Genomic DNA, 188,153 nt, shown 5'->3' with positions numbered 1-188,153 from the left:
AAGGAACAACTAAAGAAACAAAAGCTTCCAACTCCTGCGAAATACAAAGCAGAATTTGAGTGGTTAAAAGAAGTTGATTCATTAGCTTTGGCAAATGCTCAACTAAACTTGCAAACTGCCTATAAGAATTTCTTTAGTGGTCAAAATGACTTTCCAACATACAAAAGTAAAAAAGACAGAAAGTCTTATACAACGAATGTAGTAAACGGAAATATTATGTTGCTAAATGGTCATATCAAATTACCAAAACTGAAAATGGTACGTATCAAACAGCATAGAGAAATACCACAAGACTATATGATCAAGTCATGTACGATCTCCATGACACCTACCGGTAAATACTATGTGTCCATCTTGACTGAATACGAAAAAGAGATTGTACAAAAAGAAGTAGAAACAGTTGTTGGATTAGACTTTGCGATGGATGGATTATATGTTAGTTCTAAGGGTGAGAAAGCCAATTATCCTAAGTTCTATCGTAACATGTTAGACCGATTAGCAAAGGCACAACGAGTATTAGCAAGACGCAATAAAGGTTCTGAGCGTTGGAATAAACAACGTATTCGTGTAGCTAAGTTACATGAGAAAGTAGCTAACCAACGTAAGAATTTCCTTCATCATGAGTCTAAACAGTTGGCTACTAATTTTGATGTTGTAGCTATTGAAGACCTAAACATGAAAGGAATGTCGCAAGCACTTCATTTTGGAAAAAGTTTCGCTGATAATGGGTGGGGAATCTTCACTTCTTTTTTAGCTTATAAACTATACGAACAAGGAAAACAACTTATGAAAATAGACAAATGGTTTCCTTCCACAAAAACATGTAGCAGTTGTGGAAATGTAAAAAATATGTCATTGTCTGAACGAGTATATTCTTGTATATGCGGTGTAAATCTCGATAGAGATTATAACGCAGCTATCAATATCAAAAATGAAGCAATACGTCTATTAGCGTTAGCATAAATAGCAATAAAATAACCTTTGGAACAAGGGAGTTAGCTCGGCTGTCTTAAGACGAATTCGTTAGCTATCAAAAGTAACGACTAACCGAGAAGCCCCCACTTCAAACGGTCCGTTAGGACGTTAAGTGGCGGGTAGTTCACGGTCTATCTTACTTACGGAAATTTATGAAGGTTGTCTCGAGGATAATTGTAGCTTTGAAATAAAGTTTGATTAAAAATACCTCACAAACCCATATTTTACGATAAAGAAAAAGAATCCATTTTGAAAAAAGGTGATATGCTCCACTTTTGAGATTGACTATTTATCTTTCATAAAAAAATATGATCATTTTTGTGATCTTTCCTCCATTAAAGCGCCCGATTGCGGAGATCAAAAAAATGATTATGATTGCTGCTTATAGCTTGTTGAACTAACGCACCCGTTACTTTAAGTAAATTGATTCACAATCTTACTGGGAATTTACCTAAAAAAGCTGAATTAAATTAATAAAAAAAAGGACTCCCTTTTTGGGAATCCAATTCATTCAGTGTCACTTTGGTTAAAGTCTAATCTTCTCGGTTCGCAACACTGTCATTAGCCTCATCGGCACCTTCGCCGACTTTGTTACCCATCGCTCCTCCTGCAACAGCTCCTGCAACGGTACCAAGTGGACCAAGAACAGAACCCAAAGCAGCTCCAGCGACAGCGCCGACACCAGTTCCTACCGCTTCGCCAGCATCATTATCGACACGGTTACGTTCGTTTTTATCAGCCATTCATCTCACTCCTTATTTAGATTAGGCAAGTGCTTTCCAGCACAATACCTTACATATTTTTCCCTATAAGGACAGATTTATGTGAAGTTTAAATCTGTCCTTATAACTTTGTAATTTTCACTATCCTTCACGTTGTACAATAAGAAAAGCTGCCATAATGACAGCTAGATCTTAAACTATTGCAACCTTTAGTTCAAGTAGTACGAGTGCAACTTTTATTTATTCATCTACTCCTGCATCTATTTTCCAGCTATTTTGCAACTTCCGGATATAAATGATCTGGCCAATATGATATGCGTTATGAGTCGACACATTTCCAAGTATTTCCTACCATTTCACGTGTCCAGGATAACCATTAACCTCTCTCTCAACTTTTTCTTCAGATAATAACTCTTGCCAACGTAAAAGCACCTCTAATAGTTGTTTTTTTAAGGCAGCAAAAGTATGATTTTCAGAAATAATAAAGCTGTTATTATTTCCTATTGAAAGCACAGCATCAACGTGAGATTTTTGGTACCTTGTTTGCCATGTTTGATTCCAATATAGTAGATGCTGCACAATTTCAGCAATACTATTACTTTCTTCGTTTGGCGTCCAAAATGCATGTTCCTCAGACAATCTTTCTACTGAATCTGAAAATGGTAGGTACCAACTTGGGTGATTAGCATTTGCCAACAACTGATCCGATAAAACATCTTTTGCATGAGCCATAACCAACACTCCTAATTGTAGCTTTATAATAAAGTTTGATCAAAACGGATTCATTTTTTTTATAAAAACCCCTTCATAAGAGAACGTATATTCGTGTATAATAAGAACAAATGTTCTCATTATTAAGGAGGCGTAAAGGTGTATGACTACTCAATTTTGCCGAATCGAATTGTTTTATGTGTAGATCTTCGAAGCTTTTATGCTTCAGTTAGTTGCATCAAGATGGGATTAGACCCACTACATACCAAATTAGCTGTAGTAGGAGATGTGAACAGAAATGGCTCTATTGTTTTGGCTGCAACACCACCATTAAAGGCATTAGGTGTTAAAAAAATGGCAAGGTTGTACGAAATACCATGGCGTAAAGACATTCTTGTGGTAAACCCAATCATGGGAACTTATATAAAATGCTCAAATTACATAACGAAATTAGCTCTACAATACGTTCCTATTGAAGATTTTCACCAATACAGCATCGATGAATTCTTTATGGATATTACAAATAGTATCCATCTGTTTGCGAATGAGCCTTATGAATTTGCGCTGAAATTCAAACGTGAAGTATATGAGAAAACAAGAATTGAATGCACGATTGGGATTGGACCTAATCCTTTAATGAGCAAGATCGCTTTAGATGTGGAAGCGAAGAAGACAAAAGACTGCGTCGCATATTGGAAGTACGAAGATGTCCCCATAAAATTATGGCCGATACGACCACTTAGTAAGTTTTGGGGAATTTCGAGTAAAACAGAAGTTAAGTTAAATCGAAAAGGAATACATTCAATTGGAGACTTAGCGCAATACCCGCTCAAATACTTAAAACAAAGTTTTGGAATTTTGGGCGAAGAATTACACTTACATAGCAACGGCATTGATTTTAGCCGCATTGCAGAAAAATACATACCAGCAACAACTTCAATTGGTAAAAGTCAAATACTCATGCGTGATTACACAATAGAAGAATTTCCGATTATCCTTCTGGAACATATCGAGGAAGTTTGTTATCGGCTAAGAAGACATAATAAACTTGCTCAAACCATACAATTTTCTATTGGTTATAGTAAAAATTACGCTGGCGGTTTCAGGAAAACTCACACTTTAAACCGACCTACCAATTTAACAATGGATATTTATCGAATATGTACATACTTTTTACATGAGTTATATACGGGTGAACCCATTAGATCAATTAATGTTTCTTTAACCAACTTAATCAATGAAGGCGAAGAAAAAATCTCTCTTTTCGATAACATCATGCAACGGGAAAAAGAAATAAAATTAACTAAGGTAATGGATGAAATACGCACTAAATTACGGGGAGTTTCTTATACAAATAGTGCTACAGCAAGATATAGAAACACATTGTTAGGAGGACATAAATCATGAACAACACTAATATGCCAAAAGGAAGAGGAATGGTAAAATGGACTCCATTTGCTGCGATGCCGGAACAATTTGCTGGTATCCGTGAGATCATTAAAGAAAAAAATAAAATAACGCGTCCAATATTAACACCAGAAGAAAAAGAACTTATTGAAAACTTATTATTATGCTCATTGCTTTCCGAAGAAGAAATATTGATTACATATTACGAAGATGGCTATCTGCTTACTAACTACATAACCGTGACTGATATTGATCCATTGAATTGTTCTATTGTATGTACAGATGCTTTTTATAACAGGATTACTCTTAAATTTATGGATGTTGTTGATGCAAAATAAAAATAGAGGGTCTACCATACTTGGGAAGATCCTCTTCTTATTTCACATATGCAGAGTCCTAATCTTTATCAAATGTCTCTTGTTATTATATATTCTTTAATAAGAATTCTGTAATCTCTTCATTTAGTTCATGATGAAAATATTCTCGATTAAAGCCAGGTGGATCTTGTGATGGAAGAAAAGATGCATTCATCATTTCTTTTGGAAATGGGCTAAGAAAAGAAAAATGGCCTGCATTCTCAACTATTCTATGTTGGATTTTAGTATTGTCAGTTATCCCGTTAAATATAATTTCTGCATGAAAATACGGTGTAAATTGATCTTTCTCCCCAACAAGCATTAAAATGGGGATGTTTATGCCTGCCAAAGCCCTTTTTGTTTTAAACCAAACTGAAGCTGGCGCTAAAAGAACTAAAGATTTTATTCTGTAATCAGGTGTAATATTGATAAGATGAGATTTCTCATCAGAAGACTCATAAGGGAAAGAGGATGGTATTCCTCCTGATGCCGCCAATGCTGTGTACCCTCCCATAGAATGTCCGATGACTGAAACAGAATCAGGTTTTAAAAACTTTGTAAAATCTTCACTATTAAAGAACCAATCAATCGCCATAGAAATATGTTTTGGCCTAATAGTTAGATTATCGATTGTACCTTCCAATGTATTGTCGTTTCGATTATTGTATGGATGCTCAAGCATTCCCACAACAAATCCGTTACGAGCCAAGTGACGAGCAATTGTTCGATAAACTAATGGTGAACCACCAGTGCCATGAGATATTAAGACCAATCGAAACACACCTTCTTGGGGTACAGCATTACTCGAAACATTCAAATGATAGGGTCCAATTTTTTCTAACTTTTCAGGAGTAATTGTTGGATACATAACAAACATAGGAAATGTTATATCTAATCGTTCATCAAAAAGCTCCACTCTTCTATAGCCTGCGAACATTACATCATTCTTTCCTATTTCTTTATTCATTAAATTCCTCTCCTATTAACCTTATTTAATAATATAGTAGCAATTAGTTAACTTACAATTCCAAGTTGAACTATCTACTTTTAACTCCAGAATATGGCCCGTTTGCCTAGCAAAAGAAAACAGCAATCATTAAACAATCCAATATATTGTTATACCACTAGTCTTAGGGTTCCTTTTATAGAGAGAACCAGTATGGTAGAATTAATGTAGATGATTTTTTTATTTGCTTCTCTAAAACGTTCTGTCTCCCAATGGTACGTTTTTTATTTCTCAACAAAATTAACTGAATATTCAACCTACTTTACTATCATTCTCAATGAAGCTCTGATAAAATATGAATTACATAACGAAATATCCCTTATTTGACACCTGTGCCTCCCCGTACAGGTTTTTTTATTCTATTTTGAGTTAGATGCTCTTCTTCATATGCTGGTAATAATAACATCCAACAAACAGCTTTTCCCACTGTTTCACAAGTCTAGAACTTCCTACAAAATAAATTTCAATGTCGTCACTTAAGAGTCGTTGCATTATTGTATTCCATTTAAAAAATCTATCTGCCTGGGAAAGATAGCGTCCCGAAATTTCAATAAGAAAATCATTAAAAACAGCCTTGATTATATATTAAGTTTGTCTTTACAGTTCTCGCAAATAAATTTCCCCTCCAAATTTAAATAGGCTTTAATTTCTGTAAATCCTTTTCTCTTAGGATAGGGTACGATTACTAATGCTTGTTCGTCCTTTTTAATATCTTCCTTACAGTAGACGCATTTCGGAACTATCAATGCCACATTAATCCCCTCTTTCATCAACATAACGATTATATTTAAAAATCTCTTGTAGTCGATCTTGACATTTAGTGAATTCCTTAATGGGGTACCGCCACATCGCCATCAACCTAACGAAATTGGTTACCCCCAAGATGAAATTCTTGTACAAAAAACTTAACCCATGATTATAGAGAGTAATATATTTAAATTGATGATTATAACTTCACATCAATGAAATTATGATGATCGAAACGGAATACATGCATTCAAATCATTATCCAACTTTACAATTACACCAATATATAATCTTTTTTCCTCTTTGTTGAAAACTGAGTGTCTATATTTTAATTGGTATATATCCCAGGCCAGCCTCTTTTTCTTTTAATGAAAACGGGCTGATACCATATAAATACCTGAAGTACATGCTTAAACAAATGCCTAATGATGACCTAAGCACAATTGCAAAACTACTTCCACAGGCTCCTGATTTACCAACTACTTATTTCGGCCCAAAATCAAAAACACAATAGAAAGGGCCCTAGGATAGATGACTTCACAAGTCTACCCTAGCGCCCTTTCTATTGTGTTGTATGAAATACTACTTAATGCTCACATTCGACTTAGTATTTTCATAAAAAAATCCACTTCAACCATATTTTTTTCTTGGAAGATTTTATTTTAAAATTATCTACGCAGTTTTTTCAAACATCTTTAGATGAGTGAAAATCCTTGTCTATAAAGAACCCACAATTTTTTCATTATCTATTTCATATTTTACTAAGCAATCATTTTCCATGACTAGTTCTTTTTCAACTAAGTTACCTGTGACACGATCAATTTTTTTTTTATAAACTTTATTTTGTCTGTATACTTGACCATCTACTTTTTTTGCAAAACGATGATTTTCTTCAACGATAGAATACTTATATGGAGGATACTGGGATGCCCTGATTTCTCCGTAGATGTATTCTTCGTCAAGATGTAGATTGACTTGATAGGAAATATTTGAATTGTTTCTCAATTTGAGATCAATAATACCATTCATCAAAGTAGCGCCTGTTCCAAATGGAATCACACGTCCATAGTCAGGAAATGGATCGAAACTATGACGATATCTTTCCACTGTTTCCAACTCTGAATGAAGAAACATCCAGTAGAGAAGATTTCCTAACTGGCAGAGACCACCGCCTATTCCCTTTATCGCTTCGCCATTCATTAGAATAATTCCTTCTTTATATCCAGCCTTTTCACTGGAATTACCAACAAGATGCCAAAATGAAAATGTTTCTCCCGGTTTAATTACAACCTGGTTTATTTTGCAGATGGCTAGCTTTAGATTGGTGATTTTGTTATATTGCAGCTGTATATCCGTATCACCTAACTTTCTAATAAGCAAGGATTTATGTTTATAAATCCTGTAAGGTAATGGATTTGACTCGAATGTTTTTGAAAATTCATAACCTTTAAGACGGTCACTAATTTTTTTAAAAAGCCTACGTTGTCTGATTCTAATAGGAATTAAAAAAGGAAATCTTTGTGTTAATAATTTTCTTGCCATTGAGAATTGAGCTCCTTTATATACTATTCATCTATATATTATATTCAGATTTACACCATATTCATCATCACTAAGTAAATGATTCTGGTGTAAAAACTTCAGGATAATTGCAATGAATTTATAAATCTTAGACATATTGATACTATTATTCTAGAAAGGGTTTGTGATTGGTATGAAAAAGGACAATTTAGCAATATCAAATGATTTTCACACCAGAATCGGAAAAGGTGTTCTTAAGATATAATCCTTCAAAACATCATGTTATTATTTCAGTATTGAAAGCATTATTTTTTCCAGTTCCGCTTTATTCACATTACTATCGAACACTGCTTTCCCCGGATTGTCTAAACTATGATTTATGATGACTATCTGATATGCACTGTTCTTTCCTTTTGCAGGAACAATCATCTTCATACCTTGTAAATTACTATCCGAGTTATGAGTAGCGTAGAATATTTGATTTCCTTCTAATTCGTACTGTTCAATATTTTCTTCTACAACAAACAAAGCATGGAACGGATCTTTACTTTCTCCAAATATTTGTGATTGATAAGTTGTATAGTTTCCTTTTCCGTTCGTATATTCTAATTCAATAATTAATTCAGGCCTTCTCTTAATAAAATAATTTACCTTTTCATCCTTAAGATTGTACCCTTCAATTGTATAAGTTGGCTTCTTAATTTGAAAATCAACATGTTGCTGCGCTTCCTTTACCGTGTAATTTAAAGATTCGGATACTTTGTCATCAAACGGTTTTGATTGCTCATAAAGTACATATAATTTTTCACGATCGGCTTTTGTTAAACGCTCTTCTTTAAAATATAATGTATCGGATTCATAGTTTCCCGTAGCACCTTTTTTCTGTATATTAAGAATTTCTTTATACAATTTTATGTACTGTTCGAACTCATCTTTTGTTAAAGCCTTTTCAGCTAAATATAAATAATCTGTCCTATTTTCATATACCCTGTTTGAATAGCTGAATTCTTTTCTCGCATTTTCTTCTGTACCAAACAGCATATCTACAGCATTTTGAAAAGCATCTTTAGATTTCTGCTTTTTTTCTATCGCTTGTCCCTTCTGCCTTTCATCTCCTTCTACTGCACGTGCATTGAATAAGGAAAAAGATGCAACAGCAACTATAGCAATAATTCCAAGAGCGGACCAGCGATAGGATTTCTTCTGGAATTTCTTAATCATAAGAATTCTCCTTTTTAGCGTTCGTTTATTTCTACTTAAATTAGCTAGATTCGGTGCTTGATAATAACTTGAATAATGTTCTAAAAGAGTAATAATTGTATGTCCATATGCAATTTGTTCCTCTGATTCTATAAAAGTGAGCGCAAATGCATCACAGGCTAGTTCTTGATCTTCTCGCATACATGAATAGGCATACCAAAGAATCGGATTAAACCAATTTAAAATGATTAAACTATACATAACCCAATTTACAGCTATATCTCTTCGTTTCATATGAGATAGCTCATGGTAAAAAATATATTGTAGTTGTTGCTCATTTAATACTTTCATATGCCTGCTTGATAATAATACTCTTGGGCGAAAGAATCCAAAAACAGTCGGACTTGAGATTTTTCCAGCCAACCGTAATGGAATTTTCTTCTTAATTGCCATAGATTTTTTACAGTTCTCAAAAATCCCAACAATTTTTTCATCCGTAATATTTGGTTGCTTTTTTATGTAAGAAAATAACCGTCTATTCATAATACAAGTTATCATTGCTAGAATGACAACTCCAAAAAGCCAAATATATAAAGTGACTTTATAAACGGAAAATGTAGTATCTTCTTTCTTTTTATTACTGTCTGTTTGGTCACTCTCTTTCATTACATTTACGGAGTTAGATTTGTAACTATCCTCTTTTGTAGTTACTGTATAATTTGTTTTATCTTCTGACACGCTTTCTTTTGGTATAGCAGGAGTAGTATTCTTTTGAAAAACCTCAGACACACCAGGACTATATGAAAGAAGGGAATAAATACTGTAGGAACTATCTGGTGACCATGGTAATAGAAGTCTTACAATTAAAATCATCCATAACATGTACTGCCATCGCGGGGTTAACTTGTTTCTAAGCAAGATTTTGACACATAAGATTAAACCAACTAATATACTTGCCATAATGGATGTTTCTATCACCCAATCAAAAAATCGAGGTAGATAGACGTTTACAAACATATCTATCATCATTATCTATCCTTCCTCTGATTTTCCTCAGTCTTCTCATCCAGAATACGTTTAAGTTCATTAATGTCTTCTGAAGATAATTTTTCTTCTTTTAAGAAATTCACAAGTAAAGGTTTAAATGCCGCACCATAGAAACGTTTTAGGAGGGATTTTGTTTCTACTTGTAGATAACTATCTTGCGACACTAAAGGATAATATGCATACATACGACCTTTATCTTGCTGGTAAGAAACAGCTTCTTTTTGGACTAATCGATTAATAAGCGTTCGAATCGTTTTTGGTTTCCAGTCCATTGTTGCCTCTAGCGCTTTAATCACTTCATTCGCTGTTTGAGGAGATTTTGACCAAAGAACCTTCATGATTTCCAATTCAGCTTCCGATATTTTAGGTAATTCTTTCATTATATAAAATTTCACTCCTTGTATTACATTTGTAATCTATAAGTTAATATTACAAATGTAATCCTTAATTGTCAACCATATTTTGGGTTTACAAATACATTTCCATGAAACTTAAGAAATTAATCCCAAAAAAAATGAAAATACGCTATTCTTTTTGTAGAAATATATAGAAAGGATGGCGTTTTTTATGAGTCTTTCAATTCAAGAAGAGTTTCATTTGTTCGCTCAAGAGCTACAGCGATATCTATCTCCACATATTCTTCAACAACTCGCACAGGAGACAGGTTTTGTAAAACGTAAAAGTAAGTATGGCGCACGAGATTTGGCTGCTTTATGTATCTGGATTAGTCAACATGTAGCAAGCGATTCTCTTACTCGATTATGTAGCCAGCTTTATGCAAATACAGCTACACTTATGAGTCCAGAAGGACTTAATCAACGTTTTAACCGATGTGCTGTTTTATTTCTACAGCGTATATTTTCTCTTTTAGTCAAAAGCCAACTAAACGATTCGTCTCAAATCCAAAACCAATATACTTCTTATTTTCAACGTATACGTATTTTAGATGCTACTATTTTTCAAGTCCCTAATCATTTGGCTCCTATTTATCCTGGTTCAGGAGGATGTGCACAAACAGCCGGTATTAAAATTCAGCTAGAGTATGATTTACATAGTGGAAAATTCCTCAATTTTCAAATGGAACCAGGTAAAAATAATGATAAAACCTTTGGTACAGATTGTTTAGATACCTTACGCCCAGGAGATTTATGTATTCGAGATTTAGGATACTTTTCTCTAAAAGATTTAGACCAGATGGATCAACGAGGTGTATTCTATGTTCCACGGTTGAAATTAAATAATAGAGTATATGTAAAAAATGATTCTCCAGAATTCTTTCGGGATGGGACAGTAAAAAAGCAATCCCTATATGTTTTACTTAACCTTGAAGATATTATGCATCAGATAAAACCAGGAGATACTTATGAAATTCGGAATGCCTATATTGGGCAACAAAAATTACCCTCACGAGTTGTGATATACAGACTGACATCGACTCAAACTCATAAACGTAGGAAACAGCAAACCTATGTTGAAAAGAAAAAAGGAGTTACATACTCTGAAAAAAGTAAACGATTAACAGAAATCAACGTTTATATTACCAACATACCATGGGAAATTGTTCCTATGGAACAGGTTCATGATATCTACTCACTACGTTGGCAAATAGAGATTGTATTTAAAACATGGAAATCTCTTTTTGGTATCAATCATTGTCACAATATTAAGCGAGAGCGTCTAGAATGTCATCTTTATGGACAGTTAATCGCTATTTTTCTTTGTTCTTCCACTATGTTCAAAATGCGACAGCTGTTACTACAGAAAAAACAAAAAGAATTAAGTGAATATAAAGCAATTTATATGATTCAAGATCATCTGTACTTAGTATATGAAGCTATACAAAAAGACACCCAAGAAGTATCAAAAATTTTCCTTCGTCTGTTTGCCCTCTTACAGAAAAACGGACGGAAATCCCATCGATATGAGAAAAAGACAGTCTTTGATATTTTAGGCGTCATTTATCAGTACACTGTATCTAATCTAAAGCAGAAAACTGCATAATCTTTAAAAATACACCTTATCAAGGTGTATTTGGAATGCGTATTTTTAAAAACAAATAAACAAAATATCAAGCATGTAGGCAACAAGAACGGAAGTTCATCGAATACCCAACCTTAGCTTGATGGGCATGGGGTACCGCCAGCATTTTGGAAAAAAACCACGCTAAGCAAAAAATACAATAAGCTGCCCATATGGACAGCTCATTTACATAATTATCGTTATCGGCATATAAAAAGGATCTTCAACCGAAGATCTTTTTTACTGGATATTTGATTTTCTCGATTTTATATATCCATTTATAATAATTTAAGATAATCATTAATAAAAAGGGGTCTACAAGAAAGATAACCCATTAGACTTTGTTACACGTACAGGAAATGTAAACATTATGCTGTATTAATGACTTTTGCTTTAAGAGCGCGAGGTCCAAAAGTACTAGTGTTATCATCTATATTGGTACGTACAGGAAATATGAAAAGTGTATACTGGTAAGTGCCTGGTAATGGAGAATCTACCCATGTAACGGAAGGATTAAACTCAAGACGATCGTTAACAACTAGTGTTTTTGTTATTCCAAAAACAGTTTCTGTTGATTCTGTAACTAAATCTAGATTTCTCGATAATCTGATATTAAGGCTCCCGGCAAAAAGATTTTCATTTTCTTTCGGTAAAAGAGTTATAGTTGCGAAAGCATCTAAGTCAACAATTTGACCAGGCAATACTGTGATAGGTGGAAGTGTTAAAGTTAGAGAAGACTGGGGATGTACGCTTTCAATACTTACTCTTTCATTACTGCCTGTAAAAAAAACATCAACTATTCCTTGAGGACCTGTTGGTCCCATTGGTCCAGGAATAGGAACAGGAAAGGCACAAGGATTGAAGTATTTTCTATTTTTTGATGACATGAACAATCAAACTCCTTTATACATCATATTTATTATATGTAATGTAAAACGAGCGTGTTTTTCTTGTATGTTTACCTATTTTTATTCAATATCAAGTCATGATGAATATTCTATTCATAGAGAGTTAACATAACGCATCTTATCAGCAGTAACCAAATCCTAGAAAGCCATTCATACCAATAGTTTGTCAGCCTTCCGTTCCTTCCGCTGTATGCAAGATTTCATACAGTCCTGTCACAACAGCATTTGGCAGTTCAAACCGTTCTCGTAGCCTGCATGAAATCCTGTATATCCTTAGCGTATAAAATCCACGTTTTGTTGGCGAGACCTCAAAAAGAAGCGCGAAACGCACTTCTTTTCTTTGTAATCACTACACATCACATTATTAATATGATTACGGACAAGCCTTCTTGTTACTAAATAATGTTTCTTCAATTCTTGTTATCTAACCCACTCATTTTTCATTACTTTAAAATACAGCTTTTCAAATCCCCTAAAATACTTACTGTAAACGCCTAACGTTTCAATATATGTATTAATAACCTCGCTTAAATCAAAATGAACACCATCTTTAGCTAAGTCATAGCTATCATCCAGACTATATAAATCAAAATATTTAGCTTCCCAATACAATCCCCTGTTAACTAAAAGTCTAGTGGTACATTTAATTGATTCTTCAATCGTCAGTTCTTGTTTTTTTAGTTTTTTATGAATGACGGAAAGAGTTAATTTAACAGTATATTCTTCATCAACTGTGCTACTAAACTCAAATAACTTCCCTTCAATATCATCTATCTTTGCTTTAGACATTAAGGATATCTCAATTATTTCATATGGCGGACTGTCACTTGCTTCAATCAATTTATCACACCATTGAATTACTTCAGCTTTACTCCACAACCCACAGCAAATCCCTAAGCCATAAATACGAGTTAATTTTCGAATTAAATCCAAAGTTTCTCACCTACAATTTTTCATATACATTTTTGGGAATTGCGTGAACAATTAAAAGTTGCGTACGCGGATGTATACAAACAGATATAAAGAAATATAAAAATGTAATTTTATCATGCACATTTAAAATTTATAGAAAAAAATAAAGAAAGACCGTCAACATACTAGAGCAACTACTCAAAATATTAACGGTCTTTCTTTAATATTATTCTCCTGTTGTTGATTTAAAATAAAGTTTGATAAAAAGATCTATTTTGCAGAGTATTGTAGTTTTAAAATAAAGTTTGATTAAAACTATCTACTCCCACCCTTACTCTACGGAATATAAAAAGAATCTAATTTAAAAAAAGATTAATCAAAATAGATTCTTTTCCAGTAGATTTAAGATTGGTTTTTATAAAAAAGTTTGATTAAAACTACACATATTAACCTTACTATATGATTCTCTGATTAATAAAACGTATAAATAATTTGGGAATAGTAACACCTATACGTTATTATTCTCCTTTTTTTTATAGAAATGGTTCGAATTACAGGCAATAACCCATCCTATAATTATTAATGTTATAGAAAATAACTTAAGACACGCCCTATATATATAATCTAAATCTTTAAGATAAACCCAAGATATTACCCCTATAACAGCACCAACTATTCCTAGAATCAAACCCTTATATTTTTGTAAAAACATCAAGTTACCCCTTTCGTACAAACAAAATATTCCATATATAAACAATACTAAGTTATGGAATATTTTTCAAAAATCAAAACGTTTTTATATTCAATTCATATATTTTATTTCTTTTCTTAATAAAAATATCCCCATAGATAAGTAAATCCAAAGGGATAAAACGGTACATCTTTTTTATAAACAGTACATCTTTCTTCAAAACGGTTAAACTTTGTTATAAACGATTAAACTTTATTTCAAATCCACAAGTATCTCTTTCTTCAACAATCGGGCCAGATTGTGGAGGAAACAGAAAGAGTAAGAATACTGATTAAAGATCATTTGTGAAATATTTCACTTAAACTAAACGTGGCAGGTTATTTTAAAAATATGCTATATTATCAGCTGCATGTCCTATACGAAAAATCTCCGTAAGCATATATTAATTTAGGTAAAAGCTAGTTTTTTACTTAAAATATGTTTTTAAAAGGGTGATAAAATGCATAATCAAAAAAATCAAGACAGGTGCTTCCAGTGCGACTTTCTCTACATTGGCGATAGCTTCGACGACACTGTGAAGACTTTCGACCCGAAAACAGGGAAGTTCCTTGGCACTTTTGTCGCACCAAATAGTGGAAACTTGCATGGTCCCCGGGGACTTATCTTTAACCATGTGGGCAATCTCCTTGTCACTAACCAGAACGTCGGGCAACCAGAGAATGGCGACGTATTGAAGTTAAATGGGCAAACCGGGGCGTTTCTGGGCGAACTCGTCCGTTCAGCCGAACCAGGCGCTCCATTGGCACCGCGCGGTATCTTACTCTCCAAACATAATGTCCTGTTTGTGGCGGATTTGGGTGACTTCGACTTCAACACGGGCATAGAAGTGCCTGGAGAAGTGCGGATGTACAATGGTTCCACTGGGATGTTTCTAGGCAACGTCGACCACCCCTGCTTCAACCCTTTCCACCCCCGCGGATTGGTCTTCGGTCCTGACGGCTTGCTGTATGTCTCCGTCATTGACTTTTTAGATTCGAATAAAGGCTGGGTGCTGCGCTTCAACCTGAAATCAGGGGGATTCGATGTGTTTATTGTGAGTGATAACAAGAACAACCTCCATCGTCCCGAAGGTTTAGTCTTCGGTCCTGACGGCAACCTCTACGTCACTAGTTTTAAAAAACTTGATGACCCTAATGACACCGACAAAATTCTGATCTTCGATGGTGATACGGGCGAGTTTATCGACAAGATTGACCTCTATGCCCCGGGAAAACCACGTGCTTTCGCACAGGCACTCCTTTTTGGACCGGATGGAAAATTGTTTGTCCCTATTACGGGCCCGTTTGACAATGCTACGGGGGCCCCTACAGGCGAATTTACCGGTTCAGTACGGCGTTATAATGTCCATAGCAAGAAGTTCAAGGAGGTGGTCCCTCCTTATAAAAAGGGCGGACCATTGGGAGTGCCGTGGTACCTGACGTTTGGCAATACGAATCCCGCAACACTAGCTTACCGGTGTGACCGGTAAGAGAGCAGCGACCATCATCATCATCCACCTCATGAGGAAAGTAGTAACGAGAGCAGTAGTTAACATTTGAATATATAAGGAAAGACCGCTTCTAGAGTTTAGAACGGTCTTTTTAAACCTTCTAAAAGGTTAGATTCACAATATCCTATGATTTGTTAAACGATATTCCACATTCAGCGAACGGGTGCTTATCTTGAATAAGATTTAAGCAATGATCTTCAACAATCGGGCCATTTAATGGAAGAACTCTTTATAATACAATTGGATATTTATGTTAAAATCATTGAGGAGATTGTGAAGAAGTCTACTTAAGCTAACGGAGCAGAATCCTTCAATAATAAAAATGTAAAGTTACCCTAGTAATATTGCCGTTACAATATGCAATCTTGACTCATCTAATATTAGTATATTTGAGAAAGGAGGTGACTTTTTTGAATCATAATGTTTCGTTTTTAACATGGAACATCTATTTTGGAACTATCTTATCGCCTTTAGTAGGAACCACTCCAGAGCAACTCCCACAACGTGTTACTGAGGTCTTTAGACTGTTTCAAGCAACAAATTTTCCGGTACGAGCAGGGGCTATTGCTGATCAAATTGCAAGAAAAAAACCAGATATAATAGGTCTTCAAGAAGCAGCAATATGGCAACTTTTGTTACCTCAAAATTCTGAAGTAGCAGTAGAGTATGATTTTGTTTCGATCCTTCTCAAGGAGTTAGAAAAAAGAGGATTGCATTATAAGGTTTTAGCAATAGTAGACACTACGGATGTTACGTTACCTAGTAGCACCGGCTTCAACGTTCGATTTGTAGATCGAGATGCGATTTTGGTGCGAAAAAATTCAGGACTTAAGTTCTCAAATATACAAACAAAGGTTTTTGAAGCTTTTCTTCCCGTTCCAGTTGGCGGTAATGTTGAACAACTCCTGTTTGGTTTTATATCTGTTGATGTCAAAATATCCGGAGAGAAATTTAGACTCGTAAATACTCATTTACAACCCGTTACACCTGAAATCCCCCAAACACTTCCAATACAACTCGCTCAAGCTCGCGAACTTTTAACTGGCCCGGGAGCTACTAAACTGCCCTTAGTATTCATAGGGGATTTCAACTCAAACTCTGACATACGCTTTTTTCCCATCCTCTGCTAACTGATCCGCCATTATTATCCGTAATGGTTGCAATAGGAATCACTTCAATTCGTTTGACACCAATTTGTAAATTTGGCATATTGGCAACTATCGGATTGAAATTAGTATCAGAATCATTATTATAATTCTCAACCTCATACATATCAGTAAAAGGATCACCATCCGTATTTGCATTCATAGGATTCGATATAAATTTTGGTTTCCCTTTATCCTTCTCGGGATCCCATGCTTTCGCTTCATTTTTCCCAGTTTGTGAATTGAATTCAATTTTATATCCATTAATCTCTAAGTCGTTAGAAATACCATCTTTGTCCCAATCGTTGTTTGTCATTTCAATGTTTTGTGTAATGAGCGAACCTATTTCCCCATCAGATCCGAGCATGAAATTCTTATCTTCTTTTTTTGCATTTGCATTCTCTTTGAATATTTCAACTGTACTTCCTGGATTCGGCTGTTTTACATCTGCTAAAGCAGGAGATGCTAAAGTCAGTGCCATCGATACACTACCTAATACACTAAGTGCTGGCTTCAATTTTTTCATTGTTATTTTTCCTCCTTGGTTTCTAGGTGAGTTAGAACACCTACTAGTAAGATTAATTTCATCATATATAACAAATCTTTCATTTCTCTCTCATAATTGTTAAAAAAGTCTCTCGTAAATATTACAAAACACTTACAGAGATTTGTAAGGCTATATAATCTGTATATGAAACATCAAAAAAGCAGTAAAATGAACAATCGATTACAATATATACAAAAAAGCAGCTAGCAAAAGCTAACTGCTCACTAAATATTAGATATGTCCTTAACTCGATAATCTTCTAAAGTGTTTACCGTAGCAGAAATCTTTTGTTGCTCATTACTCATGTTTATTCACAATTCCATTCTATGGTTTCTTATAAAATTTCAGTAAAAGAATGTATTAATTTTGAAATGTACAAATAGGGAGAATGACTTCAACTATTGTTCCCTTATTCACTTCACTCTCAATAAATACCTTTCCCTGATGTGTTTCGATAATTTTATAACAGATCATTAATCCTAAGCCAATCCCCTCTTCCTTAATACTATAAAAAGGTTCTCCGAGATATGGTATACGTTCTTTTGGAATCCCGCACCCTTGATCGATAAAACGAATGCTTATTTGATCATTTTCAAGTTTATCAATTTGAATCAGAATTTCCCCTCCCGTTGGCATGGATTCAATTGCATTTTTTAAAATATTTACAAACACTTGTTTTAATTGATTTCCTTCACATGGAATCAAAGGAATACCAGTTGTAAAATCGATGCGAATTTGTATATTATTCATCATTGCTTGAGGTTGCAGTAGCATCAAAACTTGATCCATTAGCACACTAATATCATTGGGTTGTATCTTTACCACCTGTGGTTTAGCTACCGCCATAAATTCATTTGTAATACTTTCTATACGCTCAATCTCTGATGATACTATATTTATATAGCACTGATTATTCTCATTTTCCGTTGATTTTAGTAATTGCATAAACCCTTTCATTGCGGTTAATGGATTATTAATTTCATGTGCCATTGCAGTCGCTAATTGTCCTACGACAGCAAGTTTTTCAGATTTTCGTAGTAATTCTTCTGTTTTTAGCCGTTCAGTGATATCACGAGAAATACTTAGGAAAACTTCTTTACCATTTAAGTTAAAAATACGGACACCAAACTCAGTTGTTATTATTTTTCCTGTTGGAAAAGCATATTCATCTTGCAAAGTGAAGGAAGTTTGTCCCTCTCTAATTTTTTCTAACAACCTTACAATCATTGGTGAATCTTGTGGTACAGCATATGGAAACGGTAACGAGAGCAGTTCTTCTCTACTATATCCAAATCTTTTACAACCAACAGGGTTTACCTCAATAAATCGACTTGGAACACGATCCTCATTCAGCTCTACTACATATACTGCGTCAGTTGCTTGTTCGATTAGTGCACGGTACTTCATTTCACTATCTCTTAATTGTTGGTGTAATCGATGCCGTTCTCTTTCTGCTTGTTTTCTTTCAGAGATGTCTCTACATATTGCTGATAAAGCTATCACATTTCCTCTTACATCCAGTATAGGAGAAACCGTCAGACTGACATCAAGAAGACTTCCATCGCTACGTTGTCTAACAGTTTCTAATCTAGTAACTATGGATTCTCTCGTTAGAATTTTCTGAATATTTCTGAGTGATTCATCCATTAAGAAATCTGGTACACAAGGTAATCTCTTACCTATGATTTCGTGTGATGACCACCCAAATATATTTTCATAAGCTTTATTGGCTTGTAAAATATGCCCTTCTCGATCAGATATGGTAATAGCATCTACATTATGCTTGATAAATGATTCCAGTAATTCTTTGGTAGCTCTTAATTCTGATTCTACCTTTTTCCTTTCGGTTATATCGACTGTAGAACCAACAACTTCAATAACTTGTCCATTTCGTTTAATCGGCCTAAGCGCAATAAGAATAATAGTTTTATCATTCGGCCAGGGTAATTCAAATATAATTTCTTTCCCTTCCCACGCCTGAAGATAATACTTCATTAATTGTGGAACTAAATGGGGAGGAATAATAGAAGCATCAATAGTACGTAAACTTTTTCCTACCACCCGTTCAGAATAAATTCCGTTTTGATAATAAAACTGTCCATCACACAAAGTGTGTATAAAATGTTTATCCACTTTTTTAAATTTAAAGATACCCCCTTGAAGCTCATGTAAGGTATCTTTGAGTTCTTGCTTCGTTTTTTTTAATTCCCGATTCATTTTAGATAAGTCCTGTGTTAAATAATACAATCTCTGGTAGGCTTCCATAAGAAATAGTCCAATCAAAAGTCCTAAAGCTATATATAATAAGCCTCCAGTGTAAAGTAATGCATTATTAAAGAATACACCAACTAACCATTTTATCCCGACAAAAACAGAAAAATATAAAGATGCACTTTTAAAAGGATGAAGGTTTTTAAAATATGTTTTAAAAGTAGCAAATAAGATACCCATACCTAAATAAGCAATCACAGGAGGTTCCCAATACCCTCCAATGTAAAAGATGCGCATTATAATAATGCTAATTAACGTAATCCAACCAGCAATGCGACCAAAGTAAATAAAAGATAGAATAAGAGGAACAACTCGAAGATCGTAGGAAAATCCCATGTACGGAAAAGAAAAGAACATCAAAGTAACTGCGATGATCCCCCCATAGAATTTTTCAAAATATCGCCTGGAATGAATCGTAAACACTTGAATAAATATTGCTGCGCTAACAAGTAAAGAAAAAATAGAAAGATTGATGAAATAGTCTTTAATAATCATGTAATGTCCCTCCTTGCATTAAGTATATTCGACAAAAAAGCAGAAAATCCTACAAATAGTATAAACGGTTCAGGTGTAAAAACTTCAAAATGCATGTAAGTAATCTCTAAATCTTGGACATACTGATACTGTTACTCTAAAAAGTTGTACAATCGGTATAAATATTGAAGAATTTGTACTTCTTACAAAGATATTCTCCTTGAAGGATGTCGACATAAGATTAACATTTCGCGAAAAAGTATCAAAATGCAAACCTAAACTGAGATTAACATATCAACAGACATTAACATGTTAACCTTCAAAAAAGTAAAAATGTTAACTTCATGTCACCCTCTTGATACTAAGGATAACAAGAAACTAATACTACATGGATAAACCATAGGTTTATTAGAACAGAATTGAAATATAAAAATTTACAGAGGTTAAAAACATCAATAAATACAATGATTCCCTATTAAAATATAAAGAATGTTTCTCCATATTTTAATAAAGTATTTCGAACAAAAGGTTAATAGAACATATAGACTGTAAAGGAAAATTACATCCATTGTATCAGACCATATTTAATAAAGTAATATAATTAACATATATAGTTTTTTGTAACATGTAACTTAGAGATCTCCAATCCACTATTAGATATACAATTAAAGATTTAATACTTCTTACAAATATATTCTTCTCACAGAGTATTGATATGAGATTGACATTTCACGAAGCAGGGTCGAAATACATAACAGGAATGAGATTGACATATCGATAGGTATTAACATGTTAGCCGACAAAAGAATAAGAATGTTAATCTCATGTTGACTCTACTTAGCAGTAATGAAAATAAGACATTAACAAAACATCAATAAAACTATGGCTTTATTAGGACGAAAATTGAATTGAGAAAATCCACACTAGTTAAGAATTGCGCTTTATAAATTACTAGAAGTTTCAAGTAGAAAAATCACTAAGAAATACAGACTATCAAACAAAGCAGCGCTCATTATAGTTAATTCAATCACTAAAATAGTATTAATATGAGCAAAATTACTTTGTAATATACGGCTTAGAGGTTTCAAATCTACTCTTGGGCGAATAATTAAAGGATCATTATTTTAAATGTAGAAATCCTTCCTGTAAGTATTAACACGAGATTGACATTGTGCATAATTGGATTAGAATACTCATCATTAATGAGATTAACATATCAATAAACATTAACATGTTAATCCTCAGAACGATAAGATTGTTAATCTCATATCAACCATTCTTGATTATTGTGATAACAAGACATTGACAAAACATCGATAAGTATATGTCCTTATTAATAAAAGCGTTAATAAACCAAGATTCAAATCAGTCTTTATTGCTTATAATTAGAGACTGAATAGATCCTTCTATAAAAACTTTTTTCTTTATCGCAAACACTTAGAAATTAAGCATTACAGCTATTCAACAACAAAGCGAATGGGACCTTGTAGTGTTTCAAACTACTAATAGCCAATAACTCGACTAACTATTAGAATTTAACGCTCATATGAACCTATAATAGTTGTTATCTAAAATTACTTTACTAGTCTTGGAATCAGTTAAAAAGAGATACTATACTCTATTAGTCAAACAGGTATCTGTTATATATTCTCAAGTGTTATCTATGGAAAAGGCTCATACTACAATTATTAATAATATGGACCCTTTTAATCATATTTATACCTATTTTTTTGAAAGTTTAATGCTATATCCTCATAATTTATTTACAAATCGGTTATATTTACTTATCATTAATGTTATGTGAATAAAACTGTCAATCTCATAGCAACCATTTATAAGGATATGGGTGACAAAGGTACCTCATTAATCCTATATAACATTGATGCATTTCAAGTCCCAGTTAACAAAACATCAATATTTGGTGAGGATAGATAACGATCTGTTAATGTTCTGTTAACACTTTGAGTATAACATGTTAATCTTATCTTTCATGTTAATTTCAGATAAGAAAGGGATTCCTATTAGTACCGTCGAAAAACACTTAACATATCAATCTCACATTTCATGTTAATGTCATTTATCAGCGAAATTACATACTGCTAAGGAGGTAATACTATGATTAAGCAGGAAAATCACTCAGAACAAACCATGGTAGATGATGAGAACTCATTACACGAAGACGCTTTTGAAAAAGCCTGGCGAATAACAGAGTTTTCTAAGTTAGTAGGTAGACACCATAATACTGTTTATAATTGGTTTAATACGTTAGAAGAGAAGGGATTGCACGGGACTCTTAGAACCAATAATACAAATGAAAAGCTATATAATTCATTAGATTTAAATATAGCTCTTTTCATAAAGCAGAAAAGGGATGAAAAGTGGTCTTTAGATGCTATAATCGAACTTTTACCGCATCAATTCGAACTAAGGCCAGTATCTCCTGAAAACCACTCTAACGAAATATTATCTCAAATTGATTTTCAAGACGCAGCTGAGACAATTGAAAAATTGGTGGAACAAAAAGTTCAAGCACATTTACAAAACATCGAAATACAATTCCAAAAGAAATTTGAAAATGTATTAAAAGCATTGCCTCAACCTGAAGATCCAATTGCTATGAAAGAACGTCAAAGACAAGAGAGACTTGATAACATAATAATTGAACATAGAGCTCGTAAAGAGTTACGAAGACAAGCTGAAAAACTCTGGAATGAAAAACCTGAGGAAGAGCGTGTAAAAAAAGTTGGTTGGTTTAAAAAAGAGGAAGATTTAGCAAAAAAACACCTTTTTATAGAGAATTATTTAAACGAAAATATGATAGAGTATATGAAATCTATTATGGCATCAGAATAAAAAAGAGGCCCGGGATATTCCCAGGCCTCTTTTTTATTATTTTGATGTACCAAACATTTTGTCTGGATCCATAAATGCAGCTAATTCTTCATCATTCTCAGCATCTGCTAATGGTTCCTCATTACTAGTTCCCATATCGATGTAATCACCGAAATTAATACTGAAATCATCGTCTTGATCTTGCATTTCAATTGTATTAATTTGAGATTTTTTAAACTGAATTTGATTTTGCTTCTCTTTAAATTCATTGAATTCTTCAACTAAACCTTTAGACAAACGAGACGGTAATGCATCAGTTTTATAGAACGTATACACACTGCCCATAAAATCATTTTTACTAATTAAATACCCATTAAATACCGTACCGTTAATTGGTAATGTATTTGTAACTTCTACTTTTGCATCATCCATAAATGAATCATCAATATTCTTTTGTTCGTCTAGAATTGCAAGCATTCCAAAATGATGCACCTTTGAGGCCTCCAACTCACCATCATCGTTCTTTTTCACTAATTCTATAGGATGGTGGAAAGAGCTTCCTTTCAACGATTCTGTGAACATATCTACTATTTCTTTACTATTTTCAATTTGATTCATATTGCGGGAAATTTTATTAATAACTAGACAACCAGTTTTCTCTAATAAAATACGTTTAAAGTCCTGAGAATCTAAAATAACAGATGTTCCTGCGCCATTAGAAGCTGTATTTAATTCATGGATGATTTCACCAATGCGCTGATTGGCATAGTCTCGTGAATTAGCAATACCTTTTTTCTCATTTTCGTTTAATCCCTTAAATTCATCATAGAAATGTTGGTTATCCGCGAAAATAACGAATGCAACACCTTTTGCTGGGTCATTTGCTAACTTCCAAATCTCTTGAGAGAATTTATTTACTTGTCTTAGTACATCAGGCCCATCGGCTCTTACAGGGAGTGTCACAACAATACCCATTTTAATAAAATCTTTACGCTCAATTGCATTATTGAATGCAATTCTTGCATACTTTTGTTGATTTGCTATTAATTCCTCTCTAGGAATTTTCATTGCCATACTTTTAAGTTCTTCAGCGATTATAGGTTTATTATGAAAAGCCGAGAATTCTTCAATTGCTTTAATGATTGTAGAAGTACCTGTTCCACCGCCTAAGCCAGCAAAAAATAGAACCAATTCATCTGTTGGTCTTACACGCTCTGTGATGAATTCCTTTAACTTTTCTTTCGCTTCATCATTTGATTCTAGTACTTTTACAGCACGTTCTGGATTCTTCCCTAGTCCGCCTAATTTTAGTGATACTTGGTTACTTGTAGGCACATTTTTTAATTCGGCTAAATCACCATCGTTACTATTTAAAGCAAGACAGTTGTACACAGATGTTCCATCCGTATGCTTATATTCGGCAAATTTATCTACCATTCTAGTTCCAGCTTGACCAAAACCAACCATTGTCATTTTTACCGCTACTTCGTTTTTCAGAAAGTTCTTCGCCATTATTTTATCTCTCCTTTTTCTTATCTATTGGTTTGTTTACGTCTTCCTAGTTCAATTAACACCTGCTGTCCTCTAATTGTTGAGATTAAAAATTTATAAGGATGCATAATCTTTTCAGTTATTAATGACATTGAAGATAATGTACTAACACTTACCTCAGCTGATCTTCTTGATATATTGGTTCGTTCAACCTCTAATGAGTACGATTTTCCCTTTAATTTCTTAACTCTCCTATCAATTACAACATTACCTACTATTTCATTTATTGAGATGCCTCTCATATATTTTGTCTCTTGGTATTGTTTATTTACCGCAGATCCTATGTAATGAAATACATTATAAAGTATTTCGTCTTCTTCAAGAATGTCTGCAAACATGTTCACAACTTCATCAGGAAATTTAATTACTTTATACTTTTCGCTCAATACCTCGTTCAAGTTGCCTCCCCCTTAAAACGTTGGTTAATTATTCCTACGAATATATTACATTATTATAAAGCGTATATCAAGTCATTATATATAGCACTTACATATAAAGCGTGTAAGTATTAAAGTAGGCTGAAATGTTGATATATAAACACAAATTTATACGACGTATATGTACGATGTATGTTGTATATGTCAATTATAGGTTTCATGTAATTAACAATACCGTCTATAAAACTATAAATTCATTATTTAATTTGACATTCTTTTGAATAATCCTTTATAAAAAATATCAAATTACAAACATTTCATGTTAAAACACTTCACAAAGCATCCATACGCTCTATTCATAAACTTTATATATAAGCCGTATATATAAGCTGTATATATAAACCCTTTAAAATAAAGGTTTTGTGGCTGCTATATCAATTTCATATCAACATATTTAACATATTTCATTTCTATACACCTTATATATAAAACCTATATATAAAGTGTATATGTACAGTGTGTATAAAACATACAAAAATCATTGCTCTTTTCATATCATATGGTTTGATATGAACATTTTAGTTTAATAAAGAGATCTTCGTATTCAGCTAGATTTATTAACGATTTTTCTACTATTTAAAACCATTGATAAAGGAGATCTGTCAATGTCATGTTATAACTTCTCCTCTCAGTTATTAACTCACATAATTGCAAGTTCAATATCTCAAGTGTTAGGCTCTACACATTCACTTGTTAATCTCATATGTACACCATCTTTATAATTAACATATAGAGTCAATGTTAATAAATTTAACTAAATTTATTATATTTTTGTGTAAGTATAGATTTACTAATTGAATTATACATATTACTGTAAGCTACCAACTTAACAAAGCAATAGATACATTAAATGACGATTAGTTCTGTTCAAGAAATTGGACCTGTTGTATATTCTGGCAAGAAAGGGGAAGGGGGGATTGCTGACAAAGTGGAAAGTGATTCAGGATACATCAGAAAGTGAAGAAATGTTAAATGGACTAATTTTGTACATTGGAACCTGTGAATCTAGCAATGGTTATTAAGTTTTAGTTTGAAGAGTTAAAAGTAAATCGTATCCAATTTTCAGTTAGCGTAGAGAATGTACGTTCTCAAAAAGCTGTTGAACGAATAGGAGCAACAAAAGAGGGAACTTTTCGTAAACATAGAGTAAAGGCGGACGGAACCATTCAAGACAATATATTTTAGAGTATTATTAATGATGAATGGGAGTCAGTAAAAGAAAGATTTATTTATTAGAGAAAGCATACTGTTAGTCTCACTTCTTCTTTTTTAACGAATTCTGTCATTGTACAAGGGAAAGATGATAAAGAAAGGGATGTATACTTTAATACTCGTTGCACCATTTGGTTAAAAAGGTATCTAGATGAAAGAGATGATGAGGGGCTGTATTCGTCGTGCTTTCACGCCTGAATATTCCGAGTTTCTCCGCAATAACATTGTCAGGTGCTATAGCTTTACGCGGAAATTTTCTTTTGATACAAAGATTCTCCTGGAACGAGTCGCTAAAGAAATCACTGGGGCAAACACGATACAGATTGTAGATAGGAAAGGCGAAACACTTCGTGAAAAATGAAGCAATGCTAAGAGAAATAGAGAACAAAGCGGATACATTTTTCGGTAAGAAAAACTTTCAAACAAGCCTTATGCAATCTATTACCATACTTACTACACAATAGAAAAAAATGCCTGTCACTCCCTGAGAAATGTCGAAGCTGCAAAATTCATTCGACATTTCCAGGATAATGACAATGGATTATTTTTTATAATTCTATTTTCTGGTCACCACGTTTTTCTAGATTTTTAGCAGTTTTACTTTGGGCAACATCCTTTTGGTCTTTAAAGGTGCCCATGAGAAAATCATAGGCTGGGTTCGTGACACCATACCAGTAATTTTCATTTTTGAAGTGATGCCATAAATGAACCTTTTTCATCCATCGCCCCCATGGTGATATTGGTTGAAGGGGGCGATGCGCGATATAATGCTTCCACTCATAAAATAATAAAAAGAGCATAATACCTGCAATAAATGCGTTTGTCATGACAAAGCTGGATGAAAGAAAATAAAAAATTGCTCCTGAAATTGCAATGTTTGGCACACTATACCATAAGGGTAAAAATAATAAATGTAATTCATTCGGATTTGTATGGTGGTCATAATGTAGGCGCTTAAGCATTTTTAATAAAAATGCATTCTTTGGTGGCTTTAGATGAAAAATAAACCTGTGAGTAGCGTACTCAGCTAAAGAATACATAATCATTCCCAAAATAAAAGCACCCAAAATTCCGATAGAGGTTAAATGTAAAATCATAAATCCAATGCTAGTGAGGAAAAGACAGCTCATGATCAAAATATCAGGATAGGAAAAATATTCTTTAAAATATTTTAGTTTCATTTATCACGCCTCCAGCTTTTTTTATTTTTTTCTATCTTTCCAGAGAGCCAAGCTTTTCTCCAATGTTGTCTTACACAATCTTTCCGCTTCAATTGCATCTCCCTTTAATGCAGCTTTTAATAAGTCGTGATAATAGTTGAAGGACAACCCACGATGATTTTTTACAGAAAAATATCTTTTCGCCATATCTACATAAACGGAATCGAAGCTATTTAAAATGAGTAGAAAGATCGGATTGGCAGCAAGCCCAGCACACCTTTTTTGCAAATACCAATCAAATGCTGCATAGCTTTCTGCACTATCTTCAAGTTGCTCAAGATTGGCAAGGAGAGCAACCACTTTAGGTTGATTAAACGTAACAGCATCACGAATATAAGTCGGAGTCAACGAACTTCTAAATTCTAATAAATACATAATAAATTCATCTGTAATGGTATGATGATTCTCAACAATATTAATAAGTGTCGTTAGATTCCCATTGCTCCAATAATCATTAATAATCGCTGGCATTCCTTTTCTTCCTGTTATCCATCCACTCCTTCCTAAACGTTGAAGCGCCTCCCGAATAGTTGGGCGACCAACACCAAATTCTTTCGCAAGCTCTCTTTCCGGCGGTAAAGTACTTCCTACAGAATAAACACCAGCCAATATGGATCTAATTAATTCATTCTCAATTTTATCTGAGGAGCGTTCCTTTTCTTTCAAGCCATCGTCCCCTTTATTTTATGGTAATACATGTTAAAGATATTGGTAATACCAAAAATTATATAACGTGTTTGAATTTTCCGTCAATAGGATTCATTAAAAAAGAGGAAACCATTTTCAAAGTGGTTTCCTCCTTTTTTGCTTACATAGACTCGATTATCATTTGTCTTTCATACCATTTTGTTAACTTATCATTAACACTGTTTGAAATCCGTTTCATTTTCTTATTACAGAATCTCGATAGTGTAGCAGGGGATAAGCCTAACTCATCTGCTATTTCGCGCATTGTTCTATTTTGATGCATATGTTGGTGCATAATTTTCTCTCTAATTAGCTCCTCAGTACTTACTGTACTATGAGCTATCGTATTAATAATCACATTATTTTCTTGCTTATCCGGAGTATCAATTACCTTTTTCTTTGCCAAACTCCCGATATTATCCATTAACTCTTTTGGTGGTAAAATGATGATTCCTAATTTTGAGTAATAATTCTTAAACCAGTTCCGTTCTCCAATTCTTGATTCATCAATTTCCTCAGCGTACTCCCAATGTGAAATAACTTTTTCTTTTTCTAAATCTATTAATACATTTTCTAATTGCTCACGAATACGGTGGGGGCGTCCCTTAGCTATATTAATCCCCATAACAGACAATAGTCCTTTTTCTCCATCAATTGAATATGGTCTTTTTAAATTACTGTACTGTTGTCGAATTCTCCATTGCCAAGATAAATAGCGAATTAGTCGCTTATGGAATTTGTGTCGATAACTATTATACTCCAATGCTTTTTTAGATAATAACGCTGTTGTGCTACTAGATCCGTATAAATACATCGACAAAAAGCTACCTGGCTTTATTCTACAAGATTCAATACCTACGTAATCATTGGTATTTTTATCTCTCCAAAGAACTACAGAATCTAAAACGAAAAGTCTTTTAATTATTTCACGTTTCATTTCAAATTGCTCACCAGTTTCTGCACGATCATTTAAAACCACGACTTCATTATCGTCATTTAAATAAATAAAGATACTCGCCAAAGCAGCTATACGTTGTGCAATTTTAATTTTATCTTCTGCACGATAATACTCTATACCATTTGCTGATGCTTTTGGTATATTACACATATCTAGTACATTTTCATAGCTGAAATCAATAAAATCATCTTGAGATTTCGCTTGATTCAACCACTGTATTGTAATTGTATCTAAACAGTCTGCGGTAAGATCATCCATATTACTAATAACACCATCGACTAGTATTGACCATCTTTCTGCTTCATTAGTATTTACTAGCCTTAAATCTTCATCCTTATGTGACGATAGCTGAGCAACTCCGCTTGTATTTTTAGTTTCTAATGGTAAAACAGATACTGCTCCTACTTCATCTTCTTCAAAGTGATTCTTGGCTATACCATCTCGTAGTTGATAATATACCGCATCATTACTTACAGGATAGTAATCCTCTTGTAGGTCAATTGAATGCTCTTTTAACTTTTCATCTGTTGTATTAGATATTATAGCCGTTTCAACTTCTTCAGACGTACCTCCAAATTCTTGCTCTATTATTTTATCGAGTACATTTCGAATCTCAATTTTATATTTATCTAGATTTGCGTATATATGCAATAATGAAATCCCTTGTTCTTGTTTCTGGCCTAACCAAGAGACAAGAGCTGAAAATGAAGGGGATATATTAGCTGAAGTTACTACTTTGTCATGATTTCCCTGTACTTCCTCATAATATCTATTCCACTTTTCCCATAGCTGCGTGTTCTTTTCATACATTGGTGCAGCAAGTAAAAGGGCATCGCTAAACAACACTAATACTTTCTCCATATTCAAAAACCTCCTTACTAAGTTCCCACCAATTAGAAATATAAATTATAGAACTTGAGACGTTATAGCTATATGGTGGCAACATAGCATATAAGTTGAAACGTTATCAGAATAATCTATATCGAGAAATGATTTATCGAACAGTATTTGTCCTATCAAGTAAACATTCTTGTACTTGTATTATATAAGACTGTACTTATTTGTAAAATTACTACTTTACACTACAATCTCCATGCGGGAAACCCATTTGGTATTAAATAGTGTAAATCATACTTTTAAAGTGAAACGTAATTGTCCCTTTTCTTACAAATGAAATAAAACATTATAGCGATATGATAACAATTACTTTCTGATCAAGAAACATCGATGAAATGTCGGTTTCATCTAAAAAATTCTGAAAGTCACTCTATACAATGATGCAAATACCTCTACTTTTATGAAACACCATAGCTGCATTGTGGCAAGTTCTATTAAAAACTTGAAACGGTTTAGCTTTATGGTGGCAAGTATATTCTCAACAAAAAATGCAAATGGATTGTCGGGTTTTATCTAACAAGCATTAACGGTATTTCATACTTCGATACGAATACCTCTACTTTTTTGAAATCCCATAGCTACATTGTGGCAAGTTCTATTAAAAACTTGAAACGGTTTAGCTTTATGGTGGCAAGTATATTCTCAACAAAAAATACCGATGAATTGTTGGGTTTTATCTAACAATTCATCGGTATTTCATACTTCGATACGAATACCTCTACTTTTATGAAACCCTATAGCTACATTGTGGCAAGTACTATTGAAAACTTGAAACGGTTTAGCTTTATGGTGGCAAGTATGTTCTGAACAAGAAATACCAATGAATTTTTGGATTTCATTTAACATGAATTAACGTTATTCCATATATCGGCACGAATACCTCTACTTTTATGAAACATCATAGCTACATTGTGGCAGGTACTATTGAAAACTTGAAACGTTATAGCTATATAGTGGCAACAACTCTTTAAATATGAAACATTAACGCACTAAAATCTGTTCATATAAAAAAAATATTTTTTATTTAAATTAGTGCTAAACATTGATATAAAGCCATTCTTTAAAAAAACTAAAAAATCCCAATGAAATGCTATAGCTATATGATGGCAACAACTTTTTTTTAAAAAAACCTATGAATTCATATGTAGCAAGGGGTTAGGTACATTTCAAGCGCAATGAAACATTCATTTCAAACATGAAACGCCATAGCTTTATGATGGCAACAATCTAAAAAAAACATGAAACGTATATAGCTATATGATGGCAATAGTCCCTTGACGTAAAGTTACATAAAAACGCTATATCACAACATTTATGAATGAATTCTACACATTATTTAGTCATTTCAAAACTTGAAACGTTATAGCTATATGGTGGCAACAACTTTTAACCAAAGGCACTAAAAAACCTATTATATCAAGGTTTAGGTGCTGTTTCATTCATTTCAGATACGTTTCATATTCAAAATACCTTATAGCTTTATGGTGGCCAAAAGATTTTTTTTGTGAAACGTTGAATCCCTTGTGCCTCTAGGGCTGAGGCTGCGTTTCACATTTTTGATTTTCCTCTTAAAGAGACACATTTCACTAAGATTCGATTTGATATAATCAAAATTGAATTTTTATATCCTATTTAGGTAAAAACTGAAACTCATAATAAGAGGAGGTGAAAAAGATGGCTAAACCTTTCGTTATAAAGAACAAACGTAGTTTAAATGGTGAAACAACAACTCCAGTATTAGTAACAATTAAAGCATGGCAAAAATTAGTGGAAGCTTTAGAAGGCAAATACTATAGCTTTAAAGATACATATCTAGAAGATATCGTAAATTCAATGTCTTACGAGGAACGAATTGCAGATGAAGAAGGGTTTGTTGAAAAAGCCAAACCATCTTTTTCACTTCAAATGAAAAATCTCTTCACTAAAGCAAATGGTAGAAAGCATAAGCTATATGGTATTACTAATGCAGATCTAGAAGTATTTCTATTTCTACATAAAAAATGTAATACCTATGGTGAACTTTCTCATGTTTCCATTCACATGCTTTGGGAGGACTACAAAAACTATAAAGAAGCATTTTCACATATTCATCATTCACAATTCTATGTTGCGTTGAAAAAGCTTAGCTTACACAACATCATTGAAATTGAGAATGAGTACAGTGGTAAATATAAAATTACATTAACTGATTTTATGAACAAGGAAACGAATAAAGCGAATCCTTACACGTTTATCAGCCCAATTGTATTTACAAAAGAGTTCTTCGATTTATCCATTGCTGCTAAAAAGCTATTTATTGATATCGCAATGCAGCAAAAACGAGAAACTACTTTGAAACGTTCACTATACAAATTTGATGAACAGGGACAACAGACTCATTTGGGCGGTATGTATCGCTTCTTACATAAGAAATACCCACATCAGATACGTTCTGTAATGGCTGAATTAACAACTAAATCAACTGCTACTGGATCTTCTTTGTTTAAAATTTGTAAATTAGAAAAAGGGAAAAAGAATAAAAAGCAGTATACAACACTGTATTTATCTGTACACCCTGATTTCTTGTGTAATAAGGAAGTAGGAGAAGAGTATCGCGATCCATTTACACCAAGACTTACATATAAGCGTAAAGCTAAGTTCATTGAAGAATCGTTAGTTGAAATGAATATTGCAGAATTTACAAAAGATATAAACCAATTTGTAAATGTCTTAAAACATTCCTGTCATCGTCAAATCCGCCAAGTGATTCGTGGATTACGTGAAATGATTGATAGACAAGAGGGTTTCCCTAAAAATCTTGTTTATACACTAAGCAAATTATTAAAGCAGTCTTCTCAATATCGCGTATTAGATACGGCTGCTAAAACAGGTATTTATTCTCTGATTACACATAATGTGCCGAGAGAGAAACAAGAAGATGCGGTATTTAAATTTGGTACTCACTTCGCTATATATTCATTACAAAATGTTAAGAAGTTATTCTGTAAAGCGCATGACCTTCTTCATGCTACATATGCGGTTCCTGTGACTGAAGAAGCATACCATCGTAATTATATGCAGTATCAAGAAGAAACACTATTTAGGAAGTATGCTTTTGAGCAAGGAGTAAATGTTAACGCATATATTGCATTAGAAATTAAAATTCGTGAATTATTAAAATCTCATGGCCATAAAGAACATCATATTCCAAGTGATATTCGCGAACTGTTCATTGAAAAAATAGATAGATTGCCTAAGGAAAAAATCCGCGTAATTGAAGTTCCTAAAGACTTTAATTTAATCGATTTTCTTCATTCCTTAGAAGCTTATTACCGTAAAAATAGTGAAACACCATGCACGGTAGATCAGCTGCTTCCTGCAATGTAAAATTACATGCTCTCCTTTTTTGAAAAATCAAAGAAGGAGGGCTATTCGTGCTGAAATTAGAAATTATATTCGTACTATCCAAACATAAAAGAGAGAGATTCTTAAATTTGAGTTAGAATACCTCTCTTTTTTTATACACTTCTATACAAAATCCCTAAAATATAATCAGTAATTCACAATTTTACTTTACTTTTTTCTGAACATTCGTTCTCTTACTGGCATTTAATCTACTAAAAATCGTAAATATATATATTAATTCAGTGGATATCTTAATAATATTTTCCAAATGTGTACAATAAAATAGCTCAAAGCTTTATATATAAACGTTTTATATATAAAGCTACTTAAAATCAGAATATTTTTTGTTAATAATGTTGATTTACTGAATTATGTCTATAACTTACTTCTAAATGTTAATAAAATGTGGGTTATTTTATAGCGTATGTGGAAATCATGTTATTAATTTAAGCTAGACTGCCATTAATCTTATATACACTTTTACGCATCAAAATGATGCTGATTATATGTAGGTTAAGTAATTCAACTTTATGATATTTTGTATATTTAGAGCGGCGTAAAACGCAATAAATACATTTCCAATAAGTGTTTTTTTCGATTTTTTATGGTTCTATAACTTTGCAGACACTGTTATTACTGAGTTTGTAAGCCATTTTTCATAAGTATAATAGCTTTATCTTTATATTCTTTTTATATAAAAGATATATATTATATTAGGTTTTAACGTACTATCCGAAAAATGCGCATCTCTTGATTATCTAAAAAGTAATAGTCTTTCACTAAGTAAAAATAAATTTAAATACTTGAAGTTACTGATAGTATTATTTTATAAAAGATGTGTAATCAGTATGAAAAGGAAAATTAGTTCAAATAGAAGCATTATCAGTATGAACTAAAGGGAAGAGATGTATTAATTGCTCAGACAACAATTATACGCTGAGTTTATCCATATAGGCCTTAATTAGAAGAGACAATACAATATCATCTTAAATGAACAAACAACTCATGAGGAGTCGATAAAACCTATATTAGAGTAAAAAGAAAACTTATTTTGTCGAACAAGTCTGTCTAAGATTAAAAACACTTTATGAATAAAGTGTTTTGTTTAGCTTCATAAGCTAGAAATGTAGAAAAAATTTCTACTCTATGTTTTTATAATTTAATTTTGTATCAGAACCATCCAAAATTAAATTATAAAAATTATGGAAACCATTTGAAGTTTACAAGAGTCCCTTTGTATATTGAAAATATGCCAAGCTTCCTAAAGAAATGACAAAAAATATAGAATACTATATTTAATAAATCTTGTTTTAGAAATTAAAATAAATAAAAACATTAGAATTAATTTTTGATCTTTCATACTTACTGCAGCAAGCTATTGAAGATTTAAGCTTAGTAAATTTCAAAGTTAATCCATTGGTAAATAAATGAATATTCAGTATCTATTAAATGTAATTTCTATAGTAGAGTTACCTGGAAACTGATAACAGTTCACAGAAAACGAGCACGGCTATTGAAGATTTTTGTGTTGAAAAATACTAAGATTCTAGAAAACTATAAAAGGACATGACAAATAACCTTGCTGTATATGATTATTTTGAGCAAGGCTATTTGTCATTGGATTTTTTAAAAAATTTAGCTGTTCTCTTCTAAAAAATTAAAGAAAACAAACTCACGATTATTATTTGCACCCAAAAGCGAGCTTGTCCTTTGGGTATTACGTTTTCTACGTTCTTGATTCTGTTTAGATTTTTGATTAAACATCTTTATGAAATGCGCAGGATTGCTGTTTTCAGCTCTATTAAACTGAAACCATTGCACACATTCTTCAAAATCCCATCTTGTGTAGCGATCGATATCAGGTGGCAGTCTTAAAGCAATAATATACGCATCTTTTTCGGAAAGATATGTTAGTTCTTGACTCAAAATGTAATAATATGCCTTTTTCTGATCATCACTTAAGTAATCGTTTAAGTCATGTAATCTGTTATTAGCTTCTTTTGATTCAATATCCGAATTCTCTTTAGTTTGCTTTTCTATGCTGAAAAGGTCTATAGAAGATGTAGCTTTTATATTTTTCTTGATATCTTTATGACTTTATGGGGTATCGTCACATTGCCATCAACTTAAGAAATTAAATGTTCCCCAAAACGAAAAAAATGAACTAAATTCTCATGGACACCTATGAAAAGATGAAATTTTCGTTTTGGGGGCACTTCAAAATGTTAGCTTGATGGGCATGTGGCGGTACCCCAAATACCAAATATACTCATGAAATAATTGATCTACTTATAAAAAGTTATGTAGAAAATGAACTATCTTCGGATCAAAAAAGAAAATTCGAATTGCTGACGGAATTATAAAACAACAGAAGTACCACTACATTAGGGGTACTTTTTATTTTGTATCTTTATTGTGAATTTGAAACAAAGTTGTATACACCCTTTATCTTAAAATCAAGTTATGTTTAAATATAAATGTTAAAAATACACCAAATGAGGTAAATTCTATGAAAAAGCTTTGCACTATTTTATTCTCTATCTTTTTACTACTTATTCTCTCTAGTTGCGGACGAGATATTTTAACTAAGGATACTATTGAAGACGGGTTCACACATCGATTAGACTTTGAAAATAAGTTAAAAGAAAACGATCGTATCTATAAAGCAGACTGGAAAGGGTTTGGAATTTATTCCAAAATGGGTAAAAGTGATTGGCTGTCAAACTCCTATTCGATTACAACTGAAAAACTGGTATTTGAGGATAAGACAGCTAATGAGCAGTATCGAAAACTAATGGAAATCATCATTCGTATTGCAGACCCAAAACTCAATATTGAAGAAGTAAATAAGCTAATAGATAGTGGGGCAGACTTAAACGAGGTAAAAGATGGGAGGGGTTTCTACTACCAACTAAAGGTAGGTCAAGACCCAGTAAACAACATTGACTTTACGATTGTACCTAAAGGTGGATGATAATTGAAGAATGAATAGAAAGAGATAAGATTCTTAGTTGCGGTCTTAGTTTTTTGTTCTTTTAACTGATATCATTTTTGAAAAAAACATGTTAAGCAAAATACAATGAGCTGCCCATATCGGCAGCTCATTTACATACTTATCGTTAGCGGAAGTCATTTTAAAATTCTATGTGTCGATTTTTTCTTTGCCCTTGCGGATAAACCACCATATCAAAGCTACAAGTAGTAGGAGGAGCGGTATTCCCTGAATAAAGAGAAATCCTCCCCAAAAATCAAGTTCAGTACTATATGGAGAGTCTGTTGCCATCACACCTATAAATAAAGCCACTGGAATTGTGCATAGATTTACCCCTAAACTGACCATTATGAATGTTATATTTTTATCCTTAGTTTTTGGTGAATCAGAATTGAAGAATGAGAATACTGCAAGGCAGATTATAAAATACAGTATTACATAAAGCTGATTAAGATATCCCATAATATTCCTCCGTTATCCTAATTGTACCATTAGCAAGGCCTATTTTGTGTACATTTGGATGAATAGGATATTCATATAAAGTTAACATAACGTAACATTATCGGTAGCAAAGAAAAAGGCGAATCCTTTACTTCCATAAGGGATTCGCTTTTTTTTTTCTTTTTATCAATCTATGCAATTTTTTATACATTCCTATCATAGTGTGGGTTTTCGGGTTCTCGTTTGTTATTGGAGTAGCCAAAAAGCTGTATAAAATCTTGCATGCTCTTAGCGTGGTTTTTTTCCGAAATGCTGGCGGTACCCCTTTTAGTTCTTCATTTTCAATCCCTCAAGGATTGTTTTAATCAGCGGCAGTGATAATGACTCTAGACTTTGGTCAGAGTCGTGTATACCCCAGTGATAGATGATTCCCATTAGGCTTTGTGTGACCATTGTAGAAATGACTTCTACACATTGGTCAGTGTCAATGGATCCTTGGTCCTTAGCTTCTTCAAGTAGTGTAAGAATGATTTGAAAGAGTGAACGGTTTGAATTTAAAAAGTAAGTGTGTTCTTTTGAATTTAGAGCGGAACTATAAATGACTTTCATAAGATCTTTACCCATTTCTTCTTCTAGAAAGCGCAATAATTTCTGAGTGAAAATAAATAGTTTTTCAAATGGGTCCATACCTTTCGGGAAAGAATGGAAAACTTCTAAATAATAATTGTCGACTTCTGTGAATCTCTCTAAAAATATGTCCGATTTAGCCGAAAAGTGTTGGTAAAATGAACCTTTTGAAGTGCCGGTTTTTTTCACGATTTCGTCGACCGTTACTTTGTCATAACCCTTTTGGCTAAAAAGTTTTAAAGCTGTTTTTAAAATTTTATCGCGTGTTACTTCTCCTCTGCGCTGCTTTTTTTTTGATTCTAGCATGAAAAATCCTCCGGAAATAAATTGACAGAATATTTATATTTTTATAAAATCAGACTACAGTCTAATTATAAACAGACTGCAGTCTAGTTAACAAGTTGATATTTTATTCAAGTCTACCTCATAGATTTCGACTATTACAACGATTTCTTATTTTATTTTATTCTAACCGAAAAAGAAAGCGCTTTATAAAGAAATGGAGGGGAAATAATGAATAAAGTCATTGAGTCTAGTGAAATAAGAAAGTATTTCAAGAGTGGCGATGTAATTTTAACAGGAGGCTTTGGCTTATCAGGTACACCTTTAACGATCATTGATGAACTATTAGAAACAGATATTCGTGATTTAACGATTGTTAGTAATAATTTAGGGGATCTTGGACAAGGATTACATAAAGTATTCATGCAGGGAAAAATCAAAAAAGCAATTGGCTCCTTTTTTTCCATTAATAAAGAAGCGGTAATAGCCTGGTCTAAAGGCGAGCTTGAAATCGATTTGCTGCCTCAAGGTACATTAGCTGAAGCAATTCGCTGCGGCGGTGCCGGAATAGGTGGTTTTTACACAAGAACCGCCGTTGGTACTGAATTAAGCAAGGGCAAAGAGGAAAGAGAAATTGATGGAGAGAGATACATTTTTGAAAAGGCTATTAAAGGTGATGTCGCTATTATAAAGGCGGATAAAGCAGATCGAATTGGAAATTTAGTGTACCATACGACAGCTAGAAACTTTAACCCTATGATGGCTACAGCTGGAAAAATAGTCATTGCCGAAGTTAATGAAATTGTTGAAGTTGGTGAGCTGGACCCAGAATTTGTTGTGACGCCTCATGCGTATGTGGATTATGTCATCCAAAGCAAATATTCAAAGATAGGGAGTGATTATGTTGAGTCAAGGTAAAAGACAAATTATTGCTAAGAGAATTGCCGAAGAATTAGAAGATGGACAGATTGTTAACCTAGGAGTTGGAATTCCTACTTTGGTTGCTTCCTATTTAGGTGATAAAGAGGTTTATTTACAATCTGAGAATGGATTGTTAGGTATGGGACCTTCTCCGGCAGAGGAGAATTTAGATATTGATTTAATTAATGCAGGAAAAGAACCGGTTACCTATTTGAAAGGTGCATCATTTTTTAATAGTGCTGATTCTTTTGCTTTGATTAGAGGTGGTCATATTGACGTAGCAGTTTTAGGCATACTTCAGGTGGATGTTCATGGTGAAATTGCAAACTGGGCCGTTCCGAATCAGCCGATTTTAGGCGTTGGTGGAGCGATGGATTTGGTGACAGGAGCAAAAAAGGTTATTGTCGCAGCTACCTTGTTTGCAAAGGATGGAACGTCTAAATTAGTCAAGGAATTATCATATAAAACTAGCGGGATTCGAAAAGTAGATTTATTTGTTTCCGATTACGCTATTTTTAAATTTACGGATAAAGGCGTAAAAGTTGTAGAAATGATGGAAGAGATTTCAATACAAGAATTAAGTGAAAAGGTTGGTTTTGATTTAGAGTATTTGAATGATTTAACACTCGTAAGTAATAAGTGAAGTATGGAGGGCAACACATGGACAAGCAAAGAACAGTTATTGTGACAGGTGCGGCAGGCGGTTTGGGTAGAGCAATCGCAAAGGAATTTATTAAACAAAATGACTTTGTTTATGTAGCGGATCTTAATAAAGGGGCTGCAGAGGAGACCGCATTTTCGCTGGGGGAAAATGCAAAAGGAATTTATTTAGATGTTACAGATGAAGCTGTTATTCAATCAACCATTGCGGACATTTTGAAGGAGAGGGGATCGATTGAGGTTTTAGTAAATAATGCCGGAATTCAATATCGTGCGCCATTAGAGTCATTCCCTTTAGAAAAATGGAACTTGCTTATGGATGTCATGCTGACAGGTGTATTCCTAATGACAAAGCATGTTTTTCCGCATATGAAGAAAGAAGAGTACGGCAGGATTGTGAATATTTCATCTGTTCATGGGAAGATGGCCACACCGGAAAAAGTCGCCTATGTTGCTGCCAAGCATGGCGTGATAGGCGTAACAGGTGTAACTGCCCTAGAGGGAGCGCCATATAAAATAACGGCTAACTCGATTTTACCTGGTCCAGTGAAAACAGAATTGCTAGTTAAGCAGCTTGATAGCTTAACAGAAAAAGGAATGACGGATAAAGAAGCGCTTGAGGCTATTATGTACCCAAGGCAAGCGATGAATCGTTTTATCGAACCAGAAGAGGTTGCTTCTGGCGTCGCTTATTTAGCATCAGATGCAGCAGGCGGTATTACAGGAGAACATATTAAAGTCGCAGGCGGTATGTAATAAAAAAAGAGGAGGAAAAATAATGGAAACTTATATTGTTGACGGAGCAAGAACAGCCTTTGGTACTTTTGGCGGGGCATTAAAAGATGTGACCGATATCGATTTGGGTGTAGCAGCAACGGAAGAGGCATTGAAAAGAAGCGGAATTCAAGCTTCTAATGTAGATGAAATCATATTTGGAAATATTATTCATACAAGCAGCAGCTCTGCTTATTTAGCCAGACATATCGGTTTAAAAAGCGGCATGGCAGAGTCATCATCTGCGCTTACACTTAATAGATTATGCGGTTCGGGCATGCAGTCTATCGTATCTGCCGCACAGTCCATTGCTTCTGGGGATGCAAAAGTAGTTGTCGCTGGAGGAACCGAAAATATGAGCTTATCACCGCATGTATTAAGAGGCACGCGCTTCGGCTCACCAAATAAAGCACCAAAAGTTGATGATATGTTATGGGAAACATTAACAGATAACTACGTTGGCTGTGGAATGGGGATGACAGCTGAAAACTTAGCTGAAAAATATTCAATTTCCCGAGAAGAGCAGGATCAGTTTTCTGTGGAATCACAAGAAAAGGCCATTGCAGCAAGAGATAGCGGCCGTTTTGCAGAGGAAATTGTTCCGATTAAGTTAAAAGACAGAAAAGGCAAGGAAGTCATTTTTGATACGGATGAGCATATTCGTGAAGGTGCATCTGTAGAAGGTTTAGAAAAATTGAAGCCCTCTTTTAAAAAGGATGGGACTGTTACACCAGGGAACGCGAGCGGCATTAATGATGGTGCAGCGGCTGTGTTAGTCGCATCTGAGGAGTATGTGAGTGAACATAACTTAAAGCCGCTTGCGAAAATTGTATCATGGGGTGTTGCAGGAGTTGACCCGAGCATTATGGGTATTGGCCCCGTACCAGCAAGCAGAAAAGCATTAGAAAAGGCTGGTTTAAGCTTAGAGGATATTGGTTTGTTCGAATTTAATGAGGCATTTGCTTCACAATCTATTGCTGTAATTAAAGAGTTAGGTGTCGATAAGGAAAAGGTGAATGTGAACGGAGGTGCTGTTGCATTAGGCCATCCTGTAGGCGCAAGCGGTGCTAGAATCACCTATTCTTTAGCACTTGAAATGAGGAAAAGAAACGTTAAATATGGATTAGCTTCGCTTTGTATTGGCGGCGGACAAGGCATTGCCATTATTTTAGAAAATGTACAAAGCTGATGAAACAGATAGGGGGGAATTTGATGAATCAGAATATTAAGGCCATAGAAAAAAGTACAATCCGTAAAACGATGAAACGCATTCTTCCAACTATATTAATTCTATATGTTGTTGCTTACTTAGACCGGGTAAACTTAGGCTATGCTGCTTTACAAATGAATGCAGAATTAGCTTTATCTGCTGAAGTTTTTGGTCTTCTTTCCGGTATTTTCTTTATTGGCTATTTCTTTTTTGAAGTCCCAAGTAACATGATTATGCATAAAGTCGGGGCGCGCATTTGGATTGCCCGGATTATGCTTTCATGGGGAATCATAGTAATCTTAACTGGTTTCGCGCAAACGACGACACATTTATACACCCTGCGTTTTCTATTAGGTGTTGCTGAAGCCGGATTTTTCCCTGGAATTGTTTTGTATTTAACTTATTGGTTTAGAGCCCGTGAAAGAGGACGAGCAACAGCTGCATTACTGCTGGCTTTACCGATAGGCGGCCTAATCGGCGCACCAGTATCAACGTGGATTATTGATAACATATCTTGGCTCAATATGTCAGGATGGAGATGGATGTTTATCCTTGAGGGCATCCCGGCCATTATCTTAGGTGTTCTTACTATTTTCTTCTTAACAAATAGACCTGAAAAGGCAAAATGGTTATCAAAGGAAGAAAGAGATTGGCTGGAGGGCGAATTGAGTGCTGAACGGCAAGCAAGTTCAAAAGTAAATAAAGTCTCAAAACTAGACATGCTGAAGGATTCAAAGGTTTGGAAGTTATCTATGCTATATTTTGCTGTTTATACAGGTATCTATGGCTTGTCATTCTGGATGCCAACCATCATTAAGTCCTTATCAGAAAATGCCACGACCAACTTAGAAATAGGCTGGTTAGCCATGATTCCTTCATTAGTAGGTATTCCGGCTATTATATTTGTCGGATGGTATTCGGATCGAACGAATGCGTACAAACAACATTTAATTGTTTGCTTTATTATCTCAGTATTGGGCTTTATCGGATGTGGCTTTTCAGAAAGCGCCTTTATGATGGTACTTATGTTAACAATTACATCTGCCGGATTATATGGATTTACTGGATGTTTCTTTGCCTACATGACATTTTTCTTCACCGAGTCTACTGCACCTGTTGGTATCGCTTTAGTCAATTCATTTGCGGCATTAGGCGGATTTGTAGGACCGATGATTCTTGGATCTGTAGCATTTACCCTTGGAATGTTTATTTTATCAGGATTACTAATAATCGGCCTTTTCACATTAATTACATTAAAATTGACAAGTAATAATAGTGTGGACACTGTCAAAGAAACACAGCCAATTGTTAATCAATCATAACGGATAATATTTAAAAGGACGCTAATTGTTGGTTTGGAATAAAGTTTGATCAAAAATGTTTTGCAAATCCTTATATTAGTGAGAAGCAAAAAGAAACCATTTTGAAAAAAGGTTACTCAAAATGGTTTCTTTTCTTTTTGAATGGATTCTCCGTTTTATAAAAAAGTTTGATCAAAACTCATTTTAAGGGTACCGTCACATACCTATCAGGCTAAGATTTTAAGACATCCCCATAGCGAGAATTTCACCTTTTTACAGTTATTTATGAGAATTCGGCTCATTTTTTCCATTTTGGGGAACAATCAATTTCTTAAGTTGATGGCGATGGGGTCCCGCCAACTAATTGACATAAAACCCTCTTATCAGTAGTTAGTCTGCCTAAGTTCAAATGAGAATAAGTTCTTTTATTTTCTTTAAGCATAAGATGTAAAAGAATATGAAAAATTTATAAAAAGTAGGTGCAAACATGACATTAGATTCTCACCGTATTATAGGTTTCCCTAGAATAGATATACCAGTTATCCATAACCTTAATTTCTAATACTTTATATTTGAATATATATGATAATAGATAAGGTTAACCCTTGCATTACCTGTTAAAGTCATCTTATCTATTGCCATCTATTAACTTGTACCAACTTTCTTACATAACATTATTTATTCATAGCAAACCAATAGTGACTAGAGCTATATCTTTTATTGATGTACATTTTAGTTAATTTAAAATAATTATTAACTTAGGAGGATTTCAATTTTAGTAAGGGGGATCATATTTTAAAGTGATTTTTTTATTTAAATCCCCCTAATTGCCTTCCTCCGACTTGAACCATCTTAATTTTAATAATATGTATTGGACTCCCATCCAAATATTATTTTCCCATGTTAAGTTATATTGTACATTTATTGTTTCATCTGATTGTTTGTTTTCCATAACAAAGTAATTGTGACCTACTTCAATTACTTATTTCATTTGCGATGGTGTAATATGGTCTAGCCATAGAATACCATCATATTGTTCAATTGGATTCATTATTTCTTCAGATTCTTTCAGACCCCAGTATCTTCCCGCAGTAGGAGAGAAGCAACCATACCTACTTTCCACTTTTTAAACACATATTTCCCCTCCATTAATATATTTTTAGAAAAATAGAATGTTCATCCAAATATTTACTATTTTTCTCTCGTGTTTATAATACTTAATAATATCAAAATTAACAAGTTGAATATTCATAATATTTTATATTAAAAGAATTATGTTTTCTCATTTTGAAATGAAAAAAGAGAGCCGCAGCCCTCGATGCTTCCTTGAAAACGAAAGTAAGAAACTTCAGCAACAAGAGCAAGCGAAATACGATGCGGATAAAGCGAACGAGAAGAAATTCTTATTCCATCAACAAAGCATGATTGCCGATAGCAACATTAAGAAAGCTAATTTTGATAATTACAAACCTACTAGCGAGGAAGGAGCGAAGAACCTTGAACTTGCAAAGGTCATCGCAACGGATTATCTCAATGAGAAGGTGTTTAACACGATTATGGCCGGGAATTGTGGAGCAGGGAAGTCAGTTGTCTTCGTTACAGTTGGTGAATTGCTACGAAAGATTAAAAGTACGTTTAACAAAGATTCCTCCTTAACCGAGGATTCAATCATTCGAAGTTTAGTAAGAGCGGAAGTATTAATAGTCGATGATTTAGGAGCAGAGTTAGGTGCGTTAGATGCCAATACAAAAGCGACAAACTTCATTAATAGAGTTCTATTCGATGTTTTCGATGGTAGATAAGGTAAATCTACTATATTCACTACAAACCTTACAGGTGAGCGTTTAGAGGGCGCGTATGACGAACGAATTGTATCGCGTATCTTCAACAACTTTAAAACGCTTGTTTTCAAAGATACAAAGGATTATAGAAGGAAGGCATTGCCATTTTAAAAGGGGGAAATTGAAATGTGTGCATGTAACGGAACTGGAGTAATCAGAAACGATATGGGGACGGGAATGTATCAATTCGGGCCATGTATTTGCGAAGCAGCGAATCAAACGCCTGAAGAAGTGGATAGAAGACGTCATGCCGTTATGGCGAGACTAAGAGAAATTCATCAATTACAACTGGAGGGAAAATGGGATGCCAAGACTTGGAACGGATTTGGAAAAGGAGAATTACACAATCGCAGCACAGCAAAGGAAGTACATGAAGAAATCGCGTCGTAACATGTATGTAGCGTTAGAAGATTTGGACTTGTTATTCAATGAGAGTGAAGTGATTCGATTCCAAGAAATGTGGGAAGAAGATAAAAGCTTCATTGAAATTGCAGTAGAGATGGGAAGACATCAATTAGAAATCGCAGCATTAATCATGGACCAGGCGGATAAGAGCAAGATAAAATCTCGCCCAATGGGGTTAGGGGCATGAAACAACTAACACTTGAGGATGTTGTGGGAAGTTTTGACTATGCAGCAAAAAGTACGTCGGAGAGGTTTTTGCAGCGTAATAGCGTTATGACGTACTCAATAGAGTTTTACGACAAGGAAGACAAATGGAAGCTTCGTTGGTTTGAAGCGAAGTCAGAGAGCGAAGCAGAAGGAATGGCTAAAGATAAATATGGACGGATCCAAATTATCGATACTTATATATCGGATAGATCGTTAGCGGAAATCATGGCATTGGATTAAGAAAGGGGAATAACAACAGAATCTGGCGATTATTACTGTGACTCATGTTATGACAAGTTGGCATATAGAAACAAAGATAAATAAATTTGAACAAAATCCTTATTTTAAATAAAAGAAACCCCGATTGTCTGCGGGGCTCCTAAGGGTAATCGTCAAGTAATGACGTACTCGACTAATTAACGATATCATGAATTTTTTGGTAAAAATACTGGTAAATGCGTCCAAATGAATGAGGGCATCATTTGGAACAAAAACGCTATTTTAATTTCAAACAAAAGAACAGTCAGCAAAAGCTAACTGCCCCATTTTGGAGGAAAATCAATTGTTACAGATTGGCGTATTCAAAGTATGGACAGAAATTGGGGATTTATTCAGACAAAACTAAAAAGAGCGCCTTCAAGTAGTGCTCTCAGTAAGTTGGGCCCTCAGAGAGTAGTGTGGCACACATGATAATATATGTGAGTTATTCATTGAGGTACAAATACCTAATAAAAACTACATTTGGCACAACAAAGCAGCTAGCAAAAGCTAACTGCTTAGCCCCAAGTAAGAGAGAGGAACGCTTTATTAGGTCTAAGGCTGAAATAAGGGTTTTAGATGTTAAGACCTAAATATAGTATAAATCTCACTTCAGAAATTATGCATATAAATTATATTCCTACAAAAAGGGTTAAAAAACTAAGCAGCTAGCTCAATTCGCTAACTGCTCATCTCCAAGGGGGGAACAAGGAGAAAATCTAATGTCATATACATTATTGACGGAATATTGAGTTTTATTCAGTCGAACAAAAAAGGGACTGTATATAAGTACACTTCGGACCAAGTTTTTTATGGTAACAGTTATTGGTATTATGTGTAAGAACTAACGTGTGCCCTGAAAATAATGATTATTTATTCACATGTAAATTCACAATTAGAGCACAATCGCATCAATACGCTCACAGTTAACTACAGTGATATCTCCGTTTTCATCTATAAATGTAGCAAGGGATGATTTATTATGGAAACCTACAAATATAGAAGCTGTTAATATTGTGCCGTTAACTAAAAGTTGTTTTATTTTCTTTCCTAAGTAAAATGTTTCTAAAAGGTAGCAAATATCTTTGGAACTCTCTTTTGGAGGGGGTATAAAAGAAGATTGGTTATTTGGAAGAGATGTTAGATTTGGATTAAATACTTTGGGAGTAATAGCATAGTTTATGAAAACTGACATTTTTCCGGCTCCTCTTTTTTATAGTTTATATTGAAATATGCTTATGGAATTGTGAGGTGGGGCTTTTTTCAAAGCCCCATCTTTACTCTACGCAGCTTCAATTCTAAGCGCTTGAATATCACGACAGTCCAAAACAATAACAGAGCCAGGTTCTGTTGTGTTATCCACAAATGTTACACAAAAATTATCTGGATTAAAGTTAGTAAAAATAAGATCCTCTAGTGTTGTTCCTGTAAGGAAAACATCTACTTCTGTACCTAACTGTAATCTTTCTAATTGTTCGCAAACACATTTTGTATGCTCACCCATAAAAAAAACCTCCTTTCCTCGGTTTACTATTAATATATGTATAAATTAAATAGAACGATTGGAGTAATAGCTTAGTAATACTAATTATTTTGCTAGTTAATATTTTTATAAAATAATCCATTTACGAAAAAAAGGTCCTGTTGTCTCCAACAGAACCTTTCCTAAAATGGCAAAGAGTAACTCTTACCTTACTCTTCCACTATATAATACACAAATCACATATAGATGTGTAGAACAAGAAATTCCAATATTATTATTCGAATATATTATTGAAATTATTTCTTCAGGGTTTAATATAAGGAATTAAATTACAAATGTTGATTTATCAATGGATATTAATGATGCACTAGAAAATGATAGTTAATAAAAAAATATTACAATAATAAAAATATGAAATATTGCATATTCAATTGAAATAGAAATTTACAAGTAGGAAGCGAGGAATAACAATGGGACTAGGAAACCGTGGAATGGCATTTGAAATACTTATCAATCTAGCGAATGAGATGTATCAAAGAGGGGGAGTAGCGCTTATAAATAAGCGTCCGACTCCTGTAAAGGTATTAAAGAGTAAAGGTGGACGAGTACTAAATGGATTCTATGAAGCTAAAAGTACAGTAGACTATGACGGTGTGTATAAGGGACGAGCAATCGCCTTTGAAGCGAAATCTACAGAGAATGCTACACGATTTGATTTAAAGAACATTGCGCAGCACCAATTGGATTACCTGGAGAAAGCAGAGAAGATGGGAGCGATTTGCTTCTTCCTTATTGGATTTAGCAAGGACAAGTCAGTATTCGCAGTACCACTATCAGTCATTCAATCTTATGTAAGGATGTCCCAACAACCAAAAGGCAAGAAGTCGATACCAAGAGCAGACTTTGATATTTATGGATACTTGGTAGATTGGACTGAACGAGCGCCAGTCGATTACTTACAGTACATCGATGAGACAGGATTAATTCCAGGGGTGTTAGATGGCATGATTCAGATAGATCAGGACCATAAAAGGGTAGCAAATAATATAGAAGCAGCGAAAGAGAAAATGAACAACAAGAAACGAAAGTTATTAAAGGCTTAATGGATAACGGAATAATGACTAACAGTGTGGTGGGAGCTGTTAGTCATCGTTCCCTTATTCAACAATGAGATAGTAAAATTTCACGTACCTAATGTGAATGTAAAAACATAAATTTGAAATAGGGGGATTTACCATGACAAACATTTATCAGAACTTAGGAGAAGAAATTGAATTAATGGAGATTGAATTAAAGGACCTGAAGTTAGAGCATAAATACCTGATGAAAAACATGCATATGAATGCGCCTAAGTTTAACGGAGTAACTGATTACAGCAAGGACCGTGTAACAGGCGGACAAATCCCATTAGCATTAGATGAAATTGCAGGTCGTCATGATCGTATCATGGAGAAGTCAGAACGATTAAAACAATGTATTGCTGATAAGAAAGTATTAATGGGGGAAGCTCAGTTTATTATGAGCAAAAAAAAGGGTTAGAACAACAAATTATTTATTTGCGTGATGTGATGGGATTCAATTTAAAACAGGTTGCTAGTGAGCTAGGTTATAGCTATGACCATATTAGAAGAGTAAGTAGCAGAATGAAAAGAAGCCACAATCATGCCACAACGATGACACACTGTTCTTGATATATAGGTCATACACTATTATTACTGAGAGGTAGCGGAAACTACTTTAAAGATCTTGATTTCGAGATGGATTGTTTTACAAATGTGGTGATGGTTCGTTCGATTGGATGAACTGTAGCGTTTTAAAAATATAAGTCTAAACGAGCAGGGAGCTTCCGCTCTTTGTTTGAGCCAATACAGCGGAAACATTCCTCTTCCGTCCCTCTGAAAATGTGTTGGTTCAAATAAGGCGCCGGAAAAAACATATGCGTCTTATAGATTAAAAGATATTCCTAATCGTTGTGTAAACGAAATTGGTGAAAATGACATTAAGTAGCCGACTCCACGGAGTATAAACGAGAAAATTCCTTGTCTTCTCCCAGTCACCGACACGAGGCGTGTAGCCATACTATTGATGCGGTGATTTGGAGAAGGTTGAGAGTACCTCACCTCAATCTTGAATGAAGAGAAACTTTGCCATTTGTTTTCGCTCTTTTCTTCCATCCCCTTGAAAGCTGTCACTTCGGTGATGGTTTTTTGTTTTTTTCTCAATTAACATAAAATGCTACAATATATAGAAAGAGAGAAAAATGAATTAAAAAGGGGATATGAACATGAAAAGAGATATGGAATTAGTTAGAAAATTACTGGTACTTATTGAAGAACAAGATGATAATAGCAAGGAATTGAATATTCCATCTGATATTGATAGAAAGGTAGCAGTTTATCACTTGAATTTATTAGAACAAGCAGGTTTTACAGAAAATAAAATATTCTATGCTGATAACTCTCCTATGTGGATTCATAGCACATTAACATGGGATGGACATGAGTTCTTAGATGCAATAAAAAATGATACAGTATGGAATAAATTGAAACAAACTATTGCAGAAAAAGGTGGGAATATCCCATTTGAAGTAATGAAGGCACTCGCTATAAAAACTGCAACAACTGTCTTTTTAGGCTAACCAAGCATCCATAACGGGTACTTTTTTCTTTGTTATATAGAAATTACACATTAAACGTATTTAAAGAGTGTTCTAGGTATAAAGATAATCGATAATCATACAATGATATGGAAGGGTCTTTTCTAGTGTGTTAGTTACCTCAACGTATATGTATCTCTTGGCGCCTGGACGAGGGTGCTTTTTTTATTGCACATTATGATAAGGACAAGCATATATTGAAGTGTAGGACAACCTCTCTCAGGTCCTATTCAATACTCATTGAAAACTCCTACACATTTGGGCATCTACTGATGTGGATGCTCTCTTTCTATGCACTATTTGAATAGGACAAGCATATACTGCTTGTACCTCATTAATTTTAGTAACATTAACTTTCGTTAATGGGGAATCTCACAATCCCTTAAAAGGAGCGCTCGCGGAAACGGGTGCTTTTTTTATTTTGAACAAAATGGACATTTGGATTAAAGGATATCTATATAAATTGGTAGAATCTAGTTATTTGGTTTGCATTTTAATCCAAGGGGTACAAATTCGATGCGACGTGAAAAGGATTTGTTGAAACAATGGAAGGCGGATTTGCAAGCTGTTCAAGAGGAGAAAAGGCTGAAGAAGAAGGCTAAGAAAAAGAATAAGAAATATAGCATTCCTGGTAATACAGCTGACTTCATGAATGGCAAGAATACTTATCATAAAGAGAATGGGGTATGGAAGCAAAGAAATAAATAATATGAGAATAAATGAGTTTGATGAAGTGTATAGCAATTATCGTAGGCGCTGCCGTGATCTGGGTGGCGTCTTGTTTGTTGTTAAGGAAAGGTAAGGTAAGGAGTGAAGGTTTTGTAAATTTCAAAAAATAAATACTATTAGCACTTTAAGTGGTATAATCTTCTTGTTATTGGAATTAAAATGAAAATATAGATAAATAAAGGGGATAAGGTGATTTGGATGGGGGATTCTGATCATAGAGAAACAAAAGCAATATTAAAGATATGGTTCATCTATATACCACTTGCATTAGGGGAACTCATTTTTTCAAATATCATAGGCTACTTTAAAAAAATAAAAATAAAGATTTTGCATTGGAAAAACAATTAATCTATTTAATTGTTTTTTTATTTTCCCCCTAACAAAACAAACGAACACAACGAACAAAAATAGAGATAGTTAAATGTCCTGTTTAGGTCTACCCTATACGGACGTAAAAGAGTGAACGGATTTATCATACTTCTCAACGTCCTGTTTACATATACGGAAAATAAATGGTGTTATGTACTTAGAATTAATTTCCGAACACGTTAACGGACGAAGGGGAAGATATTATGATAATTGGTTATGCTCGTGTTTCTACACAAGAACAAAATTTAGCTAGGCAGTTGAAACAGCTAAATGATTATGGATGTGATCATGTGTATGAAGAGAAAACAAGCGGAGCAACAACAAACAGAGAAGAACTACAATTGATGCTCGATAGTTTAAAAGAAGGTGACACGATTGTTGTTACTGATTTAACTCGTATTAGTCGTAGCACAAAGGATTTATTTGAACTAATTGAGGTTATTAAGAGTAAAGGAGCTTCAATTAAATCTATAAAAGATACATGGCTTGATACTACGAGTGATAATCCATACAGTACTTTTCTACTCACTGTAATGGCTGGTGTTAACCAGTTAGAAAGGGATTTACTTAAGATGCGTCAAAGAGAAGGTATAGACCTTGCTAAAGAACGTGGTGTTTATAAGGGAAGACCTAAAAAGTACGGTGATAAAAACCCTAAAATGGAGCATGCTTTAGAGCTGCTTGCTAATCGTGAAGAGAATGGATACACAGTAAAGAAGATATGTGAAGTCACTGGTGTAAGCCGTACGGTTCTTTATGAGAGAGCAAAGGAAAAGGGGATTATGTAGATCTTAAAGTAGTGAATCCGCTGTTTTTTAATTTTATAAATGAAATGATTATTCGCCTAACAGTTCAAGTAGGCTAATATTATCTATTCATCTCCCTCCAGTTAAGACAAGATGGTTCTGTTGCAAAGTTCCTCAAGAGATAAACAGAAATATGAATATATAAAAGGATGTTATACGATTACAAAGATTTAGTCTTGTTATTAGAGGGCACGAAGATACATGACAATTAATTAAAATAAAGTATTAGACTAGATCATGAACTATGAAATGAATTTTTAAATGTTTTGCGAGACTTTTTATGTGAGCGAAAAGTACTTTCATGTACAGAAAACACCTTTTCAGTCTATAACTATTTTTCAACAGTCTAATACTTTTTTCTATAGTCTAAAACATTTTTTAATAAGACACTTTTGTATTTTCATCTATAGTCACCATTTACATGCCAACTTCCTTATAAATGATTTAACTACACTATATAATTTTGAGAAGAATATATTGAGTTTAGCAAAAGGGCAAGCTACGGGTTTGTCATGATAAACCCCAAAAACTACGTTTTTGACTTGGTAGGAGATTCCTACGACCTTTACAAATATATATAAGCTATTTTTTGCAAAATTGCTTATATATTTGTTGTCGCTTCGCTCGATTTTTTTAAAAAAAGGAGTGTGTATTATGGCCAAAAGAAGAACAACATATTTGCAAATGTCTTTAGAGCATGAGGAAAAAGATTATATAAAAAATAAAGCAATTGAATTAGGATATAAAAATGTTTCAGCTTTTCTTATTGATAGTGCAAGAACACATTTTAAACTTGAAGTTGATATGAAAGCTTATAGGGATTTAACTAAAGAAATAAACTATATTGGTAAGAATATAAACAGCTTAATTAGAAGGATCAATACAGACGGAATTTACACTGATAGCGATATTGATTTTCTTAGAGTTAATCAGAAAAAAATCATCAATTTAATAAATACCGAGTATGACAGGTTAATTGATTTAAAAACCAAGTTTAATAGTGATAGCTTGAGTAAAAAACAAAAGGAAAAATTAATACAATCGTTAACTGAAAATCAAATACAGATACCAAAAAAATTAGTATTAGAAGAAGTGTACGAAAAGATAAAAGAAGATTTTATTTATATCATAGAATGTATAGAAAACTCGCCTGAACAAGATAAAGAAGTAACAGAATATGTTTGGCAATATTTATATGGAGATACGCTATATAAGTTAGATGAGAATCAATTAATAAAATTGGCCGATAGCATTTTTATTTTTGCGCAGAAATTGAAATTTAAGTTATCTAAACTTGATAATGTTTTTGAAGATGATGATTGGTTTGAACTGAAAGATATATTAGATGAATATGAAATTTATTAGGTAGGGATTGATTACAATGTCTATTGTAAAAATACAAAAAGTCAAAGACTTGAAAGCTGTCATTAATTACAGCTTTCAAGCCCATAAAACAAACGAAGAATTAGTTACATCTTACGAGTGTTCTATAGAAACGATAGATAGGGATTTTAAAAGTGTTTTAGTTGACTACAATGAAAAGAATAAAAGTGATAAAAACATGAGTGCAAGGATGATAATACAATCGTTTGACAGTGATGATAATTTAACACCAGAAAAAGTTCATCAATATGGAGTAGAATTTGCTGATAATTATCTGAAGGGCAATCATCAATATACAGTCATTACACATACAGAAACAGATAATTTACACAATCATATTATTTTCAATGATATTGATTTTAATAAATTAAAAATGTTTGATTCAAAGCGTGTAAATACTTTAGAAAGATTACGAGAAGAAAATGATAAAATCTCCGAAAAGTATGGTTTGTCAATAATTGAAGAAGGAAGAAAGGGGAGAAAAAAATATTTAGCTTTTAACGAGTATGTAGCTAGATCAAAGAAGAAATCCTTCAAAGGAAATTTAGAGGAAACAATTGATAAAAGCATATCAAGATCAAATTCGTTTGATGAGTTTTTAGGATTAATGCAAAGAGAAGGATATGAGCATAAACAAGGAAAATATCTATCGTTTAAGAATCCGAAGTCAGGGAAGTTTATGCGCACTAAAACAATGGGATTTAATTACCTTGAATCTTCGATCAAATACAGAATGGAAAATAAAGGTTATTCACCAATCAAAACAAGTATAATTAACAGACAATGGATAGATAAATCACAAGAAAAATTTAAAAATAATAAGGGACTTCAAAGGTGGGCTACTAAACAAAATATTAATTACTTAAATGAATTAAGCTCTAAGCTATATAAACTCAATGTTTCGATTTCGGAACTTGAAGAAATTGAAGCAAATAAGGAAGCGTTAATTGACAGCTTTGAAAAGCAACTTTTAGGAATTGATAATGAGATTTTTAGATTGAATAAAATGAAGGGCTGTTTTCGAACTTATAAAAAGAGTCATCCTTTAATTGTGGCGTATAAAAAGGCTGAAAATAAAATGGCATTTAAACAAGAACATTATCATGAATTTAAAAAGTATGATGTTGCCAAAAGTGATATGAACTATCTAAAAAAGAATTATGATATAACTGATGAAGCTGAATTGCATTATAAGTTGTCATTAATGACAAAAGAACGAAATTTACTTTATGGAAGTTTAGGAAAAGAAAAAGAAGTGGAAATAAAAAGACAAGAGCACCAAAGACAGCAGCAACAACGTAAAAAAGAAACTGAAAGATAAAAAACTATATGACATCAAAAAAAGGATATTGTATAGTACCTTGTGAATGGAATAGAATGAAACTTTAATCAGTGAGAGACTTGTTGCAATGGAACGCTTTACTGTACTTATGATGGTTGATGGTAAGCAAAAACTTATTTACAAGCAAGCTATATCGAACGTTGTTGTTTAATGATCATCCTCTCGAAGGGGGGATAAGGAACATGAATAGCCCAGTAGCGTCTTCTTTAATATCAATAATTACCTAGAAGGTTGAGGAAGCTATAAAACGTCTAACCAAGAGATCTAAAGCAATTAACTTCAATAGTGTGGCAGAAGAAGCCGGAGTGAGTAAAGCCACACTGTATAACCATACAGAGCTCAAAGAACGCATCAATTTCTTGCGAAATCAACAAGAAAAAGCATTTGTGGACTCTAGGATTAAACGGGACGAGAACAATCAAAATGCCGTCATCGCTTCTCTTAAAAGAAGAATTGAAAAGTTAGAGAAAAAGAATAAAGAGCTTGAAGAAGAAAATAAGCAATTGCGTGAAAAAGAAAATGAAAAGCTTACTGATTACTTCATGAAGGGGTCCCGCCAACCAAATGACATAAAACCCACGCTAAGACATTTTATGGAAGATAAAAAGCCGATTTTCCTACGTTAAGGGGAAAATCATTCCTTCTTGAAGAGAGAGCTGTGTAGCAATGGAACTAAGGATTCGGCCAAGATACGTGTAAAAACGTATTATAAGCTGGATTAGAGGTTCAGTCGAGATACATGTAAAAACGGGTCATAATATATATTTTATTTCCATTGTTGGTTTTTAGGGGTCCCACCACATCGCTATCAAGCTAAGCTTATGCAAAGTCAATTTTAGGCGAGATTGTTTCTTTTTTCTAAAGGGCAAGTGTAGATGATTGAAAGATTTGCATACGAAATAAACCCTAACGGGTTTCACTTTTTTGAATTAAGCGGCTTGATTATCAGACATGGTACAATTGTAAACGACACCTAATATATCAAAGACCGTTTTTTTCTCATATCGATGAGATTTCCGCCCGTTTTGCTGTAGGAGATTGAACAGGCGAAGTAACACCTTTGATAGCTCTTGGGTGTTTTTTTGTATAGTTTGGAATAGAAGAAGAAAATAGTCTTTAATCATATATATGGCTTTATACTCACTAAGCTCTCGTTTTTTCTTCATGAGGAGCAATTGGCGCATTTGAAACATGATAGAAGAACAGAGTAGAATGGCAATCAATTGACCATATAAATGGCACTCCAATCGTTCTGGTTTTATCTTTTTACAATGATGAATTTGAAAGAATGACTTCCACGTTTTAAATAAAATTTCGATTTGCCAACGCAAAGAATACCAGTCATGTACCTGTCCCATCGGGACAATATCTGTAGGGGTGTTTGTCATATATACATTGATACCACTGAGTCGTTTACTACGAGGAGAATACTTCATTCCTTTCTTTTTTTCTCTTACAGCTTGATCTTGTAATCGTTTTTGTTGCTGTTGTTTTGTTAATCGATGAACAATTACACGAGCTGGCACTTTATCAATCATCCCTACATAAGCATCAGCTATTTCACATGTTTGTCCTGGTTGAAGAGAGTTCATTACCGTCTCCATATCTATCTGTATATACTCTGTACCTTTCTTAATTCTTCCATCTTGAAAATAATCAGGGTTAGGATTATTTTGATAAATACGTGTATTCGACTTGATACGAGAGATATAGTAGGCCTCTTTATCTTGTATATATTGAAGGTCTTTTAAATGAAAATAACCTAAATCTCGGATACATAAATCATTCGCCGTCACAGTTGGGGCACACAGAGAGCCGTAAGTGCGATCATGTTGTTTACCTGGACCTGTATGAATCTGTAGGAACTGTCCACTTAACAAATCATACTCAAGTTGAATTTTTATCCCAGCTGTATGGCTGCATCCTCCTGCACCTGGATAAACCGATGAAAATACATCTGGGAGTTGAAATGCAGTTGAATCTAAAATACGAATACGCTTAAAAACAGAAGTGTATGGAGAAGAAATCGGCATAGATGCGGCCAATTTTTTGTTTAGTAGTTCGGCTAGTAGGTGTTGTAAAAGTTGGACGGCCGCCTTATTAAATCGTTGATTCAGTCCCTCAGGACTGATGAGTACTGCTGTTGATGCTTCTAAACAGCTAGATAACTGAGTTAAAGAAGTCATAGCTACATTTTGGCTCATCCATACACATAAAGCTATTAAATCTTTTGCTTGGTACTTACTGGTTCGTTGTACAAAACCAACATCTCTAGCAAGATCGCGTAAGGTATTTGGAGATAAAAAACTTTGAATCTCTTGAGCAAATAGTTGTAATTCGTCAGACACAGAAATAGACATACAAAAAACGCCATCCTTTCCTAGGATTCTACAGAAAGAATAACGTATTTTTTTCATTTTGAAGATATTTCTTTTTATTAGTTTGATAACGATGGGGTTCGTCCCCGCAAAGCAAGCCAGCATTCTAGCCCAAAAGCAAAATTTAGATCAAAAAATAAGAATAAAACCAATGAATAAATATTTAATTTATGTTTTTTTAATCTAATTTTCATAATCTTCAAGTTCATAATCTGTCATTACATATGAGGAGGGATCCTCTTTTATAAACCGTACCGCATTTAGCCCGATCATCTGAGCAGCGGCGGACGGCTGACCATCCGGTAAAATAGGCGAAATAGACAGATCGGCAACCTTAAGATTTTTGGTACCAAACACATTGAGGAATCCATCGACAACCCCTTCTTGAATCGTCTGTCCCATCCGACACTGCCCGCCTATAGAGAAGTTCGTGTAAGAGGCTTTGACATAATTCTCAAGCTGCCTTTGTTTGTTAGGATCGTTATCAGGTAGCTGGAATATACTCTCTGGAGGATATACAACTTTCCCGATGCCGTTATTTGGGTATTTCAGTGGATCTCTAGCCTCTACAATAATATTATAAATTCTCTTATATTGATCGACCATATACGTTAGGTCATTAGGATCTTCCAACGGGTTGAAGTTAAGGGATGGATAAGCCTCTGGATCGCTATGTTCCACTAGCACTGCACCCCTGCTTTTTGTATTCACGTCTACAATACCGAAACTCATGATACTTGGAGTGGTTTGGAAAGTTAAATCTAAACTCCAACCATTGCTAATCACATCTGAAGCAGGGAGAAAAAATGGGAGAGGAGCCCCTATCAGTTGGAGACGACGACTTTCTAGTAGATTCATTGGATTCTCTGCTTGGAAAGCACCTAGAATTAGTGGAAAGTTTGGATCAGCAAAAAATATCGGAAGAATTTGGGAGGTATCTATCTCAACCCCCAATCCAACATAACCCTGAGTTTGAAGATTGTGACCCACATTTGGACTCTCTATCAATGTTGGTATACCTGCTTTAGCCAAATCATCCGATTTACCGATTCCTGAACGTTGTAGAATGAGTGAGGAAAAAAATCCTGCAGAGACGATAATGCCTTTTCTTGCAAATCTTCTATGTGAAATACCATCTTTCACAAATTCAACACCAACCGCAATGTTCAATCCATCTTTTTTCTTAAATAAGATTTTGTTAACGGTTGTTTTAGTTAAAATAACCAACTTTCTTCCATCAACTCCAAATTCATCTGGATGGAACTGGTTTCCTTGACTGACAATATGGTCATTTAAATAACCTGTTGCCGTTGAGGATCGGACAAATTGACCGGGGCTAACCTCTTTTTGAATAATTTGCGTTTTATAAAATGTACAATCCCTTATGCCGGTATTATAGTCCACAGCAATCGGTGTTCCCAATACAGTGTTTGTTGCTTGAACTAACGTATTAATCAATCCATTAGGGGGAATACTCTGTTGCCTAATAAAGATCGGCCCTTGTGTTCCTCGTTCATTAGGGTCTTGTGTCGATCCTGTATAGGTTTCATTTTTTACAAATAAGGAGCTAATCTTGTCGTAACTCCATTGATTACCAACAAGACTTGCCCACTGGTTATACAACTCTTTACTCCCACGTACGGCGTACATGTCACTAATTTCTGAGCTTCCCCCTATGGCGCGACCATGTGTTGCAATAAGTGTACGTGCAATAGTTGACTCTAGTTCAGAAGTAACATTAAAGCTAAACCTGTTACCGCGGGTTGTATTAATGGCGGCAAGAACGCTAGGGTTACTTAGCTCATTCGTCATATTTGTTCCTGCTTCAAGCACTAGTACAGAAGTACTTTTGTCATCCGTTAATTCTTTGGCAATTACTCCTCCAGCAGTTCCAGCGCCAATCACGATATAATCAAATTTGGTAGGGTCTATTGGTTTTATAGGCTCTGGAACTGCACAAGGAAATGCACAAGGAAATAATGAATAAGGAAATTCATGAGGATTGAAACACTTTCTATTTTTTGATGACATGAATAATCAAGCTCCTTTTTTGCATTTAGTATATTAAATGTAAAAAAAGAATCTGTTTCTTGTACCAGTGTCTTTACTTTTTTAAAAATGTATGTTCTATACATGTAAGGTTAACATAACGTCTCATTATCAGTAGTCAATAATGAATAGCAATTTCATTATAGGGAGATTTTGATTCTTTAGTTTGATGGGCATAGGGTATCGCCACATCTCCATCAAGCTAAAAGAACGAGTTATCCCCAAACAATAAATACGAGCAAAATGCACAAAATTTTCGTTCTGGGGGTGGTATGAGATTTTAACTTGATGGGCATGGGGTCCCACCACATCGCCATCAACTTTAGGGTGCTAAGAGGGTATATGTGTGGATTATTCCTTTAAATTTCTACGACTGTACTAAAGATAGGCATAACAAATAAACCTATTAACTAGGCATTTAAAAAAATTTTATGCAACCTTGAAACTTTTTGACAACATATAATCATACACAACACCTAAGATATCAAAGACGGTTTTCTCTTCGTACCGGTGAGATTTTCTCCCGTTTTTCTCTAAAAGGTAAAACAAACGCAGTAAAACTTTTAATAATTCATGGATGCCCTTCTGTAGTCCCTCATAAAACATTAGATAATAATTCTTTATCATATAGATGGATTTGTATTCACTTAACTCTTTCTTTTTCTTATCCAAGAGTAACTGACGCATTTTGAACATCGTCGATGAACAGAGTAAAATACTAATGAGTTGCCCATATAAATGGCATTCTAAGCGTTCTTTCTTAATTTCTTTGCACCTGTCAATTTGAAAAAAAGATTTCCATGTTTTGAACAAAATTTCAATTTGCCAGCGTAATGAATACAAGTCATGGATATGTTCCGTTGGAACATTTTCTGTAGAAAGATTCGTAATATACACGTTGATCCCACTCAATCGTTTACTTCGTTCTTTGTAAGTAATACCTTTCTTCTTCTCTTTTTTGGCTTGTTCCTTCAACCTTTTCTCTGTTTGTTCTTTTGTTAATCGATGAATAATAACACGAGCTGGTAATTTTTGATACTGTCCAATGTATGCCTCTGAAATCTCCATTGTTTGGCCAGGGGACAATTGATTCATGAGTTCTTTCATATCTAACTGAATATAGAGTGTCCCTTTCTTGACGGTCCCATTTCGAAAATACTCTGGCTTATCATTCTTACGATAGATTCGAGAATTTAATTTCAAACGTGAGACATAATAAGCTCCTTTATCATCGATCTTCTGTAAGTCATGTAGGTCGAAATAGCCTAAATCTCTTATATACAAGTCTTTGGGTCGAATGGTTTGTAGGCTTGTTGAACCAAAGGTTTTATCATTTTCTCTTCCTTCTCCTACATAAACGTGCAGGAACTTCCCACTCAATAGGTCATACTCTAATTGAATTTTGACTCCTGCCGTATGGCTACTTCCACCTGAACCTTGATACTGTGAAGAAAACTTATCTGGAAGCTGAAATGTTGTAGAATCTAGAATCCGAATGTGTTTAAAGCTCGTGGTATATTGATGAATTATTTCTTTTGTTGAATGAATTCTTTGAGTTAGAAGATTAGCTAGAACTTGTTCTAGCAACTGTACTGCGGAAGCATTAAATCGTTTGTTAAGTCCTTCAGGGCTGATAAGAACACCCGAAGATACTTCAAGATGGCTACATAATTGTGTGAGTGATGTACTTGCAACCTGTTGGCTAAGCCATACACATAAAGCAACTAACTCCTTTGCTTGATATTTACTCTTTCGCTGAACGAATCCTTTTTCTTTAGCTAGGTGTTCTAGAACACGAGGAGACATATGTCGTTGTAATTCTTCGGCAATCGGTTGAAGTTCGTCAAGAATCAAAAGACCCATAAAAAAACGCCATCCTTTCTGTATATTTCTACAAAAAGAATAACGTTTTCTGTGAATTATGGATATAAATTTATCTTAGGTTGATAGTGATGTATGGTGACCCCATATACATAAATACATTTTGTCGAAATTATTAAACAGGGGAATTTTTCTATTTGAAGAACTAATAATTGATTGCCAATATGTATTAGAAATCTCAATCTAAACTAAAGGAGAACAAAATGGGACAAAACAATAAAGGCTTTTCTGAAACAGGATTGCGCAAAATGCGCAATGTACTGGCGCAGCATGTCGATTCTGGAAAGATTCCTGGGCTCGTCGCCTTAGTCAGCCGAAACGGCGAGACGCACGTCGAAGCGCTTGGAACAATGAGGCATGATGGTGGCGCACCAATGCGTCGGGACACGATCTTTCGATTGGCGTCCACTAGCAAGCCGATTGCAGTCTCACCGGTAATGGTTCTGCTCGACGAGTGCAAACTGCATTTGGACGACCCAGTAGACAAATGGCTGCCCGAACTCGCCGACCGGCAGGTGTTGAAACGGCCCGATGGTCCGCTGGAAGAGACCGTCCCAGCACGGCGTCCTATCACTGTACGAGACCTGTTGACCTCCACATTCGGGCTCGGAGTGGATCTCACGTTGATGGGTTCTCCGATCATGAACGCGTTCTTCGAGAGTGGGATATTCGACACGCCAGGGCAGGATATGCCCGATCCAGATGAGTTTATGTGTCGCCTAGGTGCACTTCCGCTAAGCTACCAGCCCGGAGAGCGGTGGCAGTATCATATCAGTATTGAAGTGCTCGGCGTGCTTGTTGCCAGGGTAACGGGTCAGACATTCGAGTCGTTCCTGCGCGAACGCATCTTCGATCCACTGGGAATGAAGGACACTGGCTTCTACGTGCCTGAGCTCAAGATTGACCGGCTTCCACCTGCCTTCAACCCCGATCCGCAGACAGGTGAGTTCATCGTGTGGGATGAGGGTGCAGGCGGACGTTACAGCAAACCTCCAGCATTCCAAGCAGGTGGTGGTGGGCTGCTCGCAACCGTCGACGATTATCACGCGTATTTGCAGATGCTGTTGAACAAAGGGATGCACGGAACCAAACGGATCCTGTCCCGACCTGCAGTCCAGCTGATGACCACCAACCGTCTTACTTCTGAACAACAAGTATACCGAGACGATTTGGCCAAAAACAACGTCCATTTGTCGTTTGGACAAGGGATACAAGGCGGCTGGGGCTTTGGGATGGCGGTGCGTACCTATCTTGGAGACTACGCGTCTATCGGTCAATTCGGCTGGGATGGCGGAACCGGCACTGCAGCTTACGCTGATCCAGACAAACAGTTTACTGGAATCCTGTTCACCCAGGTTGGGATGTCCACTCCGGACCCATCGCATCTTATCCAAGACTTCTGGACCACGGTCTACCAAGCAATCGAAGACTGAAACCGAACTTAGGTATTGTTTATTGGAATAGGAATATGCATCTTTCAAGGTATTAGTAGCATCTTGTGGACTAAATTCTTTCAATATGGGTCATTAGAGTGGCTATGGCGTAAATGTGTTTATAAAAAATAAGATGGATACGGGCAGGATATGTTAATTAATTCGCGAATACTTCAAATAATCATTAGCAAAGATTCTGCATGAACCATAAAAAATGGTATCTTTAAAAAAGTGAAGGGGCAGCATAGCCTTATGAAACTAGGACATATAATGATTTTCGTCAATGACATGACAAAGGCGAGATGGTTTTATTCTGAATTGTTGGGTTTGCAAACATTGTTAGAGCAAGAAAATAAGCTTGTATTTGCCCTTGACGGCTGTCAGCTTATAGCTTTTAAGTGTGAAAAGACCAAAGAAATTGGAGATTATTCAAACGAGGCTAGAACAGTTTTGGTGTTAGAGGTCGTATCTGTTGAGCAAACTTATAAGGAAATGAAGGAAAAGGGTATTCAATTTTTGCATGATAAACCTACTCAAGGGCGATATGCTGCTTTCGTTGATCCGTTTGGTAACGTGCATGAAATCGCTGAATCGTTCGAATGAGAGTCGTTAACTTTGTTACAAACAACGTGGTGAAACATATTACAAAGGTATTGCACTAACGGGACACGATAGCGCAAAGATTGATTGCAATCAAAGTTAGACCGAAGATTAAGATCGTGGTTTGATACTGAATTAGCCCGGGGGTTTCGCGCCCCCGTCTTTTTTTATTTGTCAGCGTCACAAAGCGCCATATCGTCGCCACATAAATTGCGTATATTCAGTTGTTCGCTATACAAACGGCACAAGCGAAATCATAGAAACATTGATTACTGCGTCCTAATTGGGTGTGGATTTGAAATAAAGTTTAACCGTTTTGAAAAAAGATTAATTGTTTATAGGGGAGGACGCACATTTTAACATTTTTATACGCTAAGGGATTCTCAAAACTCCATAACACGAGTTGAATTGAGAATCAAATTACATCTAATTTGATTCATAACAGATTGGCGTCATAGACTACCGAATAAAAACACAGGGTTTTATCTCTGTGTTTCTTCAAATTTTCGTTTTTGAATATATGCTTGAGCATGAATAATTTCTTCCTGAAGTTCTTTTAATTCTTTCATAGATTCTGATTCAATAGTCATGTAAGTAGTAACTAAACTAATCATCATATCCATCTTCTCTACTATATTTTGAATGACCTGTTCAGATTGCTCTTTTTTAGGGTGTTGTATTGCTGTTAATACATCTTCCATATAATTGTTCTTTCTTTGCTGGATATCATAAATAAACTGTTTTGTGTTTGAGTTCAGTTGTTTTTCCTCCGTTTTAGATATATTTCTATTCTATCATATTTAAATAGAAAATATTGGATTCCCCTAAATTTACACCAGTCTCATACATTTTCTCAATTATACAAACTAATTCCTTAACGTACAGGGAACTAATCGAAACGTTTCAATTTTGTGTCTAAACGTACATTATCAAGACCTAAATTTATAAATGCTTAAAATAAAAAAATTGGCTGTTGTCCCAAACGAAAAAGTATTTAATGGAATTTCAATAATTTGGTATGATATTTCTGGTATAATGTATATCTAATTATAAAATTTATTGGATTTTGGGAGAAAATTTATGAAACAGAAAAAGATTAGTTTACTAGTATTTACAATTATCATTTCCTTAATTTTTTCAGCTTGTAGTAATAAAACTAATAAAACTGAAACTGGAAGTCAAAAACAGGTATTAAACTTAACGATACCGGAAGAAATTCCGTCACTAGATACGGCAAAAGCGATGGATGGTACGTCATCACATATTATGCAAAATATATTTGAAGGATTATATGTACTGGATAATAAAGATAATCCTATTCCTGGTGTAGCAAAGTCATTTGAGAGAAGTAAGGATGGGAAAAAATATACATTTCATTTGAGAAAAGATGCTAAATGGTCAAATGGTGAAATGGTAACTGCACATGATTTTGCTTTTGCTTGGAAACGGACATTAAGTCCTGAAACAGCATCTCAATATGCATACATGTTATTTTATATAAAAAATGCCAAAGAAATAAACAAAGGTATAGTTGGTGCAGATCAGTTAGGAGTAAAAGCAATAGATGATTATACGCTAGAAGTGGAATTGGAACAGCCTGTTCCATATTTATTGCAATTATTAGCACTACCTATTTATTTACCTCAGCATGAATCGTTTGTGAAAGAAAAAGGAAGTAGTTATGCTTTAGAACCGGAGAATCTTATATATAATGGGCCATTTGTGTTAGAAAAGTGGAAGCATGGACAAGAATTTCAATTGAAGAAAAATAATAGATATTGGGATAAGAAACAAGTAAAGCTAGAGGCAATAGATTTTAATATTGTAAAAGATACAATGACGGCAATAAATTTATATGAATCGGGTAGTATTGATCGTGCTCCAATTACTGCAAAACATTTTGAGCAATATAAGGACAACAAAGAATTACATATGAAAAAAGAAGCTGGAATAGCTATGTTACGTTTTAATGAAAAGAACACTACATTAGCAAATAAAAAAATCAGACAATCTATTTCTTTAGCACTAAATAAAGAGGAGATAGTAAATCATTTTGGCAGTACTGGAGCAACACCTGCAGAAGGTCTTATACCAGCAGGATATACGAATGAAGCAACTCAAAAAGATTTTCGAAAGGAAAATGGTTCTCTTGTTTTGTATGATTTACAAAAGGCTAAACAAACTTGGGAAGATGCCAAAAAAGAACTTGGTATAGAAAGTGTCACACTTGAGCTTCTAACATTTGAGCAAGATAATGAAAGAATTATAGCAGAGTATATAAAAGGCGAACTTGAAAAACATTTACAGGGTTTAACAATACAGATCAAGCAACAGCCATTTAAACAAAAATTGCAGCTTGAACAAACAGGGCAGTATGAAATCTCTATGGTAGGTTGGGCACCTGATTATAAAGATCCAATTAGTTTTTTAGAATTATTTACGACAGATAATCCAAATAATAAAATGAAGTATTCAAATTCGAGTTATGATGATCTTATAAGTAAAGCTAAAAATGAAGTTGTATTAGATCAACAGAAGAGATGGGATTATTTACTAGAAGCAGAGAGAGTGTTGTTAGAAGATGATGCTGTTGCTCCCCTTTATCATACTGGTAAAGCATATGTGCAAAAGGATTATGTAAAAGGAATTGAAAAGCATCAATTTGGTGGTGCTTATACTTACAAAAATGCATTTTTGATTCAAAAATAAAGAGCTTAAAATTGAAAAGAGTTGAGTACTTGATACAAAAAGTATTCAACTTTTTTTTACTTTTCACAAAAAATCCCCCAACCAATAGAAGAAACGATTCCTCTATAAGCTCAATAGATCATAGTTGAAAAAAGAAAGCCTATGACCTGTTTTTACACGTATCTCGGCTGTACCCCATGCCCATCAACTTAATAGGGGGACGGAAACGATTCTGGGTATGAGGGGACAATCTGGGGTTTAATTACAAATCAAAAAAGAAATTTATTCAAGTTCTTTTAATCTATGATACAGGGCGGCCTGACTCACACTTGTAATTCGGCATATTTCTTTCACTGTTTTAGTGGTGTGCTCCCGTAATTCAATCGCATGATTCATACCTGGGTGTTTATCCGTGTATTTCTTCAATCTTCCTCTATACACTCCTTTTGGTTCTGGTGCAAAAAATCTATAAAACTTGGGTTACAAAAAAATCACCAGGTAGTTTCCAAATTAGTCAGCATACTTCCGACCGAAAAAATGATGAAATTGGATATATTTTAGACAGTGATGAAGATGTGAAGAATTCTAAGTTGTTAATTCTACAATTTACACGTTCATAATGTGTAAACAATAGTTTTTACAATTAATAATTTAGTCCCATCTATAAAGAAGATGCTATTTCTCTCAAAAGAGGTGGCATCTATTTTGTTTTGTTGAAACAATAAAAAGAATAATAGATATGCCAGTATCACGTGGATACAATTATTAGTTTCACAAAAGCCATCACGCAATGATGATTGCATGATGGCTTTTGTTATTTTCTTATTTCTTTGTCTTATTAACCCATGTAACAATGTCCTGGATGACATACGCGGGAACATTGGCAGGGACTTCGTATTCACTAGGACGACTTAATTCTCCTTCACCCTCCGTGAAGAAATGATTCAATTTCGGATATTCTTTGAACTGAACATTACTGTGACTTGAAAGCCCTTCTTTCCATTTTATATATTCATCTTTTACTGTTACTTGATAATCCCGTGCGCCTTGCAGAATCAGTAATGGCTCTTTTCGTGATTTCGCCTCCTCAACTGGTCGCCAACGAGTCACATCATACATGAAATGTGGAGAAAGATAATTGTAACCAGCTGGTGGGTAATCAGGATCAAAGGTAGGATCCTCAATATAGGCAAATTGTTTTTTTAGTTCATCTATATATTCTTTAGGTGCCCCAAGGTACTGATACTGATCAAGGAGCATGTCAGTAAAAGGACGTGCAGGTGGCGCCATTAAAATACTTCCTCGAACTAATGAAGATGGTGCTTTGCTTAGTATACGCGGCATTGTGCCAGCTCCTTGGCTATGTCCGAGAATAAAAATGTTATCTGGGTCAATGACTTCCTGCTGCGCTGCTGATTTTGCTGCATATATGGCATCATCTGTAGTATCACGGTCTAATGTAGTAGGTTCTGCGCTCATTTTAAAACCGTGTTCTAAGGAGCGTTTCTCATAACGTAACACTGCGATCCCATTGGATGAAAGGCCGGCCGCAAGGTCTCGTAAGATTTTGGTCCCCATAAATGTACTATCACGATCATGCGGACCAGATCCGTGAACAAGAACAACAACTGGCACCTTTTCGCCAGGTTTATGTTTTGGAACCGTTAATGTGGCTGGTAATGGGTATGTAGAATTTCCAATGACAATTTCACGTTCGTGATAGGAATCAGGTTGATCGTAGCTAGGGTGCGGGATAGTATAAGATTTCTCGGGTGTCGTTCTTACTCCAACTTCATCTACTTTGCCGCCAGGCGTGAATTTAAGGAGTAATGGAATAGTAGCTCCTTCGATAGTTCCTGGAATTTCAACCGTTTGGTGGACCAAATTCCGCTCTTTTATTACAGGCGTTCCCATATTTTTAATCCCGCTCCCGCCACTTTGTGTCCACCAGTTTTGAAAAGTACTTGCTGTAAACTTGGATTGAAAAGCAGCAGACGTCAACTGGAGTGCCTCTGCATACTTACCTTGCTGGAGATAGTCAAAAAATAATGAGGTACGCTCAGTTAAAGAGACTAGTTTCTTTTCTGCAGTTTGTTCCCCTTGAGTATCAGCGTGAATAGCTGTTGTAAGTGGAAATGATGAAACGCTTAAAGAAAAGAGTAGAGTAAAGGAAAGTGCTGCTTTTTGTAACTTCTTTTTTTTATTCATGTTTTAACCTCCGATATGCGATGGTAAAAAATAGGTATGGTAATTAGTGGAATGTCTCTCTCTTGGAGTTTCGGTATATGTAAGAGGGAATCCTGCATACGTATCATAAAAATCACGTATGTAATCGTAGGAGATTCTAGCTAAGTAATGAAGAGCAAATCCGATCCATACCATAGAAATCGATAGTTTTTCAAACAATGATTCCAATCTCGTTATGATGTAGAGGAAGAAAAACAAGAAGAGAGGGAGGAATAAGATGAAGAAATTTTTCTGGTGCATTTCTATCATGTGTGTTGCTATAGGATTGGTAACAGGGTGTAGGTTCAATGATAACACTGGAAATCCCGTTACAAGAAATGTAGCGGAGATAGATCAGCAGAAAGGAAGCGAAACAAAGCAAAATAAGAAGGAACAGGATGGTTATGAAACAGCGTCTGTACCTGTAAAAAAAGAAGAGTATACGGGTAAACTACAGCATCCAGAATTAGTCGAGCACGCGTTAAAGCCAGTAACTGGGGAAGTAAGAAACAAAACGCTAATAGAATCATAAAATCTACGATACTGGAACATATCGACGGTGATACGTTTCAAGTGACGTTAGCAAACGATAAGGTAGAAGTTGTGAGATTTCTATGTATTGATACACCTGAAGTACATCATCCAAGATTAGGACTCCAACCATTTGGATTAGAAGGAGCAGCATTTACCGCAAAGTATGCGCCAGTGGGAAATGAAGTAGAGTTAGAAATGGATGTAGGGGAACGTGATAAATTTAAAAGATTAGTGGCTTACGTGTGGATAGATGGACAACTGTTAAATCGAATGCTTGTGGAAAGGGGATTGGCGCGCGTTGCCTATATTTATCTGCCCAATACGAAGTATGTAGATTATTTGGAGAAGACGCAAAAGAAAGCGCAGAAAGAAAAACGTGGCATCTTATTGAATCTCATTTGGAAGTACTTTTTTCATTTCTACCATAAGTAGAACAGGTACAATTATTGGTAGTAAGATGGGCGAAGTTATTTGAATGATTGCAAGTAAAAATAGTTTTTTGTTTTGTTTATCCATAATTCCTCCAAAAGTGGTTTTTCTAAGATGAAAATATCCTGATGAATAGTAACACAACTATATGAATAAATCCAACTGGAATTTATAACATTACCATTTGGGGTGTGAAATTACTTAAAAGTACATTTTTGAAATAATTCAAATTAGCGAGTAAAAAAGATACTCGCATTTAAGATAATTGTTTGGGATATTTTGTATTGCGAAATAGATTAAGAGGGTTTCCCTTGATATAATTATCTTAACTATAGAATTAATAGAGGTGTAGGGATGGCGAAATTATCAAAAGCTTTATTAGAACGATTAGGAGTAGCACTTAACAACTTCGCACGAAATACCAATTTTACGAACAATAACAGAGTTATATAAAAATCTAATACAGCATCTAGGGATTTAAAGCCTATATCCATGATTTTAGTGTATTGTTTTAAAGCCATATAATTCATATTTTATATAAAAATAATCAAATGCTGATTTGTTTACAAAGAACCTTTATAATAAATATCATTTTAATTTGCGCGAGTTTTTCTTATGTTGACCTAAACTCCTGATAAACCATAATTAAACTAAACAATTCACATTTTATAACGACTTGAAAACACTTTTTTGTACATTCCGTATGATTTAATACATTAAATTAGTTTTATTTTATATACAGTTATATGTAGTTTTTGTACCTGTTTTTATAGCGTAATACAGATTTAAAGCCTGATTGTCTATAGTTAATATTAGAGTACCTACATTATCCCATTCAAAATTTACATGCATTTTTGTATAACATAATTTTATTATGTAAATAAGTCTGTGTAAAAATTGAATTTAACGCGAACTTGTGTTCGTATCTTTTTTCTGTTATAGTATATATGAGGTGATTTTTATGGATTACAGCAAGCAACGTCAAAAATCCGTACATCGTAAGAAATTATACGAGAATTTAAATGAAATGCCCTTTTACATAGAAGAATTTGTGGAGTACAAAGAATTGCATGATGCCTCTCCCTCCACTCTACTGAATTATGTATATGATTTTAGAGTCTTCTTTAATTGGCTACTATCTGAACAAATTATTGAATTTAAGCCGATTAAAGACATATCCTTCTCTGATTTGGAAAATTTAAAGAAAAAAGATGTTGAGAACTTTATGAGGTTTTTAAAACTACAACAAAACATGCAGAATTCCTCTGTTAACAGAAAAATTTCAGCGTTAAAGTCTTTATTTAAGTACCTTACCTCTCTATCAGAGAATGATGATGGAGAATGTTATTTTTATAGAAATGTAATGGCTAAGATTGAAATACATAAAGATAAAGAAACATTAAATGCCCGTGCAAAACGTATGAGATCTAAAATATTTCATAATGATGATGATCAAGAGTTTTTGGATTACGTAAAGTACGAACATGAAAAATCTTTAACAAAACATCAGTTGTTCTATTTCTTAAGAGATAAAGAGCGTGATGTAGCTATCCTCTCTCTCTTTCTAGGTAGTGGTATTCGTGTAAGTGAATTGGCCGATCTTCGTATGGAAGATATAAACTTAAAAGAAAGACTAATTGATGTAATCCGAAAAGGAAACAAAGAAGATTCCGTTTGGATTACCCCAATTGCATTAAATGATCTTGAAAAATATATGGACATTAGAGATAACAAATATGCTCCAGAGAAAGAATTACAAAATGTATTCTTATCGAAGTATAAACATACTGCACAGCCGCTTTCTGTTAGGGCTATCCAAGATATAGTAGAAAAATATACTAAAGCCTTTGGTAAAAGAATGTCTCCTCATAAATTAAGACATACATTGGCAAATAAATTATATATGGAAGAAAAAGATTCATTACAAGTGATGCAGCAACTTGGGCATACCAGTCAAGATACAGCTTTGTTATACACTCAACTTGGGGAAACAACTATTAAAGATAGTTTAGGAAGAATAGGAAAGAATAAAGAATAAAAGTTCAGCAGTTTTGCATTGCTGAACTTTTATTCTTTTACCCAACGGTTTTAAACACTATATATTATTCGTTTAATATTTGATTTTATTATGTAAAAAATACATAATTCGAATTCTACTTTAATTGGTATATAAAAACTCTTTCTTGATAGATATATAAATAAAAAATTTAGATTCTTACAATTGTTATTTACGTTAAATTAAAATTTAATATAAAGTTCTAATTAATAGTTCTTCTCCCTTATTCCGGTTTTATACAAGTGTACATATGTTGTATTTCTGTGTAAGCCCACTTTAAATATAAAAAGCTATTCTTTTTGTAAAATTATTATAGATAGCAAGGTGTTTTTGTATGAATCTATCGATTTCTGTTGAACCACAATTATTTTCTAAAGAATTACAGCGATATATGTGGTTCTGGTGCAAAAATAAAGTAAAAGAGAATAAAGCATATATATTCCTAACGGAATCGTATCTTATGCTACAAGTCCAAACAATTGATGGACGAATTCTTTCTGATTTTGGATAGACTGGTTCCGTAAATTAATCTGTTCTTTTTTAATCATATGCATGGCTTCTACTCCAGAAAGAATGGATATAGCTGTGTCAAAAGATTTGAGCCCTAGCATAGAACGGATACGCTTCTTTATAAAGCGATGATCTTGTTCTACTATATTATTCAAGTACTTTTGTTGTCTAAGTTGCATACCATCAGGTATGCTTTTTTCTTTTTTCAACAGTTCAATTGCTATAGGATAAGCCGGATTCTTATCGACTGTTATCACACGTGGCTTTGATACATGAAAAGACCGCAAAGCTTTCTTGAAAAAGCGCTTTGCAGCCTTTCGGTCTCTTGTTTTACTTAGACAAAAATCGATTGTGTTTCCTTTCGAATCAACAGCACGGTACAGGTACATCCATTGCCCTTTAACTTTTATATATGTTTCATCAACTCTCCAAGAGTCATTGGTTTGCTTGAGGTGACGACGAATTCGTTTGTCCAATTCCGGGCCATACTGATGAACCCAACGCATAATCGTGGTATGAGAAATAGATAAGCCCCGTTCCTTCATCATTTCCACCAAATCAAGAAAACTGAGATTATACCGTAGGTACCATCTTACCGTTAACAATATTAGTTCAGGCTGATAATGCTTCCATTTGAACAAATTTTCCTTTTTCATACTGATCACACACCTTTTCTAGAGTAGTAATATCAGTATGTCCAAGTTTTATAGATTTTTTGCACCAGAACCGGCGGTACCCCATCACTATCAAGCTAAGGTTTTGCACTATCTATAAAGCAAAAAAACGCCATCCTTTCCTATGATTCTACAGAAAGAATAACGTATTTTTTTCATTTTGAGGGTATTTCTTTTTATTAGCTTGATAGCGATGTGGTGCTACCCCATGCCCATCAAGCTAATATTTTGAGTGTCCCCAAAACGAGAATTCCAACCTTTTACGGTTTTTCACAAGAATTCAGCTCATCTTTTTCGTTTGGGACAACAGCCAATTTTTTAATTTTAAGCATTTATAAATTTAGGTCTTGATAATGTACGTTTAGACACAAAATTGAAACGTTTCGATTAGTTCCCTGTACGTTAAGGAATTAGTTTGTATAATTGAGAAAATGTATGAGACTGGTGTAAATTTAGGGGAATCCAATATTTTCTATTTAAATATGATAGAATAGAAATATATCTAAAACGGAGGAAAAACAACTGAACTCAAACACAAAACAGTTTATTTATGATATCCAGCAAAGAAAGAACAATTATATGGAAGATGTATTAACAGCAATACAACACCCTAAAAAAGAGCAATCTGAACAGGTCATTCAAAATATAGTAGAGAAGATGGATATGATGATTAGTTTAGTTACTACTTACATGACTATTGAATCAGAATCTATGAAAGAATTAAAAGAACTTCAGGAAGAAATTATTCATGCTCAAGCATATATTCAAAAACGAAAATTTGAAGAAACACAGAGATAAAACCCTGTGTTTTTATTCGGTAGTCTATGACGCCAATCTGTTATGAATCAAATTAGATGTAATTTGATTCTCAATTCAACTCGTGTTATGGAGTTTTGAGGGTTCTGGTACAAAAATAAAATAAAAGAGAATAAAGCGCATATATTCCTAACGGAATCGTATCTTATGCTACCAGTCCAAACAATTGATGGATGAATTTTTTCTGGTTTTCATTTTATCTTTGCACAAGAACCTGAAAAACAGCTTATATACAAATCTCATAGAAAATAGCTTTTTCGATATAAGTTTCGTTACATGTCCTAAAATAGTGTTAGGGGAAGTATTAATAAACATAGTAAGCAACTTAAAGTAGTTTTGTAATAAGATGAGTTAAACATAGAAGAAGTAACACTAGATCCAAAACAAAAAAGGTAGATATGTTTGCTTCCCTTTACAGATTTCGCGATAAGGGAAAGCCCATGCAGAACTTTATTCCGCCTTTAGGCATGGGATGAAAGTATCGTTTTTTCATAGAAAAGCACTTGTTTTTTTGGGGTATAACTCAACAATAGACCAGAACAAGACCCTAAAACATTTGAACACTCAACTAGCTGTACGATATAGTCATAGTATCTTAGCTCACGAGCCTATATGGTCTGTCGTGAGAGTGATGGCAATCTTGCACGTATCAGAAATGAACGTCGCCTTTGGTAGCAAGAATCCTACTGGCGTTAGCCAGCTTGCCCCTTTAGAGGTAGGAGTGTCAATTCTTCTGTATATATTTGAAAAGATTGGCCTTTTTTCGCCATAAAAAATCTCCAGATAAACAGCAAAAAAAGAGTCCATCATATCAGATGGACTCTTTTTTTGTTGTTTACCTAACTGTGATACTATCAGGCCCCTCTAAGGGCGATTTCTCTTTCTATACTGTCTTTCTCAATGATTTTACATAACGTACTGTAATTAAAATCATACCTATGGTAAATGCAACTATTGATACCAATAATATAGCAATAGATAATATATCTTGATCAACTAATTCTATAGACTTGAATGGTAAAGACCATAAATATCCAAATCCCCACTTTGCTTCTGAAAAAAGAAATAAGCCGATTAAAGATAGGATTATATTAACAAATGTAAAAGTGATAGATGTTTTTATAAATAAGAATAATAGGAGTTGCACTATTATAAGAGGAAATGTCGCAACAACAGAAATTAAAAATACTTTAATCATAAATTCTAAAGGAAATGGATCTGTAAAATCAAAATACATTCCTGATACATACAAGCTCATTAAAACTATTAAGTGTATTGCAGAAAATAATAACACACTAGATACAAATTTAGATAAAACAATTTTAAAATTAGTATTTGGAGATAGATGCATTATTTTCCAATTTGTTTTGTTTTCAAACTGACACAAGAAGGCTGTTACCATCCCTGAAATGACCGGGAGAAAAAAACCAACATAGAAAAAAGATATAAACATCCATACGCCCATCCAGGAATTATCCAAACCATGATTATACTCTCCTACCACGAATTTAGTATACATAATCATTGAATATATAATCGGACAAAGTGCTAAGATGAAAAATGTAATTTGTTGTGGGTGTTTTCTTATTTTTATCCAATCGGAATAAATTAAATTTATCATTTGAGATCTCCTTTGTTAGTTTTTATTATCCATTTTAATAAATAAGATGTATCCAATTCCTAAAATAAGAATAGTAATAGGAATTCCTGCTAGCATGTACCATTTATCGTATGACCATAATGTATTAAAAACATCTAGATTATTCACATAATTGATTGGAAAATATAAGATTTGATATGAAATAGGAAACCACCAAAGCTTAGTTGAGCTTAATATATCGCCGAAAAGATACGAAGCTAGAGCTAGTGCAACGATTACTGATTGATTCGATAAGTTAATGGATATAATGAACGCCAAAGCGCAAAATGGAATGCTAATAAGAAATGGATATAATGTAAAAACAAACACATGCTGCATTGAAATCATATCTAAAGAAATACCTAAACATGGAAGTAACAATACTGTACAAATCATATGTATTACGGTTGTAATAATAAGAGCAACCATAACAACAAGGAATTTATTTACATACACACTAAATTTCTGTACTGGATACGTAAATGTTCTTTTCCACGTAGAATTTTTATATTCGACATTGTTTACACTAGCTATAATAAACACAATAAAAAAGTTTAAGATGTATTTTAAAAGTTGCAAATTTATACCGAATATAGTTTCTAATTTAATAGTATGAGAATTACTATAGTAATTTAATCCAACAAATTCACCTAATGCAAGTATAATAGGTCCTAAGATAACCAAAAACCAAAAATGACTTTTTCTATATTTTATATACTCAGTGGCTAATACATTTCTCATACACTTACAGCACCTTGTTCAACAATATCTAAATATGCTTCCTCTAAATTCTGCTTTTTAGTTTGGAAAGATTGAATAAAAATCTGATTCGTTACTAATAGTTGTTGAATATCATTCAATGTTTTTTCATCATAATATTCAATACTGAAGATATTATTATTTACATTGAATGTATAATTGGATTGTTTAAGTAATTTATCAGTAAGAGCTATATTATTAACACTAACTTCAACAATATTTAATGATTGTTTATTTTGTAGGGAAGATAATAAACCTTGGTACTTTATTTCTCCATGATGAATGATCCCGATATGATCAGCCATTTGTTCCACTTCACTTAAAATATGACTTGAAAGGATTATAGTAGAATTAAACATTTTTGGAGCTTTTTTTATTAATTCTTTCACTTCATAAACTCCCTGTGGATCTAAGCCATTAGTAGGCTCATCTAATATTAATAATTCAGGGTTATTTATGAAAGCAGCAGCTAATCCTAAACGCTGTTTCATACCAAGGGAATATTTTTTAAAGGCACGGTTTCGGTCTTCATATAGTTTAAATAAATTCAAAAGTTCCTTTATATGTTCTTTATCATTAACATTCTTCAATTTAGAAGCAATTAATAAATTTTCGTACCCCGATAACTGATCATAAAAGGTCGGAGCTTCAATTAATGAACCTGTTTTAGATAAGATTTCAATTCTATTTTTTTTGATATCCTTTCCTAATACTTCTACAGTTCCCTCGTCTGCTTCTATTAATCCTAATATGATTTTAAAAAAAGTAGATTTACCCGCTCCATTCGTACCTAATAATCCAAATATTTCGCCCTTTTTAATAGTTAAATCAATTCCTTTTAAAACATGTTTATCTTTATATTTTTTATGCAGACCTTTAATGTTTAAAACTTGATTATTCATAATATCAACCACCTAACGTTAGAATTTTGAATCAATTACACGATTGAATTTTATCCTTATTTTCACTTAATATCGATTATTTGTTTCCCTTTGATAAAACAACCAAATAGAACATAAAGAAAAAGTTAATACCAAGTTCCTATGATCTACATATCATTTTTAATATTTAATTGCCGTCCCATTACACGCTCTAATCGAAGCTTACTTTTATTAATATAGTAGTAATTCACTCACTATTATCATATTGTAAAATAATAGTGAGTGAAACTTACAAAATATCATTGAAATGGGTTTACTAAGAACAAAATTATTTAACACAGCTTGTACTCTTATAACTATTAACTAATCCATATCCATACTGATCATCTTTACCAGTTGCAGCTAAATCAGTAGCACCATCTTTTAAATAATTGATAGTTAAATCTGCTGATGGTTTTGTAGAATGAAGCTCATAATATCTTGAAATAATAGCTCCTAATGTCCCAGATACTGCAGGTACAGATAGGCTAGTCCCTAGGTTAAGTGTGTAGCCTTTAGGTGTATTTAATTGAGCATCCAACATAGTAGGTTCTAAATACGTTGGATATGTAGTGCCAATTAAATAGGATGGATCAAATTTGAATTGATTATTGATAATCGTTCCATAAGAACCACTTGGCGCACTAAAATCTACTTCCTGACCAAAGTTAGAGTTATTTACAATTTCATCATTTTTGTCTGTTCCTGATACCGTTAATACATTACTTAATCCACCAGGTACATGAATTTTATATAATACACCGTTCTTTTCATCTGTTTTTTCAAATGGTTTATCCAAATTAACTCCTTCATTTCCTGCTGAAGCAACTACAATAGAATTTTTTTCTTTTGCATATTGAATGGCTCTTTCATATGCTTTTATAATTGCGTTCTCGTCTTCTAAATTTGTAGCTTTATATGTTCCTAAACTTAAATTTATTACATCTGCTCCGTTATTTGCTGCATCAATAATAGCCTGTATAGTCCAGACTGACTCACCATCTTTTTTTCCAATAACTTTATATGGGGTAATAGTTATATTAGGAACAATTCCTTTTAATTTATCATGAGCTGCAATAATCCCTGCAACTTGAGTACCATGGCCATTTTGATCTAACAGCTCAGGCGCGCTAGGAACATAAGATTTCCCCTCTGAATACTTAATGCTATCTTTAAGTTCAGGGTGGTTGTAATCTACACCACTATCAACTAGAGCGATGTTTACATTTTTTTGTCCTAAAGTTATCTTATGAGATTGATAATTATCAGTTACCTTGGCAATTTGCCAAGGTGGCGAAGCATTCGTAACAGGTTCATTAATAGTAATAGAATTCAACGTTCGTTTCGATGACAAACTATAGTTCAACTTATTATTGGCAAACCGCTCATTTGGATTTGAAATCTTTGGATCTTGTAAAGTTAATTTAGCACTATTAGCAACATCTTCTATAGATGTTTTAAATTTAGTACGTATTTTACTATCTAAATTGGATTGAATATTACTATTAGTTTCTTTGTATGAGATCATTTGGATTTCTGGAGTATACTTAATTTCAATTGCATTGTTCTCTTTCAAAAAGTGTATAATATTTTCTTTGTTATTAGGTTGAATTTCGTTATCCAAAAGGATAAATTTATAATTATCCTTTTGCTCTATTTCTTCTGCCTTTACCGGTTGTGTAACTAAACTTAACGAGAATACGGAAAGTATAGTCGTAAGGATTTTTAACTTTTTCATGTAGCCGTCTCCTTTTATAATTTAGCCTCTTCTAACCTTAAAATAGAAGGAATTGAATTATAGTCAGATTGTTGTAAAAGACCTACTCCAATCCCACTAAGGCCTGTCATTAAACCAAACGATTCAGTTCCCGTACTGACCCCTTTTTTCCAATTATGCGTTTTAGAATACTCTAAAAGTTGTATACCAATAGAATTTGCTCGTTCGTAAGATGTTTTATCTTGTAACACTTTTGCTGCATACAAAAGAATATCTAAATTTCCAAAATCCCCATGACATAGTGAACGATTATGACCAAACGATTTATCAATAGTTGTATCTAGAGCCGCATATATATTTTGATCGAGTATACTATTTTCATAATTACTTTCTTTTAACATTAGCCTACTTAATAAGATTCCTGGTGCACCATGACACCAAGCAACAGAATGATTATCCTTAGAAGGAAGTTTCCAATTTTTATGCTTTGGATCATAGAAACTATTTTCATAGGATAAAACTTTATCTGCTAGTTCTAAAATATTGGGATTGTTTATATATTGATTGGCTGCCACCAAAGCAGTAATAATACCTGCCGTTCCATGAGAATATCCAATCCATGAAATATCGTCTCTTTGTTTCCAAGAGACATGACCCTCTTTTCCAGGATGATGATATGCAGCATTTATTAAGTATTCACTCGCTTGTTTGAGAAGCTTTAAATATTCCTTATTACCACTATCTTTATAAAGAGCTATTAGTACCCCAATTACCCCCGCAGTTCCATCAATAATATCAAATACTTTATCTTGCGATAATTTACTAACAACCATTTTCATAGAATCGAGTATGAGTTGTTCATATTGTTTAGTATGTGATAATTGATTAATATGATTTAAAGCATAAATTGAACCACTAACGCCACTAAAAGTACCAATATTAAACATTCTTTGCTCAGGTAATCTTTGGAGTGAATTAATTACAGGATAAATAGACTTCTCAGCCGTTAGTTTATAATCATTTCTTCCCGTCAAATGATATAAATAACTAAAGAATAGGGAAATACCGCTTAAGCCATTATATAAATCTAAATCTACAGGATAAATATCCCATTTATATTCATTAGAGGCAGATATTACGGTACTAATCCAACAAAGATCAGATTGATTATTCCCTTCTATAGCATTAGCAATTAAATAATCCCCTATATGACGTGCCTCAATTAAAAATTCCTTAGATTTATTAGCATGAATTTGGACCTTGCGATATGGATCAATAGCTTGTTCATTTGCACCAAATGTAGCTGAATTTGCTAAAAAGCTCATTCGCATAATTCGAATTTGCTGTGAGCAATCTACAATATTAAGGTCATCGATCTTCTGTATTACAGCTTCTAAAGGAGATGACTCAAAATAGTTTTGAATACAAATTTTCTCTCTATGATATAAATGATTACTACTCACCGTTGTATAAAAATATGGAATATCATCATTGAGTAAATCAGTTTTTTCGAATTTAATAATTTCTTTTGGTTTGTTCTCTGGTTCCAATGCCAGAGTGTGGAAATAAATATCTCGGTCATATCCTTTTTGTAAAAAATCAGGATTTGTAAGTATTGGTGTCGCTGGTGTTGTTTCTGGATTTACATCCCCAGCACCCGCTATTTTTTTAAATTCATTTTCATCTACTGATTCAATTAATTCTTTTGTATCAAACTCTTGATTTCGTAATTTGTTTAATTTTTCATTTTTTGACATAGCAACAACCTTTTTGAATATTCAGAAAAAGAATATTAGAATACTTCAAATTTCATTAACAAAGATTGGTGACAGGTTTAGATGTTATAGAAGGTAATTTATGTTGCTTTCTATCTCCAGCATCACCAACCTTTTTTATTCCTTTAATATAATGCTGTCTGTTTAATCCATTGTAAGACTATTAAAGGTATCATTATTTTCTTGAAATCAAATGATAGCTGAATTTGCTCTTCTAACTCTCCATGTATGTGCAATTGCTTTTGTAAGGCTAACATACACTCTGTAGTTTGGTCCTGTAACTTTGGATACATAAATTCTTTTGAATGATGAATGCTTTTACTTTGGTTTATCATATATCCAATAGCTATAGGCCCTTTTTTTTCACCTATTCCTGCTTTAAATTCTTGAATATTGATGGCTCTTAAATGAATAAAATGATCATTATGAAAATCTATTGCATAAGCACCTGGGGTAGATAGACCAGTTACAATATTCGGTTGGAACACAAATAGAATAGGTTCCAAAGCTGTAAATGTTTGATTGTGAAATGCTTCATATAGAATTTGTGCTAAGGTATCAATATGAATAAATGGTTGAGCTAGACTAATCGATTCTTTTTGGGATGCTTGTTTATTCAATAGTTGTTTGTAAACATGATATGGCAATACGTCTTGTTCATTCGAAAAGTCTTGTAAACGTTGATTATTTTCCCTACCAAGATCCAAATGATAATTTATATTGTTTATCATATCTATAGAATTTTTTGTCTCTAGCATCAGATTAACTACCTCCTTGCTGTCTAACTTTCTGTACCTAAAATATACGTGTTAATTTATGTTAATAACAATTAGTAAAATTCAGTTAAAAATATTTAAAATTATTGTTGTTTTTTTCTATATTATTTTACATGTTTTGTAATTCCGGGAAGTTTCTATAGAAATTAACCTTGTACAAATAAAAATATTGCTATCGTTGAAAATAAAATTAACTACTTAGTTCCGTTTAAAGCAAAGTTAATATAATAAAAAAACAGGTGGAACTTACTTTCCGCCTGTTTTTTATCTATGGATCATTTAATAAGGGTATGTATTTGAAGGAAATCTTGAATATGGGGGGATTAATTAATCAGCACCTGGAGTAATATCAGCGTAGAAAGTTGGGATTTCTTCTATACTAGTTTGTGCAGCTACATTTTGTGTAGTATCTGTACTAGTTATATTTTCAGATAAGGAAATGCCGGATAACATAATAGCTGTAGTAAGAATGACATAATTTTTTTTGATTTTCATAATTCCAACCTCCAGTAGTAGTTGCTTTGTTAATTTAAATACTAATGGATGTCCTTTGTTAAACGGAATTAGTAAAAATTTTTGATTTATAATTCATTTTTTTATAAAAACAAGTTACCTATTTAACCAATTGTATTTGTGATTTGCCTTATGTTAAATCATATTAATCCAATACCTACTATTACTGTAGAATCACATAGAGGGGATGTTGCGGATAGCATTACCAAGATCCTTGATTAATCTCCCTCTATATATGTATTTTTAGTTTGTTTTAATTCGTCGAATTTTCAATTGATATTTTCAGATATTTTGCCGACATTTTATAAGCACGATTATCAAAAAAATAGTCCCCGAGTTCATGAGCCAGTTCACTTACTAAAGGATATTGTTTCTTTTCTAAACCCATTTCAATTGCTTTTTGCATATGTTTTTCATATCCATAATCATCTCCTCTTAATTTAGATATCTTCCCCTTCAATCCATATAATTGAACCTGGGCGTAAGGTACATCAAAAATTGATAAAAAATCAAATGCTTCATCCATAAATTTATTAACAGTTTTCCAATCCTTAAATTCTATATGAATCTCTATTAAGCTTCGTAATGTGTATACCTTTTGATGTTTTTGTTGGAGAAACTCACTTAATTGCAAACATTCTTCATAGTACTTAATAGCATTAGTATAGTCTTTTAAACCTTGATAAATTTTCCCGTAATTATACGAGATTATAGGTGAATACATGGAATTATTATTATCTTCCAATCCGCTTTCTGCTTGCTGTAAGCATTCAAGGGCTTTGTCATATAATGCATCTAAATCATACAGTATCGTAAGCATTAACAAAGTATCTATTACTCTATTCTTTATATTGAATTTCAAAAATATTTTGTAAGCTTTCCGTGCATACAAACGACTAATACTTTTATCTTTATACAGCTCTTTATTTACATGACACAGATTATAATATATATTAGCGTGTTGTATGGTTTCTTCTAGACCAAGTAAACTCTCTACCTTTACATAAATTTCATGTGCAGCCATATAGTCTTGTTTCCTATAAAAATAATGGCCCCGAGCCATTAAATAATATATTAAATCTTCGTTATATTGAGAATCTATTTGATTTGGAATGACTTGCGTAGCCTGATTTACAATTGGTTCTACATGTGAAAAATTATTATTTCGGGAATGATAGTATATTAAAACACCATAAGCCTTTAATAATAAAAGAATAGAGTCTATATCACGAACATACAGTTCTAAAGAAGATAAGTCTTTTTCACTTATAATTTTATCATTTTTATACTTATTACATATTCCAAGGAGCATAGGTTCTATATCCTCATAATCTGCATCTACAAGAAATTTGTAATCAACATCTAACTTTTCAGCAACCTTTTCTAAAAAGGAAGCTGAAGGTTTGATTTGTCCATTTTCAATTCTGCTTAAATACGTTATAGAGCATATTCCTGATACTAATTCCCCTTGCGTAAATTCTTTATGTATACGAATTTGTCGAATACGTTCACCAATATTCATATTTCCAATCCCTTCTTCTAATAACTTAATTGAATTATTTTTGAGTAATATTATATGTATGAATTACCACAATAGATACATTATTTGATTTTAAACAGGGAAATAATATTGTATATTCCCCTATACATATCAATCCAAATATGAAAAACAAGTTTAATACAATACAACTGTAACTAATTACTTTATTTATCAATGCTTGTTTCAATGCAACTGAAATATTTAACAATTATTTTATACTATTGGCTTTCCCTTTCCCCCTCTTACATTTCTATATTATACCAATTTAATAATAATCACGCTTAAAAAAATGCATCTTTTATACCTTCAAACTTTTGAGATAAAAGCCCTCTGTCTAAAAACGATGATTACTTACAAGACTTTATATGTTGTAAAAATTTTCTCAAATACCCAAACATGTAAAACACTAAAGAAAAAACTATTAAAAATCCGCAATTTTTTTAATCAAATTTTACTAATTGTTATTAACATAAATTAAAACGTACATTATAGATATAGAAATTCGATTAGTTAAAAGAGAGTTACCCTGATGTTAGAAAAAATGGTTCTGGTGCAAAAAATCTATAAAACTTGGACATACTGATACTATTACTCTAAAAAGGTGTGTGATTGGTATGGAAAAGAATAATTTGTTCAAATAGAAACACTATCAGCCTGATATTATCTTATTAACGGTAAGATGGTACCTACGGTACAATCTTAGTTTTCGTGATTTAGTGGAAATGATGGAGGAACGGAGTTTATCCATTTCTCATACAACGATTATGCGTTGTGTTCATCAGTATGGTCCTGAATTGGATAAACGGATCCGACGTTACCTCAAACAAACAAATGACTCTTGGAGAGTCGATGAAACATATATCAAAGTAAAAGGTCAATGGATGTATCTGTATCGTGCTGTTGATTCGAAAGGAAGCACAATCGATTTTTTCCTAAGCAAAACAAGAGATCAGAAGGCTGCAAAGCGCTTTTTCAAGAAAGCTTTGCGGTCTTTTCATGTTTCAAAGCCTCGTGTTATAACGGTCGACAAGAATCCAGCTTATCCTATAGCAATTGAACAGTTGAAAAAAGAAAAAAGCATACCTAACGGTATGTGGCTTAGACAACAAAAGTACTTGAATAACATAGTAGAACAAGATCATCGCTTTATAAAGAAACGAATCCGTTCTATGCTAGGGTTCAAATGCTTTGACACAGCTACATCCATTCTTTCTGGAGTAGAGGCTATGCATATGATTAAAAAAGAACAGATTGATTTACGGGACCAGTCTGTCCAAAACCAGAAAGAATTCATCCATCAATTGTTTGAACTTGTAGCATAAAATACAATTCTGTTAGGAATATATGCGTTTTACTGGTTTTCATTTTATCTTTGCACCAGAACCGTCTCTTTTATACGCTAGTTATTCAACAATCGTAGAATACAAAAAATTACTTAACCATGAGAACACTTGAAATACAAGAAAAAGACGCTTTCTCTATAAAAGAATAGCGCCCGATAATTGAACAAGATAAATTCCAAGGTTTCTCCCATTTATGTATAACAACTTTACTTCTATTATAAATTTAAAGCGTTATGAAGAATGAATACGAATCAACGCTTCCGCATGATTAATGCTTTCTTTTAAATAAATTGGCGAATTGGGGTGATTTAATATTTCATCAGTAGTTAACCATAATACCTCTTCAACCTCATCGGGACTTTTAGAAAATGCCTCCCCCGATTCATATTCGCAAAGAAAAACAATATCCACAACATTTTCACCTGTATCGGTTACGAATGACGTACTATGTACATAATTTAGCCTGTCTTTTACGCTCACACCGACTTCTTCTAATATTTCTCGCTTTACTGTTCTCTCTAATATGTCTGATGAATTCCCTTCTATATCTACCTTACCTCCCACAAGAGAAAGCCAACCACCAGCATGTTCCTCTTTTTTGCTTCTTTCAATAATAAGCCATTTATCATTTTTCCTTATAGCACCTTCAACATTTACGATAAACATTTTAAAGTACCTCCTATAAATTATCCTTATTAATTTCGGGTATTTCCTATGCTTTGTAGCTTGTTCAAAAGCATAACCAAGTGTTTTTTGCCCTTTTTTATTTTCCTATATGTACTCCCTTTCGAAAGCAAACGTATTTCTATATATATTGCTTTTATTATACCGTCTATCGTAGTTTTTAGGATATCGCTCTTTTACGTTTACAATTAAACAGCTTTATTATCACTGCACAGCTTGAATATAAACTAATGTGTGAAACGGCAACACCGATATTACCACAAAAGGCAGAAAAAAATAGCCCTACTTTGGCAGTGGACTTGTTGTTTAGCTATAAGCGCGCTATATGCTATTAGCTATATGCCAGGGGTATTGTATATATTGCATGTACTCAAATCATAATTTTAGATTGCAGCTGTTCCATTACAAAAAGTATTAAACTAACTAGCAAATATGCGATTTTTATATGGGAAATAAGGACAATTCTGAGACTGCATACTTAATAAAACAAGTATATTTTTTTCTATAAATCTTTCAAAAGAAAAAAAGGCGTAATCCTTGATACATAAGGGATAAGCCTCTTTGCTTACCTCTTGCAATAGTATGTAATGGCAAATACCTATATATGATATCACAAATTAATGTTATATTTCCCCAATCAGGATGAATACCACTATCCAACCATCTGTACTTTCCATATAATTGAAATATTCTATGTGTCGAGGTGAAATCATGGATTCTTCTTCGTTTTACTCTATTGTGATCATAATTGCTGCGTTAGTCATATGGCGTAGAACTTTGGCAATGTATCGCCCTATTAAAGGAAACGGAACCCGCATTCTCTTACCCATACTATTTTTGTTACTCCCCTGCATTCACATCATCTTAAATCCAAAAGCACATGCCGCTGGCTGGGAATGGATTTGTGCAGCTATCTTTGGATTTCTTTTGTCAATTCCACTTATTTGGACCACTCACTATGAACTCCGATTCGATCAGAATATTTATGCTGTAAGAAACAAGAGCTTTATTATTACCTTTCTCATCGTACTTATTATCCGTTTTTTACTTCGTGATTATTTAAAATGGCTAGGTCCAGAAACAGAAGCAGCACTATTTATGACTGTAGCACTGGGATATATCTTACCTTGGAGAATTATCTCTTTCATCAAATTTCGTCAACTATACAAAAGTCGAATCCAAACTAACAATAACATTGACTTACGATAACACTAATTATGTGAATGGAAAGTACTTTCAGAACTTCTGAGGGGACTTTCCAGGTTTTGCAATACATTGGTTTTATGCTAACAAAAGATGCTTATTTTTTTGAAGAACTATGTTAATTTTGAGGAACAAAGGGACAGATTTACTGCCCCCTATTGTTTACTTATTTTGATTTTTTTTGGGCTCTTAATGCGATTTTTTCAAGTCCATTTTCTCCCGCAAATTCTACATCTGCTTTTGGTACAGCATTTTTATTGTTCTTCAATTGATTATTCTTATTTTTAGCCATTTTTTCACCACCCTTGTAGCTTGATTTAGTTATTCCTTCAAGGATGCCAACTATAATAAATACACTATATACAGATAGCGGAGTTGTGTTTTTTCGTCATCAGCACCCACGATTTTAGTTTGCTTTCTTTTTTGTAGCCTATGCGATTTGATTTACTTCTTTAAATAAACTGACCCATTCGCTCAATAAGAAATTGAATACAAAGCGATTGCACCCAATGGTTTTAACAATTAATATTTTTTGTTCCTTCGTTGGATAGATACGAAATTTATATGCTTTGTTGTAGCTTTTGAATAAAGTTTGATGATTTTTGTGATCCTTGCTCAATTAAAGCGCCCGATTATTGAAGTTCGGTTTTAGGCTAATCCACTTCACATATTTACTTTATGAAGCTTCAAGATGAAGACTGCTGCCACGATAAGAAGGGACACCGTCAGAAAAGTAACTGCGAACGCGCTTTGCCCACTTGCGTACAAAGCTGCGGAAGCAACAATGAACACAACCAGCTTAAGCGTAGTTCGTATGGGGAAGGAGAAGATGGGGAGCGACGCCTTCGGGGAGAGAAACATCCCCCATAGAGTGGCTATGACTAGTGGCGTGGCAACCGCGAGTATAATTTTGACCGCTGCCCCTGTCTTGATATGATAACCCCAGTAACTGAACGCAGCCATTGCACCAAGCTCCAGTAGAAAGAATCCGGTAAGGACGCTAACACCTATCCATTTTATTTCCATCCGACTCTTCCTCCCAATAAAAAGAATTAAGAAACTAATGTTAATTTTTTTATATACAATATGTTTCGGTCATATTCTAAAATCCTGCCATTTAACTTAATAATAATTATTTCAAAATTCTGTGATTTGAGCAATCGCTTTATTCCAGAAAATGGCCCAATTGTTGAAGATCAATTAATTCATTAAAAAAAAAGACAATTTTAACTCTAAAAGTTAGACACGTTATTTCATTGGGCAGCTTCTTGGGCACGGGTCCGGTATTGTACCGGACTCCTGCCTTTTAGCTTTTTCTTTGCTGTTGTGTATTTTATATTGTGATGATCCATTGACAGTTACTTTTGTATCTATAGTAAATCCTAATCCTGCATCAACAGAACCAGCAACAACACACTTACCTACAAAGGGACTCCACAGTAATTTCTCCTATTATATATATAAATCATGCTTAGTTAAATTGGTTTGATTTTATAAGGAGCCAAAAACCTCTAAATATTTATTTTACAATCACATAATCAATCCTAATATACCTAAAGTTTGATATAATGATACGGTTATTAATAGCAATTAGGGAGATATACAGTATGAACTATACAAATATGCCAAAAGAAAGAGGAATGGTTAAACAGACTCCATTTGCTACTATACCAGAGCAATTCGCTGGTATTCGTAAGATTGTTAAAAAGCAGACAAAAGTGGAGCGCCCTACATTAACCCAAGACGAACAAGAACGTATTGAAAACATGTTATTATGTTCATTTCTTTCTGAAGAGAAGAAATTGATTACTTATTATAGAGATGATCATTTGCTTACTAGATATATGACTGTAACTGACATAAATCCGATAGAAAATTTAATAACTTGTACTGATGCATCTTATAACAGAATTTTTCTTAAATTTATGGATATAATTGATTTAAGATAAAAAACATACTGTTTATAAAGTTTGATTAAAAACCTCTTACAAATCCACATTCTGTGTTACACAAAAAGACTCCATTTTGAAAAAAGATTGATCAAAATAGAGTCTTTCTTTGTGACTGGATGTTGAATTTTTATAAAAAAGTTTGATCAAAACACATTTAGAATTCTTTAATTGAAAAGATATAGCATCGCATCTTTCTTATAAACATCGTGATTTTATTTCATATCCATATCTTAAGTTGATGGGCATGTATGGTGCTTCCTATATTTAGTTTTAAATACAAAATTAACAATTTGCGCTCAAATTGAACTTACAAAAAAAGCTGCTTCATCAGCAGCTTTCTCCCAATCTATTATATTTTCTCTAATTCACTACCAAGAAACTTCGCAATCTCTAGCATACCGTATTTTCCAACAACTGCTTCAGCGTCAGCATTGTAGTTTGTGTTTGTATTAATGTCATAAGTAAAAATTTCACCATCGGCATTTCGAATAAACTCAATGCCCGCGATGGCGATATCATTTGCAGCCAAAACAGCCTCATATTTTTGAATAATTGGGTCATCAAAGCCCTCAATAATTTGAAACTTCGGTTTTTCCGGGGCTTTCTCTCCAACAGGGCAGAACAAATCTCCAATTTGACAAGCATCAGCTGGGCACAATTCAAAGCCTTTGGACGTATCGACTTGAACTGCATATACAAATTTTCCGCCTACAAACTCACAACGTGTAATGTAAGGCTCAGGAGATTGAATATATTCTTGAATTAATGTAATACCATCTACTGGCTCTTCAAATGCTGCACTTTCTACGTATTCTTGTAAAGAAGCAACGGACTGAAACAGTTGAACACCTAGTCCTTTTCCAGCACGGTTATGCTTCGTAATGAACAGGCGTCCTTCAAATTGCGTTGCCGCTTCTATTATATGATCCTTACCAACAGCTGCAATTGTCTTAGGTGTCCGGATTCCTTCTGCATTCAGTGCCATATATTGCGCAACTTTACTTACTTCAAGCTGCAATGCTCTGCTTCCGTTGAACAATTTTTGATTATGCCTCTCTAACCAAGCAAGTACAGCACCCGTAAACTCTGGTGCAAAGCGATGATTTCTTGTGTGAGAAGAAGCGCTCATACGGTTATAAAATACGCCCTGCGGCGGAACAGACGAAAGATCAACATTTCCTTTGTCCAAATGCCATTCTTCATAAGGAAGATCGAGTTCTTCTAATCTTTTCGTTAGATGTCTTGTCCATTCTGTGTTTTCATGAATAACGTGAATCTTCTTCAAGGGAATACCTTCTTTCAAAAATGTAATTATATTCATTATACTATTTTTAGTAATCTGTAAAATACTAATTTTAAAATAATTCAATCTTAATTTAACATATTTGTGGTTAGCTATATGAGCTAGCCCAACATGAAGAAGCGTTTTTAAACCTACAGCTCCTACTAATAATGATGAGAAATTTGATATATATATATATCAAATTTCTCATCATTATCCAGATTATCCACTACACTTGCAAATCCATTTTTAAAATAGATAAACGTCTCTCTCACATTTGTAGTATAAAATTCGTCAGTTACTGTATATATTCTAACAAATCTATTTGGCAACTTAGAGCATCACTACCACCTAAAGAGGGGGACAATGGAACTGGGTAGTCACCTATTGAATCAATTTAGAAGAAAGGGTTCAATCCATAACCTTGTTTAGACCGGATATCCGCCTGTTGGCGGTGGCCAAGCACTAAATAATCTGCGAATCAGTACAATTTCTCCTAAATGGTAGGAGTTGTGTGATGCAATATTGCGTAGCACACCACCTGGGGTTTCACCAGGCCAGCTCTCCAATGGTATGTCCAATTGAATATTTTGGGCAAGCGTGCATGCCTGATCAATCCCCTGAATAAAATACTGAATAGTCTGTTTCCACTTTTCCTCACTGCCAGGACATTCTTCTTCTGGCCAGCTCTCACTCACATGGGCAGGCAATGCAGGCTTCTTGCCCTGAGCGGATAATAAGAGAAAATCTTGCCAGTAGGTCATGTGTTTCACTAATTGATAAATAGAATAAGGCAGTTCCTCTCTGCGCTTTCCCGCAAGCGCCAAGTCTATATCCGACAAAGCATTCTTGATGAGAAGATGTCCTCGTTCTCCTCTTAACGATTTTACTAATGCCTCACTAAACGCTTTATTTGCTTGAAATTTATCCATGATTTTAAATCTCCTTCACTATCTAAATCGCATTTTTCCATATATCCCCTTTATAAAAGAGTATCAATTCTTACACATTCATAATACTTTTCCACAGCATATGAAAAACAATTTCTACATTATCTTTATCTAAAACTTCTGAATGGGTATCACCATGTCGTACAATAGTATTTACAGAAGTATAAATTAGCTTACTCATTAATCTATGATCCACATTTTAACGAAAATTTACGCTTAGGAATTATCGGCTTTGGTTATGTCTGGATTTTAAAAGACTAGTTTCTTGTACGCGTCACATACGAATAAATCGGATCTTTTAATTCGAAGTCATACGTTTCTCCATTCACAATTCCTACCACCTTCTCACTGTCATATAAATCCAGTAAGAAACCGGCCATTTGTTCAGCTGTATGGAACTTAGGAACAATACCATTATATTCAAAATTATCAACATCGTAGGAGCGTTTCGCAAATTCGGTCTCTGTTGCAGCAGGAGCCAAGACTTTTGCTTGCATGGCTGCTCCTTTTCCTTTCAATTCTTGTGCTAGCCCTTCTGTAAAGGCACTTACATAGAACTTTGTCGCACAGTAGGTCACAGCATCGGCAACAATCAGGTATCCTCCTCCTGAAGAAATATTGATGATTTGTGTTCCATCAACATTTCCATAGTCACGTACATAAAGAGAAGATAGAACAGTTAAGGCTTCAATATTCAAGTGAAGCATTTTCTCAATTTTATTTAAATTTTGTTCCCCAACAGTAGCAAAGTTTCCAAAACCAGCATTGTTGATCCAAGTCTCAATCTGATAATCCTGAAGACTTTCGTAGAATTCATAAACATTTGCAGTAACAGATAAGTCAACAGTTCGAATGACAACATCCAGGCCTGCATTAATGTCAGCCACTTTTGATTTTAGCTTTTCCAATTCCTCCGCTCTACGAGCTGCTATGATTAAGTTTTTTCCGCGAGCCGCAAAAGCAAGAGCCGTTTCATACCCAATTCCTGAACTGGCCCCCGTAATAACTGTATATTTCATATAAATCCCTCCTGAATTTTATCCAATTGATTTTTTGTGAACGAAGTATGAGTTGATTATAATGGTTAGAGTATACTCTAAGTCAAGAGAACAATCAGTATGGAAAAGGTGAATTTATTTAAGTGGAAACATTACCAACCGGACATCATCTTGTTAACTGTATGTTGGTACCTACGGTACAACTTAAGCTTTCGTGACTTGGTGGAAATGATGGAGGAACGAGGGTTATTCCTGGCTCATACAACGATTATACGATGGGTACATTAATATGGGCCGGAGTTTGATAAACGAATAACTCATGGAGAGTGGACGAAACATATATAAAAGTAAAAGGACATTGGCTGTACTTATATCGTGCCGTTGATTCTGAAGGAAATACGATTGACTTTTATTTGAGTAAATCTAGAAATCATAAGGCTGCAAAGCGATTCTTCAAGAAAGCCTTGCGGTCTTTTCATGTCTCAAAACCTCGTATCATCACGGTTGATAAGAACCCTGCTTATCCAATTGCTATCGAATAGTTGAAGAAAGAAAAAAGGATACCAATAGGCACCAAAATCCGAAGGATAAAATATTTAAATAACATAGTAGAACAAGATCATCGTTTTATTAAAAAACGTATACGCTCTATGTTGGGATTTAAATCATACAAAACATCAGCCTCTATATTGAGTGGTGTTGAAGCCATGCATATGGTCAAAAAGAACAAATTGATTTGCAGAACCAGTCTGTCAAAAATCAGAATATTTTTATCAACCAGCTGTTTGGATTAACTGCTTAACAGGTGATTCCGTTAGGAATCCTTGATTCTTTTTTATTTATCATCTTTTTGCACCAGAACCAAATCACTTGGACTGTATCCCGTATTAGAAGCACCAACTTTAGGAACGAATTTTATATCTCTTCCTAAAGCAATTAAAGAACTGTTAATTTTGTTCCTCTCACTTATAAGAGGGTGGGCTTTAACAAAAACTTGAGAACCATTTTTTACTGTTACAGATTCACCTTCTTTATTAATGGTTTTATTTATTTTTCTAAATGCTTTGACCAGATCAATGTATCTTTCTACTTTTTCACCTTCGACTAAATCTGTAATATCAATACTATTCATGAGCTGTTCTTTTAACCTCACAATACTAACAGCCATCTACCCACTCCCCCCTTACGTGCGTAATTTCGAAAAAAACCTGACAGTTAAACCCCTCCTCCGGTGCCCCTTAGAGCATTTTTTGATGAAATATTTTAAGGGGGGGGATTATTATCATCGATTCATTTTCACCGCTTTTCATCGTGTTCCCATTTATTATGTTTCTTTTTGAATGTTCTACCGTGTTCTTTATTGTGGCAATCCACACATACTGTTTCGAGATTGTCTATTTCTAATGCAAGTTCTGGATGATATTCGAGTTCTTTTATATGATGAACAACTAACTGAATCTTCTTACGCTTGGCACTCTCGCTGTACTCATTGGTATCAGTTTGAACATGACCGTTACGCTTACACTCTTGGCATTCATAGTTATCACGCTTCTTTACTTGTTCGCGAAGTCTTTTCCATTCACCGCTATCATAGAACTTACGCTTCTGTTGTTTAGTTTTGTATTGTTTCATTGCTCTCGACCAATTTGCTTTCTTCTAAGAATGAATCGATTAGTTTATTGATTAAACTTATATCAGCTTCTTTCTTTACATTTGGTGTTGTGTTTCCAGCTAATACATCAATCTCTTTAACAAGTAACTGTAACTTTTCTAAAGCAACATACTCTTTAAGTTCTTCTTCAGTAACAGCGGAAAGGATTGTACCAATAGCAATTGCTTTCTCAAGCTTAGTTAATTGCATCTATCTCACTCCTTACTTTTCAAGAATACATCAATTGTTTTACCTAACACACTAATGTTTCTCTTTTACTGATTTTGCAATCTTCGTCTCTGCCCCAAACTCCCTCTTATAAAGTACTTCAGTGACTATCTCCTTATCAGACACTACATCATACAACTTTAGAAAATTATCATCCATTTAGATAAATACACTATACATGTCTTTGAAAACCTATCATACAATATGTTATCTGGAGTGAAAGGAGTTTCTTATGAATTATAAAAACAGATACCCTGACTGTAGTCCAAAACGGCCTCTCTCTATACTTTTACCCACACATAAATCCGTCGAAAATATCATGTATCATGCAATTGCCAAACAAGATCAGTTTATTTATACCAATTCTGATGGCTTGAGTGAATATAATAGCTCCTCTATCCTTTCTCCTGTTGAAGTATCTTATTTCAATTTATTTATTAACGGAGTCATTCAACCATTAAATACGTATCAAGTGGAAAGTGGGAAATTAACTTTATTGTCAGAAACCCCCCCCCTTGCACATACTCCCATTACCTTACAATTCATCAAACTTTTTTGAGATGAACACAGCTAATCCTTCTGCATATACTATGGTGTGGACAAATTATTCCAAGAACAGGAGGTTAATTTATGGCATTACAACTGATGAAAATCGCTATCGCAGGTTCAACGACGACAACGACTAATCCTGATGATTCCCGTTTCTTTTATGTCACCACAGCTCCCACTACTGCTGGAAATAGCTTAACAATTGACGCTGCAAGCTTCTTTCAAGACGACGGATCTGCTGTCACTACCCTACCTACTTTGGCAGCAAATAATAGTTATTTCAATGTGTATGTAAACGGCGTATTACAAATGGAAGGTATTTCAGCATATACACCAGGTGCGACAGGTGTGGGATCATTAATTGTTACCGTTCCGGCCGGAGCAGGGACAATCTTAACAGGCACACCAGTCATTTTAGAAATTGTACAATTCGCACCGACATCTTCTACGACTGTAGCAACATAATAAGAGGGCCTACACATCCGTATGGGCCCTCTTATTCTTTAGTTATTCTTCCTCTAAAACAGGAGTGAACAAATTACAACTCTTACTATACAGTATGTTTTATTCTTAGAAGTGGTGTCCAAAAAAACATATCATACTCCATACATAAAAAAGAGACCATCTTAAACAGATGCCCTCCTCTCTCAACCGGTATATTCAATCATGCACCATCGAAAATGGGTTTCGAATCTGTGTTACCATATGATCGGACCATTTAGAAAATCACGCAACAACATTGTGAGGTTTATTTTCTACCACTTCTCATAATACAAATATAACACGTTAATTCCAAAACCACCGGTACATTTACTGCCAAAAAGCGGTCACGACTCTGCCAACTTTTTTTCTTTCCTCATTTCAAACTTTACCACTTGATTTGTCAGTTCTACTTGAATGTCTAATAACGTTTGGTTTTCCATCGTTTCCTTCTTCTAAATCAGCCACTTCGGATAAGCTAACTGCTGCAAGATTATCTGATAATAATCTGGATTTAATCTTAATATGTCTGGGTTTCTACCTTCACGATTTTGATAATGAATTAATGCTTCTAATAACTCTTCACACACCATTCTTATCCACTATATACAACTGTTATGATACATTGAAGAATTTTATGCAACTCAATTATCCATATCTTATATTTTGTGTAACTGACCCTTTTGCTAGAGCTCTTGATATTCATAGCTTCATAACACTTTCCCTTTTGGGTTACACAACACATAAAAAATGGGTAATTATAAAAAGTAAAAAATAAAAAGGACGTTGCTATATTTTAAATCGAGTCATAGCCTTATCCATTGCATCTTGGTTCACACCTATGTATCTTAATGTAACTCTTTCGGATGAATGATTGAATATCTCCATTAACAAGGCTATATTCTTTGTTTGCATGTACATATGATATCCAAATGTCTTACGTAATGTATGTGTACCTATCTCATCTAATCCAAACTCTGCTGCTGTACTTCTAAGTATCTTATATGCCATGCTGCGTCCAATCGGTTTATTCTTTCCTTCTCGACTCTTAATTAAATACTCATTATCTTCTCTTTCTTCAATGTACCAACGTAATTCTCTTTTTAATGCTGGTGTCAATTGAATACGTTTCTGTTTACCCGTTTTCTTTTCTCTCATTGAAATATGGCTACCCTTTAAATCACCTATTTTAAGCTTTAAGATATCACTTATACGCAACCCTGTATTAATTCCCATCACAAACAAAATATAATTACGCTCATTGTTTTCCCTCAGATATTCTTTAATCTGTTGTATTTTCTCTGGGTCACGTATTGGCTGAACAAAATTCATCAGTCATTACCTCCGTTATGCTCTTCTGTCTCATATACTTCTAATCTAAGAGCAAAAGCTAGTTTATAAAAAGCATTAGATTTATTACGTCTGTATGTACGTTCACTCATACCAATCTCGTTATAAACCATGTAATCAAAGACTTCTTCATCTTCTAAATATCGCTTTACAATGATGTCTCTTTGATTCTTGCTAAAGCGACTTAATGCCTTATCAATTTGAAGGGACAAGCGCTGTAATTTCACTTCTCTGTCACTCATTACAACATTTGCTAGAGCAACATCTTCAGCTGGCTTGCCTACCATGTTTGTTGGGCCATGATATCTTACCTCGCAAGAAGCAGTGACCTTCATCTCATTTCTAATCATCCCAAATTGTCTATAAATACGAACATTTTCAAGAATCTCTTCTAAACGAACTTGCGTTGCTTTACGATCAATTTTAGGTAAGAAAGTTAATTGCGTCATATATAAAAACACTCCTTATCTATTTTATTAATAAAAAAACAAAAAGCGGACACCAAACCATAGAGCACTATCACTTATGCTCTTTATGGTTTGATGTCCGCTGGTTCTTCCAGTAGGACTAAATATTTAATTTTTATTTATTATACCATTTTTACACAATCTATCTATTTTTCTATTCAAACGATCATTTTGTCTAAATGTTCGCCCTGCATTTCATAGACCTTTTTTAAAGTTGAAAGTACGTTATCTCTTATATGAATGAGAAGGAGTAATATGCTTTTTATGAATGTAAATCAGAAGCGAAAATTTTTTTATTGCCAAAGAATCATATCGATATATGACAACAGCTCATTTTTTTTAATCCCTTGTCAAAAACAAGCATATATAGTGTAGAAAACATATTCTACACTATATGTTATCAAAAAGTGAGGAACCGTATATGAATTCACATCATAAGAAAGATTTCATTAATATAAGCGCACCTTATTTCCCACATATCGATTCATCGGTATTTCCGAAAGTTCAAAAACCAATAAAATCATCGCGATCCCCAAAAACTCAAAAAACAAAACAATCATTAAAGTCTCCTAAATCCCAAACATTGTGCTGTAGACAAATTGTAGAGCATAAAATCCAGTTAGTGCCTCCCGCAAAAAAAGGAACCGTAAAAGTTGATAAACAGATATTCACTACGATTGAAAAGGTGTGTTCAGAAGTAGTCGTCATTATTGGATATATCCGAAAAACTGTTACTTATACAGCAGTAACTCATAACAGAGAGATTCCAAATCATAGTATTCAAGATGATGTTCCCTTCCAGTGTCTTATAGAATCAACGGACATTAAAGAAAATCATCAATTTAGCATCGTCGAGAAAAAAATACTCGGTGAAGTTTTTGCACGTGAAGCTAACTTTGGAAGTTCAAATGGTTTTCTATCATATAGACAAACCCTTGCTTTCAATTTTATAGAGAAGGATGTTATAAAAGTTTCCATAAAAACGATTACTAAGTAAATCAATATCCTTTCATCATAAATATAAAATCAGGTCATTTTAGAGACTAAATTTGCAGTTCCGGATCTCTCTAAGATGAAATAACTTATTTATTTGCTGAAAAATAGGAATCTTGTCCAATATATTCACCTATGCACGCTCTGTATCTACTTCATACTCTATAGTAGAAGCAATAGCATTCTATTTGACTTCGAAATGTAATGAGAGAATATTATTTATTGAACTAAGGAGGAATAATGAATGGTTTGCCCACTTATTAATCCAACAACTTGTTGCCAAGTTGTTGTTGAGCGTACAACGCAGCTTGTCCCTCCAGCACTTGCAGGTACCGTTACCTTTACACAAACTGTTGAAGCGGATATTGAAAATGTAATCCCAGAAAAAGTTGTAATTTGCGGAGTAGTTCGTAAAACGTTAACTTACACTGCTGTTTTAGAAAATGGCACTCTAGTGCCGGGTTTTCAAATTTTTGATGATATCCCTTTTCAATGTGTCATTGACCGTGAAGATGCAAATGAAGGGGACCTTTTCGAGGTCACAGGTGTAGCAATTCTTGGACAAGTTTCTGCTCAAGAACAAAATTTTGGATTTATAGACGGATTACGAGTTGCTTTTAAATTCAAAGAAAAGGAGATTGTCAAAGTCTGCGTTAGGAGATTGCCAGTCACTGGTACAGAAGTGGCTATTGGACTAGCGTTTACAAGTGAAGATTGTAACGTTCCTGTTGTAGCACCCGGTCGTTTGTTAGTAAATGGCATAGGATTTGCAGGAATACCAGTTACGTTCACAATACAAGGTGCAGCGACTGTTTCTCCAACTACGGTGTTTACAGAAGAAGGCGGATTTTTTAGTACGAATGTTACTGCTACTGGGCCTGGAAATATAACTCTTATAGCGTCTGGTACGGTAAATGGATTTCCTTTCTTTGGAGAAACGACTACAACTTCACCTTGTCCATAATAAAGTGAAACTTCCATTCTTTATAACGTGAGCTGGCCACTTACGCTATTTTTACAAAGGGCACTAATTGATAGTGCTCTTTTTAGTTTTTTATACAAAATGAAATTTTTATTAAGTTTCCTTTCGTTTCCGCATAATATTTCCAATTACGTTTATACTATAGCTGTAACTTCAAGTTACATATCATTACTTGTAGGGCCTAATTTCTTTTGTACAACAAGTAGTTAGCTAATTGAGCTAGCTGCTTTGTTTTTTAACCATTTTTGTAGGAACGTAATTTATATGCATAATTTCTGAAGTGAAATCCATACTATATTTAGGTCTTAACATCTAAAACCCTTATTTCAGCCTTAGACCTAATAAAGAGCCCCTCTCTCTTCCATGGGGCTAAGCAGTTAGCTTTTGCTAGCTGCTCTTTTTTGTATGTTCTGATTTCCATCGCATATAATGCTTACATACCAGCTAAAAAGGCATTCTACTCCCTAGCCCATGAACAAGTGAAACTTCTTGTCCTTTTTTATTCCACTACACTTTTGGTTTTATTTCTTACCCCTTAAACATACCTTAATATCGAAAGATGTTTAGCTCATAGAGTTACCTCCTTATTGAAGGGCACTGGTGTATAGTGCTCTTTTTTTACTGTACGACTCCTCTTTATTCAAATGACTCACATTATTAAAGAAACCACATACGATATCACGTATTCTTTTACATTAAGAGTTTTGGTCCTAAGAGCACTTATTTAAGTGTTCTTTTTAAATTTAAGTTCCACTTCAATATGTTCACCATTGTGTAAAATGAACATATACTAACCTGACAAGACATAGTTTTTGATATAGTGGTGCACAAAAAACTTTGTGCACTATTTTTCTTCTACATAACTAAGTTATCGTTGCGATAGGTAAGACTTTGAAGTTATCTCCATCTTTTCCCCCGCTTAACACTGTACGTGCGACTTTCATCGCATACAGCGTCCCATCTTATTCTTCTATACTAAAGCAACTAGATTACAAACAATGTTGTACTCACCAACGTATTAATTCCCCTTTCTTACGAAAGGTCACATCATCTTACTCGATCCTGTGAGTTACATCTAATTGATTTAGCTTTCAAAGAACAAGACTAGGGACTATCCCTCCACATTCGTTACATGCTTCGTCGGTACTGTGTCCCCACCTTCACAAGAATGGAGCAATTTCGGTTCGTTAGAACCTTATATGCATCTGTCCGCTAGTAGGCGTTGTTGACAGTTTCTTGCTTACCACGTTCCGATTGACCTAGCTATACATATATCCTTAGGTGCTTGCTGTAAGCCTGTTACCTTTACATCCTCATTGTTAGATGTTCCGAATTTCATACTATTTAATCTTACTTTTCGGGAGATAACGTCGTCATTAACGACATACACATTTCTGATGTATTAAACGTTTAGACCCGTACATTCGCAAGTTCGCCAGTCCTTTGTCGGACATTCTCACCATAGATATTTTGTAGCATCCCGACCTATCCATCACCATATGATTTCTCACTTAGGCTTTGTTCAGCCGACTTCACCTAGCTTCATACAATTTATGACTACTATCACGCCTTGCATGTAGGAGTATCAGATAAGTAGTTTCAGCTCAACCTGACGGCTTTCATTCCTACTTTCAGTCAATCAGTTATTGTTATCAAAGTGATAACCCTCCTATTTCGTGTTTACACACTTATAAGGAAACGTGTCGCGCAAATAGCGTTTTTGTAAAAAATCTTTCACATTTAAACTAGACAAGCATATGTTATTGTATAGAGATCCACCATTCATAGGATTCTTACCTTTCTAAGAGCACGCTTATAGGTGTGCTCTTTTATATTTGCTATGAAATAACGATTTTGTATTAAATCCGTACATTCCTAAAAAGCATACATACAATATCATGTGGTATTCTTTTTTAATTTTAGTTTTGCTTAAGGAGCGCTTTGGAAAGCGCTCCTTTTGCTTAATTTCTACTGTATATTTTTATACGCAATTCATATACTTTAAATAACCTGTTATGTCTTCAACTAATATTTTAGTGCCATTCCACTTTTTTTGAGACAACAAGCCCTCCGGTTGTTGTCTTTTTTCTTTTCTCTATTCAAATAAGGATTTTGTTTAAAATCCAAAAATAAAAACATATTTAGTCAAAGCACTCATATATTCTTATAGGTGTTGTTATTAGCGTCATGGAGTGCTCTAGTCAGGCACTCCTATTTTTATGCTTACTAAATAACTATTTTATTAAATTTCTCAATTCACAAAGTACTAACTTTTTGAACTACCCCCACTTTCACTTCGTTTAGAAGAGGGGGATTCCTAAGTAAAGAGTTCTATCGAACTCTAATTTATTAGGCTATCTCCACAGTCCTTGCGGTTAGAAGCCTTATCGCTTCATTCTTTAGATTGATACTTGCGTTAATATCCCTATCATGGTGTGTAAGGCAAGAAGGGCAGTCCCATTTACGTAGGTTTAGATTTTTAACGTCTTTGTTTTGATATCCACAACAAGAACATAATTGGCTTGAAGCAAATGTTTTCGATACAACAATGACTTGTTTGCCGTACCATTTTGCTTTGTATTCCAACATAGTTCGAAACTGAGACCATGATACCTCACTAATTGCTTTTGCTAACTTATGATTCTTTAACATATTTGATACTTGCAAATCCTCTATACCGATAACATCGTGGTTTTTGATGATTTCAGTCGAGATTTTGTCCAAGTAATCTTTTCTAGCATTCGTCATGTATTCATGAATTCTAGCTACTTTTACTCGTTGTTTATTCCAGCGAGAGGATCCTTTCATTCTTCTAGAAAGAACACGTTGTGCTTTTGCCAACTTCTCTTCTAATGATCGAAAAAACTTCGGATTTTTATAGGTTGTTCCATCTGACAAAATGGCGAAATCTTTTAGTCCCACATCCATTCCAATGTAAGAGTTTGTTTTCGGAAGTTCTTGCACTTCTGTTTCAACTAACAATGACACAAAGTATCTGCCAGAAGGGTTCCGTCTAACTGTAACATTTAAAATACGTCCTTTTACTTCACGACTTTTGGCAAATCGAACAAGACCTAGTTTTGGCAATTTTATTTTGTTTCCTACAACGGCAATGTTTTCATTTGTTTGTTTTGTGGTATAAGATTGTACGTTGTTCTTCTTAGATTTGAAACGCGGGGCATTGTTTTGTTTTTTGAAAAGGCGTGTATAAGCATCCGCAAGGTTGCGAACAGACGACTGAATCGCGATACTATCCACTTCTTTTAACCAAACAAACTCTTGCTTCATGGCAGGGAGTTTGGCAGAGCATGTACCATATGTCAAACCTTTCCCTGTTTCTTTGTATGCATTATCCCATAGAGATAGGAAATGATTGAATACAAAACGAGAACAGCCAATCGTTTTATTGATTAGGGTTGCTTGTGCTTTATTTGGATAGATACGAAATTTATATGCTTTATTAATCATCATTCATTTCACCTCCATTTCGGTATGTTTCTATTATACAACAAACGTACATTCGATAGGTAGTGAAGTAACAGTTTATGTATGTCGAACAATTAAGATGGCTTCCTGCCATCCCTTGTCCGAAGCCAATTCCTCTCCCACCTACTCACTTCGCGTTCCTTGAGGAAGGAGTCTTCTTGGCTAAAATGATAAAATAAGTTAATACATATTTATTGAATACATTTTAAGTTCTTATAAAATCAAATAATTTAGGAGCTGATTAGTATGACAAGTAAACCACTAGTAATAACGCTTCCTCCTATATCAAAAACCAAAATTACATTTTATTCTTCTTCTGGTGAAGTAATTAACCACACTTTTTTTACAAACGAAACTTCAGAACCTATAGCAACGTTTGCATATTGTCCTATAGAATTCAAAAGATTTACAACTAGAAGAATGCCAATCCTTATAAAATAATTTTTCATAGATGTTTCCTTACATCCCCTAGATTTCAGGGGATTATTTTATATAGTTGCGATAGGTAAGACTTTGAAGTTATCTCCATCTTTTCCCCCGCTTAACACTGTACGTGCGACTTTCATCGCATACAGCGCCCCATCTTATTCTTCTATACTAAAGCAACTAGATTACAAACAATGTTGTACTCACCAACGTATTAATTCCCCTTTCTTACGAAAGGTCACATCATCTTACTCGATCCTGTGAGTTACATCTAATTGATTTAGTTTTCAAAGAACAAGACTAGGGACTATCCCTCCACATTTATTACATGCTTCTTCGGTACTATGTCCCCACCTTCACAAGAATGAAGCAATTTCGGTTCGTTAGAACCTTATATGCACCTGTCTGCTAGTAGGCGTTGATGACAGTTTCTTGCTTACCACGTTCCAATTGACTTAGCTATACATATATCCTTAGGTGCTTGCTTTAAGCCTGTTATCTTTACACCTTCATCGTTAGATGTTCCGAATTTCATATCATTTACTCTTACTTTTCGGTAGATAACGTCGTCATTGACGACATACACATTTCTAATGTATTAAGGCGTTTAGACCCGTACATTCGCAAGTTCGCCAGTCCATCTGGACATTCTCACCATAGATATTTTGTAGCATCCCGACCTATCCATCACCATATGATTTTTCACTTAGGTTTTGTTCAGCCGACTTCACCTAGCTTCATACAATTTGTGACTACTATCACGCCTTGCATGTAGGAGTATCAGATAAGTAGTTTCAGCTCAACCTGACGGCTTTCATTCCTACTTTCAGTCAATCAGTTGTTGTTATCAAATTGATAACCCTCCTATTTCGTGTTTGCACACTTATGAGGAAACGTGTCGCACAAATAACGCTTTTATATGAAAGTCGTACACAGTTTTGACACATCAACCATCACAATTACTTGAAAACTCGTGATAATATTAATTCGTCGAATACGCCAAATTTCGACACCATACGACAATAATATCTCTCCTATAAAATCCCTGTCCCCACAGGGATTTTCTCTTTTATTCATTACTTTTTGTTGCACTGAATTCCCATCCTGAATAAAATTCAAAATTGGTCTTACTTTACTCCTGTCGATCCAAACCCGTTATTGCCTCTTTCACTATCCGATAACTCGTCCACTTCAACAAAATGAGCTGTTTCCACTGGCGCTATAACGCCTTGAGCAATACGAGTCCCTCTTTAGGTACTTCAATGTTATCAACTAGCACACCAACTTCTCATCTAAAACCACTATCCACAGTTCCAATAACCACGCGTAACTTTGTATCACACGTCATAGCACTATGCCTCCTAATCCAAATGCATTATCTCTTCTAAGGTTCTATCCGAAATATAAGTGGTAATAATTTGTATCTTTCCGTATTTCTTTTTAGCCATTCCTATCGCTTCGCCCTCGGACCCCGCCTCAAACCAACGAAGCTTCCACTTCTCATCTTTGTCATAAAACTCTATTGAGTACGTCATAACGCTATTACGCTGCAAGAACCTCTCCGACGTACTTTTTGCTGCATAGTCAAAACTTCCCACAACATCCTCAAGTGTTAGTTGTTTCATGCCCCTAACCCCATTGGGCGAGATTTTATCTTGCTCTTATCCGCCTGGTCCATGATTAATGCTGCGATTTCTAATTGATGTCTTCCCATCTCTACTGCAATTTCAATGAAACTTTTATCTTCTTCCCACATTTCTTGGAATCGAATCACTTCACTCTCATTGAATAACAAGTCCAAATCTTCTAACGCTACATACATGTTACGACGCGATTTCTTCATGTACTTCCTTTGCTGTGCTGCGATTGTGTAATTCTCCTTTTCCAAATCCGTCCCAAGTCTCGGCATCCCATTCCTCCTCCAGTTGTAATTGATGAATTTCTCTTAGTTCGGCCATAACGGCATGACGTCTTCTATCCGATTCTTCAGGTGTAATATTCCCTGCCTCGCAAATACATGGCCCAAATTGATATATTTCCGTTCCCATATCGTTTCTGATTACTCCTGTTCCGTTACATGCACACATCTTAATTCCCCCTTAGAATGGTAGTGCTTTTCTTCTGAAATCCTTTGTATCTTTGAAAACAATTGCTCTGAAGTTATTGAAGATACGTGATACAATTCGCTCGTCATATGCCCCCTCTAAACGTTCACCTGTAAGGTTTATCGTGAAGATAGTAGAATTTACCTTGCCTTCCATCGAAAACATCGAATAACACCCTATTAATGAAGTTTGTTGCTTTTGTACTAGCATCTAACGCGCCTAACTCAGCTCCCAAATCAATGAGGTACTTGTCACAGACATCACTTACTTGCCATTCAAAGATAATTTTCTCTATTTATCGGTCGTCCAAGACATTTACAATAATGAAATTGTTGCTTGGAAACTCTCACATCGCAATGATTTACAACTTGTTCTAGAAACACTTGATTTAGCAACACAAAAAAGAGATGTGTATGGAACCATCATCCACTCAGATCAAGGATTCCAATACACATCTCATGCTCATCATCGTACGCTTCAACAGCTAGGTGCCATCGGCAGCCACTCTCGCAAAGGAAACTGCCATGACAACGCTTGTATTGAATCATTCTTCTCTCATTTGAAATCTGAAATGTTTTATCTCAATGATTATCAAACAAAAGGAGAACTGATTCAAGCAATTGAAACATACATCTATCATTATAACTACAAACGATTCCAAAAACGACTCAATCATCGAGCTCCGATTGAATATCGAATCTCAATGGCTGCTTAGTCTTTTTTAAAAGCTGTCTACTTGACGGGGGTAAGTCCATTACTAGTCTATTTTCTACATTTTAAAGTAATAATATTATTATCTAATCTTTAAGTTTCAAATCTATTTCACCCCTTATCATCCCTTAACAACAAACAAGACGCCACCCAGATCACGGCAGCGCCTACGATAATTGCTATACACTTCATCAAACTCATTTATTCTCATATTATTTATTTCTTTGCTTCCATACCCCATTCTCTTTATGATAAGTATTCTTGCCATTCATGAAGTCAGCTGTATTACCAGGAATGCTATATTTCTTATTCTTTTTCTTAGCCTTCTTCTTCAGCCTCTTCTCTTCTTGAACAGCTTGCAAGTCCGCCTTCCATTGTTTCAACAAATCCTTTTCACGTCGCATCGAATTTGTACCCCTTGGATTAAAATGCACATCATATAATTAGATTCTACCTATTTATATAATTATTTAATTCAAATGTCCATTTTGTACAAAATAAAAGAGCACCCATAATCGATAGGTGCTCAAATATATGAAGTGGGGCAACCCCATACTCCAATATATGCTTGTCCTTATTAAAAGGTGCAAAATAAAAAGAGTACCCGTCATTAGGTACCCTTCAAAAAATAAGTATGGCGCCCCAAGTTTCACCTCATATGATAACTCGTCCCACGAATTCATCATATGCTTGTCTTATTAGAATGTTCACTGTTTTAATGTGTAATTTCTATATAACAAAGAAAAAAGCACCCGTTTTGGATGCTTAATGTATACTAATATTAATATTGAATAGCTCTATTGATAGACTTTCTAGAACAATGAATACACTAGCTGAAGCTGATCTATATCCAATATTATTTCCTGTAACATTAATAGTAATCTCCGCTAAATGGGTTTGCACATCATCTTTTTCAAAAATTTTATCTTCAACCTTTTCAATTATTGCTACATTATCTACTTCTTTAAAAGTTTTCAGCAATTTTGTTTCTAATAAAGTAAAATCAAAATTTTCATCTTTAACTACATCAAATTTAATCTTCATTTTTCTTTCCCCATTTTTAACCAGTTAATATATTAACATTATTATAATTATATATACTTTTATTAGATAATTCAAAAGTTATGTTTTATAAAACTCCCCATAGTTCACATATTTAATAGAGAGAAATAAAAAAACAAATGGCAAAAGTTCCTCTTCCAAGGTCAAGATAACTCTCAACCTTCTCCAAGTCACCGCAATACTATATATTAGCTACACGCTTCACATTTGGTTAGTTCGGTGACTGGGAGAAGACTAAGAATCTTCTCGTTTATACTCCGTAGAGTCGGCTACTTAATGTCATTTTCGCCAATTTCCTTTACACAACGTTGAAAGGATTTATATCAAGACGCGTGTATTTCTTCCTGCACCTTGTTTGAACCAGCACATTAGACGGAGGGGAAGGTTCCATTGTACTGGCTCAAACAAAGAGCGGAAGCTCCTTGCTCTCGTTTTGGTCATTAATAAGAATCGTGAGTAATTACTAATGAGCGAGATCACGTATACAACTTTGTACCAGAAACGCGATGTTCATTCAATCAAGAACAACCACCCCATTTCCATTTTCAAGAACCGACATAACAGAGTAATAGACTTATATTCATTATCAACCCAGAGGACGCATTCCGAGCTGAATAGTAAATATAAATAATTTCGGAAAGCTCTTATTCCCTCTAGCCTCCGCGTCACCGAGTAACGTTATTATAATGGGAACGCTATCCCCAAAACGTATTCTTTTTTCAAAGAACTGTTTATAGGAATAGCTTATAATTTTCACGTTTTTATTTAGTCCCCCAAAAAGTTCGCGTTTTGTTCGCTGTTTTTAGATGATTCCTAGCGCTGTAGCAATCAATTTAACCGCACTTTGCTTCTTCTGGTTCTGGTGCAAAAATAAAGTAAAAGAGAATAAAGCATATATATTCCTAACGGAATCGTATCTTATGCTACAAGTCCAAACAATTGATGGACGAATTCTTTCTGATTTTGGATAGACTGGTTCCGTAAATTAATCTGTTCTTTTTTAATCATATGCATGGCTTCTACTCCAGAAAGAATGGATATAGCTGTGTCAAAAGATTTGAGCCCTAGCATAGAACGGATACGCTTCTTTATAAAGCGATGATCTTGTTCTACTATATTATTCAAGTACTTTTGTTGTCTAAGTTGCATACCATCAGGTATGCTTTTTTCTTTTTTCAACAGTTCAATTGCTATAGGATAAGCCGGATTCTTATCGACTGTTATCACACGTGGCTTTGATACATGAAAAGACCGCAAAGCTTTCTTGAAAAAGCGCTTTGCAGCCTTTCGGTCTCTTGTTTTACTTAGACAAAAATCGATTGTGTTTCCTTTCGAATCAACAGCACGGTACAGGTACATCCATTGCCCTTTAACTTTTATATATGTTTCATCAACTCTCCAAGAGTCATTGGTTTGCTTGAGGTGACGACGAATTCGTTTGTCCAATTCCGGGCCATACTGATGAACCCAACGCATAATCGTGGTATGAGAAATAGATAAGCCCCGTTCCTTCATCATTTCCACCAAATCAAGAAAACTGAGATTATACCGTAGGTACCATCTTACCGTTAACAATATTAGTTCAGGCTGATAATGCTTCCATTTGAACAAATTTTCCTTTTTCATACTGATCACACACCTTTTCTAGAGTAGTAATATCAGTATGTCCAAGTTTTATAGATTTTTTGCACCAGAACCATATATGTCACCACATGCTTTAGGTAAGTTAGCAAGAAAAAATAGATTACCTGCACACTAAAAAGTCTAGCGAACAGGTAATCTAAGTGTTTTGAGATTAATATAAAACTAATTTATTTTTTGAATTCTTCCATCAATAATAGGCTGAATTTGTTCTTTTGCTTGTTTTATATAATCTACTAATGCTTCAAAATCAGTTGGTCCTGTTTCAGCATCTTTCCCGTTTTTAAAGGACACAAATCCATCTCCACCTGAAGCTAGAAATGCGTTCGCAACGACGCTGTAAGTTTTAGAAGGAATAATTTCTTCTCCATTTGTTAAGCGAATACTTGTGACTTTTTCTCCATTTGGCTTATTCGCATCCCAAGTGTATTGGATCCCTGAAATTTGAAGCATTCTTGTTATGTCTTTTTGCCATTGTTGATTTAAAATATCACGAATGTCTTGACCCGTTAAATTAACTTTTATTAATTGATTTCCGAATGGTTGAATGCCATATATCTCTCCCCATGTAATATCACCAGCATCTAAGTCATTACGAATACCACCAGGGTTCATAAGAGCAATTTGGGATTGCATTCTTGCACGCTGGGCATCAGCAACTAAATTGCCGAGGGTAGATTCACCAGCCGTATTTAGTTTACGATCTAGTGGAGCGGTAGACTTACCAACAACTTCATTGACAAGAGGTGCGATTTTTTCTTGATATTTCTCCATCTTCTTCTTTATTTTTTTATCAGGCTCCATGCCTTCATGGTAGGTTGTAACAATTTCTGCTTTTTTCTCAACAATATCTTGTGTCTTACGATCAATCTTTACATCAACATCAGCAAAAGCCATACCATAAGAATTTGCTTGTACGAGAAGTTTATTATTAACAGTTCCATTTACATAGGTGTGGCTATGCCCTCCAAAAATAACATCGACTTCTGGATCAGTCTCATTTGCTAATCGGGCGATATCCCCATTTGTTATACCGTTCTCATTTGTTGTACCTCCGTTATGTGCAAGAACAACGATAGATTTAACGCCTAGTTTTTTTAATTGCTTTACGGACTTGTTAATGGCTTCAACTTCATCTGTAATTTCTACATTCTTTAGCATAGTAGGCATAACAAGGTTAGGAACATCTGTTGTTACGACTCCGATAAAGCCAACAGGAACTCCTTGTACCTTTTTGATAGTAAATGGTGGTAAAAATAGACGACCGGTGGATTTATTATAGAAATTTGCGGCTACATATGGGAATTTTGCTCCTTTAAAATTCCCTGTTTTTTCATGGTATCCACCATAAATTAGGCGCTTCATTTCTTCAATGCCTTCATCAAATTCATGATTTCCTATGGTTCCAACATCAAATTTTAAATCATTTAGAAATTCAATCGTGGGCTCGTCTTGTAATAATGCTGAAACAGGAGGACTTGCTCCAACAGCATCGCCAACTTGAACCTTTAATGTATTCGGATTTTGTTTTTCACGATCACGTAAATAAGCCCCTAAGTACTCGATTCCCCCTGCATCTTTATTGTTAATTTTCTTTACAGTGTCTAGTTGCCCATGTAAATCGTTAATACCGAGCATTTGTACATCTATGTAGCGGTTTGGTTCTGTACTTGCTTGAGCTGAAGGCGCAGCAAATACACTTGAAAAAGTAACTGTACTTAATGCTAAAGCAACTGGAATGATTTTTTTTAACATAAAATTTTCTCTCCCCTTATCACAATTTGACATTATATGATATAATCTGACATTATACGATATAATTTTAATAGATTAAGAGGATTATTTCTATAAAAATTCTACTAATTATAAAAAATAATAAAATTTTATTGTTTTCCGACAAAAGACTGCTTCCTCAAAAATGTGAAGATGTGAAACATCAATTTTAGGTGGGAGATGAATATCGGTAGGCGTGAGCCTACGTTTTTTATTAGGATATAAAGAAAAAGGATTCTGGTGCAAAAATAAAATACAGGAGAATAAAGCACATATATTCCTAACGGAATCGTATCTTATGCTGCAAGTCCAAACAATTGATGGATGAATTCTTTCTGATTTTGGACAGACTGGTCCCGTAAATCAAGCTGCTCTTTTTTAATCATATGCATGGCTTCTACTCCAGAAAGAATGGATGTAGCTGTGTCAAAACATTTGAACCCTAGCATAGAACGGATTCGCTTCTTTATAAAGCGGTGATCTTGTTCTACTATGTTATTCAAGTACTTTTGTTGTCTAAGTTGCATACCATCAGGTATGCTTTTTTCTTTTTTCAACTGTTCAATTGCTATAGGATAAGCCGGGTTCTTATCGACTGTTATAACACGTGGCTTTGAAACATGAAAAGACCGCAAAGCTTTCTTGAAAAAGCGCTTTGCAGCCTTCTGGTCTCTTGTTTTGTTTAGGAAAAAATCAATTGTGTTTCCTTTCGAATCAACAGCACGATACAGATACATCCATTGACCTTTTACTTTGATATATGTTTCATCGACTCTCCAAGAGTCATTTGTTTGTTTGAGGTGACGGCGGATTCGTTTGTCCAATTCAGGACCATACTGATGAACCCAACGCATAATCGTTGTATGAGAAATGGATAAACCCCGTTCTTCTAGCATTTCCACCAAATCACGAAAACTGAGGTTGTACCGTAGGTACCATCTTACCGTTAACAAAATAATATCAGGCTGATAACGCTTCCATTTGAATACATTTTCCTTTTCCATACCAATCACGCCCCCTTTTTAAAGTAATAGTAACAGTATGTCCAAGATTTATAGATTCATTGCAATTGTCCTTAAGTTTTTGCACCAGAACCGGATTTTCTATTCCCCCAAAAAAAGCACCCCACTGGATGCTTTTTTTGTTCTCTCTATAATTCGCTTAGTAGTCTCTATTCCATTTCTAAAAGGTTTGCTTGCTGCACCTTATTAATTTCTTCTATAACTGGTACGTTGGTCCAAAAGGCAAAAGGCAGCAATCAAAATCATCATCTTGATTTTCCGCAATTGGGAGCGATTATTGAATAACTCTTAGAGTTAAACAGCTTTATTGTTATATTTTTAAGTATAGTGAAGTATTCTGCATCAAAAAAAACAATTTTATTTTGACCCCATCCTAAAATCAGCATGGGGTTATGTGTGTTTGAAGTTTTAAAATTAAATACCTATATAGTCACTCTACACCTGCCCTTTAGTTTAAGTGCAATCCTTCACAAATATTAAATTTTGCTTGGGATTCTTATTCCATTAAATGGTCCAATACAAAAGAAATAGCACAATTCTTATTAGAGAATTGTGCCCAATTGTTGAAAATCAATTAATTCATTTTTTTTAAACTTCCCCCTATTAAATTTCAATAAGTATAGGTACAATCATTGGTTTTTTCTTAGTATGTGTATATACATATTGTCGTATTGATTTTTTTATTTGTTTTTTCATTACATTCCATGAGTTTCTATTTGCTTCTTGTAGCTCGTTAACAGTTTTTATAGTAAGTCGATTAACGTCTCTTCGGAGTTCCGAGAAATCTCTATCCACAAATCCACGAGAAATGGTATCGGGGTCAGAAATCAACGTTCCTTCCGCTTTGCTCATAGTTAAAATAATCATGAGCATCCCATCCTCTGAAAGTTGTTTGCGGTCTCGTAACACAATTTCCCCAATATTATCGACATCCGCCCCGTCTATGTAGGTATTCCCCACCGGTATTTTCCGGGTCTGACGGGCAATGGTATGTTCAATATCGACGACATCCCCATTATTGATGATAAACGTGTTTCCTTGCTCTACTCCAACGGATTCCCCTAACAAACGGTGATGGTGCAGCATTCTAAATTCACCGTGAATGGGAATAAAATATTTTGGTTTCATTAATGTAAGCATTAGTTTTAAATCTTCTTGATAACCATGGCCAGAAACATGCATTCCGGATGTACTTCCTGATCCATAAATCACTTTGGCTCCAAGGGCAAATAAGTTGTCTACGATACTCGTGATATTTCGTTCATTCCCGGGTATTGGACCTGCTGCAAAGATAACCGTATCTTCAGGTAAAATGTCGACACCGCGAAAGTTTCCTGTGGACAGGCGAGCAAGAGCAGCCAATGGTTCTCCTTGACTCCCCGTGCATAAAATGGCCACCCTTTCAGGAGCCATTTCATTGATTTCATGTGGGTCAATTAACATTCCATCTGGAACTGTTAAATAACCACGTTCCATAGCAACCGCTATGACATTAACCATACTTCGTCCAAGCAACGCAATTTTTCGATTTGTTTTTTGTGCTGCATTCACGACTTGTTGAACGCGACTAATATTTGAAGCAAAGGTAGAAAGAATAACTTTGCGTTCGGCTTTCATGAAAGCTGCTTCCACATGTTCACCTACTATTTGTTCCGATGGGGTCAAACCAGGACGCTCTGCATTGGTACTCTCAGATAATAGAAGCAAGACCCCTTCTTTGCCGATTACAGCCATTTTATGAATATCCGAATTCTCATTATTCGCAGGGGTTAAATCGAACTTGAAGTCCCCTGTATGTACAATATTACCCTCTGGTGTGTGAAAGACTATTCCCAAGCAATCAGGAATACTATGGGTCACTTTGAAAAAACTTACCCTTATTTCTCCAATTGTCAAGTTTGAGTTTGAGTTGATTTCAATAAGTTCACTTTCTCTTAGGAGTTTATGTTCTTTTAATTTGATTTCAATTAATCCTAGTGTGAAGCGTGTGGCATAAACGGGTACATTCAATTTTTTTAAGAAGAACGGGATCCCCCCGATATGATCTTCATGTCCATGTGTGACAATTAAAGCCCTGACTTTATCTTTATTTTCTACTAAATAAGCTATATCAGGGATAATCAAATCAATTCCTAATAAACTTTCATCTGGAAACTTATTGCCACAGTCGATAATCACGATATTGTTTGAATATTCAATTGCATACATATTTTTTCCGATTTCATTCAAGCCGCCTAAGGCGAAGATAGATAATGCATTCTCTATTGTACTCAAATTTATAACCTCCCATTTTAAATATAATCTTAGTATGCCCTTTAGGTTTCCCTTTATCAGTAGGTTGAATGCTCGAGATTCCTAGAAAAAAGGGAACTTTAGACTTGTTTTTACCTAAATATACTGACTACAACATTGATGTCTTCGTTTCACACATTGTTATCGAGGTCTTTCCTCCCATGGAGACAGCTGCTATTGAAATCACTCATGGTTTTCGATTCTTAATAACGATGCAATTCTTTTTTAAGAAATGCGCCCGATAATGGAAGATCGTTATGCAGAAGTCATGCGGCACTTACATTGTAGAATAGCCCTCTAAAACAGAAGAAGCTCTCCTCATACTAATTGCATAGCTTAGGGTGAGAACAAATTCTTCTAAATCATATCTACGTGCATTGGAAAAATCGTTGTCTTCACCTTTAACACTGAATCCACATCTCATCAGAACCTTAAGGAATACTTCAAATTATTAGCTTGATGGACATGGGACGACACCCTAATATGCTTGGATTAAAATCATTGCAAACAGCTAAAAAGGTGAGTGCAAGAATAGAAGTTATGCATATAATCAAAAAAGGACAAACTCTCCAAGATGAAAAGTTTGTCCAAAACCATGATTTCTTTGGTTCAACAATATAAAATTCAGTTCCGCTAGGAATCTTTCGTTCTTTTTTCATATCTCACTATTTTTGCATCAGAACTAACAATAGTGAATTAGAATAATGACTTAATACTTGCTAGGACAGTAAGGATACCTATAATAATGACAAATACATTGCTCATTTTCCCTCTATATTTAGCTAGTACAGGCACTTTACGAATTGCATACATTGGTAATAAACATAAGATAGCAGCAACTAACGGTCCGCTAAGGGCATCAATGATTCCAAGAATACTTGGATTTGCATAAGCAACATACCAGCATGTTAATACGACAAAAGTAAGGATCATTGTCTTAACTGTTTTTTCTCCTATATCTTTCCCGCGTGTTTTACCGGACTTAATAATCATGTCACGCATTACTTCATATGCTCCTATATAATGGCCAAGGAAAGACTTTGTAATAGCCACAAAAGCAATGATAGGAGCTGCAATCGTGATTACAGGCGAATTAAGCTCATTAGCAAGATATGATAGGATTGACAAATTCTGTTCTTTTGCCATCATAAGATCATTTGGAGTCAAACTCAAGGTACTGCTCCAAACAAAGAACATAACAACAGCGAATGTCATGATATAACAAACTTTTTGTATTTGAGCACATTTGGCATCAGTAGCTTCTATTCCATACGTAGCTCTCTGTTTCATAACAAATGACGAAATCATAGGAGAATGATTAAACGAGAATACTATGATTGGTAGTATCATCCATATCGTTCCCAAATATCCTGTTCCTGTTGAAGCAGTAGAAACACTTGAAAAACTAAGCATTGACGTATTCCACTGTGGAATCAAAGATATTGAGATAAAAAGTAGAGAAGCTATGAAAGGATATACTAGCATGCTCATTATCTTTACAGTGATATCTTGACCAAAATTTAGTATAGCGATAAGACCGAGTACTAATACAAGCGATAAAATGGCCCTTGGAGGCTCCTGCATGTGCAATTGATGCACGATAAAACTACTTGCAGTATTTGTAAGTGCAACAGAATACATTAGCACGATTGTATAAATTGAGACGAAATATACTATGTTAAAAATGATACTTGCCTTATTTCCAAAATACTCTCTTATTGTGCCTGTAATCCCCTCTTCAGCAGAATTGGAAGCATATATCATTTTAGCAAGCGCTCTATGTGAGTAATACATAACTGGATATGCAAGTAATGTAATTAGTAGTAATGATAATACCCCCCCTGAACCTGCATTAATCGGTAAAAAGAGTACTCCTGCTCCAATGGCTGTTCCAAAAAGGCTCAATGCCCAGGTAGTATCCTGTTTATGCCACTTTGTAGGATCTGGATATTTCTCATTTTTTACTGCAGTATTTTCAGCCTGAAATTCTATTTTTTTTGCAGTATTCCCATTCATATAATAATTCCTCCTTGTGTCCTATTCTTCCGTCTCTTTTTAAGGCTTAGGAATATAGACCGTTCTTGAAAAATGAATTGCTTACAAAGTGCGCCACATCGTGTGTCCTTCTTCTAAGTTGATCAAAATCGAAAAATTTGCTAGTCATCAACCTGATGGGTTTGTTAGCTCTTACAAAACACTTTAATTATATAGTAGTATATTTTAGTGATAATGGCTCTCAATATACAGACATCCTTAGGAGAACAATTGAGAATAGGATTGTTAACTATTTCACAATATTTCCGATAACTGTTTATTAATTTGATTGTTTCTCCCCAAAGATTTTATTTTTAATGGCAATCCCTGTAGGTGTGGCCGCAATTCCGCCTAAACCTGTCTCTCTTAATTCGCGAGGCATCTGTCTTCCAACTCTATACATCGCTTCAATAACTTCGTCTGCATTGATGATATTGTTTACGCCGGCTAATGCGATGTCTGCTGCTGCCAAAGCATTTGCCGTTCCAATAGCGTTTCTCTTTACACAAGGAATTTCTACCAAACCAGCGACCGGATCACAAACTAGACCGAGTAAATTTTGTAATGCGGTTGAGAAAGCTTCAGAAGATTGCTGTGGCGTTCCTCCGGCAGCTTCTACCGCTGCTGCAGCCGCCATTGCTGAGGCACTGCCTACTTCAGCTTGACATCCTCCGTACGCTCCTGAAATACAAGCGTTATTTGCGACTATCGTTCCAAATAACGCTGAAGTGAATAGAAAATGGATCATATCTTCATGAGTTAACTGCAACGTATCTTTAATACTATATAGGACTCCCGGGATCGTCCCACTCGCACCTGCTGTTGGGGTTGCACAAATAGCCCCTAATGCAGCATTTACTTCATTAACACCGATAGCACTTTGAATCCCTAACACCATCAAATCTCCAGAAAGAGTTTTCCTATTTTCTCGATAGTTTTTAATTTTAACAGCATCACCTCCGGTTAAACCGGTCGGAGAAAATACCCCGTCGCCCTCGATACTTTTATTTATGGCATTTTCCATAGTCGCTAAATTTCTTTCCATTTTACTCCAAGCTTCTTCATAAGAAGTTTTAGTTTGTTCGATTTCCTGTTCGATTGCTAATTCATAAATTGGCTTTTGGCTTTTATTAGCTGCATCCACAATTTCTTTTATGGTCATATACATATTTTTTCACCCCTTAAAGTAACTAAAGAATAATGATATTAGCTATATTGCTTAAATTTCCTAATTCCTTCTGAACATAACCCGGCAATAGCGAATCCAAAGCGAATGCATATAAATATTTTCTGTTTTCTTCTAAACTATGAAAGTTGTTAATTTCCACATCATATTGTTTAAAGATCCTGCGTAAGACAAATTCAAAGTCAGCTCTTTCGGAAATCGCAATAATAACTGGCAATGGCCCCTGCAGATCTAAGCTAAATCCGTCAATTTCAACATGTTTGACTTCAATTAATCCACCGCCGACCGAAATACCCATCGTTCTAATACTTCGGCTTTCATCCTCTAAATATACATCTGCCGTATTTGGATGACCAGCAGGACTATCACCCGCTTTTTCAATAAAGGTAATGTCAATTCCTTTAGATTCTGCTATTTTAATAGCATCTGGCACTTTGCTGTCATCGGCAGCAAATCCTAATATCCCAGCAATAATTGCAAAATCAGTTCCGTGTCCTTTATGGGTTTCAGCAAATGATTCATAATACCTTACCACGACTTTTTTTGGAAGACCTTGAAATAATTTATTGGCAACTGTCCCAATAGCCAAAGCACCTGCAGTATGTGAACTTGAAGGACCTATCATTACCGGCCCAATCACATCAAAACAACTTTTGTATTTAACAACCTTTTTTTCTTTAATAGCTGCTACATTCATGTTCATATAAGCACCCCCATAATTTATTATTTTTAATTGCAGTTGAATCTAAGTTATTAGAATGACCAATTCAAAATAAGATCGAGTTGATAACGCTTTCATTTTTCGTGTTAATAAATTTCCCTTCTGACCACACACCTTTCTTAGAGTAATCGTATCAGTATGTCCAATTTTAGAAGGTTACTTGCAAGGTCTTTAGAATTTTTGCACCAGAACTAGGTTTGATATTTTCTCTAGAGGTAATAGATTATCTCTCGACGCCCTCATTATAACTTGTATATTTATGAGTTTAATATTTTTTTATTTTTAGAAAGATTGAATAAACAGAATCTTGAATGGATAATAAATTACACTTGGCATGTAGCAATTGTGTCCATTGTTTGAAGCTGTATTAGTTAGTAGAAAAGCAAAAATAACACAGAGTTCCTTTCATTAACACATTGATTATATTGGAAAATCATTATAAAGATACTTATACTTTCCTTTGTTGAAACATCTTATTTTAGACGTGAAAGCTGTTGCAATAAATGATTAATGTAGATGGAAAGGAATAAATTAATGAAATATAAAATCTTTTCCGGATATTAATGATACATTTTGCATTTATATACATTTTCAGAAAAAAGGAACTTCTTTTTGGGGTGGAATCACATCGCTATCAAGCTAAGATTTTGAAGACCCCCAAAAACGAAATTTTATCTCGCTACAGTTAGTTACTTATAAGAATTTAGATTCGTTTGAGATAACATTAAATTTCTTAACTTGATGGTGATGAAGCGAGACCTCGTTTAGAAAAAGCATCCTATTTGGATGCTTTTTCTAAATGAATATATTACTATCTAACTGCTGCTATTGATCGTCTCAAAAAATCCAGTAACTTCATCATAAAAAATACTCCTAGATTTATCTAGGAGCATTTTTTATGAAACAGTATTTTTTATTTGCTTATGAACCACTTTATTATAGCAACCATGTTTTACTACTTGCCTAACATCATCTACTTCTATTCCCATTATCTCTGAAATATCTACAACAATTGTATTCTGTAGAACACTCACAACATATCCCATTAATTGCAAATTAGAATTTTTACGATATGAAAATTGAACGTAATTCCCAATGGTTACCTTTATTTTATACTCCATTTGGTACCCTCTCCAATTGCTGCGTAATTTTTCTGTCTAACTTTTCGGGTTCAGTTCAATGTATGGTGACCCCAAATAGTTGTAATTCGTCATACACAGAAACAGACATATAAAACGCCATCCTTTCCTATGATTCTACAGAAAGAATAGCGTATTTTTTCATTCTAGGGGGCATTTCTTTTTATTAGCTTGATAGCGATGTGGCGGTACCCCCGGTATAAAAAAAACCGGAACGAATCCGGGTTAAATGAAAATGTTGTCCCTTTTTATTATCGATCCCAAAACGCTGGCGGTTCAATCCCAAGTAACCGTAAGTAAATAAAACCTTGGCCTCGATGGTGGATTTCATTTTCCAACGCATAATGTAGACGTTCGAAATGACTCATTTCGCCACCAAAAAAGGGATCTTTTTCTACGGTGTGCAACCGTTCCTCGGTGATTTTTGGCCACCATTTTTGCACAACCTCCTTTGTTTCATGACAACCGTCTAAAAGTTCCTCTTTGGTCGAAACACCAGCAAAAGGTTGGCTATATTCCCATTCACCGAGAGCGATACCGCGTATATATCCGCGTTCAATATCTAGTATCTCTAAAATCATTTTTGAGAATGGCCGCAGCGGTTCGACCGGTGCAAAGGTGAATAACTTGTCTTCAGGAAAAGCCGCAATTGTTCGAATGGTTAAACGACGATTCTCATCCAAAATTTCGCGAAATTGCTCCAATGTCATGACCATCGTTGGTCGCCTCCTTAATTAGTTGTCCCTTTCATTTTAAAACGTCAACCCTGACAAAAGTAGTCAGTTAAAAGAAAGAATCCTAACCTTTTCAATATGATTCCGGTCAAATCCTTTAATGTTGTATAAAAAACGAATATTATTTTCCTATTTTTGGACAATTTGCGTTTCGTCATTTAATTGCTGGTTTTACCCTTTTTAGGGTCATTTGGAATGTCCGCTATTACTTGTTACCTCTTTTAGTTCCGTTGCTACACACAGGCTAGTTCTTGTTCATATGACCCTAAGCATCTTATCATTCTATCAACCTCCCCCCCCCCCAACAAGGAACTAGCCCCTTCTAATTTCCCTTTCCTTAGACCTAAAACATGAAAGTAAACTTTTGAATAGAAGTTTACTTTCATTTTCGTCAATAAGAAAAACCACAGCAATCGCTGTGGTTTTGACTAAAACTATGTTGTAAATGCTCATAGCATTGTATGTTGGATTTCAATTATAAGTTCCAATGTAAACTTATTATTATTTATTTACATTCAAATCCCCTTATTCATTGAGTTCAAACCAAATCCCCTGATATCCTCAAAATACACAAAAAAAGTATACATTCAAAACACTACAAATAAAGAAGTGATTATAGCTAAACATAAATAACTAATTCACTTAATCTATGATTATCAACAATTAAATAAGGGTGGGTTATTTTTTAGGTAACCCACCCTTATTTAAAACTAAAGAATCTGCGTTAGTTCTGAATTCAAAACTCGTTGTGCAGTAATAATAACATTACCAGGTGCTATTCCGTAGACACTGTATAAACCACCGTTTTGATTAGGAACAATTTCAACTTCATATTGAAGTGCTTGTCCCAAAGTAGAGTGAACTAAACTGAGATTTATAAATTCAGAAGCATTAGCAGCCACATTAAAGTTTATCTGTTCGATTAATGTTCTTGTACCGTCAAGTTTAAAAGATCTAACTACCCCAGTAAGTGGACCTGCAGTACGATTGAGAATTTTAACCCTAGCTCTAGTTGCATTAGTAGGTTGATTTCCTACGTTTTCAATAGGACCAGTAGAGAAAGGCATTTTAAATTCACCTCCTACTAAATTAAAGGATTAATAACCTATAGATTATAGTTTCATAGTATTCAATACTTTATTAAAATGATCTAAATCAATTAACCAATTTGTTTTAAAAATAAAAATGAAGTTTACATAACCTATCATTATAGGGATTCAATGTATTTAGAAGACTATTAAAAGTCCTCCAGATTGTTTAACTGGGGGACTTTCGTGTTCATATAATTCTCGTTATTGGAAGTGCATTTAAGACCATCATTAACTTAATAAGAGTCTAATAACTCAAGTTTCTTAGCCCCCACCTCACACTCAAAAACAAGGAAAATAACGGAACCTGGTAATACACCCTTTTTTGTGGGCAGGGTTGCACATATTTATAAAAAAATACTCTTGTCCAATCCATTATCATTCTCTAGTCATTTAATATTACAAAGGGGGTGAGAACATGAAAAACAATGAAAAAATCACGTTTCGATATGTAAAAAATGATGGTGAAGAAATTAATTTGGGAGATCTTACTGATAAACGAAAAATTGTCATTGTCATTAATAATCAGATTACATTTGCACCAAATACAACACAAATTGCCAGTGGAGCCGGACAAAACAGTGCAGCAGGAAATAATGCAGCAATCGATTCATCGAATACCGAGCAGCAACAAACGGTGGGCGCTGGAGGCAAAGCGATAAATAAAGGAATTAGTGGGGAGCAGATTGAGCCGCATAAAATGAAAAAAGAAAATTCGGATGAAGAGGTAGAATTTGTACTTATCATCAATAATCAAATTAATGAAACCAGTGAGGAACAGGCTAGTGCTACTCAAGTGGCAAGTGGTGGTGGAGATGACAGTGCAGCGGGAACCAACGCTGCCATCGAAAGTTCTAATACCAAACAGCAACATGCAGTGGGAGGCGGAACGGATAGTTTAGCAAAAAACGAAGGTGAAGAAGGCGACCAAATAGAAAAATCAGAAAAATGCAAAAAACGCAGAGAAAAATGCAAAAAACGCGATTAAAGAAAAAAATCTGGATTTGAAGATCCAGATTTTTTTTGACACGGAGTTTTTTTTGAACGTTTAAGTGAAGATAATCCAGATTCTCAAAAAGAATTATTTGAGGAAGCATATAGTTTTTTGAAAGAATAATATATACATATCTAGTTAACATAACGTCTCATTATTGATAGTATCCAAAAAAAGAAAAGGCACCCTAAGGTGCCTTCCTCCGACTTGAACCATCTTAATTTTAATAATATGTATTGGACTCCCATCCAAATATTATTTTACCATGTTAAGTAATATTTGGGTACCGCCAGCATTTTTGGAAAAAACCACGTTAAGCAAAAAATACAATAAGCTGCCCATATGGACAGCTCATTTACATAATTCTCGAAAGCGGAAGTTAAAAGTTTTTAGTTTCTTGCTCAATTAAAGCGCCCGTTAGTTAAAGATTATGGATAATTAATTTGAAAGTGTTTTTATCTAAATACACCTTTTCTTTTGGAAAGCCAATCTTCTAAGGCATCTTCGTGTAGTTTTGTGAATAATTTCGGTATTTGGTCTATTGGGAAGTATTTTAAATCTAAAGTCTCAATACCATCTACAGTAAGTTCCCCGCCAATTGGCTTGCATTGAAAACAATGAGTGATAGTCTGAGCTTTATCTCCGTTCGGAAACTCACCAGAATATTTAGAGTAGACACCTATAAGATGTTCAACCTCAACATTTAATCCTGTCTCCTCAAGTATTTCTCGTTTAGCGGTTTCTTCAAGAGATTCTCCAAGTTCCATAGCACCACCTGGAAGACCCCACTCATTTCTATCTCCCCGTTTTTGTAAAAGAATTTCATTTCGTTCGTTATAAACAATACCTCCAGCAAAATTAAGAAATATTAAATCGTGCCCTACTTTTTCCCGAATATAACGAATGTAGTCCTTATTTGTAGTCATAAATTTCCTCCTATTTATATATAAAATACAAATTAATTATATATAAAAATAGAAGGAAATGGTAATAAAAATGATAGTATTCCTTATTCAACTAACCTGCCATTTAGTTGAATAAGGAACAGTGTATATCCTATACATGTTAGGTTGACAGGTTCTGGTGCAAACATTTTTTGAAGATATAAAGAAGTAAAGAGATTCCTAACGGAATCCGCTTTTATGCTGGAATACCGAATATTTGATGAATGAGGTTCACTTGCTTTTGGACAGACTTCTCTTGAGAGGTTTGTCCTTTTTTCATCATATGCATGGCTTCAATCCCAGCAAGTATCCATTTGGCAGTCCGAAAGGACTTTAAACTTAACATAGTACGTATGCGTTTCTTGATAAAGCGGTGATCCTGTTCCACAATGTTATTTAAATATCGAATTTGCCTCACCTTCACACCTATCGGCATGCTTTTTTCTTCATGTAATGCTTTGATAGCAACAGGATATGCTGGGTTCTTATCGACTGTAATCACTCGAGGTGTTACGGAATGACAGGAAGCCAAGGCTTTCTTCAAGAAGCGCTTGGCTGATTTAGCATTTCTATTCTTGCTCAGATAAAAATCGATGGTATTTCCTTCAGAATCCACAGCACGATACAGGTACATCCATTTCCCTTTGACTTTTACATATGTCTCATCGACTCTCCAAGAATCATTGGTTTTCTTTAAATAGCGTCGAACTCGTTTGTCTAACTCAGGGCTATATTGATGTACCCATCGCATGATGGTAGTGTGAGCAATGGACAGACCTCGCTCCTCCATCATTTCCACTAAATCACGAAAACTTAGATTGTACCGTAGGTACCATCTTACTGTTAGCAAAATAATATCAGGCTGATAGTGCTTCCATTTGAACGAATTTTGCTTATTCACACTGAACACCATCCCTTTTCTAGATTGATAGTATCAGTATGTCCAAGTTTAAGAGATTTTTTGCACCAGAACCGTTTGTTTTGTTAGAGAAAAATAAAAAAACAATTAAATAGATTAATTGTTTTTTCTATGCAAAATCTTTTTTTTGAAGTAACCTATAATACTTGAAAAGATGAAATCCCCCAATGCGAGTGGCATATAGATAAACCATATCTTTAATATCGCCTTGGTTTCTCTATGATTAGAATCCTCCATTCAAATCACCTTATCCCCTTTATTTATCTATATTTTCATTTTAATTCCATTAAAAAGAAAATTATACCATATATTAAACTAATAGTCTTTATTTTCAAGGAAATTCTCAAAGTCTTTTACCCTTATCTTTCCTTAACAACAAACAAGACGCCTACCAGATAACGGCAGCGCCTACGATAATTGCTATTGATTTAATCATTTAGCGTTTAATCCCTAATTTTCTTTGTGCAATTTTAATCACATCAGGATTAACTAAATCTTTAACGTTTATGTCAGCTTCTTTTGTATCTACTTCAATAATACATGAGTGCGCATTACCTTTTTGCATAGCTTCTAATTTGTCTAATAGCTCATGATAATCACCATGTTCATCTACAAACGCCTTGCACGTCCCAACTGTCAATGCTCCCACTGGGTCTTTATCAGCCCATTGTCTAGCAGCTTCTTGCATAATGTAACCAAACTGGTGTGAGTTATTAGCAATAAATTGTTGTACCCACCATTCATCATCCTCCCTTTTTAGGTGTCCAAATTGTCCATTAATGTGTAATTTCTATACAACAAAGAAAAAAGCACCGGTTATGGATGCTTGATCTTAAATGTTTGTATTCAATCACATACTGCCCATATTTTACACTTAGGACAACGAACGACAGTGAACCCTACAAAATCATCATAATTTTCTTCTATTTCTTCTTTAAGTAGTTCCGTATTACCATCATATATAATATCTAAAAATGGTTTATGTACTGCATATAATTCTTCATCCACAGTTACTGTAATCCATCCATCGTCTAATATATCACCTGGTGTGACTTCATTTCGAATACTCAACATTTCGTATTGTTCAAAATCACCGTTTTCACAATCACATCCTGGATCACCTAGTCCAGTTCCAAGATAATGCAAATTAGCATGTTCTAATATATATTGTTTAATCTTCTCATCATCCGTATCAATAGCTATTGCATTCGCTCCGGCATTATACGAATGTGTAAATTTCTCTTCAATTAACTTCACTATAATCACCATCCCTTTTACATTAATTATAACAAAAAGCCATCACCGGAGTGACAGCCTTTCAAGGGGATGTGAGAAAAGAGAGAAAACAAATGGCAATAAGTATCTCTTCATTTAAGGTTGATGTGAGGTACTCTCAACCTTCTCCAAATCACCGTATCAACTAGTATGGCTATACGCCCTGTGTTCGGTGACTGGGAGAAGAGCGAGAATTCATATTCTCAACTTTATATTTCTCTTCTCGTTTATACTCCGTAGAGTCGGCTACTTAATGTCATTTTCGCCAATGTCGAATTATAAAAGATTTATATCCAGACGCATATGTTTCTTCCTACGCCTTGTTTGAACCAACACATAAAACTGAGGGGAATGTTCAGTTTTATTGGCTCAAACAAAGAGCGGAAGCTCTCTGCATAGCGAAAATTCGTGAGTAATCGCTATAAGTGCAATGCCCTGTCAAAATTGATGAAGAAGCCCTTTATTCTTGTTTTTCTTTTTAAAAACGCGATGTTCATCCAATCAAGAACAACCACCTCATTTCCATTTTCAAGAAACGACGTTAACAAAGAATAGAAAGGTTCTTATGTTCACCATCAACCCAGAGGACATGGCGGTCTCTGAGCTGATCACTAAACATAATAGAAACAGTATGACGAATGCGAGTTATCTCACACCCGCCACACTGGAATATGTCATTGTTAATAATTCATTGGTCTTTTCGTCTTAACGCGGGTTCGTACCGCCTTGCCCGCCCTACTATGCGGTATACGTTACCGTGACATTCTCGCATAAGAACGTTTCACTTATAGGTGTACTAATCCTCTTCGTTATGCGGTTTTCAAAGGGCTTGTAAGATAATGATAATTTGAATCGCACATTTACCTATCCGCTCCTTTATCGTTAATTTATCCGCATTTTATCCGTGTTTTTTAAATGATAAGTAACGATTCAGCGAGTGCCATAATCGCATGTCTCTTTTGTGTGTAGAACCAGTTATTCTCTATCATCATTTGTGCCTTTACAGCTTTATCGCTCATTAATCCATTATTAAGATACTTCCTCTCAATAATTTCTCTCTGTTCTGGATCTAAAGCATGTTCTAACGACCTCTTAATTTGAATGTACTTTATATCCTTTATTTTCTTTGTATTACGTATTTCAACGAAAGGACTACTGATATTCTCTGCTGCACACTCTTCCTGATTAATCATACGAACTTTTAAAGCTCTATAGTTGAATAATGCCTTTGCCACTTCCCTCTGTATCTTTTTGTACTCCTCATTCGTGATTTCTGGAAAGAATGCTAATTGCTCCATATGTAATCCCCCTATTTCTGAATTTGTCTTTTTAACATTACATAAGGCACGTGAAATTTTAATATCTCTTTGTTGAATAAGGGAAACATGCATAGCGAGTAGCCCCCACCATCCACTCTGCATGGTTCCGCTATCCATTAAGCCTTTAGCAATTTACGCTTCTTATTAGCCATTTTCTCTTTTGCTGCTTCTATGTTATTTGCTACCTTTTTATGGTCCTGATCAAATTGAATCATGCCATCTATTACCGGTGTAACTCCTTGCTCATCGATGTATTGTAAGTAATCCACTGGCGCCCGTTCTGTCTGATCTACTAAGTACCCATAAATATCAAAGTCTGCTCTTGGTATCGACTTCTTGCCTTTTGGCTGTTGCGACATCCTTACGTAAGATTGAATAACTGCCAGTGGTATCACGAATACTGACTTGTCCTTACTAAACTCAATAAGGAAAAAACAAATCGCTCCCATCTTCTCTGCTTTCTCCAGGTAATCCAATTGGTGCTGCGCAATGTTCTTTAAATCAAATCGTGTGGCATTCTCTGTAGACTTCGCTTCAAATGCTATAGCCCGTCCTTTATACACGCCGTCATAGTCTACTGTACTCTTAGCTTCATAGAATCCATTTAGTACACGGCCACCTTTACTCTTTAACACCTTCACAAGAGTCGGACGCTTGTTTATAAGTGCCACTCCCCCTCTTTGATACATTTCATTCGCTAGATTGATAAGCATTTCAAATGCCATTCCGCGGTTTCCTAGTCCCATTGTTATTCCTCGCTTTCTATTTAAAGGATTATTTCGTTTAAATTTTGCTTAATTCTCACCAATAATTATCTAAAAATTTAAAAATCGTTATATAATGAATTTAATTTGAAATTAGGAGTGGTTAAAATGCCAGATACAATAAGACTCGTTCTTTTCATCCTTATAGCAATTAGTGCTGTTTTCTCTTTAATAAAAGAGTTTAAAAAAACTGAGAAAAAAGCACTTTGGATTACAATTGAATTTTTAGTTCTTTTCTGGGCGATATGGGTAATAGCGAATATCATAATCTAATTTATAGATTATGAGTTCCTCCCTTAATAAAACTTAATATTTCGTCAATAATATAGATAGGCGATGGCCATAACTCATTTAATGAAGTCCCTAACCTTTCTCCTTTCCCCCTTGGAGAACCAGCTGCGCAGTTAGCTTTTGCTAGCTGCTCTTTTATTTTCTTGCTCCAAATTAGTTACCAATTCAACGATATTGTCATAATAACTCTCTTCAACAAGTAGTACCTTGCCTACACCTTCAAGATGCTTTTTCTCCCAAAGCGTTTTATCTTCTCTTATATCCTGTAATTTAATTTAAGACCCTCTTTTCTACAAGATAACTATTTTATTTAAATATTTACCACTATTATTAGTGATATTAGATAATTGCCATATTCCTCTTAAATACTCAATGAATATATTAATAATGAATCAAATAATAGGGGGTGAAATTTATGAGCCAATTTAAAAAAGACCCACATATACCATTCCAATGTGCCTTCCCTTTACCTGAAGGACCAAATGGATTACGACAGTTTAAAGTCGGAGTTAACAGCGCTTCACTTCCAAATTTAACAAGTCCAATATTTGTTCCTCTTTCAACAGTAAGCATCACTATTAATAGTCCTAACGATATCATCAGATTCATGGCAACAATACAATCGCAAACTCTTTTCTCATCTGTAAGTTCCACTCCACTTAACGGAACTGTTATTGGCTTTCGAATTAGACGCATAGCACCAGCTGCAACTATCCAATCTGTTCAAAATACGGATTTTGATGAATTAACTACTACTTTTACAGCTTTTGATAAACCTGGAGTTGGAACCTTTTTCTATGTATTAGAAGGAAACTTGGTACGTAGAACTAATCCTCCTAATACGCTTATTGAAGGTATAGTATCTGTTATCCTCACTGCCGAAGAAATAGCACTTAATTAGCAACCGATAACTCTGATTATCCAAACATGAAGTCCCTTTTAATTTTTCAAAGGGACTTTATTAAAAATGTCTACATACACTTGATCCCAATCAGTAAGGCCATGTTAATCTTTTTAATAGTTCATATATAAATTTCTCTTTTTATGCATGCAGAATTTTAATATCAAATAACGCTTTTATTAAATTTTTAATTTTAAACATTACTATCTTCCTTCTCCAATTTCATATTTCACTTACAAGTTTCATTTACTAATAGTGATTTAATTTTTGGAGGTGAAATATGTCAAAAGAAAATCAAGTTAATTCGCATGAAATCTTACAAGGAGCTGCATTAGATCCAAATTCTATCGGACCTACATTACTACCTACTCCATCATTTACAATACCAACTGAGCCTACTGGTAACACGGGACCTACTGGTAGTACAGGGCCCACAGGTAATACGGGACCTACCGGCGACACGGAAGCTACTGGATCGACTGGGCTGACTGGGCCTACTGGACCTACACTATTTTTCACTCCCCTTGCACCAGCACCCGAACCTATTGAACTTCCCGCAAATACAAATAACTTTTTGATTATGGAGATCTTTGTCCCTATCGAAAACCAAAATGATAGAGTCCTATTAAACGCAACAATCGGCACTGACCTTCTTATTCATACCCCTTCTGATGGAAGCACATCCTTTACTGTGGATGCCATTACTTATCAGTTATTCCGTGATGATGTGTTGCTGGCAGATACACTTGTATCTGGGAAATATGAAGTCGGTAGTAATATAGATATGCTTTATCCCTTTAACTCCACATTTACATGGGTAGATCACCCAGGTGACCCAGTAGTTCCACCAAACCCAGTTCATTATCGTATTGTTGCGAATATAGGAGATCTTAGTGAGACCGTATCATCTGCTCTAGTCGGAAATCGTGGGTTTTCTGCTATCAAATACCCAGGTGATCCAATTTAATTAAAAATATTAATCATTTATCCCACTATGAAAATGTAAATATCAAAATCTCTACGTTTAATCTACCGAGCAGTTAGCTTTTGCTAGCTGCTCTTATTTTCTGTAATTGGTTACATTTACCTGATGTTTTTAACGTAATATTACGTTAAAATATAAAAGAATAAAATATATTTGGCTGTTATACCATTACCCTAGGAAACTAGGGTTTTTTTCTGCAAAATGAAATTTTTATAAGCTTGTCACCATTTTATAGGACAAACATACTTTATAGATATAAGACGTGCTCACTCATCTGTCCTCTTATTAAAAGAGGACTTTTTTTATTAAACTCATCACTCTAACATAATTAACGCTTATATTGTTTTGATGAATGAAACTCACTGATTTTCATAAAAGAGCTTCCGACCAATAGACGGAGCTCTTTTTACTTTTAAATCTAGCTACCGTTGCGATAGGTAAAACTTTGAAGTTATCTCCATCTTTTCCCCCGCTTAGCACTGTACGTGCGACTTTCATCGCATACAGCGCCCCATCTTCTTCTATACTAAACAACCAGATTACAAACAATGTTGTACTCACCAACGTATTAATTCCCCTTTCTTACGAAAGGTCACATCATCTTACTCGATCCTGTGAGTTACATCTAATTGATTTAGTTTTCAAAGAATAAGACTAAGGACTATCCCTCCACATTTATTACATGCTTCGTCGGTACTATGTCCCCACCTTCACAAGAATGAAGCAATTTTGGTTCATTAGAACCTTATATGCATCTGTCCGCTAGTAGGCGTTGGTGACAGTTTCTTGCTTACCACGTTCCGATTGACTTAGCTATACATATATCCTTAGGCGCTTGCTTTAAGCCTGTTATCTTTACACCCTTATCGTTGGATGTTCCGAATTTCATACTATTTACTCTTACTTTTCGGTAGATAACGTCGTCGTTGACGACATACACATTTCTGATGTATTAAACGTTTAGACCCGTACATTCACAAGTTCGCCAGTCCTTTGTCGGACATTCTCACCATAGATATTTTGTAGCATCCCGACTTATCCATCACCATATGATTTCTCACTTAGGTTTTGTTCAGCCGACTTCACCTAGCTTCATACAATTTGTGACTACTATCATGCCTTGCATGTAGGAGTATTAGATAAGTAGTTTCAGCTCAACCTGACGGCTTTCATTCCTACTTTCAGTCAATCAGTTGTTGTTATCGAATTGATAACCCTCCTATTTCGTGTTTGCACACTTATAAGGAAACGTGTCGCGCAAATAGCGTTTTTGTTTAAAATAATAGCTCTAAATTAATTGGACACATTTGCCAGTTTATTCACCGCAACATTCATGTTAAAATCCCATGTGAGTACGACATAACTCAACCCTATGAAGCTCTGCAATATTTGCGGGGCTTCTTTTTTTAACAAACCTTTAGTTAATTGTGATGACTACCTTGGTGTACAAAATAAGGATTTTATTTAAATTTCATAAAACCTATCTTTGCCTAAATAGGTTCAAAATTATCTATTTAGCATATATAATACTTTTAAGCAATTTAAATTCTATACATAAGTAATGGAGGCATTAAAATGGGGAGTGTCCCAAATTTACCACCACAACAATCAATCTCCAAAAAACAAATTAATCCTAACAAGAACCTACAAACGAATAAAAAGCTAAGACGTCGTCTTTTATTAGCGCTTGCTTTTATGCTACCTATGGTTATTTCTATTCAAATTTCCATTTATAAGCAAGAACAAATGATTCAAGAAAAACAAATTACACTTAATAAAGAAAAGAAAAGATTATCTGAATTAGAAATTACAGGACGTTATTTTGAAAACGATATTAAAACTTTAACAGAGAGTGAAGAAGGTATTTTAAAGTTCGCAAGGAAATTGTATGGATTCTCCAGACCTGATGAAACTATATTTCAAATAACTGAATAGCTTTTCAATACATAAGCGATTATCATTAATCATGGAACGATTTAATGATAATCGCTTTTTAACAAAATTCTATTAAATAACGCTTTTGTTCTATTTCATGCCTTTCCCAAAGCATTTTGCACAAGTCAACTTAACTCCATCTTCATATAATCCTCAGCCATATTTACCAACATCTTTTATTTTTGTTACTATGCTGAGTGTAAAACCCTTTCCATTACACGTTTTACATTTTCTCTTTTTCATATTCGCCCCTCACTTTTCTACAAAATTCAAAATTGGTCTTACTTTACTCCTGTCGATCCAAACCCGTTATTGCCTCTTTCACTATCCGATAACCACGCGTAACTTTGTATCACACGTCATAGCACTATGCCTCCTAATCCAAATGCATTATCTCTTCTAAGGTTCTATCCGAAATATAAGTGGTAATAATTTGTATCTTTCCGTATTTCTTTTTAGCCATTTCTATAGCTTCGCTCTCGGACTTCGCCTCAAACCAACGAAGCTTCCACTTTTCGTCTTTATCGTAAAACTCTACTGAGTACGTCATAACGCTATTACGCTTCAAGAACTTTTCCGCTGTACTTGTTGCGGTATAATCAAAACTTCCTACTACATCCTCAAGTGTTAGTTGTTTCATGCCCCTAACCCCATCGGACGAGATTTTATCTTGCTCTTATCCGCCTGGTCCATTATTAAAGCTGCAATTTCTAACTGATGTCTTCCCAACTCTACTGCAATTTCAATGAAGCTTTTATCTTCTTCCCACATTTCTTGGAATTGAATCACTTCACTCTCATCGAATAACAAGTCCAAATCTTCTAAAGCCACATACATGTTACGACGCGATTTCTTCATGTACTTCCATTGCTGTGCTGCGATTGTGTAATCTTTGTGTAGAATCATAGGAAAGGATGGCGTTTCTTTCACTTTATAGATAGTACAAAAACTTAGATTGATATGGATACCAACTATCCCAATTGCCACTGTGATAGTTGGATTTGAAACACCTTTCAACGACTTTCCCAACGGTCAATTTGTTAACAAGTAAAATAATTGAAATTATGGTAAATGATAAGCTTTCTTTTTTATCAGATGTAATTTGGTATAATTATAATTAAAGAAATTATTGATGATAGATAAAGGAAGGAATATAGAGAGTGAAAAAATTATTTCAGGCCAAAAAATTCTTAATATTAATTCTAACATTAGCTATAGTAGTCAGTATTTATTTTGTTCTTCAATCCACTACATCACTTGCAAGAGGTGTAACAAACCAAGACAATCCAATTCAACTTATAAGTGAACAACCCAAAGTGGAGTTAAGTAAACCAGTTCCTAATCAATTTAATGGCCAAGTAAGAAAAGTGGCATATCTTACATTTGATGATGGACCAGGAAAGTATACAGCTGAGCTTTTAGACATATTAAAACAACATAATGTTAAAGCAACGTTTTTCTTAACTGGTAAGTCTGTAAAAGCATATCCTGATTTAGTAAAACGAGAAAAAATTGAAGGGCATTATGTTGGTATGCACAGCATGACACATGATTTCAAAAAATTATATGCAAATGGTGACTATGTAAATGAAATGAAAGCAAACCAAAGTTTAATAGCAGACCTTATTGGTGAGAAACCTCAATTAACAAGACCTCCATATGGTTCCATGCCTGGATTAAACGAAGCACTTCGTAATAAAGTCGTAGAAAATGGCTTTAAAGTATGGGATTGGACAATTGACTCTTTAGATTGGAAATATAATAACTTGCCAGTAGAGGTAGCTTCCCTGAACATTACTCAAAATGTACTTACTGGTGCGACTCGATCTAAAGAAGTCATATTAATGCATGATATTCATCCTCAAACTGTTACAGCCCTACCAACCATTATAAAAGGATTAAAGGAAAAAGGGTATGAATTTGAAGTTTACCAAGAAAATGATCACTTCTCTTTAAATTTCTGGCAGGATCCACGTATTTAACTTTTAAAGAAAATTATGTTGTATTTAAAAATGGAAGACAGTGATTTCATGGACGGAATTATAGAAGAAGTAAATGAGAAGTAACGATGCTAGTACCAGAGGAAGTGTAAGAGCAGGGCGCAGCCCTCCCACAGAAACGGCAATACGTTTTTGTGGGAGGGGATGGTTTTCGTCCGAGATATCGTCGTTATAGATGACGACGTTTCCCACTCCGAACTTTTCTAAGATTATTTTTATTTCCTTATTAACTATCCTTACTATTATCTTTAACCCGCCCTAACAGGCAGTAGACCCTCACCTAAATGTTCAGAGGAATCAAAGAAGATAGGTGGGGGCATCACTGCTCCTATTTGTGCTGAACGCCCACAGGGCGAATCCCCACTATTGGAAGTTTCACTTTATTTTCGAGACATCTACTTTTTTACTGGTAAAGAAAAAGTTTCTTCCCTATTCATCTCGGTATGGATAAAAATAAACTGTTTAATCATTTCATTTAACCTCTTCGATGCTTTTGTAGGAATTTGATGCTTTACGTTATCAATGAATTTTAATTCATTATATGGCAATTCCCCATGCAGTAGTTTCGCGTGATCATAAAATGATTTATCTTTCTTACCATAAACCAACAAAACCGGAAGCTCAATGTTTCTAAGCTGCTTGGTACAATTATACTGCAAACTATAACAATAATACTGCTCGATATTTTGGGCATTTCCTTTTCTAGCTTCTTTAAACATCTTTCTGAACAATTTATGTGTATTTGAATTGCCCCATGAAATAGACAATGCTAAAAATGAAACTGCCCCTGTTTTCGCAAGTTTCACGCCTAGTGAAATCTTATTCTTTAGATATCCACCCCTCACTTCTGACATTCCCCCCATTAGAATACCCCCTAAGGCTCTTTCGGAAAAAGTCAACAAAAATTCTAATGCAACAGAGCTTCCGGTCGAATATCCGCATATGAATGCTTTTTTGACTTCCAAATGATCCAATAAACGTCTAGTATCTTCAACAATCAGTGGATAGGTTATCGGTTGTCTTGAATCCTGACTCCTTCCGTGTCCCCTAATATCAAAAACAATCACTTTAAATTCTTTGGATAATTCCTCTATTTGGTACTCAAAATTTACACAAGTGAGTACAGGCGGATGAATAAAAACAATAGGAATTCCTTTTCCCTTAACGGTATAATACAGACTACTACCGTCCACATTCAACATTGGCATGTATTTAATCACCTCAATACTATGACATCATTCCTAACTCTTCTCTAAAGAAAAAAAGCAACTTTCAAAAATGATGTGTAATAAAAAATTGAATTATTATTAGATAATAAATATATTGGTATAAATGCTAAACATTTCAACCATTTGTAAAAAGATTAGAAATAGAAACAAATTCAAAATGGATTTAAATTTGTTTTCATTTTTCCTTTTGAATTTCTGTTACTATTATTTTGCATATTTTCAATGAAAAATACTTAGGAAATCTTAGGCTTTTTAGGAAAGAAAAATGAAGAGGTATTAGCATAAGTTGGCATCATAAATTTCTATAAAACAATGCAATATAAAGCATGTGAAATTGAACTTAGTGCTTCTTTTTCCTAACTTTTTTACAGGGGGCAAAAAATGAACACTCTTAACTTCTTTATGTCATTATTCAATTCTGGAAGAAGAATTCAAAAAATGTTTAAATTGTTTAGAAATAGACGGAATAATAATAGAGGGTGGATTTGGGTTTCTTTACTAGGATTAGGAACGGTTGTTAGTGTAGTAGCAACGCGTAATTCAAATATGATGCGACCTATCCAACGTTTGTTCCAAGGTGTTCAAAATACAACAAGAACATTTATTCCATCCAAAGTAAACCTGACAAACATGGAATTTTCCAGAGAAATAGTTCCTATTAATCAAAAGAAACAAAGTAATCAAAACCAATAATTGTCACCTATAATAAAAAAGTTCGTCTCCTAGTGACGAACTTTTTTATTATCCTTGTTACTCTATAGTCGTAGCAAATCATTTTGTTCTTTCATTTATTATACTTATAAACCGATATCTTATTGTCCACAACCAAATAACATAGCTTGTTTTGTGCAACTAACGATTATAGTAACCACAGCTACTGAATCACTAACCATACCCTACTATAAACAAATTAGTAAATGATACACTTTCAATATTAACATTTAAATATTTTGATAAATAGAAAAAGTATTTTTATGCTCATTTTATACAAATTATTCAAAACCTCTACAATTGGACTGTATACTTTGATACAAAGATAGATATCCTAAATTTTGAAGTTATATTTTCAAGGAGGAACCAATTTATGACAGTAATCACTAAACTCAAACAAACTATTTCTGGTTTGAAAAGTGCGCAAGCAAGTTTAGAAGGATTTGTTCTTGATACTGACAATCAGCAAGCAAAACAACTGTATCAAAATGCAGCCCAGCAAACACAGACAATTATTGATTCTTTAGACCCACGCATTCAGGAGGTTCAGCAAGAAGAACCCCAGTATAATCAATAAAATGCGGTGATTACTAGACTTTTGGCATAAGTAGCATCATGGTTGGATTTATATATCTAGAAAGTATTTATACTTTTTAGGTTAACTGAAAAGAGATGATACAATGTCATCCTTTTTCTTCAGGTAATAAATCAAGAAATAACAAATTTTTCGTATTTTATATAACAGTAAGCGAACTCCAATTTCTTTTTGTTAGCTATTATTAACATTAAAAAAACAACTTTTTTCACATTTAGAGGTAGTACCAGCGTTCCTACAACTGGGGGCAAAGTAGCATTTCCAATAGGCAAGATGCTACTTTGCTTCTTCATATTCCTTCATTATTTTATAAAACGTGTTTTTCTTTAGCTCTAACATTTCCATAAACATATCAGCTGTTATTTCTCCACTCTTCCATTTGGAATGAGTTTCTTCTATTCACTTAGATGGTTGGAATGGAAAAGCAAATAAGATACAAATGAATGAGGAAGTAAATCCAATTCTTATTAAAGGTAATAAAAAAGAATCATTTACAGTAATGTACATAGCTTTCACAGATAACGAACCTAAACCTTCTTCTGAGTCAAAAGGTCTCTTATTATTATCACCAAAAGATGTTGAGTTGATTTGTAGTAGACAAATAACGTTAAATGAATTTATAAAACAAAATGGATTAGCTAAAATCAAAGAGAATTTTAATAAAGATTTGGTTTTAGAGCCATTCCCACAACTATTATTTTTATCAAGGTTATTAAAACAAGAACTGGACAACATGAAGAATTTTATTAAATGCTTAAAATAAAGATAATGCGCCATTAAGAGCGCGTTTATTTAGGAAACACGTCTTTTTTTGTATTGGCATTTTAAATGAGGTCAACGTCAAGAAGCATTAGAAAAAGCAGGACAATAATTTAAATTGGCTGCCATTCGCAGGAATTTAAGCCTTGCACTTATGACTATTTGGTTGAGCGATCGATATGTTGTGCTGAAACGTCAATATATCTTAAAAAGGAGCTCTCTTTATCAAGAGAGCTCCTTTTCTTATTTCTTCTTCTTTTCTGTCGGTTGGCTTTGTTTAGCGAAATTAGATGAATCATCGAAATTCGGTTGCTTTTTACCAGCATTATTACTTCTACCTTTTCCCATATGTAATGCACCTCCCCTCACCCTTACTATTCCCAATAAAAAAATCCTCTTGCATCCAAGAGAAGTTTTTATTTGGCTCTTATTAATAATGCCCAACTGTTCTCGTAGTACTTCCAACACTTCCATACCATATTGGATGCTTTTGACCATGGTGTTGATGGTGGCCATCATGCTGCGCTTGATAAAGAACAGCTTGCGGATGAATTTGATGTTGGCCATGAATTAGTCATGTATTATCCCTTATTTTTTATGACTTTTTACGATTTAGGTCTTGATAATTTATAAATGGTACATCTTTTTTATGAACGGTACGACTTTATTTCAAATCAACAAAATCAATCATTATATTTTCGACAAACCAAAAAGCACCTAAAATAAATTAGATGCAAAATGTATCAAGGATATTATCTTTTTCTTCCTTATTAATCCCGATGTATCTTAATGTGATTTGTGGCGTACTATGATTCAGTATTTCTTGTAACATAGCAATATCTTTTGTTTGCTTGTAAAACCAATATCCAAATGTTTTACGCATAGTATGAGTACCTAATGATTCTACTCCGGCAAAATCTCCGGCTTTTTGTAACTGTCGATAGGCTTGAATTTTACTAATGGGTTTATCACCTTTTCGAGAAGGAAATAACCAGGTACTTTTTAGATTTTCAGCGTATGGAAATACTTCCTCAAAAATAGAGGTAATATTTATGATACGTTCCTTTTTTGTTTTTCCTTCTTTAACTTTAAATTCTTTCCGCTTTTTTCGCTTTATTTTTAAAATCTCATGCGTTTCCATTTTAAGTAAGTCACTTACACGTAATCCAGTATTAATCCCAAGTAGGAATAAAATATAATCACGATCTGAACAATGACGTTTAAGAGACCATTTCATATCTTCGAGCTGTTCTTTGCTCCGAATTGGTTGTACATCAATTAAATGTTTCTTTTTCTCCACTCGTTTTTCAACCCCTTTTTTTCAACGTTTTGAATGTATACTTTTTTATCTTTTTTTATAATATCAATAAAAACAGATAAAAGTCAATGGTTAACGGGGGATGAATGTAAACTTTCAGCTAAAAGTTTACATTCATTTTTAAAAACATTTACAACTAAATTAGTATTAAATTTCTCAATATAGATATACTTGTAAATTTTGGTTTTAATATTCAAAATTAACAAAAAATAAATTATAATAAAAATATGATGGTTATTCCTTTTGTTTACTCCTTGTACTAAAGATAAGATCGTGTTCCCCGATCTTATCTTTTTAATTGTTGATTTTAGATATAAAAAAGGAATCCTTAATATCTTAAGGATTCTGCAACAGGAAATAACAAAAATATAAATAATAAAAAGAATTACTTATATTATAGTATATATGGTAATAATATAATATTGAGAAATATTTACATAAATTCAGTATGTATTAGAAACTTATCCGAAGTGGAAAAATAGAGAAATAACTGGGGTTCAATTCATGGAGGTACTAGGCTTGAAGAAAAATACTTTTTACAAAGTAATAAAAGAATATGAAAATACATTAAATGTCGGAGACTAAAATATGAAGAGTATATTAATTATTGTGCTATGCCTTATAGGGGTATCGCCACATCGCTATCAAGCTAACAAAACAAAATACCCCCTAAAACGAAAAAGAGATGAAGAAAATAATAAAAAGCTTATCATTATGTGCTAAAAGATAAGCTTTTTTGTCTATACTTATTGAATTTTATTGGATTTATTCCATGCTAATATAGTAATAAAATATTGAATACCAAACAAAATAGTAACAAGTAGAATGAACTTTATACATACTAAGATCCATCCAACAATATCTTGAGGTAATTGATTATGATATGTAGTGTATGCTACACCAGAAAAAGATAAAATAAGGGTATAAGATAATTTATCTTTTAATTTTTGTTTTAATTTTTCCTTGTTATCGATTTCTGGTTCGTAAACACCAGCTAAAATGGATCTAATAAAGAAGAATACCATATAACAGATAATGATACCAAGAGCTGTAGCCCATTCTAGAAACGGTCTTTGTAAGTATACGCCCCTTATTATTAAATCTATGAAGGCTAGCAATAAAACCACAATTCCAGATTGGGCCCAAATTTTCATTTCAATTTGCTGAATTCTTTCATCTGAATGTGTACTGAGTGAAAACAAATTTTTTAGTTTTTCCATTCTATTTTTCCTCCCAAAATAATTCATCTAAAGTTTTATCGAGTGATTTAGCTATATCAATGCAAAGCTTTAAAGATGGATTATATTTATTAAGTTCAATAAGACCAATGGTTTGTCGAGTAACATTTACAAGCACAGCTAATTCTTGTTGAGTTAGCCCCTTTTCTGTTCTTGCAATTTTAATTTTGCTTACTGACATTAAATACACCCCGTTTGTAAAGATAATCTTTATACTTTTCATCTTATATTCTATATATTAAATTATAAGCAACATTAATGCAATATATATTTTGCATTAAGACGTATATAGATTGCGTTTGTCCTTTCTTTTTTTCCATTTCTATTATTTTTGTCTCTAAAACTATCTCACAAATATAAAAATACGCTATGCTTTCTGTAGAATCATTGGAAAGGATGGCGTTTTTGTATGTCTATTTCTGTCTCTGATGAATTACAACTATTTGCTCAAGAAGTTCAAAGCTTCTTATCTCCAAATATCTTAAGAAATCTTGCTAGAGATGTCGGTTTTGTGCAACGAACCAGTAAGTACCAAGCAAAAGATTTAGTTGCTTTATGTGTATGGATGAGTCAAAATGTCGCTAAAACCTCTTTAACTCAGTTATGTAGCTGTTTAGAAGCATCAACAGAAGTACTTATCAGTCCGGAAGGACTGAATCAACGATTTAATGCCACAGCCGTGCAATTTCTACAACAATTGTTAGCCGAACTTCTCAACCAAAAGTTATCTTCAACTAAGCTGATTTCTTCTCCATACACCTCTATTTTCAAACGTATCCGTATTTTAGATTCAACTGCATTTCAACTTCCCGATGTATTTTCATCTGTTTATCCAGGTGCAGGGGGATGCAGCAATACAGCGGGGGTGAAGATTCAGCTTGAATATGATTTATTAAGTGGACAGTTCCTACATATTCATACAGGTCCGGGGAAACAACATGATCGGACCTACGGTTCTCTGTGTGCCCCAACTGTGGCAGCGAATGATTTATGTATTCGAGATTTAGGTTATTTTCATTTGAAAGACCTTCAATATATACAAGATAAAAAGGCTTACTATATCTCTCGTATTAAGTCAAATACACGTATTTATCAAAAAAATTCCACCCCTGATTATTTTCAAGATGGAAGAATCAAAAAAGGGACAGAGTATATACAGATAGATATGGAGGTCTTAATGAACTCTCTTCAGCCAGGACAAACATGTGAAATATTCGACGCTTTTGTAGGAATGACTGATAAAGTCCCAACTCGCGTGATTGTTCATCGGCTAACAAAAGAACAACAACAAAAACGATTACAAGATCAAACTGTAAGAGAAAAAAAGAAAGGAATGAAGTATTCTCCTCGTAGTAAACGACTCAGTGGTATCAATGTATATATGACAAACACCCCTACAGATATTGTCCCAATGGGACAAGTACATGATTGGTATTCTTTACGTTGGCAAATTGAAATTTTATTTAAAACGTGGAAATCATTCTTTCACATTCATCATTGCAAAAAGATAAAACGAGAACGATTGGAATGCCATTTGTATGGACAATTGATTGCCATTCTACTCTGTTCCTCTATTATGTTTCAAATGCGGAAATTACTTCTCACAAAGAAGAAACAAGAGCTGAGTGAATATAAAGCCATATATATGATTAAAGATTATTTTTCTCTTCTGTTTCGATCCATACAAAAAGACACCCAAGAATTATCAAAGATTCTTCTTCGCCTGTTTAACCTCCTACAGCGAAACGGACGAAAATCGCATCGATACGAAAAGAAAACAGTCTTTGATATATTAGGTGTCGTATATAATTGTACTATGTCGGACAATCTAGCGGCCTAATAAAAAAATGAAACCCGTTAGGGTTTATTTGATATGCATAATTTCCAATAATCTATACTAGTTTTTTAGAAAAAGAAGAAGAGTTTTTCTGAAACTAACCTTTCCTAACCTTAGCTTGATAGCGATGGGGTAGTGACAGAAGAACTCAAAAAAAGGGAGAATTCAGGGAAGAGTTAATGCCCCACGTGTCCCCATTAGGTTGGGAGCACATAAACTTTCTAGGTGAATATAACTTTGATGTAGCATATAATTCAGGCTTACATAACTTGCGTCCATTACATAAAAAAAGAGCCGGTTTACTCTTAACGGGGTAAAACCCGGCTCTTTTTCTGTCGAAATTTGCTTAACGTGGTTTTTTTCCGAAATGCTGGCGGTACCCCTGTGGGTTATTTCAAAATGGTCATTTTTATCTTTAAGGTAGTTCGAAATGATAAATCCAATGTCGGTTTGAAAAAAGATTAACTGTTTATAAAAAAGTTGTACCGTTTTATCCCTTGGATTGGTTTATCTAAGAAGATATCATTATTAAGAAAAGAAATATAATATATAAATTGAACATGAAAACGTTTTGATTGTTTATTTGCGAGTGTAAAAATCCCATTATGCTATAATTTTACAGGAGGGTTAGTAGTGAAAAAAGGAGGAAGAATGAAATTATGATAACTATAAATGGATTTGAACTAACAATGCGACCAGGTGGGGTGGATGTATACATAAATGCTTATGATACAATCCTTCCTGTACGTCATAAAGATATTGAAAAGTTTTATCGACAACAAAATCTTAATCGAATGTTCCGTATAGTAGATCGAGAGATGAAGAAATTTCAGCTTGCAGAAATGGAGTGGGAACAAAGGCAACTTCATCGTTTAATATACAATTCTCTCTTCTCCAATACAGGACATAACTATTTAGATAGTGCAAAAGAATTTGTACTTGGCACTCTCGTTTTAATGAACAAAGCATGTGATGAAGAGGATGATGAGAAAATTAAATTCTTGGCACACTCTTTATTAAAGCTAATGCAGTCATATGCAATTTTTGATGATGTATCTTTTTTAGACTCATTTATATTGGATACACAATTTGCTAAATACGAGTATCTTCACGATTTAAAAGCAGTGGAACTAAAGAAACAGTATAACCAGGAACCCACACTTCATGCTGGTGAACGAATCCTAATCCGTCAAATTGCTGAAAGTATTCTTCTAGAATATGGATTACTTACAGATGTGAGTGGTACTGATTATGGTGCAATCCAATTATATGTTGATGCAAGCTATAAACTTCTTTTATCATCACATATTCCACAAGACAGTGTTCCTTGTCAACTTGAATTACAGCATAAAAATGATATTTTAATAGATTGGACATTGATATGTGATAGTATGGCGTACGGGAAAAGTAGGTTACAAGAAGGTTTACCCGTCATATTGATAACCTTCCAAGCCCTTAATGAAATACATAATGAATATCAAGTTATATCTCATCAATATAAGCACCTTTCTGAAGAGACAAAAAGAAAGTTAGCAGATGTTAAGACTGCTGAAAATCGTTACACTGATTCTCCTGAACTAATCCCTTTCTCTGTACAAACCTTTAGTATGATGTCTGTATTAGAAAGTGAGTTACGCTACATTATTAACACTGTAGAAGGGAAAGAGGTAGTACGTTCACTAGGTAATATTGAAGTATACCTAAAGGAAAAACCTTTGAATCAATTTGTTGATCAGGAAACTTATAATGATTTTGTAAATACTCTTGCTGTTTTACGTCATATTCGCAACAAAGGAGCTCATGGCAATGAAGTAACTTTAGAAGAGTACCAACAGGTAAAAGACTTTACTTTTAATAGCGGTATTTTGACCAGTATATCGTCATATAATAAGAAATTAGGTTTAAATATATAGATAAGTTCTCAGCCTATGTGAAAAGAGCATGGTGTAGCTTTACTTATGCTATAATTTTAGAATTTGTAGATGAATTCTTGCAAAATACACCTTAAGCAATAAAAAAATAGAGATTTTAAGTGGAATAATGTTTAATAGCATCCAGATTACTTTTAAAGAGTTTAATGAGAGTCTATACTTATTGTATTGTCACAACAAATAAAACCTCTTAAAAATAAATCTGAGAGGTCATTTTTAAGTTATACAAAATGATTCCCAGAGTTTATGTAAATAAAAGGAAAAAGGATTCATCTTATGGATCCTTTTTCCTTTTATCGTTTTATCTTAGTGTAATCTGTATTGTCCAGTTAATTGTTCTTCAGCCATTCGAACTAAGCGTTTTGTAATTTCTCCACCGACAGAGCCATTTGCACGTGATGATGTATCAGGTCCTAGTGTAACTCCTAATTCACGAGCAATTTCATACTTCATTTGCTCAATAGCGCTTGCAGCAGCAGAAATAAGAATTTCATTTGTATTACTTTCGTGTCTTTGAATATTCATAATTGCACCTCCATTATATTTGTATATAACATGTGCCTATTTATGATATTTATGCATGATAACCTATTTTCTTCTAGTATTTTTAGGAGAACCCTTTCTCTTTCTCTCTTTCCCATATTCCACTAATTGAATTTGAAACACATCTGAATCCTGAATTCCTAACACATTCATTTCTTCTCTAAATGAACGCCAGGAATCTACTTTTATTGACTTTTCTTGACCATTTCTTAATGTGTAGATTCTTGAGTACTCTATAATTAACCCTCCTCAAAAGTTAAATCTTGCATCTACATTAACATTCATTCACTTGTAATGTTTATCCGCTAACTTTATCATCCCTATGCTTTCTGCAAATGAATAAATTTGATCTGTTGCAATGGAACAAGTATCAATAATCTTCGATAAAATTTCCTTTAACTCGTCCTTATCATTATCAGATAGTTTAACAACAGTATTTAATTGATCCTTTATTTCCTTTAGATAATTTATGTAATCTTCTTCAAAAACAATACCATATATATCTTTTAATACACTATGATTGCTCTCTACTATTTTATTTATACAATTAACATAACTGTTTTTATCAAATTTTTTTGCTTCAATTAAATCATATAATTCTATTGATTGAAACTCTATTTCATCAATAATTTCTAACCCTAATTTTTCACGATTGTATTTTTCTTTTTTCTCTGCAATTAATACCTTTTTAAATAAATTCTTCAAATTTTTAATATCTGCTCTATCATAAAGTATAGTTCCACATTCAAAATTAAAATCACTACTTTTAGAAAAATTTGCAGAGCCGATATAGCCTACAGAATCTAAAATGATTATCTTACTATGATTTACTAAATTGTTTTCATTTAATTGAATGCATTTTATTAACTTTTTAAATTCTATATCAGGAGTAAATATATCTTTATGTTCACAAGCATATACAAGTGTCACCATAACTCCTTCTTTTGCTGCTTTCTTTAACAAATCATATGGTGAATCTGGTCCCTTGTCTTCAAAATTAAAGTTATAAGTAGAGATATAAATATGTTTAGTATCCTTAATTTGGTAATAAGTAAAAATATTTTGTAACCTGTAATCTCTATGATGAAAAACAACTTTACTTTTCCCACTTATTTCAAATCCTTCATGCACTAATATTCCCCCTAAGTATATCCGTTTATTTATATAATGATATCGTAGCTTAATATCCTATACTCAGGAGTTTTTCTAAAAAACTCCTAATACATATCTCTTTTGTCATTGCAGCATATCCGCAAAGGAAGTACCTACATTATTCTTCCGTTTCATATGCTTCTCTAAATAGATTTTTGTTGTTTGGATATTTTCATGCCCAAGCGTTTGCATTAAATGATACAAATCAGCATTTCCTTGTTCAACTGCCATGATTGCAAAAGCATGACGAAATGTATGCGCCGTTACTGGATTCTCACGATACTGCAGAAACTCTAAACTTGTCTTTTTTATCATATCTGTTACCTGGTTTGATAACGTTTTTGAGTTATAAAAGTTCCCTCTTTGATTTACAAATAAAGGACTTTCATCTCCTCGATCCAGTATCGTTTGGAATCCTCTTCTTTGTCTCATTTCACAAATACACTGGTATAAATGCTCAGAAATGAAAAGTTCACGCACTTTATTTCCTTTACCTGTAACCCTTAGCCAGTACTTTCCGTCATAATGTAAATCTTTTACCTTTGTTGTACACAATTCTTGAATTCTCGCACCGGTACTTGCCAGAGCTAGTAAAATTGTATAGTTTACTACATGTCCTCGTTCTTTATAAAACCCTAAAATTTTCATAACTTCATCATAAGATAGGTCCCGATTTGGCCGATCCTGTTCATTTACATTTGCACGCTGCAGTTCTTCATGAAGTGGCTTTTCAATATAAGAAAATATATGAAGGTGTTTTAGAAAGGAACGAATGAGCACGGTTTTCTTCGCAAGTGTTGCGACTGCATATGTTTCCCCATTCCTACCGTTCTCTACCTGCTTCAACCAAGAATTGTACTTACGAATATGCCAAGGTTGTAAGGTTTTCAATAAAGAGTCCTTTTGCTGTACTTCTTCCCCATTTAATTCAAACTCTTCTGCATGCTGCACCATGCACTGACAAAATGATAAGATTTCAGAAACATAACTCTTTTTCGTATCCTCTTTTCTATTCTTATTCTCATCCATATCTTTTTGTAAATGTATGAAATGATAAATGACTTCCAGATCACTTAAATACGTATATTTACTCTTTCCCTCTTTTTCTGCAACCTCCATCTTCTCTTCTACTTTATCTACATAACGATTATTATGCAGGAATGGAACCATATCTCTTATATTTTCTACATATGTATCTATATTTTCACTTTGATTATTTATTATAAGTAAGTTCTCTTTTTCATTTTGTTTATCCATATTTCGAATTCACCTCTACTAATGAAGATTATGAATATAATTCTCTTTATTACCCTTACTTATCATTTTATTTTACTTTTATTAATTATACAAATGATAATTCATTTTCTTTCTGTAAGAATGCTACATTCTTCTCTATTTACCTATACCTATATTTTTTTATAATTTATTAGTAAATAGATATTATTTAATAGCAAATGAAATAACTTTTATATCGCATATATAATAAAGTTCGCGATAATGATTGATTAAAATATAAAATAATTTATAAATATTCATAAAATATAAAAATACATATGATGTTTAATAAAATCTATTTCTTATTTTAAATATAAATCAGATTCTGATATGATATATACATATCTAAAATATTAGCAAACAATAATTAAGGAGGTATCCTTTCATGACACAAGATTTATTGTTTATTACGAAACCTACTGTAACGACAAAAGAGGCAGCCGACTTATTGGGAGTAACCGTACAGACAATATTAAAGAAAGAAAAAGATGGATTAATAGAATGTGTATATAAAAATAATTGGAAACAATTCGGTAGTAAAATTTTCTATTTGGAGGATATTGAACGCTTAAAAAATAATGAAGAGGTTAAAGGCCTTAGTACAAAAGAAGCAGCTGAAATTCTCAATGTAGCACCATCTACTATTTTTACATATATCAAATCTGGAAAATTACCAGCTTTAAAGATAGAAAAACGCGGAAAAGAAGTATATGTCATTGATAAAGAAGACCTTGAAACTTTTCAACTTACTTATGAAAAAACTACAACAAAAGAGCGAAAAACATTTATTACTAAAGTTCAAGATAAAGATATATATTTATATCAATTATTAACACATCAACATACCGGAAAAACAGCTAGGGTAATAGAGATCCATGGAGCAGACGGCAAGATTCTTACAGAGGACGAAGAAATTTTCCCTCTATCCACTTATAAGGAACATGATTATTCCTTTGAACCTTTCCATAAACAAGCAGTGATTACGAAACGAGGGTATTTATCTTTTTCATTTAAAAAACCCCAACTATTTAATTCCATCACTTACAATCTAATAAACTTATTTTATAAAAAACTTGGTGTCACAAATATGCGATTGACTATTACATCAGATACTATCAAATTAGAAATTAAGCCTTTCGTATTACAAGTAGAACCTTTACAATTTCAAGAAGAGATTAAGTACTTACATTCTCATATGAAATCCGGCACGATACTTCCACATGTAGAAGGGATTTACTTTAAAAGTAATGTAGAGCCATTAACTTTTCATGCAGATCATGAATTTAAACAAAAAGTAGTTCAAATGGCAGCGAATGCTGGTATGGGACAGGAAGAATTCTTATTGCAAGCTATAAAATCTTATATAATAAATTTAGAAAAATATTAAATTTATTATCAATTATAAGCAGCGTAGAAATTAAACCTTTCTACGCTGCTTAAATTGTTCAACTTAAGAATTGTATAACACCCTAAAACAAAAAATTAAGCTTTTTCCTGGATATGCCAATTTTCTTATTTCGGGGTATTTGCTTTTCCTAGCTAAATTGTGATGTGGTGCTACCCCATGCCCATCAACTTAAGAAAATAGATTCACCCCAAAACGAAAAAATGAGCTTTTCTGTTAAAAGTTAGCACAAAATTTCGTTCTGGGGGTATTTGTTTTTCTTAGCTTGATAGCAATGTGGCGGTACCCCACATCCATCAACTTAACGTAGTTTTTTATTATCTTTTATAGATGTTATAAAAGTAGGCACATCAAATAAACCCTGACGGGTTTCAAATTTTTCGCTATGCTACCTGATGGGCAGAAGTGGTATACTCATACACAACACCTAAAATATCAAAGACTGTTTTTTTCTCATATCTGTGAGATTTTCGTCCGTTTCGCTGTAGGAGGTTAAACAGACGAAGGAGAATCTTTGATAATTCTTGGGTGTTTTTATGTAGTGCTTGATGAAAAAGTAAGAAATAATCTTTAATTATGTACATCGCTTTATATTCACTTAGTTCTTTCTGTTTCTTACGTAACAGGAGTTCTCTCATTTTAAACATAGTAGAAGAACATAATAGGATACTAATGAGTTGTCCATAAAGGTGGCATTCTAATCGCTCTTGTTTAATAGATTTACAACGATGAATTCGAAACCAAGATTTCCATATTTTAAATAACAGCTCAATTTGCCAACGCAGTGAATATAAATCATAGATTTTCTCTTTCGGTACCCATTCCGTAGGAATGTTTGTCATATATACCGTAATTCCTTGTAAAAGTTTCGTACGCTCTGTATATGTAATCCCTTTTTTCTTTTCACGAATAGCTCGATCATGTAGACGTTTCTGTTTTTGCTCCTCTGTACATCTATAAACCACAATGCGAGTGGGTAGTTTGTCTTTGCTCCCTACATATACATCATGTAATTCATACACTTGGCCAGGTTGTAATTGGTTCATGATGTCTTCCAAATGAATTTGTATATATACCGGTCTCAATTGAGCAGGTTTTGTTTTAAATACCACTGTTTCGAATTCTTTTCTATATATTTTAGTTGGTAATTTAAGACGCGATAAATAATACCCTTCCTTATCTTGGATCGATTTAAAGTCTTGTAAACGAAAATACCCTAAGTCACGAATATATAGTTCATTCTTTTGTGTCATGTCCATTCGAGTCGCCCCATATGCCTGATCACTTCGTTTTCCTGGTTCAATTTTCACATCAGAAAACTCTCCACTCAACAAGTCATACTCTAATTGAATTTTCACACCAGCTGTATGACTACAGCCTCCGGCACCAGGATAAGTAGCTGCGAATCGATCTGGAACTTGAAAGGTTGTAGAATCAAGGATGCGAATCCGCTCAAAGTAAGCAGAAAGAGAATGAGAAATTGTAGATGATCCTCCAATTTTAGCTTGTAGAAGTGTAGTAAATACATTTCGAAAGAAGGCTACAGAAGCCGAGTTAAATCGTCGATTCAGTCCCTCAGGACTTAATAAAATTCCTGTTGAAGTTTCTAATTGACTACAAAGTTGAGTAAGAGAGGTTGTAGCGATTTGTTGATTTAACCATACACACAAAGATAAAAAATGGTGCCCATGGCACTTACGTTTTCGTTTCATTCCACCTGCTTCTATAGCTAATTGATTAAGTGTAGCGGGAGACATATATCGATATAACTCTTCGGCAAATAAAGACAGCTCTTGTTTTTGATGCATATTCATAAAAAGCACGTCACCCTTTCTCATTAACATAAGAGAATAGTAACGTGCTTTTAAGTTTAAGAATAGTCTAAATCCTTAAGTTGATGGATGTGTGGTGCTACCCCATCGCTATCAAGCTAAGCTTATGAAAAGTCAATTTTAGGCGAGATTGTTTCTTTTTTCTAAAGGTCAAGTGTAGGTGATTGAAAAATTTGCATACGAAATAAACCCTAATGGGTTTCACTTTTTTGAATTAAGCGGCTCGATTATCAGACATGGTACAATTGTAAACGACACTTAATATATCAAAGACCGTTTTTTTCTCATATCGATGAGATTTTCGCCCGTTTTGCTGTAGGAGGTTGAACAAGCGAATTAGAATCTTTGATAGCTCTTGGGTGTCTTTCTGTATAGCTTGGAAAAGAAGAAGAAAGTAATCTTTAATCATATATACGGCCTTATATTCACTCAGTTCTCGTTTCTTTTTTATAAGAAGTAATTGCCGCATTTGAAACATGGTAGAAGAACAGAGTAGAATGGCAATCAGTTGTCCATACAAATGGCATTCTAATCGTTCTCGTTTTATCTTTTTACAATGATGAATATGAAAGAACGATTTCCATGTTTTAAATATAATCTCGATTTGCCAACGTAAAGAGTACCAATCATGTACTTGTCCCATCGGGACAATATCTGTAGGGGTGTTTGTCATATATACATTGATACCACTGAGACGTTTACTACGAGGGGAATACTTCATTCCTTTCTTTTTTTCTCTTACAGCTTGATCTTGTAATCGTTTTTGTTGTTGTTCTTTTGTTAGCCGATGAACAATCACACGAGTTGATACTTTATCAGTCATTCCTACATAAGCGTCAGATATTTCATATGTTTGTCCTGGTTGAAGAGAGTTCATTACAACCTCCATATCTATCTGTATATACTCTGTACCTTTCTTTATTCTTCCATCTTGAAAATAATCAGGGTTGGGATTTTTTTGATAAATACGTGTATTTGATTTAATACGAGAGATATAGTAAGCCTTTTTATCTTGTATGTGTTGAAGATCTTTCAAATGAAAATACCCTAAATCTCGGATACATAAATCATTCGCTGTCACAGTTGGAACACACAGAGAACCGTAAGTTCGATCATGTTGTTTCCCTGGACCCGTATGAATATGAAGGAACTGTCCACTTAATAAATCATACTCAAGCTGAATCTTTACTCCCGCTGTATGGCTGCATCCCCCTGCACCTGGATAAACGGATGAAAAAGGATCTGGAAGTTGAAATGCAGTTGAATCTAAAATACGAATACGCTTGAAAACAGAAGTATATGGAGAAGAAATCGGCATAGATGAGGTCAATTTTTTGCTTAATAGTTCGGCTAGTAGGTGTTGTAAAAGTTGGACGGCCGCCTTATTAAATCGTTGATTCAGTCCCTCAGGACTGATAAGTACTGCTGTTGATGCTTCTAAACAGCTAGATAATTGAGTTAAAGAAGTCATAGCTACATTTTGGCTCACCCATACACATAAAGCTATTAAATCTTTTGCTTGGTACTTACTGGTTCGTTGTACGAAACCAACATCTCTAGCAAGATTCCGTAAGGTATTTGGAGATAAAAAACTTTGAATCTCTTGAGCAAATAGTTGTAATTCATCAGACACAGAAACAGACATAAAAAACGCCATCCTTTCCTATGATTCTACAGAAAGAATAGCGTATTTTTTCTTTTTATGGATACATTTTTTTAGCTCGATAGCGATGTGGTGTTACCTCAAATATAATTATTTTATTTGAAGGTCTCTTTTAAATTTGTTTCAAATCTTTTCATAGGTTGGTATACAAGAACGTGTAGTGATAAACCTATCACTGCAGTAATGTTTAAAATAATACTTATAATCATTAAAGACCATTCTATAACTGGAGAAAAGTATCCATTCATACTTAATGTAGAAGAACTTACACCAAGTATTAAAATCACTATTAGTAAAGGTAAGTTTTTAACCAATTTGAATCCCCCCTTTAAATATAATATCTTTATATTATTATATCACACACTAGGTTATATAATTAATATAAGATAGTTATCTATGGGAATTTAACATGTTTTTTCATTTTGGGGGTGACCTGTTTTTTTAGCTTGATAGCGATGTGGTGCTACCCCATTGCCATCAAGCTAATTTTTTAAAGTACCCCCTAAACGAAAAATTTGTGTTTTTTATAGAACCGACATTCATTTTTATCGTTTTTGGGAACAACTAACTTTATAAGTTAATGAACATATGGTAGGGGCCAAGTTGAACGTTGATTTTTAACCATTAATACTGGTTTTGCTATTTTCTCATAAATAAACACATATACAACATCTACTCCCTTCATATCTATCGATACCTTTTGCTATTGGTGTGTAGTGCAGAAATAATAGTGTTGTTAAATTTTGTTCTCCAAAAGACAATAACCTCCTACCTGTTGATTTGGTAGGAGGTTATTAAAGTTATTTAAAACTCAATATGATAAGTTTAAATTAAGATGATAATTCCTTTAATGTATCATGTAATTTAAACTTTCTAATTTGATATGCAGCGATTAATCCTGCACATGTTCCCAATAATATACTAACTATGACCAAAGATAATATTTGTAGGTAAGGAATATCTACTATCTTTAAATCCAAACTAGGTAACACAATATAACTAAATATAATTCCACCAAACGCTGCAATAATGCTTGCTATTAATCCTAAAAAAGTCCCTTCTAACCAAATAATTTTTTTCATTTGTCCGGGAATTGCACCAACAGCTCGAATCATACTTATTTCAGCACGACGTTCATATATACTTGCTATAATTGCATTCATTAAACCAATACCAGAAATTACAAAAATAATACCAACTAATAACTGAATCAATAGTAACATTTGATTTAACAATGTTAACTGTTCCTTTAATAAATCTGTACTATTAATAAGTTCTATATTAGTTCCATTCTTCATAACTTGGTTAACCTTCTGTTGTATTTCATTAATATTCTTATGAGAATCTACCATTATTTCTATAGATTCATAACCTTTTATTTGGAAGTTCTTTTTTGCCCATTCCTCATTAACAAATACTCCCATTGTATTCATTTGTAAACTTTGTTCTAATATCGATGTAATTTTAATAAACTGTGGCTCATGGCCTGTTGATTGCACTTTGATTTTGTCATTTATTTTTATCCCTAAATAATCAGCTGTTTTCTTTGAAAGAATTCCTTCGCCATCTTTTAGAGGTTCTTCTAAACTTCGCCCTGATGCTACTTTAATTTTTTTTATATCATTAAATGCAGCTAAATCTATTCCAGAAACCTCCATAATATTTGGGCTAACATCATTCTTACGCACGAATTCGTACCATTCAGGATCAGCCTTTTTGAAATCATAATCAATTAATTCAGATTTCGTATCTGTTGCAATAGCTGCTGTATTTTGTACACCTTTAATTTGCTTTATTTTTTCTAACCATTCAAAAGGAATATGTTCATTTGCTCGACCTAACATTGGTACTCGAATAGATAAATCGGCTGGCATGCTTTTCTTTATCCCTTGCCTCATACCTTCCTGCATTGAATTCATATACATACTTCCCACCAACGCTAACATAAATCCAAAAGACAATATTGCAACTGAAATCGCTGCTTTTTGTCTATTACGTATCACGTTTCGACTACTTATGGAAGTTTCTATACGAAAGACGCGCTGGAAAGGTTTAGTGATTATTGGTGTAATAACTCTAATGATGAACGGTATAGCAAACAATAAACCTATTACAAATAAAAATGCTCCTATAGGTCCAATATTTACTTTAATTAACTTCTCTAAGAAAGTTGCACAAGTTCCAATGACAATACCAACTATCGCTACAAAGAAACTAATTATACTTATTTTCTTTTCCTTTTTATTGACAGACAAAATCACAGGTCTAAAAGCTTCTACAGGTGGAATTTTTCTTATAGACATCGCTGGAATAATAGACCCTATAATAGACATCATAATTCCTACAATAAAAGTTGAAATTAATAGGCCCCATGAGATTATAAAAGTCTCACTATCAACAGTTGCCCCTCCTATCCACCTATTAATCAATCCTGATACTAAACGATAAAATAAAGTACCCGTTGTAACTCCTATTAAGGAACCTATACTACCAATTATTAAAGACTCAAGTAGGACTACACCTATTATTTGAACAGATCCACTTCCAAGGGCACGTAATAAGGCCCATTGTTTAAGACGATCACGTACAGATAAGAAAAAGCTTCCCATGACTAAAAGAGCCACAACAAATAGGGCAACTCCACCTAGTCCCCAGATTAAAGGTTTCATTATATTTAAGCGTTCAAATGCTTTATCAACATATAAACGTTGATCAATTTTCACGCCATTTAACACGCTTTTTATTTCCGAAACTAAAAAGGCTTTTTCATTAGCATTAACCGCTTTTATTTGCACTAAATTATATTTATTTTTCAAATTCAATTCATTTTGTAGCCACTCAATAGGAAAGAATGCAGTTTGCTTCATTGCAGACATTGTTGGTGGATTAATAATACCAACTACTGTTACTGTTTTTTTATTAAAAGGTGGAAAAGGCATTTCAATTTTTTCACCTAATTTAATCCCATTTTTCTCTACATAGGATTTTGTAATCGCAACTTCTGCCCCTTTTTCTGGATATCTCCCTTGATCAATCTTATAAGCACGGATTTCAGGTGAATTTGGTTCGACTCCCCAATACGCCGGTTGGTTTGAAATTTCCGGTTTATTAGGTATTACATATGGTATTAATACCTTTGATACTGTTTTAAGGTTTTTAATATTTTTTATTTGATCTACTTCTTTGTCATCTAAATATTGATCATTTTTCATATAACCGAATTGCAAATTGTAGTCACCGTAATTGTTCTTAACTTGCTGTTTTACTGTTTCTTCGACAGAATTGTTTCCTAGTAACAACATTGTGGCTAACATAACACCTAAAGCTGTACCAAGGGCAATAAGTGATGTTCTTAATCGGTTTTCCTTAATTGATTTTATAGCATATTTAAAAATCCACATTTTCAAAACCTCCCATTCTATTGAAAGTGTGTGTTCATTATTTCTTGAATACGCTTAACTTTCTCTGAAATCTTTTCGTTAGTTTCCTCGTATTCATGAATTATTAAACCATCCAATAGAAAAACAACCCTGTCCGCATGAGCTGCTACAAAAGGATCATGTGTTACTACAACTGCCGTTTGATTTAAGTCATCACAAGCATTCCTAAGTACAGTAATTATATTTTTACTGTTTTCAGAATCTAATGCTCCTGTCGGTTCATCTGCTAATATAATTTCAGGATCATTAGCAAAAGCTCTAGCAATCGCTACTCGTTGTTGTTGACCTCCAGAAAGTTGAGAAGGAAGATTTTCCTCCTTGCCTTCTAAACCAACAATTTTCAAAAGTTTTTTTGCTTGATTTGTGGCTTTTTGTTGTTCGACATTATCCAATAATAAAGGAAGGGTAACATTTTCTTCCGCATTGAAAATCGGTATTAAGTTAAACTGCTGAAAAATGAATCCTATTTTCCTTCTTCGGAATAGTGCCAATTCTTTTTCATTCATCATTGAGATTTCTGTATCCCCTATTTTAACTTCTCCTTTTGTCGTTTGATCTATCCCCCCAAGTAATTGCAACAAAGTAGTTTTACCTGAGCCACTCGCACCCATGATACATAGGAATTCTCCTTGCTTTACTTCAAGATTTACCCCTTTCAGGATGTTTATCATTTTCTTTTCAATGAAAAATGATTTCTCTAAATTCTTAACTTCTATAATCCCCATAAATATCTCCCTATATTAGTATTTATAAAACAACAGGTATCTATTACTTTCTTCTTAATGAAAAAGTAATAGATACCTGTTGTTTTATAGTATATTAAAGTTTAATTAGCACTCTACTTATTCACCTGGTGTACTATCTTTGCAAATACCACCAACTACAGTGTAGGAGTAGTTATTTAACCAAACTTCAAAACCACAGCCTTTTACTACGTCAAAAGCATTTCTGAATTCGTCAATTGTTAGGAAATAATATTTTTCGCAAATAATTGTTCTAATTACTTTTTTTAGTTGAAATTACACAACTTATACCATAATATTCCTTATGATATAATACTATTAAAATATATTCAATAATATTTTTGTATTTTTTGACAATTTTCTACACCTTTTATATTTCTTATACCTGTGATTCTGCCGCATGCTCATCGAACTAAAGAAAAATTGTATCTATAAAACGAAAAAAACGTTATTCTTTCTGTAGAATCATAGGAAAGGATGGCGTTTTTATATGTCTATTTCTGTATCTGATGAATTACAACTATTTGCTCAAGAGGTTCAAAGCTTCTTATCTCCAAATATCTTACGAAATCTTGCTAGAGACGTTGGTTTTGTGCAACGAACCAGTAAGTACCAAGCAAAAGATTTAGTTGCTTTATGTGTATGGATTAGTCAAAATGTCGCTAAAACCTCTTTAACTCAGTTATGTAGCTGTTTAGAAGCATCAACAGAAGTGCTCATCAGTCCTGAAGGACTGAATCAAAGATTTAATGCCACAGCCGTGCAATTTCTACAACAAGTGTTAGCCGAACTTCTCAACCAAAAGTTATCTTCAACTAAGCTGTTCTCTTCTCCATACACTTCTATTTTCAAGCGTATTCGTATCCTAGATTCAACTGCATTTCAACTTCCCGATGTATTTTCATCTGTTTATCCAGGCGCAGGAGGATGCAGCCATACAGCGGGGGTGAAGATTCAGCTTGAGTATGATCTATTAAGTGGACAGTTCCTACATATTCATACAGGTCCAGGTAAACAACATGATCGAACCTATGGTTCACTGTGTGTCCCAACTTTGAAAGCGAATGATTTATGTATCCGAGATTTAGGTTATTTTCACTTGAAAGATCTTCAACATATACAAGATAAAAAGGCTTACTATATCTCTCGTATTAAATCAAATACACGTATTTATCAAAAAAATTCCACCCCTGATTATTTTCAAGATGGAAGAATCAAGAAGAGTACAGAGTATATACAGATAGATATGGAGGTCTTAATGAACTCTCTTCAACCAGGACAAACATGTGAAGTATCCGATGCTTATGTAGGAATGACTGATAAAGTACCAACTCGTGTGATTATTCATCGGCTAACAAAAGAACAACAACAAAAACGATTACAAGATCAAATTGTAAGAGAAAAAAAGAAAGGAATGAAGTATTCTCCTCGTAGTAAACGACTCAGTGGTATCAATGTATATATGACAAACACCCCCACAGATACTGTCCCGATGGGACAAGTACATGATTGGTATTCTTTACGTTGGCAAATCGAAATTTTATTTAAAACGTGGAAGTCATTCTTTCAAATTCATCAGTGTAAAAAGATAAAACGAGAAAGATGGGAGTGCCATTTGTATGGACAATTGATTGCCATTCTACTCTGTTCTTCTATCATGTTTCAAATGCGGCAATTACTTCTTATGAAAAAGAAACGAGAATTGAGTGAGTATAAGGCCATATATATGATTAAAGATTATTTTCTTCTTCTTTTCCAAGCTATACAGAAAGACACCCAAGAGCTATCAAAGGTTTTACTTCGCCTGTTCAGCCTCCTACAGCAAAACGGACGGAAATCTCATCGATATGAGAAAAAAACGGTCTTTGATATATTAGGTGTCGTTTACAATTGTACCCTGTCTGATAATCAAGCCGCTTAATTCAAAAAAGCGAAACCCGTTAGGGTTTATTTCGTATGCAAATCTTTAAATTCCCTATACGTAGTCTTTAGAAAAAAGAAACAACCTCTACTATAATTGACGTTGTATGAGCTTAGCTTGATAGCGATGTGGTGCTACCCCAACAAGCTTGAATTGTAATTAGGGGCTAGTACAATGTTTGTGTATGTTCCTACACCTGAAAGGTACTTGTATTTATGTTTGAAACCTGATGGAATAAAAACAGATGCAGGGCTCTCAATGGTTTGCACGTCTCCCTCGATTTCCACTTTACATATAAGCCCTGTACCATCTATGTTATTACCCCAAAACACAAAAGCACTATCACAATGATGTGCATGATAATCCACATGACCTTCCAAGTTTTCGTCCATATGCTGATTACAGAATATACGTTGTATTACATAGAATGAAGCACGCTCATCTGTTCTATAATCCATTTGCACCCATCGTTCTCCTGGCCCATCCCTATGATACAAAAGTTCAGATGCCCCTTTTACAAATGGTTTACTGACGCGTAAATTCTTTGAAAGGCGAGGGCCTTTTCGTTCTACCCGTTTTTGTTGTATCTTCCTCACTCTTCCTATCATTTCAGGTTGAACTCCTTCATATGCTAAAACATTATAATTCACAGCTTTTACGTGATAAGGTGCTGTATGTGTAAAAACATTTTTTCCAATAATAGGTCTCCAATGATCGACTTTACAACCTGTAGCCAATTGAAGAGATTGTGTTAATTCTGGAATCATTTTCAATTGAAAGTGTTGATTATATTTTTGTGATAACAGAACAGATAAATTTAGTAAATCAACAATTCCAGCCCGTTCACCAATCCCGCATAAAGTTGCATCAATGACAGAAGCCCCAGCATCAATAGCTGCAAGAGCATTCGCTAGTGCTAGTCCTAAATCATTATGTAGGTGTACTTCAATTTCACAGGGGAATGTTTCAACCGCTTTCTTGACTATGGTTGCACACTCATTAGGTTCCCAAATTCCCACCGTATCAGCTAAACTAATTCGATTTGCTCCCGCTTGATATGCAATTTTTCCAAGGTAAGAAATATCTTCCCAAGTAGTTCTGGAAGCATCTTCAATTGTGAATCGGATTTTCATGCCTAAGTAACGAGCTTCTTCAATCGCTTGTTTCACTTGATTCATCACATAATCTTTTGATCGATTTGTATACTTGGTTTGTAAAGAAATCGGATTAATAGATGCCCAAATCCCTATCCAATCAGCTCCTGCTCGATATGCAGCATGAACTTCTTCTTTTTTCGCTCGAGCATGCATTAGAATATCAGCTTGTTTTGCAGCAGCCGCAACTTCTCGACAAACCGCTTCTTCTTCACGAGAAATTCCAGGATGTCCAACTTCAATTAAACGGATTCCAAAATCCTCAAGCATATGAACCAGCGTAATTTTATCTTTCTTTGAAAAACGAACACCACATTGTTGTTCCCCTTCTCGCAAAGTAGCATCTAAGATTGTTATATCTCTGTTCATCCCTTTTTTCCTTCTTTCATTTCTATAAAATTCAATACTTCTTTAAATAGAACATCATGATTTTTTTCATATACTGCCCAGTGTGTTGCATTAGGAATCACAACTTCCTTTTTTTGCTTAGTCCCAGTTAATTTCGATAGCATATCTCTATCGGCAAATAAATCATCTTCTCCATAAATAACCAGCACAGGAGCAGTAATCTGAGATGCATCATATAAAGGACGGTTATTCCAAATAGAATATAAATCTTCTAGAGGCCCCATCGGTCGACGAATGATGCCATTATTTTTCTCGCTAATTGGATCTGAGTGAAGAAATACGTCTTTTACAGAATCCATAGCTTCATTTGTGACAATTTTTTTCTCGCCCATCATCATATGCCAGTGATGCATTCCTTTATCAAAGTCTACAGTTTGATAAGAGGGTGCATGAGGATTGAATTCCCCCTGCTGTAACGGATTGTCAAAGGGCTCTGTCATCATTGGAAGCGTAAACCCATGCATGTACCCATATAAAACAAGTGTATTAACATCATCAAAATGTGATATTGCATAATTTCCAGCTACCACTCCCCCGTATGACCAGCCAACAAGATGAATTTTTTTTACATTCCTTTTACTTTTAATCCAATTCACAACCGTTTCTAAATCTTTTGTTGCACCATCTAAATGAACGACTGGTTTATTTAAGTTAGGCGCTTCTGACATTTCTTTTGGCCTTGAAGATTGCCCAAATCCTCTAAAATCCATTGCCCACGTATCATATCCTTTTTTTGCATACTCATCCATCCATGAATATTTTGATACATCAAAAGCTGCTGCAGTAGGAACACTAAATGGTTCTAAAAACAAAATGATTTCGTCTGATGTATATTGCTTTTTTGTATTTACACTTTTATGAAGTAAAAATAATGTTTCGTCTTCTATTGGAATTTTATATTCTTCTTTTATTATTTTAGAAGTTTTCGTCCCCTTTGAAACTTCTTGATGATTTGAACAGCTAGACAGTAAAAGAACGAAAAAAATACCCATTAAACTTATAGATTTCCAATTCTTTTTCATTTTTAAAATCCCTTTCATTTCATAGAAATGATGGCTATTATTCCAGCTGCAATAATTAACCCCGCCGGTAACCCCTTTGTAAACAATACAGCCATCAAAGTACCTATTAAAACACCCAATAATATAGTTGGATTCATCGGTAGTACCCCTACTCCTTTTCCTCCTATAAACGACACTATAAACCCCGCTAAAATCGATCCCCACCCAATTGGAGAAGTAATTAACTTCATTATGTTATCACTCGAAATCTTCCCTGAAGTAATGGGAACTAAAAGAAATAACATGAGAAAGAATATACCAATTGGAAAAGCATATTGCTGAATAGCATGCAAGATAGCTTTTTGTCCCATAGCAAATAACACACCTAATAAACTTGCTGCAATAGCTAGTGCATAATCTTTAACAATCAAAGCAAGTATAAAAATAATTCCTAACAATAGAAAAGAAACCATATATTTTACCTCTTCTATAAAGTTGTATAATCCCAACTGCCGTTTTCAGGTTCACATACCTGTACCATATTTGGATGTGAAAGGTTAATCTGTATAAGGTTTGGACTGATAATAGGTTGTAAATCTTCTCGATTTACAATAAACTTAAATGCTTCAAAGCTTGCTAGAATCCCTATAATGTTTGCAACAGGAGATAGTACAGCCCATGGTCGCTCTTTATTTATATAGCTATTCGCCCACTGTTCATCTGCACCATGTTTAATAGAATACAGAGCACGTCCATCTTTTAAACCATGAATTTTGTTTTGCATCTCAAGCGTTAGTTCTTGCTGATAAGATGGATATCCTAACGCAATTTCATAAGGTACAGATTCAGGGGTTAATGACATGACTCCACCTCTAAAGGGTGGTGTAACAGCAATCCAAATAGAAGGAATCTCTAAAGTTTGAGCCATACGGTGAATAATAACCCTTGCTACCAAATTATCAGTTGCATCTATAATAATATCTGTATTTGCTAACAGATCTTTTGCGTTATCTTCTGTAACAAACTCTTGTGTTATTTTTACCTGTAGTAGGGGATTAATGTCTTTTAAGGTTTCTAGAGCCACAAGTGCCTTTGGCTTCCCTAACTTACTTATAGAACTAAGCATTTGTCGATTAATATTACTCGCTTCAAAAACATCTTGATCAATCACATGAAGATTCCCTATCCCCATTCGTGCCAACTGGATAAGCGTAATCCCCCCTACTCCCCCAGCACCAACTACAGTAACACGAGCATTCTTTAATTTTTTCTGTTCTTCTATTGAAATTACACCAATATTTCGTGTAAAGCTTTCTTCATATATATTTTGTGTATTTAAATTTTCAGTGAACAATTTTGCTTCCCCCTTATAATGTTGCATAATCCCAACCGTTTTCTGGTGCGTCTTTTATCTGGACAGGAGTGAGACTATCTACATCTATAACAATGCCCTTTGGTGCTCTAGCCAAAGGTTCACGACCAGTTAACACTTGTATCGCTTCATGAAAGCTAAATAACGATAAAAGATGTGCTCGCATAGGAGTAATAATCCAGCCTACTTTTCCCTCACAAAAATCTTTCGCCCACTCTTCAGGCGCTCCCTTATCAACCGAATACCATGCTCTTTTTTTCTTAATATCAGCAATTTGCTGCCTTAACTTTGAATCTGTTAATATGGATCCTACAACAGAAACATTCAACGCCTCTTCATATGGAATCCCAGTTGGAAAGAATGTAGAAACAAATCCTCTTGTAGGAGGACTCCCTGACATACCTACACTTGGTATCCCTAATTCTCTAGCTGTTCTATGTATAATGACCCTAGAAGGCATATCATCTACTGCTTCTACCACAATATCATGACCCTTCATTAATTCCACCACGTTGTCTTCATCTACTTTTGTTTGTATAAAGTTTGTTGAGATATAAGGATAAATATCTTTTACAACTTGTTCAGCAACTTTTGCTTTTGGTTTTCCTACCACACTAGAAAGCGCTAACATTTGTCTGTTTATATTAGATATTTCAAATTCATCTGGATCGATTCCTGTAATATGTCCAACCCCCATTCTAGAAAAAAGGATGGCTTCATAACCTCCTACTCCCCCTAATCCAAAGATAATTACTCTTTTATTCCTAAGACATTCTTGTTCTGCTTTTGAATAGACACCAATGTTCTTTTTTACCATTTCCCAATAGTAAGTATCCATATCCATTGAAAAACCTCCTGTGATGTAATAATTATAAAAAAACTATCCATATAAAATAATCAACATATATAACAATAAATTTAAAATATGTTAATTTTGTGAGTTATTTGTAAAAAGAATTAAAATTTTCAAGTTATTTATCTTTTGTTAACAGAAGACATCTTCTGTTTTTTGTGAGTGGTGTAGATTGACAGAATTATACCCACTTAATACTCAGGTTTTTGTTTATTTAAAAATAGATTTTCATACGGTTAACAAAGTAAAATCTAATTTTTTATATGTGTACCCAACTAATTTACCATTAGGAATTATACATGCATGCTCATATTTATTTTGATCGTTTAGCAAGATTGGTAAGTATGCTGGTATCATCTCGCCAACGCATAAGTTCTTATTATCTATAGTCGGGGTAGCACCACATCACAATCAAGCTAAGACAAACAAATACCCCAAAACGAGAAAATTGACATCTTTAGGTGAAAATGGGCAATTTTTTTGTTTTAGGGGCATTATAAAATTCTTAAGTTGATGGGCATGGGCTACCGCCAGCATTTCGGGAAAAATCCCGCTAAGGGCATGCAAGGTTTTATACAGTTTTTTGGCTAATCCAGTAACAAACGGGAACCTTAAAAACCACGACAGGATAGGAATGTATAAAGAAATGAATAGAATCATAGAAAAAGGCAGATCCCTACTCTTACAAGGAATCTGCTTTTTCCTCGCTACCGATAATGTGCGTTATGTTAACTATTAATGTATAAAGTATTCATTTTTTTACTTCTTATCAATTTCATCTTCATAATCCTTAAGTTCCTTATCATCAACGACATATAGGGAAAGATCCTCTCGAATAAAACGTACTGCATTCAATCCTATCATTTGGGCTGGTATTGACGTATTCCCGTCCGGTAAAATCGGAGCGATGGAAAGATCAGCGACTTTAAGATTTTTGGTCCCAAAAACATTCAGGAATCCATCAACAACCCCTTTTTTAATATTTTTACCCATTTTACATTGCCCTCCGAAGTGAGTAAAAAGGGAATATGAAGCTCTGACAAAACCAGCCAATTTAGCCCGCTTTTCATTCTCATCTGGAATTTGGAATACGCTTTCATCAGGAAAAACTACCTGATAGATTCCTCCCGGATCGAGTTCGCGTGCTCTAACAATCATGTTATACGTCTCAATATATTGATTTACCATGAAATTTAGATCATCTGGATTTGCCAACGGGTTTAAATCAATAGTTGGATATGCCTCTGGGTCGCTATGGGAAACCATGACAGTACCTCGGCTTCTTGGATTTACATCTACAATTCCGATACTCATAATATTACTAGGTTTTGTCTCATTGAAATCCCAACCATTTATTGCAATTTCCTGACTAGGTACAAAAACCGGAAGTGGAAAGCCTAATAATTGAAGGCGCCGTCCGCCTATAATGTTATTAACCTTTTTAAACGCTCCAAATGCTACTGGCTGATTAGGATCAGCAGCCAATACCTGAAGAAGTCTTCCTGTTTCCACTCTAATTCCCATACCGACAGAATAGTGTGTTTGGAAGTTGTATCCGACTTGATGGCTTTCTACTAGGGTTGATATGCCGGCTTTAGCTAAATCTTCAGACTTACCAATCCCTGAGCGTTGAAGTATGACGGAGGAAAATTGGCCTGCGGAAACAATAATTCCTTTTCGGGCATAACTTCGTTGTGACACCCCGTTCCTAACATATTGAACGCCAACAGCGATGTTAACCCCCTTTTTTTCTTTAAATAGAACTTTATCCACTGTTGTTTTTGCAAAAATGACCAATTTTCTCTGACCAACTCCAAATTCATCAGATTGAAATTCATTTCCTTGAGTGACAATTTGGTCGTTTAAATACCCGGTTGCGGTCGAGGAGCGAACCAATTTTCCATTTTCCAACTTTTGAATATATTGGCCTTTTAGGGCTATGACATCTCTTATCCCTGTATTGTAATCCTCCACAATTGGGATATTAAAGACTTCTGAAGTGGCTTGTGCTAAAGTTTGAATTACTCCTTGATTAGGAATGTTTTGTTGTCTAATAAAAATTGGACCATTTGTTCCTCGTTGGTTCGGTCTTTGTGTATTTCCTGTGTAGGTTTCATTTTGTTTAAATAAAGAACGAATATTTTTGTAACTCCATTGACTCCCGACAAGATTTGCCCACTCATCATAAAGATCACGACTACCACGTACGGCTAACATCTGATTATGTTCAGAACTTCCACCAATGGCACGACCACTTGCTGTTATCAACTGACGACCAATCGTTTGCTCAATTATAGAAGTAACATGAAATGAATGTCTATTTTCACTAGCATTTAAAATAGAGACCAAAAGATTAGGACTGCTTAATTCCTCCGTCATGTTTGTTCCTGCTTCAAGGACAAGCACAGAAGTACTTTTGTCATCCGTTAATTCTTTGGAAATTATTCCTCCGGCAGTGCCCGCACCAATCACGATGTAATCAAAAATATGTTTTTTTGACATGCTATTATTCCTTTCAATATAAAATTTAAAACAATAAATTCAAGTACAATATACTATTAACATATCGAACTGATTGCCTGTACTTATGAAAGATATTAATAGTTTAAAAAAGGTTTGGTTCTTATAATAGTGCGTTATGTGAACTAACTTTGTATATCGTATACAGTTTTTTCACAACGTAATTAGAAGTTAATATTGATCTTAATGATTATCATCATTATCTATAAAAAAAGTAAATTACTAGTTAAGTGATAGTGATAATAGAGACAGGTCTTAAAAAGCAATTTAAATCCTTGATATACCTGGCTTAATTGAAATTTTATGGGATGTTCAATCTGTTTTCTACTGTACGAAGTCTTTGATCTAATTGCATAATTTGTATTGCTTGTTGCTCATTTTGTTTTTCCAGATTTCTAATTCTTTTTTTAAGACCTGCTGTTGTTCCTGGAATAGGACAACAACGACAAGTACTTTTGTTCCAAAAATTCAAAATGTAAACCTCCTTTTTTAGGTATACTATATTGATATGAAAAATAAGTAGATTTGTTTGTATGCTTGTCCTTCTTTTTTTGCTTCATACTTCAATTGTCCAACCAAATCATCTAGTAATCCCCAAATATCAATTAATTAGGGGTATCGCCACATCACCATTAACCTAAAAATTCAAAATCCCCCCATAACGAAAATTCTATTAATTGTTGACTACTGATAATAAGACATTATGTTAACCTTACATGAATATGGTATACATACAAAAATACAAAGAAAATTGCTTATTTTAAATGATACAATTAAGAAATAGGAGGTGAGTAAAATATGACAAAAAAAACGAGTTGGACTAGTCTAATAGGATTAGTCTGGTTAGCAACCATTGCATTACTTTGGACAAACTTTGCTAAGTTGATTCCAAATAAAGTTGCTTCTCTAAGCATCTTTATTATTATGATTGTCATTGCAGCAGGAGCTAGTCTGACAGGACTTTACCGACTTAAAAAGAAAAAATATTAAGAACGGATCGTACTTCTCTCCAAATGGGGAGGAGTTTGCTCTAATATTAAAAATTCGCTTCCTATAACGATAATTATGTAAATGAGCTGTCCATATGGGCAGCTTATTTTATTTTTTGCCTAACGTGGGTTTTTCCGAAATGCTGGCGGTACCCCATCGCTATCAAGCTAAGAAAATACAACTCTCCCAGAACGAGATTTTGTCCTAATTTGTAATAAAAAAGCTCATTTTTTCGTTTTGGGGTGGATTTGTTTTCTTAAGTTTATGGGCATGCGTCGTACCCCATAAAGGGAAAAAGAATTAATTTTCGAATATTTAACTATAATATACTAAATTTAGGAGGAGCTTATGAAAAGGATTTTATTGAAAAAAGCATTTTCCGCGTTATTATTGACCACTGTTTTAACATTCTCATTTTCTACTGCTGCATTTGGAGAATCCGGAACTACCCAATCACTTAAAATGAACAATGTTCTTGAAAGGGTTGTGACGGTTGAAACAAAGGGTGAATTTGATCATGAAGAGACCCAAAATATGGTTGATCGTCTCTGGAGCATCCCAACTAATATATTGATCACCATGCATAAACAGGGAGTTCAGGTTAAACTGATTAATTTCCCTCTTACTGATTTGCCGGAGTATGAATATTTAAGGGGAACCGTTCCAAGGGGATGGGAACATACTCCATATACGTGGGATGATGTGCCAGGTGCAGGTGGGCAGACAGTTGTTGCTCGAATCGGTTACAGCTATAAAAAGATGCATAGTTCTGTAAGCCTTGAGCTGCATGAAACAGCCCATTCCATTGATCGTTATGTATTTGACAATATTAGTTATTCGGATGAGTTTACTGAATTTCATGCTTTGGAGCATGATGATTTTAATGACAATCCATATTTCGATTACAAGGAAGAATATTTCGCCGAAGCCTTTGCCTATTTTTATGCTGGTCCAGACACGAAGGCTGAGTTAGAAGAAAAAGCTCCATTAACTTATAAATTTATTAATGAGTTGCAGCGGAATATCCCATCGGAAAAGCATTCAAATAAGTAGAATTATAGAATTTTTCCATAATCATGGGATTCCCAAGTTATAGAAACGGAATTCAAAAAGGGGTACGGCAAGAATTCCTTCTTTTTTGAGCCACTTAAAGAAAAGTCTTTTTATCCATTTAACGCTTGCTAGGTGTCAATATTTGTACGAAAAAAGCTGTGATCAGTGATTTTTACTTGATAAAATAATTTATTTATGCTATAAATCATTTTTATAATTTTAAGGTATATAATAGGATTCTCCTGGCCAGGGGAATCCTATTTTTTTGTTCTAAAAGGGGGGCACGCTCCATCGCTATCAAGCTAAGAAATACAAATACCCCAAAACGAGAGAATTGACATCTTCATGTGAAAATGTACATTTTTTTGTTTTGGGGGTGTTATAAAATTCTTAAGTTGATAGCGATGGGGTAGTACCACATCACCAACATTTTTGAAAAAAAACACGCTAGTCAAAAGTAAAATAATATCAAAAAAAGAGGACAAATCTCATAATAACAGGGTTTGTCCTCTTAATCTCCACCCTTTCCCTCTTTCTGATTTTAGAAGGGTTTTATGTTATCTAAGTGTGCGTAACCATAGGGCTCTTTTGCCTATTTGATAGGAAAAATTAGTTCTTTATTTCCATAAACTCCAACAAATCGTCTAAAACTTCTTGTTGGTTCTGCCATAGTTCAGGCAAGTTATCTAAGGGGAAAAATTTTAGCTGTAAGCTTTCTTCGTTATTAGTATGTAATGTTCCATGAAAATCTCTACAAATATAAGTCAATTTCACTAAGGCAACTTGATCACCGTTAGATAGTGCTCGTTCGTATTTTTTTCCAGAATACACATTAAAGAATTCAAGTTTCCCTAATTTCAAACCAGTTTCTTCAAACACTTCTCTCCTTGCTGTATCTTCAACTGTCTCACCAAATTCCATAAATCCGCCAGGGTGTCCCCACTTTCCATTATCAGATCGTAATTGCAGAAGCACTTCATTCTTTTCATTCAATACAAAACAACCTGCGACCACCATAATTACTTTTTCATGTCCAACCATATTTCTTAAATAACTTATATAATCCATGTATTTCAGCTCCAATATGAATTTACATTCATTATAAATAATTTCATAGAAATTTGTTTTGTCTCATTGCAGTACCGATTATAAGAAACCGCATTTCATAAAATACAATATATTCCACCTTATCCCTCCATTACCCTAATTGTACCATCAGCATAAGTAGTCAATAATGAATAGAACTCTCGTTATGGGGGATTTTGATTCTTTAAGTTGATGGCGATGTGGTACTACCCCTAATATAAATAAGTGGAACTTTTTTATTTCTCTAATTTGGCGTTTCTAATCATTTACTCCAGTGTTACTTTATTCAATCACAATAATATATTAAAAATTTGTGACACCTTACATTGTTAACATAATATTTTTATCGTCCCCTTATTTTGATACCTACGCCTTAAGGAATACGGACACGATTCTGGGTATGAAGGGGCACTCTAGGAAAATGTTCAAAGTAATTCTATAAAATTCATTAATGATTTTGATACGTTTCCTTCAAAAAACTTACAGATTGTTTGATTAGCGCTTTTAGAACATTACTATCAATGTCTGCTATTTTATTTATATAAATACACGATTTTCCAGAGGTGTATTTTCCAAAGCTTTTTAATAGTTCCTCTTGCTTAGGATCACCAGCTGCAAAATATAGACTAATTTTAGCTTTTCTCGGAGAAAAGCCTACTAATGGAGCATCTCCCTCATGACCAGATGCATACTTATAATGGTATGTTCCAAAGCCGATAATACTTGGTCCCCATATTTTTGCTGTATAGCCTGTTGTTTCAGTAAATATATCTAATAATTGATATGCGTTTTCTCGTTTTTTAAGATTTTCAACACTTTCAATAAATTCAATTACACTATTGTTAGTTTCTTTTGTTTTAAGTTTGTACATATTAAAATCACTCCTTTTTAGATATAGTTTTCATAGCATATATAATTATAATATAGGGCTAATCATACAAGTCTCTCAACTTTAAAATGCTAACTGCTTCCTTTTTTACCTTTCTGTCCATTATGGGGAATAAAGATAATTGAATCACTTAAAATCCCAGTATTACTGAATTTTTCTTATTAATATAAAATACGGTACGTGAAATTTATTTATCTCTGCAGCTGAATAAAAAAACTAAGCTTATTTTTTTATTTAGGATAGAAAATTATGATTTCAAATTTAATTTTCATAATAAAAAATAAAAGATGGCTTAACATCAACCATCTTTTATGGCCCAGTACCTAAAAAACCGCCATCCTTTCCTTTGATTCTACAGAAACAATAGCGCTTTTTTGTTATACGGCTATAAAAAAGTTCAAATGTTCGTATTATCGCTTTTAGTAATGGCTAATTATATCATTTCCATTCACAATCAAAATATAGGAATGATTTCTTTAGCAATACACAGCAGACTTTGATTTAAGAAAATACAAATACTCTATTCCGGCATCAGTGATCTTTGTACCGGCCCGCCCTCTGCCTTTTACGACAAATCCTTCACTTTCTAAAATATCCAGGCGGCGGCGAATTTGCTGAGGGGATAAAATAAAGTCTGATTCTTTGCTTTTACTTGAAAGCAGATCTCTGCTTGCCGCTTTTCCTTTTTCATTGCATTGCTTGATTACTTCCAATATAAAAACATGCTCCTTCATTTCCAGTATACTTCCACATACGGAATATTCGGATGTAACGCTACCTCCCTCTTGTCCCATCATGGACGGAAGATCTCCTTTCGTCACTACATTTCCCTCACAAATTGTCAGCATATAATCAATTGTGCTTTTTAGTTCTCGTATATTTCCAGGCCATTCATATTGCATGAAATACTCCAGCACATCTTGTTCTATCTTTACCCATTTTCCGCTCTTTGTGATGAAATGCTTAATCAAAATTGGTATATCCGCCCTTCTCTCAATGAGTGGTGGAATACAGAGATTAAGTACATTCAGTCGGTAAAATAAATCGGCTTTGAATGAACCGGCTTTGAATGAACCGGCCCGTATCTTTCCTTGAAGATCTTTATTTGTTGCGGTAATCACTCGAACATTAACAGGTATAATTCTTACACCGCCGATTCTTCGGATTTCTCCCTCCTGCAGAACGCGCAGCAGATGTGATTGAACTGTAAGACTTATATCGCCGATTTCATCCAAAAAGATAGTTCCGTTATCCGCTAATTCAAACAGACCTTTCTTGCCCCCCTTTTGTGCTCCTGTAAATGTCCCTTCTTCGTAACCGAACAATTCACTTTCAAGCAGGTTCTCTGTTAATGCGCTACAGTTTACAGCCAGAAACGGTCCGTTTTTTCGCAATGAATGCTCATGAATAGCATGGGCAAACAGTTCTTTTCCTGTTCCTGTATCACCCTGAATTAAAATTGGATGTTCTGATAAGGCAAGTTTCTTGGCGATTCGCTTACGCTCTTTCATTACAGTATGTTCGCCAATAATATCCTGAAATCCGTATTTAGTATGAAATCCTTTATTACGCATTTCTCTTTGCGCTGTTTTTTCAATTTCAAAGGCTTGATGTACACTCTTAAAAGTTGCGACAATTGTATTTTCTTGCACCATTTGCAATCGAAAAATTACGACATCCACGCCATCTATGTTGAAGAACTTGCTTTCATCCTTTCCATTCATGATGAAATCGGTAATATCCCGACGACTCATCACATGTTCTATATACTCATTAACCACATCTTGTGCCACAATATGAAACAATGCCGTAAGACGTTCATTGATTACCGTAATCCGTCCTTCCTGGTTAACGACCAATATTCCATCATCGACAGTTCCCAACACATTTTGGATATGCTCGCTCATCTGCTTAGCATCCCGCTCTGCATGTAATAGTTTACGTTGTAATTCAATGATATTGCTAATATACCTTTCTGAAACCTTCGAGGATATATCCTTGTTCAAACCGCAACATTCTACAACCTCCAGGATTGTTGTCATATCAAAAAGACGTACGCCTATATCGATTACTTCTTTTATGTAAGAAGGGCACAGATGTGTTTCTCCTGGCGAAACGGCAATTCGAACATCATCATAAAACAATACCCCCTTCCGAAAAGGGATAAATTGAATATGATCGATACCAAGTTGATATAAGGATTCAATAAGATTTATAGTTGCATCATCATTATCATTCACCACCAGAACTGATGAATCTTCAGGTATTCTTAAAAGTTTATCAATATATTCATGATGAACTGTTCTCTTTCCCACAATTATTTCCTCAGCATTCACGGTATACATATCATTTGTTTGATCATAAACAGAAGCTGATGAATACAAGATAATTGTATCTTCAAGGGACTGCGGTATTCCCTCATCCGCAGCATAGCTTTTAATATGAACATAGTCTCCAAGCAATTGTTCCAGTTGCTCCTGTAAGGCTTGCTTTGTTTTTGAGCTTCCAGCTATGAGTGTAAGTGAAAATTTTGACATTAAAACACCTGCCTACGTTTAAATTGGTTCTATTATATCGCCAAAAAAGAACAATAAAAACCAAAAACTCGAATCTTACCATAAAAATCCCCTTAAAAATCAATCTATTAATACTGGCACAGATATTGCATATATAAATCGATGAAGTGTCCGAGGTTATGAAAAGGAGGTAAACAGCAGAATACGCGAAAAAGAACATAGTCTATTGGCGGCACTTTGGTAAGCATTCTATTTCAACCCATTTATTTTAAATACAAAGGAGGAGCACATATGAGCCAACTACACGAACAGACTGTTTCGCTTGGAAAAAAAGAGAAAAAAATTAATGTTTTTGTATTGCTGTTCGGCATTCTTGTAATAGCGACCCTATTAACTTATTTTTTGCCGACCGGAGAATATGCACGGATTGAAGTAAATGACCGGACAACTGTAGACCCAAATTCTTTTAAATCGATAGCATCAACTCCGGTCGGATTTTTCGATATGATAAAAGCTGTTCATACGGGAATGGTAGAAGCCGGCAATATTATATTTTTCTTGTTGATTATCGGAGGGTTTTTTGGTGTCTTACGAGCAACAGGTACGGTTGATGTGCTTATCGCTACAATGGCTAGGAAGTTGGCGAAGCGTGAAAAACTATTGATTCCTGTCGTGACGCTGTTTTTCGCTGTAGGTGGTTCTTTAATGGGGATGGCGGAAGAAACACTGGCTTATCTTCCTCTTATCATTCCGCTGGCGTTGGCTCTGGGATTTGATGCAATTACAGGAACTGCTATCGTCATAGTAGGAGCATTGTCAGGGTTTACAACTGCCATCATGAATCCTTTCACAGTAGGACTTGCCCAAGGAATCGCAGAATTACCGATGTTCTCAGGCATATTGTTTCGCCTTATTTTATTTGTTATCATCTACCTTGTTTCTGTTCTTTATATCTATCGTTACGCAATGAAGGTAAAGAAAAATCCTTCTATAGGAATCTACGGAAAGTATACAAAAGAAGACGCAGAAAAATTACTGCAATCAAGTGGGAAGTTAACAGCAAGACATAAGTTCATCTTAGGGGCTTTTGTAATTAATTATATCGTTTTGGCGTTTGGTGTAATCAAATTCCAATGGTACATTACAGAAATTACATCTTTGTTCCTTTTATTGACAATAATAATTGGGATCATCGGCAAACTATCTGCAGATCAGATTGTTAACTCCTTTATAAACGGCTCTGCATCCTTGCTCGGCGGTGCTTTGATTATTGGTGTATCGCGCGCCATTCTTGTTGTATTGAATGAGGGACATATCGTTGACCCTATGCTGCATCAATTATCTGTATCAATCAAGCATATTCCGGACTATTTAAGCGTTGTTGGCATGTACAATTTCCAAGCTCTTATTCATTTTGTTCTAGCATCTGGCACTGGTCATGCGATGCTGACAATGCCGATTATGGTGCCACTTGCAGACTTATTGGGTATTACACGCCAAACTGCAGTGTTATCTTTCTCTTTTGCTGATGGAATCGGAAATATGATTTTTCCGACCGCTACGACCTTAATGGCAGGCTTGGCGATTGCAGGAATTTCTTGGACAAAGTGGGCAAAGTGGATTCTGCCACTTGTGTTCATTCACTATCTCATCGGATTAGTAGCTGTTATCATAGCTCACTTCATAGGATATGGTCCATTCTGATATAAAACGAAAAGTATTGACAGGAGGAAAAAAGAATTGATTACCTTAATAAAAAATGGAGAAGTATACGCACCCAACTACCTAGGACGGAAAGACATATTAATTGCAGATGATAAAATCGCATTCATAGATGATAGAATCGCAATTCCTAACAACTTTGCTCCTATTCTAGTCATTGATGCGGCAAATCTTTTGGTTGTTCCAGGATTTATCGATTCACACGTTCATATTATTGGTGGAGGCGGAGAAGGCGGATTCAAAACCCGCACACCTGAGCTGATGCTCACTGATATTACAACTGCAGGTATTACAACACTAGTCGGTTTACTCGGTACTGACGGGACAACACGTAAAATGGAAAGTCTGCTTGCCAAGGCGCGGGCACTTGAAGAAGAGGGAGTTTCTTGTTTCATTCACACAGGCTCCTATCAAGTGCCAGTAAAAACGCTGACGGGAAAAATCGAAGATGATATTATTTTAATTGACAAAATTATCGGTGTTGGAGAGATTGCTATCTCCGACCATAGATCATCAGAACCTACATTTGAGGAAATAGTTAAAGTCGCCACTGCCGCACGCAATGGCGGTATTCTGTCAGGAAAAGCTGGCATATTAGAAGTTCATGTAGGGGACGGAGAGGGAAAACTTTCATTGTTACATGAAATTGCAGATAAAACCAACATTCCGATTCGGCACTTCCATCCAACACATATAAACCGAAACGAAGAATTATTCAGGGCGGGTATTGATTACGCAAAGCGAGGCGGTTACGTAGACTTTACCACAAGTACTACCCCTCAATTTTTGGAGGACGGGGAAGTGAAATGCAGTGAGGCATTACGTATAATGCTTGAAGATGGAGTCCCAGTCGGACACATCACCTTCTCCTCAGATGGACAGGCCAGCCTCCCCTTCTTTGACAACAATGGGGAGTATGCAGGCCTTCAAGTCGGAAAAGTATCTTCGCTATTTCACGAAGTACGAGAATCTGTTTTAGTGGAAGGTATTCCGTTAGAAACGGCACTGGAAGTCATTACCACGAATCCCGCACAATTGCTGAAGCTTTCAAGTAAGGGCTGTATCCAAACCGGGAAGGATGCTGACATCGTATTGTTGGAAAAAGAAACGTTGGACATTCACAGCGTCATTGCAAAAGGCAAGTTTATGGTAGAAAATAAAGTTCCGATAGTGAAGGGAACATTTGAATAAGAAAGATAAGAAGCTTCTAGTAATTGTTGCAATTCATAATTCACCGAAAAGGCGGAGTCTGTTTGATGTCTTCGCCTTTGTTTATATAGAGCATGAACGGTTTCGATTCCTTTTATCGTACGTGAAGCATAACGAATATTTTGAAATCCTGCGGACTTGGAAAAACAACACTTCATATGCCAATGGTCCTGTTCTATAAGATTGTTTAAATACTTGATTGTGTAATGAGTCGTGTGTTTACATAATCCTTTTCCTTTAATTTCTTGAACGCACAAAGTAATGCGGGTGCCTTATCTGTAATAAGAACTGTTAGTTCTCCAAACGTTTTTACTAATCTTTTCATAAAGACATATGCCGCCTGATGATCTCGTGTTTTTCGAAGTTGAATATCCAATGTGTATCCATCTTTATCGATTGCACGATATAAATAACACCATTTTCCTTTTACTTTTATATAAGTCTCATCTAATTTCCACGACGATTGTATCTTTTTGTTTTTCGTCTTCCAAATTTGATAGGTTAAATTCCCATATTCATGAACCCAACGCATAATCGTTGTTGGATAAATCGATATTCCACACTCTCTCAAAAGTTCAGATATATCACGATAGCTTAAAGAAAAACAACAGTAGTAGCCCACGGCTACCAAAATAATATCTTCCTGAACTGTTTCCCTTTATAATATCGCATTTGTGATTCTCCTTACTCTTTTTTCTAGAATGTAGTCTCATTTAGAAAACTTTGCAACAGAACCCTTAATTCACTACAATACTCTCTATACATTTTGGATATACTAAAAATGTATGTTCGCTAATTCATATATATTTCATTACTGAATTTTCAAACGAAATGTAAGGAGGATGTTTATGATCAAAAACTGTACAGCATTACTTATTATTGATGTACAGATAGGTTCATTTAGGGAGAAAAAAATATTATATAAAGAAACGGAATTATTAAAAACCATTCAACTATTAAATTCTAAAGCTTGTTCTGTTCAAGCACCCATTTTTTATATGAAGTTTAACGGGGAACCAGGTTCATTACTAGAACGGGGAACTCCTGGGTGGAAAATTCATGAATCTATAGCTCCATCAGTACAAGATACCGTTCTTGAGAAAAAACATCCTGATTCATTTCATAAAACAAATCTTCAACAAGAGCTAAATAAAAAGAATATTAAACATATCGTCATTACTGGAATTCAGTCAGAGATATGTATAGATGCAACATGCCGACGTGCATTCAGCTTAGGATATGATGTTACTCTTGTGGAAGACGGACATAGTACATATGATTCCACATTATTATCGGCATCTCAAATTATTAAGCATCATAACGATATACTAGGTCAATGGTTCGCTCGTGTTAAAAGTGCGAAAACTATTGAATTTTAGTTATATGCCCATACCTTTTTTTACAACAATACATGCAAAAAAGGTATTCTTAAATATGGAATCTTATGATGGGCATAATACAAATATCGTAGCATCTTTCAAATTTAGCTAAGATGACAATGCATACTCGATTAACCATCACTAAAAAGGGTTCTGGTGCAAAAAGATAATGGAGAGCAAAAAGAATGAGTGATTCCTAACGGAATGACTATTTATGCGGTAATACCAAAGAAAATATTAATCAGACGTATCTGTTTTTGGACAGACTGTTCCCCATGGAAAGTGTGCACTTTTCTAATCATATGCATAGCTTCTATTTCAGCAAGTGTTTTGATTACTGTGTGAAAAGCTTGAAACCCTAGCATATATCGGACCCGTTTTTTGATAAATCGATGGTCTTGTTCGACAATGTTGTTTAGATATTTCATCTGTCGTAACTTGATTCCTTCTGGTAGGTCTCCTGCTTTTTGTGATTGTTTCACGGCTTTTGGATAGGCTGGGTTTTTATCAACTTTGAGGACACGAGGTTTTGAGGCATGACAAGAAGCTAAGGCCTTTTTGAAGAAACGTTTAGCTGATTTCGCTTTTCTATTTTTAATTAAGTAAAAATCAACGGTGTTTCCTCCGGAATCCACAGCAAGATACAAGTACATCCATCTTGCTCTCTTAAACAATAGGCCTCATTTGGTAATCCCCCTTTTAAGAATGAAAAATATCAAAAAGTTGATTTAGAAAAAGCACTGCCAAAATCTTCAGCAATGCTTTTTGATTAGATGTACTATGATAATGAGCGTCTACTTTCTTCTATATGTTTGCTCATGAATAGAATTCAAATTTGTATTCTATTCATGAGTTCTGTATGTTCATATATATTTACTTTAATTTCAAGATACGTTCTATTTCCTCCACACTTAACTTACTTGCTTTTGCAATAGTTTCAAGCGGTACACCAATTTCATGCATCCCTCGAATCATTTGCATCTTACCTTGCTCAATGCCTTTTTCCATACCCTCTTGTTCTGCATGTGCTAGCTTAGCTTGTTCATCTAAAAGTAATTTCTCTCGAGCTTCATATGCTATTCGGAAAGAAGAATCATGGCTCATATTTTCCCATTTATTTATTGCCTTTTGTAAAATTGGATCTTGATTCATCGCAATCTCCTCCAATGTTTGAGTTAAATGTTCATCTTCATGTGCTGGTAATAATAACATCCAACGAACAAATGTATTTTCCCACGGGTTTACTTTTTCTTCACGCCATTGTTTTACCAATTTCGGTATCTCTACAAAATGGATTTCAATGTCGTCACTTAATAGTTGCTGCATTTTTGTATTCCATAATTGTCCGATGGTATGAAATGCATCATCCTGAGAAAACAAAATAAAGTCTAGTAAGTTAATGGTAATTGTTTTCCGAAGTGAGCGATATGGCATCCCTTCTTGCATTTGGGATGTATAAAGTTTACTCCAATAATATAAAGATCGCTTCACCATATCATGTGTATTTCGAAGCTGAATTTCGATATTTACTTGCGTCCCATTATCTAGTGTTGCTAATAGGTCTAAAATTGATAACTTATCATCTTCATAAGATTTATGGAGATGTGGATCATCTAGTTGTAGCGATGTAATAGGTGCATCTAAAGATTCCTCTAAAATTGCATTTAAGAAACCAGTTAAAATTTCCTCATTTCCTTTCGTCCCAAATAACTGTTTAAAAGCAAAATCAATGCGTAAATTTACTAATTTAGTGGACATGGATTTCCTCTCCCTGTCTATATCATCTCTTATTCTTATTGTACATAAAAAAAGGTAGAACATGCAAACAGGCACTTATGCTATCTCACATAAGTGCCTGCCTAAATCCATAAAAAATTAGTGGTTCTGGGCAAAAACGATTGCAAGTAACATCGTTTTTGCGCCAGAACCTTTATTTTCGTCTATTCCTTTTCTGGCCAAATTTTCGCGTTGGGTTCTAATAACCACTTGTGGTCTTCCTCCATGATACGATCATTCCATGGATTATTCTCAAGATGTCGAATCATCCAACAAAAATACATTGCATATCCAGGCGCCGTTGCTTGTGGGTGATCTAGCTCACCAGGAATTGTAATAAAACTATTATGTACAACGCGATAAGCATCCTCACCAACCATTGCACACCCAAATCCCTGCGGCTTGTTAAAGCGATAATAATATACCTCTGGTTGGTCGTGATGATGTGGCGGATAACTAGACCAACGCCCTGGATAAGAAATAACTTCTCCTACTACCATATTAGAGTATGCCGCATTGTTATAGTCAAAAATTGTACGAATAACACGCTGCGCTGTTCCCTCCCATACTCCTTCTCCAGCTACAACACTTTGGCAATCATTTGGAGTATACAACTTGGACGCAAATTCTTCGTCATTATCCGTTTTTTGAACAAGTACTTCACTGTCTGAAAGAGCAGTAATTGTAACCTTTACATTTTTCGCCACATGCAAACACCAAGGGTTTTCTTCAAAAACAGACTCTCTTTGAATAACTTCTACATTTCCTTCCCACTCTAAACGTATTGTCCCTTCTAATAAAAGAACTGCTGTTTCATTCTTATTATCTAATAATATCTCTTCTTTTCCATTAGACATCTTATATATGCCTATATCCATTAACATATCACTGTATTGACCGTTCATTTCTGTTAATACATTATACCCTTCTTTTAATTCACCTAATTTTCCTAACATGACTTTCTCCCCCTTTTTATTTAATGACTTCTATAATTTTCTACCTTTGTCAGCTAACTAAACTCCGAGTTTCCTCTATTATTAAAGAAGAAAGCTTTTCTGGTTACGCTCTGTTTTCACTTCCGAATATTCGCATATGATTTTTAACGTTTTCGTATGCGGCATCAATAACATCTTGATGATATGTAAAGTAATCTGAATAAGGAGTATTCCGAGCGGCAGTGTTAACCGCAGTAATTACATTCTGAAACGTGGCTGTTGCTACATTAATTTTGCAAACACCATGTTGAATGCATTGCTTGAAATCCTCTGGACTAATGCCAGAACCACCATGTAATACAAGTGGAATACGAACTACCTCATTAATTTCTTGTAGGCGGTCTAATCGTAAATCAGGATCTCCATTGTACATACCGTGCGCATTTCCAATCGCAACAGCTAACGCATCTACGTCTGTTTCTTCTGCAAATTGTTTTGCTTCTTTAGTACTTGTCAGCAACATCTCAATATCTTCTGATCCGTCCTCACTACCACCAACTCTGCCAATCTCAGCCTCTACCGTCGCTCCGTACTGTTTCGCAAGCGCTACAATTTCTTTTGTCCTTTGGATATTCTCTTCTAATGGAAAGTGAGAGCCGTCAAACATAACCGAACTAAAACCAATTTCTAACGTCTCTTTAATCTTTTCAAACGTCATACCGTGATCAAAGTGAACTGCTACTGGGACAGTCGCTTTTTTCGCTGCAGCAACCATCAAAGGACCAATCAGATGAATTGGCGAATGATTCAAACGAACTTCCGCAATTTGTAGAATAAGCGGCGAACGCAACTCTTCTGCTGCTTGAATAGCTCCCATTACCATTTCTATATTAGCGACACTGAAAGCTCCGACCCCATAATTCTCTTGATTTGCCTTTATTAAAATATCTTTCATTTGAACTAATGGCATTACACATTCACCTTTTTCAATATAATTTACTAAATGGAAAAACAAATGTCTCGTCTTTTTACTCCTTATGTAAGAGGACAAGTTGATTGCCGAATAATTAACTCAGGGGTAAGAAGCAAACGTTTCTTACAAAGTTTTGGGTGTTTCATCTCTTCAACGAGCATCTCTACTACCCTTGTACCCATTTGCTTCATTGGCTGGGCAATGGTCGTTAACATAGGGGTTGTCGTAGTAGAAAGTACTGTATTATCAAAACCAATAATTGATAAATCTTCAGGGATATTCAGACCCTCTTCTTTAGCAACCTTCATGACCCCAATCGCCAATAAATCATTACAGGCAAAAATCGCGGTCGGCCTTTCTGGTAGTCTCAAGAGTTGCTTAGCACTTTCATATCCACTTTGAATTGTCGCTTCCGTTTTCACTACATAATCTCGGGGTACAATTATTCCCTCTTCTTTCATAACATCTTTAAAAGCACGTAAGCGAAGCTGATTACTTTTGGCATCCTCTGTAATGATAGCAATCTTCCTATGCTGTAAAGATAGTAAATAGGAAGTAGCTAAATAAGCGCCTTTATAATCATCTACGGTTACAGTGTTGACGGGTAGATTGTAGATTTCTGAAGCGATTAAACTAACAGGTACATCCTGCTTTACCATATTCTCTAGTAAACTAGCATTTCGGAAAGCTGAAGCGATAATAAGACCATCAATTCTTTGACGGGTTAACAAGGATAAATACTTCTTTTCTTTCTGTGCATCATTATCCGTATTACATATCATCACATGAAATCCTAGTTCATAGCTTCGGTCCTCAATACTTCTTGCTACTTCAGCAAAAAAAGGATTAGAGATGTCAGGGATGAGAAGACCAATCATTTTTGTTTGTTTTCCTGTTAAAGCAGATGCCACGACACTTGGATGGTAATTTAGTTGATCCATAACCTGAAGTACTTTTCTCCTTGTACGCTCACTAATATTTCCAGTCCGATTGATTACCTTTGAAACAGTTGATATAGATACACCAGCTTCCTCTGCAACACTATAAATTGTTGGTTTCATATGACACCTCCTTTTTCTATTACTACATATTCTTTATACGTTATTGAAACTTGTAATCTCACAATGAGAAATTAAAGACCTGCTTTTTCTTGTATAAATTTTCGGGCTTTTAATGCGTATTCAAAAGGATTCGCTAAAGCTGGGTCTTGCTCTGCTTCTACCACAAACCACCCTTTATAATCAGAGTTTGCAAGGATAGTAAACACTTCATCAAATACAATTACGCCATCTCCTGGAACTGTAAATGCACCATTCTTCACTGCCTGTAAGAAACTTAAATCGTTTTCCTTTACAGCATCTACTACTTCCTGGCGAATATCTTTTAAATGTACGTGTTTAATACGAGGTAAATATTTTTTCAAAATATAAAGCGGCTCTTCTCCTGAAAAAACAAGATGACCTGTATCAAAAAGCAGAGATACAAGATCTGGATTAGTCATATCCATTAACTTTTCAATTTCTGCCGTTGTTTGTAAACCCGTACCCATATGATGATGGTATACAATATGTAACCCCTTTTCCTGAGCTAATTTACCGAGGTGATGTAAACCATCTGCAAGCTTATTCCACTCTTCTTCTGTAAAAACGGGCTTGTTTTTAAATAGCGGTACATCCATTAAACCTTGAATACTATGTCCTTGCTCTGATACAACGATGACCTTTGCACCCATATCATGCAAGAAATCTCTATGCTTAATAAATGCTTCTACTGTCTCTTCAAGCGGCTTCGTTGTCAAGAACGCACTAAACCATGCGCTAGCAATCTCCAGGTTTCGTAATTCCAAAGATTTTTTCAATACAACTGTATTTCTCGGATATTTATTACCTACTTCACTTCCATTAAATCCAGCTAGTGCCATCTCACTAATACATTGTTCAAACGTATTTTCTGCTCCTAGCTCCGGCATATCATCATTTGTCCAAGCAATTGGTGCAATTCCAAGCTTAATCGTGTTTTCTTTGAACATCCCCTTGTCTCTCCTCTTTGCAAAATGTTATAGAATTTCGCCAAATTCTCTTATCTGTTCGTTAAAAAGAAAGCTTCCTAAACAATATGCATGTAGATAAAAAGCTCTCTTTGTGTCCTAATCTAATAAGATCTTGCCTTTTGCAAGTTACTTATTTTACTCTCGTACGCAGCTTGTACACTTTGACTATTAGATACTTCTGCAACACCTACATGCCACCATGACTCGTATCCATTTGTCATTGTTTTTGGTAATACTTTAATATCAATCAATGTAGAAACCGTTTGTTTTTTCGCATCTTTAAGCGCTTCCTGTAATTGTTCTATCGATGTAACACGATACGTTTTCACGCCATATCCAGCCGCGCTAGCTGCAAAATCAATTTTCATAATAGCCCCATTTAATTTACGAGTTTCCTGGTTTCGGTAGCGAAACTCTGTTCCAAAGCTCCCCATTCCGTTGCCCATTTGTAAGTTATTAATGCAGCCAAATCCGGAGTTATCAAACAATAAGACGTTAATTTTTTTGTTTTCTTGAAGACTTGTGACGAGCTCAGAATGAAGCATTTGGTAACTACCATCCCCTACCATTGCATATACTTCTTTCGATGGTTCAGCTAGCTTTGCACCAAGTGCGCCTGCAACCTCATAGCCCATGCAAGAGTATCCATACTCCATGTGATATGTATTTGGTTTTCTCGATGCCCACATTCTTTGTAAATCACCCGGAAGACTTCCTGCTGCACCGACGATAATTGCATCTTCATCAAGTAATGTATTAATTTGTCCAATGACTGCAGTCTGTGTTAATTGTGTACCAAGTGCGTCTACATACTCATTTAAATTCTCATCGAAATGACCTTCGACTTCTGGCGTGAAATCTTGACCTGAAAAGCGAATATTATGTAGACGTGCTAATTCTGTTTCCCAAGCCTCTTTTGCATCTACGATTTCTGTTGTATAACTAGATTGATAACCAATTGCTTGCAATTCATCTAAAAGGGAAAGAAGTGCTTCTTTCGCATCTGCTATAACCTTCAATGCATCAAGCTTGTTCGCATGAAATTCTGAAATGTTGATGTTTAAAAACTCAACTTCTTCATTTTGAAATAATTGCTTAGATGCAGTCGTAAAATCAGTAAATCTCGTGCCGATCCCAATGACAAGATCCGCCTCTTTTGCAATTGTATTGGCTGCTAAATTTCCAGTTACCCCAATGCCGCCAAGATTATATGAATGGCTGCTTTCAATCGCACTTTTCCCAGCTTGCGTTTCTCCAAATGGAACGTGGAATGCTTCAGCAAACTGTTTGAGTTCCTCTGCCGCTTCTGCGTATCTTACACCACCACCGCAAATCATAACCGGCTTTTTCTTTCTCTTAATCATTTCCACCGCATCCGCTAAGCTGGCTTTTGTAGGTAGACGACGTTCAATACGGTGAACGCGCTTTTGGAAGAAGTAACTTGGAAAATCCCAAGCTTCTCCTTGGACATCTTGTGGTAAACAAATTGTTACAGCTCCTGTATCTGCCGGATTCGTTAAAACACGCATAGCTTGAATCATAGCTGTCATCAATTGTTCAGGACGATTTATCCGGTCCCAATACTTACTTACAGCACGAAAAGCATCATTCGTAGAAATAGATAAGTCATGTGTTTGTTCAATTTGTTGAAGAACAGGATCAGGTTGTCTCGTTGCAAATACATCACCTGGAAGTAGTAACACGGGAATATTATTTGCAGAAGCTGTTGCAGCAGAGGTAACCATATTTGCTGATCCAGGACCAACAGAAGAAGTACATGCCATAATTTGTTTTCTGTGTTTTTGTTTTGCAAAAGCAACCGCAGCATTTGCCATCCCTTGCTCATTTCTCCCTTGATATACTTCTAATTCCCCTCTGTTTTCTTCTAAAGCTTGACCTAGGCCTACTACATTTCCATGACCAAAAATAGTAAAGATTCCCTTAATAAACTTTTGTTGCTCTCCATCAAACTCTACATATTGCTGATTCAAAAATTTCACCAATGCTTGCGCCGTCGTCATTCTGACAGTTTGCATAATGTTTGCTCCTTTCTATCTCTATCAGTCATTCTGCATATGAAAAAGGAGTATCAGGAATTTGATAGACTCCTAATACTTCCTTCTTATGTTTTAATACTTTCGTTACTTTCGCTTACGAACAACTAGAGAGATTTTACTTCTCTCTTAGTCATTACTTTTCCCAACGAGATGTAAGCATTTTCTTTCTTGTATAAAACTCAACGCCGTCAGTACCGTTCGCATGAAGGTCACCATAGAAAGAGTCTTTCCAGCCAGAGAACGGGAAGAATGCCATTGGCGCTGGTACCCCAACATTCACACCTAACATACCTGATTCAATTGTTTCACGGAATTGACGTACACTTGCTCCGCTATCTGTATAAATGCAAGCCCCATTTGCAAATCGAGACTCATTCGCAATTTCAATTGCTTCATCTAATGATTTCACACGAACAATTGATAGAACAGGAGCAAAAATCTCATCTTGCCAGATTTTCATTTCTTTTGTAACATGGTCAAAAATTGTTGGCCCAACGAAGTAGCCAGCTCCTTTTACAGCTGTATCTTCGCGTCCATCACGAACTAATGTAGCACCCTGTTCTACACCTGAATCGATGTAACCAATTGTGCGCTCTTTATGGTTATCGCGAATAACTGGTCCTAAAAATACATCTTCATCAAGACCATTGCCGATTACAATTTTATTTGCTTCTTCTACTAGTCTTCCAACTAATTGATCTGCAATTTCTTCTTGTACTGTTACAACAGAAGCAGCCATACAACGCTCACCAGCTGAACCGAATGCAGCACTAATAATTTGCTTTGTTGCTAGTTCAAGATTCGCATCATTTAATACAATGGAATGGTTTTTCGCACCCGCTAGTGCTTGAACACGTTTTAAGTTTTCTGTTCCTTTTTTGTATACATATTCTGCGACTGGCTGAGAACCTACAAATGAAATTGCCTTCACTAGTTTATGTTCAAGAAGACCGTTTACTACATCGTGTGCGCCATTTACGATATTTAATACACCTTTTGGTAAACCTGCTTCTTCAGCTAATTCCGCTAATTTTGCCGCTAGAAGTGGTGTACGCTCTGATGGTTTTAATACAAATGTATTACCACACGCAATCGCAAGTGGGAACATCCAGCACGGAACCATCATTGGGAAGTTAAAAGGTGTAATCCCGCCTATAACACCAATTGGGTAACGATACATGCCAGACTCAATACCTGTCGCAATATCAGGAAGCTGTTTTCCCATCATTAATGTAGGAGCACCCGCTGCAAATTCCACACACTCAATACCACGAAGAACTTCACCGTAAGCTTCGTTATAGCTTTTTCCATTTTCAATCGTAATAAGTTTCGCTAACTCTTCCCAGTTCTCTACTAGTAATTGTTGATATTTAAATAAAATACGAGCGCGTTTTGGCACAGCTGTTTTGGACCAAAGTTGGAACGCTTTATTTGCTGCTAATACAGCTTGTTCAACATCTTCTTTCGTTGAAAGTGGTACTTGAGCGATTACTTCTCCTGTTGCAGGATTATATACAGCTTCCATCTTAGTTGAAGAGGATTCTACCCATTCGCCGCCAATATAGTTTTTTACAATTTGTGCTGTTTGTACTGTCATATTAATTCTCTCCCTTTTATTTAATGTAGAAGCGTCCATAGGATACGCCCTTACTTGCTTATTGGTTTAAGAAGTTTCTATACAATTTCCTCTGCCGTTTCCATGAATGCAGAAATCTCTACACTTGTTGGCATTGCATCAGAACAGCTATGCTTGGAAATAACAATTGAAGCAGAAGCGCCTCCTAATCGCATCGCTTGAGGAATCTCAAGCCCTTGCATTAAGCCGTAAATAAACGCAGAAGCATACGAATCACCGGCGCCAAACGTTTTGAGTACCTTTGTTTTAAAGATACCGCCGCGGTGAGATTGACCGTCTCTCGTATAAGCGATTGAACCATCCCCGCCGTGCTTAATTACGACGATTTTCGCATGATGAGAAAACCATCTTTCAGCCGTAACTTGATCATTAGATTGTTCGTAGTTTAATAGTTTTTCCATCATATCGAATTCTTCACGCGTTCCAATAATGACATCAGATTTTTCAGCCGCTAGATTGTAATACACAGCCGTTTCAGCTTCTGACTGCCATGTATAAGGGCGGTAATCGACATCAAAAAATACGACTACATCATGCTTACGCGCATATTCTAGCGCTAAAAATACTGCCTCGCGAGAAGGGCTTTTCGCTAAAGCTGTTCCTGAAATTAAGAGTGCTTTTGATTGTTTAATATAGTCCTCAGATACTTCTGTTGGTTCAAGATTTAAATCTGCGACATTGTCACGATACATTAAAATACTGCAATCTTCAGGGCTTTTAATTTCTGTAAAAGCTAGACCTGTCACTGCACCAGTACGATCAATACATATCTGATCCGTATTAATATTGTTGTCCTTTAAGTACCCTGTAATAAAGCGGCCCATTTGATCATCGGACACTTTACCGATAAACCCTGTTTGTAAACCAAGACGTGCCGCACCAATCGCAATATTGGCAGGAGATCCCCCCACATACTTAGTAAATGTTCTTGTTTCTTCCATAGGACGTTGTGTTTCATTGGCATTTAAATCAACGCATAAACGTCCAACTGCAATTAGATCTAATGGACAATCTTCTTTAAAAATAAGTGGATTCATTGTTACTACCTCCCGTGCATTATGTAAAGGTAAATGATATGGTTAAGAAATTTTTATGACCATACGATTCACTACTCTTTAACTTTCTAGAAGTAAGCGCTCTCTTTATTGATTTAATGCAGGCTGTTTATGCTCAATTTGAACAGGTTTTCCTGTTAGTAATGATTCCTTCGCAGCCTTCGCAATTCGTTCTGCTTGTAACCCATCATTACCACTGCAAATAACAGCTTGCCCTTCTATAATTGACTTTGTAAATTGTGTTACTTCTTCAATATAAGCCTGTGTATAGCGCTCTAAGAAGAAATAAAGCGGCTTATCTTTTACAACACCTTCTGTTTTTGACACTTGTACAGTTGTCGGACAGCAATTATCCGCAGCGACCGCTCCTTTTTCACCAAACACTTCAAGACGCTGGTCATATCCATAAACAGCTTGGCGGCTATTATCAATTACCCCTAAAGCTCCATTCGCAAATTTTAATGTGACAATTGCCGTATCAACATCATTTACTTCCTGAATGGACGGATCAATTAATGTTGTTCCATATGCAAATACTTCAACAACTTCACTATTCATCACATATCGAGCCATATCAAAATCATGAATCATCATATCCATAAACAATCCACCTGAAGAACGAACATATTCTATACTTGGCGGTTGTGGATCTCTAGACGTAATTTTTAAAATATGTGGGTGTCCCACTTCTCCTTGTTGAATAAGATCATAGACTTTTCTGAAGTTAGGATCGAAACGGCGATTAAAACCTACTTGAAGAGATACGCCTTGTTCTTTTACCACTTCTAATGCTTCTAATGTTTCTTCTACCGAAAAACTAACAGGCTTTTCGCAGAAAATATGTTTTTTCGCAAGAGCCGCTTCTTTAATAATTTGCGCATGTGTATTTGTTGGTGAACAAATAAATACAGCATCAATTTCTGGATCTGCTAATAAATCCTGATAGTTAGTTGTCAAAGTGGAAATCCCTTTGTCTTGAGCCCACTTTTCTAAATGACTAATCACTACATCTGAAACCGCTTTAATTTTCACTTGTGGCATAAGCTGCAAATTATCAACATGCAGTTTTCCAATTCGTCCAGCACCAATAATCCCAATCGTTAAAACATTCATATGATTTCTCCCTCTTTATTAAAATTTAAGAAACGAAATGAAAGTCTATAAGGTTTAGCACATCAAATTTAGTTAAGCGCTTTCCCTATTTTTCTTTATTATACACACTTGATTCTAAATTGAAAACATTTTTATTTTTTTGAATACTTTTCTTTTCATCCGAATTTCAAGTTTCGTGAACAAACGTACTACATCCATCTACAAAGTAATAATAAGAAACAAATAATCTAAACAGCTACAAATATACTCTTTTAAAATACTGATATAACAAAGAAAATTGAACTTTATATATAATAAAATCCTATTCTTATGTTATTTATTTCTATTCATGCTCACGATTATTTTAGTGTCCAATACGTATATAGATTGCACCCTATGAAAGAAAGTTGTAAATTGTCAAAAAATTTCATTGACGGCCTCATAATGTAAGCGTATACTTTTTTTATCAAAAAGAATTAAGCGCTTAACCAAAAAAATTATCGGTGGTGGGAGAATGAACGCAATAAGTTCAAACAAAACTTTTATGGACAAGATTGGTATCCCTTCTAATTTAACTTGGGGATACATAGGGATTATTGTTTTTATGATTGGGGACGGTTTAGAACAGGGATGGTTATCCCCTTATCTCGTTGAGAATGGCCTAACGCTAGAACACGCTGCTTTTCTGTTTACTATTTACGGAATTACCGTATCTGCTTCTTCCTGGTTTTCGGGGGTATTTGTACAAATGTGGGGACCAAGAAAAGTAATGACGTTTGGTTTAATATCATTCATTTTAGGTTCCATTGGATTCATAGGTATAGGAATTCAACATATGAATTATCCCGTAATATTAATTTGCTACGCTCTACGAGGATTTGGTTATCCCTTATTTGCTTATTCTTTCTTAGTTTGGGTATCTTACAGTACTCCTCAGCAAATGCTTTCAAGAGCAGTTGGATGGTTCTGGTTCGTATTCCAACTTGGATTAAGTGTTATAGGGGCCTTTTATTCTAGTTATATGGTTCCTAAAATCGGGGAAATCGCTACTTTATGGAGCGCCTTAATTTTTGTTGTCGTCGGGGGATTATTCTCAATTGTTGTAAATAAAGACAAATTTAAAACACAATCCGTAAGCGCTAACAAATCAAGTGAATTACTAAAAGGCATTACCATCGCATTTGAAAATCCTAAAGTTGGTATAGGTGGTATTGTTAAAATTATAAACTCGGCTGCCCAATTTGGATTTGTTGTTTTCCTGCCTACCTATATGATGAAATTTAATTTTACAATGACTGAATGGCTTCAAATTTGGGGTACTCTATTCTTTGTAAATATGGTATTTAACATTATTTTTGGTATTGTGGGAGACAAGTTTGGTTGGGTAAATACGATTAAATGGTTCGGAGGAGTAGGTTGTGGAATTGTAACTCTTGCACTCTATTATGTACCACAAATGGTAGGGCATAATTATTGGGTAATATTATTTGTTGCATGTTGCTATGGAGCAACACTTGCTGGTTATGTACCACTTACAGCTTTAGTACCATCTTTAGCTCCCGAAAATAAAGGAGCCGCAATGTCTGTCTTAAATTTAGGTTCAGGATTATCAGCTTTCGTTGGGCCATTAGTTGTAACTGCCTTCATCGGACCATTAGGTGTAGGCGGCGTGATGTGGATCTTTGCTGGTTTGTACTTCTTTGGTGCATTTTTAACTCATTTCCTTACTGTTCCGAAGGAGAATGAAATTAAGCAGGATTTAAACACTAAAAGTGGAGAGCAATTCTCTATATAAATTCTAAATAAAAAGAAGGGCATCATAACTACACCTAGTTATAATGCCCTTCTTTTTGTTAAATTCAAGTAGGCTACTTAAAAATTATCATGTAATATCCTTTACTGAAGATCGCTCTACTAATTGAGGAATAATTGTAATTTTTTGCTTAGCATGCGCCTTCATTTCCATCGTTTTTAGCAGTTGTTCAAACGTACAGGCTGCCATTTGTTTTATAGGCTGTTCAATCGTCGTTAACCCTGGATCTGCAATCTCAGCATAAATAGTGTTATCAAAACCAATAATTGATAAATCTTCCGGAATCGAAAGGCCTTGTTTTCTTGCTTCATTCATAAGACATATAGCAATTAAATCTGTACAAGCAAAAACCGCTGTTGGCCTGTTAGGCAAATTAAGTAATTCTTTACTAGCACGTTTGCTATCTTCAACTGTAGAATAGCAGCTAATAATAGCATCATCATCTAACGAAATCCCTGAATCCGTAAGAGCCTGCTTGAAACCATTCAGTCTCCCTATGCTACTTTTTCTATCCTTCTCCATCATAATCGTTAAAGACTTATGGCCTTTCTGCGTTAAATACTGTCCAGCTAGATAGCCTCCCCTCATATCATCAGTTGTCACAACATGAGTTGTGATGGAAGGATGATCTACGGTGAATAAAACAAGCGGCAAATCTCGGTTCACGATTTTTTTAACTAGTTTATAATCATTTAGCTCCGTTGCAATAATAATGCCATCTACTTGCTTTTTAAATAATAAATCAATGTATTCGTGCTCACGTTTTGTTTGATGGTCTGTACTACATAAAATGAGTGTATACCCTGATTCTCGTGCACTATTTTCAAAAGCTCTTGCTACTTCTGCAAAAAAGGGGTTTGAGATATCTGGGACAAGTACCCCAATCGTATATGTTTTTTTACCTGTTAACGCTGCTGCTACACTACTTGGCTGGTAATCTAATTCTTCCATTACTTTATTTACTTTGTTTATTGTTTTTTCACTAATACGCCCTGTTTGATTTATTACCTTAGATACAGTCGCTATTGATACACCTGCTTTTTCCGCAACATCATAAATTGTTGGTTTCACTTTAATTGTCCCTTCTTAATCATCTTTTTCTATATTTTATCATAAATATATTTTTCTTCTTGGTACACAAAAAGAAATCTCTTGAAATTTGTAAATACTTCTATCTTTAGGCGTAGTTCCTCTCATTTACGTAACGACTTGTTCCAAATGGGATATTTCAACTTATAAACATGCCCCTGTATGAAAAGCTTTTCACGAGCAGAATCGGATGCGGAAACATGAGGATGGCTATGATTGGCGGGATGATAAACAAAAATATAGTGTCTTTAGATAAAATAATTGGTTCAGATTTAAACGTTACTGATTTAAAAAATGCTAGTGAAAAATATTGCATAACTAAAACTACTGACAAAAATGAAGTAGCTAAAAATGCTGATATTTTAATTTTTTCAATCAAACCAGACCCATACTCATCAGTAATTAACGAAATAAAAGAGCAGATAAAAAACGATGTTATAGTCGTAACTATTGCTGCAGGAAAAAGCATTAAGAGTACGGAGGATGCTTTTGGTAGAAAGTTAAAAGTTGTAAGAGTAATGCCTAATACACCAGCTCTTGTTGGCGAAGGAATGTCTGCGTTATGTTCTAATGAAATGGTTACAGAAAAAGATTTAGAAGTTATAATTACTAATGACGAAGATATCGAAAAGGCTAAACACTTTATTAATATGAGTTATGATGTGAGTTAGTTACTCCTTTTACCAATTAAGACGTTTTCTTTATGAGAGTGTAAACTTCTCGCAGAAGATTTCGATGTTGCGACTCAGTAAGGAGAGCGCCACCTTGACAGGGTGGAGGTCGTGAGTTCGAGCCTCTCCGGGGTCATACTTTTAAAAACCGTGTCAAATTAACGTTTGATGCGGTTTTTTATTTTTGTATTCTCATACTCTACAACACCAGTGGTCACAGAATTGGTCACATTCCCTACAAAATTTCTTCTATTTTGTTAACAGCATCTTCTTGCATCGTTGGCAATACATGTGAATAAGTGTCTAATGTGATTTTGATGTTACTATGTCCTAACCTCTCAGAAATCACTTTCACATTCACACCTTTAGCCAATAACAAAGTTGCATGCGTATGACGTAAATCATGAAATCGAATCT

162 protein-coding genes and 20 pseudogenes (1 of these 182 only partly in view) are annotated in these 188,153 nt (G+C 34.5%); 68 read left to right on the top strand and 114 right to left on the bottom strand.

Annotated features, from left to right (window positions below):
• Nucleotides 1-963, top strand: a 963-nt coding sequence (locus NSQ47_RS26295; RefSeq protein ID WP_341038610.1) for an RNA-guided endonuclease TnpB family protein, incomplete at its 5' end; no start/stop codon positions are given.
• Between the two features lie 545 nt (nt 964-1,508).
• Here NSQ47_RS26295 and NSQ47_RS26290 read toward each other — a convergent pair.
• Nucleotides 1,509-1,718: a glycine zipper domain-containing protein gene (locus NSQ47_RS26290; protein WP_000764044.1), complete on the bottom strand. Its 210-nt coding sequence runs from the start codon at nt 1,716-1,718 to the stop codon at nt 1,509-1,511.
• 219 nt (nt 1,719-1,937) lie between these two features.
• Nucleotides 1,938-2,429 (bottom strand): annotated as a pseudogene (locus NSQ47_RS26285) (DinB family protein).
• A 138-nt stretch (nt 2,430-2,567) separates the two neighbouring features.
• Between NSQ47_RS26285 and NSQ47_RS26280 the strand changes: the two are divergent.
• Both NSQ47_RS26280 and NSQ47_RS26275 read left to right on the top strand, forming a co-directional pair.
• Nucleotides 2,568-3,815 (top strand): Y-family DNA polymerase, encoded by a 1,248-nt coding sequence (locus NSQ47_RS26280; RefSeq protein WP_341038608.1) that lies wholly within the window; start codon nt 2,568-2,570, stop codon nt 3,813-3,815.
• Nucleotides 3,812-4,153 (top strand): YolD-like family protein, encoded by a 342-nt coding sequence (locus NSQ47_RS26275; RefSeq protein ID WP_341038606.1) that lies wholly within the window; start codon nt 3,812-3,814, stop codon nt 4,151-4,153. Before NSQ47_RS26280 ends, NSQ47_RS26275 begins: the two co-directional genes overlap by 4 nt.
• Before the next feature lie 85 nt (nt 4,154-4,238).
• Here NSQ47_RS26275 and NSQ47_RS26270 read toward each other — a convergent pair whose 3' ends face one another.
• From NSQ47_RS26270 to NSQ47_RS26245, 4 genes are all read right to left on the bottom strand, one after another.
• Nucleotides 4,239-5,138, bottom strand: coding sequence for an alpha/beta hydrolase family protein (locus NSQ47_RS26270; RefSeq protein ID WP_341038605.1), 900 nt, complete (start codon nt 5,136-5,138; stop codon nt 4,239-4,241).
• 1,503 nt (nt 5,139-6,641) lie between these two features.
• Entirely contained in the window at nt 6,642-7,466 is an 825-nt protein-coding gene (locus NSQ47_RS26255) for a VanW family protein (RefSeq protein WP_341038602.1), read from the bottom strand.
• Nucleotides 7,467-7,730: 264 nt separating this feature from the next.
• On the bottom strand, nt 7,731-9,671 hold the full coding sequence (locus tag NSQ47_RS26250) for a M56 family metallopeptidase (RefSeq protein ID WP_341038622.1): 1,941 nt from the start codon (nt 9,669-9,671) through the stop codon (nt 7,731-7,733).
• Between the two features lie 2 nt (nt 9,672-9,673).
• Nucleotides 9,674-10,075 (bottom strand): BlaI/MecI/CopY family transcriptional regulator, encoded by a 402-nt coding sequence (locus tag NSQ47_RS26245; protein WP_445662109.1) that lies wholly within the window; start codon nt 10,073-10,075, stop codon nt 9,674-9,676.
• A gap of 184 nt (nt 10,076-10,259) precedes the next feature.
• Here NSQ47_RS26245 and NSQ47_RS26240 point away from each other — a divergent pair, with 184 nt between their 5' ends.
• Nucleotides 10,260-11,693: an IS4 family transposase gene (locus tag NSQ47_RS26240; protein ID WP_341038600.1), complete on the top strand. Its 1,434-nt coding sequence runs from the start codon at nt 10,260-10,262 to the stop codon at nt 11,691-11,693.
• 386 nt (nt 11,694-12,079) lie between these two features.
• Here NSQ47_RS26240 and NSQ47_RS26235 read toward each other — a convergent pair whose 3' ends face one another.
• From NSQ47_RS26235 to NSQ47_RS26225, 3 genes are all read right to left on the bottom strand, one after another.
• On the bottom strand, nt 12,080-12,598 hold the full coding sequence (locus tag NSQ47_RS26235) for a hypothetical protein (protein WP_341038598.1): 519 nt from the start codon (nt 12,596-12,598) through the stop codon (nt 12,080-12,082).
• A gap of 441 nt (nt 12,599-13,039) precedes the next feature.
• On the bottom strand, nt 13,040-13,552 hold the full coding sequence (locus NSQ47_RS26230) for a protein kinase (protein ID WP_341038596.1): 513 nt from the start codon (nt 13,550-13,552) through the stop codon (nt 13,040-13,042).
• Between the two features lie 487 nt (nt 13,553-14,039).
• Nucleotides 14,040-14,243: a hypothetical protein gene (locus tag NSQ47_RS26225; RefSeq protein WP_341038594.1), complete on the bottom strand. Its 204-nt coding sequence runs from the start codon at nt 14,241-14,243 to the stop codon at nt 14,040-14,042.
• Between the two features lie 478 nt (nt 14,244-14,721).
• On the opposite strand from NSQ47_RS26225, the gene NSQ47_RS26220 reads away from it, so the two are divergent.
• The gene (locus tag NSQ47_RS26220) at nt 14,722-15,750 is read left to right on the top strand and encodes a Vgb family protein (protein ID WP_341038592.1); all 1,029 of its coding nucleotides are present in this window, start codon (nt 14,722-14,724) and stop codon (nt 15,748-15,750) included.
• 422 nt (nt 15,751-16,172) lie between these two features.
• A complete protein-coding gene (locus NSQ47_RS26215; protein ID WP_341038591.1) occupies nt 16,173-16,901 on the top strand; it encodes an endonuclease/exonuclease/phosphatase family protein in 729 nt (242 codons plus the stop codon).
• On the opposite strand, the pseudogene NSQ47_RS26210 reads toward NSQ47_RS26215, so the two are convergent.
• Nucleotides 16,876-17,442: pseudogene (locus NSQ47_RS26210) on the bottom strand (binary toxin-like calcium binding domain-containing protein); the annotation flags it as partial. The gene NSQ47_RS26215 and the pseudogene NSQ47_RS26210 sit on opposite strands and share 26 nt — an antisense overlap.
• Nucleotides 17,443-17,823: 381 nt before the next feature.
• Nucleotides 17,824-20,229 (bottom strand): PAS domain S-box protein, encoded by a 2,406-nt coding sequence (locus tag NSQ47_RS26205; protein ID WP_341038589.1) that lies wholly within the window; start codon nt 20,227-20,229, stop codon nt 17,824-17,826.
• Between the two features lie 2,094 nt (nt 20,230-22,323).
• Between NSQ47_RS26205 and NSQ47_RS26200 the strand changes: the two genes are divergently transcribed.
• Entirely contained in the window at nt 22,324-23,061 is a 738-nt protein-coding gene (locus tag NSQ47_RS26200) for a terminase gpP N-terminus-related DNA-binding protein (RefSeq protein ID WP_341038587.1), read from the top strand.
• A gap of 36 nt (nt 23,062-23,097) precedes the next feature.
• Here the strand turns inward: NSQ47_RS26200 and NSQ47_RS26195 are convergent, their stop codons facing one another.
• Both NSQ47_RS26195 and NSQ47_RS26190 read right to left on the bottom strand, forming a co-directional pair.
• Nucleotides 23,098-24,552: a cell division protein FtsZ gene (locus NSQ47_RS26195; RefSeq protein WP_341038585.1), complete on the bottom strand. Its 1,455-nt coding sequence runs from the start codon at nt 24,550-24,552 to the stop codon at nt 23,098-23,100.
• 20 nt (nt 24,553-24,572) lie between these two features.
• Complete coding sequence (locus NSQ47_RS26190) at nt 24,573-24,989, bottom strand: hypothetical protein (RefSeq protein ID WP_098395112.1); 417 nt, start codon at nt 24,987-24,989, stop codon at nt 24,573-24,575.
• A 1,302-nt stretch (nt 24,990-26,291) separates the two neighbouring features.
• Here NSQ47_RS26190 and NSQ47_RS26185 point away from each other — a divergent pair.
• A pseudogene (locus tag NSQ47_RS26185) lies at nt 26,292-26,408 on the top strand (integrase); the annotation flags it as partial.
• A 380-nt stretch (nt 26,409-26,788) separates the two neighbouring features.
• Here the strand turns inward: NSQ47_RS26185 and NSQ47_RS26180 are convergent.
• The 3 genes from NSQ47_RS26180 to NSQ47_RS26170 form a co-directional block, all read right to left on the bottom strand.
• Complete coding sequence (locus NSQ47_RS26180) at nt 26,789-27,421, bottom strand: sterol desaturase family protein (RefSeq protein WP_341038583.1); 633 nt, start codon at nt 27,419-27,421, stop codon at nt 26,789-26,791.
• 21 nt (nt 27,422-27,442) lie between these two features.
• Nucleotides 27,443-28,126, bottom strand: coding sequence for a GntR family transcriptional regulator (locus NSQ47_RS26175; RefSeq protein WP_341038581.1), 684 nt, complete (start codon nt 28,124-28,126; stop codon nt 27,443-27,445).
• Between the two features lie 142 nt (nt 28,127-28,268).
• Entirely contained in the window at nt 28,269-29,966 is a 1,698-nt protein-coding gene (locus NSQ47_RS26170) for an XRE family transcriptional regulator (protein WP_341038579.1), read from the bottom strand.
• Nucleotides 29,967-31,676: 1,710 nt separating this feature from the next.
• Here NSQ47_RS26170 and NSQ47_RS26165 point away from each other — a divergent pair.
• Complete coding sequence (locus tag NSQ47_RS26165) at nt 31,677-33,368, top strand: hypothetical protein (protein WP_078203804.1); 1,692 nt, start codon at nt 31,677-31,679, stop codon at nt 33,366-33,368.
• Nucleotides 33,369-35,021: 1,653 nt separating this feature from the next.
• Here NSQ47_RS26165 and NSQ47_RS26160 read toward each other — a convergent pair.
• Nucleotides 35,022-35,480 (bottom strand): annotated as a pseudogene (locus tag NSQ47_RS26160) (Replicase RepFR55); the annotation flags it as partial.
• A 415-nt stretch (nt 35,481-35,895) separates the two neighbouring features.
• Here NSQ47_RS26160 and NSQ47_RS26155 point away from each other — a divergent pair.
• Nucleotides 35,896-36,360: a hypothetical protein gene (locus tag NSQ47_RS26155; RefSeq protein WP_341038577.1), complete on the top strand. Its 465-nt coding sequence runs from the start codon at nt 35,896-35,898 to the stop codon at nt 36,358-36,360.
• 168 nt (nt 36,361-36,528) lie between these two features.
• Here NSQ47_RS26155 and NSQ47_RS26150 read toward each other — a convergent pair whose 3' ends face one another.
• Both NSQ47_RS26150 and NSQ47_RS26145 read right to left on the bottom strand, forming a co-directional pair.
• Entirely contained in the window at nt 36,529-36,840 is a 312-nt protein-coding gene (locus NSQ47_RS26150; protein WP_341038575.1) for a hypothetical protein, read from the bottom strand.
• Between the two features lie 306 nt (nt 36,841-37,146).
• Nucleotides 37,147-37,752, bottom strand: a complete 606-nt coding sequence (locus tag NSQ47_RS26145; RefSeq protein ID WP_341038574.1) for a TetR/AcrR family transcriptional regulator — start codon at nt 37,750-37,752, stop codon at nt 37,147-37,149.
• A 207-nt stretch (nt 37,753-37,959) separates the two neighbouring features.
• Here NSQ47_RS26145 and NSQ47_RS26140 point away from each other — a divergent pair, with 207 nt between their 5' ends.
• From NSQ47_RS26140 to NSQ47_RS26120, 5 genes are read left to right on the top strand one after another with little or no spacing between them, the layout of a single operon-like run.
• Nucleotides 37,960-38,646, top strand: a complete 687-nt coding sequence (locus NSQ47_RS26140; protein WP_341038572.1) for a CoA transferase subunit A — start codon at nt 37,960-37,962, stop codon at nt 38,644-38,646.
• Complete coding sequence (locus NSQ47_RS26135; protein ID WP_341038570.1) at nt 38,630-39,292, top strand: 3-oxoacid CoA-transferase subunit B; 663 nt, start codon at nt 38,630-38,632, stop codon at nt 39,290-39,292. Before NSQ47_RS26140 ends, NSQ47_RS26135 begins: the two co-directional genes overlap by 17 nt.
• A gap of 17 nt (nt 39,293-39,309) precedes the next feature.
• Nucleotides 39,310-40,065 (top strand): 3-hydroxybutyrate dehydrogenase, encoded by a 756-nt coding sequence (locus tag NSQ47_RS26130; protein ID WP_341038568.1) that lies wholly within the window; start codon nt 39,310-39,312, stop codon nt 40,063-40,065.
• A 19-nt stretch (nt 40,066-40,084) separates the two neighbouring features.
• Nucleotides 40,085-41,272 (top strand): acetyl-CoA C-acetyltransferase, encoded by a 1,188-nt coding sequence (locus tag NSQ47_RS26125; protein WP_341038620.1) that lies wholly within the window; start codon nt 40,085-40,087, stop codon nt 41,270-41,272.
• Nucleotides 41,273-41,295: 23 nt separating this feature from the next.
• The gene (locus NSQ47_RS26120; RefSeq protein ID WP_341038564.1) at nt 41,296-42,615 is read left to right on the top strand and encodes an MFS transporter; all 1,320 of its coding nucleotides are present in this window, start codon (nt 41,296-41,298) and stop codon (nt 42,613-42,615) included.
• A gap of 961 nt (nt 42,616-43,576) precedes the next feature.
• On the opposite strand, the pseudogene NSQ47_RS26115 reads toward NSQ47_RS26120, so the two are convergent.
• Nucleotides 43,577-43,696 (bottom strand): annotated as a pseudogene (locus NSQ47_RS26115) (erythromycin esterase); the annotation flags it as partial.
• A 172-nt stretch (nt 43,697-43,868) separates the two neighbouring features.
• On the opposite strand from NSQ47_RS26115, the pseudogene NSQ47_RS26110 reads away from it, so the two are divergent.
• The 4 genes and pseudogenes from NSQ47_RS26110 to NSQ47_RS26095 all read left to right on the top strand — a co-directional run bounded on the left by NSQ47_RS26110 (nt 43,869) and on the right by NSQ47_RS26095 (nt 45,287).
• Nucleotides 43,869-44,546: pseudogene (locus NSQ47_RS26110) on the top strand (ATP-binding protein).
• Between the two features lie 15 nt (nt 44,547-44,561).
• The gene (locus tag NSQ47_RS26105) at nt 44,562-44,825 is read left to right on the top strand and encodes a hypothetical protein (RefSeq protein WP_341038561.1); all 264 of its coding nucleotides are present in this window, start codon (nt 44,562-44,564) and stop codon (nt 44,823-44,825) included.
• Entirely contained in the window at nt 44,740-45,027 is a 288-nt protein-coding gene (locus tag NSQ47_RS26100; RefSeq protein WP_341038488.1) for a helix-turn-helix domain-containing protein, read from the top strand. Before NSQ47_RS26105 ends, NSQ47_RS26100 begins: the two co-directional genes overlap by 86 nt.
• Nucleotides 45,024-45,287 (top strand): hypothetical protein, encoded by a 264-nt coding sequence (locus NSQ47_RS26095; RefSeq protein WP_341038560.1) that lies wholly within the window; start codon nt 45,024-45,026, stop codon nt 45,285-45,287. Before NSQ47_RS26100 ends, NSQ47_RS26095 begins: the two co-directional genes overlap by 4 nt.
• Before the next feature lie 913 nt (nt 45,288-46,200).
• Here NSQ47_RS26095 and NSQ47_RS26090 read toward each other — a convergent pair.
• Nucleotides 46,201-46,500 (bottom strand): hypothetical protein, encoded by a 300-nt coding sequence (locus NSQ47_RS26090; RefSeq protein WP_098328337.1) that lies wholly within the window; start codon nt 46,498-46,500, stop codon nt 46,201-46,203.
• 87 nt (nt 46,501-46,587) lie between these two features.
• A complete protein-coding gene (locus tag NSQ47_RS26085) occupies nt 46,588-46,809 on the bottom strand; it encodes a penicillin-binding protein (protein WP_341038558.1) in 222 nt (73 codons plus the stop codon).
• Between the two features lie 449 nt (nt 46,810-47,258).
• Here NSQ47_RS26085 and NSQ47_RS26080 point away from each other — a divergent pair, with 449 nt between their 5' ends.
• From NSQ47_RS26080 to NSQ47_RS26040, 9 genes and pseudogenes are all read left to right on the top strand, one after another.
• Complete coding sequence (locus NSQ47_RS26080) at nt 47,259-47,891, top strand: Holliday junction resolvase RecU (protein ID WP_341038556.1); 633 nt, start codon at nt 47,259-47,261, stop codon at nt 47,889-47,891.
• A gap of 133 nt (nt 47,892-48,024) precedes the next feature.
• Nucleotides 48,025-48,479: pseudogene (locus NSQ47_RS26075) on the top strand (hypothetical protein).
• Nucleotides 48,480-49,072: 593 nt separating this feature from the next.
• Nucleotides 49,073-49,426, top strand: coding sequence for a DUF2513 domain-containing protein (locus tag NSQ47_RS26070; protein ID WP_341038554.1), 354 nt, complete (start codon nt 49,073-49,075; stop codon nt 49,424-49,426).
• A 534-nt stretch (nt 49,427-49,960) separates the two neighbouring features.
• Nucleotides 49,961-50,152: a hypothetical protein gene (locus NSQ47_RS26065; RefSeq protein WP_242309262.1), complete on the top strand. Its 192-nt coding sequence runs from the start codon at nt 49,961-49,963 to the stop codon at nt 50,150-50,152.
• Between the two features lie 593 nt (nt 50,153-50,745).
• Nucleotides 50,746-51,330, top strand: a complete 585-nt coding sequence (locus NSQ47_RS26060; protein WP_341038552.1) for a recombinase family protein — start codon at nt 50,746-50,748, stop codon at nt 51,328-51,330.
• A gap of 672 nt (nt 51,331-52,002) precedes the next feature.
• The gene (locus NSQ47_RS26055; RefSeq protein ID WP_341038550.1) at nt 52,003-52,713 is read left to right on the top strand and encodes a hypothetical protein; all 711 of its coding nucleotides are present in this window, start codon (nt 52,003-52,005) and stop codon (nt 52,711-52,713) included.
• A gap of 16 nt (nt 52,714-52,729) precedes the next feature.
• Nucleotides 52,730-54,052 carry a relaxase/mobilization nuclease domain-containing protein gene (locus NSQ47_RS26050; RefSeq protein WP_341038549.1) on the top strand — a complete coding sequence of 441 codons (1,323 nt, stop codon included), beginning with the start codon at nt 52,730-52,732 and terminating at the stop codon, nt 54,050-54,052.
• A gap of 79 nt (nt 54,053-54,131) precedes the next feature.
• Nucleotides 54,132-54,224 (top strand): annotated as a pseudogene (locus NSQ47_RS26045) (RNA chaperone Hfq); the annotation flags it as partial.
• Nucleotides 54,225-54,300: 76 nt separating this feature from the next.
• A pseudogene (locus NSQ47_RS26040) lies at nt 54,301-54,621 on the top strand (DUF6262 family protein); the annotation flags it as partial.
• Nucleotides 54,622-55,002: 381 nt separating this feature from the next.
• On the opposite strand, the gene NSQ47_RS26035 reads toward NSQ47_RS26040, so the two are convergent.
• The 3 genes from NSQ47_RS26035 to NSQ47_RS26025 all read right to left on the bottom strand — a co-directional run bounded on the left by NSQ47_RS26035 (nt 55,003) and on the right by NSQ47_RS26025 (nt 60,363).
• Entirely contained in the window at nt 55,003-56,433 is a 1,431-nt protein-coding gene (locus NSQ47_RS26035) for an IS4 family transposase (RefSeq protein WP_341038547.1), read from the bottom strand.
• 201 nt (nt 56,434-56,634) lie between these two features.
• The gene (locus NSQ47_RS26030) at nt 56,635-58,482 is read right to left on the bottom strand and encodes a GMC family oxidoreductase (protein WP_341038545.1); all 1,848 of its coding nucleotides are present in this window, start codon (nt 58,480-58,482) and stop codon (nt 56,635-56,637) included.
• A 447-nt stretch (nt 58,483-58,929) separates the two neighbouring features.
• Entirely contained in the window at nt 58,930-60,363 is a 1,434-nt protein-coding gene (locus NSQ47_RS26025) for an IS4 family transposase (RefSeq protein ID WP_341038543.1), read from the bottom strand.
• A 221-nt stretch (nt 60,364-60,584) separates the two neighbouring features.
• Here NSQ47_RS26025 and NSQ47_RS26020 point away from each other — a divergent pair, with 221 nt between their 5' ends.
• From NSQ47_RS26020 to NSQ47_RS26010, 3 genes are all read left to right on the top strand, one after another.
• On the top strand, nt 60,585-61,814 hold the full coding sequence (locus NSQ47_RS26020) for a serine hydrolase domain-containing protein (RefSeq protein ID WP_341038542.1): 1,230 nt from the start codon (nt 60,585-60,587) through the stop codon (nt 61,812-61,814).
• A 15-nt stretch (nt 61,815-61,829) separates the two neighbouring features.
• Nucleotides 61,830-61,946 carry a DUF418 domain-containing protein gene (locus NSQ47_RS26015; protein ID WP_199710746.1) on the top strand — a complete coding sequence of 39 codons (117 nt, stop codon included), beginning with the start codon at nt 61,830-61,832 and terminating at the stop codon, nt 61,944-61,946.
• Between the two features lie 120 nt (nt 61,947-62,066).
• Nucleotides 62,067-62,417 carry a VOC family protein gene (locus tag NSQ47_RS26010; protein ID WP_341038540.1) on the top strand — a complete coding sequence of 117 codons (351 nt, stop codon included), beginning with the start codon at nt 62,067-62,069 and terminating at the stop codon, nt 62,415-62,417.
• A 479-nt stretch (nt 62,418-62,896) separates the two neighbouring features.
• On the opposite strand, the gene NSQ47_RS26005 is transcribed toward NSQ47_RS26010, so the two are convergent.
• Complete coding sequence (locus NSQ47_RS26005) at nt 62,897-63,172, bottom strand: hypothetical protein (RefSeq protein WP_042973048.1); 276 nt, start codon at nt 63,170-63,172, stop codon at nt 62,897-62,899.
• Between the two features lie 322 nt (nt 63,173-63,494).
• On the opposite strand from NSQ47_RS26005, the gene NSQ47_RS26000 reads away from it, so the two are divergent.
• The gene (locus NSQ47_RS26000) at nt 63,495-65,123 is read left to right on the top strand and encodes a peptide ABC transporter substrate-binding protein (RefSeq protein ID WP_341038539.1); all 1,629 of its coding nucleotides are present in this window, start codon (nt 63,495-63,497) and stop codon (nt 65,121-65,123) included.
• A gap of 261 nt (nt 65,124-65,384) precedes the next feature.
• Here NSQ47_RS26000 and NSQ47_RS25995 read toward each other — a convergent pair whose 3' ends face one another.
• Both NSQ47_RS25995 and NSQ47_RS25990 read right to left on the bottom strand, forming a co-directional pair.
• Nucleotides 65,385-65,528 (bottom strand): ArsR family transcriptional regulator, encoded by a 144-nt coding sequence (locus NSQ47_RS25995; protein ID WP_240515103.1) that lies wholly within the window; start codon nt 65,526-65,528, stop codon nt 65,385-65,387.
• A 396-nt stretch (nt 65,529-65,924) separates the two neighbouring features.
• Nucleotides 65,925-67,310: an alpha/beta hydrolase family protein gene (locus NSQ47_RS25990; protein WP_341038536.1), complete on the bottom strand. Its 1,386-nt coding sequence runs from the start codon at nt 67,308-67,310 to the stop codon at nt 65,925-65,927.
• Nucleotides 67,311-67,566: 256 nt separating this feature from the next.
• On the opposite strand from NSQ47_RS25990, the gene NSQ47_RS25985 reads away from it, so the two are divergent.
• From NSQ47_RS25985 to xerS, 3 genes are all read left to right on the top strand, one after another.
• The gene (locus tag NSQ47_RS25985) at nt 67,567-67,860 is read left to right on the top strand and encodes a hypothetical protein (protein ID WP_341038534.1); all 294 of its coding nucleotides are present in this window, start codon (nt 67,567-67,569) and stop codon (nt 67,858-67,860) included.
• A 41-nt stretch (nt 67,861-67,901) separates the two neighbouring features.
• Entirely contained in the window at nt 67,902-68,294 is a 393-nt protein-coding gene (locus NSQ47_RS25980; protein WP_341038532.1) for a thermonuclease family protein, read from the top strand.
• A 958-nt stretch (nt 68,295-69,252) separates the two neighbouring features.
• Nucleotides 69,253-70,329: a tyrosine recombinase XerS gene (xerS, locus tag NSQ47_RS25975; protein WP_215582831.1), complete on the top strand. Its 1,077-nt coding sequence runs from the start codon at nt 69,253-69,255 to the stop codon at nt 70,327-70,329.
• 476 nt (nt 70,330-70,805) lie between these two features.
• Here the strand turns inward: xerS and NSQ47_RS25970 are convergent, their stop codons facing one another.
• Entirely contained in the window at nt 70,806-71,513 is a 708-nt protein-coding gene (locus NSQ47_RS25970; protein WP_341038479.1) for an IS6 family transposase, read from the bottom strand.
• A gap of 540 nt (nt 71,514-72,053) precedes the next feature.
• Between NSQ47_RS25970 and NSQ47_RS25965 the strand changes: the two genes are divergently transcribed.
• On the top strand, nt 72,054-72,329 hold the full coding sequence (locus NSQ47_RS25965) for a hypothetical protein (RefSeq protein ID WP_042973048.1): 276 nt from the start codon (nt 72,054-72,056) through the stop codon (nt 72,327-72,329).
• Nucleotides 72,330-73,230: 901 nt separating this feature from the next.
• Here NSQ47_RS25965 and NSQ47_RS25960 read toward each other — a convergent pair.
• The 8 genes from NSQ47_RS25960 to NSQ47_RS25925 form a co-directional block, all read right to left on the bottom strand.
• Nucleotides 73,231-73,968 carry an ABC transporter permease gene (locus NSQ47_RS25960; RefSeq protein ID WP_097906123.1) on the bottom strand — a complete coding sequence of 246 codons (738 nt, stop codon included), beginning with the start codon at nt 73,966-73,968 and terminating at the stop codon, nt 73,231-73,233.
• A gap of 15 nt (nt 73,969-73,983) precedes the next feature.
• Nucleotides 73,984-74,727: an ABC transporter permease gene (locus tag NSQ47_RS25955; protein WP_341038528.1), complete on the bottom strand. Its 744-nt coding sequence runs from the start codon at nt 74,725-74,727 to the stop codon at nt 73,984-73,986.
• Complete coding sequence (locus tag NSQ47_RS25950) at nt 74,724-75,647, bottom strand: ABC transporter ATP-binding protein (protein ID WP_341038526.1); 924 nt, start codon at nt 75,645-75,647, stop codon at nt 74,724-74,726. Before NSQ47_RS25950 ends, NSQ47_RS25955 begins: the two co-directional genes overlap by 4 nt.
• A gap of 307 nt (nt 75,648-75,954) precedes the next feature.
• A complete protein-coding gene (locus NSQ47_RS25945; RefSeq protein ID WP_341038524.1) occupies nt 75,955-77,403 on the bottom strand; it encodes a S8 family serine peptidase in 1,449 nt (482 codons plus the stop codon).
• 14 nt (nt 77,404-77,417) lie between these two features.
• Complete coding sequence (gene lanM / locus NSQ47_RS25940) at nt 77,418-79,139, bottom strand: type 2 lanthipeptide synthetase LanM (protein WP_341038522.1); 1,722 nt, start codon at nt 79,137-79,139, stop codon at nt 77,418-77,420.
• A 143-nt stretch (nt 79,140-79,282) separates the two neighbouring features.
• On the bottom strand, nt 79,283-79,915 hold the full coding sequence (locus tag NSQ47_RS25935) for a hypothetical protein (RefSeq protein WP_341038520.1): 633 nt from the start codon (nt 79,913-79,915) through the stop codon (nt 79,283-79,285).
• A gap of 345 nt (nt 79,916-80,260) precedes the next feature.
• A complete protein-coding gene (locus NSQ47_RS25930; protein WP_341038519.1) occupies nt 80,261-80,428 on the bottom strand; it encodes a hypothetical protein in 168 nt (55 codons plus the stop codon).
• A gap of 271 nt (nt 80,429-80,699) precedes the next feature.
• Nucleotides 80,700-81,968 (bottom strand): helix-turn-helix domain-containing protein, encoded by a 1,269-nt coding sequence (locus tag NSQ47_RS25925; RefSeq protein ID WP_341038518.1) that lies wholly within the window; start codon nt 81,966-81,968, stop codon nt 80,700-80,702.
• 632 nt (nt 81,969-82,600) lie between these two features.
• Between NSQ47_RS25925 and NSQ47_RS25920 the strand changes: the two are divergent.
• Nucleotides 82,601-83,308: pseudogene (locus NSQ47_RS25920) on the top strand (IS6 family transposase).
• 252 nt (nt 83,309-83,560) lie between these two features.
• Here NSQ47_RS25920 and NSQ47_RS25915 read toward each other — a convergent pair.
• Entirely contained in the window at nt 83,561-83,995 is a 435-nt protein-coding gene (locus tag NSQ47_RS25915; protein WP_335469212.1) for an NUDIX hydrolase, read from the bottom strand.
• 729 nt (nt 83,996-84,724) lie between these two features.
• Here NSQ47_RS25915 and NSQ47_RS25910 point away from each other — a divergent pair.
• Nucleotides 84,725-85,222 carry a CcdC protein domain-containing protein gene (locus tag NSQ47_RS25910; protein ID WP_215582835.1) on the top strand — a complete coding sequence of 166 codons (498 nt, stop codon included), beginning with the start codon at nt 84,725-84,727 and terminating at the stop codon, nt 85,220-85,222.
• Between the two features lie 160 nt (nt 85,223-85,382).
• Here NSQ47_RS25910 and NSQ47_RS25905 read toward each other — a convergent pair whose 3' ends face one another.
• The 3 genes and pseudogenes from NSQ47_RS25905 to NSQ47_RS25895 all read right to left on the bottom strand — a co-directional run bounded on the left by NSQ47_RS25905 (nt 85,383) and on the right by NSQ47_RS25895 (nt 86,242).
• Nucleotides 85,383-85,508, bottom strand: a complete 126-nt coding sequence (locus NSQ47_RS25905) for a hypothetical protein (RefSeq protein WP_001107285.1) — start codon at nt 85,506-85,508, stop codon at nt 85,383-85,385.
• A 147-nt stretch (nt 85,509-85,655) separates the two neighbouring features.
• Nucleotides 85,656-85,835: pseudogene (locus tag NSQ47_RS25900) on the bottom strand (helix-turn-helix domain-containing protein); the annotation flags it as partial.
• A 44-nt stretch (nt 85,836-85,879) separates the two neighbouring features.
• Complete coding sequence (locus NSQ47_RS25895) at nt 85,880-86,242, bottom strand: YrdB family protein (RefSeq protein WP_002144369.1); 363 nt, start codon at nt 86,240-86,242, stop codon at nt 85,880-85,882.
• A gap of 581 nt (nt 86,243-86,823) precedes the next feature.
• Here NSQ47_RS25895 and NSQ47_RS25890 point away from each other — a divergent pair.
• The gene (locus tag NSQ47_RS25890) at nt 86,824-87,165 is read left to right on the top strand and encodes a YolD-like family protein (protein ID WP_078182007.1); all 342 of its coding nucleotides are present in this window, start codon (nt 86,824-86,826) and stop codon (nt 87,163-87,165) included.
• A gap of 352 nt (nt 87,166-87,517) precedes the next feature.
• On the opposite strand, the gene NSQ47_RS25885 is transcribed toward NSQ47_RS25890, so the two are convergent.
• From NSQ47_RS25885 to NSQ47_RS25875, 3 genes are all read right to left on the bottom strand, one after another.
• Nucleotides 87,518-88,453 (bottom strand): ATP-grasp domain-containing protein, encoded by a 936-nt coding sequence (locus NSQ47_RS25885; RefSeq protein WP_341038515.1) that lies wholly within the window; start codon nt 88,451-88,453, stop codon nt 87,518-87,520.
• 425 nt (nt 88,454-88,878) lie between these two features.
• Nucleotides 88,879-89,382 (bottom strand): DinB family protein, encoded by a 504-nt coding sequence (locus tag NSQ47_RS25880; RefSeq protein WP_341038514.1) that lies wholly within the window; start codon nt 89,380-89,382, stop codon nt 88,879-88,881.
• Nucleotides 89,383-89,657: 275 nt separating this feature from the next.
• Nucleotides 89,658-90,419, bottom strand: a complete 762-nt coding sequence (locus NSQ47_RS25875) for an SDR family NAD(P)-dependent oxidoreductase (protein ID WP_341038512.1) — start codon at nt 90,417-90,419, stop codon at nt 89,658-89,660.
• A gap of 99 nt (nt 90,420-90,518) precedes the next feature.
• On the opposite strand from NSQ47_RS25875, the pseudogene NSQ47_RS25870 reads away from it, so the two are divergent.
• Nucleotides 90,519-91,200, top strand: a pseudogene (locus tag NSQ47_RS25870) (IS6 family transposase).
• A 33-nt stretch (nt 91,201-91,233) separates the two neighbouring features.
• Here NSQ47_RS25870 and NSQ47_RS25865 read toward each other — a convergent pair.
• The 3 genes from NSQ47_RS25865 to NSQ47_RS25855 all read right to left on the bottom strand — a co-directional run bounded on the left by NSQ47_RS25865 (nt 91,234) and on the right by NSQ47_RS25855 (nt 92,259).
• The gene (locus tag NSQ47_RS25865; RefSeq protein ID WP_341038510.1) at nt 91,234-91,566 is read right to left on the bottom strand and encodes a P27 family phage terminase small subunit; all 333 of its coding nucleotides are present in this window, start codon (nt 91,564-91,566) and stop codon (nt 91,234-91,236) included.
• 128 nt (nt 91,567-91,694) lie between these two features.
• Nucleotides 91,695-92,030, bottom strand: coding sequence for an HNH endonuclease (locus tag NSQ47_RS25860; protein ID WP_341038509.1), 336 nt, complete (start codon nt 92,028-92,030; stop codon nt 91,695-91,697).
• Nucleotides 92,011-92,259 carry a hypothetical protein gene (locus NSQ47_RS25855; protein WP_098889771.1) on the bottom strand — a complete coding sequence of 83 codons (249 nt, stop codon included), beginning with the start codon at nt 92,257-92,259 and terminating at the stop codon, nt 92,011-92,013. The genes NSQ47_RS25860 and NSQ47_RS25855 overlap by 20 nt, the downstream gene beginning before the upstream one ends.
• Before the next feature lie 250 nt (nt 92,260-92,509).
• On the opposite strand from NSQ47_RS25855, the gene NSQ47_RS25850 reads away from it, so the two are divergent.
• Together NSQ47_RS25850 and NSQ47_RS25845 are read left to right on the top strand one after the other, a co-directional pair.
• The gene (locus NSQ47_RS25850) at nt 92,510-92,836 is read left to right on the top strand and encodes a DUF4183 domain-containing protein (protein ID WP_341038504.1); all 327 of its coding nucleotides are present in this window, start codon (nt 92,510-92,512) and stop codon (nt 92,834-92,836) included.
• 71 nt (nt 92,837-92,907) lie between these two features.
• Complete coding sequence (locus NSQ47_RS25845) at nt 92,908-93,291, top strand: DUF4183 domain-containing protein (RefSeq protein WP_071745298.1); 384 nt, start codon at nt 92,908-92,910, stop codon at nt 93,289-93,291.
• Nucleotides 93,292-93,761: 470 nt separating this feature from the next.
• Here the strand turns inward: NSQ47_RS25845 and NSQ47_RS25840 are convergent, their stop codons facing one another.
• The 3 genes from NSQ47_RS25840 to NSQ47_RS25830 all read right to left on the bottom strand — a co-directional run bounded on the left by NSQ47_RS25840 (nt 93,762) and on the right by NSQ47_RS25830 (nt 95,105).
• Nucleotides 93,762-93,899 (bottom strand): hypothetical protein, encoded by a 138-nt coding sequence (locus NSQ47_RS25840; protein WP_341038502.1) that lies wholly within the window; start codon nt 93,897-93,899, stop codon nt 93,762-93,764.
• Nucleotides 93,900-94,095: 196 nt separating this feature from the next.
• The gene (locus NSQ47_RS25835) at nt 94,096-94,638 is read right to left on the bottom strand and encodes a site-specific integrase (RefSeq protein ID WP_341038501.1); all 543 of its coding nucleotides are present in this window, start codon (nt 94,636-94,638) and stop codon (nt 94,096-94,098) included.
• Nucleotides 94,638-95,105, bottom strand: a complete 468-nt coding sequence (locus NSQ47_RS25830) for an ArpU family phage packaging/lysis transcriptional regulator (protein WP_341038500.1) — start codon at nt 95,103-95,105, stop codon at nt 94,638-94,640. The genes NSQ47_RS25835 and NSQ47_RS25830 overlap by 1 nt, the downstream gene beginning before the upstream one ends.
• 439 nt (nt 95,106-95,544) lie before the next feature.
• Between NSQ47_RS25830 and NSQ47_RS25825 the strand changes: the two genes are divergently transcribed.
• Both NSQ47_RS25825 and NSQ47_RS25820 read left to right on the top strand, forming a co-directional pair.
• Complete coding sequence (locus NSQ47_RS25825; RefSeq protein WP_341038498.1) at nt 95,545-96,120, top strand: hypothetical protein; 576 nt, start codon at nt 95,545-95,547, stop codon at nt 96,118-96,120.
• 240 nt (nt 96,121-96,360) lie between these two features.
• Nucleotides 96,361-97,080: a hypothetical protein gene (locus tag NSQ47_RS25820; RefSeq protein ID WP_341038497.1), complete on the top strand. Its 720-nt coding sequence runs from the start codon at nt 96,361-96,363 to the stop codon at nt 97,078-97,080.
• A gap of 2,367 nt (nt 97,081-99,447) precedes the next feature.
• Here NSQ47_RS25820 and tnpB read toward each other — a convergent pair.
• The gene (tnpB, locus tag NSQ47_RS25815) at nt 99,448-100,569 is read right to left on the bottom strand and encodes an IS200/IS605 family element RNA-guided endonuclease TnpB (protein WP_341038494.1); all 1,122 of its coding nucleotides are present in this window, start codon (nt 100,567-100,569) and stop codon (nt 99,448-99,450) included.
• Nucleotides 100,570-100,830: 261 nt separating this feature from the next.
• Between tnpB and NSQ47_RS25810 the strand changes: the two genes are divergently transcribed.
• Nucleotides 100,831-101,025, top strand: a complete 195-nt coding sequence (locus NSQ47_RS25810) for a hypothetical protein (RefSeq protein WP_341038492.1) — start codon at nt 100,831-100,833, stop codon at nt 101,023-101,025.
• Nucleotides 101,026-102,137: 1,112 nt separating this feature from the next.
• Here NSQ47_RS25810 and NSQ47_RS25805 read toward each other — a convergent pair.
• The 5 genes and pseudogenes from NSQ47_RS25805 to NSQ47_RS25785 all read right to left on the bottom strand — a co-directional run.
• Nucleotides 102,138-102,376 (bottom strand): annotated as a pseudogene (locus NSQ47_RS25805) (dUTP diphosphatase); the annotation flags it as partial.
• Nucleotides 102,372-102,635 carry a hypothetical protein gene (locus NSQ47_RS25800; protein ID WP_341038490.1) on the bottom strand — a complete coding sequence of 88 codons (264 nt, stop codon included), beginning with the start codon at nt 102,633-102,635 and terminating at the stop codon, nt 102,372-102,374. The pseudogene NSQ47_RS25805 and the gene NSQ47_RS25800, both read right to left, overlap by 5 nt.
• Nucleotides 102,632-102,919, bottom strand: coding sequence for a helix-turn-helix domain-containing protein (locus tag NSQ47_RS25795; RefSeq protein WP_341038488.1), 288 nt, complete (start codon nt 102,917-102,919; stop codon nt 102,632-102,634). Before NSQ47_RS25795 ends, NSQ47_RS25800 begins: the two co-directional genes overlap by 4 nt.
• Nucleotides 102,834-103,097, bottom strand: a complete 264-nt coding sequence (locus NSQ47_RS25790; protein ID WP_078175166.1) for a hypothetical protein — start codon at nt 103,095-103,097, stop codon at nt 102,834-102,836. Before NSQ47_RS25790 ends, NSQ47_RS25795 begins: the two co-directional genes overlap by 86 nt.
• A 12-nt stretch (nt 103,098-103,109) precedes the next feature.
• Nucleotides 103,110-103,353: pseudogene (locus tag NSQ47_RS25785) on the bottom strand (ATP-binding protein); the annotation flags it as partial.
• A 30-nt stretch (nt 103,354-103,383) separates the two neighbouring features.
• Between NSQ47_RS25785 and NSQ47_RS25780 the strand changes: the two are divergent.
• Nucleotides 103,384-103,830 (top strand): IS3 family transposase, encoded by a 447-nt coding sequence (locus NSQ47_RS25780; RefSeq protein ID WP_341038486.1) that lies wholly within the window; start codon nt 103,384-103,386, stop codon nt 103,828-103,830.
• Nucleotides 103,831-104,038: 208 nt separating this feature from the next.
• Here the strand turns inward: NSQ47_RS25780 and NSQ47_RS25775 are convergent, their stop codons facing one another.
• The 6 genes from NSQ47_RS25775 to NSQ47_RS25750 all read right to left on the bottom strand — a co-directional run bounded on the left by NSQ47_RS25775 (nt 104,039) and on the right by NSQ47_RS25750 (nt 111,598).
• Nucleotides 104,039-104,230, bottom strand: a complete 192-nt coding sequence (locus NSQ47_RS25775; protein ID WP_242309262.1) for a hypothetical protein — start codon at nt 104,228-104,230, stop codon at nt 104,039-104,041.
• A gap of 361 nt (nt 104,231-104,591) precedes the next feature.
• Nucleotides 104,592-104,870, bottom strand: coding sequence for a hypothetical protein (locus NSQ47_RS25770; RefSeq protein ID WP_341038481.1), 279 nt, complete (start codon nt 104,868-104,870; stop codon nt 104,592-104,594).
• Nucleotides 104,871-105,806: 936 nt separating this feature from the next.
• Nucleotides 105,807-106,514 carry an IS6 family transposase gene (locus NSQ47_RS25765; RefSeq protein WP_341038479.1) on the bottom strand — a complete coding sequence of 236 codons (708 nt, stop codon included), beginning with the start codon at nt 106,512-106,514 and terminating at the stop codon, nt 105,807-105,809.
• A gap of 180 nt (nt 106,515-106,694) precedes the next feature.
• Entirely contained in the window at nt 106,695-108,284 is a 1,590-nt protein-coding gene (locus tag NSQ47_RS25760) for a bifunctional metallophosphatase/5'-nucleotidase (protein ID WP_341038477.1), read from the bottom strand.
• Nucleotides 108,285-108,598: 314 nt separating this feature from the next.
• A complete protein-coding gene (locus NSQ47_RS25755; protein ID WP_341038474.1) occupies nt 108,599-109,306 on the bottom strand; it encodes an IS6 family transposase in 708 nt (235 codons plus the stop codon).
• Nucleotides 109,307-109,927: 621 nt separating this feature from the next.
• A complete protein-coding gene (locus NSQ47_RS25750) occupies nt 109,928-111,598 on the bottom strand; it encodes a ribonuclease J (RefSeq protein WP_341038472.1) in 1,671 nt (556 codons plus the stop codon).
• A gap of 498 nt (nt 111,599-112,096) precedes the next feature.
• On the opposite strand from NSQ47_RS25750, the pseudogene NSQ47_RS25745 reads away from it, so the two are divergent.
• Nucleotides 112,097-112,237 (top strand): annotated as a pseudogene (locus NSQ47_RS25745) (IS6 family transposase); the annotation flags it as partial.
• 75 nt (nt 112,238-112,312) lie between these two features.
• On the opposite strand, the gene NSQ47_RS25740 reads toward NSQ47_RS25745, so the two are convergent.
• The 6 genes from NSQ47_RS25740 to NSQ47_RS25715 form a co-directional block, all read right to left on the bottom strand.
• The gene (locus tag NSQ47_RS25740) at nt 112,313-113,632 is read right to left on the bottom strand and encodes an aromatic amino acid transport family protein (RefSeq protein ID WP_002144101.1); all 1,320 of its coding nucleotides are present in this window, start codon (nt 113,630-113,632) and stop codon (nt 112,313-112,315) included.
• 298 nt (nt 113,633-113,930) lie between these two features.
• Complete coding sequence (sdaAA, locus tag NSQ47_RS25735) at nt 113,931-114,818, bottom strand: L-serine ammonia-lyase, iron-sulfur-dependent, subunit alpha (protein WP_002120780.1); 888 nt, start codon at nt 114,816-114,818, stop codon at nt 113,931-113,933.
• Nucleotides 114,819-114,840: 22 nt separating this feature from the next.
• A complete protein-coding gene (gene sdaAB, locus NSQ47_RS25730; RefSeq protein WP_341038468.1) occupies nt 114,841-115,539 on the bottom strand; it encodes an L-serine ammonia-lyase, iron-sulfur-dependent subunit beta in 699 nt (232 codons plus the stop codon).
• Nucleotides 115,540-116,453: 914 nt separating this feature from the next.
• Entirely contained in the window at nt 116,454-116,678 is a 225-nt protein-coding gene (locus tag NSQ47_RS25725; protein WP_002144097.1) for a DUF2187 domain-containing protein, read from the bottom strand.
• 269 nt (nt 116,679-116,947) lie between these two features.
• Entirely contained in the window at nt 116,948-117,412 is a 465-nt protein-coding gene (locus NSQ47_RS25720; protein WP_098988315.1) for a DinB family protein, read from the bottom strand.
• A 728-nt stretch (nt 117,413-118,140) separates the two neighbouring features.
• Nucleotides 118,141-118,497 (bottom strand): ATPase, encoded by a 357-nt coding sequence (locus tag NSQ47_RS25715; RefSeq protein WP_341038466.1) that lies wholly within the window; start codon nt 118,495-118,497, stop codon nt 118,141-118,143.
• Between the two features lie 439 nt (nt 118,498-118,936).
• Between NSQ47_RS25715 and NSQ47_RS25710 the strand changes: the two genes are divergently transcribed.
• Nucleotides 118,937-119,506, top strand: a complete 570-nt coding sequence (locus NSQ47_RS25710) for a hypothetical protein (protein WP_341038464.1) — start codon at nt 118,937-118,939, stop codon at nt 119,504-119,506.
• A gap of 461 nt (nt 119,507-119,967) precedes the next feature.
• Here NSQ47_RS25710 and NSQ47_RS25705 read toward each other — a convergent pair whose 3' ends face one another.
• The 6 genes from NSQ47_RS25705 to NSQ47_RS25680 all read right to left on the bottom strand — a co-directional run bounded on the left by NSQ47_RS25705 (nt 119,968) and on the right by NSQ47_RS25680 (nt 124,715).
• On the bottom strand, nt 119,968-120,438 hold the full coding sequence (locus NSQ47_RS25705) for an NUDIX hydrolase (protein ID WP_048374232.1): 471 nt from the start codon (nt 120,436-120,438) through the stop codon (nt 119,968-119,970).
• Between the two features lie 214 nt (nt 120,439-120,652).
• Nucleotides 120,653-121,357 (bottom strand): IS6 family transposase, encoded by a 705-nt coding sequence (locus tag NSQ47_RS25700; protein WP_341038462.1) that lies wholly within the window; start codon nt 121,355-121,357, stop codon nt 120,653-120,655.
• Between the two features lie 454 nt (nt 121,358-121,811).
• A complete protein-coding gene (locus NSQ47_RS25695; protein WP_341038460.1) occupies nt 121,812-122,063 on the bottom strand; it encodes a hypothetical protein in 252 nt (83 codons plus the stop codon).
• A gap of 158 nt (nt 122,064-122,221) precedes the next feature.
• A complete protein-coding gene (locus NSQ47_RS25690; protein ID WP_341038459.1) occupies nt 122,222-122,632 on the bottom strand; it encodes a hypothetical protein in 411 nt (136 codons plus the stop codon).
• A gap of 929 nt (nt 122,633-123,561) precedes the next feature.
• Nucleotides 123,562-123,948: an ArpU family transcriptional regulator gene (locus NSQ47_RS25685; protein ID WP_341038457.1), complete on the bottom strand. Its 387-nt coding sequence runs from the start codon at nt 123,946-123,948 to the stop codon at nt 123,562-123,564.
• Nucleotides 123,949-124,085: 137 nt separating this feature from the next.
• A complete protein-coding gene (locus NSQ47_RS25680) occupies nt 124,086-124,715 on the bottom strand; it encodes a Holliday junction resolvase RecU (protein ID WP_341038455.1) in 630 nt (209 codons plus the stop codon).
• Between the two features lie 126 nt (nt 124,716-124,841).
• Between NSQ47_RS25680 and NSQ47_RS25675 the strand changes: the two genes are divergently transcribed.
• From NSQ47_RS25675 to NSQ47_RS25665, 3 genes are all read left to right on the top strand, one after another.
• The gene (locus NSQ47_RS25675; protein WP_105434259.1) at nt 124,842-125,006 is read left to right on the top strand and encodes a hypothetical protein; all 165 of its coding nucleotides are present in this window, start codon (nt 124,842-124,844) and stop codon (nt 125,004-125,006) included.
• Nucleotides 125,007-125,439: 433 nt separating this feature from the next.
• Complete coding sequence (locus NSQ47_RS25670) at nt 125,440-125,925, top strand: hypothetical protein (RefSeq protein ID WP_341038452.1); 486 nt, start codon at nt 125,440-125,442, stop codon at nt 125,923-125,925.
• A 280-nt stretch (nt 125,926-126,205) separates the two neighbouring features.
• Nucleotides 126,206-126,892 carry an exosporium leader peptide-containing protein gene (locus NSQ47_RS25665; protein WP_341038449.1) on the top strand — a complete coding sequence of 229 codons (687 nt, stop codon included), beginning with the start codon at nt 126,206-126,208 and terminating at the stop codon, nt 126,890-126,892.
• A 387-nt stretch (nt 126,893-127,279) separates the two neighbouring features.
• Here NSQ47_RS25665 and NSQ47_RS25660 read toward each other — a convergent pair whose 3' ends face one another.
• Nucleotides 127,280-127,474: a hypothetical protein gene (locus NSQ47_RS25660; protein ID WP_341038447.1), complete on the bottom strand. Its 195-nt coding sequence runs from the start codon at nt 127,472-127,474 to the stop codon at nt 127,280-127,282.
• Nucleotides 127,475-128,485: 1,011 nt separating this feature from the next.
• On the opposite strand from NSQ47_RS25660, the gene NSQ47_RS25655 reads away from it, so the two are divergent.
• The gene (locus NSQ47_RS25655) at nt 128,486-128,845 is read left to right on the top strand and encodes an FtsB family cell division protein (protein ID WP_113734722.1); all 360 of its coding nucleotides are present in this window, start codon (nt 128,486-128,488) and stop codon (nt 128,843-128,845) included.
• Between the two features lie 376 nt (nt 128,846-129,221).
• Here NSQ47_RS25655 and NSQ47_RS25650 read toward each other — a convergent pair whose 3' ends face one another.
• Nucleotides 129,222-129,485, bottom strand: a complete 264-nt coding sequence (locus NSQ47_RS25650; RefSeq protein WP_215582794.1) for a hypothetical protein — start codon at nt 129,483-129,485, stop codon at nt 129,222-129,224.
• Nucleotides 129,482-129,751, bottom strand: a complete 270-nt coding sequence (locus NSQ47_RS25645) for a helix-turn-helix domain-containing protein (protein WP_341038445.1) — start codon at nt 129,749-129,751, stop codon at nt 129,482-129,484. Before NSQ47_RS25645 ends, NSQ47_RS25650 begins: the two co-directional genes overlap by 4 nt.
• 254 nt (nt 129,752-130,005) lie before the next feature.
• On the opposite strand from NSQ47_RS25645, the gene NSQ47_RS25640 reads away from it, so the two are divergent.
• On the top strand, nt 130,006-130,827 hold the full coding sequence (locus NSQ47_RS25640) for a peptidoglycan-N-acetylglucosamine deacetylase (protein WP_215582792.1): 822 nt from the start codon (nt 130,006-130,008) through the stop codon (nt 130,825-130,827).
• Nucleotides 130,828-131,240: 413 nt separating this feature from the next.
• Here NSQ47_RS25640 and NSQ47_RS25635 read toward each other — a convergent pair whose 3' ends face one another.
• Nucleotides 131,241-132,053: an alpha/beta fold hydrolase gene (locus NSQ47_RS25635; protein WP_341038441.1), complete on the bottom strand. Its 813-nt coding sequence runs from the start codon at nt 132,051-132,053 to the stop codon at nt 131,241-131,243.
• A 402-nt stretch (nt 132,054-132,455) separates the two neighbouring features.
• Here NSQ47_RS25635 and NSQ47_RS25630 point away from each other — a divergent pair, with 402 nt between their 5' ends.
• Together NSQ47_RS25630 and NSQ47_RS25625 are read left to right on the top strand one after the other, a co-directional pair.
• The gene (locus tag NSQ47_RS25630) at nt 132,456-132,767 is read left to right on the top strand and encodes a hypothetical protein (protein ID WP_215582790.1); all 312 of its coding nucleotides are present in this window, start codon (nt 132,456-132,458) and stop codon (nt 132,765-132,767) included.
• Between the two features lie 391 nt (nt 132,768-133,158).
• Nucleotides 133,159-133,362: a DUF1657 domain-containing protein gene (locus tag NSQ47_RS25625; RefSeq protein WP_265959211.1), complete on the top strand. Its 204-nt coding sequence runs from the start codon at nt 133,159-133,161 to the stop codon at nt 133,360-133,362.
• Between the two features lie 294 nt (nt 133,363-133,656).
• Here NSQ47_RS25625 and NSQ47_RS25620 read toward each other — a convergent pair.
• Nucleotides 133,657-133,779: pseudogene (locus tag NSQ47_RS25620) on the bottom strand (recombinase family protein); the annotation flags it as partial.
• Nucleotides 133,780-133,819: 40 nt separating this feature from the next.
• Between NSQ47_RS25620 and NSQ47_RS25615 the strand changes: the two are divergent.
• Nucleotides 133,820-134,143, top strand: coding sequence for a hypothetical protein (locus NSQ47_RS25615; RefSeq protein ID WP_215582787.1), 324 nt, complete (start codon nt 133,820-133,822; stop codon nt 134,141-134,143).
• 723 nt (nt 134,144-134,866) lie between these two features.
• Here NSQ47_RS25615 and NSQ47_RS25610 read toward each other — a convergent pair.
• Nucleotides 134,867-135,439: a tyrosine-type recombinase/integrase gene (locus NSQ47_RS25610; RefSeq protein WP_215582784.1), complete on the bottom strand. Its 573-nt coding sequence runs from the start codon at nt 135,437-135,439 to the stop codon at nt 134,867-134,869.
• Nucleotides 135,440-135,913: 474 nt separating this feature from the next.
• Between NSQ47_RS25610 and NSQ47_RS25605 the strand changes: the two are divergent.
• Nucleotides 135,914-136,042, top strand: a pseudogene (locus tag NSQ47_RS25605) (recombinase family protein); the annotation flags it as partial.
• Nucleotides 136,043-136,203: 161 nt separating this feature from the next.
• On the opposite strand, the gene NSQ47_RS25600 reads toward NSQ47_RS25605, so the two are convergent.
• Both NSQ47_RS25600 and NSQ47_RS25595 read right to left on the bottom strand, forming a co-directional pair.
• Nucleotides 136,204-136,677, bottom strand: a complete 474-nt coding sequence (locus tag NSQ47_RS25600; protein ID WP_000413175.1) for a DUF6773 family protein — start codon at nt 136,675-136,677, stop codon at nt 136,204-136,206.
• A 1-nt stretch (nt 136,678) separates the two neighbouring features.
• Nucleotides 136,679-136,876 carry a helix-turn-helix transcriptional regulator gene (locus NSQ47_RS25595; RefSeq protein WP_000116561.1) on the bottom strand — a complete coding sequence of 66 codons (198 nt, stop codon included), beginning with the start codon at nt 136,874-136,876 and terminating at the stop codon, nt 136,679-136,681.
• A 228-nt stretch (nt 136,877-137,104) separates the two neighbouring features.
• Between NSQ47_RS25595 and NSQ47_RS25590 the strand changes: the two genes are divergently transcribed.
• On the top strand, nt 137,105-138,535 hold the full coding sequence (locus tag NSQ47_RS25590; protein WP_341038437.1) for an IS4 family transposase: 1,431 nt from the start codon (nt 137,105-137,107) through the stop codon (nt 138,533-138,535).
• A 656-nt stretch (nt 138,536-139,191) separates the two neighbouring features.
• Nucleotides 139,192-140,445: a hypothetical protein gene (locus tag NSQ47_RS25585; RefSeq protein ID WP_341038436.1), complete on the top strand. Its 1,254-nt coding sequence runs from the start codon at nt 139,192-139,194 to the stop codon at nt 140,443-140,445.
• Nucleotides 140,446-140,769: 324 nt separating this feature from the next.
• Here NSQ47_RS25585 and NSQ47_RS25580 read toward each other — a convergent pair whose 3' ends face one another.
• From NSQ47_RS25580 to NSQ47_RS25565, 4 genes are all read right to left on the bottom strand, one after another.
• Nucleotides 140,770-140,988 (bottom strand): alpha/beta-type small acid-soluble spore protein, encoded by a 219-nt coding sequence (locus NSQ47_RS25580; RefSeq protein WP_001025758.1) that lies wholly within the window; start codon nt 140,986-140,988, stop codon nt 140,770-140,772.
• Between the two features lie 63 nt (nt 140,989-141,051).
• A complete protein-coding gene (locus NSQ47_RS25575) occupies nt 141,052-141,246 on the bottom strand; it encodes a hypothetical protein (RefSeq protein ID WP_341038617.1) in 195 nt (64 codons plus the stop codon).
• 45 nt (nt 141,247-141,291) lie between these two features.
• Nucleotides 141,292-142,137: a phospholipase D-like domain-containing protein gene (locus NSQ47_RS25570; RefSeq protein ID WP_341038434.1), complete on the bottom strand. Its 846-nt coding sequence runs from the start codon at nt 142,135-142,137 to the stop codon at nt 141,292-141,294.
• Nucleotides 142,138-142,242: 105 nt separating this feature from the next.
• A complete protein-coding gene (locus NSQ47_RS25565) occupies nt 142,243-143,415 on the bottom strand; it encodes a tyrosine-type recombinase/integrase (protein ID WP_341038432.1) in 1,173 nt (390 codons plus the stop codon).
• A gap of 403 nt (nt 143,416-143,818) precedes the next feature.
• On the opposite strand from NSQ47_RS25565, the gene NSQ47_RS25560 reads away from it, so the two are divergent.
• The gene (locus NSQ47_RS25560) at nt 143,819-144,820 is read left to right on the top strand and encodes a helix-turn-helix domain-containing protein (RefSeq protein WP_341038430.1); all 1,002 of its coding nucleotides are present in this window, start codon (nt 143,819-143,821) and stop codon (nt 144,818-144,820) included.
• A gap of 401 nt (nt 144,821-145,221) precedes the next feature.
• Here the strand turns inward: NSQ47_RS25560 and NSQ47_RS25555 are convergent, their stop codons facing one another.
• The 5 genes from NSQ47_RS25555 to NSQ47_RS25535 all read right to left on the bottom strand — a co-directional run bounded on the left by NSQ47_RS25555 (nt 145,222) and on the right by NSQ47_RS25535 (nt 152,498).
• Nucleotides 145,222-146,652 (bottom strand): IS4-like element ISBce2 family transposase, encoded by a 1,431-nt coding sequence (locus NSQ47_RS25555; protein WP_080019313.1) that lies wholly within the window; start codon nt 146,650-146,652, stop codon nt 145,222-145,224.
• Nucleotides 146,653-146,884: 232 nt separating this feature from the next.
• Nucleotides 146,885-148,315 carry an IS4 family transposase gene (locus tag NSQ47_RS25550; RefSeq protein WP_098988135.1) on the bottom strand — a complete coding sequence of 477 codons (1,431 nt, stop codon included), beginning with the start codon at nt 148,313-148,315 and terminating at the stop codon, nt 146,885-146,887.
• A gap of 113 nt (nt 148,316-148,428) precedes the next feature.
• Nucleotides 148,429-148,647 (bottom strand): hypothetical protein, encoded by a 219-nt coding sequence (locus NSQ47_RS25545; RefSeq protein WP_002090568.1) that lies wholly within the window; start codon nt 148,645-148,647, stop codon nt 148,429-148,431.
• A 516-nt stretch (nt 148,648-149,163) separates the two neighbouring features.
• Complete coding sequence (locus NSQ47_RS25540; protein ID WP_341038425.1) at nt 149,164-151,734, bottom strand: ABC transporter permease; 2,571 nt, start codon at nt 151,732-151,734, stop codon at nt 149,164-149,166.
• 17 nt (nt 151,735-151,751) lie between these two features.
• A complete protein-coding gene (locus tag NSQ47_RS25535; RefSeq protein WP_002130391.1) occupies nt 151,752-152,498 on the bottom strand; it encodes an ABC transporter ATP-binding protein in 747 nt (248 codons plus the stop codon).
• Nucleotides 152,499-153,006: 508 nt separating this feature from the next.
• Here NSQ47_RS25535 and NSQ47_RS25530 point away from each other — a divergent pair.
• Nucleotides 153,007-154,437, top strand: coding sequence for an IS4 family transposase (locus tag NSQ47_RS25530; RefSeq protein WP_341038424.1), 1,431 nt, complete (start codon nt 153,007-153,009; stop codon nt 154,435-154,437).
• Nucleotides 154,438-154,571: 134 nt separating this feature from the next.
• Here the strand turns inward: NSQ47_RS25530 and NSQ47_RS25525 are convergent, their stop codons facing one another.
• From NSQ47_RS25525 to NSQ47_RS25495, 7 genes are all read right to left on the bottom strand, one after another.
• A complete protein-coding gene (locus NSQ47_RS25525; protein WP_341038422.1) occupies nt 154,572-155,960 on the bottom strand; it encodes a homocitrate synthase/isopropylmalate synthase family protein in 1,389 nt (462 codons plus the stop codon).
• Complete coding sequence (locus tag NSQ47_RS25520; RefSeq protein ID WP_341038421.1) at nt 155,957-157,021, bottom strand: alpha/beta hydrolase; 1,065 nt, start codon at nt 157,019-157,021, stop codon at nt 155,957-155,959. Before NSQ47_RS25520 ends, NSQ47_RS25525 begins: the two co-directional genes overlap by 4 nt.
• Nucleotides 157,022-157,035: 14 nt before the next feature.
• Nucleotides 157,036-157,473: a DUF441 family protein gene (locus NSQ47_RS25515; RefSeq protein WP_098882594.1), complete on the bottom strand. Its 438-nt coding sequence runs from the start codon at nt 157,471-157,473 to the stop codon at nt 157,036-157,038.
• A 14-nt stretch (nt 157,474-157,487) separates the two neighbouring features.
• Nucleotides 157,488-158,381, bottom strand: a complete 894-nt coding sequence (locus NSQ47_RS25510; RefSeq protein ID WP_445662108.1) for a HesA/MoeB/ThiF family protein — start codon at nt 158,379-158,381, stop codon at nt 157,488-157,490.
• Complete coding sequence (locus NSQ47_RS25505; RefSeq protein ID WP_098448395.1) at nt 158,368-159,216, bottom strand: HesA/MoeB/ThiF family protein; 849 nt, start codon at nt 159,214-159,216, stop codon at nt 158,368-158,370. Before NSQ47_RS25505 ends, NSQ47_RS25510 begins: the two co-directional genes overlap by 14 nt.
• Before the next feature lie 768 nt (nt 159,217-159,984).
• Entirely contained in the window at nt 159,985-161,727 is a 1,743-nt protein-coding gene (locus NSQ47_RS25500) for a GMC family oxidoreductase (RefSeq protein ID WP_341038414.1), read from the bottom strand.
• Between the two features lie 319 nt (nt 161,728-162,046).
• The gene (locus NSQ47_RS25495) at nt 162,047-162,217 is read right to left on the bottom strand and encodes a hypothetical protein (protein WP_341038412.1); all 171 of its coding nucleotides are present in this window, start codon (nt 162,215-162,217) and stop codon (nt 162,047-162,049) included.
• A 326-nt stretch (nt 162,218-162,543) separates the two neighbouring features.
• Between NSQ47_RS25495 and NSQ47_RS25490 the strand changes: the two genes are divergently transcribed.
• Both NSQ47_RS25490 and NSQ47_RS25485 read left to right on the top strand, forming a co-directional pair.
• Complete coding sequence (locus NSQ47_RS25490; protein WP_088099329.1) at nt 162,544-162,735, top strand: hypothetical protein; 192 nt, start codon at nt 162,544-162,546, stop codon at nt 162,733-162,735.
• Between the two features lie 348 nt (nt 162,736-163,083).
• Nucleotides 163,084-163,788 (top strand): anthrax toxin lethal factor-related metalloendopeptidase, encoded by a 705-nt coding sequence (locus NSQ47_RS25485; RefSeq protein ID WP_341038410.1) that lies wholly within the window; start codon nt 163,084-163,086, stop codon nt 163,786-163,788.
• Between the two features lie 609 nt (nt 163,789-164,397).
• On the opposite strand, the gene NSQ47_RS25480 is transcribed toward NSQ47_RS25485, so the two are convergent.
• The 3 genes from NSQ47_RS25480 to NSQ47_RS25470 all read right to left on the bottom strand — a co-directional run bounded on the left by NSQ47_RS25480 (nt 164,398) and on the right by NSQ47_RS25470 (nt 168,300).
• A complete protein-coding gene (locus tag NSQ47_RS25480) occupies nt 164,398-164,856 on the bottom strand; it encodes an NUDIX hydrolase (protein WP_341038409.1) in 459 nt (152 codons plus the stop codon).
• A 466-nt stretch (nt 164,857-165,322) separates the two neighbouring features.
• Nucleotides 165,323-165,745 carry a DUF1801 domain-containing protein gene (locus NSQ47_RS25475; protein ID WP_341038408.1) on the bottom strand — a complete coding sequence of 141 codons (423 nt, stop codon included), beginning with the start codon at nt 165,743-165,745 and terminating at the stop codon, nt 165,323-165,325.
• 494 nt (nt 165,746-166,239) lie between these two features.
• A complete protein-coding gene (locus NSQ47_RS25470) occupies nt 166,240-168,300 on the bottom strand; it encodes a sigma 54-interacting transcriptional regulator (RefSeq protein ID WP_341038406.1) in 2,061 nt (686 codons plus the stop codon).
• A gap of 270 nt (nt 168,301-168,570) precedes the next feature.
• Between NSQ47_RS25470 and NSQ47_RS25465 the strand changes: the two genes are divergently transcribed.
• Together NSQ47_RS25465 and iadA are read left to right on the top strand one after the other, a co-directional pair.
• Nucleotides 168,571-169,983 carry a YfcC family protein gene (locus NSQ47_RS25465; protein ID WP_341038404.1) on the top strand — a complete coding sequence of 471 codons (1,413 nt, stop codon included), beginning with the start codon at nt 168,571-168,573 and terminating at the stop codon, nt 169,981-169,983.
• Nucleotides 169,984-170,019: 36 nt separating this feature from the next.
• Nucleotides 170,020-171,192 (top strand): beta-aspartyl-peptidase, encoded by a 1,173-nt coding sequence (gene iadA / locus NSQ47_RS25460; protein WP_341038402.1) that lies wholly within the window; start codon nt 170,020-170,022, stop codon nt 171,190-171,192.
• Between the two features lie 17 nt (nt 171,193-171,209).
• On the opposite strand, the pseudogene NSQ47_RS25455 reads toward iadA, so the two are convergent.
• Nucleotides 171,210-171,882, bottom strand: a pseudogene (locus NSQ47_RS25455) (IS6 family transposase); the annotation flags it as partial.
• A 176-nt stretch (nt 171,883-172,058) separates the two neighbouring features.
• Between NSQ47_RS25455 and NSQ47_RS25450 the strand changes: the two are divergent.
• A complete protein-coding gene (locus tag NSQ47_RS25450; protein WP_341038400.1) occupies nt 172,059-172,589 on the top strand; it encodes a cysteine hydrolase family protein in 531 nt (176 codons plus the stop codon).
• 212 nt (nt 172,590-172,801) lie between these two features.
• Here NSQ47_RS25450 and NSQ47_RS25445 read toward each other — a convergent pair.
• From NSQ47_RS25445 to iolG, 10 genes and pseudogenes are all read right to left on the bottom strand, one after another.
• Nucleotides 172,802-173,254 (bottom strand): annotated as a pseudogene (locus NSQ47_RS25445) (IS6 family transposase); the annotation flags it as partial.
• Nucleotides 173,255-173,462: 208 nt separating this feature from the next.
• A complete protein-coding gene (locus NSQ47_RS25440; protein ID WP_212091727.1) occupies nt 173,463-174,347 on the bottom strand; it encodes an Rpn family recombination-promoting nuclease/putative transposase in 885 nt (294 codons plus the stop codon).
• A 182-nt stretch (nt 174,348-174,529) separates the two neighbouring features.
• Nucleotides 174,530-175,321: a 5-deoxy-glucuronate isomerase gene (locus NSQ47_RS25435; RefSeq protein WP_341038398.1), complete on the bottom strand. Its 792-nt coding sequence runs from the start codon at nt 175,319-175,321 to the stop codon at nt 174,530-174,532.
• A gap of 103 nt (nt 175,322-175,424) precedes the next feature.
• Nucleotides 175,425-176,270 carry a class II fructose-bisphosphate aldolase gene (locus NSQ47_RS25430; protein ID WP_341038397.1) on the bottom strand — a complete coding sequence of 282 codons (846 nt, stop codon included), beginning with the start codon at nt 176,268-176,270 and terminating at the stop codon, nt 175,425-175,427.
• A 65-nt stretch (nt 176,271-176,335) separates the two neighbouring features.
• Nucleotides 176,336-177,334 carry a LacI family DNA-binding transcriptional regulator gene (locus NSQ47_RS25425; RefSeq protein WP_341038396.1) on the bottom strand — a complete coding sequence of 333 codons (999 nt, stop codon included), beginning with the start codon at nt 177,332-177,334 and terminating at the stop codon, nt 176,336-176,338.
• Between the two features lie 71 nt (nt 177,335-177,405).
• Nucleotides 177,406-178,302, bottom strand: coding sequence for a myo-inosose-2 dehydratase (gene iolE / locus NSQ47_RS25420; protein WP_341038394.1), 897 nt, complete (start codon nt 178,300-178,302; stop codon nt 177,406-177,408).
• A gap of 122 nt (nt 178,303-178,424) precedes the next feature.
• Nucleotides 178,425-180,359, bottom strand: a complete 1,935-nt coding sequence (iolD, locus tag NSQ47_RS25415) for a 3D-(3,5/4)-trihydroxycyclohexane-1,2-dione acylhydrolase (decyclizing) (protein WP_341038392.1) — start codon at nt 180,357-180,359, stop codon at nt 178,425-178,427.
• Between the two features lie 154 nt (nt 180,360-180,513).
• Nucleotides 180,514-181,977, bottom strand: coding sequence for a CoA-acylating methylmalonate-semialdehyde dehydrogenase (locus tag NSQ47_RS25410; RefSeq protein ID WP_341038390.1), 1,464 nt, complete (start codon nt 181,975-181,977; stop codon nt 180,514-180,516).
• Nucleotides 181,978-182,054: 77 nt separating this feature from the next.
• Nucleotides 182,055-183,053, bottom strand: coding sequence for a 5-dehydro-2-deoxygluconokinase (iolC, locus tag NSQ47_RS25405; protein ID WP_341038389.1), 999 nt, complete (start codon nt 183,051-183,053; stop codon nt 182,055-182,057).
• 105 nt (nt 183,054-183,158) lie between these two features.
• The gene (gene iolG / locus NSQ47_RS25400; RefSeq protein ID WP_070169729.1) at nt 183,159-184,184 is read right to left on the bottom strand and encodes an inositol 2-dehydrogenase; all 1,026 of its coding nucleotides are present in this window, start codon (nt 184,182-184,184) and stop codon (nt 183,159-183,161) included.
• Between the two features lie 493 nt (nt 184,185-184,677).
• Here iolG and NSQ47_RS25395 point away from each other — a divergent pair, with 493 nt between their 5' ends.
• On the top strand, nt 184,678-185,958 hold the full coding sequence (locus NSQ47_RS25395; protein WP_341038385.1) for an MFS transporter: 1,281 nt from the start codon (nt 184,678-184,680) through the stop codon (nt 185,956-185,958).
• A gap of 87 nt (nt 185,959-186,045) precedes the next feature.
• Here the strand turns inward: NSQ47_RS25395 and NSQ47_RS25390 are convergent, their stop codons facing one another.
• Nucleotides 186,046-187,047: a LacI family DNA-binding transcriptional regulator gene (locus tag NSQ47_RS25390; RefSeq protein WP_341038383.1), complete on the bottom strand. Its 1,002-nt coding sequence runs from the start codon at nt 187,045-187,047 to the stop codon at nt 186,046-186,048.
• Nucleotides 187,048-187,217: 170 nt separating this feature from the next.
• On the opposite strand from NSQ47_RS25390, the pseudogene NSQ47_RS25385 reads away from it, so the two are divergent.
• Nucleotides 187,218-187,673 (top strand): annotated as a pseudogene (locus NSQ47_RS25385) (pyrroline-5-carboxylate reductase family protein); the annotation flags it as partial.
• A 298-nt stretch (nt 187,674-187,971) separates the two neighbouring features.
• On the opposite strand, the gene NSQ47_RS25380 reads toward NSQ47_RS25385, so the two are convergent.
• Nucleotides 187,972-188,153, bottom strand: the end of a protein-coding gene (locus tag NSQ47_RS25380; protein WP_341038381.1) for a tyrosine-type recombinase/integrase. Its footprint extends 931 nt past the window's final position; the window shows 182 of its 1,113 coding nt (coding positions 932-1,113); its start codon lies beyond the right edge, outside the window; it ends in the stop codon at nt 187,972-187,974.

The organism is Bacillus sp. FSL R10-2780, assembly GCF_038006125.1.
Lineage (GTDB): Bacteria > Bacillota > Bacilli > Bacillales > Bacillaceae_G > Bacillus_A > Bacillus_A cereus_U.
The sequence above is the reverse complement of the archived record's forward strand: the minus strand, read 5'-3'. Positions and strand labels throughout refer to the sequence as shown.

Coding starts and splice junctions, on each gene's coding strand:
- NSQ47_RS25675 (WP_105434259.1), top strand. CDS start 124,842: ATGCCAGATACAATAAGACTCGTTCTTTTCATCCTTATAGCAATTAGT.
- NSQ47_RS25725 (WP_002144097.1), bottom strand. CDS start 116,678: ATGGAGTATAAAATAAAGGTAACCATTGGGAATTACGTTCAATTTTCA.
- NSQ47_RS25945 (WP_341038524.1), bottom strand. CDS start 77,403: ATGAAAAAGTTAAAAATCCTTACGACTATACTTTCCGTATTCTCGTTA.
- NSQ47_RS25510 (WP_445662108.1), bottom strand. CDS start 158,381: ATGCAACATTATAAGGGGGAAGCAAAATTGTTCACTGAAAATTTAAAT.
- xerS (WP_215582831.1), top strand. CDS start 69,253: ATGGATTACAGCAAGCAACGTCAAAAATCCGTACATCGTAAGAAATTA.
- NSQ47_RS26165 (WP_078203804.1), top strand. CDS start 31,677: ATGGCTAAACCTTTCGTTATAAAGAACAAACGTAGTTTAAATGGTGAA.
- NSQ47_RS25825 (WP_341038498.1), top strand. CDS start 95,545: ATGAATTCACATCATAAGAAAGATTTCATTAATATAAGCGCACCTTAT.
- NSQ47_RS25865 (WP_341038510.1), bottom strand. CDS start 91,566: ATGGCTGTTAGTATTGTGAGGTTAAAAGAACAGCTCATGAATAGTATT.
- NSQ47_RS25475 (WP_341038408.1), bottom strand. CDS start 165,745: ATGTACAAACTTAAAACAAAAGAAACTAACAATAGTGTAATTGAATTT.
- NSQ47_RS25435 (WP_341038398.1), bottom strand. CDS start 175,321: ATGTTAGGAAAATTAGGTGAATTAAAAGAAGGGTATAATGTATTAACA.
- NSQ47_RS25595 (WP_000116561.1), bottom strand. CDS start 136,876: ATGTCAGTAAGCAAAATTAAAATTGCAAGAACAGAAAAGGGGCTAACT.
- NSQ47_RS25670 (WP_341038452.1), top strand. CDS start 125,440: ATGAGCCAATTTAAAAAAGACCCACATATACCATTCCAATGTGCCTTC.
- NSQ47_RS25790 (WP_078175166.1), bottom strand. CDS start 103,097: ATGTGTGCATGTAACGGAACAGGAGTAATCAGAAACGATATGGGAACG.
- NSQ47_RS25985 (WP_341038534.1), top strand. CDS start 67,567: ATGAAGAAATTTTTCTGGTGCATTTCTATCATGTGTGTTGCTATAGGA.
- NSQ47_RS26025 (WP_341038543.1), bottom strand. CDS start 60,363: ATGGGTCTTTTGATTCTTGACGAACTTCAACCGATTGCCGAAGAATTA.
- NSQ47_RS25505 (WP_098448395.1), bottom strand. CDS start 159,216: ATGGATATGGATACTTACTATTGGGAAATGGTAAAAAAGAACATTGGT.
- NSQ47_RS25395 (WP_341038385.1), top strand. CDS start 184,678: ATGAACGCAATAAGTTCAAACAAAACTTTTATGGACAAGATTGGTATC.
- NSQ47_RS25950 (WP_341038526.1), bottom strand. CDS start 75,647: ATGAATAATCAAGTTTTAAACATTAAAGGTCTGCATAAAAAATATAAA.
- iolE (WP_341038394.1), bottom strand. CDS start 178,302: ATGTTCAAAGAAAACACGATTAAGCTTGGAATTGCACCAATTGCTTGG.
- lanM (WP_341038522.1), bottom strand. CDS start 79,139: ATGTCAAAAAATGAAAAATTAAACAAATTACGAAATCAAGAGTTTGAT.
- NSQ47_RS26060 (WP_341038552.1), top strand. CDS start 50,746: ATGATAATTGGTTATGCTCGTGTTTCTACACAAGAACAAAATTTAGCT.
- NSQ47_RS25530 (WP_341038424.1), top strand. CDS start 153,007: ATGTCTATTTCTGTATCTGATGAATTACAACTATTTGCTCAAGAGGTT.
- NSQ47_RS25560 (WP_341038430.1), top strand. CDS start 143,819: ATGACACAAGATTTATTGTTTATTACGAAACCTACTGTAACGACAAAA.
- tnpB (WP_341038494.1), bottom strand. CDS start 100,569: ATGATGATTAATAAAGCATATAAATTTCGTATCTATCCAAATAAAGCA.
- NSQ47_RS25800 (WP_341038490.1), bottom strand. CDS start 102,635: ATGAAACAACTAACACTTGAGGATGTTGTGGGAAGTTTTGACTATGCA.
- NSQ47_RS26225 (WP_341038594.1), bottom strand. CDS start 14,243: ATGTTTTTACAAAAATATAAGGGTTTGATTCTAGGAATAGTTGGTGCT.
- NSQ47_RS25615 (WP_215582787.1), top strand. CDS start 133,820: ATGAATGAGGAAGTAAATCCAATTCTTATTAAAGGTAATAAAAAAGAA.
- NSQ47_RS25760 (WP_341038477.1), bottom strand. CDS start 108,284: ATGTTAAAAAAAATCATTCCAGTTGCTTTAGCATTAAGTACAGTTACT.
- iolG (WP_070169729.1), bottom strand. CDS start 184,184: ATGAATGTTTTAACGATTGGGATTATTGGTGCTGGACGAATTGGAAAA.
- NSQ47_RS26100 (WP_341038488.1), top strand. CDS start 44,740: ATGCCAAGACTTGGAACGGATTTGGAAAAGGAGAATTACACAATCGCA.
- NSQ47_RS25880 (WP_341038514.1), bottom strand. CDS start 89,382: ATGGATAAATTTCAAGCAAATAAAGCGTTTAGTGAGGCATTAGTAAAA.
- NSQ47_RS26130 (WP_341038568.1), top strand. CDS start 39,310: ATGGACAAGCAAAGAACAGTTATTGTGACAGGTGCGGCAGGCGGTTTG.
- NSQ47_RS25480 (WP_341038409.1), bottom strand. CDS start 164,856: ATGGATTATATAAGTTATTTAAGAAATATGGTTGGACATGAAAAAGTA.
- NSQ47_RS25830 (WP_341038500.1), bottom strand. CDS start 95,105: ATGACGCAATTAACTTTCTTACCTAAAATTGATCGTAAAGCAACGCAA.
- NSQ47_RS25705 (WP_048374232.1), bottom strand. CDS start 120,438: ATGACTACAAATAAGGACTACATTCGTTATATTCGGGAAAAAGTAGGG.
- NSQ47_RS25525 (WP_341038422.1), bottom strand. CDS start 155,960: ATGAACAGAGATATAACAATCTTAGATGCTACTTTGCGAGAAGGGGAA.
- NSQ47_RS25905 (WP_001107285.1), bottom strand. CDS start 85,508: ATGGCTAAAAATAAGAATAATCAATTGAAGAACAATAAAAATGCTGTA.
- NSQ47_RS26035 (WP_341038547.1), bottom strand. CDS start 56,433: ATGTCTATTTCTGTGTCTGACGAATTACAACTATTTGCTCAAGAGATT.
- NSQ47_RS25855 (WP_098889771.1), bottom strand. CDS start 92,259: ATGCAATTAACTAAGCTTGAGAAAGCAATTGCTATTGGTACAATCCTT.
- NSQ47_RS26030 (WP_341038545.1), bottom strand. CDS start 58,482: ATGTCATCAAAAAATAGAAAGTGTTTCAATCCTCATGAATTTCCTTAT.
- NSQ47_RS25585 (WP_341038436.1), top strand. CDS start 139,192: ATGATAACTATAAATGGATTTGAACTAACAATGCGACCAGGTGGGGTG.
- NSQ47_RS25550 (WP_098988135.1), bottom strand. CDS start 148,315: ATGTCTGTTTCTGTGTCTGATGAATTACAACTATTTGCTCAAGAGATT.
- NSQ47_RS25765 (WP_341038479.1), bottom strand. CDS start 106,514: ATGAAAAAGGAAAATTTGTTCAAATGGAAGCATTATCAGCCTGAACTA.
- NSQ47_RS25840 (WP_341038502.1), bottom strand. CDS start 93,899: ATGGTGTGTGAAGAGTTATTAGAAGCATTAATTCATTATCAAAATCGT.
- NSQ47_RS25540 (WP_341038425.1), bottom strand. CDS start 151,734: ATGTGGATTTTTAAATATGCTATAAAATCAATTAAGGAAAACCGATTA.
- NSQ47_RS25645 (WP_341038445.1), bottom strand. CDS start 129,751: ATGATTCTACACAAAGATTACACAATCGCAGCACAGCAATGGAAGTAC.
- NSQ47_RS26135 (WP_341038570.1), top strand. CDS start 38,630: ATGTTGAGTCAAGGTAAAAGACAAATTATTGCTAAGAGAATTGCCGAA.
- NSQ47_RS26250 (WP_341038622.1), bottom strand. CDS start 9,671: ATGATAGATATGTTTGTAAACGTCTATCTACCTCGATTTTTTGATTGG.
- NSQ47_RS25845 (WP_071745298.1), top strand. CDS start 92,908: ATGGCATTACAACTGATGAAAATCGCTATCGCAGGTTCAACGACGACA.
- NSQ47_RS26080 (WP_341038556.1), top strand. CDS start 47,259: ATGGGACTAGGAAACCGTGGAATGGCATTTGAAATACTTATCAATCTA.
- NSQ47_RS25715 (WP_341038466.1), bottom strand. CDS start 118,497: ATGCCTTTCTCTACTGGTCCTATTGAAAACGTAGGAAATCAACCTACT.
- NSQ47_RS25565 (WP_341038432.1), bottom strand. CDS start 143,415: ATGGATAAACAAAATGAAAAAGAGAACTTACTTATAATAAATAATCAA.
- NSQ47_RS25655 (WP_113734722.1), top strand. CDS start 128,486: ATGGGGAGTGTCCCAAATTTACCACCACAACAATCAATCTCCAAAAAA.
- NSQ47_RS26070 (WP_341038554.1), top strand. CDS start 49,073: ATGAAAAGAGATATGGAATTAGTTAGAAAATTACTGGTACTTATTGAA.
- NSQ47_RS25680 (WP_341038455.1), bottom strand. CDS start 124,715: ATGGGACTAGGAAACCGCGGAATGGCATTTGAAATGCTTATCAATCTA.
- NSQ47_RS25515 (WP_098882594.1), bottom strand. CDS start 157,473: ATGGTTTCTTTTCTATTGTTAGGAATTATTTTTATACTTGCTTTGATT.
- NSQ47_RS25860 (WP_341038509.1), bottom strand. CDS start 92,030: ATGAAACAATACAAAACTAAACAACAGAAGCGTAAGTTCTATGATAGC.
- NSQ47_RS26000 (WP_341038539.1), top strand. CDS start 63,495: ATGAAACAGAAAAAGATTAGTTTACTAGTATTTACAATTATCATTTCC.
- NSQ47_RS26200 (WP_341038587.1), top strand. CDS start 22,324: ATGATTAAGCAGGAAAATCACTCAGAACAAACCATGGTAGATGATGAG.
- iolC (WP_341038389.1), bottom strand. CDS start 183,053: ATGAATCCACTTATTTTTAAAGAAGATTGTCCATTAGATCTAATTGCA.
- NSQ47_RS25440 (WP_212091727.1), bottom strand. CDS start 174,347: ATGTCCACTAAATTAGTAAATTTACGCATTGATTTTGCTTTTAAACAG.
- NSQ47_RS25600 (WP_000413175.1), bottom strand. CDS start 136,677: ATGGAAAAACTAAAAAATTTGTTTTCACTCAGTACACATTCAGATGAA.
- NSQ47_RS25895 (WP_002144369.1), bottom strand. CDS start 86,242: ATGGAAATAAAATGGATAGGTGTTAGCGTCCTTACCGGATTCTTTCTA.
- NSQ47_RS26220 (WP_341038592.1), top strand. CDS start 14,722: ATGCATAATCAAAAAAATCAAGACAGGTGCTTCCAGTGCGACTTTCTC.
- NSQ47_RS25990 (WP_341038536.1), bottom strand. CDS start 67,310: ATGAATAAAAAAAAGAAGTTACAAAAAGCAGCACTTTCCTTTACTCTA.
- NSQ47_RS26275 (WP_341038606.1), top strand. CDS start 3,812: ATGAACAACACTAATATGCCAAAAGGAAGAGGAATGGTAAAATGGACT.
- NSQ47_RS25490 (WP_088099329.1), top strand. CDS start 162,544: ATGACAAAAAAAACGAGTTGGACTAGTCTAATAGGATTAGTCTGGTTA.
- NSQ47_RS26065 (WP_242309262.1), top strand. CDS start 49,961: ATGCGACGTGAAAAGGATTTGTTGAAACAATGGAAGGCGGATTTGCAA.
- NSQ47_RS26170 (WP_341038579.1), bottom strand. CDS start 29,966: ATGGAGAAAGTATTAGTGTTGTTTAGCGATGCCCTTTTACTTGCTGCA.
- NSQ47_RS25470 (WP_341038406.1), bottom strand. CDS start 168,300: ATGTCAAAATTTTCACTTACACTCATAGCTGGAAGCTCAAAAACAAAG.
- NSQ47_RS26155 (WP_341038577.1), top strand. CDS start 35,896: ATGAAAAAGCTTTGCACTATTTTATTCTCTATCTTTTTACTACTTATT.
- NSQ47_RS25635 (WP_341038441.1), bottom strand. CDS start 132,053: ATGCCAATGTTGAATGTGGACGGTAGTAGTCTGTATTATACCGTTAAG.
- sdaAB (WP_341038468.1), bottom strand. CDS start 115,539: ATGAACATGAATGTAGCAGCTATTAAAGAAAAAAAGGTTGTTAAATAC.
- NSQ47_RS26095 (WP_341038560.1), top strand. CDS start 45,024: ATGAAACAACTAACACTTGAGGATGTTGTGGGAAGTTTTGACTATGCA.
- NSQ47_RS25875 (WP_341038512.1), bottom strand. CDS start 90,419: ATGAAATATACAGTTATTACGGGGGCCAGTTCAGGAATTGGGTATGAA.
- NSQ47_RS26120 (WP_341038564.1), top strand. CDS start 41,296: ATGAATCAGAATATTAAGGCCATAGAAAAAAGTACAATCCGTAAAACG.
- NSQ47_RS25925 (WP_341038518.1), bottom strand. CDS start 81,968: ATGAATATTGGTGAACGTATTCGACAAATTCGTATACATAAAGAATTT.
- NSQ47_RS25685 (WP_341038457.1), bottom strand. CDS start 123,948: ATGGAGCAATTAGCATTCTTTCCAGAAATCACGAATGAGGAGTACAAA.
- NSQ47_RS25890 (WP_078182007.1), top strand. CDS start 86,824: ATGAACTATACAAATATGCCAAAAGAAAGAGGAATGGTTAAACAGACT.
- NSQ47_RS26150 (WP_341038575.1), bottom strand. CDS start 36,840: ATGGGATATCTTAATCAGCTTTATGTAATACTGTATTTTATAATCTGC.
- NSQ47_RS25970 (WP_341038479.1), bottom strand. CDS start 71,513: ATGAAAAAGGAAAATTTGTTCAAATGGAAGCATTATCAGCCTGAACTA.
- NSQ47_RS25410 (WP_341038390.1), bottom strand. CDS start 181,977: ATGACAGTACAAACAGCACAAATTGTAAAAAACTATATTGGCGGCGAA.
- NSQ47_RS25910 (WP_215582835.1), top strand. CDS start 84,725: ATGGATTCTTCTTCGTTTTACTCTATTGTGATCATAATTGCTGCGTTA.
- NSQ47_RS25580 (WP_001025758.1), bottom strand. CDS start 140,988: ATGAATATTCAAAGACACGAAAGTAATACAAATGAAATTCTTATTTCT.
- NSQ47_RS25960 (WP_097906123.1), bottom strand. CDS start 73,968: ATGATAAATTTAATTTATTCCGATTGGATAAAAATAAGAAAACACCCA.
- NSQ47_RS26240 (WP_341038600.1), top strand. CDS start 10,260: ATGAGTCTTTCAATTCAAGAAGAGTTTCATTTGTTCGCTCAAGAGCTA.
- NSQ47_RS26105 (WP_341038561.1), top strand. CDS start 44,562: ATGTGTGCATGTAACGGAACTGGAGTAATCAGAAACGATATGGGGACG.
- NSQ47_RS26205 (WP_341038589.1), bottom strand. CDS start 20,229: ATGATTATTAAAGACTATTTCATCAATCTTTCTATTTTTTCTTTACTT.
- NSQ47_RS26235 (WP_341038598.1), bottom strand. CDS start 12,598: ATGTCATCAAAAAATAGAAAATACTTCAATCCTTGTGCCTTTCCTGTT.
- NSQ47_RS26090 (WP_098328337.1), bottom strand. CDS start 46,500: ATGTCAGTTTTCATAAACTATGCTATTACTCCCAAAGTATTTAATCCA.
- NSQ47_RS25695 (WP_341038460.1), bottom strand. CDS start 122,063: ATGCAAGAAGCTGCTAGACAATGGGCTGATAAAGACCCAGTGGGAGCA.
- NSQ47_RS26055 (WP_341038550.1), top strand. CDS start 52,003: ATGGCCAAAAGAAGAACAACATATTTGCAAATGTCTTTAGAGCATGAG.
- NSQ47_RS25755 (WP_341038474.1), bottom strand. CDS start 109,306: ATGGAAAAGGAAAATGTATTCAAATGGAAGCGTTATCAGCCTGATATT.
- NSQ47_RS26270 (WP_341038605.1), bottom strand. CDS start 5,138: ATGAATAAAGAAATAGGAAAGAATGATGTAATGTTCGCAGGCTATAGA.
- NSQ47_RS25500 (WP_341038414.1), bottom strand. CDS start 161,727: ATGTCAAAAAAACATATTTTTGATTACATCGTGATTGGTGCGGGCACT.
- NSQ47_RS26020 (WP_341038542.1), top strand. CDS start 60,585: ATGGGACAAAACAATAAAGGCTTTTCTGAAACAGGATTGCGCAAAATG.
- NSQ47_RS25625 (WP_265959211.1), top strand. CDS start 133,159: ATGACAGTAATCACTAAACTCAAACAAACTATTTCTGGTTTGAAAAGT.
- NSQ47_RS25710 (WP_341038464.1), top strand. CDS start 118,937: ATGAAAAACAATGAAAAAATCACGTTTCGATATGTAAAAAATGATGGT.
- NSQ47_RS25520 (WP_341038421.1), bottom strand. CDS start 157,021: ATGAAAAAGAATTGGAAATCTATAAGTTTAATGGGTATTTTTTTCGTT.
- NSQ47_RS25555 (WP_080019313.1), bottom strand. CDS start 146,652: ATGAATATGCATCAAAAACAAGAGCTGTCTTTATTTGCCGAAGAGTTA.
- NSQ47_RS25935 (WP_341038520.1), bottom strand. CDS start 79,915: ATGCTAGAGACAAAAAATTCTATAGATATGATAAACAATATAAATTAT.
- NSQ47_RS25430 (WP_341038397.1), bottom strand. CDS start 176,270: ATGCCATTAGTTCAAATGAAAGATATTTTAATAAAGGCAAATCAAGAG.
- NSQ47_RS25485 (WP_341038410.1), top strand. CDS start 163,084: ATGAAAAGGATTTTATTGAAAAAAGCATTTTCCGCGTTATTATTGACC.
- NSQ47_RS25650 (WP_215582794.1), bottom strand. CDS start 129,485: ATGAAACAACTAACACTTGAGGATGTAGTAGGAAGTTTTGATTATACC.
- NSQ47_RS25720 (WP_098988315.1), bottom strand. CDS start 117,412: ATGGTCATGACATTGGAGCAATTTCGCGAAATTTTGGATGAGAATCGT.
- NSQ47_RS25820 (WP_341038497.1), top strand. CDS start 96,361: ATGGTTTGCCCACTTATTAATCCAACAACTTGTTGCCAAGTTGTTGTT.
- NSQ47_RS25835 (WP_341038501.1), bottom strand. CDS start 94,638: ATGAATTTTGTTCAGCCAATACGTGACCCAGAGAAAATACAACAGATT.
- NSQ47_RS25630 (WP_215582790.1), top strand. CDS start 132,456: ATGAACACTCTTAACTTCTTTATGTCATTATTCAATTCTGGAAGAAGA.
- NSQ47_RS25740 (WP_002144101.1), bottom strand. CDS start 113,632: ATGAATGGGAATACTGCAAAAAAAATAGAATTTCAGGCTGAAAATACT.
- NSQ47_RS25955 (WP_341038528.1), bottom strand. CDS start 74,727: ATGAGAAATGTATTAGCCACTGAGTATATAAAATATAGAAAAAGTCAT.
- sdaAA (WP_002120780.1), bottom strand. CDS start 114,818: ATGTATATGACCATAAAAGAAATTGTGGATGCAGCTAATAAAAGCCAA.
- NSQ47_RS25775 (WP_242309262.1), bottom strand. CDS start 104,230: ATGCGACGTGAAAAGGATTTGTTGAAACAATGGAAGGCGGACTTGCAA.
- NSQ47_RS26195 (WP_341038585.1), bottom strand. CDS start 24,552: ATGGCGAAGAACTTTCTGAAAAACGAAGTAGCGGTAAAAATGACAATG.
- NSQ47_RS26010 (WP_341038540.1), top strand. CDS start 62,067: ATGAAACTAGGACATATAATGATTTTCGTCAATGACATGACAAAGGCG.
- NSQ47_RS25850 (WP_341038504.1), top strand. CDS start 92,510: ATGAATTATAAAAACAGATACCCTGACTGTAGTCCAAAACGGCCTCTC.
- NSQ47_RS25810 (WP_341038492.1), top strand. CDS start 100,831: ATGACAAGTAAACCACTAGTAATAACGCTTCCTCCTATATCAAAAACC.
- NSQ47_RS25590 (WP_341038437.1), top strand. CDS start 137,105: ATGTCTATTTCTGTCTCTGATGAATTACAACTATTTGCTCAAGAAGTT.
- NSQ47_RS25770 (WP_341038481.1), bottom strand. CDS start 104,870: ATGAAGATTAAATTTGATGTAGTTAAAGATGAAAATTTTGATTTTACT.
- NSQ47_RS26255 (WP_341038602.1), bottom strand. CDS start 7,466: ATGGCAAGAAAATTATTAACACAAAGATTTCCTTTTTTAATTCCTATT.
- NSQ47_RS26145 (WP_341038574.1), bottom strand. CDS start 37,752: ATGCTAGAATCAAAAAAAAAGCAGCGCAGAGGAGAAGTAACACGCGAT.
- NSQ47_RS25930 (WP_341038519.1), bottom strand. CDS start 80,428: ATGAAAATCAAAAAAAATTATGTCATTCTTACTACAGCTATTATGTTA.
- NSQ47_RS26085 (WP_341038558.1), bottom strand. CDS start 46,809: ATGGGTGAGCATACAAAATGTGTTTGCGAACAATTAGAAAGATTACAG.
- iolD (WP_341038392.1), bottom strand. CDS start 180,359: ATGCAAACTGTCAGAATGACGACGGCGCAAGCATTGGTGAAATTTTTG.
- NSQ47_RS25425 (WP_341038396.1), bottom strand. CDS start 177,334: ATGAAACCAACAATTTATAGTGTTGCAGAGGAAGCTGGTGTATCTATA.
- NSQ47_RS26050 (WP_341038549.1), top strand. CDS start 52,730: ATGTCTATTGTAAAAATACAAAAAGTCAAAGACTTGAAAGCTGTCATT.
- NSQ47_RS25795 (WP_341038488.1), bottom strand. CDS start 102,919: ATGCCGAGACTTGGGACGGATTTGGAAAAGGAGAATTACACAATCGCA.
- NSQ47_RS26140 (WP_341038572.1), top strand. CDS start 37,960: ATGAATAAAGTCATTGAGTCTAGTGAAATAAGAAAGTATTTCAAGAGT.
- NSQ47_RS26290 (WP_000764044.1), bottom strand. CDS start 1,718: ATGGCTGATAAAAACGAACGTAACCGTGTCGATAATGATGCTGGCGAA.
- NSQ47_RS25535 (WP_002130391.1), bottom strand. CDS start 152,498: ATGGGGATTATAGAAGTTAAGAATTTAGAGAAATCATTTTTCATTGAA.
- NSQ47_RS25465 (WP_341038404.1), top strand. CDS start 168,571: ATGAGCCAACTACACGAACAGACTGTTTCGCTTGGAAAAAAAGAGAAA.
- NSQ47_RS25450 (WP_341038400.1), top strand. CDS start 172,059: ATGATCAAAAACTGTACAGCATTACTTATTATTGATGTACAGATAGGT.
- NSQ47_RS25915 (WP_335469212.1), bottom strand. CDS start 83,995: ATGTTTATCGTAAATGTTGAAGGTGCTATAAGGAAAAATGATAAATGG.
- NSQ47_RS26180 (WP_341038583.1), bottom strand. CDS start 27,421: ATGAAACTAAAATATTTTAAAGAATATTTTTCCTATCCTGATATTTTG.
- NSQ47_RS25665 (WP_341038449.1), top strand. CDS start 126,206: ATGTCAAAAGAAAATCAAGTTAATTCGCATGAAATCTTACAAGGAGCT.